Source organism: Pseudomonas sp. NFIX28 (assembly GCF_900107395.1).
Taxonomy (GTDB): domain Bacteria; phylum Pseudomonadota; class Gammaproteobacteria; order Pseudomonadales; family Pseudomonadaceae; genus Aquipseudomonas.
Genome location: NZ_FNPW01000006.1, coordinates 79686 through 309014 on the forward strand (window position 1 = coordinate 79686; position 229329 = coordinate 309014).

Sequence of the window (229329 nt, forward strand, 5' to 3'; positions counted from 1 at the left end):
GGGGCTTTCGCGAGCAAGCTTCGCTCCTACGGATAGCGTGCAGCGGCCGGTCAGGGCGATGCGTGACGGCGCTCAGCTTTTGGCCAGGAAGCCTGACAAGGCAGCGAGCGCTTCCGGTGAATGCAGGCGCTGGGTGAACAACGCACCCTCTTCCTCGATCACTTTGCGCAACTGCTCGCGGTCTGGCCCGCGCATCAGTTGCTTGCTGATCTGCACCGCCTGTGGCGCCAGCTTCTCGAAGCGCAGCGCCATCTCCCGGGCTTTATCCAGGGTCGCCGCGCCGTCGGCCAGGGCTTGGTTGGCAATGCCCCACTGCACAGCCTGTTCACCACTGAAACCTTCGCCCAGCAGCAATAGCTCGGCGGCCCTGGCCTGTCCCAGCAAGCGCGGCAGGATCAGGCTGGAACCGAATTCGGGACACAAGCCGAGATTGACGAAAGGCATGCGCAAGCGGGCATCGCGGCTCACATAAACCAGGTCGCAATGCAGCAGCAACGTGGTGCCGATTCCCACGGCCGGCCCGGCCACCGCGGCCACCACCGGCTTGCGGCATTCGAACAGGCTGAGCATGAACTCGAACACCGGACTGTCGAGCCCGCCAGGCGGTTGCTGGATGAAATCGACGATGTCGTTGCCAGCGGTAAAGCATTCGCTGCTACCGCTGATCAAAATCGAGCGGATCTGCGGATCGCTGTCAGCCAGCCGCAGCCCTTCGGCCAACTGGCTGTACATGGCGCGGGTCAGGGCATTTTTCTTGTCCGGGCGGTTCAGGCGCAGGGTCAGTAGCCCGCCCTCGCGTTCAAACAGGATGGTGTCGGTCATGGGGGGTCTCGCTCAGGACGGATCAGCGCTCAACCACGGGGCAGGAATACGTCAGCCAGCAGTTGATTGCGCGGCAGCCCCGCCAGGTACAAGCGTCGGGCGAAAGCATCGACGCTGTCGGGGTGGCCGCAGAGTAAGGCCAGGGTTTGCCGCGAAACAAGCCGCAGTTGCGCCAAAGCCGCTGGCAGCTCGGCCGCGGTCAACAGCTCCACATCCAGGTTGCCGTGGCTCGCCGCCAGTGCTGCCAGGGGCTTGGCCAGATAATGCTCGCCCGGGTCATGGGCCAGGTGAATGACGCGGATGGCGCCCTGGTGATCCTGGCGCAACGCCTCGCGCAAGATTCCGAATAACGGCGCCAAGCCGGTGCCCGCCGCCAGCAGCCACAATGGCCGGGCTTGCCAGTCCGGGTCGTAATGCAGCGCACCACCGCGCAGCTCGCCCAGGCGCAATACATCGCCGGGCTTGAGCTGGCGCGCCGCGTCGCTGAACTCGCCGGGGTGGCGACAATCGAGGTGGAACTCAAGGAAATGGTCTTCCCCGGGCAGGCTCGCCAGCGAATACGGACGCGCCACGCCGCCAGCCGTCCACAGCACCATGTGCTGGCCGGCCTGATAACGCACATTGCGCTCCGGCTGCAGACGCAGGCGCAACACCGTGGCCGACAGCCAGTCGACACCCACCACTTCGGCCGGCGCCCCATCGCGCAGCGGGTCATAGGTTTCGACCCGCAGGTCCTCCACCACCTGGCATTGGCAAGCCAGCCGCCAGCCACGCTGGCGCTGCTCGTCGCGCAGGGCGTCGGGCCGGTTGTCGCTGGGCAAGCCCTCGACGCAGTGCACCAGGCAGGCATGACAACTGCCGGCGCGACAGCTGTAAGGCACCGCCACGCCGGCCTGGTTCAAGGCATCGAGCAGGTTGCTGCCAGCGGCCACCGACCAGCGCCGCTCACCGACACGCAGCTCAGGCATCGATATTTTCCCAGGCCGCGGCGCAGCGGTTGCGTCCGTCTCGCTTGGCCCGATACAGCGCCTGGTCGGCGCGTTGCAGGGCGTCGTCCAGGTCATCGCCCAACTCCACCAGGGTCATGCCGACGGACAGGCTCAGGCCGGGAACTTCGATCCCGATCAACTGGGCGTCCATGAACGCCACGCGCAAACGCTCGCAGCAGGACGTCAGGCGCTCGGGATCGCAATCGGGCAACAGCATGACAAACTCCTCGCCGCCGTAGCGGGCCAATACATCGCCATCGCGCAAGCAGGCGCTGGCCACGGCGGCGAACGCCTGCAGCACCTGATCGCCCGCGGCATGGCCGTGCACGTCGTTGATCCGCTTGAAGTGATCGAGGTCGATCAGCGCCAGGCCATGCATCTGGTCCAGGCTCATCGCGTGCAATTCGCGTGAAGCCAGCCGCAGGAAATGCCGTCGATTGTACAGGCCGGTCAGTTCATCGGTGGCAACCAGGTCTTCCAGTTGTCGCATCATGCCGCGCAAGGTGTCCTGGTGCGCCTGCAAGGCGAAGCGCCGTTGCCGCATGCGCTGGCGGGAAGTCTGCACATAGCTGGCATACAGGCACAGCCAGGCCAGCACCGCGAACAGCACGCACACCTGCAGCGCCGCGAGCAGCGGATCGGCCAGCTGGAAATGGTAACCGTCCCACAGCGTGAGCCCGGCAAAGCCGATGAATATGCACAAGGCGCAACGCACGAAAGCCGTGCGCGAAAGATGGAACAGACCGAACAGCAGCGTCAGCAGGTAAAACACCAGGAAGGTGCCGCGCGCCGTATCGAGGTGGGCCAGCAGCCAGGTTTGCCAGGCGATGCCCAGCAGGATCTGGACCTCGGTCAGGCTTGGGTCGCGAAAGCGCAGGTTGCGCCCGGATATAAACAACCAGAACAGCACCGCCTGGCTCAACACCACCAGGCCGGTATCGATCAGCGCCGAACGCACCGATGCCGAATAGTAGCCACTGAAAATGGCCAGCCAGAGCAGCAGCAATGCCAATCCATAGGTACCAGCGGCAAGAACGAAGCGCTTGAGTAAAAGACTCTGGATAGCGTTATGGGTCAATCGTTGACTCACCATGCGAAAGGGGGCTTTAAAGAGTTTCCTACCCTACAGGCCACTTGCCACTTTAGTGGTGTCGCCGAAAAATAACTATCCAATTTTAATGCCCCGCCAGCGCCATCCGGCCCCAGGCCGCGCCCACCATTGCGCCAGGCACCCTCCCTGTCGCATGCGACTTTGGTTTGACTGCCGGCGCGTGTGCCTGGCACTAAGGCGCGGTATACTGCCGCGCCTTTTTAGCGTCGCGCCAGTATGTCCGGCGTGCCTTGAAGGTGTTTGCAACCGACCGATGCACCCAAGCTGCAAGCACCTTATTAAATGTTCCCGTCTTTTAGAGGAGCGCGACTCATGACCGTGATCAAGCAAGACGACCTGATTCAGAGCGTTGCCGACGCCCTGCAATTCATTTCCTACTACCACCCCGTGGACTTCATCCAGGCGATGCACGAAGCCTACCTGCGCGAAGAATCGCCAGCGGCCCGTGACTCCATGGCGCAGATCCTGATCAACTCGCGCATGTGTGCCACCGGCCACCGCCCGATCTGCCAGGACACCGGTATCGTCACCGTATTCGTACGCGTGGGCATGGACGTGCGCTGGGACGGCGCGACCATGAGCCTGGACGACATGATCAACGAAGGCGTGCGTCGCGCTTACAACCTGCCGGAAAACGTCCTGCGGGCCTCGATCCTGGCCGACCCGGCCGGTGCGCGCAAGAACACCAAGGACAACACCCCGGCGGTCATCCACTACTCCATCGTCCCGGGCAACACCGTGGAAGTGGACGTGGCGGCCAAGGGCGGCGGCTCCGAGAACAAGTCGAAGATGGCCATGCTCAACCCGTCCGACTCGATCGTCGACTGGGTGCTGAAAACCGTTCCGACCATGGGCGCCGGCTGGTGCCCACCGGGCATGCTCGGCATCGGCATCGGCGGCACCGCCGAGAAAGCCGCGGTGATGGCCAAGGAAGTGTTGATGGAGTCCATCGACATCCACGAGCTGAAGGCCCGCGGCCCGCAGAACCGTATCGAAGAGATGCGCCTGGAGCTGTTCGAGAAGGTCAACCAGCTGGGCATCGGCGCCCAGGGCCTGGGCGGCCTGACCACCGTGCTCGACGTGAAGATCATGGACTACCCGACCCACGCCGCCTCCCTGCCGGTGTGCATGATCCCGAACTGCGCCGCCACCCGTCATGCACACTTCGTGCTCGACGGCTCGGGCCCTGCGTCCCTGGAAGCGCCACCGCTGGACGCCTACCCGGAAATCGTCTGGGAAGCCGGCCCGTCGGCCCGTCGCGTCAACCTCGACACCCTGACCCCGGAAGACGTGCAGAGCTGGAAGCCGGGCGAAACCGTCCTGCTCAACGGCAAGATGCTCACCGGTCGCGACGCCGCGCACAAGCGCATGGTCGAGATGCTGAACAAGGGCGAAACCCTGCCGGTGGACCTCAAGGGTCGCTTCATCTATTACGTCGGCCCGGTCGATCCGGTCGGTGACGAAGTGGTTGGCCCGGCTGGCCCGACCACCGCGACGCGGATGGACAAGTTCACCCGCCAGATCCTCGAGCAGACAGGCCTCTTGGGCATGATCGGCAAGTCCGAGCGCGGCCCGACCGCCATCGAGGCGATCAAGGACAACAAGGCCGTGTACCTGATGGCCGTCGGCGGCGCCGCCTACCTGGTGGCCCAGGCGATCAAGAAGTCCAAGGTCCTGGCCTTTGCCGAACTGGGCATGGAAGCGATCTACGAGTTCGAAGTCAAAGACATGCCGGTCACTGTCGCGGTCGACAGCAAAGGCGAGTCGGTGCACATCACCGGTCCTGCCATCTGGCAGCAAAAGATCAGTGAAAGCCTGGCGGTAGAAGTGCAGTAAGCGCTGCTTGCTGTCCCCCAAGGCGGCGTTGCTCGATGAGCAGCGCCGCCTTTTTCATGTCCGCCCGGGCAACGCCTGCCCACGATCAACGAAGGCTCGGACAGGCGTGTTATCTTTCCTGCCCCTTTCAGCCTGCCTTTGACTCATGGTCCAGATCTCTCGCCCGCTGCGCTTGGCCTTCTATACCCTGCTGATTCTTGCCGGCGCGGTGCTCAGCGCGACCCTCGCCATGCGGCATGCCGAGCGCCAGGCGCTGGAGGACGATGCCGCCCGCGCCAGCGAGCAACTGGCGCTGTATGCCAACTCCCTGCACACCCTGATCGAGCGTTACCGCGCCCTGCCCGCCGTACTGGCGCTGGACCCGGAACTGCGCTCGGCGCTCAAGGGCCCCGTCAGCCCGCAGCAGCAGGACGCGCTGAACCGCAAACTGGAACGGATCAACGGCGCCGCCCGCTCCTCGACCCTGGAGCTGCTGGACCACACCGGCCTCGCCGTGGCCGCCAGCAACTGGCGCCTGCCCAGCAGCTACGTCGGACACAACTACGGCTTTCGCCCCTATTTCAGCCAGACCCGCAGCCAGGGCAGCGGGCGCTTCTATGCGGTGGGCGTCACCAGCGGCATTCCCGGCTATTTTCTCTCCAGCGCGGTCAAGGGCGAGCAGGAAGAGTTTCTCGGCGCCATGGTGGTGAAACTGGAGTTTCCCGAACTGGAGCGCGAATGGAGCCAGGGCAGCGACACCCTGCTGGTCAGCGATGCCCGGGGCATCGTGTTCATCGCCAACCAGCCGGGCTGGCGTTATCGCCAGCTGCGCCCGTTGTCGGACAGCGACCGCGCCGAGCTCAAGGCCACCCGGCAATACGACAAGCAGCCGCTGACGCCACTCGAGCATCGGCCGCTGCGGCACTTCGATGACAACAGCGCGCTGACCCGGGTCGAAGGCCCCGACGGCAGTGCCGACTACCTGTGGGAATCCCTGCCCCTGGCCGCCGAAGGCTGGACCCTGCATTTGCTGCGCCGCCCGCAGATCGCCTTCGAAGACCGGCGCAATGCTGGCCTGGCCGCGGCCGGTGCCTGGTTGACCCTGGTCTTTTTGCTGCTGTTTCTCAATCAGCGCTGGCGCCTGGCCAGGCTGCGCCAGCGCAGCCGCGAGGAGCTCGAACGCCTGGTCGAGGAACGCACCCGCGACCTGCGCACCGCCCAGGACGGCCTGGTGCAATCGGCCAAGCTCGCCGCGCTGGGGCAGATGTCCGCCGCCCTGGCCCATGAAATCAACCAGCCGCTGACCACCCAGCGCATGCAGCTGGCTACCTTGCGCCTGCTGCTCGATCACGGGCGGGTCGACGAGGCCTATCAGGCCCTGAAACCGCTGGACGATATGCTGACCCGCATGGCCAGCCTCACCGGCCACCTGAAAACCTTCGCCCGCAAGAGCCCCAGCGGCCTGCGCGAACGCCTGGACCTGGCGGCGGTGGTCGACCAGGCCCTGCAATTACTGGACACCCGGCTGCGCGACGAACAGGTCGACACGCGCCTGCAACTGACGCGCCCGGCCTGGGTCCGTGGCGATGCCATACGCCTGGAGCAGGTGCTGATCAACCTGCTGCGCAACGCCCTGGACGCCATGCACGACAAGCCGCTCAAGCAGCTGGAGATCCGCCTCGAGGCCAACCAGCAGCTGTGGATCCTGAGCGTGATCGACAGCGGTGGCGGCATCGCCGAAGAACACCTGCCGAATGTCTTCGATCCGTTTTTCACCACCAAGCCGGTGGGCGACGGGCTGGGCCTGGGCCTGGCCGTGTCCTACGCTATCGTCCACGAACTGGGCGGGCGCCTGAGTGCCGGCAATCGAGGCCAGGGCGCCGTCTTCACCCTGAGCCTGCCCATCGACCTGGAGGCGCATATGCCATGTTGAATTCGGTGATGCTGGTCGACGACGAAGCCAGTATTCGCACCGCCGTCGAGCAATGGCTGAGCCTGTCGGGTTTCGAGGTGCAGCTGTTCAGTCGCGCCGAGGATTGCCTGGCCCGGCTGCCCCGGGATTTTCCCGGGGTGATCCTCAGCGATGTGCGCATGCCCGGCATCAGCGGCCTGGAGCTGCTCAAAGAGGTGCAGCAACGCGACGCCGACCTGCCGGTGATCCTGCTGACCGGCCACGGCGACGTGCCGATGGCGGTGGAAGCGATGCGCGATGGCGCCTATGACTTCCTGGAAAAACCGTTCAGCCCGGAAACTCTGCTGAGCAGCCTGCGCCGCGCCCTGGACAAACGCGGCCTGGTCCTGGAGAACCGGCGCCTGCACGAACAGGCCGATACCCGCGAGAAAATCGATTCCACCCTGCTCGGCGTGTCCCGCGCCTTGCAGACCCTGCGGCGCCAGGTGGTCGACCTGGCCGCGCTGCCGGTCAACGTACTGATCCGCGGCGAGACCGGCAGCGGCAAGGAGCTGGTCGCCCGCTGCCTGCATGATTTCGGGCCGCGCGCCGACAAGCCCTTTGTCGCCCTGAACTGCGCGGCGATCCCCGAGCAACTGTTCGAAGCCGAGCTGTTCGGCCATGAAAGCGGCGCCTTCACCGGCGCCCAGGGCAAGCGCATCGGCAAGCTGGAATATGCCGACGGCGGCACCTTGTTCCTCGACGAAATCGAAAGCATGCCCCTGGCCCAGCAGGTCAAGCTGCTGCGGGTGCTGCAGGAACAGAAGCTCGAGCGGCTGGGTTCCAACCAGAGCATTGAGGTGGACCTGCGGATCATTGCCGCGACCAAGCCGGACCTGCTGGACGAAGCCCGCGCCGGGCGCTTTCGCGAAGACCTGGCCTACCGCCTGAATGTCGCGCAGTTGCGCCTGCCGCCGCTGCGCGACCGGCGCGAGGACATTCCGCTGCTGTACGAGCATTTCGCCCATGCCGCCGCCGAGCGCCTGGGCCGCAGCGTCTCGCCGCTGAGCGGGGCGCAGTTGAGCCGCCTGCTGAGCCACGACTGGCCGGGTAACGTGCGCGAGCTGGCCAACGTCGCCGAGCGCCAGGTGCTCGGCCTGGGCGAGCCGGAACCGGAGGCCATCGACCCCGGCCAATCCCTGGCGGCGCAGCAGGAAGCCTTCGAGGCGCAATGCCTGCGGGCCGCGCTGACCCGGCACAAGGGCGATATCAAGGCGGTGCTCGTTGAGTTGCAACTGCCGCGTCGCACCTTCAATGAAAAAATGCAGCGCCATGGGCTGGCGCGGGAGATGTTTCTGGGGGAGGAGTGAAACTCGAGAGAGGTGTCGTTCATCCTGACGTCTTCGCGGGCAAGCCTCACTCCTACGGAAGACCGCTCATTGGCAATTTTCCGCTCATACCCCTGCGTAAATGAGCGGATTTCCGCTCATGAAAATTTCCAGACCCTTCTAAACCGGGCCTTTGGGCTTCTGGCACAGCTCCTGCTATAGCCCCAGCAGGCTGCGTTTCGGCGCGCTCCACAAAAACAATTAAATGAAGGATCCGTCATGGATAACTCGCAAACCCTGCCTCTTGGGTCGGCAGCTGCGCCTGCCAAAGAAAAGTCCACCGCCAGCCGCCTGAAATCGATCTTCAGCGGTTCGGTCGGCAACATGGTCGAGTGGTACGACTGGTACGTCTACGCCGCCTTCTCCCTGTACTTCGCCAAAGTCTTCTTCCCCAAGGGCGACACCACCGCCCAACTCCTGAACACCGCCGCGATCTTCGCCGTGGGCTTCCTGATGCGTCCGATCGGCGGCTGGCTGATGGGGCTCTACGCTGACCGCAAGGGCCGCAAGGCCGCATTGATGGCCTCGGTGCTGCTGATGTGCTTCGGCTCGCTGATCATCGCCCTGACCCCCGGCTACGAGACCATCGGCGTCGGTGCCCCGATCCTGCTGGTGCTGGCGCGCCTGATGCAGGGCCTGTCGGTCGGCGGCGAATACGGCACCTCGGCCACCTATCTCAGCGAGATGGCGACCAAGGAACGTCGTGGTTTCTTCTCCAGCTTCCAGTACGTGACCCTGATCTCCGGCCAGCTCATCGCCCTGGGCGTATTGATCGTGCTGCAGAACGTGCTGACCACCGAAGAGCTGCAATCCTGGGGCTGGCGGATTCCGTTCGGCATCGGTGCGCTGTGCGCGGTCGTAGCGCTGTACCTGCGTCGCGGCATGGAAGAAACCGAGTCCTTCACCAAGAAGAAGGAAAAGCCGAAAGAAAGCCTGATGCGCACCTTGATGCGTCATCCGAAAGAGCTGATGACCGTGGTCGGCCTGACCATGGGCGGCACCCTGGCTTTCTACACCTACACCACTTACATGCAGAAATACCTGGTGAACACGGTCGGCATGAGCATTTCCGACTCCACCACGATTTCCGCGGCGACCCTGTTCCTGTTCATGTGCCTGCAACCGGTGATCGGTGCGCTGTCGGACAAGATCGGCCGGCGCCCGATCCTGATCGCCTTCGGCATCCTCGGCACTCTTTTCACCGTGCCGATCCTCACCACGCTGCACACCATCCAGAGCTGGTGGGGTGCGTTTTTCCTGATCATGGCGGCGCTGATCATCGTCAGCGGCTATACCTCGATCAACGCGGTGGTCAAGGCCGAGCTGTTCCCGACCGAAATCCGCGCCCTGGGCGTGGGCCTGCCTTACGCGCTGACCGTGTCGATCTTCGGCGGCACCGCCGAGTACATCGCGTTGTGGTTCAAGAGCGTGGGCATGGAAACCGGCTACTACTGGTATGTCACCGCCTGCATCGCCGTGTCGCTGCTGGTCTACATCACCATGAAAGACACCCGCAAACACTCGCGGATCGAAACTGACTGACCGGCAAAAAAGCGCGAGGGTGCAAGGCCCTCGCGCTGTGGTGTCATCAGGTAAAGCCTATCGCGGGCAAGCCTCGCTCCTACAGAAGCGGGGCTTGCCCGCGATAGCCGCTCCGCCCCCCAGCTCATGTAGCAAGCCCTCCGGCATTCATCGCCAACAGCATTCCCGCCAGCGCCGAACAAACCGTTGATCGCGAATTTTCGACGATTGAGACAGGTTAACGATCGTTTAATGCCTGGCCCGCATTCTTGGACCATCGAAATCGATATTGGCGCTCAAGCGCGGCAGAGGCAGGAAGAAGCTCTACGCGGTGGTTTTTGCCAGCACAATGATCGGTTAATTCGATATTTTTAAGCGTTTATTTGCGCTTTTTAATCAAGTTAATTGGCGTAGCATTCATTTCACGCCCACTGCACCCAACCTCAACGAACCTGGAGTCACGCTCATGAAAAGCCAACTGATCCTCGCCCTGACCCTTTCCGTACTGGCTGCCAACACCTTTGCCGCCGATGGCTACGACCGCACCGGCTCGGCCACCTTCACTGCGGGCAGCTCGGCCAGCGCCAGCCTGGCTTCCGACGGTTTTGACCGCACCGGTACCGCTGACGCCATCGCCGCCGACGGTTTTGACCGCACCGGCACCGCTGCCGCCATCGCCGCCGATGGTTTCGATCGCACCGGCACCGCTGCCGCCATCGCCGCCGACGGTTTCGATCGCACCGGTACCGCTGCCGCTATCGGTTAACGTTCAGGGATGCCCAGCAGCCCGGCTTCGGCCGGGCTTAATTTTTCTGGGCCAGGGAAAAACCGCATGCCCGGAGGCTGGCATTCACTTTCGATGGCTTGCACTATGGCGGCCTTCTCTCTTTGTCTGCGCAAGAGTCAGTCATGTCCGAAGACATCCATTATTACCAACCCGCCCAGGGCCACGGCCTGCCTCACGATCCGTTCAACGCCATTGTCGGCCCGCGTCCGATCGGCTGGATCTCCTCGCAGGACCGGCAAGGCCGGCTGAACCTGGCGCCCTACAGTTTTTTCAACGCCTTCAATTACATTCCACCGATCATTGGTTTTTCCAGCGTCGGTCGCAAAGACAGCCTGAACAACATCGAGCAGACCGGCGAGTTCGCCTGGAACCTCGCCACCCGCCCGCTGGCCGAGCAGATGAACCAGAGCTGCGCCCCCGTGCCGGCCGAGGTCAATGAGTTCGAACTGGCCGGGCTGACGCCGGTGGCTTCGAAGGTGATTGCTGTGCCGCGGGTAGCCGAAAGCCCGGTGTCCTTCGAATGCAAGGTCACGCAGATCATTCAACTGCAACGCGCGGATCAGGAGTTGGTGCCCAGCTGGCTGATCCTCGGCGAAGTGGTCGCCGTGCATATCGCCAAGTGGCTGCTCAAGGACGGGATATACGACACCGCCGCGGCAGAACCGATTCTGCGCGGCGGCGGGCCGGCGGATTATTTCCAGCTGGGGCCAGAGGCCTTGTTCAAGATGTTCCGCCCCGGGGCGCTGAAGTAACCGCCCAGGTCAGGGCGCTGCCCAGGCCAGTTCGCCGTCTTCGTTCACGTCGATCAACTGCTCGAGCTTCTGCGCGGCAGCCTGGTCGGCGTCGTGGGCGGTCTTGAATTTCTGGTCGTCCAGGACCTTGTGGAAACGCGGTGCCCCTGAACCATCCAGGGCCTTGACCGCGATGGCGGCGCTGTAGCCACCTTCACCTGGAACCACGGCGGAAACCGCTTCGTATGCTGCAAACTCTTTACGTGCCATGTTGCTGATCCTGGCCAATGGAAAGTCGGCCATTCTAAACCTTCAGCTGGCCAGCTGCTGCGCCCTGTTCAGTTGCGCGTATTCGCCTGCGGCCTGGGCCGCCGAGACATCCCTGAAGGTGTGGAAATCCAGGCTGTTGACCACCAGGTCCTGGACCAGCTCGGCAAAGATCGCCATGGCCGGCGAAGAGAAATAATCGGTCATCGCCTGCTGGCTGCTCCAGAACCCGGAAATCATCCACAAGTCGGCGTCGCACTGCGAATGCTGCAAGGCGAACTGCAGGCAACCTGTGGCCTGGCGGGATGGTTCGATCAGGCTGCTCAAGCGAGCGCCCAATTCCATGGAGCGGCCGGCGCGGGCGCGAACGAATGCCATGTGGCTGACGGGAATTTGCGTGGACATGTGCGACCCTCCCAGGGTGATGTCGAGGCAGCCATGGGACGGGCTGCGACAGGATCCAAGATTAAGCGCCCGGCGCAACGGTGGTTAGTCGATTCCTGCCAGCCTATTGCACAATCCTGCGAACCTCGTTTTGGAACACCGGCCCCGGTCCCGGCGACGGGGAAAAAACCACAACGTTGTTTCAAGCAAGTGACAGTCCGCCTACCGGCCCCGAGTCTGCTCGCGCGCGCATGCGCGGCAGGATCAGGCAAGATTTACGCAGGATTCGCCTACCCCTGGCGCTTGCACAAATTTAAGCTGTGGCCATCGCAATCTTCCCGGAGGGGCCTTCATGTCATTGCTCGAAACCCGGCAGCCGCCACTGGATGCGGAAATGGAAAGACAGCGGGCGGAGCTGGCCGGGATCATTGCTCGCAACACCGCCGAAGACGGCAGCTATGCCACGGCGATCCAGTCGCTGTTCGTCTCGCGCTACAGCCACTCCCACGATTTCGCCTCGGTGCTGGCCCAGCCGGCCCTGTGCATCATGGCCCAGGGTCGCAAGGAGGTCCGGCTGGCCGACGAGGAGTTCAACTACGACCCGCTGAATTACCTGGTGGTATCGGTTTCCATGCCGTTGAGCGGGCGCCTGGCCGATGTCTCGCCGCTGGAGCCGGTCCTCGCCCTGCGCCTGGACATCGACCCCGCCGAGATCAGCGCGCTGATCGCCGATGCCGGGCCGCTGGGCGTACCGAACCGCCCTGTCGGCCGCGGCCTGTATGTGGAACGCCTGGACACGCCGATGCTCGACGCCGTGCTGCGCCTGACCCGCCTGCTGGATACGCCCAAGGACATCGCCATGCTCGCGCCGCTGATCCGTCGGGAAATCCTCTACCGCTTGCTGCGCAGCCCACAGGGCCACCGGCTGTATGAGATCGCCGTCGCCAACAGCCAGAGCCACCGGGTCAGCCAGGCCATCAAGTGGCTGAACGGCAACTTCGAGCAGCCGCTGCGCATCGACGACCTGGCGCGGGGGGTGAACCTCAGCGTGTCCACCCTGCACCACCGCTTCAAGGCCATGACCGCCATGAGCCCCTTGCAGTATCAAAAGCAGCTGCGCCTGCAAGAGGCCCGGCGCCTGATGCTGGCCGAAGGGCTGGAGGCTTCCGCGGCCGGGTATCGGGTCGGCTACGAAAGCCCCTCGCAATTCAGCCGTGAATACAGCCGCCAGTTCGGCGCCCCGCCGCTGCGCGACATGGCGCGCCTGCGCAGCAGCGTCTGATGACTGCCTGACTGGCGCAATGAGCGAAAACTGCAGACCCCATGCCTCCTGGCCAGGCATGGGGTCTTTTTGGGCGTGATTCAGCGCGCGCGAATCACATGCTTGATCTCCTGGAACGCCTGCAATCCCCAAGGCCCCAGCTCGCGGCCGATGCTGCTCTGCTTGTAGCCGCCCCAGGCGGTCTGCGGGAAGATCACCTGCGGCGCGTTGATCCACACCAGCCCGGCCTGCAAGGCATTGGCGACCCGCTCGGCGCGCTGCGCATCGGCGCCAACCACACTGGCCACCAGGCCGAATTCGCTGTCGTTGGCCAGCGCGATGGCCTCGGCTTCGCTGGCGAAACTGCGCACGCAAAGCACCGGGCCGAAGATCTCTTCACGCCACAGCGCACTGTCGAGAGGCACTTCGGTGAACACCGTCGGCCGTACAAAAAAACCACGGGCGCGCTCCGCAGGGCGCTTGCCGCCGCATACCAGCTTGGCCCCGACACTCAGCCCGCGGTCGATATGGCCCAGCACGCGCTGGTATTGCGCCTGGTTGACCAGCGCGCCCATCTCCACGTCCGGGTCGAAAGGATCCGCTACCCGAATCGCCTCGGCCCGCGCCTTCAGGCGCAGCAGGAACTGGTCCGCCAGTTCGTCGGCGACCAGCACCCGGCTGGTGGCGGAACACATTTGCCCGGCGTTGAAAAACCCGCCGCCACAAGCCAGCTCCACCGCCAGTTCGAGGTCCGCGTCGGCCAGCACCAGCAGCGCGGATTTGCCGCCCAGTTCCAGGCTCACGCCCTTGATCGTCTCCGCCGCCCGCTGCATGACCTGGACGCCGACCGCATTGCTGCCGGTGAAGGAAATCTTCGCCACTCGCGGGTCGGCCGCCAGCGGCGCGCCCACTTCCAGCCCAGTGCCGCAGACCAGGTTGAACACGCCCTTGGGCAAGCCACTGCGGGCAATGATCGCCGCCAGTTCCAGCTCCGGCAGCGGCGTGACCTCCGAGGGCTTGAGCACCACGCTGCAACCGGCGGCCAGGGCCGGCGCGAGCTTCCAGGCGGTGGTGACCATCGGGAAGTTCCACGGCACGATCAGGCCGACCACGCCACAGGGCTCGCGTCGCACCCGGGCGCTGAAATCATCGCTGGGCAGCGGCACGTCGCGGTCCTGCGCGGCGTCCAGGCCTTCAGCCAGCCCCGCGTAATACTCGAAGGTTGCGATTACGTCATCGACGTCGATGGCCGCTTCGAACTGCGGCTTGCCGTTATTGCTCGACTGCAGGTGCATCAGGCGTTCACGCCGCTCGGCGACACCGGCGGCGATCCGCCGCAACACCGCGCCACGCTCGGCGCCACTGCTCGCGGCCCACTCGACGAGCCCGGCCTGGGCGGCGCTCACCGCCTGCTCGACGCTGTGCCGGTCGCCGCCACCGACCAGCGCCAGCGGCTCCTCGGTGGACGGGTTGATCACCGGCAACAGCTCGCTGCCGGCACGCCATTGGCCGTCGATGTACAGGCCGTCCAACAGATTGGCCTGGCTCATGCCTGCACCGCCTGCATCCAGCCGGCCTGGTCGATTTCGATCAGGGTCGGGCCCTGGCGATCGCTGGCCGCACGCAGTGCATCGCGCAGCCCGTCGACGCTGTCGATGGCCTCGGCGGCGCAGCCCAGGGCCTTGGCCACACCGATGAAGTCCGGCGTGTAGATGTCCACGCCTACCGGCTCGATGTCGCGGTTGACCATGTATTTCTTGATCTCTTCATAGCCCTGGTTATTCCACAGCAGCACGATGATCGGCGTGCGTGCTTCCACCGCGCAGGCCAGTTCCGCCAGGGTGAATTGCAGGCCGCCATCGCCGATCAAGCACGCCACCGGGGCCCGGGCATTGCGCTCGGAGGCACTGCCCAGCCAGGCGCCGATCGCCGCCGGCAAGGCATAGCCGAGGGTGCCGTAGCCGGTCGAGGAATTGAACCAGCGACGCGGGCGCTCGGGGTTGAAGGTCAGGTTGCCGGTGTACACCGGCTGCGTGGAGTCGCCGACGATGACGATCTCCGGCAGTTCCTGCAGGACGGTTTCAAGAAACCGCGTCTGCGCCCGGGTCGGCGCGTCCCACTGCTGCGCCAGCTCGTTGCGCAAGGCGCCGGCACGGGCCGCGCCCCAGGCACTGTCGCGCTCGCCCAGCGGTTGCTCGCCCAGTTCGGCGAGCAAGGCTTCGGTCGCCGTGCGGGCATCGGCCACCAGCGCCACTTTCGGCGGATAGTTGCGCACGGTCTGGTCCGGATCGATGTCGATGCGCAGCAGGGCGCCGGGAATCTCGAAACCGCCGGCAAAGGTCACGTCGTAGTCGGTTTCGGCCAGCTCGGTGCCGATGGCCAGGACCACGTCGGCATCGGCCACAAGGGCGCGGGTCGCCAGCAGCGACTGGGTCGAACCGATCAGCAGCGGATGCCGCGACGCCAGCATGCCCTTGGCGTTGATGGTCAGGGCCACCGGCGCATTGAGCACTTCGGCGAGGCGGGTCAGCGACGCGGCGGCATCGATCGCGCCGCCGCCGGCGAGAATCAGCGGACGCCTGGCGCCGGCCAGCAGTTGGCTCATCCGGGCGATGGCGGCGGGCTCGGCACCGGCACGGGCGATGTTTACCGGCTCGCTGTCGAGCAGGTCGTCGGCCTCCTCCACCAGCACGTCGAGGGGAATTTCAATGTGCACCGGGCGCGGGCGACCGGCCTGGAACAACGCAAAGGCGCGGGCCAGCACACCCGGCAACTGCGCCGCGGACATCAGGGTATGGGAGAACGCCGCCACGCCGCCCACCAGCGCGCCCTGGTTCGGTAACTCATGCAGCTTGCCGCGCCCGCCGCCAAGCTGGCTGCGCGATTGCACGCTGGAGATCACCAGCATCGGAATCGAATCGGCATAGGCCTGGCCCATGGCGGTGGTGATGTTGGTCATGCCCGGGCCGGTGATGATGAAGCACACCCCCGGCTTGCCGCTGGTGCGGGCGTAACCGTCGGCCATGAAGCCGGCGCCCTGTTCGTGCCGCGGCGTGACATGGCGGATGCTCGAACGGGCCAGCCCGCGATACAGCTCGACGGTATGCACCCCGGGAATGCCGAAGACCTGCTCGACCCCGTAACCTTCGAGTAACTTGACCAACACTTCGCCGCACGTCGCCATGTCTTGCCCTTCTTGTTCGCTTGAGACGGTGTGCCTGGCTGGCCGATGCATGGCCAGGCACGGGGGAAGGCGTCATTGGAACGGGCCGCGTGTAGCACGAACAATGGATAAAAAGTCATACTAGCCATGTCCCCACGTCATGCCTTGGCCCTTTATGAAACGCCTTCCGCCCTTGCCCGCGCTGCACACCTTTCTGATCACCGCGCGTTGCTGCAACTTCACCCACGCGGCCGAGCAGCTGCATATCACCCAGGGCGCGGTGAGCCGGCAGATCGCCGGCCTGGAGAGCCACCTGGGCTATGCCTTGTTCCAGCGCCAGGCCCGCGGCCTGAGCCTGACGAGCGAAGGACGCGAGTGGCTGCCGCGGATAGAGCAGGTATTCGGCTTGATCAGCGAAGGGGTCGAGCAGATCGGTGGCGGTCGCGACACCCTGCAACTCAAGGCGTCCACCTGCGTGATGCGCTGGTTACTGCCGCGCCTGATGCAGTGGCAGAAAGAGCGTCCGGACGTGCCCGTCCGGCTGACCACCACGGTGCAGCACGGGGTGGATTTCAGCCGCGAGCAGTTCGACGCCGCGGTGATCTACGGCGCCCCGCCACCTTCCTCCCTCGGGGCCTATCACCTGTTCGACGAACAGCTGACGCCGGTGTGTTCCCCGGCCTTACTCCACGGCGCGATACCGCTCAGGAGCCCGGCCGATTTGCAGCAACACATGCTGCTGCATCCGACCCTGGATACCCACGACTGGAACACCTGGCTGAAAGCTTCGGCAACGGTGCTGAACAACATCGGCAAGGGGCAGCATTTCGAGACCCTGGACCTGGCGATGTCGGTCGCCTCCCAGGGCACGGGAGTGGCCATTGGCGACTGGGCGTTGATTGGCGAAGACCTGAGCGCCGGGCGGCTGGTCATGCCCTTTGAATTGAAGGTGCGCACGGGGCTGGGCTATTACCTGGTGCACCCTGAGCGTCCAGCCCCCTCGCCGCAGCTGCGGGCCTTGCTGGACTGGCTGGTGGAACAGGCCCGGGCACGATAACCCGAAGGTCGCCGTAGCCGCTGGCGCAGCCTGCGATCGGCTGCGCAGCAGTCGTAAAACCAGACACCCCGTTCTTGCAGGCATAACGAGTTGACTGGACGACGACCGCTACGCGCTCGATCGCAGCCTTCGGCAGCAGCTACAGGCTCAGTAGCCGACTGTGAAACGCTGGCGGGAATGCTTCGGTGTTTCCAGCTCGTCGATCATAGCGATGGCGAAGTCGGCGAAGGTGATCCAGCTCTTGCCCTCGGCGCTCACCAGCAGATGGTCCTGGCCCAGGCGGAACTGCCCGCGGCGCTCGCCTTCGACGAATTCCGCCGATGGCGACAGGAAGGTCCAGTCCAGCTCTTTTTCCTGGCGCAGGGTATCGAGGAACACACTCCCGGCACTGGCTTCGGCCTTGTATTCAGCCGGGAAGCCAGCCGCGTCGATCACCCGGCTACCGTCGGGCAACAGCAACGAACCGGCACCGCCCACCACCAGCAGGCGCTTGACCCCGGCCTTCTTCACCGGCTCGATCACGGCCTTGGGCGCGATGGTGGAAAAGTGCGCCGCGCTGATCACCGCATCGTGCCCGGCGATCGCCGCCTGCAACGCCGCGCTATCCAGTACGTCGACCGCCTTGCTCACCACGCCGGCACGCTCGCCGAGGCTCGCCGGGTTGCGGACAATCGCGGTGACGCTATGGCCGCGACGCAGGGCTTCTTCCAGCAGTTGGCTACCGGCCCGGCCGGTGGCACCAATGATTGCGATCTTGCTCATGACAGTTCTCCAGTTCAGATAAGTGACACAAAGCTTTGCAGGGAATGCCCCTGCGCCAGGCGCGGGAGCACTCGATTCACCACTTCATTTCGCCCTTGGCGACCTTGGCGCTCAGCTCCAGGGAGCTGTCTTCGCCCAGGTCCGGGTAACGCTTTTTCATCGCTGCGATCAGTTCGGCGGAATCCTTGGCCTTGGCGGTTTCTTCGTCGAAGGCCTTGATGTAATCGGCGGTGAAATGCACGGCCGCCAGCGAGCGGGCGCTTTCGCCGAGGTAATGGCCAGGCACCACAGTCTGGGGTTTCAGCGCGGCGATGGCGTCCAGGGTGGTCAGCCAGTCCTTGTGGGATTGCGCGGTCTGGGTGTCGGCCATCCACACATGGATGTTTTCCGCGACCACCACGCCACCGACCACCGCCTTGATCGACGGGATCCAGACGAAGGTACGATCCGGTTGCTTGCCGTCCAGGCCGATGATGTCCAGCTTCTGCCCTTCCAGGGTCAGGCTGTGACCCTTGAGCACGCCCGGCACAATGGTCTTGGCCGGAACGTCGGCGCCCATTTTCGGGCCCCAGAATGCGAGCTTGCCGTCGACCGTGGCCTTGATGTGCTCGACGGTCGGCTGCGATGCCACGACCTTGGCCTTGGGGAAGGCCTGGGTGATGGTGTCGAGGCCGAAGTAGTAGTCCGGGTCACCGTGGCTGATGTAGATGGTGGTCAGTTGCTTGCCGCTGGCGCGGATCTTTTCCACCAGTTGCTCGGCCTGGGACTTGCCGAATTGCGCGTCCACCAGGATTGCTTCTTTCTGGCCACTGACCAGCACCGAAGTCACCGGGAAGATCGCCGCGGCGCCCGGGTTGTACACATCCAGGCTCAGGGCCGGCTCGACGGCGGCGGCATGGGCGGCGAAACCCAGGGTGGCGGTGGCCAGCAGCAGGCGCTTGAGTGAGGTGAATCCGATCATGTGCAGCTCCGATGTCTGTAGGCCGAAAATGGCCAGGCGTAAGTGGCGATGGGCATGAAGCTTAGTTGCCGCACTCGTTACAAAAAATGCGATGCTTGGACATAGTTTGTTTCTGAAAGCGGGCAAATCATGGATCGTCTCCAAGCAATGCGTGTCTTCGTCACCGTGGTCGATCTCGGCAGCCAATCAGCCGCGGCCGACCATCTGGACCTCTCGCGGCCGGTGGTGTCGCGCTATCTGGCGGAACTGGAGGATTGGGTCGGCGCCCGGCTGATGCACCGCACCACCCGCAAGCTGAGCCTGACCGCCGCGGGCACGGAGATCCTGCCCCGCTGCCGGCAGATGCTCGATTTGTCGACGGACATGCAGGCCGCCGTCAGCGAACCGGACGACGCGCCACGCGGTTTGCTGCGCATCAGTGTCAGCACCTCGTTCGGCCAGGCGCAGTTGGCCGATGCCATGGCCAGCTACGTCAAGCGTTACCCCGGCGTCAGCATCGACCTGCAGATGCTCGACCGCACGGTGAACCTGGTGGACGAGCGCATCGACCTGGCGATCCGCACCAGCAACGACCTGGACCCGAACCTGATCGCCCGGCGGCTGACGGTGTGCCGCTCGGTGATCTGCGCCTCGCCGGCCTACCTGCAAGACCACCCGACGCCGCAACGCGTCGAGGAGCTCAGCCAGCACAACTGCCTGACCCACTCCTATTTCGGCAAGAGCCTGTGGCATTTCGAGCAGGACGGCGAACAGGTTTCGGTCCCGGTGCAGGGCAATATCAGCGCCAATGAAGCCAGCACCCTGTTGCGCGCGACCATGGCCGGGGCCGGCGTGGCAATGCTGCCCAGCTACCAGGCCGGCGTGCATATCCACAGCGGCGAACTGGTGCGCCTGCTGCCCCACGCAGAACCCCGGCAAATGAACATGTACGCGGTCTACGCCTCGCGCAAACACATGCCGGCGGCGCTGCGCAGCATGCTGGATTTCCTGGTGCAGCGTTTCCCCGAGACACCGGAGTGGGACAAGGGCCTTTAAGGCCCGATCAAACCGCTGAATGCCTCGTCAACACGCAGGCTTGCGAGCAGGCAAGCGGCGTGGCCGATCCCTATGGCTGATCTATGCTGATAACAGTAACCCGCACGCGCTGGGTACTCGTTCAGAGGTGATTGCCATGAACATCAAAACAAGAAGATACCTGGCCATTTTCGTCACCTGCACCGCGACCCTGGCCCTCTATGGGACAGCCGCCTATCGCGTCGAGCAGGCCCGGCAGCAGCCACGGGTCTATGCCAGCTGCAACGTCGACCAGTGCATCCCGCACAACGCAACTCTCAACTCCCTGAAATGATGCAGGCGCGCGGCGTCACTGTTCGTGATCGGCCTTCAAGCGGTCGCGAAAGGCCTTGGGCGAGATCCCGACCCGGCGGCGGAACAGCCGCGTGAAGTTGGTGGGGTCGGAAAACCCCAGGGTGTCGGAAATCTCGTAGATGGTCATGCTGGTATAGGTCAGCAGGCGCTTGGCCTCCAGCAACTGGCGCTCATGCATGATCTGCAGGGCCGGCTGGCCCGCCAGTTCGCGGCAAGTGCCGTTGAGGTGGGAAACGGAAATTCCCAGCTTGTGCGCCAAATCCTCGACCTTCACATGCTCGCGATAGTGGGCTTCCACCAGCTGGATATACCCATTGAAATATTCCCGCGCCCGCTGCGGTCGCTGGCTGGCGCTGCGGCGCCGGATCGCCTGGCGGCTGACCCACACCATGATCACGCTGACCAGCGAATGCATGAGCATTTCCCGCGCCGGCTCACGCCCCTGGTATTCGTTCTGCAACGCGGCGAACAGGCTGTTCAGGTAGTCGCCGTCGGCGCCCGCCGGGTAGCTTTCGGCCACCGCCAGGGCATTCACCGAGTGCCCCAGCTGGGCTTGCAGATGGGCCACCAAGGGCGCCGCCAGGGTCACCACATAACCGTCGATGTCTTCGGAAAAACGAAAGCCATGCACCGACAGGGCCGGCAGGATCTGCAGCGCCGACTCCCCCAGCAGCGTGCGCTGGCCTTCGATCTCAAGCTCGGCCTGGCCGCGATGCACGAACAGCAGTTGGCAGAGGTCGGCATGCCGATGCGGCTTGATTTCCCAATGATGCTCGCGGCTGCGCTTGGAAATGGTTTCGCAGTGCAGCAGGTCCGGCGTCGGCCAGTCCAGGCTTTCCCCATAGAGTTTGAACACCGGAATTGAAGGCAAGGCAGGCTTATTCATAACTGCATCCAGGCCTCTGGGTGACGGGCGATAATCGCACCGATTGGTGAAATGAACAGGTATCGGCTCAGTTTTCACCTTCAACTGACAGCATCACAAGTGAAAAATGCAGGCACTCGAAACATAAAAATCACTCAGCGAACCTGTTCGCCTGAAGCTTGCGAGCCATAAGAACAATGAAAACCCTGAAAACTCAAGTCGCCATCATTGGCGCCGGCCCGTCCGGCCTGCTGCTCGGCCAACTGCTGCACAAGGCCGGTATCGATACCCTGATCCTCGAACGGCAAACCCCGGATTACGTCCTCGGACGCATCCGCGCCGGGGTGCTGGAACAAGGCATGGTCGACCTGCTGCGCCAGGCCGGGGTGAGCCAGCGCATGGACCGCGAAGGGCTGGTGCACGGCGGCTTCGAACTGGCCCTCGACGGCCGCCGGGTGGCCATCGACCTGCATGCACTCACTGGCGGCAAGAGCGTGATGATCTACGGCCAGACCGAAGTCACCCGCGACCTGATGCAGGCCCGCCAGGCCGTCGGCGCCCGGACCCTGTACCAGGCCGACAACGTGCGCCCCCACGAGATGCAGAGCGACCAGCCCTACCTGACTTTCGACTACCAGGGCGAGCCTCATCGCCTGGACTGCGATTACATCGCCGGCTGCGACGGTTTCCACGGGGTCGCCCGGCAGTCGATCCCGGCCGACAAGCTCAAGGTGTTCGAGCGCGTCTACCCGTTCGGCTGGCTCGGCATCCTCGCCGACACCCCGTCGGTGCATGACGAACTGGTGTACGCCCGCCACGAGCGCGGCTTTGCCCTGTGCAGCATGCGGTCAACCACCCGCACCCGCTATTACCTGCAGGTACCGGCGGAGGAAAATGTCGCCGACTGGTCCGACCAACGCTTCTGGGACGAGCTCAAGCAGCGCCTGCCCGAGGATCTGGCCGAGCGCCTGGTGACCGGCCCCTCGATCGAGAAAAGCATCGCGCCGCTGCGCAGCTTCGTGGTCGAGCCGATGCAATACGGGCGAATGTTCCTGGTCGGCGACGCCGCGCACATCGTGCCGCCCACCGGGGCCAAGGGCCTGAACCTGGCGGCCAGCGATGTCAGCACGCTGTTCAACATCCTGCTCAAGGTCTACCGCGAGCAACGCACCGACCTGCTGCAAAAGTATTCGCAAATCTGCCTGCGGCGCATCTGGAAGGCCGAGCGTTTCTCCTGGTGGATGACCGCGATGCTGCATCGTTTTGCCGACTCCGACGACTTCAGCCAGCGCATCGCCGAGTCGGAGCTGGCGTACTTCGTCGACTCCGAGGCCGGGCGCAAGACCATCGCGGAAAATTACGTCGGGCTTCCTTACGAGGCTATCGAGTAGGAGCCTATCGAGTAAACTGGCGAGCATTCCCGCTCGCCTTGCCTCCTGCGGGTCATTCACTGCCCGCAGGTTATTTCGTGTCCAATCCCAACCAGCCTGGCCAGCCCCAACCGGCTCTTCGCAGCGTCCTGATCGCCCTGATGCTGGCGATCTTCCTCGGCGCCCTGGACCAGACCATCGTCGCGGTCTCCATGCCCGCCATCTCCGCGCAGTTCAAGGACGTCAGCCTGCTGGCCTGGGTGATTTCCGGCTACATGGTGGCCATGACCGTGTCGGTGCCGATCTACGGCAAGCTCGGCGACCTCTACGGGCGGCGCAAGCTGATGCTGTTCGGCATGGGCCTGTTCACCCTGGCGTCGCTGTTCTGCGGCATGGCGCAGAACATGGAGCAACTGGTCCTGGCGCGAATCTTCCAGGGCATCGGCGCCGGCGGAATGATTTCGGTCAGCCAGGCGATCATCGGCGACATCGTCCCGCCTCGCGAGCGCGGGCGTTACCAGGGCTACTTCAGCAGCATGTACGCGGCGGCCAGCGTCGCCGGTCCGGTGCTTGGCGGCTACATGACCGAGTACCTGTCCTGGCGCTGGGTGTTCCTGATCAACCTGCCCCTGGGCCTGGGCGCCTGGCTGGTGGCCAGGCGCAACCTGCGCGGGCTGCCGGTGCCGCAGCGCAAGCCGATCATCGACTACCTCGGCACGCTGTTGATGATCGTCGGCCTGACCGCCCTGCTGCTGGCCATCACCCAGTTCGGCCAGGGTCACGCCTGGCGCAGCAAGGAGGTGCTGGGCCTGCTGACCGCTGCCGTCATCGCCCTGGCCCTGTTCGCCGGGCATGAGCGGCGCACCGAGGAACCGCTGCTGCCCATGCATCTGTTCGCCAACCGCAATGCCATGCTGTGCTGGTGCACGGTGTTCTTCACCAGCTTCCAGGCCATCTCGCTGACGGTGCTGATGCCGTTGCGCTTTCAGAGCGTTACCGGCGCCGGCGCCGACAGCGCGGCGTTGCACCTGCTGCCACTGGCCATCGGCCTGCCGATGGGCGCCTACTTCGCCGGGCGCATGACCTCGGTGACCGGCCGCTATAAACCGATGATCCTCAGCGGCGCGCTGCTGATGCCGCTGGCCATTCTCGGCATGGCTTTCAGCCCGCCCCAGGCGGTGCTGCTGGGCAGTGTGTTCATGTTGTTCGGCGGGATTGCCTCCGGCATGCAGTTCCCGACTTCGCTGGTGGGCAGCCAGAACTCGGTGGAACAACGGGATATCGGGGTCGCCACCAGCACCACCAACCTGTTCCGCTCCCTGGGCGGCGCGGTGGGCGTGGCCTTGATGTCGGCGCTGCTGCTGGCGCTGTTGCAGGACTCCAGCTTCGCCCAGTTGAGCGGTTCGGCGCTGATTGGCGAAGGCCAGTCGGGCAATGTGCTGCTCGACGGCCTCAACGCCGCCCCCGGCCCGGAACAGGGCGCGTTGCGCGCCGAGCTGCTGCGGACCTTCGAACACTTGCTGATGGCCAGCGCGGCGGTGTCGCTGCTCGGGCTGGCGGCGGCGCTGGCCATGCCCAATACGCTGCTGCGCGGGCGTGAAGACAAGGCCAGATAACGCTATCGCCAGCCAGCTCTTACAGGTGAGCGGGCTGGCGACCGGCCTTCGCCGACTGCTTCGCGGATTACCGCTTCACGGACTGTAATACCCCACCGCCACCAGGAAGTGCCCGACCTTGCGCAGATAGGCGTGCTTGTCTTCCACCTTGGCCGTTACCGGATTTTTCCAGCGGTATTCATATTCGCCCTGATCCTGGGTGGCCATCAGCGCCAGGATTGGCTCGCCCACCGGCTTGCCATCCGGGTCCTTGACCTTGCCGAAATCGGTATTGATCAGCCGCAGCGTGGTTCCGTGCGCGACGTAGCGCCGGGTGTCCAGGTCGACCACGAACACATACAGGTCGTCCTGCAGGAAGCCGCCCTTGAGCGAGTTGATCGCCATCAGCGTGCCTTTTTCGTCCTTGACCAGCTCGGTCGCCGCCTTGTCCAGCAAGGCCTTGGCCTGCTCGGCGGAGGCCCGCGGCAGGTAATAGCCGACCGCCAGGATCCGCTCGCCAACCCGCTGGTAATACACATGCTTGCGCTCGACCTTGCCGTCGGCCCAGTTCTGCCAGCGGTATTCGGCTTGCTGGATGCCATTGCCCTCGGGAATCTTCAGCGCGTCCTTGAAGGCCTTTTGCAGATCCGGCCCGAGCACCTCGGAAACATCGCGGCCAATCAGCGCCGACGATGGTCCGCCACTGGCCAGCATCACCCCCTTGGTGTCGACCACAAACACATAACGGTCCTTATCGACAAACTCGCCCTGCCGGCTGAACGCGGCAAAGGCCTTGTCACCGTGCTCGTGGTAGTAGGCCAGGGCCTTTTCCAGCAGCGCCTTGGCCGCCGTGGCATCGTCTGTCGCCTGGGCCTGGCCGCCACAAAACACCAGCAACCATCCCAGCACCGTGGCTTTGAGCAATCCCCTCATTGCGCGTCCCTCGTTCTTGTTAGTGTTTCAAGAGCGTAGACGGCTGCGGGATATGGTCGAGTATTCAGCGAAGCGGGGGGCGAAGGGAATCAAGCGCGACCTTCCCCCGCCACGCGCGGGAAGGTCGCCAAGGTCAGGGGCGGCTATTGAGCTGCTGTTGCAGATTCCGGATCTGGCTCTGCAGGGTATTGATGTTGCGGGTGACCTGGCCGCGGAAGGCGTCGAACTCGGCGGTGTTGGTGCCACCCTGGGCCGCGGCGGGACGGTTGTCCTGCTGGCTCTTGAGCACGATCATGTCCTGCTCCAGGCGCTCGATGGCCGCGTTCGGGTTGCCCTGTTTTTTCAAGGCGGCGATCTCGGCGTTCAGGCTCTTGAACTGGTCGTCGACCTTGCTGGTGTCGGCCGGCGTGCTTTTCAGCGCGGCCAGCTCGCTGCCCAAGGTTTTCACCTGGGCCTGCAACTGGCTATTGGCGGCCTGCTGCTCGGCAGCTTGCGCGGTCATCTGGGCCAGGCGCTTGTCCAGGTCCGTGGCCTGCCCGGCCACGCCCTGTTGCTGCTTGCCCTGGTCCTGCAAGCGGCTTTCGAGCTGCTTGATCTGCAGCTTCAAGGCCTCGCTGTCACTGTTGACGCTGGACTGGCTGGCCACCACCTTGCCGGAAATATCCTGCAGGCGCCCCGCCGCTTCTTCGCTGATGCGGGCGAAACTCTCCTGGGTCGCGACCAGTTGCTGCTCCATCAGCGAGATCTGCTGGAAGCTCCACCAGGCCAGGCCGATAAAGGCGAAGAACAAGGCGCCAACCAGCGCCCAGAGCGGTCCGGCACTCGGCGCCTTGACCTTGGCTGGCGGCACGCTGCGCGAATGCACCGCCGTGCGCTCGCGACCAGCGGCAGTGCTCGGGAAGTCGTCGTCGAGGGTATCGGCCCGCAGGCTGGGAATATCGTCGAAGTCGTCGTTGGCATCGTTACGCATGGGGCAACCTTTCTAAACCGCGGTGATAGCTGAATGCGGCGAGTATAAACCGCTAACCCGCCGCCCTCATCGACCCTGAACCGCGGACTCGGTTCAGTGTTTATTTCAGCCTATGTCCTGGGCCTTCCACCAGGTGCAGAACTCATCCAGGGCCGTCCACAGGCTGACCTTCGGGTCGTAGTCCAGATAATGGCGGGCGCGGCTGATATCCAGGGTGAAGTTCTTGTTCATCACCTGCATGCCCAGGCGCGACAAGGTCGGCTCCGGACGCCCCGGCCAGAGCTTGCACAGGCCCTCGTTGAGGGCCGCCACGCTGTAGGCCAGGCCAAAGGAACGATAGCGCGTGACTTGCGGCACGCCCATCTGGCGCATCACATAATTCACCACGTCCCACAACGGCACCGGCGCGCCGTTGCTGATGTTATAGGCCTTGCCCAGGGCCGAGCCGCTGGCCAGCAGACTGCTGAGCAGCGCTTCGTTGAGGTTCTGCACACTGGTGAAGTCGACCTTGTTCAGGCCGTTGCCGATGATCGCCAGACGGCCCTTGCGCTGCATCTTCAACAGGCGCGGAAAAATGCTCATGTCGCCGGCGCCGGTGACAAAGCGCGGGCGCAGCGCCAGCACTTCCAGGCCGAATTCCTGGGCGCCGAAGACCTTCTGCTCCGCCAGGTATTTGGTGGCGGCATAGGGATGCTTGAAACGCTTGGGCACTTGCTCCTCGGTCAGGCCCAGGTGATCGCGACCGTCGAAATAGATCGATGGCGACGACAGGTGCACCAGGCGCCGGACATGGCGCTTGAGGCAGGCCTCGACCACGTTTTCGGTGACCAGCACGTTGCCCTGGTGGAAATCCTGGTAACGCCCCCAGAGGCCCACCGCCCCCGCGCAATGCACCACCGCATCGACGTCGCGGCACAGGTCGCGCACCAGGTCCGCATCGCTCAAGTCACCCTGGACGAACTCGGCCCCGCGCCGCACCAGATGCTCGACACCCTCGGCCCGACGCCCGTTGACCCGCACATCCAGGCCCTGCTCAAGGGCGAAACGCGCGAAGCGTCCGCCAATGAAGCCGCTTGCGCCGGTGACCAGAATTTTCATGACTTGCTCCGATTTCTTTCGTGTTTCATGCCTGTCGCGCTGTATTGCGTGAGGGTATTGCCTGAAGTCTTGACGCCTGGTGTCACGCCAACGGCACCAGCCATTGCGCCGAAGAACGCGCCAGGTGCTCGGTGAGCAGGCCCAGCAGTTGGCCACCATTGCGCCAATGATGCCAGTACAGCGGCACATCGATCGGCTTATCTGGCAGAAGCTCCACCAACTCGCCCCGCGCCAATTGGTCGCGCACCTGCAATTCGGGCACCAGTCCCCAGCCCAGGCCGGCCTCCGTCAGGCGAATGAAACCCTCGGACGAAGGGCACAGGTGATGCTCGAACCCGCCATCGACTCCCAGCGCCGCCAGGTAGCGGTGCTGCAGGAAATCGTCCGGGCCAAACACCAGGGCTGGCGTGCGGGCCAGGCGCTCGGCTTGCACCCCCTCGGGGAAATGCCGCGCCAGGAACGCCGGGCTGGCCAGGGCGCGATAGCGCATGGCGCCCAGCAGCACGCTGCGGGCCCCCGCCACCGGCCGCTCGCTGGCGCAGACACAGGCCGCGACTTCCCCGGCGCGCATGCGCTTGAGGCCCACGGTCTGGTCTTCGACGATCAGGTCGAGGAGCAGATGCTGCTCGGCGCAGAAATCGCCCACCGCCTCGGCCCACCAGGTGGCCAGGCTGTCGGCGTTGAGGGCGATGCGCAGGCGCTCCGGCAAGCCTTCCTCGTCCAGCGCCGGCACCTGGCTCTGCAGGTCGCGCTCGAGCAGGCGCACCTGCTGCACATGGTTGAGCAGGCGCCGGCCGATTTCCGTCGGCGCCGGCGGCGTGACCCGCACCAGCACCGGCTGGCCGATCCGCGCCTCGAGCAGTTTGATCCGCTGGGAAATGGCCGATTGCGATAACCCCAGCACCTGCGCGGCGCGCTCGAATCCGGCCTGTTCGATGACCGCGGCCAGGGCGGAAAGCAACTTATAGTCGAACATCAGCTTTCCTAATGAGCGATCAGCAATATTGGTTTTTCTTATACAGCCTGCAACCGGAGAATAGCCAGCATGCTTTCTCGTTCAAGGACCTTTTTCATGGCTGGCGAAACCTCCCTCGATACCCTGCTGCGCAGCATGAGCCCGCAGCTCAATCACGGTGACTACGTGTTCTGCTCCATCGCCGACCAAGCGCGGCTCGAAGGCGCCGAGGTCCTGGGCAGCTTTCGCGAACAGGAAGGGCTCACGGTGATCCTCGAACGCCAGCAAGCCGAGCGGCTGGGGCTGGATTTCGACTACGTCGCGGCCTGGATCACCCTGAACGTGCATTCGGCCCTGGAAGCCGTCGGCCTCACCGCCGCGTTCGCCAGCGCCCTGGGCAAGGCCGGGATCAGTTGCAACGTGATCGCCGGTTACTACCACGACCATTTGTTTGTCGGTAAGGCCGATGCCGAGCGCGCCATGCACGTACTGCGGCAACTGGCGGCGGACAAGGAGTAAACGACATGTGGCAAAGCTACGTTAACGGGCTGCTGGTAGCGGCCGGGCTGATCATGGCGATCGGCAGCCAGAATGCTTTTGTCCTGGCCCAGAGCCTGCGACGCGAACACCACCTGCCGGTGGCCGTATTGTGTGTGACCTGCGATGCCTTGCTGGTGGCGGCCGGGGTATTCGGCCTGGCCACGGTGCTGGCGCAGAGCCCGACACTGCTGGCGGTGGCCCGCTGGGGCGGCGCCGCGTTCCTGATCTGGTACGGCAGCCAGGCCCTGCGTCGCGCCTGTTCCAGGCAGAGCCTGCAACAGGGCGAAAACCAGACCGTGCGTTCGCTGCGCGCGGTGCTGCTCAGTGCGCTGGCGGTGACGTTGCTCAACCCTCATGTGTACCTGGACACGGTGCTGCTGATCGGTTCGCTGGGCGCGCAACAGACCGAACCCGGCGCCTACGTGATCGGTGCGGCCAGCGCTTCGCTGCTGTGGTTTTTCACCCTGGCCCTCGGCGCGGCGTGGCTGGCGCCGTGGCTGGCACGGCCGAGCACCTGGCGCATTCTCGACCTGCTGGTGGCGGTGATGATGTTCAGCGTGGCGATTCAACTCATCACTGCCGCATGATTTATTCCAAAAGGCTCTGGAACCTCTATCCCACACAGTTGTTGCGTGGTTATGCCGCACCCCCGGTGCTATGATCCGAACCCTGCGCCGCAAAGAGTACAAACTCCCCGGCGCTTGTCTGGCCGCCCGTGATCGGCCTTGCGCTCACCGCAACTGACCTGATTAGGAGAATCATCATGGCTTTCGAATTGCCGCCGCTGCCTTATGCACACGATGCCCTGCAGCCGCACATTTCCAAGGAAACCCTGGAATACCACCACGACAAGCACCACAACACCTATGTCGTGAACCTGAACAACCTGGTGCCAGGCACCGAGTTCGAAGGCAAGACCCTGGAAGAGATCGTGAAGTCTTCGTCGGGCGGTATCTTCAACAACGCCGCTCAGGTCTGGAACCACACTTTCTACTGGAACTGCCTGGCGCCAAACGCCGGCGGTCAACCAACCGGCGCGCTGGCTGAAGCCATCAACGCGGCTTTCGGTTCGTTCGACAAATTCAAAGAAGAATTCAGCAAAACCTCGATCGGCACCTTCGGTTCCGGCTGGGGCTGGCTGGTGAAAAAGGCTGACGGTTCCCTGGCCCTGGCCAGCACCATCGGCGCCGGCAACCCGCTGACCAGCGGCGACACCCCGCTGCTGACCTGCGACGTCTGGGAACACGCCTACTACATCGACTACCGCAACCTGCGTCCTAAGTACGTGGAAGCGTTCTGGAACCTGGTCAACTGGAAATTCGTGGCCGAGCAGTTCGAAGGCAAGACCTTCGTCGCCTAAGCCCGTTTGCAGTCAAAAAAACCCGGCATTGCCGGGTTTTTTCGTTTTACCGGCACGGGCCCGGCTTGCCGCGTCGGCCCGACGCGCTAACATTTACCCGGTAAAAAGTGTCACTCGCCCCTCAAGTTGCAAGACTTCGCTACCGACATATAACCGATAAGCGCGAATAGGCTGGATTCCGGCATTCCCGTCGGGCCTACAGGCGAAATATCCTGGGCATGATTGTCCCTTTGACTGCCATCACTGGATTGCCAATACTCATGGCAACTTGACGCTACACGCACGGAACAAGGAATAACCCTTTGAAGCTGGAACTTAAAAACAGCTTGTCGGTGAAATTGCTCCGGGTTGTGCTGCTGTCGGCACTGATAGTGGGCGTGGTTTTAAGCTGCGCACAAATCGTCTTCGATGCCTACAAGACACGGCAGGCGGTTGCTAATGATGCCCAGCGCATTCTCGACATGTTTCGCGATCCATCGACCCAGGCCGTCTACAGCCTGGACCGCGAGATGGGCATGCAAGTCATCGAAGGCCTGTTCCAGGACGACGCGGTGCGCATGGCCTCCATTGGCCATCCCAACGAAACCATGCTTGCGGAGAAAACCCGCGAGCTGCAGCAAGCCCCCAGCCGCTGGCTGACTGACCTGATCCTCGGCAGAGAGCGCACCTTTACCACTCAACTGGTGGGTCGCGGGCCCTACAGCGAATACTACGGCGACCTGAGCATCACCCTCGACACAGCCACCTACGGCCAGGGGTTCATTGTCAGTTCGGTGATCATTTTCATTTCCGGCGTGCTGCGCGCCCTGGCCATGGGCCTGGTGCTGTACCTGGTGTATCACTGGCTGTTGACCAAGCCGTTGTCGCGCATCATCGAACACCTGACCACCATCAACCCGGACCGCCCCAGCGAGCACCAGCTACCGCTGCTCAAGGGCCACGAGCGAAACGAGCTGGGGATCTGGATCAACACCGCCAACCAGTTGCTGGCGTCGATCGAACGCAACACCCACTTGCGCCATGAAGCGGAAAACAGCCTGCTGCGCATGGCCCAGTACGACTTCCTCACCGGCCTGCCCAATCGCCAGCAATTACAGCAGCAGCTGGACAAGATCCTGATCGATGCCGGCCGCCTGCAGCGCCGGGTCGCGGTGCTCTGTGTCGGCCTCGATGATTTCAAGGGCATCAACGAACAATTCAGCTACCAGACCGGCGACCAGTTGCTGCTGGCCCTGGCCGACCGCCTGCGGGCCCACAGCGGTCGCCTTGGCGCCCTCGCCCGCCTCGGCGGCGACCAGTTCGCCCTGGTCCAGGCCGATATCGAACAGCCCTACGAAGCCGCCGAACTGGCGCAAAGCATCCTCGACGACCTGGAAGCGCCGTTCGCCCTCGACCACCAGGAAATTCGCCTGCGCGCCACCATCGGCATCACCCTGTTCCCGGAAGATGGCGACAGCACCGAAAAGCTGCTGCAGAAAGCCGAACAGACCATGACCCTGGCCAAGAGCCGGTCGCGCAACCGCTATCAGTTTTATATCGCCAGCGTGGACAGCGAGATGCGCCGGCGCCGCGAACTGGAAAAGGATTTGCGCGAAGCCCTGGCCCGCGGGCAATTCCACCTGGTCTACCAGCCGCAGATCAGCTACCGCGATCATCGAGTGGTCGGGGTCGAGGCGCTGATTCGCTGGCAACATCCGGAGCACGGCTTGGTCCCGCCGGACCTGTTCATTCCCCTGGCCGAGCAGAACGGCACCATCATCGCCATCGGCGAATGGGTGCTGGACCAGGCCTGCCGCCAGTTGCGCGAATGGCATGACCTGGGCTTCAGCGACCTGCGCATGGCGGTCAACCTGTCCACCGTGCAACTGCACCACGCCGAGCTGCCGCGGGTGGTCAACAACCTGCTGCAGATTTATCGCCTGCCGCCGCGCAGCCTGGAACTGGAAGTCACCGAAACCGGCCTGATGGAAGACATCAGCACCGCCGCCCAGCATCTGTTGAGCCTGCGCCGCTCCGGGGCGCTGATCGCCATCGACGACTTCGGAACCGGTTATTCGTCCCTGAGCTATCTCAAGAGCCTGCCGCTGGACAAGATCAAGATCGACAAGAGCTTCGTCCAGGACCTGCTGGATGACGACGACGACGCGACCATCGTGCGGGCGATCATCCAGCTAGGCAAAAGCCTGGGCATGCAGGTGATCGCCGAGGGGGTGGAAACCGCCGAGCAAGAGGCCTACATCATCTCCGAAGGCTGCCACGAAGGTCAGGGTTATCACTACAGCAAACCCCTGCCGGCGCGGGAGCTGAGCGCCTATCTGAAACAGGCCCAGCGCACTAACGCAGCCATCCTCTGAAGAGCCGATTGCGCGCATAAGCCTGATCCAGCGCAATCGCCTTGTGAATAGGAAATATTTACAAGCACAACCCTTTACACATAATGCAAATCTTTCGCATTATGTCGCAGTTTTGCGCGCCTTCGCGCCAGTCCACCCCTCTCTCGAAGCAGGATGTTCGCCATGATTCGTATGCCTCTGGCTACCGCCAGTCTGTTGGCCATCGCTATTTCCCTTGCCGGTTGCGGCGAAGGCAAAGACAAGGCTGCCGCGCCTCAAGCCGCTGCTCCAGCCGCCAGCACCGCAGCCCCGGCCACCGCTCCTGCGGCAGGCAAGGTCGATGAAGCGGCGGCCAAGGCTGTCGTCGCGCATTACGCCGACATGGTCTTCGCCGTATACAGCGATGCCGAATCCACTGCGAAAACCCTGCAGACCGCGATCGACGCTTTCCTCGCCAAACCCAACGCCGACACCCTGAAAGCCGCCAAGGCTGCCTGGGTTGCCGCTCGCGTGCCTTACCTGCAGAGCGAAGTGTTCCGTTTCGGCAACACCATCGTCGACGATTGGGAAGGCCAGGTGAACGCCTGGCCACTGGACGAAGGCCTGATCGACTACGTCGACAAGTCCTACGAGCACGCGCTGGGTAACCCGGGCGCCACCGCCAACATCATCGCCAATACCGAAGTCCAGGTCGGCGAAGACAAGGTCGACGTGAAAGACATCACCCCGGAAAAACTCGCCAGCCTCAATGAGCTGGGCGGTTCCGAGGCCAACGTCGCCACCGGCTACCACGCCATCGAATTCCTGCTCTGGGGCCAGGACCTGAACGGCACCGGCCCTGGCGCCGGCAACCGCCCGGCTTCCGACTACCTGGAAGGCGCTGGCGCCACCGGCGGCCACAACGAGCGTCGCCGTGCCTACCTGAAAGCCGTGACCCAACTGCTGGTCAACGACCTGGAAGAAATGGTCGGCAACTGGAAGCCGAACGTGGCCGACAACTACCGCGCCACCCTGGAAGCCGAACCGGCTGAAAGCGGCCTGCGCAAAATGCTCTTCGGCATGGGCAGCCTGTCCCTGGGCGAACTGGCGGGCGAGCGCATGAAGGTTTCCCTGGAAGCCAACTCCCCTGAAGACGAGCAGGACTGCTTCAGCGACAACACCCACTATTCGCACTTCTACGACGCCAAGGGCATCCGCAACGTCTACCTGGGCGAGTACACCCGTGTCGACGGCACCAAGCTGACCGGCGCCAGCCTGTCGTCGCTGGTGGCCAAGATCGACCCGGCCGCCGATACCGCGCTGAAGAACGACCTGGCCGCCACCGAAGCCAAGATCCAGGTCATGGTCGATCACGCCAACAAGGGTGAGCACTACGACCAGTTGATCGCCGCCGGCAACGACGCGGGCAACCAGATCGTGCGCGACGCCATCGCCGCGCTGGTCAAGCAGACCGGTTCGATCGAGCAGGCCGCAGGCAAGCTGGGCATCAGCGACCTGAACCCGGACAGCGCCGATCACGAGTTCTGATCACTGTTGCGGCAATGAAAAAGGCGACCTTCGGGTCGCCTTTTTTGTGCCTGGCCTGTAGCCGCTGCCGCAGGCTGCGATAAGGCCGCAGGCCTTCGGCGATCTTGAAACCCTGCGCCCCCTTCGGTGGCGATCGCAGCCTGCGGCAGCGGCTACAGGACCAGACCAGAGCCGGGGGATAGGGACAGGCAGGCTTCGCTTGCGTTGCCCCACATCAAGCGGAACGATAATTCCTCTTATTCAAACTCCCCTGCCCTGTTAGACTTTGCGCCCTTGTTTTGCTCGTCTTGCAGGATGTCCGATGCCCCCGTCGCTGCTTCGCTGGTCCACGTTGTTCATGGCCTTGTGCCTGAGTGCCTGCGATGACGCCCCGCGTTTTACCCAGGCCGAGCCGGGCGAAGCGCGTTCCGGCGGCGAGGCGACCGTGCGCAGGAGCGACCAGAACGCGTTTTCCATGCCGTCGGCCAACCTGTCGCCCACCCGGCGCCTGGACTTCAGCGTCGGCAACAGCTTCTTCCGCAGTCCCTGGGTGATCGCCCCCTCGACCACCACCGCCCGCGATGGCCTGGGCCCGCTGTTCAATACCAACGGTTGCCAGAACTGCCATATCAAGGACGGCCGCGGCCACCCACCGACGCCCGACTCGAACAACGCCGTATCGATGCTGGTGCGCCTGTCGATCCCCAATGAGCCGGCCTACGCCAAGGCCATCGAGCAAATGGGCATAGTCCCCGAGCCGGTGTACGGCGGGCAGTTCCAGGACATGGCGGTGCCTGGCGTCGCCCCGGAAGGCAAAGTGCGGGTCGAGTACGAACCGTTGACCGTGCGCTTCAAGGACGGCACCGCCGTCGAGCTGCGCAAGCCCAAGCTGCAGATCACCCAGCTCGGTTACGGCCCGATGCATCCCGATACCCGCTTCTCGGCGCGCGTGGCGCCGCCGATGATCGGCCTGGGCCTGCTCGAAGCCATCCCCGAGGCGGCGATCCTGGCCAATGCCCAAGCGCAGGCCAAGGCCAACAAGGGCATCGCCGGGCGGCCAAACCAGGTCTGGGACGACGCCCAGCAAAAGACCGTCCTCGGGCGTTTTGGCTGGAAAGCCGGACAACCCAACCTCAATCAACAAAACGTTCATGCGTTCTCGGGCGACATGGGTCTGACCACCTCCCTGAGACCCTTCGACGACTGCACCGACGCCCAGACCGCCTGCAAGCAAGCCCCCAACGGCAACGGGCCGGATGGCGAACCGGAAGTCAGCGACAACATCCTGCGCCTGGTGCTGTTCTACAGCCGCAACCTCGGGGTGCCGGCGCGTCGCGATGTGGGCTCGCCACAGGTGCTGGCCGGCAAGAACCTGTTCTACCAGGCCGGCTGCCAGTCCTGTCATACCCCGCAGTTCACCACCGCCGCCGATGCCGCGGAACCCGAGCTGGCCAATCAAGTGATACGTCCCTACAGCGACCTGCTGCTGCACGACATGGGCGAGGGCCTGGCCGATAACCGCAGCGAATTCCAGGCCGGTGGCCGCGATTGGCGCACGCCGCCGCTGTGGGGAATCGGCCTGACGGAAACGGTCAGCGGCCACACCCAGTTCCTGCATGACGGCCGCGCCCGCAACCTGCTCGAAGCCGTGCTCTGGCATGGCGGCGAAGCCCAGGCGGCGCAACAACAGGTTTTATCTTTCAATGCCGAACAGCGCGCTGCGTTGCTGGCATTCCTGAATTCTCTCTAACGCCTTTCCACAAGAAACGGGAGCCCGAACATGTTCCGTCCCAAGTTGTTGTTCACCAGCCTTGCCGCTCTCGCCCTCGGCGCCTGCTCGCCGCAGGACCCACAAGCCGTAACCTCGGCGGCCATCGCCAAACAGGTGATCCTGCCGACCTACAGCCGCTGGGTCGAAGCCGACCGCCAGCTGGCGATCAGCGCCCTGGCCTTCTGTGAAGGCAAGCAAAGCCTGGACACCGCCCGTGCCGACTTCCTGCACGCGCAGAAAGCCTGGGCCGAGCTGCAACCCTTGCTGATCGGTCCGCTGGCCGAGGGCAACCGTTCCTGGCAGGTGCAGTTCTGGCCGGACAAGAAAAACCTGGTCGGCCGTCAGGTCGAACAGCTGGTCAACGCCACGCCGCAGATCGACGCCGCCGCCCTGGCCAAGTCCAGCGTGGTGGTGCAAGGCCTCTCGGCCTACGAATACATCCTCTTCGACAGCAAGATCGACCTGGCGAACAGCGAGCAGAAAACCCGCTACTGCCCGCTGCTGACCGCCATTGGCGAACGCCAGAAGCAGCTGGCCGAAGAGATCCTGTCGCGCTGGAATACCAGCGACGGCATGCTCGCGCAGATGAGCAAGTTCCCCAACCAGCGCTACGCCGATTCCCATGAGGCCATCGCCGACCTGCTGCGGGTCCAGGTCACGGCGCTGGACACCCTGAAGAAGAAGCTCGGCACGCCGATGGGTCGCCAGAGCAAGGGGATTGCGCAGCCGTTCCAGGCCGACGCCTGGCGCAGCCAGTCGTCCATGCAGAGCCTGGAAGCCAGCCTCGCCGCGGCCCAGACCGTGTGGGCCGGGGTCGACAACAAAGGCCTGCGCGGCCTGTTGCCGGCCGAGCAGAAGCCGCTGGCCGACAAGATCGACGCCGCCTACGCCGCTTCGCTGAAACTGTTCGCCAGCACCCAGCGTTCGCTGACCGAGCTGCTGGCCGACGATGCCGGCCGCCAGCAACTGAACGATATCTACGACAGCCTCAACGTCGTCCACCGCCTGCACGAAGGCGAACTGGCCAAGGCGCTGGGCATCCAACTGGGCTTCAACGCCAACGACGGTGACTGATCATGCTGCGACGTCAGGCTTTGGCACTCGGCAGCCTGCTGCTGAGCGCCGTCACGCTGGGTGGCTGGACGCTGTTCAAGCACAAGGACCAAGGCCCGCTGCTGCTATCGGCGCGCGATGACGGCGACGGCAAGCACTACGCCGTAGGCTATCGCCTGGACGGCACGCCAGTGTTCGCCACCCGGGTTGGCCAACGCTGCCATGACATCGTCAATCACCCGACGCTGCCGATCGCCCTGTTCGTCGCCCGCCGCCCGGGCACTGAAAGCTACCTGATCGACCTGCGCGACGGCGCGTTGCTGCAAACCCTGGCCTCGCAGCCGAACCGGCATTTCTATGGCCACGCGGTGATCCACAAGAGCGGCGACTGGCTGTACGCCACCGAGAACGACACTCGCGATCCGGGGCGCGGCCTGCTCGGGGTGTACCGCTTCGAAGGCGAACGCCTGGTGCACAGCGGCGAGATCGCGACCCACGGCATCGGCCCGCACCAGGTGTCGTGGATGCCGGACGGCGAGACCCTGGTGGTGGCCAACGGCGGGATTCGCACCGAAGCCGAAAGCCGCGTCGAGATGAACCTCGACGCCATGGAACCGAGCCTGGTGCTGATGCAGCGCGACGGCAGCCTGCTGAGCAAGGAAACCCTGCCCCAGCAGATGAACAGCGTGCGCCACATGGGCATCGCCGGCGACGGCACCATCGTCACCGGCCAGCAATTCATGGGCGACGCCCACGAGTCCTCGCAACTGCTGGCGATCAAGCGCCCGGGCCAGCCGTTCCAGGCCTTCCCGGTGGCCGAGCAGCAGTTGCAGGCGATGGGGCATTACACGGCGAGCGTCGCCGTGCACAGCGAACTGCGCCTGGTGGCCCTCACCGCCCCGCGCGGCAACCGCTTTTTCATCTGGGACCTGGACAGCGCCGAGGTGCGCCTGGACGCTCCCTTGCCGGACTGTGCCGGGGTCGGTGCGGTGGCCGATGGTTTCGTCGTGACTTCGGGCCAGGGCCGTTGCCGTTTCTATGACTGTCGCCAGAAACAACTTGTGGCAAAGCCATTGGATCTGCCGGCAGGGCTCTGGGACAACCATTTGCACCTGGCCTGATTTTCCGCCCCCGCACAGGAGCGGAAAACGGGACCCTGGATGAACGGACTGTCATCTGGAAGGCCCGGGAAAGTCGGAGTAATGTCAGCGCCTATCTGCTTCGTTTTCCCAGCTTCGTTTTCCAAGGGACAGGAATATGCTGCGTCGCCGCATGCTCATCATGTTAGGTGTCGTCCTGCTGATCGTGCTGGTGCTGGCAGGCTACAAGGCCTTCTCCATCTATCAGCAGGTCCAGCTTTTCTCGGCACCCAAGCCGCCGATCAGCGTGGCCGTGGCCACGGCACGCGAACAGCCGTGGCAGGCCCGCCTGCCCACGGTCGGTACGCTCAAGGCCCTGCAAGGGGTCGATCTCAGCCTGGAAGTGGCCGGTACCGTCAAAGCCCTGCAATTCGAGTCCGGGCAGAAGGTCACCGCCGGGCAGCCGCTGCTGCAACTCGACAGCGAAGTGGAAAGCGCCCTGCTGGAAACCGCCCAGGCCGACCTGGGCCTGGCCCAACTGGACTTCGGCCGCGGCAGCCAGCTGGTGGGCAGCCAGGCGATTTCCCGCGGCGAATACGATCGGCTGTCGGCGCAATTGCAAAAGAACAAGGCCACGGTCAACCAGCTCAAGGCTTTGCTGGCAAAAAAACGCATGCTCGCGCCCTTCAGCGGCACCATCGGCATTCGCCAGGTGGACGTCGGCGACTATCTCGCCAGCGGCACGGTGGTCGCCACCCTGCAGGACCTCAGCAGCCTGTACGTAGACTTCTTCGTCCCGGAACAGGCGGTACCGAAAATCACCCTCGGCCAACCGGTCAGCGTGACGGTCTCGGCCTATCCGGCGGAACAGTTCACCGCCAGCATCAGCGCCATCAACCCCAAGGTCGAGGACACCACGCGCAACGTGCAGGTCCGCGCCACCCTGGCCAACCCCGACGGCAAGCTGCTGCCGGGCATGTTCACCAGCCTGCAGGTGCTGCTGCCCGATCCGCAGCCCAGGGTCGTGGTACCGGAAAGCGCCATCACCTACACCCTGTACGGTAATTCGCTGTACGTGGTGGCCGAGAAAAAAGCCGCCGATGGCAGCCTGGAAAAAGACGACAAGGGCCAGCCGGTGCTGGTCGCCGAGCGGCGCTTCATCGAAACCGGCGAACGGCGCAATGGCCTGGTGCTGATCGACAAGGGCGTAAGCCGCGGTGAACAGGTGGTGAGCGGCGGGCAGATCAAGCTGGAACATGGCGCACATATCGCCATCACCCCGGACAAGCTGCTGCCCGCCGACCAGAACGGCCCGCCACGCGTGGACTGATCAAGGACTCCTCATGGCTTTTACAGACCCGTTCATCCGTCGTCCGGTACTGGCCACCGTAGTCAGCCTGTTGATCGTGCTGCTGGGCTTCCAGGCCTGGAGCAAACTGCCGCTGCGCCAGTATCCACAAATGGAAAACGCCCTGATCACGGTCACCACCGCCTACCCGGGGGCCAATGCCGAGACCATCCAGGGCTACATCACCCAACCCTTGCAGCAGAGCCTGGCCAGCGCCGAGGGCATCGACTACATGACCTCGGTCAGTCGCCAGAACTTTTCGGTGATCTCGATCTACGCCCGTATCGGCGCCAACAGCGACCGCCTGTTCACCGAGCTGCTGGCCAAGGCCAACGAGGTGAAGAACAAGCTGCCCCAGGACGCCGAGGACCCGGTGCTGAGCAAGGAAGCCGCCGACGCCTCGGCGCTGATGTACATCAGTTTTTTCAGCGAGCAATTGAACAACCCGCAGATCACCGATTACCTGTCGCGGGTGATCCAGCCAAAGCTGGCGACCCTGCCGGGCATGGCCGAGGCCGAGATTCTCGGCAACCAGGCCTTCGCCATGCGCCTGTGGCTGGACCCGGTCAAGCTCGCCGGCTATGGCCTGAGCTCCAGCGACGTGACCAATGCGGTGCGCCGCTACAACTTCCTGTCCGCGGCCGGTGAGGTCAAGGGCGAGTACGTGGTCACCAGCATCAATGCCAGCACCGAGCTGAAGTCCGCCGAAGCTTTCGCCGCCATTCCCCTGCGGACCGAAGGCGACAGCCGGGTGCTGCTCAGCGATGTGGCACGGGTGGAGATGGGCGCCGAGAACTACGACTCCATCAGCTCGTTTGGCGGCATCCCTTCGGTGTACATCGGCATCAAGGCGACCCCGGCCGCCAACCCGCTGGATGTGATCAAGGAGGTGCGCAAGATCATGCCGGAGCTGGAGGCCCAGCTGCCGTCCAACCTCAAGTCCGAGATCGCCTATGACGCCACGCTGTTCATCCAGGCCTCGATCAACGAGGTGGTGAAGACCCTGTTCGAAGCCGTGCTGATCGTGATCGTGGTGGTGTTCCTGTTCCTCGGCGCGCTGCGCTCGGTGGTGATTCCGGTGGTGACCATTCCGCTGTCGATGATCGGCGTGATGTTCTTCATGCAATTGATGGGCTACTCGATCAACCTGCTGACCCTGCTGGCGATGGTGCTGGCCATCGGCCTGGTGGTGGACGACGCGATCGTGGTGGTGGAGAACATCCACCGGCATATCGAAGAAGGCAAGACGCCGCTCGACGCGGCCCTCGAGGGCGCCCGGGAAATCGCCATGCCGGTGGTGTCGATGACCATCACCCTGGCCGCGGTCTACGCCCCTATCGGCTTCCTCGAGGGGCTCACCGGGGCGCTGTTCAAGGAATTCGCCCTGACCCTGGCCGGCGCCGTGGTGATTTCCGGAATCGTCGCCCTGACCCTGTCGCCGATGATGTGCGCCCTGCTGCTGCGCCACGACGAAAACCCCAGCGGCCTGGCCCACCGCCTCGACCTGATCTTCGAAAGCCTCAAGCGCCGCTATCAGAGCCTGCTGCATGCCACCCTCAATACCCGGCCGGTGGTGCTGGTGTTTGCCCTGATCGTGCTGTGCCTGATCCCGGCCCTGCTCAAGTTCACCAAGTCGGAACTGGCCCCGGACGAGGACCAGGGCATCATTTTCATGATGGCCACCGCGCCCCAGCCAGCCAACCTGAATTACCTCAACACCTACACCGACGAGTTCCTCGAAATCTTCAAGACCTTCCCCGAATACTATTCGTCGTTCCAGATCAACGGCTTCAACGGCGTGCAATCGGGTATCGGCGGTTTCCTGCTCAAGCCCTGGAACGAACGCGAGCGCACGCAGATGCAGATCCTTCCCGAAGTCCAGGCCCGGCTCTCGAACATCGCCGGGTTGCAGGTCTTCGGTTTCAACCTGCCGTCGCTGCCGGGCACTGGCGAGGGGCTGCCGTTCGCCTTCGTGATCAACAGCGCCAACGACTACGAGTCGCTGCTGGAGCTGTCCGACCGGGTAAAGAGGCGCGCCATGGAATCGGGCAAGTTCGCCTTCGTCGACATCGACCTGGCCTTCGACAAGCCGGAGGTGGTGGTCGACATCGACCGCGCCAAGGCGGCGCAGATGGGCGTGTCGATGCTCGACCTGGGCGGGACCCTGGCCACCCTGCTCGGCGAAGCGGAAATCAACCGCTTCACCATTGACGGGCGCAGCTACAAGGTCATCGCGCAGGTCGAACGGGCCTACCGCGACAACCCCGAATGGCTGAACAACTATTACGTGAAAAACGCCCAGGGCGAGGCGCTGCCGCTGTCGACCCTGATCACCGTCACCGATCGAGCCCGGCCACGCCAGCTAAACCAGTTCCAGCAACTCAACGCCGCGACCATCTCCGGGTTCCCGATCGTCAGCATGGGCGAAGCGGTCGAGACCGTGCGCCAGATCGCCGAAGAAGAAGCCCCGCCGGGCTACGCCTTCGACTTTGCCGGAGCCTCGCGACAGTTCGTCCAGGAAGGCAGCGCGTTGTGGGTGACCTTCGGCCTGGCGCTGGCGATCATTTTCCTGGTGCTGGCGGCGCAGTTCGAAAGCTTCCGCGACCCGGTGGTGATCCTGGTGACAGTCCCGCTGTCGATCTGCGGGGCCTTGATCCCGCTGTTCCTGGGCTGGTCGAGCCTGAATATCTATACCCAGGTCGGTCTGGTGACCCTGATCGGCCTGATCAGCAAGCACGGGATCCTGATCGTCGAGTTCGCCAACCAGCTACGCAAGGACCAGGGCCTGACGCCGCGCGAGGCCGTGGAGGCGGCCGCGGCCATTCGCCTGCGGCCGGTCTTGATGACCACCGCGGCGATGGTCTTCGGCATGGTGCCGCTGATCCTGGCCACGGGCGCCGGCGCGGTCAGCCGGTTCGACATCGGCACGGTGATCGCCACGGGGATGTCGATCGGCACCCTGTTCACGCTGTTCGTGCTGCCCTGCATCTACACGCTGCTGGCCAGGCCGGACAAATGAAGGGCCGGCCATGAAAAAGGCCTCGCGATGCGAGGCCTTTTTATCGGGCTTGATGGTCTTCAACTTTGTGGCCTCATTCCCTGAGTCAGGCCGAACATGAACAACAGCAGGTCATGATCGGGTTGGGCTGCCTGGGGTGTCTTGACGACCCGAGGCAACGGGCAATGCGCATCACCATGCGCGGTGCTGAGAACTTCCGTGCGGGGCTGCTCCCAGGCAGCCACGGCCAAGGACGCAACTGCCAAGGCTCCTACTAAAAAAAGACCTCGTGCGATTTCGAGCTTCATCGCTATAAACCTTTGATAGCGCTGCCAAACGCCGCCCTATAAAAATAGTAGAGTTTGTCCCAGTCCGTGGCGCTCCACGACGAGTGGCGACGCAATTGCTTCATGTCATGGGCCGCAGCCCGTTTGGCGCTCAGGCGCTGGCGGCTTTTCTCGAAATCCAGCAGCGCGATATCCACCTTCGCCGCTTCGCCTTCGCCCGTGACCCGCACGAACACATGCTTGCTGTACAGGCAGCCATGCTGCCAGCGCCCCAGGTGCATGCGCGCCAGCGTGGTTGCCAGCGCCTGGAGCAGGCGCTCGTGCAAGGCCTCGCCATGACGCTCGCGCTCGCCGGCGGCGTACCAGTGGTCGATTTCCACGAAGCCGTCCAGCGCCTCGGTCACCAGCAAGGCACGCCACTGGCCCTGGGAATCACGCTGGGCGCCGCAGAACACCAGGCGCGGCACGCCGACCTGGAGTCGGTCCAGGCCCTTGAGCGCATCCTGCTCGCGCAGCACCGTGGGACGTCCGAAAGGATGCAACCAGTTGCGGTACAGATGGCCGATCTGGCGCTTGGCGTACAGCACCCGCCCGTCAGCACCCGGAAGTCGTTGAACGCCACTTTCCCCGCCGCGACGCTGATTGGGTTCTTCTACCCAATCCCCGTGCTGGCTCCAGAAGTAATCGAAACGGTCCACAGCAGCGACTTCCATTCCCGGTGCATGTTCAACGGCCATCCTGTTACCTCTTGCGTAATACATAGACTCGCCACATGGCGTAGAGCGGGAAAAAGTCCAAGTGATCCTGAACCCGAAAACCGGCCTGCTTGAATTCTTCTTCAACCGTGGCAGCCGGTAACACAAAGCGGTTTTGGTAACCTTCCTGCCCGGATTCTTCCTTGCGCCGAACTTCCATGCGCTTGCGCTTCCAGGCCTTGAAGTTGCCATCGACCCACAACGAAACGATCACGCTGTCCCGGGTAACCCGCTGGAACTCCCGCAGCAGAGCCAGGCGATGGGACGACTCGCCAATGTGGTGCAGCAGCCGCATGCAGAAAATGCTGTCGACGGCGTTATCCGGCAAATCGATGTCGAACGCGGATGTCTGCAAGGGTTGTACCCGTTTCACCACCTCGGCCGGTTGCGCCACCGTGGCGGTCTTCAACATGGCCGCGGAGTTGTCCGCACCGATGATCACGCGGTTGGGTTTCTCCGCCAGCAACGGCCAGAAACGCCCGGCGCCGCAAGGCAGGTCCAGCACCAGCCCCGGTTCTCCGGCCATGGCCAGCGCGGCGCGCGCCAACTGCTCGTCACGCTTGTGGGACATCCGGCGGGCGACGCCATCCTGATGCTTGAGCAAATACTCCTGAGCGTGCTGTTCGTCGTACTTCTCGGAAAATTCCAGCTTGATCGGGGTTGCCATCACACAGTCTCCTGAATCTGATGGCCCCTACCTTAGGCAGCGGCATGTCAGCGTCAGGTCATGTCTTTGTGAAAACTTCGTCCGGTCCAGAGCACAAATATTTCAGGATTTTACAAGCGCTCGACAGTCGCCCGAGACCCTCAACCCGTTATTTCCAGGCTGACGGCCCTGACGCTGAAGTGATAGAGACCTCTCACGCGGCGCGGCAGTTCAACTCGACATGAAAGCGGCAACCATTGGGCTCCATGGTGCTGAGGCTGACACTCCAGCCCTGGTCTTCGCAGATGCGCTGCACCAGCGACAGGCCCAGGCCCAGGCCTTCGCCGCGCTTCTCGTTGCCGCGCACGAAGGGCTCGAACATCGCCTCGCGCTTTTCCTCGGGAATGCCGACACCGCTGTCCTCGACCACGAAGCCGCTCGGCTCCAGGCTCAAGCGAATGAAACCCTGCTCGGTGTAGTGCAAGGCGTTGCGCAGCAGGTTGCCCATCACCGCGTGCAGGAAGGTGGCGTTATAGCGGGTGTCCAGCGGCTGGCCGGCATCGAAGATCAGCTCCAGGCCTTTTTGCCTGATCGGGCCGCCCCACAGCCCCACCAGGTCCTCGGCGACCTGGCTCAAGGTCGCCTGGGGCGATATGCCGCCGTCTTCGCGCTGGGCACGCGCCAGCATCAGGAAGGTCTGGACCAGCTCGCGCATCTCGCCGCATGCCCGGGCGATGCGCTCGACCTGGGCCCGACCGCGCTGGTCGATCGCCGGGTTTTCCAGCAGCAGCTCGCAGGAGCTGGCCAGCACCATCAGCGGCGTGCGCAGTTCGTGGCTGACATCGCTGGTGAACAGGCGCTCGCGGTTCAGCGCCTGGCGCAGGCGTCCCAAGGTAGCGTCGAAGGCCACGGCCAGTTCCCCCACCTCGTCCGCCGCGTAGTCCGGGGCCAATGGCGGCGCCAGCCCCAGAAGCTGGTCGCGATGCCGTACCTGTCGCGCCAGCCGCACCACCGGCGCCATCACCCGGCGCGCCAGCACCCAGCCCAGGAACACCGCCAGGGCCAGGCTCAGGACGAAGCCCACCAGCACCACCGCGAAGAGCACCCGCTCGCGCTCCTCGAAATCGCTCTGGTCTTGCAGCAACACGTAGCGCCGGCCGTCGACCACCTCGACCATGGCGTGATACGACAGCTGTTCGCGAAAGACCTCATGGAAGCCCGGGTCCAGATGCCGCAGATCCTTGGGTAGCTCGAAGTCGCCACGCCCGCCGCTGAAGTAAAACAGCTGGTCCGGCTCGGGACGGTGGCTCCAGTCGGAAACGCTGTCCATCAACAGCAGGCGCTGCAGGTCACCGCCCAGGCCTGCGGAAATCAGCTTTTCTTCCACCAGATGCACCGTCGCCACGATCCCCAGGGCGAAGGCTCCAGCGACCAGCGCGCTCATCAACGCGAAGGCGATGATGATCCGCTGGGCAAGGCTTTGCTTAAACTCCATCACGCCCCTCGGCCAGGCGATAACCGACACCATGCACGGTATGCAGCAACGGCTTGGCGAATGGCTTGTCGATCACTTGGCGCAATTGGTGAACGTGGCTGCGCAGGCTGTCGCTGTCCGGGCAGTCGTCCCCCCACAGCGCCTCTTCGAGAATTTCGCGACGCAACACGTGCGGGCTCTTCTGCATCAGCACCGCCAGCAACTTCAGGCCCACCGGGTTGAGCTTGAGCAGGCGCCCTTCACGGGTGACTTCCAGGGTGTCGAGGTCATAACTCAGGTCGCCGACTTGCAGGGTCCGGCGCCCGCCGCCCTGGGTGCGACGCATGACCGCTTCGACGCGCGCGGCCAGCTCGGACAGGGCAAAGGGCTTGACCAGGTAATCGTCGGCCCCGGACTTGAAGCCCTGCAGGCGATCGTCCAGTTGATCGCGGGCGGTGAGCATGATCACCGGTGTATCGCGGCGGGCATCTTCGCGCAGGCGTTTGCACAGGGTGTAGCCATCGATACCCGGCAGCATGATGTCGAGCACGATCAGGTCGTAATGTTCGGTGGCGGCCAGGTGCAGGCCCGACAGACCGTCCTGGGCGCAGTCCACGGTATAGCCTTTAAGCCCCAGGTAATCGGCCAGGTTGGCCAGAATATCGCGGTTGTCTTCAACCAGTAGAATTCGCATGGGCACTCTCTCCGCACACAGTTACGGCCGTCTTGGCTCGCGCAGCTTAAGGCCAAGCGTGGCTGACGGCTAGGGCTGTTCAATGCCCTGCGGCGAATGCCGGGCCAGGCTTGCAGGGCCTTGACGAGTTTTTCACCCAGGCTTCACAAGCCGGCGACGAAGGCCGCTCCAGACTCCGCGCAAATCCGCGACCGCAACGCTTTCCTCGAAGGACTTTCCATGGCCCCGACCCTTGCCCGCCCCACCTCCAGGGCGCTGAACTGGTGGATCTGCCTGGGCGTTCCCGCCCTGGCTGCCGTCAGCTTGCTGCTGCTTGAACTGACCTCGCTGGACATGGTCCTGGCGCGGTATTTCTACGACCCCGCCGCTGGTGGTTTCATCGGTGGCCACAGTTATTTCCTGGAGAACATCCTGCATGATCGGGCCAAACAGGCGGTCATCGTCTTTTCCGTGCTGGCTATTGTCGGCTTCATCGGCGCCTTCTTCGTCCCGCGCCTCAAGCCGTTCAAACGCGAGCTGGGCTGCCTGGTGCTGTCGCTGGCCCTGGCCACCGCGTTCGTCACTCCGGTCAAGGCCATCACCGCCGTGCAATGCCCGTGGAGCCTGAAAGAATTCGGAGGCAAGGAAACCTACAGCGAACTGCTCAGCCCCCGCCCCGCGACCGACAAGCCCGGCCGCTGCTGGCCAGGTGGCCATGCCGCCACCGGTTTCACCCTGTTCGCGCTGTTTTTCGCCCTGCGTGACCGCCGCCCGCGCCTGGCGCGCAAGGCCCTGCTGTTTGCCATTGTCCTGGGCAGCGTATTTTCGGTGGGGCGCATGCTGCAGGGAGCCCATTTCTTCTCCCACAACGTCTGGACCGCGATCTTCTGCTGGCTGATCTGCCTGGGGACCTACTATTTCATTCTCTATCGACCGGCAGGCAAGGCTGCCCCCGCAGCGGAGGCGGAGCCAGTGAATGCCTGAGGTCCTTGCGCGAGCAGGCTGGCTGCCGCACAGCCACGCCCCCGGTAGGGGCGAGCTTGCTCGCGCTGGCCATGGCCCGGGCAAGAAACTCCAGCCCATAAAAAAGCCCCGCCGGCTTTCACCGGCGGGGCTTTTTCGTACGGGGTAAGGCTGGCTTACATCATGCCGCCCATGCCGCCCATACCGCCCATGTCTGGCATGCCGCCAGCTGCAGGCTTGTCTTCAACGATTTCAGCAACAGCCGCTTCGGTGGTCAGGATCAGACCGCCGATGGAGGATGCAGCTTGCAGCGCCGAACGGGTCACCTTGGTTGGGTCCAGGATGCCCATTTCGATCATGTCGCCGTATTCGCTGGTAGCAGCGTTGTAACCGTAGTTACCTTCGCCTTGCTTGACCTTGTCGACCACTACGCTTGGCTCGTCGCCGGAGTTGGCAACGATCTGGCGCAGAGGAGCTTCGACAGCGCGACGCAGAACAGCGATACCCACGTCCTGGTCGGCGTTGTCGCCTTTCAGGCCGCTGATCGATTGCAGAGCACGGATCAGGGCTACGCCACCGCCAGGCACCACGCCTTCTTCGACGGCTGCGCGGGTAGCGTGCAGGGCGTCTTCAACGCGGGCTTTCTTCTCTTTCATTTCAACTTCGGAACCGGCGCCAACCTTGATCACCGCAACGCCGCCGGACAGCTTGGCCAGACGCTCTTGCAGTTTTTCACGGTCGTAGTCGGACGAAGTGTCGGCCACTTGTTGACGGATCTGGGTCACACGAGCCTGGATGTCCGCTTCAACGCCAGCACCGTCGATGATGGTGGTGTTTTCTTTGGACAGGATCACGCGCTTGGCGTTACCCAGGTGCTCCAGGGTGGTGCTTTCCAGGCTCAGACCGATCTCTTCGGAGATGACGGTACCGCCGGTCAGGACGGCGATGTCCTGCAGCATGGCCTTGCGACGGTCGCCGAAGCCTGGTGCCTTGACGGCAGCGACTTTGACGATGCCGCGCATGTTGTTCACAACCAGAGTCGCCAGGGCTTCGCCTTCAACGTCTTCAGCCACGATCAGCAGTGGGCGGCCGGCTTTGGCAACGGCTTCCAGCACTGGCAGCATTTCGCGGATGTTGGAGATCTTCTTGTCCACCAGCAGGATCAGCGGGCCGTCCAGCTCGGCGACCATGGTGTCCGGCTTGTTGATGAAGTAAGGGGACAGGTAGCCACGGTCGAACTGCATGCCTTCAACGACAGACAGTTCGTTTTCCAGGCCCGAGCCTTCTTCAACGGTGATCACGCCTTCTTTACCGACTTTTTCCATGGCTTCGGCAATGATGTCGCCGATGGAGTTGTCGGAGTTGGCGGAGATGGTGCCGACCTGAGCGATGGCCTTGGAATCGGCGCATGGCTTGGACAGACCTTTGAGCTCCTTGACGATGGCGATGGTCGCCTTGTCGATGCCGCGTTTCAGGTCCATCGGGTTCATGCCGGCAGCGACGGCTTTCAGGCCTTCGTTGACGATCGACTGAGCCAGTACGGTGGCGGTGGTGGTACCGTCGCCGGCGTCATCGTTGGCACGGGAAGCAACGTCTTTTACCAGCTGCGCGCCCATGTTTTCGAAGCGATCTTTCAGCTCGATTTCTTTGGCGACGGAAACGCCGTCCTTGGTGATGGTCGGAGCGCCGAAGCTCTTCTCGATGATCACGTTACGGCCTTTCGGGCCCAGGGTCGCTTTTACCGCGTCAGCCAGGACGTTAACGCCGGTGAGCATTTTCTTGCGGGCGGAGTCGCCGAATTTAACTTCTTTAGCAGCCATGATCGATATTCCTTAAATACTTTGTAGTAACGGGAAAATGAGCGGGTAATCAGCCTTCGATAACGGCGAGAATTTCGTTCTCGGCCATTACCAGCAGGTCTTCGCCGTCTACCTTCACAGTGTTGCTGCCGGAGTAAGGGCCGAACACAACCTTGTCACCCACTTTCACGGCCAGCGCACGTACTTCACCGTTGTCGAGGATGCGACCGGTACCTACGGCGACGATTTCGCCACGGTTAGGTTTTTCAGCGGCCGAACCTGGCAGAACGATACCGCCAGCGGTTTTCGATTCTTCTTCGCTGCGACGGATGACGACGCGGTCATGCAGAGGACGAAGCTTCATTGTCGATCTCTCCTAATTGTGGTTTTCAGCGGCCGGTGTCGTTACCGGCGGGTTAACAAATCCGGCGTGGCCGGTTGCGGCTCGACGAGCGAGTCGCAGAAGTCTGTCTGGTGTCGCCACCAGAAACCTTGCGGTGACCGATACATGTGGGCGCACAAGCCTATTACAAGGGCTGCCCAGTGATTTTTTTTTTGATTGTCAGCCGGGCAAAACGAACACGGCACCCGAAGGTGCCGTGTCGATCATTGAGAAGCTTAGGAATCGCGGTGCTCGAACTCGCCTTCGATCACATTCGGTTCACGCCCCAGAGGGCGCTGCGGCGCGGGTCCGCCACGGGCAGCCTGCATGTCGTCGGCGAAGGCACGCTGACGAATGGCCTGCTCTTCGGCGCGCTGGCGCATCTTGCCGGCCAGCAGACGACGGGTGAGCGGCAACAGCATGAACAGGCCGAAGATATCGCTGATGAAGCCTGGCAGGATCAACAGGCCGCCAGCCAAGGCCAGCATCAGGCCTTCGAGCATGGTCTGGGCCGGCAGTTCGCCGCGGTTCAGGCTTTCACGGGCACGCAATGCCGTGGCCAGCCCCGCGACGCGCAGGACCAGCACACCCAGCATCGAGCCCAGGATGATCAGCAGCAACGCCGGGAAAAACCCGATCGCACCGCTGACTTTGACGAAGACGAACAGCTCTAGCACCGGGAACAGCAGAAAGAGCAACAGAAAAGGGCGCATCAAATGGTTTCCTCTACGGAAGAAAATGCCTTCCAGTAGACCCTAGATGACGTCGGCAATTCGTGAATTCAAGCCTCGGCGTCGGCATTTTTCGGCCATTGCTCGGCGTGAGCCAGAAAAACCAAGGCCTCGCGCACTTGTGTCGGCGTATTACAAGGGCTTGGGAATGCCAGCCAGTACAGCCCCTGGCCGATCCGCAAATGCATGCCTTCGGTGTCGATGCCGACCAGCTGCGCCGCAGCGGTTTTCGGCAAACCGGCCAGGTCGACGTAATGGGCGATGGCCTTGGCGTGGTCGCTGTTCATGTGTTCGACCATGCTCAGCTCGGCCTTGCCGGCGAAAGGATTGGCCAGCGTCACCTGCTCGATCCAGTGGATCGCGCCAAAGCCGCCGATGTAGCGATGACGCACCGGCTTGAGCAGCCAGAAGTCGAAGTCGTGGGCCTTGTGATAATTCTGCGAATCCGGGAAATACCGGTAATAGCGTTCGGCGGCCGCTTCGATCGCCGCGGCGTCTTCGAGCTTCTCGGCCTCGGCCAGGTACGTCAGGCGTCCCACCGCCTGGACGTCTTCGGCTTCGCGCTCGCCCACCAGCAGCGAACACTTGGGGTCCTTCTGCAGGTTATGGGTGTGCTGGGCGATCCGGCTGATCAGGATCAGTGGCCGGCCCTGCTCGTCCAGGCAATAAGGAACCACCGAACCGAAGGGAAAGCCCGGCATGGCCTTGGAGTGTGTCGACAGCACGCCACGGTATTCCTTGAGCAGTAATTCTCGTGCATGCTTCGCAGCTTCAACGCTCAATTTATGACTCCTTATATAGAATCCGTCTAAAACGGACGGGCGCCTGGGACAAAGTTTCCAGCAACGCCATCAGGGCAAATCTCATCTGCAGCCAGGCCATGCCCGTCGCACAGAGAGATGCCTTAAAAAGGACACCACTCCCAGTCTGCTATCGGGGCATGCGAATGCAACTCAATGACAAAGTAATCATTATCACCGGCGGTTGCCAGGGCCTGGGCCGCTCCATGGCGGAGTATTTCGCCAGCAAAGGCGCCAGGCTGGCGCTGGTCGACCTGAACCAGGAAAAGCTCGACCAGGCGGTTGCCGCCTGCCAGGCCGCCGGCGGCGAAGCCCGGGCCTACCTGTGCAACGTCGCCAATGAGGAGCAGGTGGAACACATGGTCGCCCGGGTCGCCGAAGATTTCGGCGCCATTCACGGTTTGATCAACAACGCCGGCATCCTGCGCGATGGCCTGCTGCTCAAGGTCAAGGACGGCGAGCTGAGCAAGATGAGCCTGGCCCAGTGGCAGTCGGTGATCGACGTCAACCTGACCGGCGTATTCCTCTGCACTCGCGAAGTCGCGGCGAAGATGGTCGAGCTGAAAACCGGCGGCGCGATCATCAACATCTCGTCGATTTCCCGTGCCGGCAATATCGGCCAGACCAACTACTCCGCGGCCAAGGCCGGGGTTGCCGCGGCGACCGTGACCTGGGCCAAGGAACTGGCGCGCTACGGCATCCGCGTGGCCGGTATCGCACCGGGCTTCATCGAAACCGAAATGACCCTGGGCATGAAGCCCGAAGCCCTGGAGAGAATGACTTCCGGCATCCCGCTCAAGCGCATGGGCAAGGCGGAAGAAATCGCCCATTCGGCGGCCTATATCTTCGAGAACGACTATTACACCGGGCGGATTCTCGAGCTGGACGGCGGCCTGCGGATTTGAGCCCGCCTCTACACGGCCGATAAAAAAAGCCCGGTGCAATGCACCGGGCTTTTTTATTGGGCCAACCGCTTCAGTCGTCGCTGACAGTGATGTTCGGCATCGCCGGTGCCGCGGCTTCCTGCAACACGATGCGCGCGCCGACATGGCGCGCCAGCTCCTGATAGACCATGGCGATCTGGCTTTCCGGTTCGGCGATCACGGTCGGCTTGCCGCCGTCGGCCTGCTCGCGAATCAGCATCGACAGCGGCAACGAGGCCAGCAGTTCGACGCCGTACTGGGTCGCCAGCTTCTCGCCACCGCCCTCGCCGAACAGGTGCTCGGCGTGGCCGCAGTTGGAGCAGATATGCACGGCCATGTTTTCCACCACGCCGAGCACCGGGATATTGACCTTGCGGAACATCTCCACGCCCTTGCGCGCATCCAGCAACGCCAGGTCCTGCGGGGTGGTGACGATGACCGCGCCGGCCACCGGGACTTTCTGCGCCAGGGTCAACTGAATATCACCGGTACCCGGCGGCATGTCGATCACCAGGTAATCCAGGTCGCCCCAGGCGGTCTGGGTCACCAGTTGCAGCAACGCGCCGGAAACCATCGGCCCGCGCCAGACCATCGGCGTGTTGTCGTCGGTCAGGAAGGCCATGGACATGACCTCGACGCCGTGGGACTTGATCGGTACGAACCATTTCTGGTCCTTGACCTGCGGCCGCGTACCTTCGGCGATGCCAAACATGATGCCTTGGCTCGGGCCATAGATGTCGGCATCGAGAATCCCCACCTTGGCGCCTTCGCGAGCCAACGCCAGGGCCAGGTTGGCCGCGGTGGTGGACTTGCCCACGCCGCCCTTGCCGGACGCCACCGCTACCACGTTCTTGACGTTGGCCAGGCCCGGGATCTGCGCCTGGGCCTTGTGCGCGGCGATCACGCTGGTGACATTGACGCGAGCGATGACCACGCCGTCCATGTTTTCGATGGCCAGCTTGAGCAACTGGGCCCAGCCGCTCTTGAACAGACCGGCGGCATAGCCGATCTCCAGTTCGACGCGAACCTCATCGCCCTGGATGTCGATGGAACGGACACAACCGGCACTGACCGGATCCTGGTTCAGGTAGGGGTCGGTGTATTGGCGAAGAACGGCTTCCACCGCTGCGCGATTGACGGCGCTCATGGGCAACTCCGATGACAAGTCTGGAAAATCAGGCGGCTATCCTACGCCGCGCACTCATTTGTGGCGAGGGAGCTCGTCCCTTGCCGCGAACCCCGGCACCCACCCCGCCCGGAAACCGGCCCGAAGGGTGAAAAATATGCGCCGGCGCTTTATAGTGGCCGACCTCCGTTTCATCAAGTAGCCGAGCCCCATGTCCGAGCCACGCAAGATCCTCGTCACCAGCGCCCTGCCCTATGCCAATGGTTCGATCCACCTCGGCCATATGCTGGAATATATCCAGACCGATATGTGGGTGCGCTTCCAGAAACACCGCGGCAACCAATGCATTTATGTCTGCGCCGACGACGCTCACGGCTCGGCCATCATGCTGCGCGCGGAAAAGGAAGGCATCACCCCGGAACAGCTGATCGCCAATGTCCAGGCTGAACACAGCGCCGACTTTGCCGATTTCCTGGTGGATTTCGACAACTTCCACTCGACCCACGCCGAAGAAAACCGTGAGCTGTCGAGCCAGATCTACCTGAAGCTGCGCGACGCCGGGCACATCGCCACGCGCTCGATCACGCAGTATTTCGACCCGGAAAAACAGATGTTCCTGGCCGACCGCTTCATCAAGGGCACCTGCCCGAAATGCGGCACCGAAGACCAGTACGGCGACAACTGCGAAAAATGCGGCGCCACCTACGCCCCGACCGACCTGAAGGATCCGAAGTCGGCAATCTCCGGCGCCACCCCAGTGCTCAAGGATTCCCAGCACTTCTTCTTCAAGCTGCCGGACTTCCAGCAGATGCTGCAGGCATGGACCCGCAGCGGCACCCTGCAGGACGCCGTGGCGAACAAGATCGCCGAATGGCTGGATGTCGGCCTGCAGCAGTGGGACATCTCCCGCGACGCGCCGTATTTCGGCTTCGAGATCCCGGACGAGCCGGGCAAGTACTTCTACGTCTGGCTGGACGCGCCGATCGGCTACATGGCCAGCTTCAAGAACCTGTGCAACCGCACGCCGGAGCTGGACTTCGACGCGTTCTGGGGCAAGGACTCGACGGCCGAGCTGTACCACTTCATCGGCAAGGACATCGTCAACTTCCACGCGCTGTTCTGGCCCGCCATGCTCGAAGGCGCCGGCTACCGCAAGCCGACCGGCATCAACGTGCACGGCTACCTGACCGTCAACGGCCAGAAGATGTCCAAGTCCCGCGGGACCTTCATCAAGGCCCGGACCTACCTCGACCACCTGTCGCCGGAATACCTGCGTTACTACTACGCGGCCAAGCTGGGCCGTGGCGTCGACGACCTGGACCTGAACCTCGAAGATTTCGTGCAGAAGGTCAATTCCGACCTGGTGGGCAAGGTGGTGAACATTGCCAGCCGTTGCGCCGGCTTCATCCACAAAGGCAACGCCGGCGTGATGGTGGACCAGAATGCCGCGCCGGAGCTGACCGAAGCCTTCCTCGCCGCCGCGCCAAGCATCGCCGACGCCTATGAGGCCCGTGACTTTGCCCGTGCCATGCGCGAAATCATGGCCCTGGCCGACCGCGCCAATGCCTGGATCGCCGACAAGGCGCCATGGTCGCTGAACAAGCAGGAAGGCAAGCAGGATGAAGTCCAGGCCATCTGCGCCACCGGCATCAACCTGTTCCGCCAGCTGGTGATTTTCCTCAAGCCGGTGCTGCCGCTGCTGGCCGCCGACGCCGAGGCATTCCTCAACGTCGCCCCGCTGACCTGGAACGACCACCAGCAGCTGCTGAGCAACCACCAGCTGAACGAATTCAAGCCGCTGATGACGCGGATCGACCCCGTGAAAGTACAAGCCATGACCGACGCCTCGAAAGAAGACCTGACCGCCAGCCAGACCGATACCGGTGCAGCCAAGCCTGCGGGCAACGGCGAACTGGCCAAGGACCCGCTGTCGCCGGAAATCGACTTCGACACCTTCGCCGCCGTCGACCTGCGCGTGGCGCTGATCGTCAAGGCCGAGCACGTGGAAGGTGCCGACAAGCTGCTGCGCCTGACCCTGGATATCGGTGACGAGCAGCGCAATGTGTTCTCCGGCATCAAGAGCGCTTATCCGGACCCATCCAAGCTCGACGGTCGCCTGACCATGATGATCGCCAACCTCAAGCCACGGAAAATGAAATTCGGCATTTCCGAAGGCATGGTGATGGCGGCCGGCCCTGGCGGCGAAGAGATCTACCTGCTGAGCCCGGACAGCGGCGCCAAGCCAGGCCAGCGGATCAAGTAACTCCGCTTGCGGGATCGATCCCCCCGTCGCGCCACTGCGTGGCGGGGGGATTTTCATATCTGGATGGGCCTGCGCCCTTGCCGGATAATTGCCTAGTCTTCAGGTATCCGCCCGCCCTCACCGGCCACGAACATGACCGAGATTGCCCTCACGCTCATCAGCACTGCCCTGATCAACAACTTCGTGTTGCAGTGGCCGCTGGGCGTCGATCCGCTGTTGCAGGCCGCTGCCGAGCCGCAGTTCGCGCGTCGGCGCATCCATGCCCTGGGGATCGCCACCAGTTGCCTGATGCTGCTCTGCAGTTTGCTCGGCTACGGGCTTTACCAGGTATTGCTGCTGCCGCTGGGCCTGGCCTCGCTGCAACTGTTGGTGTTCCTGCCGCTTGCCGTGCTGTCGATCACGCCGTTGCTCAGGCTGCTGACCCGAGTATTCCCCAGGCTGCCGTTCGACGGCCTGTGGCCGTTGCTGCTGGGCAATGCCGGCGTGCTCGGCGCGTTGCTGCTGGCGGCCCAGGCCAATCGCGGGTTCGGCCATGGCCTCGCCCTGTGCCTGGGCGCGGGCCTGGGTTTCTGGCTGGTGCTGAGCCTGTTCAGCGACCTGCGCCAGCGCATTCTCACTAACGATGTGCCCCTGCCTTTTCGCGGCCTGCCGATCGATTTGATCAGCGCCGGCCTGATGGCCGTGGCATTTCTCGGCTTCAACGGACTGCTCGACACATGAGTCTGATTCAACGCATCGACGCCCTGCTGCCACAGACCCAATGCGGCAAGTGCGGCCACCCCGGATGCAAGCCCTACGCCGAAGGCATCGCCAATGGCGAGGCGATCAACAAGTGCCCGCCCGGTGGCGACGAAACCATCGCCGGCCTGGCCAGGCTGCTGAACGTGCCGATCCTGGAGCTGGATATCAGCCGCGGCCCGGCGCCGGCCCAGGTGGCCTTTATTCGCGAAGCCGAGTGCATTGGCTGCACCAAATGCATCCAGGCCTGTCCGGTGGACGCCATCGTCGGCGCGGCCAAGCAGATGCATACGGTGCTGGTCGATGAATGCACCGGCTGCGATCTTTGCGTGGCGCCGTGCCCGGTGGACTGCATCGAAATGCATCCGCTGCCCCTGGATAATGTGCTGCCAATCGTCGGCGGCCTGGCCAGCAGCCCCGAAGAACAACGCGCCCGCGCCGCCAAGCGCGATCATGCGCGCCTGCGCTTCGAGCGCCGCAACGCCCGACTGCAACGCGAAGAGCAGCACAAGCAGGCCGAACGGGCCGCCCGGGCGCAACGTGCCGCGCAGCCCAGCGAAACCACCCTGAACCCGGTGCAGGCCGCCATCGAGCGGGTGCGCGCGCAAAAGGCCGCGGCCGCCGATGCCGCGGTGAAAAAAGCCAAGATCGACCTGGCGATGAGCCGCGCCCAATTGAACAAATCGCTGAAAGCCTTCGGCCATCCGCCGACCTTTGAGCAACAGTCGCAATTGATCGTCCTGCAGCGTCAGTTCGAAACTGCCGAGCAAGCGCTCGCGCAGCTGGAAAGCACTGTCGAAGCCAGCGGCGAAACCCAGGCCTCAGCGCCCCCCGCCAAAGACGCCGAGCTCAAGCGGGCGAAGATCCAGCTGGCGATGCGCCGCGCCGAACTGAAAAAGGCCCAGGACAGCCAGGCACCCGCCGAGCAACTGGCCAACCTGGCGCAGGCGCTGCGGGACGCAGAGCAGGCCTTGCATGCGGCCGAGGCGGCCAGCGGGCAGCCAGCGCCCAATCTTGTGCGGGTCGAGAAGCGGCCGATCGACGCCCGCCTGCGGCAGTTGAAAACCGAGCTGGCTTACGCGCGTGCTGAAGTGCGCAAGCTGGAACGCCATGGCGAAACCCCGCCGCCAGTGCTGGCCAAGGCCCGCGAACGACTGGCCGAAGCAGAACGCCAGGTACAAGCCCATGACGCCCCCTGAGCAACCGGACGAGCGCCTGCAACAGGCCATGCAGCGTGTGCTTCTGGCGACCCTGCCGGGGCTGCTGGCGCTCTTCTGGCTGTTTGGCTGGGGCATCCTGATCAACCTGCTGCTGGCCGGTGGCACCGCCCTGGCCGTCGAAGCCGCGGTGCTGCGACTGCGCCGTTGGCCGTTGCGCCCGTTCCTCGGCGACGGCAGCGCCCTGGTCAGCGCCATGCTGCTGGCCCTGGCCTTGCCGCCGTATTGCCCATGGTGGCTGACGGTCAGCGCGGCGGCCTGTGCCTTGCTGTTCGGCAAGCATTTGTACGGTGGCGTCGGCAAGAATCCGTTCAACCCGGCGATGCTCGGTTATGCCCTGGTGCTGGTCTCTTTCCCCCAGCAGATGACTCATTGGCCGGCCTCCCATGGCCTGGACCTGCTCGGCGGCCTGCAGCAGATCTTCGGCATAGCCCTCGACAGCACGGCGCCCGATGCCTGGGCCCAGGCCACGGTGCTCGACAGCTTGCGTATCAACAAGAGCCTGACCATCGACGAGCTGTTCGCCGGCAATGCCGCCTTCGGCCATTTCGGCGGCAAGGGCGTGGAATGGGTCAACCTGGCCTTTCTCGCCGGCGGTGCCTTTTTGCTGCAGCAACGAGTGTTCAGCTGGCACGCCCCGGCCGGCATGCTCGGCAGCCTGTTCGTCATCAGCCTGCTGTGCTGGAACGGTTCCGGGTCGGACTCCAACGGTTCGCCGTTATTCCACCTGCTGACCGGCGCGACCATGCTTGGCGCCTTTTTTATCGTCACCGAGCCGGTCTCCGGCCCCAGGAGCGCAAAGGCGCGCCTGCTGTTCGGCGCCGGGGTCGGCCTGCTGACCTACCTGATCCGGACCTGGGGCGGCTACCCGGACGGCGTCGCCTTCGCAGTGTTGCTGATGAACCTGGCTGTTCCAGCCCTGGAGCGCTTGTCCGCCCCGGCCCAGGAGCCCTCACTGCGATGAACCGCGCGATGAGTCTGGGAGTGCTGGCATTGCTGGCGGCTATCGGCGCCGCGGGCACTTTCCTTGTCCAGCAGGCCACGGCCCCACGTATCGAGCAGGAGCAGCGCGCCATCCAGGCACGCAGCCTGCTGGATATTTTGCCGCTGGACAGTTACGACAATCAGCCGCTGGATCAGCCCTTGACCCTCACTAACGTCCAACTGGGCCACAGCACCCTGCTCGCCGGTTATCGCGCGACCCGCAACGGCCAACCCAGTGCGGTTTTGCTGCACAGCCGGGTCAGCGGTTATGGCGGCTCCATCGACCTGCTGATCGGCATCGCCGCCGACAGCAAACTGGTGGGCAGCAAGGCCCTGCGGCATTCGGAAACGCCCGGCCTGGGTGCGCGCATCGCCGAACGCCCGAATGCCTGGTTACAGGGTTTTATCGGCAAGTCGCTGGGCGACCCGGGAGACGCCGGTTGGGCGCTGAAAAAGGACGATGGCCAGTTCGACCAGATCGCCGGGGCCACCATTACCTCGCGGGCGGTGATCGAGGGAATTCATGACAGCCTGCGCTACTTCGACGAGCATCGCGAACAGCTGCTGGGGAGTCCCGCCCATGAATAAATCGTCGAACCTGCAAAATTCGCTGATGCTGGCCCCGCTGATAGGCGCCAGCGACTCACTAGTCAAGGCTTTGGGCCTGATGGTGGTATTTCTTTGCGTGAGCAGCCTGTTCGGCCTCGGCATGAGCGCCCTGCGCCCACGGCTGGCGGGCCAGGCCCGCCTGGGCGCCAGTGTCCTGCTCAGCGCCACCCTCACCGGTTGTGCCGTACTGGCCGCACAGGCCTGGGCATTCGAACTGCAGCAACAATTGGCCCTCTACCTGGGCCTGATCGCCGTGCAATGCGTCGTCCTGGAGCAGCAGGATTTTTTCCAGCGCCCGGTGCGCTTGCGCTTCATTGGCCTGTTCTGCCTGTTGCTGGTTATCCTGGGTGCCCTACGCGAAGCCCTCGGCAGCGGCTCGATCGGCCATCGTCTGCCCTGGCTGCTGGGGATGAACGACGTCGACTGGCCCGGCTGGGTCCTGAGCGCCCAGGGCGGCTTGCACCTGCTCACATTCGCCCCAGGCGGTTTTATCCTGCTGGGACTGCTGCTGGCCGCCAGGCAGGCCTGGGCCGTCTCTTCGACCTCACACCGACCGCCTTCAAGGAAATGACTCACCCATGAATGCCGCAAAACGCCTGGAAATTTTCCGCAGGCTCCACGAAGACAATCCGGAACCGAAAACCGAACTGGCCTATTCGTCGCCCTTCGAGCTGCTGATCGCCGTGATTCTTTCGGCCCAGTCCACCGATGTCGGGGTCAACAAGGCGACGGCCAAGCTTTTCCCCGTGGCCAATACCCCGGCGGCCATCTATGCCCTGGGCGTCGACGGCCTGTCCGAGTACATCAAGACCATCGGCCTGTACAACAGCAAGGCCAAAAACGTGATCGAGACTTGCCGCCTGCTGGTGGAACGGCACAACAGCGAAGTCCCGCAGACCCGCGAAGAGCTCGAAGCCCTGCCAGGCGTCGGCCGGAAGACCGCCAACGTGGTGCTCAACACCGCCTTCCGCCAACTGACCATGGCCGTGGATACGCACATTTTCCGGGTCAGCAACCGCACCGGGCTGGCTCCCGGGAAGAATGTCGTGGAAGTCGAAAAGAAGCTGATGAAAGTCGTGCCCAAGGAGTTTCTCCTCGACTCCCATCACTGGCTGATCCTTCATGGCCGCTACGTGTGCCTGGCCCGCAAGCCGCGCTGTGGAAGCTGCCGGATCGAGGACCTGTGCGAATACAAGCACAAGACCTCTGACGATTGAGCAATCATTGATTTTGATGATGAGTCGATTGAAAAAATCTTTTTTACCCGTCCGGAGAATATCGATATAAGGAGCGCCAATGGCAGTCTTAGCCTGGAGTTAACCTTATGAGTACTGGTAAAGAACAACTGGACGTAGAAGACGACTTCACCCCTGTTGAAACAGAAGATGCAGAGCCCGTGGTAGAGGTGGCCAAGACCAACTTGAGCAAACGCCGGACCATCGACAACCTTCTGGAAGAGCGGCGCTTGCAAAAGCAATTGGCCGATTACGACTTTGATCTTTAGTAACAAAAAGCCTCCTTTCTTGGAGGCTTTTTTGTTTTACCGCCAAGCCGTTCTTTCAAACAGGCAATGCGCGGCAGAGTGGCCCGGGATTGCCGGCAGGCTGGCAATGCCGCGCTGCAATCAGGCCCGGCAAAAGCCGCTTTGTTTCCTCGTGCGCTTTATTGCATTCGCCGACCTTCATGCCAGTTGATGGCGCTTGGCGAACTCGATTAGGTCCACCAGCGAGCGGGCATTGAGCTTTCCCAGCAGGCGCCTTTTGTAGGTGCTTACCGTTTTACTGCTCAAGCACAAACCTTCGGCAATCTTCTTGTTGGTCTGCCCATTGGCGAGTTGCTTGAGAACCATCAACTCCCGCCCGGACAGGCTCGACAACATTCCCTCCTCGCTGGCGATACCCAGGCTTGAGCGCAGGGTATGCAGGGCTTCGTTGGGAAAATAGCTGTAGCCGGCCAGTACCGCCCTGACGGCGCTGATCAGCTCGGTGATGTCCTGCTGCTTGCACACATAACCTGCCGCACCGGCCTGCATGCAACGCATGGAGAAAGGACCGGGTACTTGCAGGCTCAACACCAGCACTTTGGTCGTCATGGCTTTTGATGAAAGCCTGGCGATAACTTCCAGGCCATCGAGTTTGGGAATACCAATATCAAGAATAAGGATGTCTGGAACATGTTCATAAGACAGTTTCAGGGCATCCATGCCATTGTCCGCCTCGGCAACTACTTCAAAGCCGTGCCGCTCCATCAGCATGCGCACAGCCAGACGAGTGACGGGATGATCATCTACGATCAAAACTTTCTTCATGGGTAAGTCCAGAGTTCGCTATTGGTTTTTCAAGCAAACACCATAACCCAGTCATTTGACCCATGGCATGGCCGGACCCCGGGCCAGCATAGCCCAGAGAAGTTCCTTACAAACAATACGGATTTGCCCTACAAGAAAATTTGAATGCCCATCCTTATATATTAAGTAGCTCGGTAGTTCCTACATTTCGTATTGGAAAATACATACTGAAAGATATGTTGTTGCTTATTGAAACAATGCCTTTTCAACTTAGCCGTGTGACTCGAATACCCAGCGGATCGATTAATCGCCAGGCATAAAAAAGCCCCGCTCATGGCGGGGCTCTTTTAGAACGACTCAAGGTATCAGGACAAAGTCCGGCCCTTGTTGGCCGCAATCCGCATGCGCAAGGCATTGAGCTTGATAAAGCCCGCCGCATCCGCCTGGTTGTAGGCGCCGCCGTCTTCTTCGAAGGTCGCGATGTTGGCATCGAACAGCGATTCGTCGGACTTGCGACCGGTAACGATCACATTGCCCTTGTACAGCTTCAGGCGAACCACGCCGTTCACGTGGGCCTGGGAAGCGTCGATCATCTGTTGCAGCATCAGGCGCTCAGGGCTCCACCAGTAGCCGGTGTAGATCAGGCTGGCGTACTTGGGCATCAGCTCGTCTTTCAGGTGAGCCACTTCGCGATCCAGGGTGATCGACTCGATCGCCCGGTGAGCGCGCAGCATGATGGTGCCGCCAGGGGTTTCGTAGCAGCCGCGGGACTTCATGCCGACATAGCGGTTTTCCACGATATCCAGACGGCCGATACCGTTTTCGCCGCCGATGCGGTTCAGGGTCGCCAGCACGGTGGCCGGAGTCATCTCGACGCCGTCGATCGCCACGATATCGCCGTTGCGGTAGGTCAGCTCGATGTAGGTCGCAGTGTTGGGAGCCTTCTCCGGGGAGACGGTCCAGCGCCACATGTCCTCTTCGTGCTCGGTCCAGGTGTCTTCCAGCACGCCGCCTTCATAGGAGATGTGCAGCAGGTTGGCATCCATCGAGTACGGGGATTTCTTCTTGCCGTGACGCTCGATCGGGATCGCGTGCTTCTCGGCGTAGTCCATCAGTTTCTCGCGGGACAGCAGGTCCCACTCACGCCACGGAGCGATCACTTTCACGCCTGGTTTCAAGGCGTAGGCGCCCAGCTCGAAACGAACCTGGTCGTTGCCCTTGCCGGTAGCGCCGTGGGAAATGGCGTCGGCACCGGTTTCGTTGGCGATCTCGATCAAACGCTTGGCGATCAACGGACGAGCGATGGAAGTACCCAGCAGGTACTCACCTTCGTAAACGGTGTTGGCGCGGAACATCGGGAAAACGAAATCGCGGACGAACTCTTCGCGCAGATCGTCGATGTAGATCTCTTTCACGCCCATGGCTTGCGCCTTGGCACGTGCAGGTTCGACCTCTTCGCCCTGACCCAGGTCAGCGGTGAATGTCACCACTTCACAGTTATAAGTATCCTGCAGCCACTTGAGGATCACCGAAGTGTCCAGGCCGCCGGAATACGCCAGAACGACCTTGTTTACGTCCGCCATGCCATCACTCCACGGGGTTCTACGGAAAGCCGTCAAGTCTACCGATCAACGCGGATAATTTACAGAGGCGCGACAGCTTATGACGACGAAGCGACAGATTATGTCGAGCGCGCGACGACAGCCGTTTCAGGAAGTCGCCGCGGCATTGGCGGGAGCAGCAGCCTGGGGGGCTGGTTTTTCCACGACCGGGACACGCTCAAGCTTCACGTTGACCCGACGATTCTTCGCCCGGTTCGCAGCGTTGGTGTTAGGCGCCAATGGATAGCGTTCACCGTGGAAACGCATCTCGATCTGCGACTCGGGAATGCCATTGGCCTTGAAGAACTCCATCACCGCCAGCGCCCTGCGCCGCGACAGGTCACGGTTGGTCAAGCGATTGCCGCTGTTGTCCGAGTGGCCATCGAGCTGGATGTGGTTGACCGTCGGGTCGGCCTTGAGGAACTCGAGCATCACCTGCAGCCTGGCCTTGGCCTTGGCGTCCAGATCGATGCCGCCGCCAGGAAAGCCGACCTCGGATTGCCTGACCTGGTCGAAGTTCTGCGGCAACAACTTGGCGACGCAGCGCTGATAGTCGCCATACGCCTTGCTGAACTTGACCGGCAGCAAGCGCACCTCGGACGCCCCGCCCTCACGGGAGTAATGGCGTACCACCGGGCTGCGGCCCTCCAGCAGCCCGCCGATCAGGCGCCCGGCCTGTAATTGCGAGCTGTTGAACAGCACATCGCCACTGCCGAGCCGCACCGAACCCAGGTTGATGTCGCCCCGCCCCGGCTGCCACGGCGCGGCCGCCGCCAGCAGCGTGGCCGAACCGCCAGCGAGCATCGGGTTGTAGGCCTTGAGGCGGAAGGTCGCCTGCTCACCGGCACGACGCACGAACTCCCCGGAGCCGAAATCGGTGATCGGCTGGCTCAGACGGCACTCGAATTTATCGCCTTCGACCGTCCACTCAATGCTTTCCAGACGGGTCTGGAAAGTCAGCGCCATCGCGGGAAGGCTGGCGAACACACTGAGCAAGGCTAGATAACGCTGGCGCACGGGAGGCTCCACTGACTTGTACATCACGAATATCGACATGCCTGTTTACGGCATACCTTCGGGATATCGGAAGCTTTACGCAAAACTTGATAGCGAGTGCCTGGAAGAGTCTTTTCCGGTAGCATTCACCGGAGTTTGACCCGCCTGGAATCCCCAATGTCCGACCGCCTGACCCTGCTGCGTCCCGACGACTGGCATATTCATCTTCGCGATGGTGCCGTGTTGACCAATACTGTCGCGGATGTCGCGCGCACCTTTGGCCGCGCCATCATCATGCCTAACCTGGTACCTCCGGTGCGCAACGCCGCTGAAGCCGACGCCTATCGCCAGCGCATCCTCGCTGCGCGGCCGGCCGGCAGCCGCTTCGAGCCGCTGATGGTGCTCTACCTTACCGATCGCACCCAGCCCGAAGAAATTCGCGCGGCCAAGGCCAGTGGTTTCGTCCATGCGGCCAAGCTCTACCCGGCCGGCGCGACCACCAACTCGGATTCGGGCGTCACCAGCATCGACAAGATTTTCCCGGCACTGGAAGCCATGGCCGAAGTCGGCCTGCCGCTGCTGATCCACGGTGAAGTCACGCGTAGTGAAGTCGACGTCTTCGACCGCGAGAAGCTGTTCATCGACGAGCACATGCGCCGTGTCGTCGAGCGCTTCCCGACGCTCAAGGTGGTGTTCGAACACATCACCACCCGTGACGCCGTGCAGTTCGTCAACGAGGCCTCGGCCAACGTCGGCGCGACCATCACCGCCCACCACCTGCTATACAACCGCAACCACATGCTGGTCGGCGGGATTCGCCCGCACTTCTATTGCCTGCCGATCCTCAAGCGCAACGTGCACCAGGAAGCGCTGCTCGACGCCGCCACCAGCGGCAGCCAGAAGTTCTTCCTCGGCACCGACTCCGCCCCCCACGCCCAGCACGCCAAAGAAGCGGCCTGTGGCTGTGCCGGCTGCTACACCGCCTATGCCGCGATCGAGCTGTATGCCGAGGCCTTCGAACAGCGCAACGCGCTGGACAAACTGGAAGCCTTCGCCAGCCTCAATGGCCCGCGCTTCTACGGCCTGCCGGCCAACACCGATCGCATTACCCTGGTTCGTGAAGAATGGACCGCCCCTGCCAGCCTGCCTTTCGGCGAGCTGACCGTCATCCCGCTGCGCGCCGGTGAAAAACTGCGCTGGCGCCTGCTGGAGGAACACGCGTGAGTGAAGACCATTTCGACGACGAGCAGGACGGTCACGGCGGTGGTGGCTCGCGTCATCCAATGGCGGCACGCTTTCGTGGTTACCTGCCGGTAGTCGTCGACGTTGAAACCGGTGGTTTCAATTCGGCCACCGACGCCTTGCTGGAAATTGCCGCGACCATTATCGGCATGGACGAAAAGGGCTTCGTGTTTCCCGAACACACGCTGTTTTTCCGCGTCGAGCCTTTCGAAGGCGCCAACATCGAAGCCGCAGCGCTGGAATTCACCGGGATCAAGCTCGACCATCCGCTGCGCATGGCCGTCAGTGAAGAAACCGCGCTGAACGATATCTTCCGCAGCGTGCGCAAGGCGCTGAAGGCCAACGGCTGCAAGCGCGCGATCCTGGTCGGGCACAACAGCAGCTTCGACCTGGGCTTCCTCAACGCGGCTGTCGCGCGCCTGGACATGAAGCGCAACCCGTTTCATCCGTTCTCCAGCTTCGATACCGCGACGCTTGCCGGCCTGGCCTACGGTCAAACCGTGCTGGCCAAGGCATGCCAGGCCGCCGATATCGATTTCGATGGCCGCGAAGCGCATTCCGCCCGCTACGACACCGAGAAGACTGCCGATCTGTTCTGCGGCATCGTCAATCGCTGGAAGGAAATGGGCGGCTGGCAAGACTTCAACGACTGATCCGTCGCTGATCGACCGCGCATAAAAAAAAACCGGCCCTGAGGCCGGTTTTTTTATGCGTGAAGCGCGGCTTACAGCTTGCCGGCGTTCTCGCTCAGGTAAGCAGCAACGCCTTCTGGCGAAGCGGTCATGCCCTTGTCGCCTTTCTTCCAGTTGGCAGGGCAGACTTCGCCGTGCTCTTCGTGGAATTGCAGAGCGTCGACCAGACGGATCAGCTCTTCCATGTTACGGCCCAGCGGCAGGTCATTGACGATCTGCGAACGCACGACGCCTTTGTCGTCGATCAGGAACGCGCCACGGAAAGCCACGCCGCCTTCGGACTCGACGTCGTAGGCCTTGGCGATTTCGTGCTTCATGTCAGCAGCCATGATGTACTGGACCTGACCAATGCCGCCGGCATTGATCGGGGTGTTGCGCCAGGCGTTGTGAGTGAAGTGCGAGTCGATCGAAACAGCGATCACTTCAACGTTGCGCGCCTTGAAGTCAGCCATGCGGTGGTCCAGAGCGATCAGCTCGGACGGGCAGACGAAGGTGAAGTCCAGCGGGTAGAAGAACACCAGGCCGTATTTGCCTTTGATGGCCGAGGACAGGGTGAAGCTGTCGACGATTTCGCCATTGCCGAGAACGGCGGGAACGGTGAAGTCAGGGGCTTGTTTGCCTACGAGTACGCTCATTGGATATCTCCTGGTGTGATCGAATGAAGAATGAGATCCAGCCTAGTCTGCCGTCGCTAAGCGACAGCCCTGTGACTCGATCCCGCTTCGTAAGGACCGCACATCATACACCGCGTTTTTGAGCTGTCCTTAGTGGTTTTTCCATCCCTCGGGCTCAGACCGCAAAAAAGCTGTATATACCGGTCAACTCATCGTCCGGGGCGAAAAAAGCCGTTCGTCTGCCAAACAGGTTTCTGGCAAAAAGCCCCAGCAAACCACTTTGACAATCATTCTCGTTAACATTAAGATCCATCGCATTGAGCCATAACCAGCGACGGTTCTCACCTTATGTATGTCTGCCTCTGCACTGGCGTCACCGACGGACAAATCCGCGATGCAATCTACGACGGTTGCTGCAGCTATCGTGAAGTACGCCAAGCGACCGGCGTGGCCAGTCAATGCGGCAAATGTGCCTGCCTTGCCAAGCAAGTGGTGCGTGAAACCCTGACCGAGCTGCAAAGCAGCCAGCCAGCAATTGCCTACCCAGTAGAATTTAATGTTGCGTAATTAACGCCATTTAAAAGAACCGGACTTCGTGTCCGGTTTTTTTATGCCTGTAATTCAATCGCTTAGCGTCAAAACGCGGAACACAAACATTCTTATTCCGATTAATTTTCATATATTATTCAATAACTTAGGTTTGACACTAATCATCCTGCGGCTCAGACTCTGCCTTATATACCGCTAATTACAGGGCAGGACCCCATCATGAAAGGCGACGTCACAGTCATCCAGCATCTCAACAAGATCCTTGCCAATGAACTGGTCGCGATCAATCAGTACTTCCTGCATGCACGCATGTATGAAGACTGGGGCCTGAACAAGCTGGGCAAGCACGAATACCACGAGTCCATCGACGAGATGAAGCATGCGGACAAGCTGATCAAGCGCATCCTCTTCCTCGAAGGCCTGCCAAACGTTCAGGACCTGGGCAAACTGCATATCGGCGAACACACCAAGGAAATGCTCGAGTGCGACCTGCGCATCGAGCGTACCGGCCATACCGACCTGAAAGCCGCCATCGCCCATTGCGAATCGGTTGGCGATTTCGGTAGCCGCGAGTTGCTGGAAGACATCCTGGAATCGGAAGAAGAACATATCGACTGGCTGGAAACCCAACTGGGCCTGATCGATAAAGTCGGCCTGGAAAACTACCTGCAATCGCAGATGGGCGACGAGTAATTCCCCCAGGCTTTGAGCCATACATACTTCGCTCCATAAAAAAGCCCCGCCTCTCTTACGAGGGCGGGGCTTTTTATTGCGTGGACAATTCCACACAAGCTGCAGGAGCGAACGGGTCGCTCCTGCATGAAGCGAATCAGGCTTCGCTCTTGGCAGCGGCTTTTTCAGCGGCGGCCTTGATCAGGGCCTGCAACTCACCATTGGCGAACATCTCAGCCATGATGTCGCTGCCGCCGACCAGTTCGCCAGCTACCCACAGTTGCGGGAAAGTTGGCCAGTTGGCGTATTTAGGCAGGTTGGCGCGGATTTCCGGGTTCTGCAGGATGTCCACGTAAGCGAACTTCTCACCACACCCCATCACAGCTTGAGCGGCTTTCGCGGAGAAGCCGCACTGCGGGGCATTCGGCGAGCCTTTCATGTAAAGCAGAATGGTGTTGTTGGCAATCTGCTCTTTAATAGTTTCGATGATATCCATGGAGCACCTCGGCTGAACTTTCCGACTCTGTTGTCGACACGGTGGCGCATTGTAACGGAAAGCCGAGCGCCATGCTCGGCCTCTCCGACAGACTCCTCAGGCCGCCTCCACCGTCACCGGAACGCCATTGAGCGCCGCATTGCCCGATAGCTCGTCCAACTGATGCTCGTCGGTCAGGTCATTGGCACTCGCCCCCGGTTGCGCCGTGGCGATGCTCATCTGCACGCCTGGCCGGCCATGCCCCCAGCCGTGGGGAAGGCTGACCACGCCGGGCATCATCTCGCTGCTGGCCAGGACTTCCACTTCGATGGCCCCGACCCGCGAACTGACCCGCACGCGCTGCCCGTCAGTCAGCCCCCGATGGTTCAGATCATCCGGATGCATCAGCAACTGGTGCCGTGGCTTGCCCTTCACCAGCCGATGGTAATTGTGCATCCACGAATTATTACTGCGCACATGGCGCCGACCGATCATTAGCAGTTCGCCGGCCGCCGGAGCCTGCAATGCGGCAAAGCGCTTGAGATCCGCCATGATCGCCGCGGGTGCGGCCTGCACTCGCTGGTTCTCGGTTTTCAGGCGCGCCGCCAGGTTCGGCTTGAGCGGTCCCAGGTCTATCCCGTGGGGGTGCTCGGCCAGCGTCGCCACGGACAGATTGAATTCGGACGCCTCGCCATACCGCCCCGCTCGCAAGCCTCTGTCGATCATCTGCGCCGGCGGGAGGGTCGGCTTGAGTTCCTTGCCGGTTCGCGCAGCAAAGGCCCTGGCCAGGCCGACGAAGATTTCCCAGTCATGCAGCGCACCTTCGGGCTTGGGCAGGATCGCCTGGTTGAAGCGGCTGACATTGCGCACCGCGAACATGTTGAACGTGGTGTCGTAGTGATCGTTTTCCAGGGCCGAGGTCGATGGCAGGATCAGGTCCGCATAGCGGGTGGTTTCATTGATGTACAGATCGATACAGACCATGAACTCCAGGCCATCCAGCGCCTGCTCCAGTTGCCGTCCGTTGGGCGTCGACAGCACCGGGTTGCCGGCCACCGTGATCAACGCCCGTACCTGCCCTTCGCCTTCGGTCAACATCTCTTCGGCCAGGGCCGAGACCGGCAGTTCGCCGCCGTATTCAGGGCGCCCTGAAACCCGGCTTTGCCAGGCGTTGAAGTGCCCACCCGAGGTTGCCGCCACCAGATCCACCGCCGGCTCGGTGCACAGGGCACCGCCGACCCGATCCAGGTTGCCGGTCACCAGGTTGAGCAGTTGCACCAACCAATGGCAAAGGGTGCCGAACGCCTGGGTAGAGACGCCCATGCGGCCGTAACACACAGCCTTGTCCGCCGAGGCGAAATCGCGCGCTAACTGGCGGATCTGCGGTGCCGGCACCGAGCACAAGGGGCTCATGGCTTTGGCACTGAAACCGGAAACAGCCTCACGCACCTCCGCCAGGCCATCCACCGGCAAATGGCTGTCGCGCGCCAGCCGTTCCTCGAAGAGCGTATGCAGCATGCCGAACAGCAGCGCCACATCACCGCCGGGACGGACAAACACATGCTGGTTGGCCATCGCCGCCGTCTCGCTGCGCCGGGGGTCGACCACCACCACTTTGCCGCCGCGTGCCTGGATCGCCTTCAAGCGCTTCTCCACGTCCGGCACGGTCATGATGCTGCCGTTCGACGCCAGCGGATTGCCCCCCAGGATCAGCATGAAATCGGTGTTATCAATATCCGGGATCGGCAGCAGCAGACCATGGCCGTACATCAGGTAGCTGCTCAGGTGCTGCGGCAGCTGGTCCACCGAAGTGGCGGAAAACCGGTTCCGGGTTTTCAGCAGGCCGAGGAAATAATTGCTGTGGGTCATCAGCCCATAGTTATGCACGCTGGGATTGCCCTGGTACACCGCCACCGCATTGTTGCCGTGACGCTCCTGGATCGCGGCCAGGCGCTCGGCCACCAGTTCGAAGGCCTCGTCCCACTCGATCGCCTGCCACTCGCCGCCGACCCTGCGCATGGGCTCGCGCAGCCGATCCGGGTCGTTCTGGATATCTTGCAGCGCCACCGCCTTGGGGCAGATATGGCCGCGGCTGAAGCTGTCCTGCGCATCGCCCTTGATCGAGGTGATCTGCGGGCCGGCGCCTTCGACTTCGGTGGTTTCAATGGTCAGGCCGCAGATGGCCTCGCACAGGTGACAGGCACGGTGATGGAGAGTCTTGGTCATGGCCAGTCTCTATTTTATTCGGGCGGCCAGCGTCAGGCCGCGGGAACAAAACTATGGTGCCAGACCGGCATCAGCGCCAGAAACGTTCGTCTTGTGAATCGCCAAGCATCAAGCCAGCCGATGGCTCAGTTGGAGGGCAGCCTGGGCGGATCGTCCTGCCGGGCAATCGACGCCAGGCCATCCATCGGCGTCTCGCCACCCTGGTCGCCGCTGAATTCAGCAAGCAGACGCCAGTGTTCATCCAGATTGCTGCTGATGGTCAGCATGCGCTCGATCATCTGTCGCGCGGCGTTGCGCGTGGTGCTGTCGTCACTGCGCAGCAACTCGAAGGACATCGAGGTAATCGATGCCGTCAGGTCGGTCAGGGTTCGCGTCGTCAATCCCAAGAGTGTCTTCAGTTGCTGTTCTTTCGAGTCCATTCCAAGCACTTCCCTGTTGCCGGTGCGCCATTTATAACCTCAGCACTTTGCCTTAGGGAATTATTTCAGGCCGACCTCTCTCGCTCGCTACCCACGACCTGGCCCGCGAGCGGTCTTGCGCTCGCACCTCCCAAAAGCCGGAAGGAGAAAATGCGGCCTCGCGCCAGCCAAATGCCTGATAGCGGCATGCCCCGCAAGGTTCGTTGCCAAGCAACCGGAGCGCAGTGTACAAATGGGCTGTTCGACCGGTTCCCGATGGAGCAACTCCAACGCGGATAACGCCGGTTCCGCACGTTGTAACGCACCTTGATCCGGCCTACGCCACCTCTGAAACATGGTGAAAGCCTGGGAAATCAAGCCTACTGTTGGTAAGACGCGACATTTAATTATAAGATCGCGCCTTCCCCTATTTCGTCGCCCCGTGCGGCTTTCGCCGCAGGTCTCGCCCGTTTCTCGATAAAACAAGGCTTTGAGTATCTGCGGTCTGTTGCAAAAAGGTAGTTAATGATGAGCGCAAGGCACTTTCTCTCCCTGATGGATTGCACGCCCGAAGAGCTGGTCAGCGTGATTCGTCGAGGCATCGAGCTGAAGGACCTGCGTAACCGCGGCGTACTCTTCGAGCCCCTGAAAAACCGCGTTCTTGGAATGATTTTCGAGAAGTCGTCTACCCGCACCCGCCTGTCTTTCGAAGCCGGCATGATCCAGCTCGGCGGCCAGGCAATCTTCCTGTCGCCACGCGATACACAGCTGGGTCGCGGCGAGCCGATCAGCGATTGCGCCATCGTCATGTCGCGCATGCTCGACGCGGTGATGATCCGTACCTTCGCCCACAGCACCCTGACCGAGTTTGCGGCCAACTCCCGCGTACCGGTGATCAACGGCCTGTCCGACGACCTGCACCCGTGCCAGTTGCTGGCCGACATGCAGACCTTCCTCGAACACCGCGGCTCGATCCAGGGCAAGACCGTGGCCTGGATCGGCGACGGCAACAACATGTGCAACAGCTATATAGAAGCGGCGATCCAGTTCGACTTCCAGCTGCGCATCGCCTGCCCCGAAGGCTACGAGCCCAACCCTGAATTCGTCGCCCGAGCCGGCGATCGGGTGAGCATCGTGCGCGATCCGCAAGACGCCGTGATCGGCGCCCACCTGGTGAGCACCGATGTCTGGACCTCCATGGGCCAGGAAGAAGAAACCGCCAAGCGCCTCAAGCTGTTCGCGCCGTTCCAGGTCAACCGCGCGCTGCTCGACCTGGCCGCCGAGGACGTACTGTTCATGCATTGCCTGCCCGCCCACCGCGGCGAAGAAATCAGCCTCGACCTGCTGGACGATCCGCGCTCCGTGGCGTGGGACCAGGCAGAAAACCGTCTCCACGCACAAAAGGCCCTGCTCGAGTTTCTGGTCGAGCCGGCGTACCACCACGCATGAGCCAGCCATTACTGCTTAACCTGCGCAATCTCGCCTGCGGCTACCAGGACCAACGGGTCGTGCAGAACCTCAACCTGCACCTCAACGCCGGCGACATCGGTTGCCTGCTCGGCTCCTCCGGCTGCGGCAAGACCACGACCTTGCGTGCGATTGCCGGTTTCGAGCCGGTGCACGAAGGTGAGATCCAACTGGCCGGCGAAACCATCTCCAGCGCCGGTTTCACCCTGGCACCGGAGCGCCGCCGGATCGGCATGGTGTTCCAGGACTACGCCCTGTTCCCGCATCTGAGCGTGGCGGAGAATATTGCCTTCGGCATTCGCAAGCACCCGCAGAAAAACCGGGTGGTCGAAGAGCTGCTGGAACTGGTCAACCTGAAGAACCTCGGCAAGCGTTTCCCCCATGAGCTGTCCGGCGGCCAGCAACAGCGCGTCGCATTGGCCCGGGCCCTGGCGCCGGAACCGCAGTTGCTGCTGCTCGACGAACCTTTTTCCAACCTCGATGGCGAACTGCGGCGCAAGCTCAGCCACGAAGTGCGCGACATCCTCAAGGCACGGGGTACCAGCGCGATCCTGGTGACCCACGACCAGGAAGAAGCCTTCGCCGTGAGCGATCACGTCGGCGTATTCCGGGAAGGCCGCCTGGAGCAATGGGACACGCCATACAACCTCTATCACGAGCCGCTGACGCCGTTCGTGGCGAGTTTTATCGGCCAGGGGTATTTCATTCGCGGCCAGCTGGACAGCCCGGAATCGGTGCAGACCGAACTCGGCGTACTGCGCGGCAACCGTGCCTACACCTGGCCGCCTGGCGGCGCGGTGGACGTGCTGCTGCGGCCGGACGACATCGTTTATGCCCCGGACAGCGCGCTCAAGGCGCGGATTGTCGGCAAGAGTTTCCAGGGCGCATCGACGCTGTACCGCCTGCAACTGCCAACCGGCAGCCAGCTCGAATCGATCTTCCCTAGCCACGCCGACCACCAGATAGGTGCCGACGTGGGAATTCGCGTGGCCGCCGAACACCTGGTGCTGTTCCAGGCATCTGGCAGCACCGCGGCGCAGCTTCCACAAGCTGAATCGGGCGTTCGCCGCTACAGCAGCGCCCATTGAGCCAGCGAATGCCGCAGGCGCCGGTCAGCCGGCGCCTGTGGCTTCAATCCAGAATCAGTGTGCCGCTGGCCACCAGCGTCGCCTGCCCGCCAATCTTCACCCGCTTGCCTTCCAGCCGACAGAACAACGCCCCTCCGCGCTTCGAACATTGATAAGCCGTCAGGCGAGTCTTGTCCAAGCGTTCAGCCCAGTAGGGGGTCAGGGCGCAATGGGTCGAGCCGGTCACAGGGTCTTCGTTGATCCCAATGGCCGGGGCGAAATAGCGCGAGACAAAATCATGCCGGCCGCCCTGCGCGGTAACGATCGCCCCAGGCCAGGGCAACTTGGCCAAGGCCGCCATGTCCGGCTGGCAGTCGAGCACCGCCTGCTCGGACTCCAGCACCGCGAACAACTCGTTAGCCCCCAGCAATGCCACGACCTTCGTACCGAGAATGCGCTCCAGCTGTTCGCGACCATCGATCTCGCGCGGCGCGCGAACCGGGAAGTCCAGCCAGAGCTGCGCGCCTTCGCGACTGACGCTCAAGGGGCCCGACAGACAGATGAAGTCGATGCGTGGCCCCGGCTCGCCATAAATTTCGAACAGCACATGGGCGCTGGCGAGGGTGGCATGGCCACACAAGGCGATTTCGGTGGTTGGGGTAAACCAGCGGATACGCCAGCCCTGCGCTTCGCGCACGACAAAAGCGGTCTCCGCCAGGTTGTGCTCGGCGGCGATGCTCTGCATCAACTCATCGGCCGGCCAGGCTTCCAGCCGATAGACCATCGCCGGATTACCGCTGAAAGGACGGTCGCTGAACGCATCGACCTGATGAAACTCAAGCTGCATAACGCTTCTCCTTGAACATGCCGCGCAAGCATGGGGCCACGCGCCCAGGCGCCGACAGCCACAGAGAAGGTTCTTTTTCGTCATACAGCACCCATGCCGGGCATGGGTGCCAGGGCGGTCAGTCGCGACCGATATCGGCGAATACCGCCTGAGTGTGCTCAGCCAGCACAGCGGCGCAAAGCTCGACCTCGAGCCCGCGCCGACCGGCGCTGACGAAAATGCTGGCAAAGGGTTGCGCGCTGTTGTCGATAAACGTGCGCAGGCGCTTTTTCTGCCCCAGCGGGCTGATCCCGCCCAGCAAGTAACCGGTCGCTCGCTGCGCGGCTGCCGGGTCGGCCATCTCGGCTTTTTTCACCCCCGCGGCGTGAGCCAGGGCCTTGAGATCGAGACTTCCGACGACCGGCACCACAGCCACCAGCAATTCGCCTTTTTCGCTGCTGGCCAACAATGTCTTGAACACCTGCGCCGGGTCGAGGCCCAGTTTTTCCGCTGCCTCCAGGCCATAAGAGGCCGCCTTCGGGTCATGTTCATAACTGTGCACCCGATGTTCGGCGCGAACTTTCTTCAGCAGATCCAGTGCAGGGGTCATGGCAACTCCATGAGACAGGAAAGGGACAGGAACACTGCCGGCGATTCTAGGATATCCGTCGATAAAAGGCTCTATTTCAGGACTCATGCCGCCACTCCTGCAGTCACGCAAGCCAGCCAGGCCGCGCTGCTGACGCAAAACCCCGACGGTTTTCCCAAGATCATTCACACAACTGATAGTTATAAAATGACCAATGGTTCACTTTCGACCTTTGACAGTAATGTTTCTTGTCTATATTTTTTCGTTTGCGAATATCATGTGCTAGATCCAACCGCCGTACCCAGCAGTAAGCCGCGCCCAGGATGGGGATCCTGCCAGCGGTGAAAATCGCGCTCAGCGCCCTCCGGGCCAGCGCCAGACAACAACAAAAACCGAGGTTTTCAATGACAACTGCGTTACAACAACCGTCGCTCTCCGGCCAGTGCATGGCCGAGTTCCTGGGTACAGCCTTGTTGATCTTCTTCGGTACCGGTTGCGTCGCCGCGCTCAAGGTCGCGGGTGCCAGCTTCGGCCTATGGGAAATCAGCGTCATCTGGGGGATCGGCGTGAGCATGGCGATCTACCTTACCGCTGGCGTTTCCGGCGCGCACCTCAACCCGGCCGTCAGTATCGCGCTGTGCATCTTTACCGACTTCGAGAAGCGCAAGCTGCCGTTCTACATCCTCTCGCAGATCGCCGGCGCCTTTTGCGCGGCGCTGCTGGTCTACACGCTGTACAGCAATCTGTTCTTCGATTACGAACAAGCGCACCAGATGGTCCGCGGTTCCCAAGCCAGCCTTGAACTGGCCTCGGTCTTCTCCACCTATGCCAACCCGGCGCTGTCCACCGCCCAGGCCTTCCTGGTCGAAGTGGTGATTACCGCGATCCTGATGGGCGTGATCATGTCCCTGACCGACGACAACAACGGCTTGCCGCGCGGCCCCATGGCACCGCTGCTGATCGGCCTGCTGATCGCGGTGATTGGCAGCGCCATGGGTCCGCTGACCGGTTTTGCGATGAACCCGGCGCGGGATTTTGGCCCTAAACTGATGACATTCTTCATGGGCTGGGGCGAGGTTTCCTTTACCGGCGGTCGCGATATCCCGTACTTCCTGGTTCCGATTTTCGCGCCGATTGTCGGTGCCTGCCTCGGCGCCGTGGCTTACCGCGGCTTGATCGCCCGGCACCTGCCCAGCGCCGCCCCTGCTCCAACGGAAGCCGAAAAAGCCATTGACGGCAAAGTAAGAACTTCTTGAAACCGGCGGCGCAAGGTCCTGCCCAATCCCGACCTGCGCCCCCTGCCCACTTCCTTATTTTTGTCCAAGGCAATCGACATGACCGACATTCAGAATAAGAACTACATCATTGCCCTCGATCAGGGTACGACCAGCTCGCGCGCGATCATTTTCGATCGCGACGCCAACGTCGTGTGCACCGCCCAGCGCGAATTCGTCCAGCATTACCCGCAAGCCGGCTGGGTCGAACACGACCCGATGGAAATCTTCGCCACCCAGAGCGCGGTGATGGTCGAGGCCCTGGCGCAAGCCGGCCTGCACCATGACCAGGTCGCTGCCATCGGCATCACCAACCAGCGCGAAACCACCGTGGTGTGGGACAAGACCACCGGCCGGCCGATCTACAACGCCATCGTCTGGCAGTGCCGCCGCAGCACCGAGATCTGCGAGCAACTCAAGCGTGACGGCCTGGAAGGCTACATCCGCGACACCACCGGCCTGGTCACCGACCCGTATTTCTCCGGCACCAAGCTGAAATGGATCCTCGACAACGTCGAAGGCAGCCGCGAACGCGCGCGTAACGGCGAACTGCTGTTCGGCACCGTCGATAGCTGGCTGATCTGGAAATTCACCGGCGGCAAGACCCACGTCACCGACTACACCAACGCCTCGCGCACCATGCTCTTCAACATCCACACCCTGGAGTGGGATGCGAAGATGCTGGAGGTGTTGGACATCCCGCGCGAAATGCTGCCGGAAGTGAAGTCGTCCTCGGAAATCTACGGCCGCACCAAAAGCGGCATCGCCATCGGCGGGATCGCCGGCGATCAGCAGGCCGCGCTGTTCGGCCAGATGTGCGTCGAACCGGGCCAGGCGAAAAATACCTATGGCACCGGCTGCTTCCTACTGATGAACACCGGCGACAAGGCGGTCAAGTCCAAGCACGGCATGCTCACCACCATCGCCTGCGGCCCTCGCGGCGAAGTGGCCTACGCCCTGGAAGGCGCGGTGTTCAACGGTGGCTCCACCGTGCAGTGGCTGCGTGACGAGCTGAAGATCATCAACGACGCCCACGACACCGAATACTTCGCCAACAAGGTCAAGGACAGCAATGGCGTGTACCTGGTCCCGGCGTTCACCGGCCTGGGCGCTCCGTACTGGGACCCCTACGCCCGTGGCGCGCTGTTCGGCCTGACCCGTGGCGTGCGCGTGGACCACATCATCCGCGCCGCACTGGAGTCGATCGCCTACCAGACCCGCGACGTCCTCGACGCCATGCAACAGGACTCCGGCGAACGCCTCAAGGCCCTGCGCGTGGACGGCGGCGCGGTAGCCAACAACTTCCTCATGCAGTTCCAGGCCGACATCCTCGGCACCCAGGTCGAGCGCCCGCAAATGCGCGAAACCACCGCCCTGGGCGCGGCCTACCTGGCTGGCCTGGCCTGCGGTTTCTGGGGCAGCCTGGAAGAGCTGCGCGGTAAGGCGGTGATCGAGCGCGAGTTCGAACCACAGCTGGCCGAAAGCGAGAAGGAAAAGCTCTACGCCGGCTGGAAAAAAGCCGTCAGCCGCACCCGCGACTGGGAACCGCACGAAGGCGCTGAATAAGCCAGGTCGCGGATTCGTATCGGGTGGCCGATCGGGTGAAAACGTAGCGAGCGAAGGAAAGCCAAGGCAAAAACAGACGAGGACCGGCTGGGGTCGCACCCGACTTTACGTGTTTGTAAATGAGCAGTCCGAGTCTGTTTTTAACGCAGGATTTCCGAGCGTAGTAGTTTTCACGTGATCGGGTAACTGGTCGGGAGTAGATTCCTGCGGCATCATGGGCAAATTTTGCATGGCAGCCCAAAGGAAGCCCCATGAATCTGCCTCCCCGTCAGCAGCAAATCCTCGAGCTGGTCCGCGAACGCGGCTATGTCAGCATCGAGGAAATGGCCCAGCTGTTCGTCGTTACACCGCAAACCATCCGCCGCGATATCAACCAGTTGGCGGAAGTGAACCTGTTGCGTCGCTACCACGGCGGCGCAGCCTACGACTCCAGTGTCGAAAACACCGCCTACGCCATGCGCGCCGATCAGATGCGCGATGAGAAACAACGCATTGGCGAAGCCATCGCCGCGCAGATTCCCGATCACGCCTCGCTGTTCATCAATATCGGCACCACCACCGAATCGATTGCCCGGGCGCTGCTCAATCACAACCACCTGAAGATCATCACCAACAACCTGCACGTGGCCTCCATGCTCAGCGCCAAGGACGACTTCGACGTGCTGCTGACCGGCGGCAATGTGCGCCGCGATGGCGGCGTGGTCGGCCAGGCCAGCGTCGACTTCATCAACCAGTTCAAGGTCGATTTCGCCCTGGTCGGCATCAGCGGCATTGACGAAGACGGCAGCCTGCTGGACTTCGACTACCAGGAAGTGCGGGTTTCCCAGGCAATCATCGCCAATGCCCGGCAGGTGATCCTGGCTGCCGACTCCAGCAAGTTCGGGCGCAACGCCATGATCCGCCTCGGCCCCATCAGCCTGATCGATTGCCTGGTCACCGACCAGCAGCCAGTCCCGGCGCTGACCCAATTGCTACAGCAACACAAGATCCGCCTGGAAGTCGTCTGACCCCCTCCCCCGTGTAGCCGCTGCCGCAGGCTGCGATCGGCCCCGAAGGAGCCGTGCTCTTGAGGGCCTCGGAAGGTCCTACGGACCTTATCGCAGCCTTCGGCAGCGGCTACAGCTCCCTCCCGCGGACGTCTTGCGTCCGACAATGTTCGTAAATTTTCCTTTCCCCGCCTTTCGATGAGTTTTTTCAATCGAAGGCTGCTGGCTGTCGGCGTGTTTCTGCGCTAACATTTTCGCAAATGAACATTCATGTTCGATTTCAAATATCAAAAGAACACGAGGCCAGCCGATGCCCACTTCCACCTTGCCCGCGCCCCCTCTCTCCGAGATTTATGACATTGCCGTGATCGGTGGTGGGATCAATGGCGTCGGCATCGCCGCCGATGCCGCCGGGCGCGGCCTGTCCGTGTTCCTTTGCGAAAAAGACGACCTGGCCAGCCATACCTCCTCGGCCAGCAGCAAGCTGATCCACGGTGGCCTGCGCTACCTCGAACACTACGAATTCCGCCTGGTTCGCGAGGCCCTGGCCGAGCGCGAAGTGCTGCTGGCCAAGGCCCCGCATATCGTCAAGCCTATGCGCTTCGTCCTGCCGCACCGCCCGCACCTGCGCCCGGCGTGGATGATCCGCGCCGGCCTGTTCCTGTATGACCACCTGGGCAAACGGGAAAAGCTCGCCGGGTCCAAAAGCCTGAAATTCGGCGCCGACAGCCCGCTGAAAGCCGAGATCACCAAAGGCTTCGAGTACTCCGACTGCTGGGTCGACGACGCCCGCCTGGTGGTATTGAACGCCATGGCCGCCCGTGAAAAAGGCGCCCACGTGCACACCCAGACCCGTTGCATCAGCGCCCGCCGCAGCAAGGGCATGTGGCATCTGCACCTGGAGCGCAGCGACGGCAGCCTGTTCTCGATTCAAGCCAAGGCCCTGGTAAACGCCGCTGGCCCATGGGTCGCCAAGTTCATCAAGGACGACCTGAAGCTGGACTCGCCTTACGGCATCCGCCTGATCCAGGGCAGCCACCTGATCGTGCCCAAGCTGTACGAAGGCGAGCATGCGCACATCCTGCAGAACGAAGACCAGCGCATCGTCTTCACCATTCCGTACCTGAACCACTTCACCCTGATCGGCACCACCGACCGCGAGTACACCGGCGATCCGGCCAAAGTGGCGATTACCGAAGGCGAAACCGACTACATCCTGAAAGTGGTCAACGCCCACTTCAAGAAGCAGCTGAGCCGCCAGGACATCGTGCATACCTATTCCGGCGTGCGCCCGCTATGCAATGACGAGTCCGACAACCCGTCGGCCGTGACCCGCGACTACACCCTGGCGCTGTCCGGCAATGCCGACGAAGCGCCGCTGCTGTCGGTGTTCGGCGGCAAGCTGACCACCTACCGCAAGCTGGCCGAATCGGCCATGGCCCAGCTGGCGCCGTTCTTCAAGGACATCAAGCCAAGCTGGACGGCGCACTCGACCCTGCCCGGCGGCGAAGACATGACGACGCCACAGGCATTGGCCGAAGCGATTCGCCAGAAGTTCGACTGGGTACCCAGCGAAATCGCCCGCCGCTGGGCCACCACCTACGGCAGCCGCACCTGGCGCCTGCTGGAAGGCGTAAACAGCCTGAGCGACCTGGGCGAACACCTGGGTGGCGGCCTGTACACCCGTGAAGTCGATTACCTGTGCAGCGAAGAATGGGCGGTCAATGCCCAGGACATCCTCTGGCGACGCAGCAAGCTGGGCCTGTTCACCACACCAGCCGAGCAGGAAAAACTCCAGCACTACCTGCAAAAGGTCGAGCAGAACCGGACCAAGATCGAAGCGGCCTGATCGCCCTTCCTATATAAAGAAGCCCCCGCGCCGCCCGGCCCGGGGGCTTTTTCATGGCCGCGGCGTCTGTAGGAGCGAGGCTTGCCCGCGATCCGCGCAACAGGGTGCAACAGGGGCAGCGCGGTGATGCCATCGCGGGCAAGCCTCGCTCCTACGGGGGGATGAGCCCGGCACGGCTGGGCATTCGGTTTTCCGAACGCGACTTTCGGATCGATTCGGATAACCGGATAAAGACCGCTGAAAATACTCGCCATAAATATTTAATAGCCTTTCAAATCAAGGTCTTGATGCAGAACAGCTGGCCTGGCACGACTCATGCTCTACACTCTTCGACGAATGCCTGATGCGCCAACACATCAGGAGCCGTCAAGGCATTCGCTGTATAAGAGAGCCGTCGAACTGGCTTCATAAAAAAAACAAATGTCGAGGAAATATTGATGCGCATCGTTCCCCATCTGTTGGGCGCAGCCATTGCTGCTGCTCTGATTAGCACTCCAGTCGTTGCCGCCGAACTGACCGGCACGCTGAAGAAAATCAAAGACTCCGGCACCATCACCCTCGGACATCGCGACGCTTCCATTCCGTTTTCCTACATCGCGGATGCATCCGGCGTTCCAGTCGGCTACTCCCACGACATCCAGCTGAAAATCGTCGAAGCCATCAAGAAAGACCTCGGCATGCCGGATCTCAAGGTCAAATACAACCTGGTGACTTCGCAGACCCGTATCCCGCTGGTGCAGAACGGCACCGTGGACATCGAGTGCGGCTCCACCACCAATAACGTCGAGCGCCAGCAGCAGGTCGACTTCTCCGTCGGCATCTTCGAGATCGGCACCCGCCTGCTGTCCAAGAAAGATTCGCCTTACAAGGACTTCCCGGACCTCAAAGGCAAGAACGTCGTGACCACCGCTGGCACCACGTCCGAGCGCATCCTCAAGGCGATGAACGCCGACAAGCAGATGGGCATGAACATCATCTCCGCCAAAGACCATGGCGAGTCCTTCAACATGCTCGAAGGCGGCCGCGCCGTTGCCTTCATGATGGACGACGCGCTGCTGGCCGGTGAAATGGCCAAGGCCCGCAAACCGACCGATTGGGCCGTGACCGGTACCGCGCAATCCTACGAAATCTATGGCTGCATGGTCCGCAAGGGCGACGCACCGTTCAAGAAGGCCGTGGACGACGCCATCATCGCCACCTACAAGTCGGGCGAGATCAACAAGATCTACGACCGTTGGTTCCAGTCGCCGATTCCACCAAAAGGCCTGAACCTGATGTTCCCGATGAGCGACGAGCTCAAGGCCCTGATCGCCAACCCGACCGACAAAGCGGCTGACGATAAAAAGTCCTGATTCCTGACTAACCTTGTTTCCTGAAAGGGCCCTGCCCTTTCAGGAGCCTGTCACTACCTGCTGGCTTTTTTTGGAAACACTCGAACCGGTGGTTGTCGAGCCGATCGCGTGTGCCTGGCTGTCATCCAGGCGGGAACGGATTTCCCCAAGCGGGTGCTTGTACATCGATCGATCAGAGGGGAGACCCTAATGAATTACAACTGGGACTGGGGCGTGTTCTTCAAGTCCACCGGCGTGGGCAGCGAGACCTATCTCGACTGGTTCATCGCGGGCCTGGGCTGGACCATCGCCATCGCCGTGGTGGCTTGGATCATCGCGTTGCTGCTGGGCTCGATACTGGGCGTCATGCGTACCGTGCCGAACCGCCTGGTGTCGGGCATCGCCACCGTCTACGTGGAGGTGTTCCGTAACGTACCGCTGCTGGTTCAGCTGTTCTTGTGGTACTTCCTGGTACCGGACCTGCTGCCGCAAAACCTGCAGGACTGGTACAAGCAGGACCTCAACCCGACCACCTCGGCCTACCTGAGCGTCGTCGTGTGCCTGGGCCTGTTCACCGCCGCCCGTGTCTGCGAACAGGTGCGTACCGGCATCCAGGCGCTGCCGCGCGGCCAGGAATCCGCAGCCCGCGCCATGGGCTTCAGGCTGCCGCAGATCTACTGGAACGTGCTGCTGCCCCAGGCCTATCGGATCATCATTCCGCCGCTTACCTCGGAATTCCTCAACGTCTTCAAGAACTCCTCCGTGGCCTCGCTGATCGGCCTGATGGAGTTGCTGGCGCAGACCAAGCAGACCGCCGAGTTCTCGGCCAACCTGTTTGAAGCCTTCACCCTGGCCACGCTGATCTACTTCACCCTGAACATGAGCCTGATGCTGCTGATGCGCATGGTCGAGAAGAAAGTCGCAGTGCCCGGCCTGATCTCCGTGGGGGGCAAATAATGGAATTCGATTTCACTGGCGTCGTCCCGGCCATTCCCGGCCTGTGGAACGGCATGCTGATGACCCTCAAGCTGATGGCGCTGGGCGTCGTCGGCGGGATTGTCCTCGGCACCATCCTGGCGCTGATGCGTTTGTCCCACAGCAAACTGCTGTCGAACATCGCTGGCGTCTACGTCAACTACTTCCGCTCCATCCCGCTGCTGCTGGTGATCACCTGGTTCTACCTGGCGGTCCCCTTCGTGCTGCGCTGGATCACTGGCGAAGACACACCGATCGGTGCGTTCGGCTCCTGCATCGTGGCCTTCATGATGTTCGAAGCCGCGTACTTCTGCGAAATCGTCCGTGCCGGCGTGCAGTCGATCCCCAAGGGCCAGATGGGCGCCGCCCAGGCGCTGGGAATGACCTATGGCCAGATGATGCGCCTGATCATCCTGCCCCAGGCGTTCCGCAAGATGACCCCGCTGCTGCTGCAGCAGAGCATCATCCTGTTCCAGGACACCTCGCTGGTGTACACCGTCGGCCTGGTGGACTTCCTCAATGCCTCGCGCTCCAGCGGCGATATCATCGGCCGCTCCAATGAGTTCCTGATCGTTGCCGGTCTGGTGTATTTCACAATCAGCTTTGCCGCCTCGCTGCTGGTCAAGCGTCTGCAAAAAAGGTTTGCCGTATGATCTCTATCAAGAACATCAACAAGTGGTATGGGGACTTCCAGGTGCTGACCGATTGCAGCACCGAGGTCAAGAAAGGCGAAGTGGTGGTGGTCTGCGGCCCGTCCGGTTCCGGCAAATCCACCCTGATCAAATGCGTCAACGCCCTGGAGCCGTTCCAGAAGGGTGACATCGTGGTCGACGGCACCTCCATCGCCGACCCGAAGACCAACCTGCCGAAACTGCGCTCGCGCGTGGGCATGGTGTTCCAGCATTTCGAGCTGTTCCCGCACCTGACCATTACCGAGAACCTGACCATCGCGCAGATCAAGGTACTGGGCCGCAGCAAGGAAGAAGCCACCAAGAAAGGCCTGCAACTGCTTGAACGCGTAGGCCTGTCGGCGCACGCCCACAAGCACCCGGGCCAGCTTTCCGGCGGCCAGCAGCAGCGCGTGGCGATTGCCCGTGCGCTGGCGATGGACCCGATCGTCATGCTGTTCGACGAACCGACTTCCGCGCTCGACCCGGAAATGGTCAACGAAGTGCTGGACGTGATGGTGCAGCTGGCTAACGAAGGCATGACCATGATGTGCGTGACCCACGAAATGGGCTTCGCCCGCAAAGTGGCCAACCGGGTGATTTTCATGGACCAGGGCCAGATCATCGAGGACTGCCCGAAAGAGGAGTTCTTCGGCGATATCAATGCCCGCTCCGAACGTGCGCAGCATTTCCTCGAGAAAATCCTGCAGCACTAAAGCACAGCCTGAAACCGCTGCCGCAGGGCTGCGATCGGCTCCGAAGGAGACGTGCTCTTCGGATCCGAAGAAGGTCCCGTGGACCTTATCGCAGCCCGCGGCAGCGGCTACAGGAATCGTGCAGTGGTTGACCCAAGGCATCTGTGATGAAATGCGACCCCACTCTCTATCGCGCCGCGCCGCCATCACTCGCCGTGAAACCCCGTCTGATCCGCCATTTGTTCCTGCCGCCGCTGGTCATTCTGCTGATGATCGGCCTGGGCTACGCCGGCTTCTGGGTCAGTGAGCACTACGGCATCCGCAGCCTCAGCGAGAACGGCGAACGCCAGCTGGAACTGCACGCCCGCGCCGTCGAAAGCGAAATCAGCAAATACACCTACCTGCCCAGCCTGCTGGAACTCGAATCCAGTGTGTCGCTGCTGCTCAACGACCCGACGCCGGAACACCGGCAGACCGTCAACAATTACCTCGAAGGCCTGAACCGGCGCAGCCGCAGTCGGGCCATATACGTGATGGACACCACCGGCCGCGTGCTGGCCACCAGCAACTGGCGCGACGTCGACAGCTACCTGGGCGAAGACCTGTCGTTCCGGGCCTATTTCCAGAATGCCGTGCGCGGCCAGCCCGGGCGCTTCTACGGCATCGGCAGCACCAGCGGCGAACCCGGCTATTACCTGGCCCACGGCCTGGAAGAACAGGGCAAGATCATCGGCGTGGCGGTGGTCAAGGTGCGTCTCGAGGCGCTGGAAGAGCGTTGGCAACGCGCCCGCCTGGAAGCCTTCGTCAGCGACGAGAACGGCATCATCATCCTCTCCAGCGACCCGGCCCGGCGCCTGCGGTCGGTACGGCCGCTGAGCGATGACACCAAGGAACGCCTGGCGCGCAGCCTGCAATATTACTGGTTCACCCTCAACGAACTGGAGCCGCTGGCCCGCGAGCGCCTGGCCGAAGGCGTGGAGAAGCTGACCTTCCCGGCCAACACCGAGCTGGTGTCCGACGACCAGGAAATCAGCTACCTGTCGCAGACCCGGCCGCTGAGCGACACGCCCTGGAACTTCACCCTGCTGACCCCGCTCAAGGACCAGCGCCGCGAAGCCATCAACCAGGGCATCCTGGTGGCCGTGGCCTTCGCCCTGGTGGCCTTCCTGCTGATTGCCTGGAACGAGCGGCGCAAGGTCATCGCCACCCGCCTCGCCGCCCGCGAAGCCCTGCAAGAAGCCAATAACCAGTTGGAACGGCGGATCGCCGAGCGCACCAGCGACTTGCGCGCCAGCAACGAACGGCTCAAGGGGCAGATCCGCGAGCGCCGCCAGGCCGAAGAAACCCTGCGCCGCGCCCAGGACGAACTGGTCCAGGCCGGCAAGCTGGCCGCCATCGGCCAGATGTCCACCAGCATCGCCCATGAACTGAACCAGCCACTGGCCGCCCTGCGCACGCTGTCCGGCAATACCGTGCGCTTTCTCGAGCGCGGCGCGCTGGATACCGCCAGCGCCAACCTCAAGACCATCAACGAACTGATCGACCGCATGGGCCGCATCACCGCCAGCCTGCGGTCCTTCGCCCGGCGTGGCGAGGACCAGGGCGAAGCCAGCCTCGGCAAGGCCGTGGACGCAGCCCTGCAATTGCTCAATGCGCGCCTGGAAAACCTGCCGCTGCAATTGCACCGCGACTTCAGCGACGTCCAGGTACGGATCGACCAGACCCGCCTGGAGCAGATCCTGGTCAACCTGATCAGCAACGCCCTGGACGCCATGCAGGCCCAGCCGCGGCCCGAGCTGTGGCTGGAAGGCGAAAGCGTCGAAGGCAAATATCGCCTGCGGATCCGCGACAACGGCCATGGCATCGACGCCGAAGCGCGCAAGCATCTGTTCGAACCGTTTTTCACCACCAAACCCGGCGAACAGGGCCTGGGCCTCGGCCTGACCCTGTCCGCCAGCCTGGCCGCCGCCACGGGTGGCAACCTGGGCGTCGAGCACCCGGCCGACGGCGGCACCGCCTTCGTCCTCAGCCTGCCGCTGGTCAGCCCTACACAAGCCGAGCCGCTATGAACAACGACCTTACCGTCCTGATCGTCGAAGACGATCCCCATGTCTTGCTCGGCTGCCAGCAGGCCCTGGCCCTGGAAGACATTCCCTGCGTCGGCGTCGGCAGTGCCGAAGAAGCCCTGGAGCGGGTCGGCGATAATTTCGCCGGCATAGTCATCAGCGATATCCGCCTGCCGGGCATCGACGGCCTGGAGCTGCTGACCCGCCTCAAGGCCCGCGACCGCAGCCTGCCGGTGGTGCTGATCACCGGCCACGGCGACATCTCCATGGCCGTCGGCGCGATGCAGAAAGGCGCCTATGACTTCATGGAAAAGCCCTTCTCCCCCGAGCGCCTGGTGGACGTTGCCCGCCGCGCCCTGGAGCAGCGCGGGCTGGCACGGGAAGTGTCGTCGCTGCGTCGCCAGCTGGCCGAGCGCGATTCCCTCGAGGGACGGATCATCGGCCGTTCGCCGGCCATGCAGCACCTGCGGGAACTGATCGCCAACGTCGCCGACACCTCGGCCAACGTGCTCATCGAAGGCGAGACCGGCACCGGCAAGGAACTGGTCGCCCGCTGCCTGCATGATTTCAGCCGCCGCCACAGCCACCAGTTCGTCGCCCTCAACTGCGGCGGCCTGCCGGAAAACCTGTTCGAAAGCGAGATCTTCGGCCACGAGGCCAACGCCTTCACCGGCGCTGGCAAGCGGCGCATCGGCAAGATCGAGCACGCCCACGAAGGCACGCTGTTCCTCGACGAAGTGGAAAGCATGCCGATGAACCTGCAGATCAAACTGCTGCGGGTGTTGCAGGAACGCACCCTGGAGCGCCTGGGCTCGAACCAGAGCGTGGCGGTGGATTGCCGGGTGATTGCGGCGACCAAGTCCGACCTCGACGAGCTGGGGCGCGCCAACCAGTTCCGCAGCGACCTGTATTACCGCCTGAACGTGGTGACCCTGGAGCTGCCGCCGCTGCGCGAACGGCGCGAAGACATCCTGCAGCTGTTCGAACATTTCCTGCAGCAGTCGTCGCTGCGCTTCGATCGCGCCGCGCCGGAGCTGGACAACCAGACCCTGTCGAACCTGATGAGCCACGACTGGCCGGGCAACGTGCGCGAGTTGCGCAACGTCGCCGAACGTTTCGCCCTGGGCCTGCCAGCGTTCAAGAAATCCAGCGGCAATGCCGCGCAGGGCCTGGGCTTTGCCGAGGCCGTCGAGGCCTTCGAGCGCAACCTGCTCAACGATGCCTTGCAGCGCAGCGGCGGCAACCTGACCCAGGCCAGCCAGGAACTGGGCATGGCCAAGACCACGCTGTTCGACAAGGTCAAGAAATACGGCCTGAGCCACTAACCCAACGCTTGCGAGAAGTACCGTGGATTTATTGCTCAAAGCCTGCCTGGGCGCCGCCGTGGTGGTGATCCTCGCGGCCCTGGCCAAGACCAGGAATTACTACATCGCTGGCCTGGTGCCGCTGTTCCCGACCTTCGCCCTGATCGCCCACTACATCGTCGGCAAGGGCCGCTCCATCGATGATTTGAAGACCACCATCGTGTTCGGCATGTGGTCGATCATTCCCTACTTCGTGTACCTGGCGACCCTCTACGTGATGGTCGACCGCCTGCGCCTGGAAGCCTCCCTGGCAGTGGCCGCGGTGGCCTGGCTGATGGCCGCGAGCGTGCTGGTCAGCGTCTGGGTCCGCGTACACGCCTGAGCGGTAGCCGCAGAGCCCCTGAAATCGTCATCGCGGGCAAGCCTCGCTCCTACAAAAAGCCCCGTAAAGCGGCACTCCACAGCATCACCATCACCCCGCCCCCGTAGGAGCGAAGCTTGCTCGCGACAGCCGCAAAGCGGCGCTCCATCCGCCACAGCGCATTACCATTGATACCCATCGCGGGCAGGCCTTGTGCCCACGAAGTCGTGCGGCGAAGCGCGGTTACAGGAGGTTGAGGGTCGACTGCGGGTCGATTCGCGCCCAGTGCGAAGTGTCTTCGCGATGGCTTTGCAGGTACGGCAGCACCGCCGCCAGCAACGGCGCCTTGAAGGCTTCCTGGAAGCGATGGGCCAGGCCCGGGATCAGCTTCAACTGGCTGCCCTGGATATGCGCCGCCAGGTGCACGCCGTGCATCACCGGCAGCAGCGGATCGGCGGTGCCATGTACCACCAGCGTCGGCACGCGCAGCTGGTTGAGCAAGGCCACCCGGCTCGGTTCGGCGAGGATCGCCATGATCTGGCGCTTCACCCCTTCCGGGTTGAAGGCGCGGTCATAGGCCTCCGCCGCCTGGTGCAGCAACGCCTGGCGATCGTCGACGACCTGCGGGCTGCCAAGGGCCGCCAGCAGGTCGGCCTGTTGCTCCAGCGCCACCTCACGGTTCGGCGCGCCGCGCCGCGACAACAACTGCACCAGCGCCGCATTGGGCGCCGGCAGGCCTTCGGCGCCGGAGCTGGTCATGATCAGCGTCAGGCTCTCGACCCGCCGCGGCTCCATCGCCGCCATGTGCTGGGCGATCATCCCGCCCATGCTCGCGCCCAGGACATGGAACCGCTCGACCTGCAAGGCACTCATCAGCCCCAGGGCATCGTCGGCCATATCGGTCAGGCTATAGGGCGCTGCCACCGGCAGGCCGAGCTTGTAGCGCAGCACCTCGAACGTCAGGTTGGCGCTGGCCGGCGCCTGGCGCCAGGTGGACAGGCCAACGTCGCGGTTGTCGTAACGGATCACCCGGAACCCCTGCTGGCACAGGGCAACGACCACTTCGTCCGGCCAATGGATCAATTGCCCACCCAGGCCCATCACCAACAGCAGCGCCGGATCGGAGGCACGGCCGATGCTCTGGTAGGCCAGGCTCACCTGCTCCAGCTCGACCCGTTGGGTCGGTACGTTGACATCACAGCGAGACGCCGCCTGAGACGGCAGGCCGAACAGCAGTGCGGCCAGGAAAACGGTTGTAGAAAACACTCTTGCCCACATGGAAAAACACCGAAACGCAGAAACCCAGTAGAGCGCGAGTCTGATGAACTTTGATCAAGCGCGCTGCCACAGTTACGTGACAGTTTGATGAAGATTGCCCCAGCGGTCATAAAACCCTGTAGCCGCTGCCGAAGGCTGCGAAAAGGCCCGAAGGGCCTTCAGCGAACTCAAGATCGCTACGTCCCTTCGGGCCGATCGCAGACTGCGGCAGCGGCTACAAAAGCCCGCAGCATCGTGCCCCAGCCCGGAGGCAGGTGTGGGGATGGGTCAGGCCAGCTGGTTACGCAGCCGACGAGCGGCGGCGACCATGTTGACCAGCGCCGCTTCGGTTTCCGGCCAGGCGCGGGTCTTCAGGCCGCAGTCGGGGTTGACCCACAAGCGCTCGGCGGGGATGCGCCGGACCGCCTTGCTCATCAGCTTGACCATCTCGGCGGTGTCCGGCACCCGCGGCGAGTGGATGTCATACACGCCCGGGCCGATGTCGTTCGGGTAGTCGAAGGCTTCGAACGCTTCCAGCAGCTCCATGTCCGAACGCGACGTCTCGATGGTGATCACGTCGGCATCCATGGCCGCGATGGCCTGGATCACGTCGTTGAATTCGCTGTAGCACATGTGGGTGTGAATCTGGGTTTCGTCGCGCACCCCGCAGGCGGTCAGGCGGAACGCTTCCACCGCCCAGTCCAGGTACGGCTGCCAGTCCGCCCGGCGCAGCGGCAGGCCTTCGCGGAACGCCGCTTCGTCGATCTGCACGATCTTGATCCCGGCCTTTTCCAGGTCCACCACCTCATCGCGCAGGGCCAGCGCCAGCTGCCGGGCCTGCACTTCACGCGGTACATCCTCGCGGGGAAAGGACCACATCAGCATGGTCACAGGCCCGGTGAGCATGCCCTTCATCACCTTGTCGGTCAGGCTCTGGGCGTAGGTGATCCAGTCAACGGTCATGGCCTGCGGGCGACTCAGGTCGCCGTAGATCACCGCCGGTTTCACGCAGCGCGACCCGTAGCTCTGCACCCAGCCAAAGCGGGTGAACAGGTAGCCGTCCAGTTGCTCGGCGAAGTACTCGACCATGTCGTTGCGCTCGGCTTCGCCATGGACCAGCACGTCCAGCCCCAGGCGCTCCTGGACCTGCACCGCATGGCGGATTTCGCAGCGCATGGCGTCGGTGTAATCGTTGTTCGACAGCTTGCCCTGCTTGAATGCCTGGCGCGCCAGGCGGATCGAGGCGGTCTGCGGGAACGAACCGATGGTGGTGGTCGGGAACACCGGCAGCTTCAACCGGGCATGCTGCCGGGCAATGCGTTGGGCAAACGGCGATTGCCGCTGGCTGTCGGCGGCGGTGACCGCCTTGAGCCGCGCCTGGACCTCGGCCTTGTGAATCCGTGGCGATTGCGCACGGCTGGCCTGCACCTTACGGCTTGCGGCCAGGGCCGCTTGCACCGCCGGGGCCTGGGGGTCGTTCAGGGCGTCACGCAGCACCGAGATTTCGCCGCATTTCTGCACAGCAAAGGCCAGCCAGCTTTTCAGCTCGGCATCCAGCTGGTCTTCACGCGACAGGTCCACCGGGCTGTGCAGCAGGGAGCAGGAACTACTGACCCAGAGGTTGTCGCCAAAGCGCTCCTGCGCCGCTTGCAGCTGCGCCAGCGCCTGCTCCAGCTCGCAGCGCCAGACGTTGCGACCGTTGACCAGGCCCACGGACAGAATCTTGTAGGTCGGCAGACGGTCGAGCACCTGGGTCAGTTGCTCCGGCGCCCGCACGGCGTCGATGTGCAGGCCGTCCACCGGCAGCCCGACGGCCAGCCCGAGGTTGTCCTGCAAGCCGCTGAAGTAAGTGGCCACGAGCTTTTTCAGCGGCGAATACTGGAGGATGTGGTAAGCCCGCTCGAAGGCGCTCTTCCATTCCTGCGGCAGGTCGAGGGTCAGGATCGGTTCGTCGATCTGCACCCACTCCACGCCCTGGGCCTTGAGGCGGTTGAGGATTTCGCCATAGACCGGCAGCAGGCGCTCCAGCAGTTCGAGCTTGTTGAAGTCGTTGCCCTTGGCCTTGCCCAGCCACAGATAGGTCAGCGGACCGATGATCACCGGCTTGACCCGATGACCGAGGGCGTGAGCTTCATCGACCTCGTCGAACAGTTGCTCCCAGCTCAGCTTGAACGACTGGTCGGCGCTGAATTCCGGGACCAGGTAGTGGTAATTGGTGTCGAACCACTTGGTCAGTTCCTGGGCGTACTGGGTCTGGGCGTGGTCGCCAGCACAGCAACCAGCCGCGGCACCGCGGGCCATGGCGAACAAGGTGTCGAGGGTCGGCTGGCCCTGGGCGTCCTTGCTGCCGTCGAAACGCGCGGGAATTACACCGAAGGTCAGCGAATGGGTCAGCACCTGGTCGTACCAGGCGAAATCGCCGACCGGCAGCAGGTCGATACCGGCGTCCTTCTGCATCTGCCAGTGCCGGGCCCGCAGCTGGCGCCCGACGTCGTGCAGCGCCTGCTGGTCGAGGTCACCCTTCCAGTAGGATTCGAGGGCTTTTTTCAATTCGCGGTCGGCGCCGATGCGCGGAAAACCAAGGGTGTGGGCCAAGGCCATGAGGTGTTCCTCCCTGTAAAAGATGGCGCTATTGTCGACAGCCCAGCCAACATGAGACAAACTCAACCTTTTCGTGTTGATCACAAAATCTACTCATGGAGACCCTGGTGCTCGAAATCCGTCACCTGAAGACCCTGCACGCCCTGCGCGAAGCCGACAGCCTGGTCGAAGCCGCCGAACGCCTGCACCTGACCCAGTCCGCCCTGTCCCATCAGTTCAAGGAACTGGAAGAACGCATGGGCATGCCGCTGTTCGTGCGCAAGACCAAGCCGGTGCGCTTCACCAGCGCCGGCCTGCGCCTGCTGCAACTGGCGGACGCTACCCTGCCGTTGCTGCGCGCCGCCGAACGGGACATTTCCCGCCTGGCCGGCGGCACCGCCGGGCGCCTGCACATGGCCATCGAATGCCACAGCTGCTTCCAGTGGCTGATGCCGACCATCGACCAGTTCCGCGACGCCTGGCCCGAAGTCGAGCTGGACCTGGCCTCGGGTTTCTCCTTCGCCCCGCTGCCGGCCCTGGCCCGTGGCGACCTGGACCTGGTGGTGACGTCCGACCCGCTGGAGCTGGCGGGCATCACCTATGTGCCGCTGTTCACCTACGAAGCCATGCTCGCGGTGGCCAACCAGCACCGCCTGGCCAGCAAGCCCTACATCGTCCCGGAAGACCTGCTCAGCGAAACCCTGATCACCTACCCGGTGGAGCGCGATCGCCTGGATATCTTCACCCGCTTCCTGGAACCCGCCGACATCGAGCCGGCCCAGGTGCGAACCTCGGAACTGACGGTGATGATGATGCAACTGGTGGCCAGCGGCCGCGGCGTGTGCGGCATGCCCCACTGGGCGCTGCATGAATACAGCTCGCGGGGTTATGTGAAGGCCAAGCGCCTGGGGGAAAAAGGCCTGTTCGCCACGCTGTACGCGGCGATCCGCGCCGACATGCTGGATGCGCCCTATATGCGCGACTTCCTGCTGACCGCCAAGGACACCTCGTTCTCGACCCTGGACGGCGTCAGCGCCGTGCGTTGAAAAACGAGCAGACCCGGCTCAGGACGCGGCAGCGACTTCACGCCAGAGGTGGAGTTTATCGAAGTACTGGTCCTCCACCCGCACCGCCAGCGGCTCCAGGCCGAACTGGACGAAACCGCAGCGCCGGTACAGCGCCAGGGCGGCGTCGTTGCCGGCGGTGACCGTCAGTTGCACCAACCGCAAGCCGGGGCGCTTGCGCGCTTCTTGCAGCAGCGCCTGGACCAGCCGGTAGCCCAGGCCGCCGTGGCGATAGGGCTGCGCCACATACAGGCCGAACAGCGTGGCCTTGTGCCGGGCCTTTTCCCGGACCTCGAACGCCAGCCCGACGATGCCCACCAGCTCGCCCTCCTCGAACGCCCCCAGCAACAGGTCCAGCGGGCTGTTCAGCCGCGCCTCCCACCAACTCAGGGGCATCGCCGCACGTTCGGCGACGCTGGAAGTAAAGGCCTGCGGATGACGCTCGTAGGCCTCGAGCATCAGCGCGCGGTAGGCAGTGGCGTCGCCGGCATCGAGGCGCTGGATGGACATGCTTGCTCAAGGCTCCGGGGGTGAAGAATCAGACCGTCTGGCGTTGTTCCAGCAGCAGACGCACCGCCAACCCGGCCAGCACGAAGCCCATGAAATAACGCTGGGTCGCCAGCCACAGCGGGTTGTGCACGAACCAGGCGGCGATGCCCGAAGCGAACAGCGCGATCAGCAGGTTGACGCTGAAGCTTACGCTGATCTGGGTCAGGCCGAGGATGATGCTCTGGGTGAACACCGAACCATGTTCCGGGCTGATGAACTGGGGGAAGACCGACAGGTAGAACACCGCGATCTTCGGGTTCAGGGCGCTGGTGAGAAAGCCCATCAGGATCAGCTTGCGCGAAGAGTCCGGCGGCAGCTGCTGCGCCTCGAACGGCGAACGCGCGCCGGGCTTCAGGGCCTGCCAGGCCAGCCACATCAGGTACAGGGCACCGACCCACTTGAGCACTTCATAGGCCACCGGCACGGTCATGAAGACCGCGGTCAGGCCGATGGCCGCGGCAAACAGGTGGACGAAGAAACCGGCCACCACGCCGACCAGCGAGGTTACGCCCGCGCGGCGGCCCTGGCAGATCGAACGGGAGATCAGGTAGATCATGTTGGGGCCGGGGGTCAGCACCATCAGCAAGGCTGCGGCGATGAAGATCAACATGTCGTGAAGGGGAATCATGATGGGCAATCCTTTGTCCTTGAAAAATCAGGCCGAGGCCAGTTGCGAGGCGCGATAAAACGGCAAGATCAGGTCGCGTGTCAATGGTGCCAATGTGCGTTCGTCGGCGTCTGCCGGATCAACCCAGCAAACCTCTTCGATTTCCGCTGCGGGCTGCACCTCGTGGGTATCCAGGTCGAGGCGGAATAATTGGGCCTCGACCACAAAACCCGGCTCGTTGGCCGCCGGCGCGCAAAAACGCCCCAGGTAATGTGCGTCGGCCGGGTCGATACGCAGCCCGAGCTCTTCTTCCAGCTCGCGGGCCAAAGCCTGGGCCGGCAGTTCGTTCGGTTCGATCTTGCCGCCCGGTTGCATGAAGGCCTGGGTGCCGCGCTTGCGTACCAGCAAGGTGCGGCCATCAGGGCCGATCAGCAGGGCCGCGGCGATATGGATAAGGGGGGATGTGGCGCTTGAAAGAGTCATGAAAAACCTGGATCGATTACGCGAGGCGGCAAGGATCCCATGCCTGGCGCGGCCTCGTCACGACACAGTCGGCCGCTGTTTTTTCAATACACCCGGCGCCCCGGGCGAGGTGACAGGCGGGCGCCAAGCCGCAGCTGCAAGTCCTTTGCAGCCGCGCGCTGGCACGCGAAAAGGAACGGCAGAGCCATCAAGGATTGTTGGCCTTGGTCGAGCCGAACGAGGCAAAGCGCTTGTTGAAGCCGGCAATCCGGCCTTCGGACTGGGTCTTGCGCTGCTGGCCGGTGTAGACCGGATGCGAGGCGCTGGAAACGTCCAGGGTGACGTAGGGATAGGTGTTGCCATCGCTGTGCCGCTGGGTGCGGTCGGTGTCCACGGTAGAGCCGATGAGGAAATACACGTCGGCTGCAGTGTCGTGGAACAGCACGGTGCGGTAGGCGGGATGGATATTGGCTTTCATGGCAGTCTCCGAGGGCTGGGCAATGATTGAATGCGTTATACAGTAACATTATTCAATCGCGTAAACGATAACCAGTTGCAATAAGAAAAGCTGCAAATCGTCTATCGCCCTCGCCTGCGCCCGGTGGCAGGCGGGCACTTGCTGCTTAAAAGTTGCTCCGGCAAGGAGATCGCTCGTAAGCTGCAAAGCGCTGCCCAAACCCTGAAGCCCCACAAGAAACACCTATTCACGGCACGCTGGGCATCAGCTCCAGCCCCGCTGTTTTCGATTTTTCGCCGGGCGCACATGCCTGACGCCCGGCGCTGCCGCGCGCGCACTTGCCGCGCCAGCGCCGTTCTCTACAACAACAAGATCGTTGGCCACACAAGAAGAATGAGTACCCAAGAACGAAATCTATAGAGTCCGAACCAAGGAAACCGTATGAGCCTGTCCCTCCTGAGCCGCTACGCCTTCTTTGCTGCCTGCGTGATTTTCACCCTCGCCAGCTTGCCCTTCCTCGAACATGACTGGCTCTGGCCAATCACCCTGGTCACCGCCCTGCTCAGCCTGCTAGGCATTTTCGACCTGCTGCAAAGCCCTCACGCGGTGCGCCGCAACTACCCGATCCTGGGCAATATCCGCTACCTGGTCGAAGGCATCCGCCCGGAAATCCGCCAGTACCTGCTGGAATCCGACAGCGACGCCCTGCCCTTCTCCAGGGCCCAGCGCTCGCTGGTCTATTCGCGGGCCAAGAATGAAAGCGCCGACAAGCCGTTCGGCACCCTGGTCGACGTCTACCAGTCGGGCTTCGAATTCATCGGCCACTCGATGCGCCCGGCGCCCCTGAGCGACCCGAGCACCTTTCGCGTCACGGTCGGCGGCCCGCAGTGCACGCAGCCGTACTCGGCTTCGGTGTTCAACATCTCGGCCATGAGCTTCGGTTCCCTCAGCGCCAACGCCATCCGCGCCCTCAACCAGGGCGCCAAGCTCGGCAACTTCGCCCATGACACCGGCGAAGGCAGCATCAGCCCTTACCACCGCGAAAACGGCGGCGACCTGACCTGGGAACTGGGCAGCGGTTATTTCGGCTGCCGCACCAGCGACGGCCGTTTCGACCCCGAGCGTTTCGCCAGGCAGGCGCAGGACCCGCAGGTGCGAATGATCGAAATCAAGATGAGCCAGGGCGCCAAGCCCGGCCATGGCGGCATCCTGCCCAAGCACAAGGTGACCCAGGAGATCGCCGACACCCGCGGCATCCGCATGGGCGAGGACTGCATTTCGCCGTCGAGCCACAGCGCCTTTTCCACGCCGATCGAAATGATGCATTTCATCCAGCAGCTGCGTGAGCTGTCCGGCGGCAAGCCCGTGGGCTTCAAGTTCTGCCTCGGCCACCCGTGGGAGTTCATGGGCATCGCCAAGGCCATGCTGGAAACCGGCATTCTCCCGGACTTCATCGTGGTCGACGGTAAGGAAGGCGGCACCGGCGCGGCACCGGTGGAATTCACTGACCACATCGGCGTGCCCATGCGCGAAGGCCTGCTGTTCGTGCACAACACCCTGGTCGGCCTGAACCTGCGCGACAAGATCAAGCTCGGCGCCAGCGGCAAGATCGTCAGCGCCTTCGACATCGCCAGCGTGCTGGCCATCGGCGCCGACTGGGCCAACTCGGCGCGCGGTTTCATGTTCGCCATCGGCTGCATCCAGTCGCAAAGCTGCCACACCAACAAATGCCCGACCGGGGTCGCCACCCAGGACAACCTGCGCCAGCGCGCCCTGGTGGTGCCGGACAAGGCCCAGCGAGTGTTCAGCTTCCACCGCAACACCCTCAAGGCCCTGGCCGAAATGCTCGCCGCCGCCGGCCTGCAACACCCCTCGCAACTGGAAGCCAAGCACCTGGTGCGACGCATGTCGGCCACCGAGATCAAGCTGTTCTCGCAGCTGCATGTGTTCCTCAAGCCCGGCGAACTGCTCACCGGCGCCGTCAGCGGCGAGTTCTACTCGCGCATGTGGCAACTGGCGCGCGCCGACAGCTTCGAACCCAACAGCGAAGCCGCGGCCTGACCGGCCCCGCTCGACGCCCCGCCGCGCTGGCGGGGCGTTATCCATCGACAAGCAAAGGATGCAACCCAAGTGCTCAAAGTCATCGCCGAAGACTTCATCAAGCCCGAACACCTCAACACCGTGCGCCCCTGGTACGCCGAACTGGTGGAGAAAACCCGCCAGGAACCGGACTGCATCGCCTACGACCTGTTCGTCGATCAGCAAGACCCGGGGCACTTCATCTTTATCGAGCAATGGCCAGACCGCGCGGCGCTCAAGGCCCATTGCCAGACCGAGCACTTCACCCGCCTGGTGCCCCAGATCAACGCCTTCCAGGCCAGGGAATGCCGTGTGCTGCTGATGGATCAGTTCTGAGCCTGCGGATAAGCCCGGCGCCTCACCATTGCAGCGTTTTGATCGGCGCCGGTTCCTTCATGACGATAAAACCGTAGTCGCCCAGCAGGTAGATCCGGTAATAACGGCTGTCCACCAGCGGCGGGTAGCCCTGGTAGCCGACCCGGGTGGCGTTGCGCCGCTCCCTTTCCGCCACCACGTTGGTGATGCCCACCTTGGGCAGGTTCTCGGCCAGCATGAAGAAGTCGATGTTCAGCAGGTAATGCAGCACCGGCATTTGCTTGAACGAACCCGCCGCCGCCAGCAGCCAGTGATCGGAATAGGTCACCGACATATAAATGCGCTTGGCCTCGCGCAGCTGCGCATGGCTGGTGATGTCGCGCTCAAGGCTCAACAGCGCGCTGGCCACCAGGGTTTTCTGCGCCACCAGCACCCGCCCATGAGCGAATGACAGCGCCAGCATCGCCAGCAGCGGCACCATCAGCAGCAGCGGCAAGCGTTCATGCAGCGCCGCCAACGCCAGGTGGCTCAGATAGAACAGCAGCACCAACAGCATTGCGAAGCCCATCAAGGTCCGGGCGCCTTCATTGAAGTCGCGGAAAAACAGCGCGATTCCCGACACCAGCACAATCACCAGCAGCAAGGCGAGCAGACAGGCCAGGCCCATCACCAGTTTTCTCAGGCCGCTGTCCGGCCGCTTGAGCAGGTTCGCCACCAAGCACCCGCAACCGGCAAGGGCACACAGCGCCAGCGCGGCGAACACCCAGGCGAACCCGCCGTGAAACAGCAGCGCGACTTTTTCCAGCACCCTGCCGATGTTGACTTGCAATTGCAGCAAGGGCTGCGCCGACCCATTCAGCAGCAAGGTGCGGGTCTGTTCCATGAACGGGTAGGCGGTGACGCAATAGATCATCCAGCCCAGGGCCGCCTGGGCGATTTTCCAGCCGATCATTTCCCACCAGCGCGGCCAGGCGGTGCGGTCATTGGCGCCGCGGATCACCTCCAGGCAGCACAGGCCGAGAAACACGTTGAGGCTGATCTGATACAGCCCAATGGCCAGCGCCACCAGCGCTGCCGGCACCAGCCATTGCAGCGCGCGATAAGGGCTGCGATAGACGATGGCGTAGATCACCGCCACCAGGCTCAGGGCCATGGCCGGGCCGTCGTATTGATACGACAGGTTCTGTAGGAAGAACGGGTTGTACCAGAGCGGCAACAGCACCAGGCAGCCGGCCAGCGTCGGCTGCGAATAATAGTGGAAAGCCAGGCGGCTCAAGGCCGCAGCCATGGCCAGCGTGGCGATCAAAAGGGGCAAGGGAAAGATGTTCGGCGCGGCATTGCTGAACGTCAGCGCCTTGTAGAACAGCTCGGCGAACAGCCGCCCCTGCTCTGTCCAGGCGGTGCCGGCCGACAGCGAGCGCCAGTTGTCATCGATATAAGGAAAGTCCGCGAGGATCAGCGGCAGCACATACAACGAGGTGGCGACCAGGAAAAACAGCCAGACCTGGCGGCGTCCGAGCTCCCCGCCGAGCAAGCTACCCATTCTGCCCATGCTAGAGCCCCAGGCGGTCTTTGCCGCCGATGACGTCCTTGATTACATAGCGCGGCCGGTGCTTGGCTTCGATATAGATCCGGCCGATGTATTCGCCGAGGATGCCGATGCCGATCAATTGCACGCCGCCGAGAAACAGGATGGCGGTCATCAGCGAGGGGTAGCCCGGCACATTGTTGCCGAAGAAAATCTTGTCCAGGACCATGTACACCGCATAGAGCACGGCAAAAATCGAGATGCCGCCGCCGACGTAGGTCCACAGCCGTAACGGCACGGTGCTGAACGAGGTGATGCCCTCCAGCGCCAGGTTCCAGAGCTTCCAGCCATTGAACTTGCTCTTGCCCGCGACCCGCTCGGCGCGCTCGTATTCCACCACCACCGTGGTGAACCCGGCCCACGACAGGACGCCCTTCATGAACAACTGATGCTCGGGCAAGGTGCGGATCACGTTCACCACCTTGCGATCCATGAGCCGGAAGTCGCCGACATTTTCCTCGATCCGGGTGTAAGCGATACGGTTCAGCAGGTGGTAGAACAGCGCCGCGCTGCAACGCCGCAGATAGCTGTCCGCGGTACGCCCGCGGCGTTTGGCGAGCACCACATCGGCGCCCTTCCGCCATTCCTCGATCAGCCGCGGGATGACGTTGATCGGGTCCTGCAGGTCGACGTCCATGGGAATCACCGCATCGCCGGTGGCGTGCTCCAGCCCGGCGAACAGCGCCGGTTCCTTGCCGAAATTGCGCGAAAAGTTGATCAACAGCACCTGCTCGTCCATCTGCGCCAGGGCCTTGACCTCCTCGGCCGTGCGGTCGGAACTGCCGTCGTTGATGAAGACGATCTCGACTTCGCCCTGTTCGAAGCGCAACTCGCGGCGCACCGCCTGGTAGAACAGATTGATGGCCTGTTCCTCGTTGAAGACCGGAACGATCAGCGAGATCTTCATGGCTCACACTCGCGGAACACCAGGTACTTGGCGAACAGGAACCCCGCCACCAGGCTCAGGGCCGAAAACGCCAGCACCGTCAGCAGGCCGGGCAGCCGCCACACATCGCCGGCATACCCGACGCCCAGGCTCAGCGCGCCCATGCCCCCGAGGAACAACAGATAGCCGCCGACCGACGCCTTGGCGGCGAAAGTGAAACGCGCATTCATGTAAAAGGAAAACGAAGCCGCGACACAAAAGGCCGCCAGGTTGCTGAGCGCCTGGCTGAGGCCCGCGACCAGGCTCAGCAGGAAAAACACCAGCCAGTGGATGAAGGTGTTGGCGATGCCGATCACCGTGTATCTGGAGATTCCCTTCCATAAGAGTCTCATTGGTGACACTCCGCGTTGAATGTTGCTCAACTTGTATGGCAGGTTTTTGTGCCTGCGACGGGCCAAATCATCGATCCTGGCGTTCTTTCAGACCTGCGGTCGCCCACTGCCGGCAATGGCGCCACCCCCTGCGCCCCTTCCAATTCTGCAATGGCTGGCACGCGAACCCGGCCCATGCCGACGTGCGGCGCCGGCCATCGTCATTGCTGCCTTTCAAACGACTTCCAGACGGCCATCCAGCAAGCGGCTTGCAGCCATTAAAATGCATTAATGCATAATTTTATTTGCATAAACGCATATCGCGACTAAGGTTACCCCTGAGCCCGCCGGAACAGGCCATCGAGGATGGCGAACCCCATAGGCCGGTCACGGGCTTGCGCAAGACGCTGCATCGCAACACGCAACACGCAACACGCAACGACGACACAAGCTGGACGCTTGTTTTCACTCATGGAGGATGAAAATGCTAACCCTTGAAGACACACCCTTTATCCGTACAAGCCCTGCCGAGGCGCTGCCGCAGTGCCTGGCCGGCACTTTGCTGAACGCCGGGCTGAGCGAGGTCGAGGACAACGCGGAACGCGCCGCGCTGGCCGCCAGCCTCAACTTCAGCATTCAGCAGCAAACTCAGACCAACTGGTGCTGGGCCGCGCTGTCGGCCTCGGTCGGCAACTATTACCGCACCGGCTCCTGGACCCAGTGCGGGGTCGCCAACACGGAACTGGGCCGCAACACCTGCTGCAACCAGCCGGGGCCGTGCAACGTGTATGGCTACCTGGATTCGGCGCTGCGCACCACCCGCAGCTTCGGCGGCATGAACCAGGGCTCGATCCAGCTGTCGGCCATCGAAAACCAGATCGGCATGGGCCGCCCCATTGGCCTGCGCTGTGCCTGGTTTGGCGGCGGCGCGCACTTCCTGGCGATTTATGGCACCAACGGCAGCTACCTGCTGATCGCGGACTCCATCTACGGTTATTCGACCCGTGCCCTGAACACCTTCCCCCGCTCGTACAACGGCGGCGGTAACTGGACCCACACTTACTTCACCCGGAAAAACTAGGAGGCCAGCATGCAATTGATTTATCCCAAGGCACCCGCCAACGGCGCCCAGGTATTGCGCCCGGCGCTCCAGGCCGCGCTGCAGAGCAAAGGTTTTGGCGTCAACCGCCAGTTCGCCCAGGCCACGGCCAGCAAGGTGAGCCTGTCCGAGCCCTATCGCGGCTATTCGCTGAGCCTGCAAGACCTGGCCCAGGGCAAAGGCCTGCAACAAGCCACGCTGGGGGACTGGCATTACCTGGTGTTCAGCGACGGCGTGTCGATTGCCGACGCGCAACTGGTGGAAGTCGGTGGCCAGGTCGAGTTTTCCTCGCTGAACCACGGCGCCCTGGCGCCTGCCACGGTCAATGCGCTGAACCTCGCGGAAAAGGCGCCGCACCTCAAGGGCCGCACCTATGAACTGCGCGTGCTGTTTGTCTCGGCATTGCATGTCGCGGCGGTCTGGCTGCACGCCAGCGATGAAGACGTGCTGATCCCGATCGAGCCGACGCCCAAGAGCCTGGCGAGCACCCAGCTGTACAGCGAAGCCGCGTTGCTGGCCTTGCTGGCGCCCGCCGCGCAGCAAGCGAAAGCGGCGTTCGACGCGGACACCAGCGGGCTGCTGGGCAGCTGACCGCATGGCGCCAGGCGGCGGCGAACGGGCGGTTGCCACGATAAAACCCGAAGCCGCAGGCCCATCGCCCGCATAAAAAAGCCCCGGTCACTGACCGGGGCTTTTTGTTTATCGCCTGATTGGATTACGACGCCGAACGCACCGCACCCTGCTGGGCATTGGCCGGTTGCAGCTTGAACAGGTAGAACAGCACCGTCAGCAGCACCAGGAACGCCGGGCCGACATACAGCGCCACGCGGGTGTCCGGGAAGTAGGCCATCAGCCCCACCACCAGCACCAGGAACGCCAGGGCCAGGTAGGAGCTGACCGGGTACAGCCACATGCGGTACTTCAGGCCGGCACGTTCCGAGGCGCTCAGGCCTTTGCGGAACTTGAGCTGGGCCAGGAGGATCATCACCCAGGTCCAGATCGCGCCGAAGGTGGCGATGGACGTCACCCAGACGAACACTTTTTCCGGTACCAGGTAGTTCATCAGCACGCCCAGCAGCAAGGCGAAGATCGACAGCAGCAGCGCGCGACGCGGCACGCCATTGCTCGAGGTCTTGGCGAAGCCGGCCGGGGCCTGGCCGTTCTGCGCCAGGCTGTAGAGCATGCGCCCGGTGCTGAAGATGCCGCCGTTGCAGGACGACAGCGCAGCGGTGATCACCACGAAGTTGATGATGCCGGCGGCGGTCTTGATGCCCAGGCGCTCGAACGTCATCACGAACGGGCTGCCCTGGGTGCCGATTTCGTTCCAGGGGTAGATCGACAGGATCACGAACAGCGCGCCCACATAGAACAGCAGGATGCGCCAGAACACCGAGCCGATGGCGTTGGGAATGGTCTTCTGCGGGTTCTTCGCTTCACCGGCGGTGAGGCCGATCATTTCCACGCCCAGGTAGGCGAACATCACCATTTGCAGGGACATCAGCACGCCAGTCATGCCGTTGGGCATGAAACCGCCGTGGGTCCACAGGTTGGAAATGCCCAGCGCCACGCCGTCATTGCCGAAACCGAAGGCGATGATGCCGATGCCGCCGATGACCATGGCGATGATGGTGACGATCTTGATCAGGGCGAACCAGAACTCGAACTCACCGAAGGCCTTGACCGCGATCAGGTTGATCGAACCCATGCTCACCAGGGCCGCCAGGGCCCAGATCCAGCGCGGCACATCGGGGAACCAGATGCCCATGTACACCGCCACCGCGGTGATTTCCGCTACGCAGGTCACCAGCCACAGGAACCAGTAGTTCCAACCGGTGAGGAAGCCCGCCAGCGGGCCCAGGTAGTCTTGTGCGTAACGGCTGAAGGAACCCGCGACCGGGTTATGCACGGCCATCTCGCCGAGGGCGCGCATGATTACCAGAATCGCCAGGCCGCCGAGGATGTACGACAGCATGATGGCCGGGCCGGCCATTTCGATGGCCTTGGCCGAACCGAGGAACAGGCCGACGCCGATACAGGCGCCAAGCGCCATCAAGCGAATATGCCGTTCGCCGAGTTCGCGTTTCAGCGGGCCGCCTTGAGCGGTCTCGCCTTGGGGCAGGTGGTTGCCAACTGGCATAGGGATACAACCTCATCTTGTTATTGGATATGAGCCACCGAGCCTGTGAGGGACGGATGGATAACCCGTGCCAACCAGATCGGATCGACCTTATGGGCCGACACGTCTTGTAGGACAAATCCTGCAAGATCAGTGGGGCGTGCAGTATAAAAAGCTGACGGCAGGATTTTTCACTCTATAAACAGCTAAATTCAGAGAGAAATCCCGGTATTTTCGGGTTTTGCAACGTGGCATCACCTGGATTTCTTGCCGTTTGTCATTTTTGAACGGCGCCGAGTATTGCACAGCCATGGGGCAGCGTCATGCCCCTACCTAGGGCGTATTTACCGGCCGCAACGGCTCTATCTCAGGCTTCTTTAACCCTTCCCCACAGCCACTAGCGGCGAGCGTGCTCGCGGTGCTCGTCGACGATCACGCGGGGTATCGGCAGCGTCGTGGCGGCCGGGGGTTTATCGCGAGCACGCTTGCTGTTCCCGGGGCAGTAATTGTTTTCGGGGCCATCACAAATTTTTCACCATTGCCCACCACCGTCTAAGCTTCAGACAAGTCCGATCAATCTGCGGGAATGGATCAGTCGACTATGGGTGCTTTGTGGCAGACCGATTCGAGAAAAAATGCAGTGCCAACTGATCGCGTGGAAGAAGCGCCTATCCCTGAAAAGTCCCATTCAAGCCGGCATTGGCGTCGGCTGTTCTGGCTATTGTTGCTGATGACCCTGGTCGCCCTGGGTTATGCCGCGTCCAAGGAAATGCGCACCTCGAAACTGCAGGCGCGCGAAATCAGCCAATACGCCGCTCGCCTGAGCTATTCCATGGAGCCCGGCCCCAGCGACGCCATCGTCTACCCCGGCGCCGGCCCCTTCGACAAACGCCTGGGCTACAGCGCCCTCGACGATTTCCTGGCGCGCCTGCTCAAGCGCGGCTATGTGGTGCAGGCGCAGACCCGCTTCTCCCCCGCCTTGATGAACTACAGCGAAAACGGTTTTTTCGTGCCCTACACCGAGAAGATCCAGGCGGGGCTGTCGATCACCGATTGCCGCGCCGCCCCGCTCTATCAATTCAAATACCCGCAACAGCTCTACTCGAACTTCGCCGCCATCCCGCCGGTGATGGTGCGCAGCCTGCTGTTCATCGAAAACCGCGAATTGCTCGATCCCGACCAGCCCCTGGCCAACCCGGCGGTGGACTGGCCGCGCTTCGCCAAGGCCGCCTGGTCGCAAGTGGCCAAGCTGCTGCACCTGCCCGGACAGACGGCGGGCGGCAGCACCCTGGCGACCCAGCTGGAAAAGTACCGGCACTCGCCGGACGGCCTGACCGTGTCCGGCGCGGAGAAAATCCGGCAGATGATTTCCGCCAGCGTGCGCGCCTACCAGGGCGGCCAGCAAACCCTCGAGGCCCGGCGCCGGATCATCCGCGACTACCTCAACAGCGTGCCGCTGTCGGCCGTGCCCGGCCACGGCGAAGTGCACGGCATGGCCGAAGGGCTGCGGGTCTGGTACGGCGCCGACTTCACCCAGGTCAACGAACAGCTGGCGAGCACCGCCAGCGACCCGCAGAGCCTGGCGCAACGCGGCCTGGCCTTGCGCCAGGTGCTGTCGTTGATGATCGCCCAGCGCCGGCCTTCGCATTACCTGTCCAAAGGCCGCCGCGAGCTGGCCGAACTCACCGACAGCCACATCCGCCTGCTGACCCAGAACGGCGTGATCGATGCGCCGCTGTCGGCCGCCGCCCTGGCCAGCAAGGTCATCTTCCGCGACTGGGTGCAGCAACCGACGATCCAGCCGATCGAGACCAACAAGGGCATCAGCGTCGCCCGCAGCCGCCTGGCCGGCCTGCTCAACCGGCCGCTGTACGACCTCGACCGCCTCGACCTGTCGGCCACCAGCACCCTGCAAAGCGAGCTGCAACGCCAGGCCACCGAATACCTCAAGCGCCTGGCCGACCCGGTGTTCGCCGGCGAGATTGGCCTGCTCGGCGAGCGCCTGCTGACGCCGACCAGCACCACCCAGGTGCGTTACAGCTTCACCCTGCTCGAATTGACGCCGGACGGTTCGCGGGTGCGGGTCCAGACCGACAGCACCGACCAGCCCTTCGACATCAACGAAGGCAGCAAGCTGGAGCTGGGCTCCACCGCCAAGCTGCGGGTGCTGACCACCTACCTGCAGATCATCGCCGAGCTGCATGAGCACTACGGCGCCGAAACCCCGGCGGTGCTGAAGAAAGTCGAGATCGCCGAACAGGACCGCCTGAGCCGCTGGGCGTTGGACTACCTGATCCAGAACACCGACCGCAGCCTGCCGAAAATGCTCGAGGCGGCCCTGGACCGCAAATACTCGGCCAGCCCCGGCGAGAGCTTTTTCACCGGCGGCGGGCTGCACACCTTTCATAACTTCCGCAAGGAAGACAACGGCCGCATGCCGACCCTGCGCGATGCCCTGCGCGAATCCATCAACCTGCCGTTCATCCGCCTGATGCGCGATGTAGTGCGCTACAGCACCTACGCCGGCCCCAGCAACAGCGCCAACCTGCTCAAGGATGACGGCGACCCGCGGCGCCAGGAATACCTGGCCAAGTTCGCCGACCGCGAGGGCACCGCCTTCCTCCTGCGGTTCTGGAAGAAGTACCGCAACAAGGACACCCAGGCGCGCCTGGACACCTTCCTCGACAGCATGCACCCCACGCCCATCCGGCTGGCGGCCGTGCACCGCTACCTGCTGCCCGAAGCCAGCCAAGAGAGCTTCAACAGCTTCGTGCGCTCGCACCTCAAGGGCACCAAGCTGAACGAGAAACTCACCGACGAACGCCTGGACAAGCTCTATTACAGCTACGGCCCCGGCGCCTACGACCTGCCCGACCAGGGCTATATCGCCAAGGTGCACCCGCTGGACCTGTGGCTGCTTGGCTACCTGTTGAACAACCCCGACGCCCAGTTCAGCCAGATCGTCAAGGCCAGCGAATTCGAGCGCCAGGAAGTCTACAGCTGGCTGTTCAAGAGCCGGCACAAGAGCGCGCGGGACAGCCGCATCCGCACCATGCTGGAGATCGAGGCGTTCCTCGATATCCACCAGCGCTGGCAGAAAGTCGGCTATCCGTTCGACCACCTGGTGCCCTCGCTGGCGACTGCCATCGGCAGTTCCGGCGACCGCCCCGCGGCGCTGGCCGAGTTGGTCGGGACCATCCTCAACGATGGCGTGCGCCTGCCGACCCTGCGCATCGACAGCCTGCATTTCGCCGCCGATACGCCCTACGAAACCAAGCTGGTCAACGACCCGGCCGAGGGCAAGCGAGTGATGCAGTCGGAAGTGGCCACGGCGCTGCGCGGCGCCCTGTCGCAAGTGGTCGACGCCGGTACCGCCAAGCGTCTCTCCGGCAGCTTCAAGCTGGCCGACGGCACCCCGCTGGCCATGGGCGGCAAGACCGGCACCGGCGACAACCGCATCGAAGCCGTCGGCTCCGGCGGGCGGATCCTCAGTTCGAAGGCCATCAACCGCACCGCCACCTTCGTGTTCTATATCGGCGAGCACCACTTCGGCACCCTCACCGCCTACGTGCCGGGCGCCTCGGCCCAAGGCTTCAAGTTCACCTCGGCGCTGCCGGTCCAGGTGCTCAAGGGCATGGCGCCGATCCTCACGCCGTACCTGCAACCGGGCAGCAACACCCAATGCCTGGGCAACCTGGCCCAACGCTGAAACCTCCCCCCGCAACATAGCCGCCTGTAGCCGCAGCCGAGCCCGCGAGGCTGCGATCGGCTGCGCAGCGGCCGCTAACCGGCAACCCCGTTACTCACTGCGGAAGCCGTTTTGCGAGGACTGCGTCCTCGATCGCAGCCTCGCAGGCTCGGCAGCGGCTACGGACTGTCTCGATTCCCCCCTCTGCGACAAACGGCTGGTGCGGCCAGCACGGAAGTACTTGCGCGGCATTTAAGATATATCTTAAGTTATGTCTTAAACGCACAGGAGAAAGAGGAAATGAGAGAACACCACCCACACCACCGCGAATTCGGCGACGGCCACGACGGTTTCGAAAAACGCCCCGGACGCGAACGCGGCGGCCGCGGCCCGCGGGTTTTTGCCCCCGGCGACCTGAAGCTGCTGTTGCTGGCGCTGATCGCCGAGCAGCCGTGCCACGGCTATGACCTGATCCGCCAGATCGAAGGCATGTTCGATGGCGCCTACAGCCCCAGCCCCGGCGTGATCTACCCGACCCTGACCTTCCTCGAGGAAAGCGAACTGATCAGCGGCGACGCCGAAGGCGGGAAGAAACGCTACAGCGTGACCGAGGCCGGCCGCCTGTCATTGCAGGACCAGGCCATTGCCCTGGACGGCGTGCGCATGCGCATCGATGTCAGCAAGCGCTCGCTGCGCGGCCACGATCGCCCGGCGGAAATCCACGAGGCGGTGCACAACCTGCGCCACGCCCTGCAGATGCACCACGGCCGCTGGAGCCCGCAAGAAATCGTGCGGGTCCGCGACCTGCTGAACGCCACCGCCCGCGCCATCGTCGACGGCCCGGCCACCCCTTCCAGCCAGGAGTCAGTTGAATGAGCACAGACACTTCGCCAACGATTCATCGGGTCAGCCACGAGATCAAGCGCCGCCGCCTGCAAGTGCTGCGGGTGGTCGACCTGACCCCGCGCATGCGCCGCATTACCCTGGGCGGGCCGGAACTCGCCGGCTTCATCAGCCTCGGCAGTGACGATCATGTGAAGCTGCTGTTCCCGCAGAACGCCGAGCAGCAAGCCGCCCTGGAAACCCTGGTGCTGGCTCCGGGCAAGAACGACGGCGCGATGCCGGCCATGCGCGACTACACGCCACGACGCTACGACCTGGATATCGGCGAGCTGGACATCGACTTCGTGCTGCACGGCGACGGCCCCGCCTCCACCTGGGCCGAACAGGCCAGGCCCGGGCAGTTCCTGCACATCGGCGGGCCCCGCGGCTCGATGATCGTGCCGGACATGTTCGACAGCTACTTGCTGATCGGCGACGAAACCGCGCTGCCGGCCATAGCCCGGCGCCTGGAAGAACTGCCCGCCGGGCGCCGGGTGCTGGCGGTGATCGAGATCCAGGACGCGGCCGAGCGCCAGGTGCTGGAAAGCGCGGCGCAGGTCGAGGTGATCTGGGTCGAGCGCGACGGCGGCCAGCAGGACCTGCTCAGCACCGTGCGCGGGCTGCAGGTGCCGAGCGGCAAGCTGTACGCCTGGGTGGCCACGGAAAGCAAAGTCTCGCGGCAGATTCGCCGGGTGCTGCTGGACGAGCACCGGCTCGACGATGAGTTCGTCAAGGCCGCCGGTTATTGGCGCCTGGACAGCGGCAGCGAGGAAGAATAGGCAGCGTTGCTGCCTTTCGCGGGCAAGCCTCGCTCCTACGGAATTGCAGCGGAACACCGCCCTTCACTTTCCGTAGGAGCGAGGCTTGCCCGCGATGACGCCCTTCCAGCCACTGCCCAATCAAGCCCGGCGCCGCCCCAGCCAACGATCCAGCCCGACCATCCCCAGCGCCACCAGCACGAACCCCGCCAGGATGCCCAACGCATTCACGAACGCCTGTGCATAGCCCAGCTTGCCCACATCGACGAAAGGATAGGGATACAGCCCCAGCACATGCCCGCGCAGCAAGACATAGGCGAAATACAGCAGCGGATAAAGCATCCACCCGGCGACATGCCGCAGGCCCAGGCTGCCCTTGGGCACGCAGCACCACCAATAGACGAGGAACAGCAGCGGCATCACGTCGTGCAGCAGCTCGTCGGCCACGAACTGCCAGCCCTGTGGATGCCACAGGTGCCGCAACAGCAGGCTGTACGCCAGCCCCACGACCAGGATGCTCACCGCGATGCCGCTGCCGACCCAGGGTTGCAGGAAGAACAGCTGCCCGCGGGAGCGGCGCAGGTCCAGGGCACAGGTCAGCACCACCGCCACCAGGGTGTTGGTGAGCACGGTGAAAAAACTGAAAAAGTTGACCAGCCCGCCCAGCAGGCTGGCGTCCACCGTCCAGCGCAAATGGAGAATCAGGTACAGCTGGATCGTCAGCCCCACCCAGCCGAGCAACGCGGCCAGGGCGGTGAACAGCCGTTTGCCGCCTGAAGGAAAAACCGGCTCGACAGCCATCGAAGGTCCTTAGAGCGGGCGTTTGGTGCGCTGCAATTTCACGTACAGCTGCTCGACCTTCTCCCGCGCCCAGGGCGTCTTGCGCAGGAACGTCAGGCTCGACTTGATGCTCGGGTCGCTCTTGAAGCAACGGATATCGATGCGCTCGGCCAGCCCCCGCCACTCGTAATGTTCCACCAGCGCCTTGAGGATCTGTTCCAGGGTGACGCCGTGCAGCGGGTCGTTGTTCGTTGCGGTCATGCCAGGCCTTCGAGCAAGAGGAAAAAGGAAAGTCGCGCACCTTAGCCGAGGGTTCGATCCGGTGGAAGGGCGGGTGCGGATCTTGAGTAACTGTAGGTGAGATCCCGCGCGCCGGTGAACGCGCCCATTAACGTAGGAGCGAGGCTTGCCCGCGATGAACGATGACGCGGGGTTTCTGATAACCGGTGGTGCCTGCATCGCGGGCAAGCCTCGCTCCTACGGAAGCGTGTTGAAAAAGTTCCTTTCTTTTTGCGCCAAAAGAGATGTTATATTGTATCAATACAAAACAAAGCCCCGATCCAGACACCTCGCCGTGTCACGCCTGTTCTCTTTTGACGCAAAAGCGCACAGCCCTGCGCTTGCCAAGGAATGACCGATGTCCCTTTCTGCCCCCCGCCCTTTTCGCTCGCTAAGCTGGCGCCTGACGCCGCTGTCCGCCGCCTTGCTATTCGCTTCCCAGGCCCACGCCCTGGAGCTGCAACCGCAGGTCATCACCGCCAACCCGCTGGGCAGCCAGCAGACGGCAGCGCCGAGCACGGTGCTCGAAGGCGACGAGCTGACCCTGCAACAGCAAGGCAGCCTGGGCGAAACCCTGAATAAACAGCCGGGCGTGTCTTCGTCCTACTTCGGCCCGGGCGCCAGCCGCCCGATCATTCGCGGCCTGGACGGCGATCGCATTCGCGTGCTGCGCAATGGCGTCGGCGCCCTGGATGCTTCGTCGCTGTCCTACGACCACGCCGTGCCACTGGACCCGGTCAACGTCGAGCGCATCGAGATCGTCCGCGGCCCGGCCGCCCTGCTGTATGGCGGCAACGCCATCGGCGGGGTGGTCAACACCTTCGATAACCGCATCCCCACCGCCGCCATCGAAGGCATCCACGGTGCCGGCGAATTGCGCTACGGCGGCGCCGACACCACCCGCAGCAGCGCAGGCAAGCTGGAAGCCGGCAACGGCACCTTCGCCCTGCACCTGGACGCCAACTCGCGGCAGTTCAACGACCTGAAAATCCCCGGCTACGCCCGCAGCCGCCATGCCCCGCCCAGCGAAGACGGCAACGGCAAGAAAGGCCGCCTGGGCAACAGCGACGGGCGCCAGGACGGCGGCGCCGTCGGCGGTTCCTATACCTGGGACGACGGTTACGCCGGGCTGTCCTACAGCAAATACGACTCCAACTACGGCTCGCCCGCCGAAGACGCTGTGCGCATCCGCATGAAGCAGGATCACTACGCCTTCGCCTCGGAACTGCGCAACCTCGACGGCCCCTTCAGCTCGCTGAAATTCGACGCCGGCTACACCGATTACGAGCACCGCGAAATCGAAGACGGCGAGACCGGCACGGTTTTCAAGAACAAGGGTTACGAAGCCCGGGTCGAAGCCCGCCACCAGCCCCTTGGCCCGCTCAATGGGGTGATCGGCGCCCAGGTCAGCCGCAGCGAGTTTTCCGCGCTCGGCGAAGAAGCCTTCGTGCCCCAGACCGATACCGACAGCGCCGCGCTGTTCATCCTCGAAGAATTGCAGGCCACCGAGCGCCTGAAACTCAGCCTCGGCGGGCGCCTGGAACACACCCGCGTCGACCCGGACGGCAAAGGCAACGAGCGCTTCAGCCAGGCCGACAGCTCCAGCAGCTTCACCGCCGGCAGCCTGTCCTCCGGCGCGGTCTACACCCTGACACCGATCTGGTCCGTGGCCGCCACCCTGGGCTACACCGAGCGCGCCCCGACCTTCTACGAGCTGTATGCCAACGGCGCCCACGTGGCCACCGGCACCTATGAAGTCGGCGACGCCAACCTGTCGAAGGAAAAAGCCGTGTCCAGCGACCTGGCCCTGCGCTTCGACAACGGCACCCACAAAGGCAGCGTCGGGCTGTTCTACAGCCACTTCTCCAACTACATCGGCCTGCTGGGCAGCGGTCGCACCCTCAACGACGAAGGCGAGGAAGATGCCGACGGCATGCCGGAATACACCTATTCCGGAGTGCGCGCGCGCTTTGCCGGGATCGAGGCCCAGGACCACTGGAAGCTCGGCGAAAGCGCCTATGGCAAGTTCGCCCTGGAGCTGTCCGGCGACTACACCCGCGCCAAGAACCTGGACAACGGCGAAGCCCTGCCGCGCATCGCGCCGCTGCGCCTGAACAGCGGCCTGCTGTGGGAACTGGACCGCTGGCAGGCGCGCATCGATGTCGAACACGCCGCCAGCCAGCGGCGCGTACCGGACAACGAAAGCGGCACCGACGGCTACACCACCCTGGGCGCCAGCGCCGGTTACCACTTCGACATCGGCAGCAGCCAGTGGCTGGCCTTCGTCAAGGGCGAGAACCTGACCAACCAGACCGTGCGCTACGCCAGCTCGATCCTGCGCGACATCGCCCCGGCCCAGGGGCGCAGCATCGAGGTCGGCTTGCGCACCACCTTCTGAGGTTCCTGAGGCGCGACGGCCGGCAACGGGCGTCGCGCCTCATGGCATTGCTCGCGCCCGGCGCAGCGCGAGGCCCGTATTCCGGGCGGCGAGACGGCACTGTTACCGAATCCGAAATGATCCATGTCAACAAAAGCGCTTTCTCTCGCCAGGCCCCTGATTTATTCTTCGCGCCGCTCAAGCTGAAACCTTTAATCCTGCCCTTTGCATCAGCTGTATTAACGTGCTCGCGCGGCTGCGCACCGAGCCACGTCGAGCCTTTGCTTGCCTGCCCATTTCCTTGAATAAGACCAAGATTTCACCTATGCCAGATGTTCAAACCCTTAAAGACAGCGCTGTCTTTCACCCTACCGCCAGCCACAAAACCCTGACCCTGCTCGGCGCCCTCGGCCTGGCCACCTGCGCCCAGGCGGCGCCGGCCTTCGACAGCGAGTCCCCGTGGATGCTCGGCGACTGGAACGGCAACCGCACCGAGCTGGCGAAAAAAGGCTACGACTTCAAGATCGACTTCGTCGGCGAAATGGGCTCCAACCTGCATGGCGGCTACGATGACGACCGCACCGCGCGCTTCAGCGACCAGTTCGCCTTCGGCAGCCACCTGGACCTGGACAAGATCCTCGGCTGGGACGATGCCGAGTTCCAGCTGACCATCACCAAGCGTGACGGCGACAACATCAGCAACGACCGCATCAACGACCCGCGCGTCGGCGGCTTTACCTCGGCCCAGGAAGTCTGGGGCCGTGGCCAGACCTGGCGCCTGACGCAGATGTGGTACCAGCAGAAATTCTTCGACCAGAAGCTCGACATCAAGGTCGGCCGGTTCGGCCAGGGCGAAGACTTCAACAGCTTCCCCTGCGACTTCCAGAACCTGGCGTTCTGCGGCTCCCAGGTCGGCAACTGGGCCGGCAGCGTCTGGTACAACTGGCCAGTCAGCCAATGGGCGCTGCGGGTCAAGTATCACCTGACCCCCGAGCTCTACGCGCAGATCGGCGCCTATGAACAGAACCCGTCCAACCTCGAGCGCGACAACGGCTTCAAGCTCAGCGGCAGCGGCACCCAGGGCACCCTGCTGCCGGTGGAGCTGGTGTGGACGCCAAGGCTCAACGGCCTGCCGGGCGAATACCGCGCCGGTTACTACTACAGCAGCGCCAAGGCCAGCGATGTGTACAAGGACAGCAACGGCCAGCCGGCCGCCTTGAGCGGCGAGGCCTATCGCAGCAGTTCGAGCAAGCACGGGATGTGGCTGGGCGTGCAGCAGCAGGTCACCAGCCTGGCCAGCGACCACTCGCGCGGCTTGAGCCTGTTCGCCAACGCGACGATGCACGACAAGAAGACCAACGCCATCGACAACTACGTCCAGGCCGGACTGGTCTACAAGGGCCTGTTCGAGGCGCGGGCCAAGGACGACATCGGCTTCGCCATGGCCCGGGTCCACGTCAACCCGGCCTACCGCAAGAACGCCGAGGCGACCAACCAGGCCAACGTCATCCACGACTACGACAACCCGGCCTACCTGCCGCCCCAGGACACCGAATACAGCGCCGAGCTGTACTACGGCGTGCACGTCACCAACTGGCTGACCGTGCGCCCGAACCTGCAATACATCCGCCACCCGGGCGGCGTGGACCAGGTCGACGACGCATTGATCGGTGGGATCAAGATCCAGAGCTCGTTCTGAACGGCGCCCGTGCGCCCAATCTGAATAAAACTGTTTTGCCGAACGTTTTGCCCCAACACGCTGAACCATGCCTGCGCTTGATCGTCATCTAAAGTGAACAAGCGCGGGACTACCTTAAACATTACGGAGAACCACACTATGAGCACTGAGGGTGCTTCAAGTCCGAGCCGCCTGCTGCCGAGCCTGCTCGGTATCTTGCTGCTGCTAATGGGCCTGGCCATGCTGGCCGGGGGGATCAAGCTGAGCATGCTCGGCGGCTCGCTGTACTACCTGCTGGCGGGTATCGGCCTGATCGTCAGCGGCGTGCTGCTGCTGGCCGGCCGTAGTGCCGCGCTGATCGTCTACGGTGTGGTGCTGTTCGCCAGCGCCGTCTGGGCCCTGTGGGAAGTCGGCCTGGACTGGTGGCAGCTGGTGCCGCGCCTGTCGCTGTTGTTTGCCCTGGGTGTGGTTCTGCTGCTGCCATGGTTCCGCCGTCCGCTGCTGCGCAACGGCCCGGCGCCGCTGGGTACCGCGGTACTCGGCGCGGCCGTGGTCCTGGCCGGTGGTGCCGCGATCGGTAGCCAGTTCACCAACCCTGGCGAGATCTCGGGCGAGCTGGGCCGCGAAAGCGCCAGCACCACCAGCGCCGCGCCGTCGATGCCCGAAGGCGACTGGCAGGCGTATGGCCGCAGCGAATTCGGCGACCGCTACTCGCCACTCAAGCAGATCACCCCGGCCAACGTCGGCAAGCTGCAGGAAGCCTGGCGCATCCGCACCGGCGACATGCCAACCGACAAGGACCCGGTGGAAATCACTAACCAGAACACCCCGCTGAAGGTCAACGGCATGCTCTATGCCTGCACCGCCCACAGCCAGGTGCTGGCGCTGGACCCGGACACCGGCAAGGAAATCTGGCGTTTCGACCCGAAGATCCAGGGCCCGAACGGCGATGACTTCCGCGGCTGGGCGCACATGACCTGCCGTGGCGTGTCGTACTACGACGAAGCCAGCTTCAACAAGACCGACGCCATCAGCACCCCGGCCAGCCTCTCGGCCGCCGGCCAGGCCATCGCCGCCAGCTGCCCGCGTCGCCTGTTCCTGCCGACCGCCGACGCGCGCCTGATCGCCCTCAACGCCGACACCGGCAAGGTCTGCGAAGACTTCGGCAACAAAGGCGCGGTGGACCTCAAGGCCGGTATCGGCCCGTTCACCCCGGGCGGCTACTACTCGACGTCGCCGGCGGCCATCACCCGTAACCTGGTGATCATCGGCGGCCACGTGACCGACAACGAGTCGACCAACGAGCCGTCCGGCGTGATCCGCGCCTTCGACGTGCACGACGGCCACCTGGTCTGGAACTGGGACGCCGGCAACCCCGACGTCACCACGCCGCTGCCGGAAGGCCAGACCTACACTCGCAACTCGCCGAACATGTGGTCCCTGGCCAGCGTCGACGAGAAGCTGGGCCTGGTCTACCTGCCACTGGGCAACCAGATGCCTGACCAATGGGGCGGCAACCGCACCGAGGGCGCCGAGAAATTCAGCGCCGGCACCGTGGCCCTGGACATCGACACCGGCAAGCTGCGCTGGAACTACCAGTTCACTCACCATGACCTGTGGGACATGGACGTGGGCAGCCAGCCGACCCTGGTGGACATGAAGACCGCCGACGGCATCAAGCCGGCGCTGATCCAGCCGACCAAGCAAGGCAGCCTGTATGTGCTGGACCGCCGCGACGGCACCCCGATCGTGCCGATCCGCGAAGTGCCGGCACCGGGCGGTGCGGTCGAGGGTGACCGTACTGCGCCGACCCAGGCCCGTTCGGACCTGAACCTGCTGCCACCGCCGCTGGAAGAAAAAGGCATGTGGGGCGCCACGCCGTTCGACCAGATGCTGTGCCGCATCCAGTTCAAGGAACTGCGCTACGAAGGCCAGTACACCCCGCCGTCGATCCAGGGCAGCCTGGTCTACCCGGGTAACGTCGGCGTGTTCAACTGGGGCAGCGTGTCGATCGACCCGGTCCGCCACCTGCTGTTCACCAGCCCGAACTACATGGCCTTCGTTTCCAAGCTGGTGCCGCGCGCCGAAGTCGCCGCCGACAGCAAGCGCGAAAGCGAAACCTCCGGCGTGCAACCCAACACCGGCGCGCCTTACGCGGTGATCATGCATCCGTTCATGTCGCCGTTCGGCGTACCTTGCCAGGCCCCGGCCTGGGGCTACGTGGCCGGTATCGACCTGACCACCAACAAAGTGGTGTGGAAGCACAAGAACGGCACCAGCCGCGACAGCTCGCCGGTACCGATCGGCCTGCCCATCGGCGTGCCGAGCATGGGCGGCTCGATGGTCACCGCCGGCGGCGTAGGCTTCCTCAGCGGCACCCTGGACCAGTACATCCGCGGTTATGACGTGAACAACGGCAAGGAACTGTGGAAGTCACGCCTGCCAGCGGGCGGCCAGGCCACGCCGATGAGCTACACCGGCAAGGATGGCAAGCAATACGTGCTGGTGGTCGTGGGCGGCCACGGCTCGCTGGGCACCAAGATGGGCGACTACATCATTGCCTACAAACTGCCGGAATAAGCGTTAGCGGCGGTGAATGAAAAGGCGGCTACTTGCGGGTAGCCGCCTTTTTTTATGGCGAGCGCTGGGGGACGTTGCTTCAGTCTTCTCATGTGTATTGCCCGGCCTGACGTCATCGCGAGCAAGCTTCGCTCCTACAGAAACAGAATCGCAATGTCCTTCCTCACGCCTTCGTAGGAGCGAGGCTTGCCCGCGATAAGGCCCGCCCAAGCACCCACAATGTTCCCGGACGATAACGATTCATGTAGCCGCTGCCGAAGGCTGCGATCGGCCGCGAAGCGGACGCCACAATCTAAAGGGCCGCCAGAGGTCCGGCGGGAAATCGCGAACCAAGGCCCTGCGGGCCTTATCGCAGCCTCGCGGGCTCGGCAGCGGCTACAGGCCAATGTCACGCCAAAATCGGCGTTGATGCCGGGCGGCGATCAACCTGTAGCCGCTGCCGAAGGCTGCGATCGGCCGCGAAGCGGACGCCACAATCTGAAGGGCCACCAGAGGTCCGGCGGGAAATCGCGAACCAAGGCCCTGCGGGCCTTATCGCAGCCTCGCGGGCTCGGCAGCGGCTACAGACCAATGTCGATCCCAGATCGGTGTTGATGCCGGGCGCGATCAACCTGTAGCCGCTGCCGCAGGCTGCGATCGGCCGCGAAGCGGACGCGACAATCTAAAGGCCGCCAGAGGTCCGGCGGGAGATCGGGAACCAAGGCCCTGCGGGCCTTATCGCAGCCTCGCGGGCTCGGCAGCGGCTACAGGCCAATGTCACGCCAAAATCGGTGTTGATGCCGGGCGGCGATCAACCTGTAGCCGCTGCCGAAGGCTGCGATCGGCCGCGAAGCGGACGCCACAATCTAAAGGCCACCAGAGGTCCGGCAGGAAATCGCGAACCAAGGCCCTGCGGGCCTTATCGCAGCCTCGCTGGCTCGGCAGCGGCAACGGGCCAATGTCGAGCCGGAATCGGTGTTGATGCCGGGCGGCGATCAACCTGTAGCCGCTGCCGCAGGCTGCGATCGGCCGCGAAGCGGACGCCACAATCTAAAGGGCCGTCAGAGGTCCGGCGGGAGATCGCGAACCAAGGCCCTGCGGGCCTTATCGCAGCCTCGCGGGCTCGGCAGCGGCTACAGACCAATGTCGATCCCAGATCGGTGTTGATGCCGGGCGCGATCAACCTGTAGCCGCTGCCGAAGGCTGCGATCGGCCGCGAAGCGGACGCGACAATCTAAAGGCCGCCAGAGGTCCGGCGGGAAATCGCGAACCAAGGCCCTGCGGGCCTTATCGCAGCCTCGCGGGCTCGGCAGCGGCTACAGGCCAATGTCGAGCCGGAATCGGGGGCGGCGGTTATAGCGAAAATTCCTACAACACGCGTCGACTCCCATCACCTTGTCCCGCCGGGCCTCGGACTCTATGGTTTGGCCTGTCACTGCCAATTCAGTGACAGGGCGTAGGAACCCTTTTGATGACCCTGGGCGCACTGGAGCCAGTTCAATGAAAAAGGTTGTTTCCGATACACCCGCCCTACCCACCGCCCCCCGCCGCTACATGGCCCTCACCAGCAACGACTGCACCATCCCCGCCTTGCTGATCGACACCGAGGCGCCCCTGGATGTGCTGCATGAAGCCGCTGTCCACCGCATCCGTGCGGCGGCCCAGCTGCTGGAAAACATCGCCAGCGACGCCAACTTGCTCGGCAACCCGGCCCTGCTCCAGGACTTCGCCCAGCTTTGCGTGATTCCGCTGCGCGACGGGTGCGACTTGCTGGACGTGCTCGGGCGACGCCTGCAGGAACCCTTGCTGACCTGAACCTTGATCCCGGGGCTGGCGGCTCCAGCCGGCCCTGCACCGACTCATCCCAGCCGCTCATTGCAAAGGGACATTAGCCCATCTGTGCTAATCGACCCTCCCCCACCCCGGCGATATAGTGCCCAGCAACCACTCGCTCTTCTGCCCACCACCGCTCTGCGGTGTCGGGGCCGGCTGCGCCGTAGAAAACACAACGACACCAAGGAAGAATCACCATGAACCTGCACCCCGCTGCCCGTCGCCTCACGCTGCTCGGCCTCCTGGCACTCGCCCTGGGCGGTTGCGCCATTGCCAAACCCAGCAACGACGACCTCAAGAACCGCGCCCAGACCACCCTCGGCAAGCCCGTGGACGCGGTCTCCAACGTGCGTAGCGACGCTTCCCAGACCTACTTCACCGCCAGCACCAGCAACGGCGAATACAATTGCATCTTGCCCAGTGGCGGCATGGTCGCCTTCGCCACCATGGGCGGCGTCGTAGCGCTCCCCGCCGAGTGCACCAAGCAGTAAGCCGGCCCTCCCTGACGACAGGCTTCACACCCTGAAGCAGGGCCTGCGAATGCCTGGCGCCAGCGCCTGGAACGGCCATACCGTGCAGCTCAGCTGGAAATGCGCGACTTCATCAGCCACGCCTCGAAGGCCACGGCGCCCAGCGGCCGGCTGATCAAGTAGCCCTGGGCCGTGTCGCAATGCCAGCGCTCCAGCAGGCGCAGGCTGCGCTCCTGCTCCACCCCTTCGGCCACCACCTTGAGCCCCAGGTTGTGGCTCATCTCGATGGTGGAACGCACGATCACCGCGTCGCCGCTGGTTTCGTCGAGGTTGCGGATAAACGACTGGTCAATCTTCAGCTCCTGCACCGGCAGCCGCTGCAATTGCGCCAGCGACGAGTAGCCGGTGCCGAAGTCGTCCACCGACAGGCTGATGCCGCAGTCGCGCAGGCTCTGCAACACCTCCAGCGCCTGCTCCGGGTGCCGCATGATGGCGCTTTCGGTGATCTCGAAAATCAGCTGCTCGGCGGACAGCCGATACCGTTGCAGCAGCACACTCACCCGGGCCGCCAGGTCGTAGCCATGCAGGTCATCGGCCGAGATGTTCAGCGACAACTGCAGATGCAGCCCGCGCATGTTCCATTCGGCCAGTTGCCGCATGCCCTCCTCGATCACCCACAGGGTCAGGCTGTTCATGCTGCCGGTGCGCTCGGCCAGGGGGATGAACTCGGCCGGCGAGACCATGCCGAACTCCGGGTGCTGCCAGCGCAACAGGGCTTCGGCCTGATGCACATGGCCATGGCGCAGGTCCAGCTTGGGCTGGTACAGCAGGAACAGCTCGCCTTCCGCCGCGGCCCGGCGCAGGTCGCGGATCAGCCCGACCTGGCGCTGATGGGCGAGGTCGCGATCCTGCTGGTAGATCTGCAGGTAGCCGGGCTGGGCGGCCGCGTCGTGGCGGGCGATGGCGGCGCGGCTGATGAGCTCTTCCGCCGATTGCCCGTCGGTGGGGTAGACCGCCACGCCAATGCACACCTGGCGCTGCACCTCATCGCCATGGAGGGTCTGCGGCCGGCTCAGTAACGCGTGGAGCCGGTCGGCCATGGCCACCGCCCCGTCGATCTCGGTGTTTTCCAGGAGCAACAGGAACTCGTTGGCGGTGATGCGCGCGGCGGTGTCGCCGGCGGATACGGTCTCCGACAGCCGCCGGCTGACTTCGCGCATCATCTGTTCCACGCCTTCCGGGCCCAGGCCCTCGTTGATCGCACGGTAATCCTCGATGCCCAGGTACAGCAGCACCACATTGCGCCCGGCGTTGATGGCATTGCTCAGGCGTTCCATGGCCAGCGCCCGGTTGGGCAGGCCGGTCAGGGGGTCGTGCAGGGCGTTGTGGGCCAGCTGCATCTCGCGGCTGGCAATCCCGCTTTGCATGGCATTGATCGCCTCGGCCAACAAGCCGAACTCGTCGGTGCGCTTGAGCACCACCGGCGTCTGGTAATTTCCCGCGCCGATGCGCTGGGCCGCCTCGGCCAGCACGTTCAGCGGCCGCGAGACCCGCCGCGCCATGAGCAGGGCGCAGGCCAGCGACACCACCAACGCCACCAGGGCAATCGCCAGGAACTCCCTGTCCAGCGGCGCAAAGGCCTGCAAGGCGTGATCCAGCGGGCTTTGCAGCAACGCCAAAACCTTGGGGTCGTCGGGGTCGCCGGTATTGGCCAGTTGCAGGGCCTGGTTGAGAAAGCGCTTGCCGTGGGCATCGCTCAACTGCGGTCGCGAGCGCCAGGCCTCGTTGCGCAGGGTGGTGATGATGGTGGCCCAGAAAATGTCCGGCTGGGTGCTGAACAGCTCCCCCGCGCGCCGGTCCTGCAAGGTGAGGAAAGACACCTCCAGGTTGCTCATGGAGCGCAGTTCGCTGGCGAACAGGTCGTCCATGCGAAACGCCATGACGACCCGGTTCATGTGCATCGGCGTCAGCACCTGGCCCTGGACCAACAGGTAAGGCTGGCCCTTGAGCGCGACGATCAACATGCTTTTGTTCTGCCGCAGGGCCGTGCGCAGGGCCCGGTCGTAGGGAAACTGCTCGTGCTCGGCGATGGTCGCCAGGGTGCTGGCGATCACCGTGCCTTCGGCGCCAAGCACGAACAGCTCGCTGCCGCGGGTGCCGGTGCCATGCTGGCGCAGCGCGTGGAGGATCTCCTGCGAGTCGCCGTTGATCACCGCCTGGCGAAACCGCGCGTCCACCACCAGCCAGTCCACGCCATAACGCAAGCGCCGGCCGCGCAGTTCGAGCAGGCGTTCGAACACCCGGGTGCCGGTTTGCAGCTGCACTTGCGCCTGGTTTTCCACCGCGTGATTGGTCGCGGCCTTGACGGCGAAATACACCACCCCGATCACGATCAACAGCAATAACGCCAATACTCCCGTGATTCTCACCTGGAACGTATGGCGCCACTTCATGAGGCCGCTCTCGCCGCCGCGACCTCACTGTTCTCGACCTTGCACCGCCACGGCGACAGCCGCTGCTCCCCGCTGAAAAGTCCCTTGATCATTACGCGTCCCTCTGGGCGGCTAAAGATGCGTCAAATAAATGCCATTTCCATGATGACATTCAATCGTTGCAGATTAGACCGCCCAGACCAGAAGATCACGCAATAAAATCAGGGGGTTTACAATGTCATTTTTCTGTCACCGCCAATTTACCAACGTTCCTGCGCAGAAATGACAGCCTCGCCATCGCGGTTTTGAAAGCTGCACCGCGTTGCGCCGACAAGGACTGAAATAATTGATCCGGCCCGCCCACCATTGAAACCGCTCATCAGCTGCCCCATCTAACTGCCCATACCCCATTGCGCAGGTGCCCCATGAGCGACCAGCAAGAACTTCCTGAAACCATGAGTGAATACGCCGACCCGGAAAACGCCGAACTCCATACGTCCTCCGGCACGGGCCTGGCGCTACCCGGGCAGAATCTGCCGGACAAGGTCTACATCATTCCCATCCACAACCGGCCCTTCTTCCCCGCGCAAGTCCTGCCGGTGATCGTCAACGAAGAACCCTGGGCCGAAACCCTGGAACTGGTGAGCAAGTCCGAACACCATTCACTGGCGCTGTTCTTCATGGACACCCCGCCGGAAGATCCACGCCATTTCGATACCTCGTCCCTGCCGCTGTACGGCACCCTGGTCAAGGTGCACCACGCCAGCCGCGAGGGCGGCAAGTTGCAGTTCGTGGCCCAGGGCCTGACCCGCGTGCGCATCCGCACCTGGCTCAAGCACCATCGCCCGCCGTACCTGGTGGAGGTCGAATACCCGCATCAGCCGAGCGAGCCGACCGACGAGGTCAAGGCCTACGGCATGGCGCTGATCAACGCGATCAAGGAACTGCTGCCGCTCAACCCGCTGTACAGCGAAGAACTGAAGAACTACCTCAACCGCTTCAGCCCCAACGACCCCTCGCCCCTGACCGACTTCGCCGCCGCGCTGACCTCGGCCACCGGCAACGAATTGCAGGAAGTGCTCGACTGCGTGCCGATGCTCAAGCGCATGGAAAAAGTCCTGCCGATGCTGCGCAAGGAAGTCGAGGTCGCGCGCCTGCAGAAGGAGATTTCCGCGGAGGTCAATCGCAAGATCGGCGAGCACCAGCGCGAGTTCTTCCTCAAGGAACAGCTCAAGGTGATCCAGCAGGAGCTGGGCCTGACCAAGGACGACCGCAGCGCCGACATCGAGCAGTTCGAGCAGCGCCTGCAGGGCAAGGTCCTGCCGCCCCAGGCGCAGAAACGCATCGAGGAGGAGATGAACAAGCTGTCGATCCTCGAGACCGGCTCGCCGGAATACGCCGTCACCCGCAACTACCTGGAATGGGCCACCGCGGTGCCCTGGGGCGTGTTCGGCGAGGACAAGCTCGACCTCAAGCATGCGCGCAAGGTGCTGGACCAGCACCACGCCGGCCTCGACGACATCAAGAGCCGAATTCTCGAATTCCTCGCGGTCGGCGCCTACAAGGGCGAGATCAGCGGTTCCATCGTGCTGCTGGTGGGCCCGCCCGGCGTGGGCAAGACCAGTGTCGGCAAATCCATCGCCGAATCCCTGGGCCGGCCGTTCTACCGCTTCAGCGTCGGCGGCATGCGTGACGAGGCCGAGATCAAGGGCCATCGCCGCACCTACATCGGCGCCTTGCCGGGCAAGCTGGTGCAGGCCTTGAAAGACGTCGAAGTGATGAACCCGGTGATCATGCTCGACGAGATCGACAAGATGGGCCAGAGCTTCCACGGCGACCCGGCGTCGGCGCTGCTGGAAACCCTCGACCCGGAACAGAACGTGGAATTCCTCGACCACTACCTGGACCTGCGCCTGGACCTGTCGAAAGTGCTGTTCGTGTGCACCGCCAACACCCTGGACTCGATTCCCGGCCCGTTGCTGGACCGGATGGAAGTGATTCGCCTGTCGGGCTACATCACCGAAGAAAAACTGGCCATCGCCAAGCGCCACCTGTGGCCCAAGCAGCTGGAAAAGGCGGGTGTGTCCAAGGCCAACCTGAGCATCAGCGACGCGACCCTGCGCGCGGTGATCGATGGCTACGCCCGCGAGGCCGGCGTGCGCCAGCTGGAAAAACAGCTGGGCAAACTGGTGCGCAAGGCGGTGGTGCGGCTGCTGGACAACCCGGACGCGGTGATCAAGCTCGGCACCAAGGACCTGGAGGCCTCCCTGGGCATGCCGGTGTTCCGTAACGAACAAGTGCTCAGCGGCACCGGGGTGATCACCGGCCTGGCCTGGACCAGCATGGGCGGCGCCACGCTGCCAATCGAAGCCACGCGGATTCACACCCTCAACCGCGGCTTCAAGCTCACCGGGCAGTTGGGCGATGTGATGAAGGAATCGGCGGAAATCGCCTACAGCTACGTCACTTCGCACCTCAAGCAGTTCGGTGGCGACGCCAAGTTCTTCGACGAGGCGTTCGTCCACCTGCACGTGCCCGAAGGCGCCACGCCGAAGGACGGCCCGAGCGCCGGGGTGACCATGGCCAGCGCCTTGCTGTCGCTGGCGCGCAACCAGCCGCCGAAAAAGGGCGTGGCCATGACCGGCGAGCTGACCCTGACCGGGCATGTCCTGCCCATTGGCGGGGTGCGCGAGAAAGTCATCGCGGCGCGCCGGCAGAAACTTTTTGAGCTGATCCTGCCGGAAGCCAACCGCGGCCACTTCGAGGAACTGCCGGACTACCTCAAGGAAGGCATCACCGTGCACTTCGCCAAGCGTTTCGCCGACGTGGCGAAAGTGCTGTTCTAAACACGTTCCTGTAGGAGCGAGGCTTGCCCGCGATGGCCTCGCTGCGGTGTGCCTGGTACACCGCGGCGTTTAGATCGCGGGCAAGCCTCGCTCCTACAGAATTGCTAGCCCGGCACATATTCCTCAATCTTCGGTTATGCTCGCCGTTTGTCATGAACGGAGCTTTCTGACCCATGCCGCCGATTCGTCTGTTTCTGCCCCTCAGCCTTGCCCTGCTGGCCGCCTGCGCCAGCCAACCCAAGCAAAACGTCACGGTCGAAAAACAGAGCGAATGCCCGGTACAGCTGAGCAAGGGGCAAAACCTAATCCTGACCCTGCCAAGCAACCCAACCACGGGTTATCGCTGGGCGATCCAGGACTCGGCCGGTGGCGTGCTGCGCAAAATCAGCCCCGAGGTCTACAGCAACCCCGAAGACAGCGGCCTGGTGGGCAGCGGTGGCCAGTCCACCTGGCGTTTCCAGGCCTTCGCCGCCGGCAGCGGACGCCTGCTGCTGACCTATCAACAACCCTGGGCCCCGGAAGTCGCGCCGGTAAAAGCCTTCGACTGCGCCATTTCGGTCCAATGACATGGGCTGGCTGATCCTGGCGCTGATGGGCGCGATTACTTTCCTCTACGGCCTGAGCATCCACGCCAGCCTGCTGTGCCTGCTGGTCAAGCCGCTGCCGGTACTGGCCCTGCTCGGCTGGTTGCACGATGCGCCCGCCGGCGATTATCGCCGCTGGATCGGCCTCGGCCTGATGTTTTCCCTGCTCGGCGATGTGCTGCTGGCCTGGCCCGCCGACCTGTTCGTATTTGGCCTCGGTGCCTTCCTGATTGCCCACCTGGCCTATCTCAAGGCCTACACCAGCGATTGCCGGCGCCTGGCGCCCGTGCCGCTGTTGCTGGCCCTGGGCGTCGGGGCGGTGCTCCTGGGGATCCTGATCAGCCATGGCCTCGGCCCGTTGCTGGTGCCGGTGATCATCTACGGCCTGGCCATCAGCGCCATGCTCTGGCGCGCCCTGGCCCGCCTGGGCAGCGACGTGCCCAAGCGCTCGGCGCAACTGGCCGCCGTCGGCGCCGTGGCTTTCGTGTTCTCCGACAGCGTGATCGGCATCAGCCGTTTTGTGGTGGCTTTCGATGCCGCGCCTTACCTGATCATCATCAGTTACTGGCTGGGGCAATGGGGAATTGCAGCATCGGCCTTCAGCCAGAAACCCCGCTGAATCTGTAGTCGCTGCCGAGCCCGCGAGGCTGCGATCGGTTTGGGCGGCATTGCGACAAAGCGGCCGTAAAATCGGCCGCCGCGGTCTTTCAAATAACTCCGTGCGCAGCCTCGCGGGCTCGGCAGCGGCTACAGGGCTACGGGATTACAGGCGGGGATCCACCGGGGCGCCTTGTGTCGTCCTCAATGCCCTGAAGGCCCCACAGGCCTTATCGCCGCCTGCGGCAGCGGCTACAATGCCGTCCCCCTTTTTTATCCCCACCGCTGGAACCGCCGTGAGCAAAGAACCCGACCGCCTTTTCGCCCAGCCCCTGGCCCAGGTGCCCGACTTCGCCTTCAACGAGGACGTGGTGCGGGTGTTCCCGGACATGATCAAGCGCTCGGTGCCGGGTTACCCGACCATTGTCGAGAACCTGGGCGTGCTCGCCGCCCAGTTCGCCCAGCCGGGTAGCGTGCTCTACGACCTGGGTTCGTCCCTCGGCGCCGTGACCCAGGCCCTGCGCCGTCATGTACGCACCGATGGCTGCCGGGTGATCGCAGTGGATAACTCGGCGGCCATGGTCGAACGCTGCCGCGAGTACCTCAACGGCCAGGATTCGATGTTCCAGGAGCTGTTGCCGGTGGAGGTGATCGAAGGCGACATCCTCGCCCTGCAATTCCAGCCGGCCTCGGTGGTGGCGCTGAACTTCACCCTGCAATTCATCGCCCCCGAACAGCGCCTGGCCCTGCTCGGGCGCATTCGCCAGGCGCTGCTGCCCGGTGGTGCGCTGATCCTTTCGGAGAAGCTGCGCTTCAATGATCCCGAGGAACATGCGCTGCTCACCGACCTGCACATCGCCTTCAAGCGCGCCAATGGCTACAGCGAACTGGAAATCGCCCAGAAACGCAGCGCCATCGAAAACGTCATGAAGCCCGACAGCCTCGAAGAACACCGCGAACGCCTGCTGGCCGCCGGGTTCTCGAAAGTCGTGCCGTGGTTCCAGTGTCTTAACTTTGCCTCGTTGATTGCCTTGCCATGATCGATCTATCCCCCCTCGCCCGCCGTCTGGCCGGTACTCCGCTGGCTGACTGGGCCAACACCCTGCAAGCGCAACTCGACACCAAGATGGAAAAGGGCCACGGCGACCTGGAGCGCTGGCAAAGCGCCCTGGACGCCTTGCCGAAGATCCAGCCGAGCACGGTCGACCTGCTCAACGGCCTGACCCTGGACACCGATTGCGACGATGCCACCCGCGCCCAGATGCGCAGCGCGCTGATGGGCCTGTCGCCCTGGCGCAAGGGCCCGTTCGATTTGTTTGGCGTGCATGTGGACACCGAATGGCGCTCGGACTGGAAATGGTCGCGGGTAGCAAAGCACTTGGACCTGCAAGGCAAGCGCATCCTCGATGTCGGCTGCGGCAACGGCTATTACATGTGGCGCATGCTCGGCGCCGGCGCCCACAGCGTGATCGGCGTCGATCCGAACTGGCTGTTCTTCTGCCAGTTCCAGGCGGTGCAGCGTTACCTGTCGGAGCCTGCGGTGTGGCACCTGCCGTTCCCCTTCGAAGACTTGCCGCCGAATCTGGAAGGCTTCGACACGGTGTTTTCCATGGGCGTGTTCTACCACCGTCGCTCGCCGATCGAGCATCTGCTGGCGCTCAAGGACTGCCTGGTCAAGGGCGGCGAACTGGTGCTGGAAACCCTGGTGGTGGAAGGCGATAAGCATCAGGTGCTGGTGCCGGAAGACCGCTACGCGCAGATGCGCAACGTGTGGTTCCTGCCGTCGGTGCCGGCTTTGGAATTGTGGCTGCGCCGTGCCGGTTTCAGCGATGTGCGGTGCGTGGATGTGAGCGTGACCAGCGTCGAGGAACAACGCGGCACCGAGTGGATGAAGTACCAGTCGCTGAGCGACTTCCTCGACCCGAACGACCACAGCAAGACCATCGAAGGCCTGCCGGCGCCGATGCGCGCCGTTATCGTCGCCAAAAAATAAATGCCTCACCCCCTGTAGGAGCGAGGCTTGCCCGCGATAGCGATTTCAAACGTCACGCCAGGTTCAAGGCATGCAGGGCCCGCGCTGGCGTCATCGCGAGCAAGCTTCGCTCCTACGGAAGAGGAAGGGGCTCAGTTGCGACTGGCCCGGCGCGCCTTGAAAAACTCGCTCAATACCGCGCCGCATTCCTCGGCCAGCACCCCGCCTTCGACCAGCACCCGGTGGTTGAGGAACCCCTGGTTGAAGAACTGCCCCTGGCTCTGCACGATGCCCGCCTTGGGCTCCAGTGCGCCGTACACCACCCGCGCGATACGCGAATGCACGATCAGCCCGGCGCACATGCTGCAGGGCTCCAACGTCACGTAGAGGGTGCTGCCGGGCAGGCGATAGTTGCTGACCGCCTGGGCCGCGGCGCGGATCGCGACCATTTCCGCGTGGGCGCTGGGATCGCTGCCGCTGATCGGGCAGTTGTAGCCGCGGCCGATGATTTCCCCGTCCTGCACCAGCACCGCGCCCACCGGCACTTCGCCCAGGGCCGCACCCTGCGCGGCCAGGGCCAGGGCTTCACGCATGAAGTCCTGGTCGCGGCTGCGGTCGATGATCCGGGCGGGGCGAATCTGTCGCATCAGGCCACCTCGATGGCGGCCATAAGGCCGGTTTCCATGTGGTCGATCACATGGCAATGGAACATCCACACCCCCGGGTTATCCGCCACCAGCGCCACTCGGGCACGCTCGTTCTTGCCCAACAGGTAGGTGTCGGTGAAGTACGGGGTGATCTTCTTGCGGTTCGAGGCGATGACCTTGAAGCTCATGCCGTGCAAGTGGATCGGGTGCTGGTACTGGGTCATGTTCTTCAATTCGAGAATGTAGCTCTGGCCTTTCTTGAGCGTGGCGATCGGACGGTCGGCGCAGGTCTTGTCGGTGATGTCCCAGGCCTTGCCGTTGATCTGCCAGAGGCTCGGTGGCTTGCCATTTTCCACGTTCACCGAGACCGAGCCAACCCACTCGAAGTTGAAGTTGAGCTTTTCGGCGTTGGCCAGGTCCGGCTCGGCGATCGGGTTGGCCGGCAATGCCGGCGGCCATTGGCTCGGCGCATCGTTGTTGGCCACCGAACGCAAGGTGCCCAGGCGTACCGGGCCGTTGCGCAACGACAGCTCCTCGCCGGCCGGCGGCGCCTTGATCGCCAGGCAAATGCGCATGCCCGGCCCCAGCCAGTATTCCTTGCCCAGCGGGCGCGGCTCGATGGGGTTGCCGTCCAGGGCGTAGATCTGCGCTTCGACGCCCGGAATGTTGATGCGGTAGGTCAGGGTGTTGTCGAGGTTGAGCAGGCGCACGCGGGTGATCTGCCCGGCCGGAATTTCTACCACCGCCTGGGCCACGCCATTGATGGTCGACAGGCGCCCCGCCGTACCGCCACGCGCCGCCTCGCGGGGAATGCTGAAAGGCACGAAGGCGCCGGCTTCATCCACATGCCAGCTTTTCAGGCTCAGGGTGCGTTCGTACCTGAAGCCGGTGGGTTCGCGCTCTTCGACGATCAGCGGGCCGACCAGGCCACGCCCCAGCTCCTCGCTGCTGTTGACGTGCGGGTGGTACCAGTAGCTGCCGGCATCCGGCACACGGAATTTGTAGTCGAAGTACTCGCCCGGCATCACCGGCAATTGCGAGACGTAAGGCACGCCGTCCATTTCCAGCGGCAGGCGAATGCCGTGCCAGTGAATGGTGGTGGCCACCGGCAGGTGGTTGATGAAGCGCACCCGCAGCCACTCGCCCTGGCGCACCCGCAGCTCGGTACCCGGCGCGGACGGGCCGAAGGCCCAGGCTTCGGTCTTGTGGCCCGGCACCAGCTCCACGTCCAGCGGCGCGGCGATCAGTTGATAATCGTGGCCCGCCTCGGCGTCGGCCATCTTGCCCAGCCAATAGCGCGACGCGCCACCGGCGCCCACGCCAACCACTGCAAGACCGGCCAGACCACCGAGTATCTGTCGACGGGTAAAGGACATGGACTCAACTACCTCACGTATCCGCGGCAGGCCGGGGCCCGCAAAAGGCGAATACGATACACCCGCAGTTGAGAAACGGTAAGGGCGGCGCGGCGACGGGACGCAGGCGTAACCGCCCTCTGTAGCCGCTGCCGAGCCTGCGAGGCTGCGTACGGGCGCGAAGCGTCCGCAACCCAGGCAACGCGTTGCACCTGAACCATCACGTTGGATGCCTTGGCGGGCGCTGCGCGCCCGTACGCAGCCTCGCTCGCTCGGCAGCGGCTACGTCGGAGACAGGCCGACGATCAGATGCACCACGCCCCCGGCCAGCGCCATTGCCCCGGGCACGCCGGCGCTACGCAAGGCCGTGGCATCGAGCAAGCTCGGGTCATGCAATTCCACCCGCACCCGGGTCAGGGCCACGCGCTGCCGGGTCTTGAGGTTGTTCGCACCGCCCAGCGCCGCAATGACGGCCTCCCCCAGGGCTGCGTCGTCTTTGACCTGGACCACCGCCTTCGGGTGGTCCGGCACTAGGTCCGGGGTCAGGGCCTTCCAGAATGCCCGTTGCAATTTCTCGAACATGTTCAGTTCTCCAGAACCAGTGAAGGGGCCAGCGTTGCCCGTTGATGCTGGTGCAAGGCATCGCGTACCTGTTCGGCGCTTTCCAGGCCGAGGATGTGCCCGGCAAGGGCTTGGCACTGCTTCAGCTCGACCTCGCGCACGCCGGCCTTGATCGCCGGGATCAGCGGCACGCTGACCGATAGCTCATCCACGCCCAGACCCAGCAGCAGCGGCACCGCCAGGGTTTCCGATGCCAGCGCGCCGCACACTCCGACCCACTTGCCGTGGGCATGGGCGGCCTTGACCGTGGCGGCGATCAGGCGCAGCACCGCCGGGTGGAAACTGTCGGCCTGGCTGGCCAGGCGCGGGTGATCGCGGTCCATGGCCAGGGTGTATTGGGTCAGGTCGTTGGTGCCGATGGAGAAGAAATCCACCTCGGGGGCAAACAGGTCGGCCAGCAGCGCCGCCGACGGCACTTCGATCATGATCCCCAGCTTGGGCAGCTCCTTGAGCCCCAGGGCCAGGGCTTCGTCCTCCAGCAGTTGCCGCGCCTGCCGCAACTCCGCCAGCTGGCTGACCATCGGCAGCATGATGTGCAGGCGCGCCAGCCCGGCGCTGGCGAGGATCGCCCGGAACTGCTCGCGCAACAGCTGCGGGCGCTCCAGGCACAGGCGGACCCCGCGCATGCCGAGGAAGGGGTTGGCTTCAGGCTCCATCGGCACATAGCCCAGCGGTTTGTCGCCGCCGACATCCAGGGTCCGCACCACCAGATTGCGCTCTGGCCCCAGGGCCCGGGCGATGGCGCTGTAGGTGGCGGCCTGTTCCTCATGGCTGGGGGCGACGCTGCGGTCCTGGTAGAGAAACTCCGAACGCAGCAGGCCGACGCCTTCCCCGCCCAGGAGCATGGCCTGCTCGGCCTCGGCCAGCGAGGCGACGTTGGCCGTCACCTCGACGTGATGGCCGTCGCGGGTCACCGCGGCCTGGGCCGACTGTTCCAGCTCCTGGCGCTGGCGCTGCTGTTGCTGCTGACGCCGCGCCTGCAACCGTTCGATGACCGCCAGCTCCGGGTCCAGGTGCAGTTCGCCCTGGTCGGCATCCAGCAGCACCGGGGTGCCGCCGGCCAACGCCAGCACCTGGAGCGGCAGGCCGCAGACCGCCGGCAACCCCAGGGCCCGGGCCAGAATCGCCACATGGCTGGTGGCCCCGCCGCCGACCGTGGCAAACCCCAGGACCTTGCTGGTGTCGAGGCCTGCGGTCTGCGACGGGGTGAGCTGCTCGGCAATCAGGATCGCCCGCTCCGGCAACGCCCAGGCGCTGTCCTGCACGCCCAGCAGCAACTTGAGCACCCGCTGCCCGACATCCATCAGGTCCAGCGCGCGTTCGGCCAGCAACGGATTGCCCAGCCCCTTGAACAGCTCGGCGGTGGCTTCGGTGGCCGCGTTCCAGGCAAAGGCCGCGCTTTTGCCGTCGGCGATCAGGGCCTGGGCCTGTTCCAGCAGGCCCGGGTCTTCCAGCAATTCCTGGTGAGCCTTGAAGATCTCGCCCTGGGCTGCGCTGGCGGCCTTGTCCCGCAGCACTTGCAGGGCCTCGCCGGCCTGCGCCAGCGCCTGTTCCAGTTGCTCGCGCTGCGCCGCCTGATCGCTGGCGAACTCGGCGATCTCGAGCCTCTGCTCGGCCACCTGCACCACCTGGCCGAAGGCCGAGCCTGTCGAGGCGCAGACACCGCGCAGCAATGTGCCCGCTGGCGGCGCAACCGCCGCAACCGGCGCGACAGGCACCCCAGGCTTTGCGGCGCTCACTGTCGCCACCGCTTCGCCACAGCCAGCCGCGAGCAATTCGGCCAGGGTCTTGATCGCCTGTTCGGCATCCGTGCCTGCCGCGCTGACCTGCAAGGCATCGCCCTGCGCGGTCTGCAACGCCATGATCGCCACCAGAGACTTGGCGTTGGCGCTGGCCTGCTGCTTATGCAGGCAGATGCTCGCCTTGAAGCCCTTGGCCGCCTGGGCGAATACCGCTGCCGGGCGCGCATGCAGGCCATGGGGATTGGGCAGCGTCACAGGCTTGGAGAACAGCGCCTCGCCCTCTTCGTCGGGCGCTGCGCCGGGTACCGCCTCGCCCATGCCCAGCTGCAGCAACGGCTGGCCGCTGTCCACCAGCGCGTTGTCGGCTGTCAGCCAGGTGAAGGGTTGGCCACTGACCACCAGCATCAGCGTCAGCAAGCTGCGCGCATTCACGGCAATGGCGTCGGCATCGAACTCGATCAGCGGCTGCCCGGCCTCGACCCGCTGCCCCTCCTGCACCAGGCGGCTGAACCCCTTGCCCGCCAGGTTCACCGTGTCCAGGCCGATGTGCATCAGCACCTGCACCCCATTGTCGTCGGTGACGCTCACCGCATGGCCACTGTCCTGCACATTGCTGACCACACCGGCCAGCGGCGCGCACAGGGTCTGCGAGGTCGGGTCGATGCACAGGCCGTCGCCGATGACCCGGCTGCTGAACACCGGGTCGGGCACTTGCTCCAGGGGCATCAGTACCCCGGACAGCGGCGCGAGCAGTTGCACTTGTTGGGTTGTTGCCATGACTTCACCTGCTGTTTGTTCTTTTAAGTGCCGATGGAGCGCGAGCCCCGACAGCATCGCTTATTTCCACCAGTACTCGACTTGCAATCCGACGTTCGCGCCATGTCGGGCCGTGCCGAAGGCGCCGGTATCGGACAGCGCCGAACCCGCCGCCAGCTCGTTCGCCGCGCGCTTGGCGGCCTGGTTCCAGCTGGCATAGGTGTAGTACAGACGCACTTCGGGGCGCGCCCAGAATTCCGGGCCCTTGGGCGACCAGGTCGGGGCGAAGGTGAACTTGCTGAGCTTGCGCGTGCCGCCGGGGGCCTCGACCTGGTCGTGGCCCAGTTCGGTGACCAGCTTGAATTGTTCGCTGATGGCATAGGCCGGGCGAACCCCCAGGGAGATCCAGTTCTGGTCGTTGCCGTCGGGACGGATGTCTTTCTGATAGATCGCCTCGACCTGCCCGCCAAACCGCGGGGTCAGTTGCCAGTCGAAGAACTCCACCAGGCGGTAGCTCTTGTTGCGGTCGTCCAGTTGCACGTCGCCGGTATAGCCCAGCCCGGTGCCGGGGCCTTCGCCGTATTGCAACGCCAGCTTGTTCTTGCCGCCGAGGAAGTCTTTTTGCACATGCTGGGCGGTGATCGCCCAGCCCCGATGGGCGTCGCGGCTGTCGGGCTTGTCGATGTAGCTCAGGCCCAGCTCCAGCTCGCCGCCGGGGTTGGTCTTGAAACCGGCGACGTTGAAGTCATGCCGGTTGATGTAGTCCTTCTGGTACAGGTTGTCCTTGCGCGAGAAGGCGTAGCTGTACTTCAAGTCGCCGATCAGCACGTCCTCGATACCGCCGCCGGTGGCGCTCTGGTTCCAGTAGTAGAAGTCGGAGATGTGGATGTCGTTTCGCTTGTAGTAACGCCGCCCGGCCCACAGCGAGCCACCGTTGAGGCTGGGCATGTTCGACCACTGGGCATACATCTGCGGCATGCGCGCCGAGCCGTTGTCGCCCTGGAAGGTCAGGCTGCGGTCGTACTGGTTATACAGCGACGCCATGGCATCGACACTGAGCACCGAGCCATCGTCCAGGGTGTACAGGTCCTGGCGCAGCTCCAGCTCGGCGTACTGTTCGCACTCGTTGCCCAGGCGGTATTTGGACTGCGCGCCGGGCAGCTGGAAACACGATTGCGAGCTGCTGTTGACCGAGGTCCCGAGGCCGCTGCGCAGGTAGCCGGCGAACTCCAGGGCCTGGGCCGGAAACGGCAGAGCCAGGCATACGCAGGACGCCGCAAGGCCACGATTTATTGTTGTTTTCATAAGCCACCCCATTATTTTTATTGTGTGTTCGTGCCCCGCAGGCGCCGCCTTACCGGCGAGCGAAAGCTCGCGGTGTGCCGGGCACGCCGCGCTCATGCGGGGAAGTTGTCAGCGGTCGATCAGGTGCAGGACAAAGGACTCGTAAGGCCGCAGGAACAGCTCGCGCCCGCGGGTGGGGTTGTCGGCGTAGTTGCTGATGACCAGGCGCTGCTCCCTGCGCTCGGCCAGCACGCCGTCCGGCAACTGCACTTCGCAGGCGCTGCCGTAGAAATTGTTCACCACCAGCAGGCGCTCGCCCTGCCCCTCGCGCAGATAGGCCCAGACCTGCGGGTGCTCAGGCAGCAACTGGCGATACTCGCCGTCCTGGATCAGCGGCTCGCGACGACGCAGGGCAATCAGCTGGCGGTAGTGGTGCAACACCGAATCCGGGTCTTCCAGCTGCTGCTCGACGTTGATCCGCGCGGCACTGGCCGGGACGCCGATCCAGGGTTCGACGCTGCTGAAGCCGCCATGGGCCTCGGTGTTCCATTGCATTGGCGTGCGCCCGTTGTCCCGGGACTTCTGCATGATCGCCGCCATGTTGTCCGCCTCGCTGTCGCCGGCTTCGCGCTTGAGGCGGTAGATGTTCAGGGTCTCGACATCGCGGTATTGGTCGATATGGGTAAAGCCCGGGTTGGCCATGCCCAGCTCTTCGCCCTGGTACACGAACGGCGTGCCCTGGAGGAAGTGCAGCGCGGTGGCGAGCATCTTCGCCGAAACCACGCGGTGTTCGCCGTCGTCGCCGAAGCGCGACACCACCCGCGGCTGGTCGTGGTTACACCAGAACAGCGCGTTCCAGCCGCCGCCGGCCTGCATGCCGCTCTGCCAGTCGGAGAGGATGCGCTTGAGCTGGAGGAAGTCGAAGTCGGCGCGGATCCACTTCTGCAGGTTCGGATAATCGACCTTCAGGTGGTGGAAGTTGAAGGTCATCGACAGCTCTTTCGACTCGGGCCGCGAGTAGCGGATGCAATGTTCGAGGCTGGTGGAAGACATCTCGCCGACATTGATCAGCTCAAAGCCTTCGAAGACCTCGCGGTGCATCTGCTGCAGGTATTGGTGCACGTTCGGGCCGTCGGTATAGAAGCGCCGGCCGTCGCTGGAGTCCTCGGGGAAATCCGCCGGTTTGGAGATCAGGTTGATCACGTCCAGGCGGAAGCCGCCCACGCCCTTGTCGCGCCAGAAACGCATCATCTTGAATACTTCGGCGCGCACCTGGGGGTTGTCCCAGTTGAGGTCGGCCTGGGTGTGGTCGAATAGGTGCAGGTAATACTGGCCGGTCTGTGCTTCGTATTCCCAGGCGGAACCGCCGAACTTGGACTCCCAGTTGTTCGGCTGGTCGCGCCAGATATAGAAGTCGCGATACGGGTTGTCGAGGCTGCTGCGCGCCTGCTGGAACCACTCATGTTCGATGGAGGTGTGGTTGACCACGATGTCCAGCATCAGCTTGATGCCGCGCTTGCCGGCCTCGGCGATCAGCAGCTCGCAATCGGCCATGGTCCCGTAGCTCGGGTCGATGGCGTAGTAATCGCTGATGTCGTAGCCGTTGTCGCGCTGGGGCGAACGCAGGAACGGTGTGAGCCACAGGCAGTCGACGCCCAGCCAGTGCAGGTAGTCGAGCTTGTCGACCACCCCCAGCAGGTCGCCGGTGGCCTGGCCGCTGTGGCTGTAGAAACTCTTCGGGTAGATCTGGTAGATCACCGAACGTTGCCAGTCTTGCATGGCGGGCTCCTTCAATGGGTTGGGGACTGGCCTGGTGGGCCTTTTCGCGGGCAAGCCTCGCTCCTGCGTATTCGAGGTGTGTGCAGGAGCGAGCGGGAGGCGATCCGGCTTGCCCGCGATAGCGATCCGTCAGGCGACGCGATACCCCGGCCGGATGATCTTCATGCTCAAGCCGCAGGTCAACACGAACGGCACCACCAGGGCGACGACCATGCCGACCACGAACATCGGGATGTACTGCGGAATGATCGAGATGAACCCCGGCAATCCGCCGACACCGATGGCCGAGGCCTGGACCTTGTTCAGCGAGAGGAAAATGCTGCCCAGCGCCGAGCCGATCAGCGCGGCATAGAACGGAAACTTGTAGCGTAGGTTGACGCCGAACATCGCCGGCTCGGTGATGCCGAAATAGGCCGAGATCGCCGAGGTCGAAGCCATGCTGCGGTCCCGGGCATTGCGGCTCATGGTGAACACCGCCAGGGCCGCGCTGCCCTGGGCCAGGTTGGACATGACGATCATGGGCCAGATAAAGGTGCCGCCCTGGGTGGAGATCAGTTGCAGATCGACCGCCAGGAACATGTGGTGCATGCCGGTGATCACCAGCGGTGCATAGAGCAGGCCAAAGATCGCCCCGCCCACCACCGGCGCCAGGTCGAACAGGGTGACCACGCCTTCGGTGATCAGGATCCCCAGATGGCGGGTCACCGGGCCGATGATCGCCAGGGCCAGCACCCCGGTGACCACGATGGTGGTGATGGGCACCACCAGCAGGGTAATGGCGTTGGGCACCCGGGCCCGCAGCCATTTTTCGATCACGCTCATCACATAGGCTGCCAGCAGGATCGGCAGGATCTGCCCCTGGTAGCCGACTTTCTCGATCTGGAACAGGCCGAAGATGTCGAAGTACGGCAGGCTCTGGCCCTCAAGCCCAGCCACGGCCTTGCCGTAGTTCCAGGCATTGAGCAGGTCGGGGTGGACCAGCATCAGGCCCAGGACGATGCCGAGGATCTCGCTGCCACCGAAACGCTTGGCCGCCGACCAGCCCACCAGCGCCGGCAGGAATACGAAGGAGGTGTTGGCCATCAGGTTGATCAGGCTCCACACGCCATCCAGGGCCGGATAGGCCTCGAGCAGAGTGCGGCCCTCGATGAACATGCCCTTGGCGCCGATCAGGTTGTTCACCCCCATCAGCAGGCCGGCAATGATCAGCGCCGGCAGGATCGGCATGAAGACATCGGAAAAAACCCGCACCAGGCGCTGCATGGCGTGGGTCTTGTCGGCGCCCTTCTGCTTGACATCGGCGATGGTGGACGCGGCCAGCCCAGTGAGCTGGCGCAAGGCGGCATAGACCTTTTCGACTTCGCCGGGGCCAATGACCACCTGGAACAGGCCGCCGGTGAAAAACGAGCCCTTGACCAGATCGATCTGGTTCAGCGTCGCGCTGTCCACCAGGCTCGGGTCCTTGAGCGCCAGGCGCAGGCGGGTGACGCAGTGCGCGGCTTGTTCGAGGTTGTCGGCGCCACCGAGGCTGTGCAGCAACTCGCTGGCGATCGTGGAGTAATCGTGGCCCATGCTTGGTCTTCCGCTTTGGTTTTTTGTTATTGGCAGCACGCCGAAGCGAAAAATACTCGTCTGTACGAGTTAAAGCAACAACTCGTACAGACGAGTTTGCCAATACCGTCCGCAAACTCCGCTCGCGATGAAATCTCTTTTGCGCGGAAACGCCTCTAGCCCAACGCTTTCCGGCAGAGCCCGCGTGCACGCCAGAAAATTCTTAAACTGCTGTAAGGTGTTTTATTGCCACTTCGGCACCCGCAGCCAGGCGTTCGACCCAAGCGCCTCAAATAGACAAATCCGCTCACGGCCCTTAAGGTTCCCGCCTTGAGCGCAGACGGCACAGAGCCATCCCATGAGTAAATACAACCAGATCTACAGCGATCTGCTTGCCAGTATCACCACCGAGCGCCTGCAACGCGGCGCTCGCCTGCCCTCCGAAACCGAGCTGATGGACAGCTACCAGGCCAGCCGCGGCACCGTGCGCAAAGCCATCGAGCAGCTGCAGGAACGCGGTTTCGCCCAGAAGATCCACGGCAAGGGCACGTTTGTGCTGTCGCCGCACCCGATCGAGTTCCAGCTGGGCGGCATCGTCAGCTTCCAGGAAACCTATCCGCGCCTGGGCAACGACGTCAGCACCGAAGTGGTGGAGTTCACCCAATTCCCCCTCGAAGGCGCATTGCGCGAACACCTGCAGGCCGAGGAAGGCAGCCTGATTACCCGCATCAAGCGGGTGCGGCGTATCGATGGCAAGCGGGTGATCCTCGACATCAACCACTTCGTCGCCGAGTTGATCCCGGGGCTGGACCGGCAGATTGCCGAGCACTCGATCTACGCCTATATCGAGCAGACCCTGCAGTTGCAGATCAGCTATGCCCAGCGGACCATCGAGGCGACCCCGCGCACCCGGGACGACCAGCAGCACCTGGACCTGGATGGCCAGAGCCATGTGATCGTGGTGAGCAACCAGACCTTCCTGCAGGACGGCCGGCAGTTCGAATACACCGAATCGCGGCACACCCTGGACAAGTTCTACTTCTCGGATGTCGCCCGGCGCTGACGCCGCGGCAGTTCCTGCTCAGCCCAGCAGCGCCACCAGCTCGGCGCTCGGGGTGCCAACCCGCCGGGCCTCCTTGGCAAGGTTTATCGATTGCGCAACCCGCGCCACTTCCATCACCGGGTGCTGCAACGAGTAACCGCCCCGGGCATCCAGCCAGCTCAGTACTTCCGCCAGGTGCCAGAGCGAGGCACTGCCCTCGTGGATCGCCAGGGGGAAGCTGCCGGCATGGTTGAGCATCAGCTTGCGCATGTTCTGCCGGGACACTCCGACGATGTCGGCAATCTCGCTCAGGCCGACGAAATCCGGGCTGGCTTCCACCAGCCGCGCATCCGGAATGATCCGCTTGATATCGGCCAGGGCACTGAGCAGCGCCGCTTCACCGCTTTCGGCCTCGCGGCTGAACTCCAGGGCCAGGCGCCCCGCCAGCCCGGTACCGACCAGCGCGTCGGTGCAGCCCCCCGCGCCCAGGCGCTCCACCAGCGCTAGCGGGTCGCAGTCGTGGGCGGGCAGCAGGTAGTTGAGGGTAAACAGGTATTCCATGGTCATGACTCCCGACGAGGTTGCGGGACTTTCCCGCCGCGCAGCTGATTCAGCGTGCAGTTGTCGATTACCCGGCACAGTGCCCGGGCATGCTGGAGGGGATTTTTCGGCGTGCTCCACACACTGGTGATGCAGAACTCGCCGCAACGACACACCTCGCTGTTGTAAGGGCAGTAGATCCTGCCCCAGGCATGACCGCCGCCGACTTCGACGCGCCAGCCCTGCCATTCGGCGTAGCGCAGCGCCATTTCAATGTCTTTCTTGGGATGAGGTGTGCGAGCCATCCGTGGCCTCCAGTCTCGTCAACAATGAATAGGTTGTCAACTGACAACCACAAATATTCTGAACATCTGCGCCGGAGTCGCCAGAGGCCGCCGCTGGGAGTTCGATGAATGTCTGTCGAGAGTACACAGGCCAGCCGGGCGACGATGGGCCCATGTCTTTCCTGGTATTGCGGGAGGGCTGTAAACCGGGCTTTTTAAAGACCCTGAAACACAAATGGCGATCGACACCCGAAGGTCTCGATCGCCATTGCCGTTGCCTGAACGATCAGCAGCCGATCACTCGGCCGGGATCATTCCCACTCGATGGTGGCTGGCGGCTTGCTCGACACGTCGTAGGTGACGCGGGAGATGCCTTCGATCTCGTTGATGATCCGGCCGCTGACGGTTTCCAGCAGCTCGTAAGGCAGGTGCGCCCAACGCGCGGTCATGAAGTCGATGGTTTCCACGGCACGCAGGGCCACGACCCAGGCGTAACGACGGCCGTCACCGACCACGCCCACCGATTTCACCGGCTGGAACACCACGAACGCCTGGCTGACCTTGTGGTACCAGTCGGCCTTGCGCAGTTCTTCGATGAAGATGTGGTCGGCACGACGCAGCAGGTCGGCGTATTCCTTCTTCACTTCGCCAAGGATGCGCACGCCCAGGCCCGGGCCCGGGAACGGGTGACGGTAGACCATGTCGTACGGCAGGCCCAGCTCCAGGCCCAGACGACGGACTTCGTCCTTGAACAGCTCGCGCAGGGGCTCGACCAGCTTGAGGTTCATTTCTTCCGGCAGGCCACCCACGTTGTGGTGCGACTTGATCACGTGGGCCTTGCCGCTCTTGGCGCCAGCCGACTCGATCACGTCCGGGTAGATGGTGCCCTGGGCCAGGAACTTGATGTTGTCCAGCTTGCAGGATTCGGCATCGAACACGTCGATGAAGGTACGGCCGATGATCTTGCGCTTCTTCTCCGGGTCGGCTTCGCCGGCCAGGTTGTTGAGGAACTGCTCCTCGGCGTTGGCGCGGATCACCTTGACGCCCATGTTCTCGGCGAACATGGCCATCACTTGCTCGCCTTCGTGCAGGCGCAGCAGGCCGTTGTCGACGAAGACGCAAGTCAGCTGGTCGCCGATGGCCTTGTGCAGCAAGGCTGCGACCACCGAGGAGTCAACGCCGCCGGACAGGCCCAGCAGCACGTTGTCGGTGCCGACTTGGGCACGCACCTGGGCGATGGCGTCCTCGGCGATTTTCGACGGGGTCCACAGGGCTTCGCAGCCGCAGATGTCGAGGATGAAGCGCGACAGGATGCGACCGCCCTGCTTGGTGTGGGTCACTTCAGGGTGGAACTGCACGCCGTAGTAACGCAGGTCGTCGTTGAACATGCCGGCGATCGGGCAGCTCGGGGTGCTGGCCAGGATGTGGAAGTCTTCCGGCATCTTGGTGACCTTGTCACCGTGGCTCATCCATACGTCGAGGCCGAACAGGCCGTCGGCGTCGACGTGGTCTTCGATGCCGTCCAGCAGGCGGCTCTTGCCGACCACATCGACGCGGGCGTAACCGAATTCACGCAGTTCGGAACCCTCGACCTTGCCGCCCATTTGCTCGGCCATGGTCTGCATGCCGTAGCAGATACCGAAGACCGGCACGCCCAGGTCGAACACCGCTTGCGGGCAGCGCGGGCTGTTGGCTTCGTGCACGGACTCGGGGCCGCCGGCGAGAATGACGCCTTTTGGAGCGAATTCGCGAATCGCTTCGTCATCCATGTCGAACGGATGCAGCTCGCAGTAAACGCCGATTTCACGCACGCGACGGGCGATCAATTGGGTGTACTGAGAACCGAAATCGAGGATCAGGATGCGGTGGGCATGAATGTCGAGGGCCATGATTCAGTCTCGTCTAGGTAATTCGAAAACAGTCGTGATTCAGAAACGACTCGGGGCTGAATAAAACAGCCCCGGTCATTTAACGTTTTGCTTGAAGCATCAACCTACGCGGTAGTTTGGCGCTTCCTTGGTGATCTGCACGTCGTGGACGTGGGACTCAGCCATGCCGGCGCCAGTGATGCGTACGAACTCTGGCTTGGTGCGCATTTCTTCGATGTTGGCGCTACCGGTGTAGCCCATGGAAGAACGCAGGCCACCCATCAGTTGATGGATGATGGCGGTCAGGGTGCCCTTGTAGGGAACACGGCCTTCGATGCCTTCCGGAACCAGTTTCTCGGCACCTGCCGAGGAGTCCTGGAAGTAACGGTCGGAAGAACCCTGGGCCTGGGACATGGCCCCCAGCGAACCCATGCCGCGGTAAGCCTTGTAGGAACGACCCTGGAACAGTTCGATTTCGCCAGGTGCTTCTTCGGTACCGGCGAACATCGAGCCCATCATCACGCAGGAAGCACCGGCAACGATGGCCTTGGACAGGTCACCGGAGAAGCGGATGCCGCCGTCGGCGATCAATGGAACGCCGGTGCCTTCAAGGGCCGCGGCGACATTGGCGATGGCGCTGATTTGCGGTACGCCGACACCGGCGACGATACGGGTGGTGCAGATCGAGCCAGGGCCGATACCGACCTTGACGGCGTCGGCGCCAGCTGCGGCCAGGGCCTTGGCAGCGGCACCGGTGGCGATGTTGCCGCCGATCACCTGCACTTGCGGGTAGTTTTCCTTGACCCAGCGCACGCGGTCGATCACGCCTTTGGAGTGACCGTGCGCAGTGTCGACCACCACCACGTCCACACCGGCATTGACCAGGGCGGCAACACGATCGCCGGTGTCTTTACCGGTACCGACAGCAGCGCCTACGCGCAGACGACCTTGATCGTCCTTGCTAGCCAGCGGGTAAGCCTTGGCTTTTTCGATGTCGTTGACGGTCATCATGCCCTTGAGGGCGAACTTGTCGTCGACGATCAGCACGCGCTCGATGCGGTGCTTGTGCAGCAGCTCGCGCACGTCGTTCTTGTCGGCGCCTTCCTTGACCGTGACCAGGCGCTCTTTAGGCGTCATCACTTCACGGACACTGGCTTCCAGACGGCTCTCGAAACGCACGTCACGGGAAGTGACGATGCCGACCAGGTCGCCATTGTGCAGCACCGGAACGCCGGAGATATTGTGCATGCGGGTAAGTTCGAACAGCTCGCGCACGGTGGCGTCGGCGTCGATGGTGATCGGATCCTTGACCACACCGGCTTCGTAACGCTTGACCTTACGGACTTCGGCAGCTTGCTGCTCGATGGTCATGTTCTTGTGGATGATGCCGATGCCACCTTCCTGAGCCATGGCGATTGCCAGACGGGCTTCAGTGACGGTGTCCATTGCGGCGGAAACCAGTGGAATATTCAGCTCGATGCCACGGGTAAGACGGGTCTTGAGACTGACTTCGTTAGGAAGCACCTCGGAATAACCGGGCACTAGGAGAATGTCGTCGAAGGTCAGAGCTTCTTGGCTGATACGCAGCATCGCGGGGGCTCCCGAGCGGGAAAATGGAAGCGCGCCATTATACTCAGACACCTACCCGGGCTCAATGCAAAACTCTGTCTATTATCAACGGAGTGATGGATGGGGAATTTGCCGCAACACCGCGTCTGTCTTGTGGGCAAGCGATGCCCCTGCCAACGACGAATACGCCACACGCAACCGTCTGCAGAAACGCCCTTACAACTCCACCTTCACCCAGCTCACCGGCTGGTCCAGCCACTCGGCGAACTCGTCGAGAAAGCTCTGCTTGAATCCGGCTTCGGCCCAGTTGTTGAAGATGAAACCGAGGTTGGAAAACCCGCATTCCTGCAGGAACAGAAAACCGTTGATGTCGTCTTCATGCCCGCATTCTGGGCAGGTGAAGTTATCGGTACGCCCGGGCATCCAGTCCTCCAGGCTCTCGAACAGCGCCTCCCCCACTTCCTGGCGGCATTCGGCGCAGCCTGCTTCCTCGAGAAAGCCCTTGGCCGGGGTATAGATGCAGCGCTTGGTAACAATCTCCAGGCCGTTGACCGGCTCGCCGAAGGGCAAGGCCTCCGGGTGCAGCACCACCTCCCGCGCGCCTGGGGCGATCGCATGCGCCATGCGATTGCCGGTACGGCCACAGGTGCTCAAGGCTTCCTCGACGATGTTCTTGCGCACCAGCCAGCGCACGATCGCCCGGGCGCGGGGTTCGTGAACCGGCAAGGTGGAGATTTTCGGGACGATGATGCTTTGCGAGTTCATGGATGGGGCCTGGAGCGTCTGGAGGAAAGTCTGCGTCGCCTGCTCGGACAGCATCGCCAGCAAGCCGATGCCTGCCGACCAGTATAGAAGTCGACCTGCCTTGCAGATCCGAGGGCCCGCAGCTTAATCCCTGGACCTCCCAGGTCAAGTCCCCAGGTAACGGCCGATCAAGGCAATACCGCTGGCCAGCACCAGCCAGGTCACCAGGCGGACGAACGCTTCGCGGGACAACTTCATGGTCAGGCGCCGGCCGACCCACAAACCCAGCGCCATCATCGGCAACAGACACAGCGCCAGCATCAATAAAGGCAGCTGCGCATAAACGCCGGCAATGGCGAACAGGCCCAGGCGTATCACGGTGCTGCAACTGATCAACGCACTCTGGGTGGCCCGCGCCGCGTCCTTGGGCAGGCGACTGTTCAGGTAAATGGCATATAAGAAGCCGCCGCTGCCGAACAGCGCCCCGAACATCCCGCCCACGGTCCCCATCGGAATCGCCCAACCCGCGACCAACGCCTTGGGCCGCGCCTTCACCCAAAGGCTGTACACCGCATAAGCACTGATAAACAGCCCCATCAACAGCAGTAGCACGTCGGACTTGAGGTTGAGCAGGAAGATCACCCCCAGGGTGCAGCCCAGCGCCATGCACGGCAGCAGGCGAAACAGCTCGGAGCGGTCGACATCCCGCCGCGACGGCAGAAGGTTGCCGAAGGCCGCGACAAAATCCAGCAGCACCAGCAGCGGGACGATCTTCGACAGCGGCATGAACAGGATCAGCACCGGCCCGGCCACCAATGCCGTGCCGAACCCGGCGATACCAAACACGATATAGGCAAGGGCGATTCCCAGGCCGATCGCCAACCAGCCACTCGCCCCCCACGACCACTGCCCCAACAGTTCGACCATGCTCATCGGCTCGCCCTTGCTCCTTTAATGAGGAATGACTTTAGCCAGCCACAAGCCTTGCGACTAATATCATCAAAGCCATCAACCCATCTCAAAAAGGCATGACGCGTGATTTCAACCCGCCAACTGCGCTACTTCGTGGAAATCGCCGACAGCGGCAGTTTCAGTGGCGCCGCCGAACGTCTGTTCATTGCCCAGTCCGCCCTCAGCCGGCAGATCAAGGAACTGGAAACCCAACTCAAGACCCCGCTGTTCGAGCGCACCGCGCGCCTGCCTCGGCTGACGGCGGCGGGCGAGGCGTTCTATCCGCGCGCCCGCAACCTGCTCGACGAGCTGAGCAAGGCCAGCGAGCTGGCGACCCAGGTCGGCCAGGGGCAATTGGGAACCTTGCGCCTGAGCCATTCCAGCACGGTGTCCATGAGCGGCCGCTTGCTGCGGGCCATCAGCGAGTATCTGGAACAGTGCCCCGGCGCCTCGATGGACATCGCCACCCTGTCTTCCGAAGCGCAGTTGGAGGAAGTCGCCGAAGGCCGGCTGGATATCGGCCTGCTACGCCTGCCGGTGCTGCGCCAGCGCGAGGGCGTGCAGATCACCCCGCTGTTCAGCGAGCGCCTGCTGCTGGCCGTGCCGTCGAATCATGCTCTGGCCTCAGCGCCTGCCGAGCAGGGTGTGGAGTTGGCGCAACTGCGCGACGAAGCCTTTATATCCATTCCCCATCCGCAGCGCGGCGGCCTGAGCTACCTGTCGGCCGAGCTGTGCATGCGCCAGGGCTTCTTTCCCAGGGCGGCGCGGGTGTTGTCGCGCAAGACCACGCAATTGCAATTGGTCCAGGCCGGGTTCGGCATCGCCCTGTTGCCCGAGTCGATGCGCGACATCGCACCTGCTGGCGTGCGCTTCCTGCCCCTGGCCGACCCGGCGTGCCAAAGCACGGTCGCCCTCGCCTCTCGGCAAGCCCCGACACCTTTGGTCAAGCAGTTCATCGAACACTTCCACCACGCCCTCGTGCCCTAGCCGTCGGCATCGTCTCCTTTTGTTTCGATCCATGGAGATTGTTTGCCGAATGCCTTTAAACTGCGCCCCATGATTAAAGATCCCTTTGCAAGACTCGGCCTGGACCGCGAAGTCCTGACCGTCAGCCAGCTCAACGGCCGTGCGCGGGTGTTGCTGGAAGACGTGTTCAGCAACATCTGGGTCGAAGGCGAAATCTCCAACCTCGCCCGCCCGGCGTCCGGCCATGTGTATTTCACCCTCAAGGACAGCGGCGCCCAGGTGCGCTGCGCGCTGTTCCGGCAAAATGCCGCACGGGTACGCCAGGCGCTGAAGGACGGCCTGGCGGTCAAGGTGCGCGGCAAGGTCTCGCTGTTCGAAGGCCGCGGCGACTATCAGTTGATCCTCGATACGGTCGAACCGGCCGGCGACGGCGCCCTGCGCCTGGCCTTCGATGCCCTGAAGGAAAAGCTCAGCGCCGAAGGCCTGTTCAGCGTCGAACGCAAAGTGCCGCTGCCGGCTCATCCGCAGCGCATCGGCATTATCAGTTCGCCGACGGGTGCGGTGATTCGCGACATCATCAGTGTGTTCCGGCGCCGGGCGCCGCAAGTGGCCCTGACCCTGATTCCCACCGCCGTACAAGGCCGCGAAGCGACCGCGCAAATCGTCCGCGCCCTGAAGATGGCTGATGCCCGTGGCTTCGACGCGCTGATCCTGGCCCGTGGCGGCGGCTCCCTGGAAGACCTCTGGTGCTTCAACGAAGAAGCCGTGGCCCGGGCGTTGGATGCCTGCGTCACACCGATCGTCAGCGCCGTGGGTCATGAAACCGATGTATCGATCAGCGACTTCGTCGCCGACGTGCGCGCACCGACGCCCTCGGCGGCCGCCGAATTGCTCGCCCCCGATTCCAGCGACCTGCAACACCGGGTTGAAAGCCTGCATCGGCGGCTGGTGATGCGCATGCGCGATCGCCTGCTGCGCGAACGCCTGCGCCTGGAAGGCATGGCCCGGCGCCTGCGCCATCCCGGCGAACGCCTGCGCCAGCAAGCACAGCGCCTGGACGACCTGGACATGCGCATGCGCCGGGCATTCGAGCGCAGCCTCAATATCCGCCGCGAACGCCTGATCCGCCTGGAAACCCGGCTCGCCGGCCAGCACCCCGGGCGTCAGCTGGCGCTGCTGCGGCAACGCCTCGACAGCCTGGCCGAACGCCTGCCACGGGCCATGCGCGAAGGCTTGAAGTCCCGCCGCCTGCAACTGCAAAGCCAAATGCAAACCCTGCATGTGGTCAGCCCGCTGGCCACTCTGGGCCGTGGCTACAGCATCCTGCTGGACGAACGCGGCCAGGCCATTCGCAGCGCTGCCCAGACGCATCCAGGCCAGCGCCTCAAGGCCCGGCTCGGCGAAGGCGAATTGCAGGTCCGGGTCGAGGACAATCACCTGACGCCCGTCACCCTTTCTTTACTGGACTGATCCATGCCGCGCTTTCTTAGCTCCCTGTTGTTGCTGTGCCTGACCTTCAACGCCCACGCCGACAGCTACATCACCCGCCTGCTGAACAAACCGGTGCCCGGCGGCGTGGCGGTGATCGACCTGGGCAGCACCACCCAGGCACCCAAGGCCAGCTACCAGGGAAAACCGCTGCTGGTGGTCAAGGAACAAAACAATTGGCTGGCGATTGTCGGCATTCCCCTGACCGTCAAACCCGGTACCCAGCAGATCAACGCTGGCGGTCGCACCCTGAATTTCAACGTGGGCAGCAAGAAATACCCGGAACAGCACATCACGCTAAAGAACAAGCGCCAGGTCAATCCCGATCCGGCCGACCTCAAGCGCATCGAAGCCGAGCTCGCCGAGCAGGTCCGCGCCTATCGCAGTTTCAGCCCCAATATCCCGAGCAACCTGCTGCTGGACAAACCGGTGAGCGGTCCGTTGTCGAGCAAGTTCGGCGTACGCCGCTTCTTCAATGGTGAAGAGCGCAACCCGCACGCCGGACTGGACTTCGCGGTGCCGGCGGGAACGCCAATCAAGACGCCCGCAGCCGGCAAGGTGATCCTGATCGGCAATTACTTTTTCAACGGCAACACCGTATTCGTCGACCATGGCCAGGGCTTTATCAGCATGTTCTGCCACATGTCGAAAATCGACGTGAAGGTCGGCCAGCAATTGGCCCGCGGCGGGGTGGTCGGGAAAGTCGGCTCCACCGGACGCGCCACCGGCCCGCACATGCATTGGAACGTCAGCCTGAACGACGCCCGCGTCGATCCGGCGATCTTTATCGGTGCCTTCCAGCCCTGAGCCCCCAAAAATTTGCAGCAGCCAGCGTGCTCGCATAAACCCGGGCATGCGGCGATCTTCCAGAAACAGCGCACCCTCGTTGAGGGTGATCAGCGGCAAACTTGCTCCTACAGGGATTGCGCAGCTTCAAAAGTCTGCGCAATAAGATCAAGCCAGCCTCGGGCCTGACAGAATAAAATCTCGCAAAAATTCAGTTTTAAGAGATTTATCTCAATTTTTTTCGACTGCTTGCCATCTTTCACCCCAGTGGTTAGGGTTGAGGGCATGAAAACCTCTCACACCCTCATTCAGCGCCGTCAACACCGAAGCCTCTGCCTCGTCAGCGCACGACTGCCGGGTTGAGTCGCGGTACCTCGTCCCCTGCTTCAAACATCGACAGCACACCCATTGATTCACCGGCAGGCCGCCTCTTTTCGGCCCGGACAATAAGGATTTTCCCATGAGCATGCTCAAAGACCCTTCCTCGAAGTACCGCGCGTTCCCGACCATCAACTTGCCGGACCGCACCTGGCCATCGAAAACCATCACCAGCGCGCCGATCTGGTGCAGTTCCGACCTGCGTGATGGCAACCAGTCGTTGATCGAGCCAATGGATGCGGTGAAGAAGCTGCGCTTCTGGAAAACCCTGGTCGCTGTCGGCGTGAAAGAAATCGAGGCCTCCTTCCCAGCCGCTTCGCAGACTGACTTCGACTTCGTGCGCACCCTGATCGAAGGCGGCCACATCCCGGACGACACCACCATCCAGGTGCTGACCCAGGCCCGTGAAGACCTGATCGCCCGCACTTTCGAATCATTGCGCGGGGCGAAGAAAGCCATCGTCCACCTGTACAACGCCACCAGCCCATCGTTCCGCCGCATTGTCTTCAACCAGGACAAGGAAGGCGTGAAAGAGATCGCGGTGAATGCGGCCAAGCTGTTCGTCAAATACGCCGCCCAGCAACCGGAAACCCAATGGCAGTTCGAATACTCGCCAGAGACCTTCAGCGCCACTGAGCTGGAGTTCGCCAAGGAAGTCTGCGATGCGGTGATCGAGGTCTGGAACCCGACGCCAGCCAACAAGGTGATCCTCAACCTGCCGGCTACCGTCGAAGTCGCTACGCCGAACATCTATGCCGACCAGATCGAGTGGTTCGGGCGTCACATCAACCGTCGTGACAGCGTGATCATCAGCCTGCACACCCACAACGACCGGGGTACCGGCGTGGCTGCCACCGAATTGGGCCTGATGGCCGGCGCCGACCGTGTCGAAGGTTGCCTGTTCGGCAACGGCGAACGTACCGGTAACGTCGATCTGGTGACCGTGGCCCTGAACCTCTACACCCAGGGCATCGACCCGCAGCTGGACTTCTCCGATATCGACGGCGTGCGCAAAGTGGTCGAGGAATGCAACCAGATCCCGGTGCACCCTCGCCATCCGTATGTCGGCGATCTGGTTCACACCGCCTTCTCCGGCTCGCACCAGGATGCCATTCGCAAGGGCTTCGCCCAGCAGAAATCCGATGCACTGTGGGAAGTGCCGTACTTGCCGATCGACCCGGCCGACATCGGCCGCAGCTACGAGGCGGTGATTCGCGTCAACAGCCAGTCGGGCAAAGGCGGTATCGCTTACCTGCTGGAACAGGAATACGGCATCAGCTTGCCGCGCCGCATGCAGATCGAGTTCAGCCAGGTGGTACAGCGTGAAACCGATCGCCTGGGCCTGGAGATGACTGCCCAGCAGATCCACGCGCTGCTCCACAGCGAATACTTGCAGGCCAACACGCCATACGCGCTGGTCAGCCATCGCCTGCAGGAAGAAAACGGCCACAGCGCCGTGGAAGTCGAAGTGTCCAGCAAGGGCCAGGGCGAGACCAACCTGCACTGGCGCGGCAAGGGCAATGGCGCCCTGGAAGCACTGGTGGCCGGCTTGCCGGTTCCGGTGGAAATCATGGACTACAACGAGCACGCCATCGGCGCGGGCACCAATGCCAAGGCTGCTGCCTATATCGAACTGCGTGTGAACGGCGAACGTGCGGTGCACGGCGTGGGTATTGATGAAAACATCACCACCGCCAGCTTCAAGGCGCTGTTCAGTGCGTTGAACCGCTCCCTGAGCCAGCTGGACGCCAAAGCCGCCTGACAGCGTCGCAGCGATAAAAAAGCCCCGGATGATCCGGGGCTTTTTTTTTCCGTTTATGCAATGCCTGGCTCAGGCGGTGGTATTGATCCGCGCCGTCAGCGCCTGGAGCAAGGCCGCCTGCAACACCTGCAGGTTGCTGGCGGTGATCGCAATCTGCGCCTGCACTTCCAGTGCCTGTTGCGCCTTCTGCTGCTCGCTCGCCTGGCCCTTTTGCATCCCGGATAATTGCGACTGCTGCTCGGAAAGGGTCTTTTCCGTCTGATCGATCTGCTTCTGCAACTGCGCGACGATATCGGCGGTGGACGCGTTGAGATCGGCCTTGGCGCCGTATTCCTGCATGTCGACACTCACCGAGTCGCGGTCATCGGCAACGCTCTTGTCCTGCGCCTCAAGCGGATTGGCCTGCTGCTCGGCTATGTTGAGCTTTTGCGGTGAGGCCCCCAGCGGGAATGGATTGATGCTCGCTGCACCGATAGTGGTCATGATGAATCTCCCTGAAAATCCTCTTACCCCTTAACGGCCCACCCCGACAGATCTTTAAGCCTGGGTGAACTCGAAGGTGTCGGCATCGAGGTAGGCTGGAAAGCGCGCGCGATACGCAGCCAGCTCCGCGGCATTCAAGCAGACCTGGAATACCCCGTCGGCCTCACCGGCGCTGAGCAGGGTCTCGCCCTGAAAGTCCAGCACCTGGCTATCTCCGGTGTAGGCAAAGCCCTTGCCGTCGGTGCCGATCCGATTGACCGCAGCCACGTAACACTGGTTTTCGATAGCCCTGGCCGGCAACAACCGGTTCCAGTGCTGGCGCCGCGCTCCCGGCCAGTTGGCCGTGTACAGCAGCAGGTCGGTGTCGTGTGCGTCGCGGCTCCACACCGGGAAGCGCAGGTCGTAGCAAATCAGCGGCCTGATACGCCACCCCTTGAGCTCGAACTGCACCTGGCGCTCGCCCGGCGTGTAATGATCGTGCTCGCCGGCCATGCGGAACAGATGACGTTTATCGTAATGCCAGACCTCACCGTCAGGACGAGCCCATAACAGGCGGTTGCGGTGGCTGCCGTCGGCGGCCTGGATGATCACGCTGCCGGTGATGACCGCATCGAGCCTGGCGGCCTGGATACGCAGCCACTTGCTGGTCGGACCGTTTTCCGCCTCGGCGAGGGCTTCGGACTCCATGGAAAATCCGGTGGTGAACATTTCCGGCAGGATAATCAGATCGGCGCCCCGGGCCTGCTCGAGCAGCGGTTCGAAATGCTCGAGGTTGGCCTGGCGATCGTGCCAGGCCAGGGAGGTCTGGATCAGCGCCACGTTCAGATTGGGCAAAGCACTCAGATCACGCATAGTTTCTCCGCTGCCTGACGCAGCGTCTCCTCGCGCTTGGCAAAGCATAGCCTTACCAGGCGCTGTCCTTGCGGTGGCTCGCGGTAGAACACCGACACCGGAATGGTCGCGACGCCGTGCTCGCGGGTCATCCAGATCGCCATCTCGACATCGTTCAGGTCCGGACGGATCTGCGAATAGTCCACCAGTTGAAAGTAAGTGCCGGCCACACGGGTAAAGCTGAACCGCGAAGGCGCCAGCAGATCGCAGAACAGGTCGCGTTTGGCCTGGTAGAAGCCGGGAAGCTCCTCGACATGCTCCGGGTGTTCGGCCATGTAGTCGGCCAGGGCGTACTGCAAAGGAGTCACGCCGCAGAAACTGACGTATTGATGCACCTTGCGCAGCTCCGCGCTCAAGGCCGGCGGCGCAATCACGTAGCCGGTTTTCCAGCCGGTCACGTGGTATGTCTTGCCAAAGGAGCTGACCACGAATGCCCGCTGATACAGCTCCTCGTGGGCCAGCACGCTGACGTGCGGGACGCCATCGAACACCAGGTGCTCGTACACCTCGTCGCTGACCAGGTAAATGTCCCGATCGCGAATCAGCGCAGCCAACTGGTCCAGTTCCGCGCGGCTGATCAGCGCACCGCTGGGGTTGTGCGGTGCATTGAGAATGATCATCCGGGTGCGCGGGCTCAGGGCCTCGCCAAGCTTCTGCCAATCGATGGAGAAATCGTTGAGGCCAAGCTGCACATGCACGCAACGGCCCCCGGCCAACTCGACTGAAGGCTCATAGCTGTCGTAGCACGGATCGAAAACGATGACTTCATCACCGGCCTGGATCACCGCCTGGATGGCACAAAAAATCGCCTGGGTGGCGCCCGGTGTGATAGTCACCTCGGTGTCGGCATTCACCTGCACGCCATAGCTGCGGGCAATCTTGGCCGCCACTTGCCGGCGCAAGGCTGGCAGGCCGGTCATCGGCGCATATTGGTTGTGGCCGCTGGCGATATGCCGGGAAACGGCATCGCGCAGGGCCTGCGGACCATCGAAATCGGGAAAACCCTGGGACAGGTTCAGCGCTCCGGTTTCCACCGCGAGCTGCGACATTTGCGTAAAAATGGTGGTGCCGACATTCGGCAGCTTACTGGTGATCATGGGTGATTCCCTGCTGAACACCCGGCTCACGACGGCACGGGAGGCCCCGAGAATAGCCCAAACCACAGGCATGAAAAAGGGCGCCAAGGGCGCCCTCTTCCTCACACAAGACCCCGCCGGAGCGAGTTTCAGCGCTTGTCTTTGCGCTTCTTCTCGGCCTTTTTGTGGTGCGTCATCAAACGACGCTTCTTGTTGACCTGACGATCGGTGAGCGTGTTCTTGTTGCCTTCGTACGGGTTTTCACCGCCCTTGAATTCGATGCGGATCGGCGTACCGACCAGCTTCAGGACACGACGGTAAGTGTTTTCCAGGTAGCGCACATAGGACTTCGGCACCTTCTCCACCTGGTTACCGTGGATCACGATCAGCGGCGGGTTGGCACCACCCAGGTGGGCATAACGCAGCTTGATGCGACGGTTGTTGACCATCGGTGGCGCGTGCTCGCTCACGGCGTCTTCGAGGATCTGCGTCAGGCGGCTGGTCGGCCAGCGGGTAACCGCGGACTTGAAGGAGTTCTGCACCGACTGGTAGAGGTTGCCCACGCCAGTACCGTGCAACGCCGAGATGAAGTGGATGTCGGCGAAGTCGACGAAGAACAGCCGGCGCTCCAGCTCGGTCTTCACATAGTCACGCTCGCGCGGGTCCATGCCGTCCCATTTGTTCAGGGCAATAACCAGCGCCCGGCCTGCTTCCAGGGCAAAGCCCAGCAGGTTCAGATCGTGGTCCACCACGCCTTCGCGGGCGTCCATGACGAAGATCACCACGTTGGCGTCCTTGATCGCCTGCAGGGTCTTGACCACCGAGAACTTTTCAACTTCCTCGTGGATCTTGCCGCGCTTGCGCACACCGGCGGTGTCGATCAGCGTGTACTTCTCTTCGTTACGCTCGAAGGGAATGTAGATGCTGTCGCGGGTAGTACCCGGCTGGTCGTAGACGATGACCCGGTCTTCGCCGAGCATGCGGTTGACCAGCGTGGATTTGCCCACGTTCGGCCGGCCGATGATGGCGATCTTGATCCCGTCTTTTTCACTCGGGCCCGGAATGCGCTTGGCTTCCTCGCCTTCGGCAACGACTTCTTCCTCGCCGTCTTCCGGTTCGTCAGCGTCATCTTTCGGGAATTCGCGCAGGGCGATTTCCAGCATCTGCGTGATACCGCGACCGTGAGCACCGGCGATCGGGATCGCGTCGCCCATGCCCAGCGGGGCGAACTCGGCACGCGCCATGTCAGGGTCAATGTTGTCGACCTTGTTGGCGATCACGTAGGAAGTCTTGTTACGTTTGCGCAGGTGCTCGCCGATCATCTGGTCGGCCGCGGTAAAACCGGCCTTGGCATCTACCAGGAACAGGACGACATCGGCTTCTTCGATGGCCAGCAGCGATTGCTCGGCCATCTTTTCGTCCATGCCATGCTCGTCACCGGAGATACCGCCGGTGTCGATCAGGATATAGGTACGCCCTTGCCACTTGGCCTCACCGTATTGGCGATCACGGGTCAGACCGGACAGGTCGCCGACAATGGCGTCGCGAGTCCGAGTCAGGCGGTTGAACAAGGTGGACTTGCCGACGTTCGGTCGACCCACCAGGGCGATTACGGGAACCATGCGGCTCTCCACTGCGTTAATTCAGAAAATACAAAAGCCGCTGCGAGGCAGCGGCTGGTGCTCGGGGCAACACATGACGTGCTGCGAACCTTGCCGGGGCAAGGCCGCTTGGGGATCAACCCCAAGCATAGTCAAACCATTACTTGATGGTCAGGGCTTCCAGTTTGCCGCTGTTGCCATACACATAAATCATGTTGCCCACTACCAGCGGACGCGCACGCAAGCCATCGCTGTCGATACGCTCACGGCCAACGAAACGACCGTCCACCTGGCTCAGCAGGTGCAGGTAACCTTCCAGGTCACCGACCGCCACGTAGCTGGAGAAGACTTCCGGGGCCGACAGTTGACGGCGGGCCAGCGAGTCGTTGCTCCACAGTGCAGTGGTGGAACGCTCATCGATGCTTTCGACGGTGCCGGAAGACAGGCTTACATAGACGCTGCCGAAACCTTGAGCAACACCCGCATAGCTCGATGCGTCACGCTGCCAGAGCGGACGACCGCTTTCCAGATCCAGCGCCACTACGCGCCCCTGATAGCTGGCGACATACAAGGTGCCGCCGGACAACAGCAGGCCACCGTCGATGTCGACTACGCGATCCAGCTCGGAACGGCCTTGCGGAATAGCTACACGCTGTTCCCACACCGGTACGCCGTTGCGGATATCCAGGGCCACCACTTTACCAGTCGACAGACCGGCAACCGCCAGGCGGTTGGTAGTGATTGGAGCGCTGGTGCCACGCAGGGTCAGTACCGCTGGCGTGCTGTCATAGACCCACATCTGGTTGCCGGTGGCGGCATCGAGGCCGATCACACGGTCATCCTGGGTCTGGACTACAACCACATCGCCATTGGTGGACGGCGGAGCCAATACTTCACTGGTCACCCGCGCGCGCCATTTCTCTTCGCCGCTCGAAGCGTCCAGGGCGACCACTTCACCCTTGAGGGTGCCGATCATGACCAGGCCATAACCCACGCCAACGGCACCGGACACAGGCAATTCCAGGTCCTGTTTCCATTTGATGTCGCCGTTCATGCGATCCAGCGCTTCTACCACGCCGGTGACGTCGGCGGCGTAGATGGTGCTGCCGTCGATTGCCGGAACCAGCATGTTGTAGGTTTCGCCCTGGCCGTCACCGACCGAACGGCTCCACTGTTTCTGCAGGACCACTTCTTCTTTGAAGTCGACCAGTTCGGCAGGTGGCAGTTCTTTCTTGCTGTTGCTGCTGCAACCCGCGGCCAGAACGGCCAGAGCCAGCAATGCTGCATGTTTCCAACGGATCACGTCACGCATCCCCTTTGGCCAGGTCGTCCAGCTTGATTTGTAGGCCGCCGACCGCCGCTTCATCGGACAGCGCAGCCTTGGCTTTTTCATACGCCGCATGGGCTTCATCGGTACGACCCAATTGGACCAGCAGGTCGCCCTTGAGCTCTTCGCGAGTGGCCAGGAATGCCTTGTCGGCATCGCCTTCGAGCAGCTTCAACGCTTCTTCAGCCTTGTTCTGCGCGGCCAGGACCTGGGCCAGGCGCTGGCGTGCGATTTCGCCCAGTGTCGCGTTGGCCGGCTTGTCGGCGATGGCCTTGAGCTCGGTCGCCGCGTCGTCCAGCTTGCCGGTATCGACAGCCACCTTGGCGACGAACAGGCTGCCGTATTGCGCGTAGGCGGTACCGCCGAACTCGCTGTTGAGCTTGCCGGCCAGGTCTGCAACACGGGCTGCATCCGGCTTGCCGTCAGGCGTCAGCGTGGTTTCCAGCAATTGCTGATAGAGCATCGAGGCGCCTTGCGACTGATTGCTCTGATACTTGTGCCAGGCCTGCCAGCCGAACACGATGACCAGCGCCAACAGGCCGCCGGTGACCAGGGGTTTGCCGTTGCGCTGCCACCAGTCCTTCAAATCCGCCAGCTGTTCATCTTCGGTACTCGACACCCCAATACTCCTTATTCGCTAAATCGGCTGTTTGACAGCTTCAACCCTGCACGACGCAGGTGGCCAGGTGTGCAGCGAGCGCATCCCAGGCAATGCTTTGTTGTTCGCCCTGGCCACGCAGGGGTTTGAAACCTACCACTTGCTGGGCCAGTTCGTCGTCACCGAGGATCAATGCGTACAACGCACCGCTCTTGTCGGCCTTCTTGAACTGGCTCTTGAAGCTACCGGCGCCGGCATTGATCTGCAGGCGCAGGTTGGGCAACTGATCACGAACACGTTCGCTCAGCGCCAGCGCAGCCAGTTCTGCGGCTTCCCCGAAGGCGCAGAGGTAAACGTCGACCTGGCGCGAGATCTCTTCCGGGATCTGCTCCAGGGTTTCCAGCAGCAGCACCAGACGCTCGATCCCCATGGCGAAACCGACGCCCGGGGTCGGCTTGCCGCCCATCTGCTCGACCAGGCCGTCGTAACGGCCGCCGGCGCAGACGGTGCCCTGGGCGCCGAGCTTGTCGGTGACCCATTCGAAAACGGTCTTGCTGTAGTAATCCAGCCCGCGCACCAGCTTCGGGTTGATCACATAAGGAATACCGGCGGCATCCAGACGAGCCTTGAGGCCCTCGAAGTGCAGGCGGGACTCTTCGTCCAGGTAGTCGGCCAGCTTCGGCGCATCCACCAGCACGGCTTGAGTGTCCGGGTTCTTGGTGTCGAGCACGCGCAGCGGGTTGGTTTTCAGACGGCGCTGGCTGTCTTCGTCGAGCTTGTCCATGCGCGCCGAGAGGAACGTCACCAGCGCATCGCGATAGCGCGCACGGGCTTCGGCGGTTCCCAGGCTGTTCAGTTCAAGCTTGACCGCATCACGGATGCCCAGCTCGCCCCACAGGCGCCAGGTCAGCACGATCAGCTCGGCGTCGATATCCGGACCGTCGAGGTTGAAGACTTCGCAACCGATCTGGTGGAACTGGCGATAACGGCCTTTTTGCGGACGCTCGTGGCGAAACATCGGGCCGATGTACCAGAGCTTCTGCACCTGGCCACCGCCGGTAATGCCATGTTCGAGCACAGCGCGCACGCACGCCGCGGTGCCTTCCGGACGCAGGGTCAGGGAGTCGCCGTTACGGTCGTCGAAGGTGTACATCTCTTTTTCGACGATGTCGGTCACTTCACCGATGGAGCGCTTGAACAGCTCGGTGAACTCGACGATTGGCATACGGATCTGCTTGTAACCGTAGTTATCCAGCAAACGCGCAACGGTGCCCTCGAAATAACGCCACAGGGGCGTCTGCTCGGGCAGGATATCGTTCATGCCACGAATGGCTTGCAGAGACTTGCTCACTATAAATCCTTAATTCGTTCGGCTCTTCAGTCGGGCTCAGCCGCGAGCGATCAGCGCTGCGTCGGCTTCGACCTTTTCGGCCGCCTTCTCGCGGATCAGCTTTTCCAGTTGGTCCACGAGATTGTCATTCGTCAGTTTCTGCGACGGCTTGCCGTCGATGTAAATCAGGTTCGGCGTCCCGCCGGTCAGGCCGATATGCGCTTCTTTGGCTTCGCCCGGACCGTTGACCACGCAACCGATGACCGCCACGTCCAGCGGTACCAGCAGATCCTCAAGACGCCCTTCCAGTTCGTTCATGGTCTTGACCACATCGAAGTTCTGCCGCGAGCAACTCGGGCAGGCGATGAAGTTGATGCCACGGGAACGCAGATGCAGGGACTTGAGAATGTCGTAGCCGACTTTCACTTCTTCGACCGGGTCGGCCGCCAACGAGATGCGAATAGTATCGCCAATCCCTTCGGCCAGCAGCATACCGAGGCCCACGGCGGATTTCACCGTGCCTGAGCGCAAACCGCCGGCTTCGGTGATACCCAGGTGCAGCGGCTGGATGATTTCCTTGGCCAGCAGACGGTAGGCTTCGACGGCCATGAACACGTCCGAGGCTTTCACGCTGACCTTGAAGTCCTTGAAATTCAGGCGCTCGAGGTGCTCGACGTGACGCAGGGCAGACTCCACCAGCGCTGCCGGGGTCGGCTCGCCGTATTTCTTCTGCAGGTCTTTTTCCAGGGAACCGGCGTTGACGCCGATACGGATCGGAATCCCGCGATCACGGGCCGCATCCACTACCGCGCGCACACGGTCTTCACGGCCGATGTTGCCGGGGTTGATCCGCAGGCAGTCGACGCCCAGTTCGGCCACGCGCAAGGCGATCTTATAGTCGAAGTGGATGTCAGCAACCAGCGGCACCTTGACCTGCTGCTTGATACGGCCGAAAGCTTCGGCCGCGTCCATATCCGGTACGGAAACCCGCACGATATCGACACCGGCGGCTTCCAGACGGTTGATCTGGGCTACCGTGGCCGCCACATCGTTGGTGTCGCTGTTGGTCATGCTCTGCACGGCAATGGGGGCATCGCCACCCACGGGTACCGAGCCGACCCAAATTTTGCGGGACTCGCGACGTTTGATTGGAGATTCGCCGTGCATGACTTATTGACCTAACTTCAGGCGAGCAGTCTCGCCACTGGTGAACGGAGCCACATCGACCGCTTGTCCGTTGTAGCTGACCTGCGCACCACGGGCATAACCCAGGCGCACGGCAAATGGCGGCTTGCCGGAAACATCGGCGGTCTCGCCCTTGCGCTTCAGGCCACTCAACAGCACTTTGCCGCTGCCGTCGGTGATCTGGGTCCAGCAATCGGCTGTGAATTGGATCTGCACCTGGCCCGCGCCGGCTACAGGCGCTGCGGCGGGCGCAGTTGGAGCTGCCGGGGTAGCCGGAATAGTCGCTGCTGCGACCACAGGCGCTACGGGGGCAGGCGCGGCCGGAGCGCTCGGCGCTGGTGCCGCCGGTGCCACGACCACTGGAGCAGGAGCAACCGGGGCTGCAGGTGTGGCAGCCGGAGCACCTGGTGCAGGAACCGTGGCATCAGCCTGGGCCTGGTCTGGAGCTGGGGTTTCAGGCAGGGCCAGGGCGGTTTCGCCCTCGGTCTGGCCTTCCACCACCGCCTGGTCTTCCGGCTCGTCGATCGGATGAATCTGCGTGGTGCCATCGGCACCTTCGACTTCGACATGTTCCTGGTTGAGACCGACCAGCTCCTTGGTCCGCAGGGAAGTCTGATCCTGCCACCAGATAAAGCCGCCACCGATCACCGCGATCAGCAGCAACAGGCTGACGATCCGCAAAATGGTGTGGGAGACCCGCACCGGCTCTTCGATACGGCCCAGGCTATGCACATTGCTGCCCTGGGAATCGGTGCCGGTGTATTGGTCGAAGGCCTGGACCAGAACGGCCTGGTCCATTCCCAGCAACTTGGCATAGGCACGGATGTAACCCCGGGCGAAGGTATGCCCCGGCAGCTTGTCGAAAGCGCCGGCTTCCAGGTTGCTCAACGAGTTTGCGGTCAGATTGAGCTTGAGGGCCACTTCGGCCAGCGACCAACCATTGCTTTCGCGGGCCTGACGCAGGGTCTCACCGGGGTTTACGCGAGTCGCTGCTAGAACTTCGGGATGCGCCGCTTTCATCATTGCTCCGACAGGTATTGCTGATATTCCGGCGTACCGGGATAGAGTCGTTTTAATTGCAGGCCGTAACTGGCGGCCTTGTCGCGATCTTCGAACACCGTTGCCAGCCGAACGCCGAGCAATAGACTACGTGCATTTTGCTCGCTCAGCAGGCTAAAACGATCGTAATAGTCGCGTGCGGGCACATAATGCCTGTCTTCGAAGGACAACTCAGCCATTTCCAGCAAGGCACGAGGCTGCTGGCGGTTCAGGCGCAGGGCTTTTTCCAGGTGTTGCCGGGCCAATTCACGCTCACCCAGCATCGCGGCGGTCATGCCAAGGTTCTCGAACACTCGGGATCGCTCGGGGTACAGGGTATCAGCAGCCGCCTGTTCAAAGCGCTGATAAGCCTCTTTGTAACGTTTTTCTTCAAACAGAAAGCTGCCGTAGTTGTTCAGGATACGGGCATCGGAAGGACGCGAAGCCAGGGCCTTGCGGTAATGCTGGTCAGCCAGTTCGGGTTCCATCTCGGCCTGGAACACCAGCGCCAGGGCGGCGTTGGCGTCGGCATCGGACTCATCCAGCTCCAGGGCCTTTTTAAGCGGCACTTTCGCTCGCTCGGTCATGCCTTGCTGCAAATAGCCCAGGCCCAGCTGGACATAAGCCTCACGCGCCTCGTCCCGCCCCTTGCTTGTCTTCATCGGGTTGAAATCCCCCGAAAGAACACAGCCAGCCGACAGGCTGGCAAAAAGCACAAGCAGCGCGACGCGCAAGGTCATGGAGATCCTCTCTCAGGTACGATTCGCAGCGCTTTGCGGCATATCGGCATCGGCGCTCAACTCGCGCACGGCGATATAACGTTCGCTACGACGGGTGCGATCCAGCACCTGCCCTACCAATTGTCCACAGGCCGCATCGATGTCTTCGCCGCGCGTGGTGCGCACGGTGACGTTGAAGCCTGCGTGATGCAGTTGATCCTGGAACCGGCGAATGGCGTTGTTGCTTGGCCGCTCGTAACCGGAATGCGGGAACGGGTTGAACGGGATCAGGTTGATCTTGCAAGGAATGTCCTTGAGCAACGCGATCATCTCGACAGCGTGCTCGACCTTATCATTGACGTCCTTGAGCAAGGTGTACTCAATCGTCAGCACACGTTTCTCGCCCAGCGACGACATATAGCGCTGGCAGGATTCGAGCAACATCTTCAGCGGGTACTTCTTGTTGATCGGTACCAGCTGGTTGCGCAGCGCATCGTTCGGTGCGTGCAGGGACAGCGCCAGGGAGACGTCGATGTGCTTGGCCAGCTCATCGATCATCGGTACCACACCGGAGGTCGACAGGGTCACGCGGCGCTTGGAGATGCCGTAGCCCAGGTCGTCCATCATCAGGTGCATGGCCGAGATGACGTTGTCGAAGTTCAGCAGCGGCTCACCCATGCCCATCATCACCACGTTGGTGATGGCACGGTCGACGGTCGCCGGGACGCTGCCAAAGGATTTGTTGGCAATCCACACCTGGCCGATGACTTCAGCGGCGGTGAGGTTGCTATTGAAGCCTTGCTTGCCGGTGGAGCAGAAACTGCAGTCCAGGGCACAGCCTGCCTGGGACGAAACGCACAGAGTGCCGCGTTTGCCCTGGGGAATGTAAACGGTCTCGACGCAGCTGCCGGACGCCACGCGCACCACCCACTTTCGGGTGCCGTCGCTGGAGATGTCCTCGCTGACCACTTCCGGACCACGAATTTCGGCAACGGCCTTGAGCTTTTCGCGCAAGGCCTTGCCGACGTTCGTCATGGCGTCGAAATCATCGACGCCAAAGTGGTGAATCCATTTCATTACCTGACCGGCACGGAAACGCTTCTCCCCGATTGAGTCGAAGAATTTTTCCATTTCCGGTTGAGTCAGACCCAACAGGTTAGTTTTGCCAGTCGATGTAGTCATGGTTTCACCTTCACTCACAGGCCTTTGGCTTAGCGAGTGGTCACTTCGGTGGAAGCGAAGAAGTAAGCGATTTCGCGTGCAGCAGCGGCTTCGGAGTCCGAACCGTGAACGGCGTTGGCGTCGATGGATTCAGCGAAGTCAGCGCGGATGGTGCCGGCAGCAGCTTCTTTAGGGTTGGTAGCGCCCATCAGCTCACGGTTCAGAGCGATAGCGTTTTCGCCTTCCAGAACCTGAACGACAACCGGACCGGAAGTCATGAAGGCAACCAGCTCGCCGAAGAAGCCACGAGCGCTGTGCTCAGCGTAGAAACCTTCAGCTTCGGCTTTCGACAGTTGCTTCATTTTCGAAGCTACAACGCGCAGGCCAGCTTTTTCGAAACGGGTAACGATCTCGCCGATAACGTTTTTTGCAACAGCGTCAGGCTTGATGATGGAGAAAGTACGTTGAACAGCCATGGTGTAACTCCAGAAACGGTGATTAAAGCGAAAAATTAAACCCGCGAATTATACGCGGGTTTATAGGGATTGCCTAACTGCGTACGGGACAGACTCAGTCTGCTTCTTCGATCCAGGCGGCCTGAATTGCTTCAAGAACCTTCTCGCCACCGCGAGCCGGATCGTCGCTGAATTCCGGCAGCGCCAGAACCCATTGGTGCAGATCGACAAAGTTTACGTACCGCGGATCCACATCCGGCTTGGACTCAGCCAGCTGGATCGCGATTTCCAGCACATCAACCCACTTCAGACTCATGATGGTTCCTTGAATCAGTGCGGCGCTTCGGCCGCATGGTTGAGCGAGTATTTCGGAATTTCGACGGTCAGGTCTTCCTCACCGACGATCGCCTGGCAGGATAGACGCGATTGCGCCTCCAGGCCCCAGGCCTTGTCCAGCAAGTCTTCTTCCAGCTCGTCGGCTTCGTTCAGCGAGTCGAAACCTTCGCGAACGATGCAGTGACAAGTGGTGCAAGCGCAGACGCCGCCGCAGGCGCTCTCGATCTCGATGTGGTTGTCATGCGCCACTTCGAGAATCGAGGTACCCGGCGCAGCCTCCACAACCAGGCCGTCCGGGCAAAACACAGCATGTGGCAGAAAAATGATCTGCGGCATCAGTTATTCCTCGATTTCATTCAGATTGCGCCCCGCCAGGGCGGCTTTCACCGTCGAATCCAGGCGGCGGGCAGCAAAAGCATCAGTCACTTGCGACAGACGCTTGGTCTGCTGCTCGATGGCATAGCCATCGGTACCACGCATCAATTCACTCAATTCCTGCATTTGCAATTCGATGACCATCCGCTCCTCGGCATCCAGCAGACGATCGCCGTCAGCTTCCAGAGCGCCCTGCACCGCCTCGATCAGGCGCTGGGCATCGACTTGTTGCTCACGCAGTACGCGAGCGGCCTTGTCGTCGCCAGCGTATTGGAAGGAGTCCTTGAGCATCCGGGCGATTTCACCGTCCGTCAGGCCGTAGGACGGCTTGACCTGGATGCTGGCTTCGACGCCCGAACCCAGCTCGCGGGCGGACACGCTCAGCAGGCCGTCGGCATCGACCTGGAAGGTCACGCGGATCTTCGCCGCACCAGCGACCATGGCCGGAATGCCACGCAATTCGAAACGTGCCAGGGAACGGCAGTCGCTGATCAGCTCGCGCTCGCCCTGCAACACATGAATCATCATGGCCGACTGGCCATCCTTGTACGTGGTGAAGTCCTGGGCACGGGCGACCGGGATAGTGGTGTTACGCGGAATCACCTTCTCCATCAGCCCACCCATGGTTTCCAGCCCCAGGGACAACGGGATCACATCAAGCAGCAGCAGTTCGCCACCATCGCGCTTGTTGCCGGCCAGGGTATCGGCCTGGATCGCAGCACCAATGGCCACCACTTGATCCGGGTCGATCTCGGTCAGCGGCTGGCGACCGAACATCTCGGCGACTGCTTCGCGAACACGCGGGACGCGGGTCGAACCGCCGACCATGACCACCGCCTGGACATCTTCCAGCTCGACATTGGAATCACGCACGGCACGACGGCACGCCTTGAGGCTGCGCGACACCATCGGTTCGATCAGCGCATCGAAGGCTTCGCGAGTCAGCGGCGCCGACCAGGCGCCATAGGTGACATCGACCGAGGCAGCATCGGTAAGCGCTTCCTTGGCGGCACAGGCGATTTGCAGCAGGTGGCGCTGCGTACCTGGGTCGAGATCGGCGGACAAGCCGGCGCTCTCGATAATCCAGCCAGCGATCGCATGATCGAAATCGTCGCCGCCCAGGGCGCTGTCGCCGCCGGTAGCCAATACTTCGAAGACGCCGCCGGTCAGGCGCAGAATGGAAATATCGAAGGTCCCGCCACCCAGGTCATAAATAGCCACCACGCCCTCGGCATGCTGGTCCAGACCATAGGCCACGGCCGCCGCGGTCGGTTCGTTGAGCAGACGCAGCACATTGAGGCCAGCCAGCTTGGCTGCATCCTTGGTGGCCTGGCGCTGCGCATCGTCGAAATAGGCCGGAACGGTGATCACCGCACCCACCAGCTCACCGCCCAGGGTCGATTCAGCGCGCTGACGCAGAACCTTGAGGATGTCGGCCGAGACTTCCACCGGGCTTTTCGGGCCCTGGATGGTGTCGATGAACGGCATGTGCGACTCGCCGTCGACGAAGCGGTACGGCAGCTGCTCGCCCAATTGCTTGACGTCGGACAGACCTCGCCCCATCAAGCGCTTGACCGACAATACGGTATTCAGGGGATCGGCAGACGCCGCCAGCCTGGCGGACTCACCCACCTCGACGCGGTCGGCGTGATAGCGCACGGCAGACGGCAGGATGACCTGTCCATTGGCGTCGGGTAGCGGCTCGGAAAGGCCACTGCGCAAGGCAGCGACCAGCGAATTGGTAGTGCCCAAGTCGATCCCCACAGCCAGGCGGCGCTGGTGCGGTTGAGGACTTTGGCCGGGTTCGGCGATCTGCAGTAGGGCCATGTTTATCTGGACTTATCTGTATATCAGGCGTGCGACCGGAGCGGCACTGGGTTAATCGTCGAGGCGCTCTTCTAACTGGCGCACTTCGTAGGTGAGCTTGTCGAGGAACTGCATGCGCCGCATCAGGCGCTCGGCCTGCTCGCGTTGCGCTGCATCATCCCAACAGGCTGCGAAGCTTTCGTTCAACTCATCCTGGGCCACTTTCAGGCGGCGCTTGAAGGTTGCAATCCCGGCCAGGTCGGCCTCGTCCTGCAAATCCTCGAGTTCTTCGCGCCATTGCATCTGCTGCAGAAGAAACTCCGGATCGTGCACCGTGACCTCCAGCGGCAACTCATGGCCACCCATGGCGAGCAGGTATCGCGCGCGCTTGGGAGGACTCTTGAGGGTCTGGTAGGCCTCGTTGAGGCTGGCGGATTGCTCCAGCGCCAGCCGCTGCTCACGCTCGGAAGCGTCAGCGAAGCGGTCCGGATGAACGGCACGCGCCAACTCACGGTAACGCGCAGCCAGCTGATCGAGATCCAGGCGGAAGCTCGGTTGCAGCTCAAATAAAGCGAAATGACAAGGAGTACCCACGAGCAGCCTCAGATGTTGAAGCTTTCGCCGCAGCCACATTCACCGCGTACGTTGGGGTTGTTGAACTTGAAGCCTTCGTTCAACCCTTCCTTGACGAAGTCCAGTTCGGTGCCATCCAGGTAGGTCAGGCTTTTCGGATCGATGATCACTTTTTCGCCATGACTCTCGAATACCTGATCGTCTTCACCGATCTCGTCGACGAACTCCAGGACATAGGCAAGGCCGGAACAGCCCGTGGTGCGCACACCCAGACGAATCCCATCACCTTTGCCGCGCCCATTAAGGGAACGTCGCACGTGTTGAGCAGCCGCTTCTGTCATGCTGATAGCCATCGTGACTCCTTACTTGTCGCTCAATCTGGAAAGCCGATCCGCGAAATCAGATCAGGCCTTTCTTCTGCTTGTAGTCGCGAACGGCGGCCTTGATGGCGTCTTCAGCGAGTACCGAGCAGTGGATTTTCACTGGCGGCAGGGCCAGTTCTTCAGCCAGCTGAGTGTTCTTGATGGTCTCTGCTTCATCCAGAGTCTTGCCTTTCATCCACTCGGTAGCCAGGGAGCTGGAGGCGATAGCCGAACCGCAACCGTAGGTCTTGAACTTGGCGTCTTCGATGATGCCCTGCTCGTTGACCTTGATCTGCAGGCGCATCACGTCGCCGCACGCCGGAGCGCCGACCATGCCAGTGCCGACATCAGGATCTTCCGCGTTCATCTTGCCGACGTTGCGCGGGTTCTCGTAGTGGTCGATGACCTTTTCGCTGTAAGCCATGGTTCTTAATCCTCACTCATCAGGGCCGCTCTTGAGCCCCTGCAGTTACGCTTGCGTCAGTCGCCGCGTCGCTACAGGTGCTGTATCTGGCGGCTTCTATATTTAGTGTGCCGCCCACTCGATCTTCGAGATATCGACGCCGTCTTTGTACATGTCCCACAGCGGCGACAGAGCGCGCAGCTTGGTCACGGCCTCGCAGACTTTCTGCGCGGCGTAATCGATTTCTTCTTCGGTGGTGAAGCGGCCGAAGGTGAAGCGGATCGAGCTGTGTGCCAGTTCGTCGTTGCGGCCCAGGGCGCGCAGTACGTACGAAGGCTCCAGCGAAGCCGAGGTGCAAGCCGAACCGGAGGAAACTGCCAGGTCCTTGAGCGCCATGATCAGCGACTCGCCTTCGACGTAGTTGAAGCTCAGGTTCAGGTTGTGCGGTACGCGGGAAGTCATGCTGCCGTTGATGTACAGCTCTTCCAGGTGCTCGACCTGCTTGTAGAAGCGGTCGCTCAAGGCCTTGATGCGCACGTTTTCGGCAGCCATGTCTTCCTTGGCCACGCGGAAGGCTTCGCCCATGCCAACGATCTGGTGGGTAGCCAGGGTGCCGGAGCGCATGCCGCGCTCGTGACCGCCGCCGTGCATGGTCGCTTCGAGGCGAACCCGCGGCTTGCGGCTGACATACAGCGCGCCGATACCTTTAGGACCGTAGGTCTTGTGGGCGGAGAAGGACATCAGGTCGACCTTCAGCGCCTGCAGGTCGATGTCGACCTTACCGGTGGACTGGGCAGCGTCGACGTGGAACAGAATGCCTTTGGAGCGGGTCAGCTCGCCGATCGCGGCGATGTCGTTGACCGTACCGATTTCGTTGTTCACGTGCATGATCGACACCAGGATGGTGTCGTCGCGCAGGGCAGCTTCAACCATGGCTGGAGTGATCAGGCCGTCTTCGCCCGGCTCGATGTAGGTGACTTCGAAGCCTTCACGCTCGAGTTGGCGCATGGTGTCCAGGACAGCCTTGTGCTCGATCTTCGAGGTGATCAGGTGCTTGCCCTTGGTGTGATAGAAATGCGCGACACCCTTGATTGCCAGGTTGTCGGACTCGGTGGCACCGGAGGTCCAGACGATTTCACGCGGGTCGGCATTGACCAGGTCAGCCACTTGGCGACGGGCATTTTCCACCGACTCTTCGGCTTTCCAGCCGAACACGTGGGAGCGGGACGCCGGGTTACCGAAGTTTCCGTCGACCAGCAGGCATTCACTCATCTTTTGCGCGACACGCGGATCAACCGGGGTGGTCGCTGAGTAATCAAGGTAAATCGGCAATTTCATGGACTCTCTCCTAAATCAGGCTGGCTGGCGTGCCGCTAGCTCTTTGGCTGTCATTCGACGGCGGACGCTTCAATCTTGTCCAGGTGCTGCGCCTTGCCATTACAGCGGCGCTGATCCTGACGCTGGGCTACTTCTTGCACCTCACGGCGAGTCAAAAGGTCAGCCAAGCTGATACCGCTCAGAAATTCGTGAATCTGCAGGCTCAGATCGCACCACAAGTGGTGGGTCAGGCAGGTGTCGCCGGAATGGCAGTCACCCTGGCCCTGGCATTTGGTGGCATCGACCGACTCATTCACCGCATCGATCACCTGGGCCACCTGAATGCCTTGCATGTCACGCGACAGCTGGTAGCCACCGCCTGGACCACGCACGCTGGACACCAGATTGCTGCGGCGCAACTTGGCGAAGAGCTGCTCGAGATAGGACAGGGAGATGCCTTGGCGCTCAGAGATATCGGCCAGGGACACCGGCCCGTGTTGCGCGTGCAACGCCAAGTCAAGCATGGCTGTTACCGCGTATCGGCCTTTTGTAGTCAGTCGCATGGACAAGTACCACGGAGTGTTTCGGGATGGGAGCGAGTATGCAATTCCCGAGTAATTAAGTCAACTATAAGACCTACTACTTTAGTCAGGTTTACCCGCAAAAGAGCGCGCGAATCATAGCAAAGTCTGCGGCGTAATGGCACATATTGGATTTGGCAAGATGAGCGGCGTTCTTCGGAGGTTGTCGCCAGCAGCGAGCTTGCTCGCGATCAACCGTAAAACGACCGAAAGACTCAACCAACCTGGCTATCGTCCTTGTCCTTGACGCCTGCAAAGTCCTCATCGCGCAGGACCGGCAGGTCCTTGGCGCAGTAGTTGCTGCCCAGGTCCTTCAGGGCTCCGCACATACCCTCCAGGCGCCCATCGACGGCCTGCAGATGGTCGAGCAACTGGCCAATGGCCCGCGCCACCGGGTCCGGCATATCCTCGCTGACCCCATAGGCATCAAAGCCAAGTTTCTCGGCCATGGCCTTGCGCTTGGCTTGCTGCTCATCATCAGACTTGACGATGATGCGCCCGGGAATGCCCACCACCGTGGCGCCTGCCGGTACCGCCTTGGTCACCACCGCGTTGGAACCGACCTTGGCGCCCGCCCCCACGGTGAACGGCCCAAGCACCTTGGCGCCCGCGCCCACCACCACACCGTCTTCCAGGGTCGGGTGACGCTTGCCCTTGTTCCAGCTGGTGCCACCCAAGGTCACACCCTGATAGAGGGTGACGTCATCGCCAATCTCGGCAGTCTCGCCAATAACAATGCCCATGCCGTGATCGATAAAGAAGCGGCGACCGACCTTCGCCCCCGGATGAATCTCGATACCGGTCAACCAGCGCCCGAAGTTCGACACCAGGCGCGCCAGCCATTTCCAGCCCATGCCCCACAACGCGCCCGACAGGCGATGAATCCAGATGGCATGCATGCCCGGGTAGCAGGTCAGGACCTCGAAAGCGTTACGCGCCGCAGGGTCGCGATGGAAAACACTCTGGATATCTTCACGCAAACGCTCAAACATCATCATTCTTCCGCTTAAGGAGCTCGCCACGGGCCGCTTTCTGGGTTTCCGTGAGGATGCCACGCAAAATATTCATTTCCGCCCGGCTCACCGAGCTGCGTCCGTACAACCGGCGCAGGCGCGCCATCAGGTGCCGTGGTTTTTCCGGATCGAGGAAGTCGATGGCCACCAGCGTCTGTTCCAGATGCTCGTAGAACCGCTCCAGCTCATCCATGGTCGCCAGCTCATCACTGCGCGGCGACGCCACTTCATCCTTTTCCACCTTGCTTGGCTGGCCCTGGGCCGCGAGCCAGGACATGCGCACCTCGTAAGCCAGCACCTGCACCGCCGTCGCCAGGTTCAGCGAGCTGAACTCCGGGTCCGAAGGGATATGCACATGGAAGTGACATCGCTGCAGCTCGTCATTGGTCAGACCGGAATCCTCACGGCCAAATACCAAGGCGATTTCCGCGCCCTGCCCTGCTTCTTGCACTACCTTGACCCCCGACTCACGAGGATCGAGCAACGGCCAGGGAATACGCCGGTCACGGGCGCTGGTGCCAAACACCAGGGTGCAGCCGGCCAGGGCGCCTTCCAAGGTGGCGACGACCTGAGCGTTTTCAAGAATGGCGGTAGCGCCGGAGGCTCGCGCATCGGCTTCCGGGGACGGAAAAACCCGCGGTTCCACCAGTACCAGCCGCGACAGCCCCATGTTCTTCATGGCACGCGCAGCCCCGCCGATGTTTCCGGGATGACTGGTATTGACCAGGACGACACGAATGTTCTGCAGCAAGGGAGGCGCTCTCGGACACGGGAAAGGGGAGCAAATCTTACAGAACAGCCAGCGCTCCTGCCTCAAAAATAACTGCCTCTAGCTGATGCGCCATCACAGCCGCCAGGCTTCAGGCGCACTGCCACTCGTCAAAATGTGCAGCTATTTGCAGGCCCGAGCGACAGATCGAGGCAAGCGGAGCGAATGTCGACCTTCATCTGCAAAAGTTTTCTGCTAGAATGCTCGGCTTTCTTTAACAACCTTAGGTGACCTATCCATGCAGCCAATGCTGAATATCGCGCTGCGCGCCGCCCGCAGCGCCAGTGAACTGATTTTCCGCTCCATCGAGCGCCTGGATACCATCAAGGTCGACGAAAAAGACGCCAAAGACTACGTATCCGAAGTTGATCGCGCTGCCGAGCAGAAGATCATCGACGCATTGCGCAAAGCCTACCCAACCCACGGCATTCTCGGCGAAGAAACCGGCCTGCACGCTGGCAGCGGCGAAGGCGAAGACTACCTGTGGATCATCGACCCACTGGACGGCACCACCAACTTCCTGCGCGGCATTCCTCATTTCGCTGTCAGTATCGCCTGCAAATATCGCGGTCGCCTGGAACACGCCGTGGTCCTGGACCCGGTACGCCAGGAAGAATTCACCGCCAGCCGTGGTCGCGGCGCCCAACTGAACGGTCGTCGCCTGCGCGTCAGCGGCCGCACCAGCCTGGACGGCGCCCTGCTGGGTACCGGCTTCCCGTTCCGTGACGATCAGATGGACAACCTCGACAACTACCTGGGCATGTTCCGCGCCCTGGTTGGCCAGACCGCCGGTATCCGCCGCGCCGGCGCTGCCAGCCTGGACCTGGCCTACGTGGCTGCCGGTCGCTTCGACGCCTTCTGGGAGTCGGGCCTGTCCGAGTGGGACATGGCGGCAGGCGCCCTGCTGATTCAAGAAGCCGGCGGCCTGGTGAGCGATTTCACCGGCGGTCACGACTTCCTGGAAAAAGGCCACGTGGTTGCCGGCAACACCAAATGCTTCAAGGCGGTCCTCACCGCCATCCAGCCGCACCTGCCGGCTTCGCTGAAGCGCTAAGCGCCAGCGACGAAAAAAGCACCCCACGGGGTGCTTTTTTTATGCCTGGGGTTTATCGGAAACCACTCTTTCGTAGGAGCGAGGCTTGCCCGCGATAGCTTCAGCCCACAGCGCAGCGCCCAGATCGCGGGCAAGCCTCGCTCCTACAGAAGCAAACCCAAGCCACGGGCAATAAAAAAGCACCCCGCGGGGTGCTTTTTCATGACTGGCGCTAAGACGCTTATTGCACCGGCTGGTTCTGCCCCAGGATCAACTGACCTTCCTTGTTGACCGGAATCTGGCTGCCCGGATCACGATCCATACGCACCTGGCCTTGCTTGCCGTTCAGCTCGTACTTCACGTCATAACCCACGACTTTTTCACTGATGTCGTTGACCGTGTTGCAGCGAGTCTGCGTGGTGGTGTAGGTGTCACGCTCCTGCATGCCTTCCTGCACCTTGTTACCGGCGTAACCACCACCGACCGCACCAGCGACCGTGGCGATCTTCTTGCCTGAGCCGCCGCCGATCTGGTTACCCAGCAGGCCGCCAGCCAGCGCACCAACCACCGTACCGGCGATCTGATGTTGATCCTTCACCGGAGCCTGACGGGTCACGGTGACGTCCTTGCATACTTCACGCGGTGTTTTGATCTGTTGTTTGACCGGCTGAACTGCCAGCACCTGCGCATACTCAGGGCCACTATTGACCAGCTTGTAGGTGGCAACAGCCCCCCCAGCAGTCACAGCGACGGCACCTAATACCGCACCAACCAGCATCGACTTGTTCACGTGAACCTCCTGACCATCACAAGCGGGACAAGCCCGCGCTTCTCCCAGCCTTGGAGCACAAAAAAAGGCGCGAGTTCAATACTCGCGCCTTTTTGACTGCCTGCCAGGAAGGAAAAACCGTTATGGACGGTCGTCGACTTCCTTCTCGGTATTGGCTGGAGGAATCAGGTCCTCGCTGCTCAGGTTCAGCCAGATCAGCACCACGTTGGCGATGTAGATCGACGAGTAGGTACCCGCCAGAACGCCCACGAACAGCGCGATGGAGAAGCCCCACAGGTTGTCGCCACCGAAGAACAGCAGCGCCGCGATCGCCAGCAAGGTGGAGATCGAGGTCGCCATGGTGCGCAGCAGGGTCTGAGTGGTCGAGATGTTGATGTTCTCGATCAGGCTGGCCTTGCGCAGCACGCGGAAGTTCTCCCGCACCCGGTCGAACACCACGATGGTGTCGTTGAGCGAGTAACCGATGATCGCCAGTACCGCCGCCAGCACCGTCAGGTCGAAGGTGATCTGGAAGAACGACAGGATACCGACAGTCACCACCACGTCGTGGATCAGGGAAACGATGGCGCCGACCGCGAACTTCCACTGAAAGCGGAAAGCCAGGTAGATCAGGATGCCGCCCAGCGCCATCAGCATGCCGAGGCCGCCCTGGTCGCGCAGCTCTTCACCCACCTGCGGGCCGACGAACTCGACGCGCTTGACCTGCGCCGGGTTGTCGCCGCCGCTCTTCTGCAGCGCTTCCGCCACCTGATGGCCCAGCTGCGGGTCTTCACCCGGCATCCGCACCAGCAGGTCGGTGGTCGCACCGAAGCTTTGCACGACCGCGTCTTGATAACCGGACTCGCTCAGCTGAGCACGAACCTTCATCACGTCCGCCGGACGCTCGTAGGTCAGCTCGATGAGCGTACCGCCGGTAAAGTCCAGGCCGTAGTTCAATCCCTTGTGGAACCAGCTGAACAGCGCCAGGACGGTAAGGAGCAAGGTGAGGCCGAACGCAACGTTGCGCACGCCCATGAAGTTGATAGTACGTAACATGGCAGCCCCTTAAATCCACAACTTCTTGAAGTCACGACCGCCGAAGATCAGGTTGACCATCGCGCGGGTCAGCCAGATGGCCGTGAACATCGAGGTAAAGATCCCGAGGGACATGGTCACCGCAAAACCTTTGACCGGGCCGGTGCCCATGGCAAAGAGAATCCCGCCGACCAGCAACGTGGTCAGGTTGGAGTCGAGAATCGCAGTGAATGCCCGGCCGAAGCCTTCGTTGATTGCCCGCTGCACGCTCATGCCGGCGGCGAGCTCTTCACGTATCCGCGAGAAGATCAGCACGTTGGCGTCCACCGCCATACCCATGGTCAACACGATACCGGCGATACCCGGCAGGGTCAGCGTAGCCCCCAGCAGGGACATCAGGGCCAGCAGCAGCACCATGTTCAACGCCAGCGCCACAGTGGCAATGACGCCAAAGAAGCGGTAGATGGCGATGATGAACAGCGACACGAACAACATGCCCCACAGCGACGCATCGATACCCTTGGTGATGTTGTCGGCACCCAGGCTCGGGCCGATTGTGCGCTCTTCGGCGAAGTACATCGGTGCGGCCAGGCCACCGGCACGCAGCAGCAGCGCCAGCTCGGAGGACTCGCCCTGGCCGGTCAGGCCGGTAATGCGGAACTGGCTACCCAGCGGCGACTGAATGGTCGCCAGGCTGATGATCTTCTTTTCTTCCTTGAAGCTCTGCACCGCAACGTCTTTCTCGACACCGTCGACCACTTGCTTGGTGTAAGTGGTGGTCGGCTTCTGCTCGATGAAGATCACCGCCATGCTGCGACCGACGTTATTGCGGGTCGAACGGCTCATCAGCTCGCCGCCGTGGCCATCGAGCTTGATGTTCACCTGCGGACGACCTTGTTCGTCGAAGCCCGCCTGGGCGTCGGTCACTTGGTCACCGGTGATGATCAGGCCACGCTCGATCAGCGCAGGAGGACGATTGCCTTCACGGAACTCGAAAGACTCGGAAGTGGCTTTCGAAGCGCCCGGCTCGGCGGCCAGACGGAACTCAAGGTTGGCCGTCTTGCCCAGGATACGCTTGGCTTCAGCGGTGTCCTGCACGCCCGGCAGCTCAACCACGATACGGTTGGCGCCCTGGCGCTGAACCAGAGGTTCGGCGACACCCAGCTCGTTGACGCGGTTACGGACCGTGGTCAAGTTCTGCTTGATGGAATATTCACGGATTTCCGCCAGCTTGGCCGGGGTCATCGCCAGACGCAGCACCGCCTGACCATTGAGGTCGGCCGGAACAATGTCGAAATCGTTGAAGTTCTTGCGGATCAGCGCACGAGCCTGTTCACGGGTCGCGTCATCGCTGAAGCCCAGTTGGATGGCTCCGTCGAGCTGCGGCAGGCTGCGATAGCGCAGGCGCTCTTTACGCAGCAGGCTCTTCACATCGCCTTCGTAGACCTTCAGGCGTGCGTCGAGAGCTTTCTCCATATCCACTTCCAGCAGGAAGTGCACACCACCGGACAAGTCCAGGCCCAGCTTCATCGGATGCGCGCCAAGGTTGCGCAGCCATTGCGGGGTGGTTTGTGCCAGGTTCAATGCAACGACATAGTCGTCACCCAGGGCCTTGCGCACCACGTCCTTGGCTGGAAGCTGGTCTTCCTGCTTGGCCAGGCGCAGCAGGCCGCCCTTGCCCTTGGCCGCGATGGTCGCTGCCTTGACACTGATCCCGGCGTCGGCAAGCGCCTTGCTCGCACGGTCCAGGTCCGCCTGAGTGACCTGCAACGCAGTGCTCGCACCACTGACCTGAATGGCCGGATCATCAGGGTATAGATTGGGAGCGGAATAAATAAAACCGATCGCCAGCACCGCCAGGATCAGTACGTATTTCCACAGAGGGTATTTGTTCAGCATCACGCCGCCCGTTTATGAAGCGGGGCGCCTTGCGCGCCCCGTCGATTGGTAAAAGATGAAACTTAGATCGCCTTCAGCGTGCCTTTTGGCAGCGTGGCAGCGATAGCGCCTTTCTGGAACTTCATCTCGATAGTGTCGGAAACTTCCAGCACTACGAAGTCGTCGGTCACTTTGGTGATCTTGCCGGCGATACCGCCAGTAGTCACAACTTCGTCACCTTTCTGCAGGCTGCCCAGCAGGTTCTTCTGTTCTTTGGCGCGCTTGGCCTGTGGACGCCAGATCATCAAGTAGAAGATAACCAGGAAACCGACCAGGAAAATCCACTCAAAGCCAGTACCGGCCGGGCCAGCAGCAGGTGCAGCAGCATCAGCCATTGCAGTCGAAATAAAAAAGCTCATGTAACACTCCGGATAATTGCAAAAGTGGGTTTAAACGTCTTTAGAACTTATTCTAAAGGCGGCACGGGTAACCCGCGTTTGGCATAGAAGGAATCGACAAAGGCGGCCAATGTACCCTGTTGAATAGCCTCGCGCAAACCAGCCATAAGCCGTTGGTAATGACGCAAATTATGGATGGTATTGAGCATGCTCCCCAGCATTTCGCCGCACTTGTCCAGATGATGCAGATAAGCGCGGGAGAAGTTCTGGCAGGTATAGCAATCGCAGGTCGGATCCAGCGGCGAATCATCATGGCGATGGAACGCGTTGCGGATCTTCAGCACACCAGTATCAATAAACAGATGCCCGTTGCGGGCATTACGGGTTGGCATCACGCAATCGAACATGTCCACACCGCGGCGCACACCCTCAACCAGATCTTCCGGCTTGCCAACACCCATAAGGTAACGAGGTTTGTCTGCTGGCATCTGGCCTGGCAGGTAGTCCAGCACCTTGATCATCTCGTGCTTGGGCTCGCCCACCGACAGGCCGCCGATGGCCAGGCCGTCGAAGCCGATCTTGTCCAGGCCCTCCAGCGAGCGCATGCGCAGGTCCTGGTGCATGCCGCCCTGGACGATACCGAACAGCGCCGCCGTGTTGTCGCCGTGGGCATTCTTCGAGCGCTGGGCCCAGCGCAACGACAGCTCCATGGACACCCGCGCGACGTCTTCGTCGGCCGGGTACGGAGTGCATTCGTCGAAGATCATCACGATGTCCGAGCCCAGGTCGCGCTGGACCTGCATCGACTCTTCCGGCCCCATGAAGACTTTCGCGCCGTCGACCGGCGAGGCGAAGGTCACGCCCTCCTCCTTGATCTTGCGCATGGCGCCCAGGCTGAACACCTGGAAACCGCCGGAGTCGGTCAGGATCGGGCCTTTCCACTGCATGAAGTCATGCAGGTCGCCGTGCTTCTTGATCACTTCGGTGCCCGGGCGCAGCCACAGGTGGAAGGTGTTGCCCAGGATGATCTCGGCGCCAGTGGCGACGATGTCCCGCGGCAGCATGCCCTTGACCGTGCCGTAGGTACCCACGGGCATGAAGGCCGGGGTTTCCACGGTACCGCGGGGGAAGGTCAGGCGACCGCGACGAGCCTTGCCATCAGTGGCGAGCAGCTCGAAAGACATACGACAGGTGCGACTCATGCTTGATCCTCTGGGGCCGAATCCTCGGGGCCGGTTGGCGCCGGATTGCGGGTGATGAACATCGCATCACCGTAGCTGAAAAAGCGGTATCCATGCTCGACGGCGGCCTTGTAGGCGGCCATGGCTTCGGGATAACCGGCGAACGCCGAAACCAGCATCAACAACGTGGATTCGGGCAAATGGAAGTTGGTGACCAGGGCATCGACCACATGGAACGACCGGCCCGGGTAGATAAAGATGTCGGTGTCGCCGCTGAACGGCTTGAGCACGCCATCGCGGGCCGCGCTTTCCAGGGAGCGCACGCTGGTGGTCCCCACCGCCACCACCCGACCGCCGCGCGCGCGGCAGGCAGCCACCGCATCCACCACGTCCTGGCTGACTTCCAGCCATTCGTTGTGCATATGGTGGTCTTCGATGCGCTCCACACGCACCGGCTGGAAGGTACCGGCACCGACATGCAGGGTCACGAACGCGGTCGCGACACCCTTGGCGGCGATCGCCTCCAGCAGCGGCTGGTCGAAATGCAGCCCTGCGGTCGGTGCGGCCACGGCGCCCAGGCGCTCGGAATACACCGTCTGATAACGCTCGCGGTCCGAGTCGTCATCCGGGCGGTCTATATAAGGAGGCAACGGCATATGGCCGACGCGCTCCAGCAGCGGCAGCACTTCCTCGGCAAACCCCAGCTCGAACAACGCGTCATGGCGGGCCAGCATCTCGGCCTCGCCACCGCCGTCGATCAGGATCTTCGAACCCGGTTTCGGCGACTTGCTGGAGCGCACATGGGCCAGCACACGGTGGCTGTCGAGCACTCGCTCCACAAGGATTTCCAGCTTGCCGCCGGAGGCCTTCTGGCCAAACAGCCGCGCCGGAATCACCCGGGTATTGTTGAACACCATCAAGTCGCCCGGGCGCAAATGCTCAAGCAAATCAGTGAATTGACGGTGGGCCAGGGCGCCGGTGACCCCATCCAGGGTCAACAGGCGACTCGCGCGACGCTCGGCCAAGGGATGGCGGGCAATCAGCGAATCAGGGAGCTCGAAGGTAAAGTCAGCAACGCGCATGATGGGGTTCGTCTAGCAGGGCCGGAAAGTTTAGCGGAAATAGCCAAAATTGACCATGAAACCTGATTGACCAACGGTAGGCACCTCTCTATACTTCGCCGCCATTGAGCCCTGATGGCGGAATTGGTAGACGCGGCGGATTCAAAATCCGTTTTCGAGAGAAGTGGGAGTTCGAGTCTCCCTCGGGGCACCACATAGCAGTATCTGAGAGTCTCTACCAGCCTCTCAGGCCCAGAGAAACCGGCCACTTGGCCGGTTTTTTTGTGCCTGTCTATCTACCCCTGTCTCCCCTTATCCGTTGTATCCCTGTATCCCTGCTTGTATCCTGAGAGAAATACCGAACTTTGGGATACAAGGATGAAGCGCGCAGACATCAAGCGCCGCCCTCTCGCTGATACCACGCTCTCAGGGCTTGAGCCTGAAACAAAGGAATATCGAGAGCTGGATGGAAACGGCTTATATTTCCGGGTCAAACCGGACGGGGGCAAATCATGGCAACTCCGGTACAAGCGTCCTGCAGGTAATTGGGCATGGATGGGCCTCGGCGGCTATCCAGAAGTCAGCGGCGCACTTGCCCGCGAAAAAGCGGCCGATCTGCGGAAGGTTGTCAGTAGCGGTGCCGACCCTCTTGAACAAAAGCGCTCGGCAAAAGCGGCAATCGATGCCGCTCGAATTCGAACCTTCAGAGCGGCTGCAGAAGCTTGGCTCAAGGCAAAGGAGGAAAAAGGTCTCGCCTCCTCCACTCTCAATAAAATCCGCACCTACCTCGACAAAGACATTCTTCCAGCGCTTGGTGATAAACCTCTGGACGAAATAACCCGAACCGATTGTGCAAATCTCCAGGCCTCCCTCGAAGCTCGGGAGGCGCATAACGTTGCTGAAAAATGTCGGACGTGGGTCAATCAGATCTTCGGCAGAGCAATCGGCTTGGGGCTGACCGAAAACGATCCGGGTAGCCGACTACGCGACATTGCAGCTCAAGCACCGAAGACTCAACAACACCCTCATTTGCTAGAACCCGAACTCGGCGAGTTTCTCACCGCGTTAAAGAACACCCCCAGCAGACTCACCGCTCGGACGGCGGCGTGGCTTTGCATATGGACAGCCTCAAGGCCGGGAATGGTGCGATTGGCAGAATGGAAAGAGTTTGATCTCGATAAAGCCATTTGGACGACACCGGCGTCGAAGATGAAGATGCGCCGAGATTTCGTATGCCCCCTTCCGCGTCAAGCACTCGTCGCCCTGAAAGAGCTGCACTCTTTAACCGGGCGTAGCCGTTGGCTGTTTCCTGGAGTCGGAGCGAAGAATCCGACTATCAGTGAAAACACAATCAATAAAGTATTCGCAACCATTGGCTACAAAGGGCGTCTTGTTGGGCACGGTACGCGGCACACAGCGAGCACACTGCTTCGTGAGCATGGCTGGCCAAAGGAGCATGTCGAGGCGCAGTTAGCTCATAAAGAAGAGGGCATCTCGGGGGTATACAACAAGGCTCAATATCTAGAACAAAGGACTGCGATGATGCAGTGGTATGCCGACCATCTGGATAGCTTGCAGAAAGGGAACATTGTGCAGGGCCGATTCGGACAAGCGATTTGACCATGAAATTCCTAGTCACTCAAAAAGTGTGTGTTCCGCGTGTTCCACGTGTTCCAAAACTGCTGAAAGCCTTTAAATACGGGGCCTTCGAGATAGGAACACAACAAGCGATTAGCTGGAACACGTCATCAATGGCACACAAAAGGTGTTCCAAAGTCGGCAACACTTCCAGGCTAAACGACCCTCTCCTCACTGGCGGTTTCCTAGCTTCACCGGGCGCAGGCGCTCGCGTTTCTTCGGTCACGCAAACGGGGCAAGGGGGAAATAATGACTAACAGATTTTATTTAAGCGCCCCACTCGACATTGACGGCTGGGGGAACATCTATGCTCTGGAGCATCTTGCGCTGTACGAAGAGTTTGCAGAGCGCATCGATGCCGCAGTGGAACTCATACGGGAGGGTGAGCAGCATTGGGCGAATCATCAGGACGACGCAGGAGAGTGGTCAGCCGACGCTGTCCGCATACTCGGGGAAGTCAGACGTCACTCCTATAATATTCACCAGCGCATAGGGCTATTTCAGGATGACTTAGCTTCCACCATTCGTTGGATTGTTGGAGAGCTGTCCGTATCAGCTGTTACCGATTGCCAATACGTCGCCGCCTTGGCGATAGATCGTGCATGTCGTGCTATCGAGGTTTTGGGGCACTGGTTGAGGGACGTGCATGAAGACCTTTACGCATGCGACCCTGAAGATGTGATTGCCTTAGCTGAGGACTACCCGGACAGCTTTGACGTGCTTTTATCGGAGGTGCGTCAGGAGCGAGTGCAGCTTGAAATTGAAGCACGAGAATCCGCAGCCGACTTGATAGGTTCAGCCCGGCACTACATGACTCTCGCGAGGGTGTATGCCTCTCCAGTGTTGAGCAGCAACGAGAAGATGCGGATCAGTGCTAACGCGAGCAAAGGAGGTAATAGCTCGGCTGCGGTTCGCCAAGAGGCCAACACAGGCCGCGATGAGGACATTTGCAAATACGGTAGACGACTTCGCGACAGTGGCCGGACGAAGACAGAAGCGCTGGATGCCATCCTGCAGAGTAACGCTGCACTAAAATCTCCCGGAGGAAGCGAGAAGCTTTCCAGAAAGCAACTCGGCAACATTTTGGTTAAGGGAAAAGTTTTTTCATAGAAGCCCGGAAATGAACGACCGTTCATTTCCTCCTCCCCATTTAGCGTTAGCCCTGTAACTCTCCACGACTACAGGAAACGCTCAATGACTGCGACAACGTTTCAATCCATCACCCCACTTCCACCCTGCTCCACCGATTTGCTCACGCCCGATCAAGTAGCGGCGACCCTCGGCTTGTCGTGTCGCACGCTAGCCGCCTGGCGCAGTTCTCGCCGCAATCCGCTCCCCTACGTGAAAGTCGGCAGTCGCGTGCGTTATCGGCCTAAAGATGTATCCGCGTGGCTCGAAAGCCGCACGCACAGCATTGCCGCAAGCGTGAGGAACGAGAAATGAAGGCCTCCTACATCCACTCGCCTGCAAACGACTCCACACCAATCGATACATCGGTGACGCTCATCCGGATCGCCGAGGTGATGGCAATTGTCGGCCTCGCTCGTCCAACTATCTACAAGCTGATGGGCCAGCCAGAAAGCGGCTTCCCGAAAGCCGTAAAACTCACCAATAGCAACGCACGTGGCGCCCCTGTCGCCTGGGTACTGTCAGAGGTTCAAGCTTGGGCACGCGGTCGCATTGAAGCCCGTGATGAGGTGGCCGCATGAAGCGTAACTACTGCCCATTCAAAGGCCCCTTCCACGACTCCTACAGCATCGGCTTTCAGCTTTACGCTCAAGGCGGCATCAATTGGCGTCACCGCACCATCGCCGGTGTGAGCTGGAACGGTGAGGAGAAAGAGGCGTTCTTTTTCAATCCTGACGGCCTCGTTTTGCCAATCACGCCCAACCCTTGGGAACTGCCGGAGATCATCCACAAGCACGCCATTCGCCGCGAGTTTTCCAGCATCCACGGCCATGGTCATTTCGCGATGAAAGAGGGCCGTCGTGCTGGGCTGAGTCAATTCGCGCTGAACAACTGGGTCACCTACTGGCTGATCGATCAAAAGGATGGCTACTCGAACGATCCCCAAGTTTGGAGCCAGTTTGTTGAGAAGGACATTGAGCAAGAAAAGGTCATCAATGAACGGCTCTACACAGACCTGCGAATCACGTCCGACCTCAGCCAATACATGGAAGAGTGCCTGGTCGAGCGACGGAATGCGCTCGCCGAGCAGCACCGTCGCCGCTGCGCCGAGGACAGCAAGATCCTCGCGTGGCTCAAGGGTGAAACCCCGCCTCCTTTGTTCGCCAACTTGCAGGAGGCAGCGTGAGCCATTCGATTGCCAATCAAGCCTTGATGCATCCCTTTTCAGTGCTGCGCAGGATCGGCTTTTCGTCCGCCACCATGCAGCGCCTCGAGCGCTATCGCAGCCAGCAGGACAAACAGGGGCGTGTGGTCAGCGTACTTAGTTGGGCCGATGGCACCTGGTGCGCTCTCGCCCTTCATTGCGAAAAGGTCGGTGTGGTAATCGTCGACGAAGGCCAGCAAACAGAAGCCTATGAAGACGCCCGCTCCATGCTCAATGACGGCTTCCTACCCTTGCTTAATCTGCGCTGGGAAGCCCACGCCTGAAACGAAAACGCCCCCGGCGGCAACCGGGGGCGTTTGAGGTCAATCTGTATGCCCGGTCAATTTATGTCGCATCAAAAAAATGCGCAAGGCTTCGTGCCGGTTGCGCTCGTAAAAACTCGGAGTTATCCTGCCGCAGTCGCTGCAAATTCAGCGACCGGGTTTGGCGACCCGAGATACTTGGCGCACAGGCGCCCCATACGACAGCAGGCGCTTTTTTTGTGCCCGCCGTTTCGTGTTATGGCAGCTGTGCGTGGGAGACCTTCGGGTCTGCCGGGTTCCAAGTTCCCGGTTCGCCAACCTGCGCACAGCTGCCACCTTAAATCGTTTGGCGACGATCAGTGGCAGCTCCATCTTCAAACTTGGAGCTACACCTATGCCCGCCCTCATTCCGTCCAAAAATCGCGCCGCTGCACACCGTGCAATGGCTCTCGCCGCTCTACACGCCAACTCCAGTCTTGCCACACGTCTCGCCCGCTACAACGTACATATGGCCAAAGCTCGCGCTCTCGAAGCCGCAGGCGGTGCCCAATGAACAACGCCCTGAGCCTTGCCCTGCCCGAAGACATTCTCAGCGTCAGCCAGCGCGCCGGAGCCGGTGTACCGATTGACGCCATCGCCTGTGCAATTGAGCGCGCCGACTCGGTACTGACGTTGCTCGAAGACCATTTTGAAGGTGAGTCGCGCCTATCCAACCGTGTTATCGCCGCCGTCATTTGGGATGTTCGCGGCACTCTTGGCCTGATCAAAACCCTTGCTATGCACGGCGATAACACTTCTGTCCCTGCGGATCAGAAAGGCGGTGCGCTATGAGCGCATTGACCACCATTGGCCGCACGGATTTTTCACTCGCAAATGCCCGAGGCTTGAAGCTTTTTCGGGTGAACGCAGGCATACCGCTCGAAGACGCGCTGGAGATCGCTTCGCAACTCCAAGAGCACGTTAACCAGCTCAGCCGCGATGCTGCCATGAGTGATCAAGGCGAGCGCTTTAGTTGGCCTGCCCTGTACTTGGGTGAAATGGCGAAAGCGCTACTCGATGACGTATCTGCCACGCTGTTCCTACCGAGGGCCGACACATGAGCCAGCGCCAGAACAGTAAAGCGAAGCGTCCGAGCTTCGCCGACGTAAAAGCCGCCTCGCTGAAAGACATTGCACGTGTCCTCGCGCACTGGTTGCCCAACGGAAAGCGTGTGGACGGTGGCAAGGAATACACCGCTCCCAATCCGACTCGCACCGACAAGCGCGCCGGTTCGCTCAAGGTCAATTTGAACAAAGGCACCTGGGCTGACTTTGCTACTGGAGACAAGGGCGGCGACCTGATTGATTTAGTCCGCTACTTGGACGGCGGCACCGATGTCGAGGCGTGCGCGAAGCTGACCGAACTGCTGAGTGTAAGCGTCGGTGCGGCGCAATCGGCTCCCGCTCAAGGCAAAACCAAAGCGCCAACATGGACCGCCATACAGCCGATCCCGGCGGAAGCCATGAAGCGATGCCCGGTCCGCCATCGAGATCACGGCGCGCCCTCGAAAGTCTGGATCTACCGCGACGCTAGCGGTCAGCCGCTCATGGCTCTTTACCGCTTTGATCTCGGTCCAGATGAAGACGGCAAGCCCAAAAAGGTCTTCGCTCCACTGACTTGGTGCCAGCGCTCCAACAGCGAAACCACGCAATGGCGCTGGCAGGGATTGCCTGACCCGCGTCCGCTCCTGCGCCTGGAAGAACTGGCACTGCGCGATGCCGCACCTGTCGTGTTGTGTGAAGGCGAGAAAGCCGCCGACGCGGCAGGCGAGTTGATGCCGGACTATGTGGCGACGTGCTGGCCGAACGGGTCCAACTCTTGGCACAAGGCCGACCTGACACCGCTCAAGGGGCGTCCGGTTGTGCTTTGGCCGGACAACGACAGTAGCGGCAAGTCGTGCATGGAAGACGTCGCCAAAAAGCTGTACGAGATCGGCGCCGAATCGGTCCGGTTCATTGAGCTCAATATATTCAAACGCAAGCCCACCTTGAAGGACGATCGAGCAGCGTTTGCCAAAGGTGGCAAATGGGACGACGGGGACGATGCCGCCGACGCGCTGGGTAAAGGTTGGACGGCAGCACACGTCGCCGAATTGGAGCGCAGCGGTGAGTTTTTCGTCTCCCTCGCCGACGAGCAATCCGACGAAGCTGCGGAGCCCAAAACAGCAGCCAAACAACCGGCAAAATCGAAAACCGATTTACTGCCCGGTGGTTTTCGATTGGCCCCCGAAGGCGTGTTTTATACCGGCGATGATGGTGAGTCGCGTCCTGTGTGTTCCTCCTTGGAGATTCTCGCCCGTACTCGCGATGACAAGGGTCACAACTGGGGTTTGTTGGTCGAATTCGATGACCCGGATGGCGCTAAAAAGCGCTGGAACATTCCCGCTCGCAACATGACCGGCGACTTCGGCAAGGACGTCTTGGGGCCGCTGGTGGATATGGGGTTGCGCTTGCCTGGAACGCGTTCTGGCCGCAATGCGCGCAACGATCTTCAGAGTTACCTGCAAGGTTTCGACAGCAACGAGCGGGCGCGCTTGGTCACTCGCCTTGGATGGCATGGACCTGCATACCTGCTACCCGATCAGCAGATCGGCAATAGCCATGAGCATCTGTTCTTTTGCGACGCTGGGGCGCAGCTTCCTCCCATCAGTGAGGCCGGCACCCTGAAGCAATGGCAACAGCAAATCGGAGCGCTTTGCGTCGGCAATCACCGCTTAGCGTTTGTCGTCAGCGTGGCCTTTGCCGGGCCGCTGCTCCACTTGTTAGGGCATGAATCAGGTGGCTTCCATCTGTATGGCGACAGCTCCGGCGGCAAGACGACTCACCTACAAGTTGCCGCGTCGGTCTACGGCGGGCCGAGATTGGTCCGGTCGTGGCGCTCTACCGATAACGCATTGGAGTCAATTGCCGCCGCGCATTCCGACGGTGTTTTGGTGCTCGACGAAATCGGTATGTGTGATTCGCGCATCATCGGAGAGACGGTGTACATGCTCGGCAACGGCACGGGCAAAGCTCGCGCCAATGATCGAGGGCAAGCAGGCCGTCAGGTACAAGAGTGGCGTTTGCTGTTTCTCTCGACTGGCGAGAAGACACTGGCGCAACACATGGCTGATGCGAACAAAGAGCTAAAGGCGGGGATGGAGATCCGCATGTTGGCCGTACCTGCGGATGCGAGCAAAGGGCTGGGCATGTTCGACGTGCTGAACGGGTTCGAAGATGCCGCCGCGCTGTCGGACGCGCTCAAAGCACGCGTAGGCAAGTACTACGGTACGCCGCTTACCGCGTTCCTGTCAGCGCTGTGCAAGCCCGGTGAAATGCTCGGCTGGACAGCCATGCTGCGGCGCACGGTAGAGCGCTTTATCGCCAAGGCGCTTCCTGCTTCCGCCAGTGGTCAGGCGCATCGTGCCGCTGCTCGCTTCGGTCTTGCCGCTGCAGCTGGTGAACTGGCGACAGCACTTGGCGTAACAGGCTGGCCTGAAGGCACCGCAACCACAGCGGCGCAGATTTGCCTCAATGCTTGGCTCGAAGAGCGCGGCGGCGCTGGGAACATGGAAGGTGACGCCATTGTGAGTCGATTGCAGCAGGTCATCGAGCGATTCGGTGAAAGCCGCTTCACCCGCTGGGACGGTCTTGCTGCCAAAACCGACGATCACGCACCACGAACCACAGACCGACTCGGCTTCCGGCGCACGGTTGAGCACGGTATGGGCGATGGCGTTTACACGCTAATCACCTACTACTTCTTGCCTACTGCGTGGAGGGCTGAGGTGTTCAAAGGCATGAGCCTCACCCTGGTCAATCGGGAACTGATCGAGCGCGGGATTTTGGAAGCCAGCGCCGAGGGCCGTGCTGCGCAATCGGTGCGACTACCTGGACTCGCCAAAACGAGAGCCTATGTGGTGCATGCCAATGCACTCCTCTCCTCTGAAACCGAAGCAGCGTGATGCTTAGGAACATAGAGAGGAACAGCCGGCAGCTTTGGGCCTGGCCTGCCCACACCAACTCGAATGAACCCTCCAATTCTCCAATGGAAAACGATCAATGAGCGAATACAAGAAGCAACTCAAGCGGCACCAAACCGAAGTGGAACAACTCAAAAAGCAGCTCCCAGCTCTCGCCGCCGCGGCCAAGGAGTCCATAGCGCGGTTTGAAATGTCTCGCCTCAATCGAGCCCAATATCCACATGAGACGACTAGTGCTCACAACAACATGAAATCGAAGATCGAAGGACACATCGCCGAAATCAAGCGTTTACAGGTGCTGATTGAGTGGGAAGACGGTGTTCAATTCGCAACTGAAAATATCAAAACAGCACAAAAGGAAAGCCGGCAAGCTCAAGCCGAGCTTCGAAAACTACAGGACAAACGCGCAAAGGTTTTAAGCAAACTGGAGAGGCTGGAAAAAGACAGAAAAGACCAAATTGAAAAAGCGCAATTTGCGGAGCAACAGGCCGCAGCGGAGTATGCGAGCGCATTGAGCAATGGAGACGATGCAGCAGAAAAGCGCGCTGAGAAGGCGCTCAAAATCGCGTCTGAGGAAGTGGCGCTGACAACAAGAGGCAAACGCGGAGCCGCGACCGTTGTGAGCGCGCTGACAGTTGAAATCGAAAAGCTTGATGAAGCAGTAGCCGAAACTACGCAGCTTTTAACCAATCTACACAAGGATCAACTAAGAGCTGCTCGCTTCCTGCTGGCCGACCGCCTGGACAAAGCCGCACAGGAACTTGTAAATGTCGCAGCACAGCTACACGCCACTCGGAAAGCGCTGGGATGGAATAGTTCACTGCATGATCTATATGTGCCTCTACAGGCTCCCATAGGCCCTAAGTTCATCAGCGAACGTACAGTAAGTGACAAAGCATCAGGGATCGACGTAGAGCAAATCCTAGCAGCGTAACTCATGTACCTGTCATCGCAATAGGCGGTGATCCACATCAAACCGGAACAACACTCGCGGAACACCAAACGTGTTCCGAGCAAGCGGTGTTCCGGTTCTTCTTTTCTTGTGTTCCACCTCTGAAAGCCTTGTATTGCTTGGCCTCTAGCTGTTCTGGAACACATGGAACACATGGAACACCTATATTTCCCCATCAGTAGGTTAGCGCTCCCCGAGCCCCTTTTGAGGGGTGAACCATCAGCGAAAGAAAGCGCGGCAGATCGCTCCGACACAGGCAAGGTCATGCCCTGATTTGTCGGAGTATGCCTCTCCTCCCAGGGAAATTGTGGGTCCCCCTAAAGGGGTCCCCCCTACACGGGTCACCGTACTCGCGGCTTCCCTCTAGCTGAGCTTTTTTCAGCGTTGTCCGTCTTTATTGTTCTTGGCTTATTCCGTGGATCCATTGCATGTCAGCTTAGAGATGCATACTCTCCATTCAAAGTGATGCGTGCGATACGCTGACCAATTACATGCACTGGATAATCTCATGTCAAAGTTAAACCATTCAGTCGTTCATCTCACCATGTACTTCAAAAACATGGAGCTTGCAATTGGAACCGGCTTTATTTATTTACACAAAGCTCAGCATTACATTATTACCGCTTGGCACAATGTGACCGGCAGACACCCAGAAACTCTTAAAACCCTTAGCCACATGGGTGCCGTACCTGATTATCTGGCTGTGAACATCTCGGTAAAAGGAGGCGGAGTAGTTTTACGCGAACGACTAATCCTGCCGCTCCTTGGAGAGGAAACCTCTAACTATTTTATACACCCAATTAATTATCCAAGGATAGATGTAGTAGCAATCCCATTCGACCCAAAAGAGGAACACATTGCAAATTTACCGAACGAGAACGGAATCCCTGATCCGCTTCGCCTTTATCTAGCCGGCAATCCTGCTTACGTAAACTCCGAGCTATTCCCGATACAAAACTACTTAATAGAAAACAACAACGTAGTAAAGGAGTGGTTCGAAAAAGTCGATGTAACTGACGAGCTATTTATTCCTGGCTACCCCATGAATGTTCAGGACCAAACCTATGAACCCGTATGGAAAAGAGCTACGGTCGCTTCATCTGTACAAACCGGCTGGAATCGGGAAAGAAAATTCTTAGTGGACAGTGCTTCCCGAAGCGGAATGTCCGGCGCACCTGTTCTTTATTACAATAGCTCTGGGCTAGTACGTTATGGAAACCACAGTTACCAGCTTGGGAAGCCGGCTGCAATTCTTGCTGGAATTTATGTAGGAAGGATTGGAAATGGAATTAGCACCCCATATAAAATCAATAATCCCACAAAACCCCGCGTGGACATTGATGCACAGCTAGGCATCGTATTTAACGCCACAGTTATAGATGAGATAATTGAGGGACAAAAAAGAGACCACCTGCCGGCGTTCATCCAAGCCAGCACAACTGAAATTACCAAGGCTTGCAACGACTACTTTCTAGAAATCCCTAGCGACTGGATCTTGGACTTATCGGAGCCTAATTCTTCGCTGCGCCAAATGTGTAGCGCCGCCATTGTAGAAAAACTTAATTCCCGAATCCTATTGATTGACGCAGATGAGAACCTCATGAATTTGGCAAAAGAAAAAACCACTTCCCAGACCGATAAAATTAATAAACACGACTAATCTTGAATCTTGAATAGAAATAGTCAGCGAACTCATTAGTTCTTACCGCATATGGTATGCGGCAGCCCAGTAGTCAGGTCCAAGATCTGATAATCCTAAAGAGAGATCCGCTCCTAACAATCCGCTAAGGCCTAAGGATCTGAGCGCTAAATGCACGTAGCTGATGCCGGAGCTCAACGGCTCACACGCCTCGAGAAGGCACAGCAGCTTATCCTCATCGCAAACCGTGATCGGTACATTCCTCAGCCGTGTGAAGCCTAGCAAACCGCGTTCAGACACAAGCTGCAGCTATCAAACGGATACGTTCACAAAAAAATTTAGAAAACCACGGACATGACATTTTTGAGCTAAATTGTTTTCGGTACAGCCGCCAGTACAAAAAACGAAGACGACAAGGATGGCCAAGAATGTCGGACGCACTGAGCCAATGCATTGATCTTGAAAGTGGTTCTCGATTTTATCGCGGAGACCTTCATATTCATTCTCATTCAGCATCTCACGATGTGACCGACATTGAAATGACACCCCAAGCCATCGTTGCCACTGCAGTCCGCGAAAACTTAAGCATTATCGCTATCGCTGACCACAACGAAATAACTAACATCCAAGCTGCATTGAAGGCTGGGAGTGATGCCGGAATTTTGGTAATCCCGGCTGTTGAGCTTTCAACACCAGAAGGGCATTTGCTTTGTTATTTCCCCACCTACGAGGCACTCGCTAGTTTTCACGGACGATTAGAATTGGCAGACCGAGGACTGCCAAATAGCCGATGCCGAACTTCGATGCATGCTTGCTTAGAAATAATCAAAGCTCTTGGTGGCTTTGGTATTCTTGCGCATGTAGATGGTGGGAATGGCTTAGAAACAAATGATCCAGGCGGGTCTCCTCACAAAGTAGACATCATCTGTCATCCCGCACTCCTAGCCATTGAGTTAAAGAACGCAGCATCAGTTGTTCGCTACTCTCCTGAAGACGTTGATCCAGTTAGAACTCAAATAGGAAAGGAGCGTACTGCACGGTTAGGACTTGGCGAGCGCCAATACCTAGCAAGAGTTTTAAACTCCGACTCTCATACTCTTAATGCCTTGGGACGCAATGCGGCACAGGACAGAAGACTGACTCGTTATAAGATGGCAAAGCCATCCTTTGGTGGTTTACAGCTAGCGCTTGAAGAAGGCGACTCCCGTATACGCCTAGAAGACGAGATCCCAACGAGCACCCCTTTCATACTCGGGGTATCGATTGGTGGTGGCTTTCTGAACAACCAAAGTATTCACTTCAATAGCAACTTAAACTGCATTATCGGAGGCCGCGGAACTGGTAAATCCACTACCTTCGAAGCAGTGCGCTGCCTTACTGGATCCCCTTCAGATGCTGATGTTGTAGATTCTGAGGTATGGCCGCAGAGATTAGATTTATTCTGGCAAGACGAAGCTGGAGAAATGCATACCCTTTCTCGCCCGATGCGCGGTGATCTCGTCAATATCGATAACCCTCTAGATGGACCTATAGCTTTTGAAATCGATTGTTTTGGACAAGGGGAGGCCGCTCGGGTGCGAGAACAGGCGAAGGGAGACCCCTTAGCCCTGATGAAGTATTTGGACACTTTCACTCACGTGGGTGAAGCGATACAGGAAGAACAGGCTGAGCTGGATAACTTACTGAAGATACGAGGCGATATAATTAAGGCGAGAAAGAACGTAGATGCAATTCCTCAAACTCAGCGGGCTCTAACTGTCCTGCAGCAACAGCTTCAAGCGTTCGAAGCGGCAAAAGGCTCTGAAATAATTAAGCTTCAACGGAGTCTAGCCACTGAAAAGGCTCTAAAAACGAGCCTCCAAGAGAAACTAAAGGAACTGAAGTTACTCATTGAAAGCGACAACCTTAATGAAAGTCTTACTGCGCTACGGACTCTTGTTGATACTGACGGCATTGAGACCGGAAAGGCCGAGGCAGCTGAAATCATTGCTCAGATTGATGTTTTTTCCGAAGCGGCAAATCTGGCCAAGACTGCCATAAAAAGCGCATACACCCAACTACACAAGACGACATTAGCAGCAATCGAAAATTGGACTGCAAAAGAACAACCAATCCGAAATGAAGTTGAAGAAAAGAGAAAACAACTTGAACAAAACGGCGTAAAATTAGACATGTCTCACATCACTAAGCTAGCTAGTGATGAGGCAACCCATCAAAAAACACTAATTAACTTAAGAGCTTGGGAACCTCATTTAAAAGCTTTACACAAAGATTATTCAGAGGCCTTGGCGCGAAGATGGACTGCACGGAGAAAAGTTTCTTCACTGAGACAGGCCTATGCAATTAAAGCCTCTAAAGCTTTAGCTGAAGTCCTATCAGACCTTCAGGTCAAACTGCAATATATAGACAGCGGTTACTCTGAAGAAGCCGTTTCAATAATTGCTACAGCGATGACATGGCGTACATCAAACTATGTTAAGGCCCGAGCAATTGTAGAAAAACTAACTATTCCCGGATTACTGAATGCAATAACCAAGACGCAATACAGCTCGATATCAGATATCGAAATTGAGAAAAATGTAAAGCTCTTCACAACTGGAGACGCCAAAGACATCATTGCACAGCTGGGAGATCAGTCAGTTCGCGCGGCGTTAGAAACATGTCACGTCGACGACCTTCCAAAGTTAATGGTAACTCGACGCATTGACGAGGGACCAAGTCCGAAATATATCCAAAGAGACTTTTCTCGTTTATCGTTAGGCCAGCAACAATCCGTATTGCTCGCATTAATACTTTCATCTGATAGCAAACGACCATTGATAATTGACCAACCAGAAGACAACCTAGACAGCGAATTCATCTTCCATACATTTGTTCCAGTGCTTCGTCGGGCTAAAGAACGTCGACAGGTTATAATTGTTACTCACAACGCCAATATTGCTGTTCTTGGTGACGCAGAGCAGCTCATAGTCTTCAAGAGCAATAGTGAAACAAGTAAAATTGTTGCTAGAGGGTCAATTGATGATATCAATGCCCGTGATGCAGCCTGCAAGATTCTAGAAGGGGCTAAGGAAGCATTCACTCGGAGAGCCCGTATATACGGAATTTCCTAATCTTTGTTGACTCAGCTAGCCCTCCGTCAAAACGCTCCCCATAAGCAATGAGCTCCATCAGCGACGAGCTGCCAACAGGTAGCGGGGGCCCCTGAGGCAATGAGGCACACACGGGGGTCGGAAACCCGCGGGATCTCGTTAGCGGAGAACTCCCAGCTCAGTGAACTGCTGGTTCACCAGTGCATTTGTCCTACGAAACGGGCGATCCCAGAACACTTTTACCGATACGGTAACGACGCTTTTTTTCAAGATCCTTTCAATTTCAACGTTGAAATTTCAGTAAGCTGGGGTGCCTGCTGCTAACGAGATCCCGCGGGTTTCCGACCCCGAGTGTGATAGAAAGCCACAGGGTCCCCAGTGACTTTTTGCCTGTCTTCCGGCCTATCACCTGGAAGCGGGACGGACAAATTTCCTTGAGACCCACCCTTCGATTTCTAGTCCCTCATGTTTATAGGTAACAAGTAACCAATCCCGGTTATTCGAATCGATTACCTCGAGAGCTGCGAACTTCGGAAGCGTTAAAATCACCTCCGCTTTCATGCCAGGTTCTTCGCGGAGGTTAACCCCTTTTACCTTTGTCAAACGAAAACTGCGCTTCAACTCTTCGGGCATATCGCACAACGCAGTCCGCACTACCTTACGCGCCTGAGCTAACGATTCGAACGTCTGGAGGCGTTGTTCCAAATCACATACTGATTCGCGAAAATCATTCCACTTCGCCATTTCGGTGTAGAACGTATGAAGGGCTGCAAGAAACAAAATCAAAAAAGCCATCGCTGGGACGGTAAGTTTTTTATTACTCCCGTCGTCTTGCAGCGACTGAACAATCTCATCCTCAACGTCCCTTGAAGTAGAAAAAGTTTCCGCACCTCCATATTCCTCGAGGCCGAAACTACCGAATGTAGTTGTGCCCTCGCTCTCATATACCTCAATCAGGGACTCAACTTTCTTCGGGTCAGTAGCTACCAGTAAATTGAAAATTGGAGAAGTCTGAAGGGTCTCGTAGCTCTCTAAAATTGATCTCAAAGAAGTAGAAGAATAATTTGTATCTACCACAGCCATCATCGCTTTGAGCGAGTCCGATGGTTGCAGCATCTTCTCTACAGCGGTCAGTGCTGCTTGATACTTTTGCGAAGAAGCGGATATTTTTTCCACCGCCTCCAGCGCTGCCTGGTACTTACGTGCTGGGGACAGCCCTTTCTCGATTGCATTTAGCGCTTCCTGATGCTTACGTGTAGGAGCCATCAATTTCTCCACCGCGTCCAGCGCTGCCTGATATTGGCGTGTAGGAGCTATCGCTTTCTCCACCGCGTCCAAGGCTTCCTGATACTTGCGTGTAGGAGTCATCAGCTTCTCCACCGCATCCAGCGCTGCCTGATACTTGCGTGTAGGAGTCATCAGCTTCTCCACCGCATCCAACGCTGCCTGATACTTGCGTGTAGGAGTCATCAGCTTCTCCACCGCATCCAGCGCTGCCTGATACTTGTGTGAAGGAGCCATCGCTTTCTCCACCGCGTCCAGGGCGTCCTGATACTTACGTGTAGGAGTCATCAGCCTCTCCACCGCATCCAGCGCTGCCTGATATTGGCGTGTAGGAGCCATCGCTCTCTCCACCGCGTCCAATGCTGCCTGATACTTGCGCATAGGAGCCATCACTTGCTCCACCGCGTCCAGCGCTGCCTGACGCTTACCTGTAGGAATCATCCGCTTCTCCACCGAGTCCAGCGCGACCTGATACCTATGGGCAAGAGTCAGTTGCGGATCATCCGCCAGTTGCTGCTTATCGCCCTCTTCATCCGCCATTGAATAGCCCCCAAGAAAAAGACAGATGCCGCAGAGCAGCAACGCTGTGCTGATGCGAAGTTCACGTAGTATATGCAAGGGGGCGTGAGGTAACTCCTTACGCAGGAGCAAGCATCTTGTATCCCTTCTTGTATCCCGGACCGTATAATCGACCTGCAAGCCACGTAACATATGGAACTCGACAGTCTCCCTCGGGCACCAAACTTAAAAAAGACCTTGAATTTCAAGGTCTTTTTTTTCGCCTGCAAAAAAAGCACCGCCCCGCTGCCTGCACAAACTCCCGTAGGAGCGAAGCTTGCTCGCGATGAACGAAAACGCGGACGGGCTGATGTTGCGCAGCGCCTGTTCGCGGGCAAGCCTCGCTCCTGCGGAGACACCCATGCAAACCTGCTCAAAAGCTTCCTTGATACGCATCAAGAAGCCCGGGGGTGTGCGCCATAGACTGTCTGAACGACATTGGAGCGATCAGACAGGACCGATATGAGCGAAGAATCCAGCGCACGCCCTCTTCCCAACCCCCTTCCCGAAAAAGCCATACCCGCCGCCAAAACGACAGTCTCGACCGGCAGCAAAAGTGCTCCCCGCAAACCGGCCAGCCCACGCCCGCGCCGGCCACGCGCGAGCAGTAAACCTGCCGCCGCCAAGGCCGCCGAGGCGGAAATCAGCGCCATCAGCCAGCAACCGGTCGCCCTGCAGGTGGCCAGTGCGCCCCATGGCAGCAACGAAGACAGTTCCACCGCCAAGTTGCCCGCCCGCTACCCGTATCGCAGCCGCATGCGTCGCGCCGAGTATGAAAAGGCCAAGCAGGAGCTGCAGATCGAGCTGCTCAAGGTGCAAAGCTGGGTCAAGGAAACCGGGCAGCGCATCGTGGTGCTGTTCGAAGGGCGCGACGCCGCGGGCAAGGGCGGCACCATCAAGCGCTTCATGGAGCACCTGAACCCGCGTGGCGCGCGGATCGTCGCCCTGGAAAAACCCAGCGAGCAGGAGCAGGGCCAGTGGTACTTCCAGCGTTATATCCAGCACCTGCCCACTGCCGGGGAAATGGTCTTCTTCGACCGCTCCTGGTACAACCGCGCCGGCGTCGAGCGAGTCATGGACTTCTGCTCGCCCCTGCAATACCTGGAATTCATGCGCCAGACGCCCGAGCTGGAACGCATGCTGTGCAACAGCGGCATCCTGCTGTTCAAGTATTGGTTTTCGGTCAATCGCGACGAACAGTTGCGCCGTTTCATTTCACGCCGCGACGACCCGCTCAAGCACTGGAAACTCTCGCCCATCGACATCAAGTCGCTGGACAAATGGGACGAATACACCGCCGCCAAACAGGCGATGTTTTTCCACACCGACACCGCCGATGCGCCCTGGACAGTGATCAAGTCGGACGACAAGAAGCGCGCGCGGATCAACTGCATCCGCCACTTCCTGCACGCCCTCGACTATCCGGACAAGAACCTGCGCGTGGCCCATCGGCCCGACCCGCTGCTGGTTGGCAGGGCGTCGCGAGTCATGGAAGAAGATGAGCGGGTGTACAACGAAACGGCCGCGGAGCCGATGCGCAATCCGCTGGTGACCGTCGCCTGAGTCCGGCCAAATAAAGCCCGCTCCAGGATCGATGAAAAGATCCCGGCGCGGGCCCAGCCAGCTAGATGCGCTGCACCGGCAACAGCACACAGACCCTTAGCCCGCCACCGTCACGGTTGTGCAGGCGCATTTCGCCGCCGTGCTCCAACACGATGGCCCGCGCCGCGGAAAGCCCGAGGCCGACGCCGCCGGTGGTGCGGTTGCGCGAGCTTTCCATGCGGAAAAACGGCTCGAACACCTGTTCATGCCACTCGACGGGAATCCCCGGCCCGCGGTCGAGCACGCAAATCTTCACTCGCTCGCTATCGGCCACTAATTCGATCGCCGGTTCGCTGCCATATTTGATGGCGTTTTCCAGCAGGTTGCTCATCACCCGTTTGAGCCCCAGCGGGCGACCGAAGTACACCAGGCGCGACGGGCCGCTGAACGCGATGTCGATGGACTGGTCGCGGTAGTCGTCGATCAGGGTTTGCAGCAGTTCCGCCAGATCGAAGGACGTCGCCTCCTCCAGTCGGGCATCGTCGCGGAAGAAATCCAGGGCCGAATTGATCATCGCCTGCATCTCGTCAACGTCGTGGAACAGCCGTTGCTGCTGCTCGTGGTCTTCGATGAACTCGCCGCGCAGGCGCATGCGGGTCAAAGGGGTACGCAGGTCGTGGGAGATGGCCGCGAGCATTTGCGTACGGTCCTTGATGAAGTGCTGCAACTGGGCCTGCATGGCATTGAACGCGAGGATCGCCTGGCGAATCTCGTGGGGCCCGATCGGCTCGATGGGCGGCGCGCGAAAATCCACGCCAAAACGCCGTGCGCCCAGGGCGAACTGCTGCAGGGGCCGGGCCAGGCGGCGCGTGGCGATCAACGCGACGAGGATGGTGGACAGCAGCACCAGCCCGATGACAATCAGGTTGCGCGGCCCCTCATCCAGCCCCCAACTGCGCGACGCCGAAGAAAACATCAGCCAGGAATCGTCGGCCAATTGGATCAGCAACGCGTACTGGCCGTTCGGCCCGGGCCAATCGCTGGGCTGATAAGCCTCGATATGCCCGTTCGGCGATTTGAGCAACTGCCGAAGCCCCCCCGAATCCGTGCGGAATTCCGGGTCGTCGGTCACCGGCACCGAAATGTCTTGCCGCCTGTTGTGCCAGGTCACGCTCAAGACCGGATTGCTGGCCACTTCGGCCAGGCGCGAGCGCTGCGTCGGTTCGGCGGCCTCGATCATGTTGGTAATGGACGCGATCCGCTCCACCAGGCCGGATTCGCTCAACGGCGGTTTGGCCCAGACCCCGGCCAACTGCACGAACAGCGCGTTGAAGGCCAGCGCGGTGAGCATCGCCATCAGGGTGGTCAGGGCGATCCAGCGGGCGATGGTGTCGCGCGGGCCGCCCGGCCTGTGTCTCGCTCTCATTGGCGGGTCACGCTGGGGGTGAACAGATAGCCGCCATTGCGCACGGTGCGAATCATCGCCGGGCGCTTGGTGTCGAATTCCAGCTTGCGGCGCAGGCGGCTGACCTGCACGTCGATGCTGCGGTCGAAGGCGTCGTGGGCCTGCCCGCGCGCCAGGTCGAGCAACTGCTCGCGGCTGAGGATGCGTTGCGGATGCTCGACAAATACGAGCAGCAAGTCGAACTCACCCGCCGACAGCGGAATCATTACTTGATCTGGCGAGCGCAGTTCACGGCGGGTCAGGTCCAACTGCCAATCGGCGAATTTGATCAGCGGTCGCGGCACTTCTCCGAGCATCGGCCGGCTCTCGCCGGCCCGGCGCAGCACCGCGCGCACCCGGGCCAGCAGCTCGCGGGCATCGAAAGGTTTGCTCAGGTAATCGTCGGCGCCCATTTCCAGGCCCACCACCCGGTCGCTCAACTCACCCATGGCGGTCAGCATGATCACCGGCACGGCGTGCTGCTGACGCAGGCGCTGGCACAGGGTCAGGCCGTTTTCGCCCGGCAGCATCAGGTCGAGAATGATCAGGTCCGGCACCTGCCGCTCCAGCGCTGCCCACAGCGAAGCACCTTCGGTGGCGACTTCCACCGAATAGCCGTGTTGCACAAAAAACTTCTTCAGCAGCGCGAGGACCTCAAGGTCGTCGTCCACGATCAACAGACTGCTCACCAGCATGCATCACTCAAGCTCGGAAAGAGCTGTCATTCAAAACCATTCGGCGCGACCCGTCATATATTTCAACGCAGTAACAAACCTTCATTCACGCAATAAAGCAGACATCTTTAAGCAAAACGCGCGTGCGAGCATCGGCCTCCCTTTTCCACGACTGTCCGCCCATGCGCTCACTCCTGCGTTCCGTCCGCCTGGCCCGTCATACCGCCTTGCTGCTGTCCCTGTCCTACCTGGCGGGCTGCACCAGCCCGGGCCCCACTCCTCCAGCCCCTTGCGCGCAGGCCAGCTATCCGATCTACGACCCGGCCGAACCGGTGAACCGTGGCGTATTTGCCTTCAACAAGGCCGTCGACGACTACGCGCTGGCGCCGGTCGCGCGAGGTTACCGCCACCTGCCGGATTTCATGCAGCAGGGCGTGCACAACTTCGCGAGCAACTTCGGTGAACCCAAGGTGTTCATCAACGACCTGCTGCAAGGCAACCCGCAGCGCTCGGTCAACAGCCTGGGGCGCTTTGCCGTCAACACCACGGTCGGCGTGCTCGGCCTGTTCAACGTCTCGGACCCGCTCGGCATCCCGCGCCATACCGCCGACTTCGGCCAGACCTTCGGTGTGTGGGGCATCGGCAACGGGCCCATCGTCGAACTGCCACTGCTGGGCACCAGCAACAGCCGCGACGCTGCGGGCCGGGTCCTGAGCTTCCTGGTCGACCCGTTCGGCGACAACAGCGACACCGTGCAAACCCTGGGCACCGTCGCCCTGGTCGGCGGCGCGGTGGACGGCCGCGCCACCTTGCTGCCGCTGACCGACAGCCTGAAAACCATGCCCGATTACTACAGCGCCCTGCGCGACGTGAACGCCGAACACCGCGCCGCCTTCGTACAGGAAGGCAAACTGGGCGCGACCGACCCCGTCAAATACCGCTGTGAAGGAGCAACTCATGATGACTTCTGAAGCCGACGCCCTGGTCCTGCTGCAACGCGTGGCCAAATACGGCGACGCCTCCCTGCACTGCCGCGAGGTCAGCCTGCGGCTGTCGGATGACCAGCAGCACCTGACCCTCAGTCGCTACAGCGAACACTACAGCCCCGAAGGCCTGGAATGGGTCGAGCGCCAACACCGCATCAGCGTGACCGAGCTGATTCGGTGGGTGATCAAGCAGGGGGAGCCGCAGGTGTTGGTGCAAAACATGGAGCAACAAAGGGTTCCGGCTTGAGGACGAGCGAAACGCCTGCCTTTGGGCACCACCGCTGAAAAAGTGGGCCAGAGCGCCTCGTCTGAGGCTATAGGTCAGCCATTTCAATCAGGATCAATCAGATAGGGCCTATAAAAAAGAAGATAACTCTGCCCTGGTTTGTTTTGAAAAAGCGCAGTGTCAAGGTTCGGAGGCCACTAATCCTGGTGGCATTCAAAGAGAAATACACATGGCACTTAAAGCAGGCGCAACCGCCGAAGTCGGCGAAAAATGCCCACAAGGTGGTATCTGGTACCCGGTTGGGAATCCGAGCTCCACTCGCTCGTTCGGCATTGGTAATACCATGACTCCGACCCCCAACGGGGAGGACCACTGGGTCCTTAAAACTCCGACCGGCGACAATTAAAAACAGGTAGCTTCAGTGTGTTTTGCGTGCAGCCCTCCCTCGGTTCCCGATGGAGGGCTTTTGGCGTCTCGACAGACTCCCGCCCATGGAATGCGCATAGTTGGGCATCATTAAAAGTTGTATCCGATGATCGACGTTCAAGTTTGAAGAACCTGCTCGGCTACTGCATCATGCGCCCCGCAAATGGACGACTCGCAACACTTTCAAGGAACCGATCATGAGTGGCAAACCTGCTGCCCGCGTTACCGACCCTACCGCCTGCCCACTTCCAGGCCACGGCACCAACCCCATCGTCACGGGTTCGCCCAATGTCATTTTCGACGGCCTGGCCGCCGCTCGAAAGAGTGACCAATCAGCTTGCGGCAGCCCGATAACCGGGGCGGTTTCCAGCACTGTTTTCATCAATGGCTTGAACGCCGCCACGCTGGACAGCACCGGCGGGCACGGCAATATCATCGTCGGGGGCTCCGGCACCATCATCATTGGCGACACGGTAGTCAACGCCCCCTTCACCGGGCTCCTGCCCATGCCGGTGAACTTCACCGACCGTTTGAAGTTGGTGAACGATGTAACGGGCGAACCGATGCCCAATCATGCTTACGTTATCCAACGGGCCGATGGGCGCCTTGAGCATGGGGTTTCGGATGCCGCGGGTTACACCCATGAAATCAGCTCGCATATTGCAGAAAGTATCAAGTTATTCCTGGAAGAGTGACGCATGGAAGCCAACACTATTACCTCGGCGAACGGTAAACCCGTCAAGTTAAAAGCCGAGCACACGCTTACGGATAAAAAAGACAAGAGTGACAAAGTCATTCCTATCGAGAGCACCAAGGCCATTGTGTTTTTTGTCGGGGGTGCAGGAGACAAGGAAAGTTATTATTTTTCTGGTCCCTATGCCAACATCAATGAGGCAAAGAGACCTCTAGATGACCGGGCGGTACAACTCCAGCTACAAGGTAAGTACCGGTCTGAGTGGCTGGGGTACAACGAAATCAGAGGAAAAAAAGATATTCAAAAAAATGTGCTGAATATCATTCCGTATAAATCTTGTCCTATCTATATAATCGGCCACAGCCTGGGTGGTTGGAATAGCGGGCACCTGACCAACATCATGGCCAATTGGGGCTACACCATCAAAATGCTGGTCACTCTCGACCCTGTAGGCGAGGGTGCACTGGTATGGCTCGGATCAGATATTTACGGATCAGTGCCAACTCCCGTCGCCGAGCAGTGGATAAACATCAAAGCCACACCCTCCAATCCCGATAGATCGGATGGCGTCGCTAAATTTGGGGGAAAATGGTTAATAAGCAGCGGGCCTGACCTCAATGTAAGCATGAATACAAACCATGCTAATGCACTCGGCATGTTCACAGGGGCCATTGCAGGTCGAAAGTCCGCTTGCGACCTGATTTTCGAGTCCATTACAAAGGAGTTCAGCAAATGAAAAAAATACTGCTCCTGCTATTAATCGCTATTTGCTCATCCTGCGCCAAAGATCATGGAAAGGTAATCGCCGATCTGACTTTCCTCTCTATCGAACGAAAAGATGATCTTCCGCTGTACACCATCCATTACAACTCGAACGTAAAACTACTAAATCTCTACGGTGAGGGTGCAAGAGACGGGATAGCTGCAGCGTTTTTCATCTGTGCCTTAGGTGATGACCAAGACCTATCCGTTGGTCATACCCCCATGTACTATGCCGCCGGCTTGATTAAAGAGGATGCTATTCAAACGTCAACATCAGCATTTAACTTCACGACTCGACTACCACTTTACGAAACACCCAACAATGGACAATCCAATACTTTTCTTTCCCAAAGCAAACTGAATGAGCTTTTAGCCAACAAACAAAGTATCCCCTGCAAAGCCGTCATCACCGCCTATGGCTACAAAGCCTACTACTCCAACACCTTGCAATTACCCGTTGCCGATCTGCTTCGAGAAATCAATAAACCCGAGACCCCGTAACCCGCCTACGAGTGCCGCGCAGTTCTTGCCCTTCTGTGCGCGATTTTCCTGGGCAACCTGAGCACTTGCTGACAAAACTTCGACATCAGCTGCGGTACTATCGGCGCTTCTGTCTGCCGTAAGAGCTTTGAATTCGCGTGTCTCCAACGTCTTCCTCGATCGCTGCCACCGCCACCTTGCCCTGCGTCCTCGCCGGCCCCCTGCTGCGCCGCCTGGAACCCACGCGGCTGGTGCTGTGGCTGGTGGGCTCGCGGGGGCTGGAGTTGACGCTGCGGTTGCAGGCAGGCAGCGGCGCGGAAACTCGCGACTACCCGCTTACGGCCGAGCAGTGCCAGGTGATCCCGGTGGGGCAGCATGCCTTTATCCACCTGATCGACCTGCCGCTGGACAGCGCCCTGCCCTGTGATGTGCGCATCGACTACGACCTGCTGATCGCCAACGCCGACGGCACACATGCGGGGATCGCCGAGTGGGCGCCGCATTTGCTTTATGGGCAAAAGCAGCAGGCGGACTTTGTGCTGCACAGCCGCATCCAGCAGTTGATCCATGGCTCGTGCCGCAAGCCCCATCATTCAGCGGACGAGGGGCTGCTCTGCGTCGATCGCCTGCTGGCGGAAACGCCAGAGCCGCAGCAGCGCCCCGCCCTGCTGCTGATGACTGGCGACCAGGTGTACGCCGACGATGTGGCCGGGCCGATGCTGCGGGCGATTCATGCGCTGATCGAGCGCCTGGGTCTGTTCGGCGAACATCTGGAGGGCGCGGTGGTGAGCGACAGCGCCGCGCTTTACCGACACCGCGCCAGCTATTACAAACGCGCCGAACTGTTGCCGGCGCTAAAGAGCAACGAGACCCTGCGCGAGCGCTTTTTCGGCGGGGTGAAGAAGCCGATCTTCACCAGCAGCAGCGCCGACAACCACCTGGTGACCTTCGCCGAGGTCATGGCCATGTACCTGCTGGTCTGGTCGCCGGTGCCCTGGCGCCTGATCGATCCACGACCGCCGCAACTCGATGCCAAGGAGCAGCAGCGCTACCAGCGCGAACAACTGCGGATCGAGGCTTTCGCCAAGGGCCTGGGCGGCGTGGCGCGGGTATTTGCGCACTTGCCGAGCCTGATGATCTTCGATGACCACGACATCACCGACGACTGGAACCTCAGCGCCCAGTGGGAAGAAACCGCCTACGGCCACCCGTTTTCCAAACGCATCATCGGCAATGCGCTGATCGCCTACATGCTGTGCCAGGGCTGGGGCAACAACCCGGACGCCTTCGCCACGCCGCTGCAGCACACCCGCGCCCTGAGCGCCGAGGCCCAGGGCGATGCGCTCTACCTGGACAGCACAACCCAGGACACCTTGATCGACGAACTGCTGCGCTTCCAGCAGTGGCAATACACCCTCCCCACCAGCCCGGCGCTGGTGGTGCTCGATACCCGCACAAGGCGCTGGCGCAGCGAATTCAACCTGTCGCAGCCCTCGGGCCTGCTCGACTGGGAGGCCCTGAGCGAGCTGCAACATGAGCTGCTGGACCACCCTTCGGCAATCATCGTTTCACCGGCGCCGGTGTTCGGCGTCAAGCTGATCGAAACCGTGCAGAAGGTCTTCAGCTGGTGCGGCCACCCGCTGCTGGTGGACGCGGAAAACTGGATGGCCCACCGCGGCGCGGCCCAGGTCATCCTGAATATCTTCCGCCACTCGCGCACGCCGGGTAACTACGTGATCCTTTCCGGCGACGTACATTACTCCTTCGTCTATGAAGTGCTGATCCGCCACCGCAAGGGCGGCCCGAAGATCTGGCAGATCACCAGCAGCGGCATCAAGAACGAGTTCCCGCCGGCCCTGCTGGAATGGTTCGACCGCCTCAATCGCTGGCTGTATTCGCCACGCTCGCCCCTGAACTGGCTCACCCGCCGCCGCCTGATGCGAGTGGTGCCCTACAGCCCCGAACATCGCGAGGCCGGCGAACGGCTGTGGAATTCGGCGGGCATCGGCCAGGTGTTCTTCAACGACAACGGCCAGCCCCGGGAGATCTACCAGCACAACGCCAATGGCGCGCCGAAAACCCGGATGTTGGCGCCGGAGGAAGACTGATACTGGTTTGCCGCCCTATCAGTGCCTTGACCCGCCCTGCGCAACAAGCAGCCGTACTTAGAGCCAATCTTCAATACGCAGCCCTGGCACTCGCTCAAACTCGCGCACATTGTTGGTCACCAATACCAATCCCTGAGACCTGGCATGGCCAGCAATCAGTTGATCATAAGGACCTATTGGCGTACCTGCCCTGGCCAATTCGGCACGCAACTGGCCACTGTGAATAGCGGCCTCGTAGTCATAAGCGAGTACTTCAAGGCGTGCCACAAACCCCTCTATGACAGACAGGTTTCTCTCGGGAGCCGCTGATTTTTCTGCGCCATAAATCAGCTCCATCAAGGTCACCGAACTGATGCACAGCCGACCGTGCTGACGATTGAACGCCTCCCGAACCTTCTCCGGTTTGTTCTTGATGGTGAAAATACAGATGTTCGTGTCCAACATGTACTTGAGCATCAGAACGCCTCGCGCTCTTGTTCCGCAGGCTGATCCCGCTCACTCATGAAGTCCGCGCTCACCGACTCGCCCTCGAACCAGCTGTCCCAGGCTTCCCCTGCCGGGGTAATGATTCGGGTACGCCCTACCGCAACGATATCCACCCGCGTTACATCGTCAGGGAGAGCGACTGCCTTGGGCACTCGAATCGCCTGGCTACGGTTACTTTTGAATACTGACCCTTGTTCCATAAGCCCACCTCCGGGATATGCTTGATGTATATCCAGTCTATCGAGCAGCATGGATATGTCAAAGGTATATCCCTACATTCCCGACAAGCGATACAGCAGTTGGTGACAGGTCGCATATCGGCTGCTGGCCCGAAAAGTATGTTCAGCATCGAAGCTGTGCTGTGCATCCATCTTCACTGCCGTGTAGGCAGTCTCTCCCCATCTCAGCCAGTTCAAACAACTCGCTCTCAACACCTTCTCGACCGTCCCCCAATCCAACATCCGGAATTTTCATACTGACCCACGCACTTTATTTCGTTTGCGACCCAGCCCCGCCCTTGGCTTAGATAGCCGCCATGTTCCAGGTAGCCAGAGCCCTTAGCCCATGAGCAGCGAAAGCATCAGCCAGTCGATTTCCATCGTTCATCCCATTCGCCTGAGCCACGGCAGGAACGCCGAAGCCTGGGACGACAGCGGCAAGCGCTACATCGATTTCGTCGGCGGTATCGGCGTGCTCAACCTGGGGCACTGTCACCCGCAGATAGTCGCGGCGATTCAGCAGCAGGCCACCCGGCTGACCCACTACGCATTCAACGCGGCGCCCCATGGGCCCTATGTCGAGTTCATGGAACGGCTGGCGCGTTTCATGCCCTTGAGTTACCCGGTCAGCGGCATGCTCACCAACAGTGGCGCGGAAGCGGCGGAGAACGCCTTGAAGATCGTGCGGGGCGCCACCGGGCGTACGGCGGTGATCGCCTTCGACGGCGGCTTCCATGGCCGCACCCTGGCCACCCTCAACCTCAATGGCAAGGTCGCGCCCTACAAGCAGAAGATCGGCGTGCTACCCGGCCCGGTGTATCACCTGCCCTACCCGAGCGCGGACAACGGCGTGACTTGCGAGGAGGCGCTGAAGGCCATGGACCGGCTGTTCAGCGTGGAGATCGACGTCGCCGAGGTGGCCTGCTTCATCGTCGAGCCGGTGCAGGGCGAGGCCGGTTTCCTGGCCCTGGACGTCGAGTTCGCCCGTGCCTTGCGACGCTTCTGCGATGAACAAGGCATCCTGCTGATCGCCGATGAAATCCAGTCCGGCTTCGGCCGCACCGGCCAGCGCTTCGCCTTCTCCCGCCTGGGGATCGAGCCGGACCTGGTCTTGCTGGGCAAAAGCATCGGCGGCGGTGTGCCGCTAGGCGCGGTGCTCGGGCGCAAGGCACTGCTGGACAACCTACCCAAGGGCGGCCTGGGCGGTACCTATTCCGGCAACCCCATCGCCTGCGCGGCGGCCCTGGCAACCCTGGACGTCATGAACGACCACAACCTGCAAACCTGGGGCGAGCGCCAGGAACAGGCCATCGTCAGCCGCTACCAGCGCTGGCGGGCCGAGCGCCTGACGCCCTACCTGGGCCGCTTGACCGGGGTCGGCGCCATGCGTGGTATCGAACTGGTCAAGGCCGACGGCTCGCCGGCCCCGGAGCAACTGGGCGCGTTGCTCAGCGCCGCGCGGGACGCCGGCCTGCTGCTGATGCCCAGCGGCAAGTCGCGGCACATCATCCGCCTGCTGGCGCCACTGACCATTGAGCCGCAGGTGCTGGAAGAAGGGCTGGATATTCTCGAGGACTGCCTGGCGCGGTTGGCATGACACCGCACATTTGCACAAAAGCCGCTCGCCATGGACACTGGCGCGCCTCATGCCATCGACAAGGAAGCGCAACATGACGTGCCCCAGCTACAGAGAGCGCCCCACGGCCGCCAGCCCAGGAACCTTCGGCCACGGCGAGCAAGACTCATGAAGCAGTACATTCCCTTTGTGCTGGCCTACCTGCTGCTGACGCCGCTGTACTACTGGATGAAGCCTTACCCGCTACGGAAATGGACCGGCGTGGCCCTGGGTCTGGCCGGGCTGCTGTGGATACTGTTCCTGCCGCCCATGCTCGGCGAGATCGATGCCGGGCTGATTGCCGTGGCGCTGGTGACCATGGGCAGCTCGCTGTTTTTCAGCCGGCGCCGCTACCAGGACCACGCCTGAGGCACCGCGCTACAAACCGAATACCCGCCGCGCATTACCCTGCAGGAACTTGTCCCGCACCGGCTCCGGCAGCTCCAGGGCCTGGACCTGCTGCATGCATTTGGCGAACGGCAGCTGCGGGAAGTTGCTGCCGAACAGCACCTTGTCCTGCCCGTAGCTACGCATGAAATGCAGCAGCTGCGGCGGGTAATAGGCCGGCAGGTAGGCCGAGGTATCGATGTAGATATTGTCGTGCTTCCAGGCCAGGCCGATCATTTCGTCGGTCCAGGGGTGGCCGATGTGCCCGGCGACGATGCGCAGTTCCGGGAAATCCAGCGCCACCTCATCCAGATAAGGCACCGGCCGCCCGGTTTCCGAAGGCATCAGCGGCCCGGTGTGGCCGACTTGGGTGCAGAAGGGAATGTCCAGCTCCACGCATTTGGCATACAGCGGGTAATACAGCCGGTGGTTGGGCGGCAGCTTCCACAGCCAGGGCACAATGCGCAGGGCCTTGCAGCCCAGTTCGCCCACTGCCCGCTCCAGCTCGGCCAGCGCCGCCATCGGCCGGCTCAGGTCCACCGTGGCCACGCCGACAAAACGCTCAGGATAAGCCCGGGTATAGGCGGCGATTTCATCATTGCTGAACACCCAGCGCTCTGGCCGGCACCAGGCCGCCAGCATCAGCTTCTCGACGCCGGCCTGGTCCATCAGCTCGACGGTCTGCTCGATGCTCAGCGGCTGGTCCAGCAAATGCGCCGAACCGGATTTCTCGAACAGCCGCGCCACTTCCGGCAGCAACTGCCGCGCCCGGCCATTGGCCGGCTGGGCCCATGCGTCGATTGCACCTTTCATTGAGCTACCCCTCTGCTGAGCGTTTCCAGGCGACGAAGCCCAGGCTACGGCCGCGCCATGACCGCGACAATGTTCGCGCCGCTCAGCGGCATTGACCGATCCGCCCAGGCTCGACCGCGTTTTTTTCAGCCCCCGCCCTTTTGCTCGCCCTCGACCGACCAACGGTTGCAAGCGCGGATCTTGCAGCCATCGTCGCTGATCAGGCCAACAATAAACTTCGCCGAACACCATAAGCTGAAACGTATCAGCTTCAGCAAAAACCACAAATATGCATAAATGCAAATTTATTCTTGACCGTAAAAATCGACTCGCATATCGTGAATTCGCTGTATGCACATACAGTATTTCTATCCAACAGTTATTCGAATCCATTCATGGACGAGGTCTTTACCTATGAAAAGCAACACCGAAAAATTTGGCAAAACACCCCACCAGCCCAGCCTCTGGACTCGCGCCGATGCGCTGAAAGTCCGGGCGGACGATCCCACCACCACCCAGCCACTGGTCAGTGCGGATTTCCCGGTACTGAGCAACGAGGTCTTTATCTGGGACACCATGCCGCTACGCGACATGGACGGTAACGTGACTTCGGTCGACGGCTGGTCGGTGATCTTCACCCTGACGGCGGATCGTCATCCGAACGACCCGCAATACCTCGACGAAAACGGCAACTACGACATCACCCGCGACTGGAACGATCGCCATGGCCGGGCAAAGATGTACTACTGGTTTTCCCGCACCGGCAAGGACTGGGAACTCGGCGGCCGGGTAATGGCTGAAGGGGTTTCGCCAACGGTCCGCGAATGGGCCGGCACACCGATCCTGCTGAACGAGCAAGGCGATGTGGACCTCTACTACACCGCCGTCACACCGGGCGCGACCATCGTCAAAGTGCGTGGCCGCGTGGTGACCACCGAGCATGGCGTCAGCCTGGTCGGCTTCGAGAAGGTCAAGCCGCTGTTCGAGGCCGACGGCAAGATGTACCAGACCGAAGCGCAGAACGCTTTCTGGGGCTTCCGCGATCCATGGCCGTTCCGCGACCCGAACGACGGCAAGCTGTACATGCTGTTCGAGGGCAACGTGGCCGGCGAGCGCGGCTCGCACAAAGTGGGCGAAGCGGAAATCGGCGACGTGCCGCCAGGTTATGAAGATGTCGGCAACTCGCGCTTCCAGACCGCCTGTGTCGGCATTGCCGTGGCCCGTGACGAAGACGGCGACGACTGGGAAATGCTGCCGCCGCTGCTGACTGCCGTGGGGGTCAACGATCAGACCGAACGCCCGCACTTTGTGTTCCAGGACGGCAAGTACTACCTGTTCACCATCAGCCACACCTTCACCTATGCCGACGGCGTGACCGGGCCGGACGGGGTGTACGGCTTTGTCGCGGACTCGCTGTTCGGCCCCTACGTGCCGTTGAACGGTTCCGGGCTGGTACTGGGCAACCCGTCTTCCCAACCGTTCCAGACCTACTCGCACTACGTGATGCCCAACGGCCTGGTGACCTCCTTTATCGACAGCGTACCGACCGATGAAACCGGCACGCAGATTCGTATCGGCGGCACCGAGGCGCCGACGGTGGGCATGAAGATAAAGGGCCAGCAGACGTTCGTGGTCGCCGAGTACGACTACGGCTACATCCCGCCGATGCTCGATGTGACCCTCAAGTAACCGCTGCACCAGGTTTCCAGGCAGCGGGTTTGAGGTCGATGAAAAACCCGTGGTGGATATGAATCGAGATATCCCGCCTGGCTCACTGCGACTTTGCTCGGGAGCTCCATGAACAATGCGCAGTACCGCCCCTTTGGAACTGGCTACACGGACGTAGCCAGTTCCGCTTATTCCCTCCCGGCTTGTCCCCCTCCCCCTTGGCCAGCATTGGCTGCGCCATTCCCCCAGGCCCGGCTTGCGGCCCTGATCCTGTTTGCCTGCCCGGTTGCCTTCAGGCACTACCCAGTGGCTGGCCGGAGGCTGTCGTTGCCTTCAGCGCGCGCCAGGTCCACAGCGCGCCGCACAGGTCCGGCAAGGCCAGCAGCAACAGCACCGGCGATACCAGCCCGGCGGCGGCGAAAGCGGCAAAGAACACTGGCACCGACAGGCGGATCGGCACGGTCATGGCCATGAACTCGCGCCGTTCGGTGTAACCGGCCCACACGTAATAGATCCCCAGGTACAGCACCAGCTGGCCCATCACGCGGATCCACACCTCGTCGGTCAGGGCGAAGCCGAACAACGGCAGCACCAGGTTGGGCGCCAGCACCAGCGCGATGCCCAGCAACAACATGTACAGGCCGAACACAAACACGCTCTTGCCTGGATGGCTCATGGTTTCACTCCTTGGGTGTGCGTCAGGCGATAGGCCTCGGCATCGAAATAACGGGTCTGCTGGCGGAACTGCCAGCTGAACCCCGGCCACAGGGCGACGTTGCGCCCGCTCGCCGGGTCCATGTACCAGCTCTGGCAACTGCCGACGCTCCACACCGCGCCACGCAGCCGGTGGCGCAAGCGCTGGTTGAAGCGCGCCTGGGCCTGCGGGTCGACATCGACGCTGGTCACGCCCAGGCGTTGCAGGGTGTCCAGGGCACCGAGGATGTAGGCGATCTGCGACTCGATCATGTAGACGATGGAGTTGTGCCCCAGCCCGGTGTTGGGCCCCATCAGCAGAAACAGGTTGGGAAAGCCACTGACGGCGGTGCCCTTGTAGGCTTCGCTGCCCTGCTGCCAGGTGTCGACGATATCCACCCCGCCGCGCCCGAGGATCATTCCCGCCGGGAACGGCGTGCGCGCCTTGAAGCCAGTACCGAAGATCAGCGCATCCAGCACATGGCGCTGGCCGTCGACGGTGACCAGTGCGTCCTCGGTGACTTCACGGATGCCGCTGGTGACCAGCCGGGTATTGGCCTGGGCCAGGGCCGGATAGTAATCGTTGGACAGCAGGATGCGCTTGCAGCCGATGGCGTAGTCCGGGGTCAGGCGCCGGCGCAGCTCCGGGTCCTTGACCTGGCGCCGCAGCAGGTTGAGCGCCAGCCATTTGTGCAGGGCCATGAGCTTTGGGTTGAACACAAAGCCCAACACCCGGGTTTCATGGGCGGTGTAGATCAGCCCGCGCAACAACCGCTGCACCGCGGGAAAGCGCCGCAGCACCCGCTGGGCGGTGGCGGAAAACGCCCGGTCCGGCTTGGGGATGATCCACGGCGGCGTGCGCTGGAATACCGCCAGGCTGGCCACCTGCGGCTGGATCTGCGGCACGAACTGGATCGCCGAGGCGCCGGTGCCGATCACCCCGACCCGCTTGCCGGCCAGGGCGTACTCGTGGTCCCAGTGCTGGGAATGAAAGACCCGGCCCTTGAAGCGTTCCAGCCCCGGTAGCCGCGGATAATCCGCGGTCGACAAGGCTCCGGTGCCGGCCACCACCACCTGGGCAAACCGCACGCCGCCGCGGGCATCCGTCACCTGCCACAGGGCGCGCTCTTCCAGCCAGCGCAGGCCGGTGACCGCGGTGTTGAAACAGCAGTGTTGCAGCACCTGGTATTTATCGGCGCAGTGCCGCAGGTAATCGCGGATCTCCGGTTGCGGCGAAAAACGTCGCGACCAGCCGGGGTTGGGCTCGAAGGAAAACGAATAGAGATGGGACGGGATATCGCAGGCACACCCGGGGTATTGGTTGACCCACCAGGTGCCGCCGACGCCGGCTTCCTGTTCGAGGATCACAAAGTCCCGCTCGCCGCGCTGGCGCAGGTTGATCGCCATGCCGATGCCGGAAAACCCGACACCGATAATCACCACCCGATAGACCCGCTCGGGGTCGGCCTGCTCCTGAAGTAGCGCACTCATGTTGCTGGCTCCTGACGGCACAAACGCCGGGCGTGACCGTCCGCAGCGCATGCACCGTTTATTTTAAACCTCTGTGGATCGAGGGCCGGCCGCTCGGCGACCCGATGGTTCGACGGCTAGGCGGTCGACTCGGCGTGCAGCCTGCTGGTCCGGTGCGCCAGGTTTTCCAGCGCCTGCGGATCGAGCTCGGCGGCGATCACCAAAGCCTGGCGGCGCAGGGTTTCCAAGGGCGTGCGACGGCCGAACACACCGGTGAAATGCATGAACATGCGCAGGCCGAAGCCCAGCCCGTCGCCCCTTTGCCGCGGCACCAGGTGCATATGGGCATGGGGGATGTGCTGGTTGGTGGCCTTGCCGTCGTTGACGATCAGGTGTGTGCCTTCCACCCCGAAACCGGCGCGCCGCTGGGCGGCGAGCAAGGTGTCGAACACCTGGTACAGGTGCTGGCGAATGACCGTGGACAGTTGCTCGAGTTTTTCCACATGGGCCAGCGGGATCAGCAGCACATGGCCCTGCCCCAGCGGGTGAACGTCCATGAAAGCCATGCAGTGGGTATCGCGATAGACCATGGCGCAAGGCAATTGGCCGGCTGCGATCTGGCAGAAGATACAGGTCATCCGTGAGTCCTCGGTGGGTGGCGCTCCTTCGGGCGCTGTAAATGTAGCTCACGCCGCTCGCCGAGGTTCGGCGGAAGTTGTTACCGGACGTCGCGCGAACATCCGCGCCAGCAGCCAGCGGTCGCGCAGGTAGGGCTTGTTGTCGAGCAGTGCGGCCAGCCGCGGCAAATTGACGAAAGGCACCCCCGGGTAGATGTGATGCTCGACGTGGTAGTTGATATTCGCCCACAGCAGGCCGATCAGCCGGTCGCTGACGGTCACGGTGTTTTTTGCCAGGTCCAGGCGCTGCGGGTCGTCGACGTCCAGGGTGGCCATGGGAAAGTGCTCGTAGCCCCGGGAAATCGGGTTGATCACCAGCGCCAGCAACAGCAGCGGCGCGATGAAGACCAGCACGAATTGCAGCATCAGCCCCTGGCTATAGCACCAGGCACCAATTGCCGCCATCGACAGCAGGTTGAACGCCAGCTCGCGCAGCACCCGGTTGCGCACCGCCTTGCCGTAGCGCACCAGGGAAAAGTAGATGAAGCGCGGCACGAACACGGCGATGCGCAGGAACATCCACTTCACCCCGCCGGTGTAGTTCCAGTCGTCGGGGTCCTTGTCCGGGTCGCCCAGGTAGCGGTGATGGTATTTGTGGCACTCGGTGAACGAGGAAAACGGGAACACGATGAACCAGGCCATGAAGCGCCCGACCCACAGGTTCAGCGCCGCCGAACGAAAGCCGCTGGCATGCCCGCAATCGTGCTGCAGCACGGTGAAGGCATGCAGCTGGTTGCCCAGCACCAGCACCGCCAGCGCCAGGCCCCAGGGGTTGTCGCCGAGCAGGATGTACAGCGCCGCCGCGCACCAGACCAGCACGTGCAGCAACGACCAGAGCGCGAACTTCAGCGGCTGCGGCTGCATCAGTGCCTGCAGCTCGGCCTGGCGTTCGCGGTCGACCCGCAGTTCGGCGCGCTTGGCCAGCCGCAGTTCGTCCTCGGCGGCGTGGTGGGTTGAATGACTCATGAATTGACTTCCTCTGTCTGTATCGCTAATCGACTTGCAGGCGCACGTCGTCCGTCAATGGATAGCCCACGCACAACAGTGCCTGGCCTCGGTTCAGTTCGTCGGCCGACAGCCCATGGTCCTCGCGCATGCGCACCTGCCCCGCCAGCCGGGTGCAGACGCAGGCGGTGCAGAAGCCGCTGCGGCAGGAGAACGGCGGCTGCACGCCGCTGGCCAGGGCGGCGTCGAGCAGGGTCTGGCCCGGCGCGACCGTGAAATTGAATGCCTGGCCCTGCATCAGCAGTTCCACGCGCTTTTCCGTATCGCCGCTGGCCACCGGTGCCTTGGCCGAGGTGAAACGTTCCTGGTGCACGCGCTCCGGGGCGATGCCCAGGGCCTCTAGGGCGGCGGTCACCTCGTCCATCATGCCGCTGGGGCCACAACTGTAGTATTCGCGGGCTTGCGGGCCGGGCAGCGCGCCGAGAATGTCCATCACCCGCTGCCGGGTCAGGCGCCCTTCGTGGGCCCCCGGGGTGTCCGGCCGCGACAGCACGTGCACCAGCTGCAAGCGCTCGCCGAAGGTCTGGCGCAGCTGGTCGAGCTTGTCGCGGAAGATCACCGACTCCTGATTGCGGTTGCCGTAGATCAGCGACACCTGCGCGTCCGGCTCGAAATGCAGCGCCGACTTGAGAATCGAGAAGATCGGCGTGATCCCGCTGCCCGCCGCCAGCAGCACCAGGTGTCGCCCCCGGCCCGGCTGCGGGGCGAAGGTGAAGCGGCCGTGGGTGCCGAGGGTCTGCACCGCATCGCCGGCGCTCAGTTCCTGCACCAGGCGGTTGGAAACCTTGCCGCCGGCCACGCGCTTGACGGTGATCGACAGGGTCTTGTCCAGGCCCGGCGTGCTGCTGATGGAATAGGCCCGGCAGCCCTTGGCGCCGTCGACGTCGACCTCCAGGGTCAGGTACTGCCCGGCGCTGTAGCGGACTTTGCGCAGCAGCGGCTGCTTGAGGTGGATGGTCACCGCATCGTCGGTTTCCCGTTCGATGGCGGCGACTTTCAAAGTCAGGGGACGGTTCATGGCTGGCCCAGGGCGCTGTGCGCGGAGGTGGGTTCGTGGGCTTGGCGCGGCGCGGCGAGGCGCCGTTGGTGAGCGTGCTCATGGGCAGCGATGGGCGCCGGCTGCACGCGGTATTGCAGCAGGCGGACTTTTTCCTCATGGTCCAGCGGCTCCCACCAGTCCAGTTTGTCCGCCAGCACATCGAAGCGGCGCAGCATCAGCAGCACGAACAGCTCGAACACGCTGAGGTCGCGAAACACCATGGAGCCCGCGGCCGCCAGCTCCGGTTTGAGCCGTTCGAACAGCGCCGGGCTCTCGGACCAGTGGCCGACGGACCAGTGATGGTGACAGGCGTGGTAACCCTCGTTGAGGATATTCACCGGTGTTTCCAGCAGCGTCACGGTGTTGTACATCCAGTCTTTCGGGTCTTCCTGGCCACCGTAGAAGGCGTGCTGGCTCCAGTGGATAACACCCATCAGGAAGTTGCTCGCGCACCAGGGCACCAGCATGTAGAGCACGGCGATCGGCAGGCTGTAGATCGCCAGCGCGACGAACAGCCCGACATGCACCAGGTTGCCCATGACCATGGCCCGGGCCTGGCTGCGCTTGTGTTTGCTCTTGAAGTACAGCCAGGGCGAAACCATGAACTGCTGGTACATCACCTCGCGCACCATATACACGGCGAAATCCCAGGCGCTGGCATGGTCGTAGCGCGCGGTGGCGTAGACATCCAGCGGCCCGGCGTTCTCCCGGTGATGCTGCTGCAGGTGCGCCGCGGCATGGGGAATCAGGCCCATGGGAATGGCGAAGAACATGTACAGGAAGGAATTGCCGACCCAGCGATCGAGCAGGCTCGAACGCTTGAAGATGCCGCCGGGCACATGGCCTTCCTGATGCATGGCGCTGAACGAGCGCACGAAGCCGCGAATGTTCGGGCCGTAGACGAAGGCGTAGAACAGCAGCACCAGCAGCCAGGAAATCTCCTTGAGCCACAGCTGGGCCATGAACACCGGCCCGGCGGTCAGGCCCAGGCTGATGGCGGCGGCCAGGATCGGCTCGTCCCGCGGGTCCTTGAGCAGCCGCTCGGCCAGTGGCTGCAGCAGCCGGTGATAGCTCGCCACCAGCCAGCGCCCCAGCGCCTTCATTCCCGGCAGCCACGACAACAACCGGCGCCCGGCCTGCAAGGTGCATGACAGGGCCAGAATCACAACGATGGCCGCGGTGTTGAACACCAGCAGCAGACTGAACAGCGGAACGGCCAGGTAGTGAAACCCGCGACCGACATTGGCCGGGCGTGGCGGATAAAGAAAATCGCTACTCATGCTTCTACTCCGTTAGGCATGTTGCCGAGGCCGGAGCGACGCCAAGGGCGCCACTGCTCCGGCTGCGGTAGCAGGCGAATCAGGCGCTGTAGGACTCGCGCAGGAACTGCGCCAGCAACGGCGTGGCGGCGCTGCGGGAAATCGGGTGGAAGCAGATCGCCCGGGAGGCCGCCAGCAGATAGGCCACTTCGTCGGAGGCGATAAAGGCCATGCCGCCCAACAGCTCGACGCTGAGGTTGGTCGAACGCTCGATCGCCGCCTGCACCACAAAGCGCGTGCACAGCGCCTTGTGGTAGGTGTTCATCGGTGCGTCCTGCTGCGCCTGCAACTCGCCGGCAGTACCGAGCAGTGCCTGGTGCGCGCCCTCAAGTTCAATGCACAGCAGGGCCAGTTGCGCGGGGTCGGCGAAAGGCTTGCGCAGCAACCGGTCGACCAGGGCCGAGGCCACGCCCAGGTAGCTGCCGCCGACCATCAGCTGGAACCAGCTCAGGCCGTTGAGCGAGGTTTCCATGGCGGTGGCGGCCACTTCTTCGCTGTCGGCGCCGTCGGCCAGCAGCATGCGCTCACAGGGCACGAACACGCCGTTGAACACCAATTCGTTGCTATCGGTGGCGCGCAGTACCGTGGCGTTCCAGAAAGGTTCACGGGTGACCGCGCTGCCGTCGGCAAAGACCACGGCGAAGCCCTGGCTGACGCTGCCGTTGTCCTGCTCGCAGGCGACGCCGACCACGATCACGTCCATGTGGTGGCTCATGGTGCAGGGCTTCTTGCTGCCGTCGAGGACAAAACCGCCCTCCACCGGCCGCGCCTTGACGCTGCGGTTGAAAATCTCCGAACCCGGCTTGCCCTCGGCGAAGGCCGAGGCGATCAGCAGTTGGTTCTGAGTGATGCCCCACAGCAGTTCTTCCGCCGCCGGGATCAACCCGCCCAGTTGCACGATGGTGGCGATGGTGTGGTGATGCATGGTCATCATCACCGCCAGGGACGGGCACAGCGAGCCGATGGCCCGCAGGATCTCCACGGTTTCCTCCGGCGAGGCGCCGAGGCCGCCGTAGGTCTCGGGGATGATCAGGCCGGCGGCGCGGTAGTCGCGAAACAGCGAGCAGAGCACCGCCGGGTCGGCTTGTTCCAGGGCCGTCAGGCCGCGCTCCCGGAGGGCGGCGAGCAGGCCCGGCAAATACTTCTCGGCAGCCTTGCGGGCGTTGTGCATCGACATGGTGTGGACTCCTTTCTCGTTGTCAGGGTTAACCGGCTTTTTCGATCAACTGCTCCACCGCGGGGGCGAAACCGAAGGCTCGGGCCAGGTCGAAGATCGCTTCGGCATCCTCCAGCGGGGGACGCTTGCCGATGCTGTAGTCGCGCTGCAAACCGGCCATGGTCAGGACCATGGTTTCGGCCAGGCAACTGAAGGTCACGCCGGTGGGCAGACCGGTAAGGTTCTGCTGGCCGAAACGCTGGCTGCGATCGGGCAGATGGATCAGGCCGCCTTCGATCACCGTCACGTCCGGGCGCAGCGCCAGGGTCACGTGGCCGATGTCCGGCGGCTGCGCGCAGTCGCAGATGATCGCGTTCTGATGCAGCACCAGCGGGTCGATAAAGGCCGAGCCGTTGGAGGTCGCCGAGAGCACGGTTTCCAGGCGCGGCAGCCAGTGGCCCAGGTCGGCGGTGATCACCAGCGGCGGCTGCACGTGCGGCTTGCTGCGGGCCAGGGCATCGACGCTGTCGAACAGCGCGCGCAATTGCTCCTCGTCGCCAAGGTCGCGGTCCAGCAGTTGCTCGACGCTGGCCAGGTTCGGCAGGAGCAGCACCAGGGGCTTGGCGATGCCACTGTTGTGGCCGCCCTGGATCTGCAGCAAGGCGTCGCGATACAGCTCGCCGGCGACCAGCCGCAATTCATCCATGGCGCCACGATTGGCCGCGTTGCCGAGCAGCACCAGGTGCTCGCAGAAGCGCCCCAGGCGCAGGCTGGCCAGGCGGCCCACGGAGCCGTAGGCGCCAATCACCCCGGTCAGGCGCTTGGCCAGCGGCGCGCCGCGGTTGGCGCAGGTGCTCAGCAGCGCATCGACGCCGACCATGGCAGTCAGGCTGTTGCCGGTGGTGGTGTGGAACCGCTGGTTGATTACATCCATGCCGGCATTGGAAATCACCGAGGTGTAGGCCCCCAGCCCGACGAAATCCACCTCCAGCTCGGCGACGCTGTCCAGGTAGTTGCCCAGCAGCTTGCGCCGCTTGCCAAGGCTCAGGCGCATCAGGTCGCGCGGTTGCAGCAGGCTGCCGACCAGCCAGCCTTCGACGTAGTCGCCGGCATCGTTGTAGACCCGCCGGGCGTGATAGGACACCCCGGCGTCGAGGTCGGGCTTGGCCCATTCGGAGAAGTCGTCGAGCCAGCCCTGCATGAAGGTTTTTTCCGCCGCCGACAGCCCCAGGCCGTCCACCACGCTGTCGCCGTTGACGCTCTCGGCGGTGGTCGGGTGCAACAGGAAGGCGAAGCGCCCCAGGCAGCGCCCGCTGCTGCGCGGTTTGCCGGGCACGACCCAGGGGCCCGGCACCACGCGCGGGCCGACGTAACCGTGGGCTTCGAGGATCAAGCGATGCTGCTGGTTGTGCACCACTCGTTCCGCCACCGCCTTGAGCCCCTCGAGCAGCACGTCGATGTCGGCGCGCTCGATGCACAGCGGCGGCTGGATGCGCAGCACGTTGCCCTCAGTGAGGGTCGGCAGGCAGTACACGCCATGCCGGCTTTTCAGGTAGCCGCAGACGATCGGCACCAGGGCGCCGAAAGCGCTGGCCAGCGACAGCGTGTACAAGCGCTCGCCGCTCCAACGCCGAAACTTCAGGCCGAGCATCAGGCCACGGCCGTCGAGGCTGTGGAACACCTCGGGATAGTCCTGCACCAGCCGCGACAGCCCGGCGTACAGGTAGGCGCCCTGCTCCGCCGCATGCTTGAGCTGGGCGCCGTCATTGGCCGTGAGCTGGTCGAGCACAGCCAGGCCGATGGCGGCGCTGAAGCCGTTCACGGCGAAGGTGGAGCTGTGGTGCCGGTCGAAATCGCGGCTCCAGCACTGCTCGCCGTAGATGCACGCGCCGATGGCCGCGACGCCGCCGCCCAGGGCCTTGGCCAGCAGCACCACGTCCGGCGTCAGGCCGTGGGCGGTGGCGGCGAACAGCTCGCCGGTACGGCCCAGGCCGGTCTGGATTTCATCGAGCACGAACAAGGTGCCGTATTGGCGGCAGAGGTTCTGCGCCGCCAGCAGGTAGCCTGGCGGCGGGGTAATCATGCCCGCCTCGCCCTGCACCGCCTCGACGAAAAAGGCCGCGGCGCGGCGGGTCTTGAGCAATTCCTCGAGGGCCTCCAGGTCGCCGTAGGGCACATGGCTGAAACCGTCGGCGCGGATCTGGAACGGCTCGCGGTAAATGGCCTTGCCGGTGACCCCCACCGCGCCCTGGGTCTTGCCGTGAAAGCCGGTCTGGGTGCCGATCACCAGTTCGCGCTGGGTCGCGGCGCGGCACAGTTTGATCGCCGCTTCGACGCTCTCCGCGCCGCTGGTGGTGAAGGTCACTTTCGAGTGCGTACCCGGCGCCAGCTCGATCAGGCGCCGCGCCAGCTCTTCGGCGCCGGGGTTGATCAGCGGTTGGACCAGCGAGGCCTGGCCGCTGGCGAGAAACCTGTGGATCGCCTCGGTAATAGGCGCCGCGCCATAACCGAAGGGCACCGCGCCGAACTGGCCGACGAAGTCGATCAGGGTCTGGCCACTGGCGGTTTCGATACGGGTGCCCTGGGCGCGCACCACGGTCTCGTTGAGGCCGACGAATTCCAGCAGTTCCTGGCGGGTGATGTTGAGCAACGAGTCAGCCATGACTTACCTCCCCACCGCGCCGAGCGCGCCCTGGTTGATGACGCCGTACAGGTGCCGGCTGACCTTGCTCACGGTGTCGTGCTGGTAGGCCAGCTCGGGGTCCAGGGAGATGCCGAAACGGTCTTCGAACTCGGCGGACAGGCCGACGATCAATACCGAATCGACGCCCATCTCATGGAACGAACGCTCGACGTCCAGCGACCCGGAGTCGACCTCCAGCAGGCTGGCCAGGGTTTCGGTCACGGCAAAGGTTATTTCGTCTATATGCACAGTCGCCTCCCAGCGTATTTCGCTTCCTTTGCATGGCCGTTGGCCCGCGCCAACCGCGTGGTGAAACCACCGGTTGAACGCTTGGGCAGGCGTCTTGATGCAAGTGCGTTTTGAGTGTGGACAACCCGCTACAGCAGGCTATTTGCTACACCCCGATGCTCGGCGTCATGCCGGCCGAGCTCAATACTCCGTAAGGAGTAGCGAGCGCTGTAGCCGCTGCCGAGCTATGGCGAGGCTGCGATAGGACCGAAGGTCCTCCAGCGGTTTCAAAATCCCTGCGCCCCCTGCGGGGTCGGTCGCAGCCTCGCAGGCTCGGCAGCGGCTACAGGGTTTAGTGCCGGCCGGCAGGTTGCGCATGGCTTTTGATCCATACGCCCCATCGGGAAGAACCTCACTTTCAGACGGCGCCTTACACGAACTAACGCCCACACCCCCTGTAGCCGCTGCCGCAGGCTGCGATAGGACCGAAGGTCCTCCAGCGGTCTCAAGATCCTGCGCCTGCTGCGCAGTCGATCGCAGCCTCGCGGGCTCGGCAGCGGCTACGGAGCGCCGACCGGTAGGTCGCGCATGGCTTTTGATTTTGATCTACCCGCCCCATCGGGAGGCCGGAGCGAGAGAACCTGAGCGCAGCGAAGGCCGTACGCAGGGGCAAGCGTTTTTGCTTACTTTTTGCTGGGCCGGCATTCCGGCGTCTGAAAAAAGTGAGTCGCCGTAAGGGCGAAACCGCCAGCCGCCGTTACCGCAGGAACGGATATGTACCCCGTCCAAAAAATGCAGCGCCCACAAACGTCATCACGGCCAATCGAACATCGACCGGCCGCTGCAACAGAGGCGCACACAACGCCGAAGCACTGACCCCCGTCAGCACTGTGGAAGGGTTACCAAATGAAAGAAGCAGGCAGTACTCACTCGTCGCAGAACAACGCCGCGATCTGCGCCCGACTTGACGCCTGGAGTTTGGAGAAAATGTTCTGCAGGTGGGTTTTCACGGTCTTGTCGCTGATGCCGAGGATCTGGCCAATCTCCCAGTTGGTCTTGCCTCGGGCCACCCAGCGCGAAATCTCCGCTTCGCGGCTGGACAGGATGGACAACAGTTGATGGTTCGGCCCCGGGTTGTGGCGCAACAGCTTGCTGCCCAGCGCCCGGTTCAGGGCGATGTGCAGGTACGGGGCGAAGACCATCATGCGCATTTTGCTTTCGTGGGCCACGGTGGCCGAGATGTTGTGGAAGAAGTAGCCGGTGAAGGTGTTGCGGTGCAACCCGGGCAGCAGGGTCCAGCCCAGGTTGCGTATGCCATGTTCGCGAAAGATCTTCGCCCACACCTGGTCCGGCGAGCTGCCCAGGCGCTCCAGGGTGGTGAACTTGGGGCGCCCGCAATGCTCGATGGGGTCGATGCCCAGCGGCGGAATCATGCCGTCGCGGCCGACGATGGCCTTGATCAGGTCATCGGAGACGCTGTCCGGATGAATCAGGTGCGAAAAGAACACCCGGTGCGCGCGGACCCGGCCGCTGGCGAACACGAAGTTCTCGCACGGCAGGATCTGCGGCAGCGCCAGTTCGGTCTGCTGGGTGAGCTCGGCAATGCTGCGCGCCGAGGTGATGGAGTTGAGCACGCCGGTCAGTTGCAGCCGTTGCTGGCTGTCGGTGGGCGGCAACGACAGCACCGACCGCGGGCGGCTGGCCAGTTCCAGCCGCGGTTCGCAGAAGGCCGGCTGGGCGAACAGCAGCGCCGCGGGCTTGGGCGCATGCACCGGGCCGATCGATAGACTGGTCATGCTTCCACGACCTGGCTGTCGGCGGTGATGTCACGCAGGATCCGCCCATTGCTCTCCACCGCGACCACCGACTTGTCCAGCGGATGCGCTTCGGCCGGCGCGGAGCCGCCCTGCGCCGCCAGCCAGGGAGCGAACTGCTTGCGGCACTCCTGGCGCTTGATCTTGCCGCTGGAGGTACGCGGCAACGACCCGCCGAACACCAGCAACAGCACCGGCCGCGCCAGTTGGTGCTGTTGCCACAGCCGCGCCTTCAAGTCGCTGAACAGCTGCGGCAGGTCGAGGCTGCGCAAGGCACGCCGTTCGATTTCCTGGGCGATCACCACCTGCTCGCTGTCGCCGGTCTCGATGCTGAAGGCCGCGGTGCCGTCCGGGCGAAAACTGTCATGGGTGCGCAGCACGGTGTTCTCGATATCGCCGGGGTGGTGATTGACGCCATTGACGATGATCAGGTCCTTGAGCCGCCCGGTGACGAACAGCTCGCCGTCGAGCAGGAACCCCAGGTCGCCGGTGCGAAAGTAACGCGACCAGCCGAGCGTCGGCGGTGCCGGGCGAAAGGCCGCCGCGGTGCTCTCCGGGCGCTGCCAGTAACCGCTGGCGACGCTGTCGCCGAGGATGCAGATTTCCCCGACCCGGCCGTCCTCCAGCGGCTGCTCGGTGTGCGGGTCGCAAATGAACGGGCCCTGCCCGGGAATCCCGCGGCCACTGCTGACCAGGGTGCGCAGGCGCAACTCGGCGTCGCTGCCCGGGCCTTGATGCAGGCACGCCACGTTGTCCTCCAGCAAGCCGGCGTGGAACTGGCGGATCACCGGCTCGCGCTTGCTGCCGCCGGCGCTGACCATCAGCGTGCCTTCGGCCAGCCCGTAGCAGGGAAAGGCCGAGGTGCTGGCAAAACCAGCGCGGGCGAAACGCTCATGGAAGGCGGCAATGGTCTGCGCCCGCACATGCTCGGCGCCGTTGAAGGCCACCTCCCAGCTGCTCAGGTCGAGGCCGGCCAGTTCGTCGTCCTTGATCTTGCGCAGGCACAATTCATAGGCGAAGTTCGGCCCGCCGCTGACGGTGCCGCGATAGGTGCTGATGGCCTGCAACCAGCGCAACGGCCGCTGCAGGAAGTGGATCGGCGCCAGCAGGGTCGAGCCGAAGCCGACGAACAAGGATTGCAGGATGCCGCCGATCAGGCCCATGTCGTGATACGGCGGCAACCAGCTGACCAGGTGGCTGTCCTTGTGGGTCAGGAAGCCGCGGCTGATGCTGCGCGAGTTGTGAATCAGGTTGCCATGGGTCACCGCCACTCCTTTGGGAGTGCCGGTGGAGCCGGAGGTGTATTGCAAAAAGGCGATATCGTCGCGGGTCATCGGCACGGCCCGCCATTCGCTGGCCAGGGCCAGGTCGAGACTCGCCATGTCCAGCACCCGCGGACTCTGCGCCTGCCCCAGCCGGGCCTGGATGGTCGGGACATCCTCGCCACTGGCCAGAGCCGCCGTCGGCTGGCAATCGTCGATGATGCCGTCCAGCCGGTCCAGGGTCTTGGTCGCCCCCGGCGGGTAGGCCGGCACCGCCACCAGGCCGGCATACAGACAGCCCATAAAGGCAATCACGTAGTCCAGGCCCGGCTTGAGCAGGATCAGCACCCTGTCTCCCGCCCGGCAATGCACCTGCAACCGGGCCGCCGCGGCTCTTGCCGCGCGGTCCAGTTCAGAGAAGGTGATGAGGGTTTCTTCGTCTCGCCCGTTATGCAGAAAACGATAGGCCAATCGGTCCGGGATCGTATGTGCGTGAAGCTGCAGACATTCCGAAAAATTCACATACGGAACGTCGCTATCGTGGTCGTTCGTAGTCATTATTTTGTGTCCAGGCAGCCGTACTTAGCCATCTCCCGCAAGGCCCGAAATCTGCGGCCTTGCGCATCCATTACGCTTGATCATCCTCTGGGAGCGCGCAGTCGAAGTTAATACTCCGAACGGCGTATACCCGCAATTTCCGCCCCCGGCGCATATTCGCCTCACGGCTCGATGCATGCATGGCTTTTTGCCATGTCAGGCGCAGTCATCAGCCTTTTTCAAGGATGTGAAGCCGATATCCGGGCCCGCGCAAGCCGGGCTTGTGTAACCGGCCATGTCATGAAACCCAGGCCGGAGCGGGAGCGCTCCGGTATCGCCAGCAGCGTGCACAGCACGGGAGAACAGGATGTCTTTTAGCGAATACGCCACCTTCGATGCGGTCGGCCTGGCCGATCTGGTCAGGACCGGGCAGGTACGCCCCTCCGAACTGCTGGAGGAAGCCATACGCCGCATCGAAGCCTTCAACCCGGCGGTCAACGCCGTGGTCTACAAGGCCTACGAGCAAGCCCGGGCGCAGGCCGCCGCCCAGGACAAGGCACCGCCGATCGGTGCGCTGCACGGTGTGCCGTTCCTGCTCAAGGACATCCTCGGCGACTGCCAGGACCTGCCTTCGAGCCTGGCCTCGCGCATGCTGAAAACACGGGTGATGCCCCAGGACTGCGAGCTGGTGAAGCGCTTTCGCCAGGCCGGCCTGGTGTTCGTCGGCAAGACCAACGCCCCGGAGTTCGGCATTCTGCCCACCACCGAAGGCGCCTTCCATGGCCCGGCGCGCAACCCGTGGAACCTTGAATATTCCACCGGCGGCTCCAGTGGCGGCGCGGCCGCCGCGGTGGCCACCGGTATGGTCCCGGCGGCCCACGGCAACGACGGCGGCGGCTCGATCCGCATTCCGGCCTCGTGCTGCGGCCTGGTGGGCCTCAAGCCGACCCGGGCGCGCAACTCCCTGGCCCCGGACTTCGGCGAGCTGCTCAGCGGCCTGCTGGATGAACATGTGCTGACCCGCAGCGTGCGCGACAGCGCCGCCCTGCTCGACGCCACCCACGGCGTGGTGCCGGGCGACCCGTATCGCGCGCCGCCCATGCACCGGCGCTTTCTCGACCAGCTCGGCCAGGAACCGGGGCACCTGCGCATCGCCTTTTCCAGCACCGACCCGGCCGGGCGGCCGCTGCACCCCGACTGCGTCGCGGCGGTGGAAAGCACCGCGCGTCTGCTCGAATCCCTCGGCCACCACGTGGAAGAAGCCGCGCCGCAGCTGGATTTGCAAAGCTTCGCCGAAGCTTTCAGCGCCCTGTGGTTTTCCGGGATCGCCTTCGCCGTGGAACTGATGAGCCTGCAACTGGGACGCGGTCCGCTGCCCGGCGAGCTGGAAAACCTGACCCGCGCCGTGCATCAACGCGGCCTCGGCGTGAGCGCGGTGGAATACCAGATGTCCGAGCTGGTGCTGCAGCAGGTCGGCCGGGAAATGGCACGCTTCCACCAGAGCTACGATTGCTGGCTGACCCCGACCCTGGCCCGGCCGCCGCTGCGCAACGGCGTGGTGGATATCCACTCCAGCGACCTGGAAAGCACCTACGGCCCGCTGATCGACTACAGCCCCTTCACCGCCATCCACAACGCCTCGGGGCAACCGGCGATTTCCCTGCCGCTGCACTGGAACGCCGAGGGCCTGCCGATCGGCCTGATGCTCAGCGCGGCCTTTGGCGAGGAAGGCCTGCTGTTCCGCCTAGCCGGCCAGCTGGAACAGGCACGCCCGTGGAAGGACCGGCGGCCACAGCTGTTCATGCAGCACAGCCCCCACGAAGCGGTTATCGGCTAAGGAGAGCACCGAGCATGCGCACGCTGGACACCTCGACCGCCTCTCCTTTCTGCCCCGCCGATTCAGACCCGCAGCCGCACCAGCCGGGAGCCATCCCCTGGCCCACCGACGGCCTGAACCGCGAGCAGCTGGCGCGTTACGGCAAGGAGCTGATTCGCCAGACCCTGCCCTTTACCGTGGAGAACCGCCGCCTGAGCTGGTGGCATTTCTACTCGACGCTGCTGGTGATCGGGCTGTTCGGCGCGGCCGTGGCCCTGCCGCTGTGGTGGCCGCTGCGCCTGGGCTGCAGCGTGCTGCTGGGCTTGTCCCTGGTGCGCATGTTCGTGCTTTATCACGACTACATGCACGGCGCGATCCTCAAGGGCTCGCGCTTCGCCGAGGTGTTTTTCAAGACCTTCGGCCTGCTGCTGATGGCCCCGCCAACGCTGTGGAAGCAATCCCACGATTACCACCACGGCCACAGCTGCCAGTACGTCGGCGCGGAAAAAAGCCGCCTGCCGTTGCTGTCCACCCACACCGACCTGGGCACCTTTCCCCTGTTGTCGACCGAGGAATATGCCCGGGCCGGACGCCTCAAGCGCTTGCGCTACCGCATCGCCCGGCACCCGCTGATGATCCTGCTGGCATCATTCAGCATCTTTATTTTCAGCATCTGCATGGTTTCGCTGATCACCCAGCCACGGCATCGACTCTGGTCGCTGCTGGCCCTGGCGCTGAACCTGGCGAGCGCCGTCGCCCTGGCATTGCTGGCGCCGGACATCCTGCTGTATGGGGTGCTGGTCCCCAGCCTGTCCGGCTCGGCGCTGGGCGCCTACATGTTCTACTGCCAGCACAACTTCCCCGGCGTGCGCTACCCCGAGCGCGCCGACTGGGACTACGCGGCCACCGCGGTGTTCTCCTCCAGCTACATGCGCACCGGCCCGCTCATGGCCTGGTTCACCGCCAACATCGGCTACCACCATGTGCACCACGCCAATTCGGGCATCCCCTTCTATCGCCTGCCGCAAGCCATGGCAGCGATCCCGGCGCTGCAATCGCCGATCACCACCTCCCTGCATCCACGGGATATCTACCGCTGCCTGCGGCTCAAGCTGTGGGACCCGGCGCGCCAGCGCATGGTCTCGTTCGCCGAGTTTCACCAGCAGGCGCAACGCTGAAGCCAATGCGCCGCAGCCACCGGCCGGACGGCGCCAGGCGTTGCCCGGCAAGCGCTCGGCCGGCGTGATCGGCGGCGGAATTTTCCCGGCGTTCGCCGGTCAGTAGAGCCACGCTTTTTCGCACCGGTCCGTTCGCCCGTGACAATGGGGCGTCGGTCCCATAAATTAGGCGCCCTGAAAAGGCCCGGTGCTTTTCTAGCCTCATTTCCAGTTAAAAGAAGTAAGTGAAATATCAATGTCCGATTCCAATACAGAAGAATCCGTAAACGCCTTGTCGTCCAAAGCCGAATACGAAAACGCCATCAATCTTTCACAGCATGTTTCCCAGGCCAAGACCATCAGCGAGATGGTCCTCGACGCTTTCCAGTCGTCCAAGGAAAGCGACCAGATCCGTGAACTGCGCGCCGAGATCCGCCAGGCCCACGACCGTTTCGACGATGACCGTGCCTATGAACTCATGGGCCAGCTCAAACAGCTCAAGGACGCCGAGGCCGCCGACAGCGCCGCCCTGGAAGACCTGAGCAGCAAGTTCCCGATCAGCCGCATCCTGTCCAGCTACAAGGACGATCCGAGCTTCCAGGAGCTGGTCTACGGCCTGGCGCTGAAAGTGCTGAACCAGACCCACCAGGCCATCAGCAACCCGAGCGGCAGCAAGAGCAAGGCGCGACCGAAGAAGGAAATGGAAGTGTTCGCCATCAGCAAGGACGGCATCAGCGTTACCCTGCCGATCCGCCCGCGCTCCAAGGCCAACGTCGACCGTGAAGCCTTCGAGTTCCTCGGTTTCGCCTTTGTCGGCGAAGGCGACGAAGCGGAGCTGGCAAGCGAAGTGTTCCTCGACAAGGACGGCAACGAACAGCCGGCCACCCGCAAGAACATCGTCACCGCGATCCAGCAGCAGACCGCGTTCGAAGGCTATAGCGCGCTACAACAGCTGTAACCTGCTCGCGCAGGACGGATCGGGCAGCAGCCAGTGCGCCCTTCACTGGCTGGCTCCTTCGAATGAAAGGCCGGGGCGGCCTCAGTTGCCCCGGTAATCGGCGATGGGATACATCGCGCACAACGCCTCGGTCTGCAGGCGGAACTGCTCTTGCAACTCAGGCGCCAGGCGATACTTCTGCTCGCTGAGGGGCGTCACCTTATCCAGTATCCGGCACACCAGGTCGACCACGTCACGACACCCCTGGGGGTCGATGTAGCGTTGGGCAATCGAGCCGGTGCCGATGCACAAGCCATTGGCGACGAATGAGGACCGGGTCTCACCCAGGGCGCGGCTCTTGCTCACGATGATCCCGCAGCGCTCCAGTGCCGAGGCGGCAATTGAACCGCTGATGCCCCCGCGCAACTTGAGCAGGATCGTGTGGTTCTCCGTCCCCCCGCCCACCACTTCGTAGTCCTGCGCCATGAATGCACTGGCCATGGCAACGGCCGTGCTGCGAATCCGCCCCATGTAGGCGTCGAATTCCGGGGACATTGCATAACCCAGCGCGGCGGCCTTGGCCGCGATCATGTTGACCGCCGGCGAGCCCTGCATCCGCGGGAATACCGCTTGCTCGAGCACACGACTGAAGCTCGCCCTCAGGCCGGGAACCTTGGTGTCGGCATCGCGCCCGGAAAGGATGAGGCCGCCACGCGGCCCGGCGAGTTGCTTGTGGGTGCACGCGGTGGTGACGTGCGCCACGTCGATCGGGCTCGGGTGTCGCCCCGTGGCCACCAGCCCGGCGATATAGGAAATATCCGCCAGCAGGATGGCCCCGGCCTCGTCGGCAATGGCGCGAAAGCGCTGGAAGTCGACGACCCGGGAATAGGCCGTCGCACCGCAGATGATGATGCGCGGACGGTGGGCAAGCGCCAGTTGGCGTACCTCTGCGTAATCGATCACGCCCTGCGCGGTGGTGCCGTAGCGGATCGCCTTGTAGTTGGCCCCCGTGAATGTGACGGGGCTGCCGTGGGTCAGATGCCCGCCGTGATCGAGGGCCATTCCGAGAATGGTGTCCCCAGGCTCGAGCAGTGCCGCAAGCACTTGGTAGTTGGCGTTCGAGGCAGAGTGCGACTGCACGCTGGCATATTGCGCGCCGAACAGCTCCCGGGCCCTGCGAATCGCCAGGGATTCGACCAGATCGACGTTTTCGCAGCCAACATGGTGGCGCTTGCCGGGCGTGCCCTCGGCGGTGACGTTGACCAGCGCCGAAGCAGACGCCGCGAGGATTCGCGGGTTGGCTGCGCAGGAAGATGAAACCAGGGACAGTGTGCGGTGTTGCCGGGTGACCTCGGCGTCCAGGATCCCAGCCAGCTCGGCGTCTTCAGTTCGCAGATCCGCCAAACCTCGTCGCAACAGGTCGGCCTGGTTCCTGAGCGGTGCTGCATCAGCTGCCATCATTCGGTATTCCTTCCTTGTCTTTGCATGCCACGAACGACAGCACGCTTCCTTGTTTAACGTTCGCGAGCCGCTAATTAAGCAAAAAATTAAACATTTTCCAAACAAAATGCTTCTTTTCTGAATAGCCGGATTTGCGCTGCTGCTCGATATTCGTCGATCAGGCGGGGGTTTTGCGCATTTCGGGGCTTTATTGTGATGACTGGGACATGCAACACTTGCCTCCCGCGGCGCGCCCCGGTCCGGATCCTCCCGAAAATCCGAGCGCGCCCCATACCGACAGCGAAATATCCCAGGATGGGTGCAGGCTGGTTAAAGGAGTACTCGCGAGTTGGTACAGCCCCCGAAAGACCTCGACAAACTCTTGCCGCATCAATCCGACTGCTCACGCCCTGTGGCGTCGAACTAGTCGAATGTCATGCAAGACACGCACTTCATGAAAGATCTGCGTGGCGACTATAAGGAAATGGTGAGCATTTGATGCACAGAAGAGAACGAACAGAGTATTTGAAGAGCAATATCAAATACCTGATTAAAAGCCGCGGCGAGACGCAATTGTCTTTGTGCAATGCCAGCGGCCTGACCCGGACGACCATCTACAACATCCTGGAAGGCAAGGTCAGTAACGTACAGCAGTCCACCATTCGCAAAATTTCCGATTTCTTCGGTGTCTCCTACGAAGAAATAGAAACCGTCGATTTTCAAGAGAAGGAAATCATCGACAGCAGTATTTCCCCCCAAGGAAACATGAACCCGTCGGCGGTTCCGATCCTCAAGGAAAGCCTGTTGATGATCAATATGGATAAACGGATTGGCGAACTGGCCATACTTCATCCGTTGACTTATTACTTCGGCGCGTCCTTCAACTTGATAGCGGTGCTGCTCGAGAATGAAATCAAGGGCATGTACGAAGCTGGCGACCTGTTGATCATTCAAAAGGGCACATCGACCGACGACAAGGAAAAGCTGGTCTACGACCGGCAGACCAGGAAGCTGTTCATCGTCAATGAACCATGCTCCGACTCAGACCGGGTATTGGTGGTGGGTGACATCATCGAGGAGCGATTCAATGACGGCCTATGAGGGCAAACTCGAGAACAGCAAATACAAACTCCTGGGCTTTGAAAACAACAAAAGCCTGGCCGTGATCATGATCATCGCCACCGGCAAGGTCATAAAAATCAAATTAAGCGAAGTGCTGAACAGCGAAATAATGGAAAACCTGAACAAAATGGAAGTTAAGAATATCTACAAGAAGTTCTACTCCCAGGGAGGAGCACTTACCGCCTACGACCTGAGCGACCGTCATGAAAATTCATGGATGGTCTATATCATCCTGAACTTGCTGCTCTTTACCTTCTACATATTCACCAGTATTGCCGCCACCAAACCGATTTATCTTGAATCACTGGATATCATCATAACGCCGGGGACTTTCCTTTATCCCCTGACCTTCCTGATCGTTGACCTGCTGAACGAAAACTTTGGCCTCAGGCTGGCAAGAAGAGCGATCTTCTTTGCCTTCGCCAGCAACGCCATGATTATCGTCCTTCTGTATGGCTCGACCTTTCTTCCCGGCCTGCCGGGCTGGAAGCTCGACACCCCGTACAATGACGTGATCATTCATGTGTCATCGGTTCTGGTGGCGTCGTCGGTGTCGTTCCTGGTGTCGGAAAACATAAACTCTTACTTGCTGTGCAAGATAAAAGAGCTGACCAACTCCAGATTCCTGTTCCTGCGGATATTCTTGAGCACACTGTTCGCGGTCATTATTGACAGCTTCGTGTTTTGCTACATTGCCTTTTACGGCTCGATGGAGAACAACGACATCCTGAACATGATTTATGTGCAGATCGCGATCAAGGTATGTTTTGCCTTCTTCAACATCTTGCCGGCCTATGGCGCAAGATCACTGTTCAAGAAATACATAACGGACAGCCAAGCAAAATAGTACGACCACGCTTGGCTCAAGCTGATGGATTCAACACTCATCCGGCAGGCAGATGCAGTGTTGAATTCCATTGAGACGGTCGATCAAGCCTTCATTGCAAGTTCATCTTGCTTCTCAAGCTGTTCATGACTTCTGCCTTGTTCCCCAGATATTCATTCAGCCCTCTGCTGCGAAGATTGCATGCATCGCAATTAGCACAGCCGCTGCCGATAACGCCGTTGTAGCAGGTCAGGGTTTGCTCGCGGACCAGGCTCAATTGATGGTGATGATCGGCCAGGGCCCAAGTTTCCGACTTGTTCAGCCACATCAGTGGAGTCTCAAGGCGCAGGCGGTATTCCATGCCCAACTCGACGGCCTTGTTCAAGGCCTTTACAAACTCGTCACGGCAATCGGGATAGCCGGAGAAGTCTGTTTCGCATACCCCGGTAATGACCGTTTCAGCCTTTACCTGGTAGGCATAGATAGAAGCCAGGGTTAAAAACAGAATATTTCTTCCCGGCACGAAAGTGCTGGGCAGGCTTTCGCCCGAACTGTTCACCGTCGGCACCGGGATATTGTCCCGAGTGAGACTGCTGATCGCCAATTCATTGAGCAACGAAGCATCCAGCACTTTGTGGACTGTCGCCCCCAATTGTTTCGCCAGCTGCTGCGCCACTTCTATTTCCGCGCGGTGGCGCTGGCCGTAATCAAAGGTAATGCAGTGCACTTCATCATAGAGCGGCAATGCGTGGATCAGACAGGTTGTCGAATCCTGGCCACCACTAAATACAACAACAGCTTTTTTCTTCATTATTCTGCTTCCTGCATGAATAGAGTCATTTGAATATTTAAACAGCCTACCGACTGACACTCAATAAAAAAGCCCCGCGCTTCTGTCGAAGGCGGGGCTTTTTTACAGCGTTGCAGCTTATGGCGCGTAGGTCAGCAGCAGCTCGCTCGGTACCTTGAAATCCAGGGACATCATCACGCTCAGCGCGGTGATGGTGAAGATCGAGAACACGAACAGCTTGCGGGCCCAGACGGTGTCGTCCACCGCCTTGTAGCCGGTCCAGGCCATGTACAGCCAGTACATGCCCATCGCGGCCGCGACGGCCAGGTAGCTCATGCCGGCATAACCGCTGAAGGTCAGCATCAGGGTCGCCACCAGGAACGCCAGGATGTAGAGCAGGATGTGCTTCTTGGCCACCAGGATGCCGCGCTTCACGGGCAGCACCGGAATCGATGCGGCCAGGTAATCGTTGAAGCGGAAGATCGCGATGGCGTAGGAATGCGGCATCTGCCACAGGCTGAACATCACCAGCAGGGTCAGCGCAGCCATGTCGAAGCTGTTGCTCACGGCCACGTAACCGATCACCGGCGGCATCGCCCCCGACAGGCTGCCCACCAGCGTGCCGTGCACCGACTTGCGCTTGAGGTACAGGCTGTAGAAGCCGACGTAGATGACAAAGCCGATCACGGCAAACAGCGCCGCCAGCGGATTGGCCACCTTGTACAACAACGCAACGCCAGCGACACCCAGGATGGTCGCGTAGACCAGTGCCACTTTCAGGGAGATCAGGCCCTGAACCAGCACGCGGTTCTTGGTGCGCTCCATCTTCAGGTCGATGTCGCGGTCGATGCAGTTGTTGAACACGCAACCGGAAGCTACCACCAGGGACGTGCCGATCATCGCGGCCAGGAAGATGGCCAGATCGACATGTCCCTTGGAGGCCAGGAAAAAACCGCCCGCCACAGAAAGCACGTTACCGAAAATGATCCCCGGTTTGGTGATTTGGATAAAGTGCTTGAGCGACATCGGGTCTTACCTCACTTCGCCATCATGTAGGTGTGGATGCTGAACATGATCCACAACGACAGACCAACCAGCAGGACGATCACCAGGGCAGCGAAGACGAACGCAATCACGTTGTTACGCTGGGCCTCGGAACGGTCCAGGTGCAGGAAGTACACCAGGTGAACCAGGACCTGGATCACCGCGAAGGCGAGAACGATCATCAGGGTGATGGATTTCGGCAGGGTCGGGTACATCACCAGGCCGAACGGGATAATCGTCAGGATCACCGACAGGATGAAGCCGATGGCGTACGACTTTACGCTGCCGTGGCCAGCTTCATGGCTGTCATGGGAGTGTGCATTAGCCATTACATAGTCCCCATCAGGTAAACAACGGTGAAGACGCAGATCCAGACCACGTCCAGGAAGTGCCAGAACAGGCTCAGGCAGCTCAGGCGGGTCTTGTTGGTTGCAGTCAGGCCGTGCTTGTTGACCTGATACATCATGATCGCCATCCAGATCAGGCCGCTGGTCACGTGCAGACCGTGGGTACCGACCAGGGTGAAGAACCCGGACAGGAAGCCACTGCGGCTAGGGCCGTAGCCTTCGGAGATCAGCAGGTGGAACTCGTTGATCTCCATGCCGATGAAGCCCAGGCCGAACAGGAAGGTCATGGCCAACCAGCCCAGGACCTGCTTCTTGTTACCCCGGAAGAACGCCAGCATGGCGAAGCCGTAGGTGATCGAACTGAACAGCAGCAAGGCGGTTTCGCCGAGCACGTATGGCAGTTCGAAGATGTCGTGGCCCGACGGGCCACCCGCTACGTTGTTTACCAGTACCGCGTACACCGCGAAGATC

The 229329-nt window shown here is 62.1% G+C and carries 209 protein-coding genes, 1 tRNA gene and 1 pseudogene (1 of these 211 cut by a window edge); 101 read left to right on the plus strand and 110 right to left on the minus strand.

Annotation, left to right across the window (positions count from 1 at the left end; all coding sequences use genetic code 11):
* Positions 1-72: 72 nt before the first annotated feature.
* The 3 genes from BLV20_RS13490 to BLV20_RS13500 are packed head-to-tail and all read right to left on the minus strand — an operon-like array spanning position 73 to position 2889.
* The gene (locus BLV20_RS13490) at positions 73-822 is read right to left on the minus strand and encodes an enoyl-CoA hydratase-related protein (protein WP_092302197.1); all 750 of its coding nucleotides are present in this window, start codon (positions 820-822) and stop codon (positions 73-75) included.
* 29 nt (positions 823-851) lie between these two features.
* Positions 852-1790, minus strand: a complete 939-nt coding sequence (locus BLV20_RS13495; protein WP_092302199.1) for an iron-sulfur-binding ferredoxin reductase — start codon at positions 1788-1790, stop codon at positions 852-854.
* Positions 1783-2889, minus strand: coding sequence for a GGDEF domain-containing protein (locus tag BLV20_RS13500; RefSeq protein WP_092302201.1), 1107 nt, complete (start codon positions 2887-2889; stop codon positions 1783-1785). Before BLV20_RS13500 ends, BLV20_RS13495 begins: the two co-directional genes overlap by 8 nt.
* A 345-nt stretch (positions 2890-3234) precedes the next feature.
* On the opposite strand from BLV20_RS13500, the gene BLV20_RS13510 reads away from it, so the two are divergent.
* From BLV20_RS13510 to BLV20_RS13535, 6 genes are all read left to right on the plus strand, one after another.
* On the plus strand, positions 3235-4758 hold the full coding sequence (locus BLV20_RS13510; RefSeq protein ID WP_003205127.1) for a fumarate hydratase: 1524 nt from the start codon (positions 3235-3237) through the stop codon (positions 4756-4758).
* A gap of 145 nt (positions 4759-4903) precedes the next feature.
* The gene (locus BLV20_RS13515) at positions 4904-6670 is read left to right on the plus strand and encodes an ATP-binding protein (protein ID WP_092302203.1); all 1767 of its coding nucleotides are present in this window, start codon (positions 4904-4906) and stop codon (positions 6668-6670) included.
* A complete protein-coding gene (locus tag BLV20_RS13520; RefSeq protein ID WP_092302205.1) occupies positions 6664-7998 on the plus strand; it encodes a sigma-54-dependent transcriptional regulator in 1335 nt (444 codons plus the stop codon). The genes BLV20_RS13515 and BLV20_RS13520 overlap by 7 nt, the downstream gene beginning before the upstream one ends.
* Positions 7999-8235: 237 nt before the next feature.
* Positions 8236-9558 (plus strand): MFS transporter, encoded by a 1323-nt coding sequence (locus BLV20_RS13525; RefSeq protein WP_092302207.1) that lies wholly within the window; start codon positions 8236-8238, stop codon positions 9556-9558.
* Positions 9559-10003: 445 nt separating this feature from the next.
* Positions 10004-10303: a hypothetical protein gene (locus BLV20_RS13530; RefSeq protein ID WP_092302208.1), complete on the plus strand. Its 300-nt coding sequence runs from the start codon at positions 10004-10006 to the stop codon at positions 10301-10303.
* A 143-nt stretch (positions 10304-10446) separates the two neighbouring features.
* Positions 10447-11076 carry a flavin reductase family protein gene (locus BLV20_RS13535; protein ID WP_092302210.1) on the plus strand — a complete coding sequence of 210 codons (630 nt, stop codon included), beginning with the start codon at positions 10447-10449 and terminating at the stop codon, positions 11074-11076.
* Positions 11077-11085: 9 nt separating this feature from the next.
* On the opposite strand, the gene BLV20_RS13540 is transcribed toward BLV20_RS13535, so the two are convergent.
* Both BLV20_RS13540 and BLV20_RS13545 read right to left on the minus strand, forming a co-directional pair.
* Entirely contained in the window at positions 11086-11358 is a 273-nt protein-coding gene (locus BLV20_RS13540) for a hypothetical protein (RefSeq protein WP_092302212.1), read from the minus strand.
* Between the two features lie 9 nt (positions 11359-11367).
* Positions 11368-11727: a putative quinol monooxygenase gene (locus BLV20_RS13545; protein WP_092302214.1), complete on the minus strand. Its 360-nt coding sequence runs from the start codon at positions 11725-11727 to the stop codon at positions 11368-11370.
* Between the two features lie 331 nt (positions 11728-12058).
* Here BLV20_RS13545 and BLV20_RS13550 point away from each other — a divergent pair, with 331 nt between their 5' ends.
* The gene (locus tag BLV20_RS13550) at positions 12059-12988 is read left to right on the plus strand and encodes an AraC family transcriptional regulator (RefSeq protein ID WP_092302216.1); all 930 of its coding nucleotides are present in this window, start codon (positions 12059-12061) and stop codon (positions 12986-12988) included.
* Positions 12989-13068: 80 nt separating this feature from the next.
* On the opposite strand, the gene BLV20_RS13555 is transcribed toward BLV20_RS13550, so the two are convergent.
* Complete coding sequence (locus BLV20_RS13555; protein WP_092302218.1) at positions 13069-14517, minus strand: aldehyde dehydrogenase family protein; 1449 nt, start codon at positions 14515-14517, stop codon at positions 13069-13071.
* Positions 14514-16151: a 5-guanidino-2-oxopentanoate decarboxylase gene (locus BLV20_RS13560; RefSeq protein WP_092302221.1), complete on the minus strand. Its 1638-nt coding sequence runs from the start codon at positions 16149-16151 to the stop codon at positions 14514-14516. Before BLV20_RS13560 ends, BLV20_RS13555 begins: the two co-directional genes overlap by 4 nt.
* A 154-nt stretch (positions 16152-16305) precedes the next feature.
* Between BLV20_RS13560 and BLV20_RS13565 the strand changes: the two genes are divergently transcribed.
* Positions 16306-17187 carry a LysR substrate-binding domain-containing protein gene (locus tag BLV20_RS13565; RefSeq protein WP_092302650.1) on the plus strand — a complete coding sequence of 294 codons (882 nt, stop codon included), beginning with the start codon at positions 16306-16308 and terminating at the stop codon, positions 17185-17187.
* A gap of 147 nt (positions 17188-17334) precedes the next feature.
* Here the strand turns inward: BLV20_RS13565 and BLV20_RS13570 are convergent, their stop codons facing one another.
* Together BLV20_RS13570 and BLV20_RS13575 are read right to left on the minus strand one after the other, a co-directional pair.
* Positions 17335-17949, minus strand: coding sequence for an NAD(P)-dependent oxidoreductase (locus tag BLV20_RS13570; protein WP_092302223.1), 615 nt, complete (start codon positions 17947-17949; stop codon positions 17335-17337).
* A gap of 76 nt (positions 17950-18025) precedes the next feature.
* Positions 18026-18910 (minus strand): MBL fold metallo-hydrolase, encoded by an 885-nt coding sequence (locus tag BLV20_RS13575; RefSeq protein ID WP_092302225.1) that lies wholly within the window; start codon positions 18908-18910, stop codon positions 18026-18028.
* Between the two features lie 129 nt (positions 18911-19039).
* On the opposite strand from BLV20_RS13575, the gene BLV20_RS13580 reads away from it, so the two are divergent.
* Both BLV20_RS13580 and BLV20_RS31375 read left to right on the plus strand, forming a co-directional pair.
* On the plus strand, positions 19040-19945 hold the full coding sequence (locus tag BLV20_RS13580) for a LysR family transcriptional regulator (protein ID WP_092302227.1): 906 nt from the start codon (positions 19040-19042) through the stop codon (positions 19943-19945).
* Positions 19946-20081: 136 nt separating this feature from the next.
* The gene (locus BLV20_RS31375; RefSeq protein ID WP_007929787.1) at positions 20082-20258 is read left to right on the plus strand and encodes a hypothetical protein; all 177 of its coding nucleotides are present in this window, start codon (positions 20082-20084) and stop codon (positions 20256-20258) included.
* 15 nt (positions 20259-20273) lie between these two features.
* On the opposite strand, the gene BLV20_RS13585 is transcribed toward BLV20_RS31375, so the two are convergent.
* A complete protein-coding gene (locus BLV20_RS13585; protein WP_092302229.1) occupies positions 20274-21164 on the minus strand; it encodes a helix-turn-helix domain-containing protein in 891 nt (296 codons plus the stop codon).
* Positions 21165-21349: 185 nt separating this feature from the next.
* On the opposite strand from BLV20_RS13585, the gene pobA reads away from it, so the two are divergent.
* Positions 21350-22534: a 4-hydroxybenzoate 3-monooxygenase gene (gene pobA / locus BLV20_RS13590; RefSeq protein WP_175540197.1), complete on the plus strand. Its 1185-nt coding sequence runs from the start codon at positions 21350-21352 to the stop codon at positions 22532-22534.
* 77 nt (positions 22535-22611) lie between these two features.
* Positions 22612-24129, plus strand: a complete 1518-nt coding sequence (locus BLV20_RS13595) for an MDR family MFS transporter (protein ID WP_092302233.1) — start codon at positions 22612-22614, stop codon at positions 24127-24129.
* Positions 24130-24204: 75 nt separating this feature from the next.
* On the opposite strand, the gene BLV20_RS13600 is transcribed toward BLV20_RS13595, so the two are convergent.
* The 4 genes from BLV20_RS13600 to BLV20_RS13615 all read right to left on the minus strand — a co-directional run bounded on the left by BLV20_RS13600 (position 24205) and on the right by BLV20_RS13615 (position 28085).
* Positions 24205-25041: a cache domain-containing protein gene (locus tag BLV20_RS13600; RefSeq protein WP_092302235.1), complete on the minus strand. Its 837-nt coding sequence runs from the start codon at positions 25039-25041 to the stop codon at positions 24205-24207.
* 133 nt (positions 25042-25174) lie between these two features.
* Positions 25175-26011, minus strand: a complete 837-nt coding sequence (locus BLV20_RS13605) for an ATPase (RefSeq protein ID WP_092302237.1) — start codon at positions 26009-26011, stop codon at positions 25175-25177.
* A gap of 105 nt (positions 26012-26116) precedes the next feature.
* Entirely contained in the window at positions 26117-27109 is a 993-nt protein-coding gene (locus BLV20_RS13610) for an NAD-dependent epimerase/dehydratase family protein (protein WP_092302239.1), read from the minus strand.
* A gap of 82 nt (positions 27110-27191) precedes the next feature.
* A complete protein-coding gene (locus BLV20_RS13615) occupies positions 27192-28085 on the minus strand; it encodes a LysR family transcriptional regulator ArgP (RefSeq protein WP_092302241.1) in 894 nt (297 codons plus the stop codon).
* Between the two features lie 96 nt (positions 28086-28181).
* Here BLV20_RS13615 and BLV20_RS13620 point away from each other — a divergent pair, with 96 nt between their 5' ends.
* The 10 genes and pseudogenes from BLV20_RS13620 to BLV20_RS13665 all read left to right on the plus strand — a co-directional run bounded on the left by BLV20_RS13620 (position 28182) and on the right by BLV20_RS13665 (position 42073).
* The gene (locus BLV20_RS13620) at positions 28182-28583 is read left to right on the plus strand and encodes an ACT domain-containing protein (protein WP_092302243.1); all 402 of its coding nucleotides are present in this window, start codon (positions 28182-28184) and stop codon (positions 28581-28583) included.
* Between the two features lie 5 nt (positions 28584-28588).
* The gene (locus tag BLV20_RS13625; RefSeq protein WP_092302245.1) at positions 28589-29191 is read left to right on the plus strand and encodes a LysE/ArgO family amino acid transporter; all 603 of its coding nucleotides are present in this window, start codon (positions 28589-28591) and stop codon (positions 29189-29191) included.
* A 176-nt stretch (positions 29192-29367) separates the two neighbouring features.
* On the plus strand, positions 29368-29964 hold the full coding sequence (locus BLV20_RS13630; protein WP_092302247.1) for a superoxide dismutase: 597 nt from the start codon (positions 29368-29370) through the stop codon (positions 29962-29964).
* A 302-nt stretch (positions 29965-30266) separates the two neighbouring features.
* Positions 30267-32325, plus strand: a pseudogene (locus BLV20_RS13635) (putative bifunctional diguanylate cyclase/phosphodiesterase); the annotation flags it as partial.
* A gap of 155 nt (positions 32326-32480) precedes the next feature.
* Positions 32481-33824, plus strand: coding sequence for an imelysin family protein (locus BLV20_RS13640; RefSeq protein WP_092302251.1), 1344 nt, complete (start codon positions 32481-32483; stop codon positions 33822-33824).
* Positions 33825-34125: 301 nt separating this feature from the next.
* A complete protein-coding gene (locus BLV20_RS13645; protein ID WP_092302253.1) occupies positions 34126-35553 on the plus strand; it encodes a di-heme oxidoreductase family protein in 1428 nt (475 codons plus the stop codon).
* Positions 35554-35583: 30 nt separating this feature from the next.
* On the plus strand, positions 35584-36648 hold the full coding sequence (locus tag BLV20_RS13650; RefSeq protein ID WP_092302255.1) for an imelysin family protein: 1065 nt from the start codon (positions 35584-35586) through the stop codon (positions 36646-36648).
* A gap of 2 nt (positions 36649-36650) precedes the next feature.
* Positions 36651-37748: a DUF1513 domain-containing protein gene (locus tag BLV20_RS13655; RefSeq protein ID WP_092302257.1), complete on the plus strand. Its 1098-nt coding sequence runs from the start codon at positions 36651-36653 to the stop codon at positions 37746-37748.
* Positions 37749-37884: 136 nt separating this feature from the next.
* Positions 37885-39036 (plus strand): efflux RND transporter periplasmic adaptor subunit, encoded by a 1152-nt coding sequence (locus BLV20_RS13660; RefSeq protein ID WP_092302259.1) that lies wholly within the window; start codon positions 37885-37887, stop codon positions 39034-39036.
* Positions 39037-39049: 13 nt separating this feature from the next.
* Positions 39050-42073 carry a multidrug efflux RND transporter permease subunit gene (locus BLV20_RS13665; RefSeq protein ID WP_092302260.1) on the plus strand — a complete coding sequence of 1008 codons (3024 nt, stop codon included), beginning with the start codon at positions 39050-39052 and terminating at the stop codon, positions 42071-42073.
* 59 nt (positions 42074-42132) lie between these two features.
* Here the strand turns inward: BLV20_RS13665 and BLV20_RS13670 are convergent, their stop codons facing one another.
* The 5 genes from BLV20_RS13670 to colR all read right to left on the minus strand — a co-directional run bounded on the left by BLV20_RS13670 (position 42133) and on the right by colR (position 45908).
* On the minus strand, positions 42133-42360 hold the full coding sequence (locus BLV20_RS13670; RefSeq protein WP_092302262.1) for a hypothetical protein: 228 nt from the start codon (positions 42358-42360) through the stop codon (positions 42133-42135).
* Between the two features lie 2 nt (positions 42361-42362).
* Positions 42363-43076 (minus strand): lipopolysaccharide kinase InaA family protein, encoded by a 714-nt coding sequence (locus BLV20_RS13675; RefSeq protein WP_092302264.1) that lies wholly within the window; start codon positions 43074-43076, stop codon positions 42363-42365.
* Positions 43077-43080: 4 nt separating this feature from the next.
* Positions 43081-43761 carry a class I SAM-dependent methyltransferase gene (locus BLV20_RS13680; RefSeq protein ID WP_092302266.1) on the minus strand — a complete coding sequence of 227 codons (681 nt, stop codon included), beginning with the start codon at positions 43759-43761 and terminating at the stop codon, positions 43081-43083.
* Positions 43762-43954: 193 nt separating this feature from the next.
* On the minus strand, positions 43955-45235 hold the full coding sequence (locus tag BLV20_RS13685; RefSeq protein WP_092302268.1) for a sensor histidine kinase: 1281 nt from the start codon (positions 45233-45235) through the stop codon (positions 43955-43957).
* Positions 45225-45908 (minus strand): two-component system response regulator ColR, encoded by a 684-nt coding sequence (gene colR / locus BLV20_RS13690; RefSeq protein ID WP_092302270.1) that lies wholly within the window; start codon positions 45906-45908, stop codon positions 45225-45227. The genes BLV20_RS13685 and colR overlap by 11 nt, the downstream gene beginning before the upstream one ends.
* A gap of 219 nt (positions 45909-46127) precedes the next feature.
* Between colR and BLV20_RS13695 the strand changes: the two genes are divergently transcribed.
* The gene (locus BLV20_RS13695; RefSeq protein WP_092302272.1) at positions 46128-46871 is read left to right on the plus strand and encodes a phosphatase PAP2 family protein; all 744 of its coding nucleotides are present in this window, start codon (positions 46128-46130) and stop codon (positions 46869-46871) included.
* A 155-nt stretch (positions 46872-47026) separates the two neighbouring features.
* On the opposite strand, the gene groL is transcribed toward BLV20_RS13695, so the two are convergent.
* From groL to BLV20_RS13715, 4 genes are all read right to left on the minus strand, one after another.
* The gene (gene groL / locus BLV20_RS13700; protein WP_007932705.1) at positions 47027-48670 is read right to left on the minus strand and encodes a chaperonin GroEL; all 1644 of its coding nucleotides are present in this window, start codon (positions 48668-48670) and stop codon (positions 47027-47029) included.
* Positions 48671-48719: 49 nt separating this feature from the next.
* The gene (locus tag BLV20_RS13705; RefSeq protein ID WP_009050540.1) at positions 48720-49013 is read right to left on the minus strand and encodes a co-chaperone GroES; all 294 of its coding nucleotides are present in this window, start codon (positions 49011-49013) and stop codon (positions 48720-48722) included.
* A gap of 254 nt (positions 49014-49267) precedes the next feature.
* Positions 49268-49744 carry an FxsA family protein gene (locus BLV20_RS13710; protein ID WP_092302274.1) on the minus strand — a complete coding sequence of 159 codons (477 nt, stop codon included), beginning with the start codon at positions 49742-49744 and terminating at the stop codon, positions 49268-49270.
* 68 nt (positions 49745-49812) lie between these two features.
* On the minus strand, positions 49813-50544 hold the full coding sequence (locus BLV20_RS13715; protein WP_092302276.1) for a HugZ family pyridoxamine 5'-phosphate oxidase: 732 nt from the start codon (positions 50542-50544) through the stop codon (positions 49813-49815).
* Positions 50545-50708: 164 nt separating this feature from the next.
* On the opposite strand from BLV20_RS13715, the gene BLV20_RS13720 reads away from it, so the two are divergent.
* Complete coding sequence (locus BLV20_RS13720; protein ID WP_092302278.1) at positions 50709-51467, plus strand: SDR family oxidoreductase; 759 nt, start codon at positions 50709-50711, stop codon at positions 51465-51467.
* A gap of 70 nt (positions 51468-51537) precedes the next feature.
* On the opposite strand, the gene apbC is transcribed toward BLV20_RS13720, so the two are convergent.
* Positions 51538-52632: an iron-sulfur cluster carrier protein ApbC gene (gene apbC / locus BLV20_RS13725; RefSeq protein ID WP_009045357.1), complete on the minus strand. Its 1095-nt coding sequence runs from the start codon at positions 52630-52632 to the stop codon at positions 51538-51540.
* Between the two features lie 190 nt (positions 52633-52822).
* Here apbC and metG point away from each other — a divergent pair, with 190 nt between their 5' ends.
* The 8 genes from metG (at position 52823) to BLV20_RS13765 (ending at position 59926) form a co-directional block, all read left to right on the plus strand.
* Entirely contained in the window at positions 52823-54874 is a 2052-nt protein-coding gene (gene metG, locus BLV20_RS13730; RefSeq protein WP_092302280.1) for a methionine--tRNA ligase, read from the plus strand.
* 132 nt (positions 54875-55006) lie between these two features.
* Positions 55007-55594 carry an Rnf-Nqr domain containing protein gene (locus BLV20_RS13735; protein WP_092302282.1) on the plus strand — a complete coding sequence of 196 codons (588 nt, stop codon included), beginning with the start codon at positions 55007-55009 and terminating at the stop codon, positions 55592-55594.
* A complete protein-coding gene (rsxB, locus tag BLV20_RS13740; RefSeq protein WP_092302285.1) occupies positions 55591-56811 on the plus strand; it encodes an electron transport complex subunit RsxB in 1221 nt (406 codons plus the stop codon). The genes BLV20_RS13735 and rsxB overlap by 4 nt, the downstream gene beginning before the upstream one ends.
* Positions 56798-57793: an RnfABCDGE type electron transport complex subunit D gene (locus BLV20_RS13745; protein ID WP_092302287.1), complete on the plus strand. Its 996-nt coding sequence runs from the start codon at positions 56798-56800 to the stop codon at positions 57791-57793. Before rsxB ends, BLV20_RS13745 begins: the two co-directional genes overlap by 14 nt.
* Positions 57790-58401 (plus strand): RnfABCDGE type electron transport complex subunit G, encoded by a 612-nt coding sequence (locus BLV20_RS13750; RefSeq protein ID WP_092302289.1) that lies wholly within the window; start codon positions 57790-57792, stop codon positions 58399-58401. The genes BLV20_RS13745 and BLV20_RS13750 overlap by 4 nt, the downstream gene beginning before the upstream one ends.
* Positions 58394-58993, plus strand: a complete 600-nt coding sequence (locus BLV20_RS13755; RefSeq protein ID WP_092302291.1) for an Rnf-Nqr domain containing protein — start codon at positions 58394-58396, stop codon at positions 58991-58993. The genes BLV20_RS13750 and BLV20_RS13755 overlap by 8 nt, the downstream gene beginning before the upstream one ends.
* Positions 58994-59000: 7 nt before the next feature.
* The gene (nth, locus tag BLV20_RS13760; protein ID WP_092302293.1) at positions 59001-59639 is read left to right on the plus strand and encodes an endonuclease III; all 639 of its coding nucleotides are present in this window, start codon (positions 59001-59003) and stop codon (positions 59637-59639) included.
* A 107-nt stretch (positions 59640-59746) separates the two neighbouring features.
* Complete coding sequence (locus BLV20_RS13765; RefSeq protein WP_007922443.1) at positions 59747-59926, plus strand: PA3496 family putative envelope integrity protein; 180 nt, start codon at positions 59747-59749, stop codon at positions 59924-59926.
* 177 nt (positions 59927-60103) lie between these two features.
* Here BLV20_RS13765 and BLV20_RS13770 read toward each other — a convergent pair whose 3' ends face one another.
* The 3 genes from BLV20_RS13770 to BLV20_RS13780 form a co-directional block, all read right to left on the minus strand.
* Positions 60104-60730 (minus strand): response regulator transcription factor, encoded by a 627-nt coding sequence (locus tag BLV20_RS13770; protein WP_092302295.1) that lies wholly within the window; start codon positions 60728-60730, stop codon positions 60104-60106.
* 344 nt (positions 60731-61074) lie between these two features.
* Positions 61075-62292, minus strand: a complete 1218-nt coding sequence (locus BLV20_RS13775) for an argininosuccinate synthase (protein WP_092302297.1) — start codon at positions 62290-62292, stop codon at positions 61075-61077.
* Positions 62293-62418: 126 nt separating this feature from the next.
* Positions 62419-63327 (minus strand): flagellar protein MotY, encoded by a 909-nt coding sequence (locus BLV20_RS13780; RefSeq protein ID WP_092302299.1) that lies wholly within the window; start codon positions 63325-63327, stop codon positions 62419-62421.
* 156 nt (positions 63328-63483) lie between these two features.
* On the opposite strand from BLV20_RS13780, the gene pyrC reads away from it, so the two are divergent.
* Together pyrC and rnt are read left to right on the plus strand one after the other, a co-directional pair.
* Positions 63484-64530 (plus strand): dihydroorotase, encoded by a 1047-nt coding sequence (pyrC, locus tag BLV20_RS13785; RefSeq protein WP_038576260.1) that lies wholly within the window; start codon positions 63484-63486, stop codon positions 64528-64530.
* A complete protein-coding gene (rnt, locus tag BLV20_RS13790) occupies positions 64527-65201 on the plus strand; it encodes a ribonuclease T (RefSeq protein WP_092302301.1) in 675 nt (224 codons plus the stop codon). The genes pyrC and rnt overlap by 4 nt, the downstream gene beginning before the upstream one ends.
* Before the next feature lie 71 nt (positions 65202-65272).
* On the opposite strand, the gene BLV20_RS13795 is transcribed toward rnt, so the two are convergent.
* A complete protein-coding gene (locus tag BLV20_RS13795) occupies positions 65273-65875 on the minus strand; it encodes a peroxiredoxin (protein WP_011063111.1) in 603 nt (200 codons plus the stop codon).
* 327 nt (positions 65876-66202) lie between these two features.
* Between BLV20_RS13795 and BLV20_RS13800 the strand changes: the two genes are divergently transcribed.
* Together BLV20_RS13800 and bfr are read left to right on the plus strand one after the other, a co-directional pair.
* On the plus strand, positions 66203-66421 hold the full coding sequence (locus BLV20_RS13800; RefSeq protein WP_092302303.1) for a bacterioferritin-associated ferredoxin: 219 nt from the start codon (positions 66203-66205) through the stop codon (positions 66419-66421).
* A gap of 201 nt (positions 66422-66622) precedes the next feature.
* Positions 66623-67096 (plus strand): bacterioferritin, encoded by a 474-nt coding sequence (gene bfr, locus BLV20_RS13805; RefSeq protein WP_092302306.1) that lies wholly within the window; start codon positions 66623-66625, stop codon positions 67094-67096.
* 136 nt (positions 67097-67232) lie between these two features.
* Here the strand turns inward: bfr and grxD are convergent, their stop codons facing one another.
* From grxD to BLV20_RS13820, 3 genes are all read right to left on the minus strand, one after another.
* Positions 67233-67571, minus strand: a complete 339-nt coding sequence (gene grxD, locus BLV20_RS13810; protein WP_092302308.1) for a Grx4 family monothiol glutaredoxin — start codon at positions 67569-67571, stop codon at positions 67233-67235.
* Between the two features lie 96 nt (positions 67572-67667).
* Positions 67668-69776, minus strand: coding sequence for a molybdopterin oxidoreductase family protein (locus BLV20_RS13815; protein ID WP_092302309.1), 2109 nt, complete (start codon positions 69774-69776; stop codon positions 67668-67670).
* 125 nt (positions 69777-69901) lie between these two features.
* Positions 69902-70195: a hypothetical protein gene (locus BLV20_RS13820; RefSeq protein WP_092302311.1), complete on the minus strand. Its 294-nt coding sequence runs from the start codon at positions 70193-70195 to the stop codon at positions 69902-69904.
* A gap of 507 nt (positions 70196-70702) precedes the next feature.
* On the opposite strand from BLV20_RS13820, the gene argF reads away from it, so the two are divergent.
* On the plus strand, positions 70703-71623 hold the full coding sequence (gene argF, locus BLV20_RS13825; RefSeq protein ID WP_092302652.1) for an ornithine carbamoyltransferase: 921 nt from the start codon (positions 70703-70705) through the stop codon (positions 71621-71623).
* Complete coding sequence (locus BLV20_RS13830; RefSeq protein ID WP_092302313.1) at positions 71620-72729, plus strand: ABC transporter ATP-binding protein; 1110 nt, start codon at positions 71620-71622, stop codon at positions 72727-72729. The genes argF and BLV20_RS13830 overlap by 4 nt, the downstream gene beginning before the upstream one ends.
* Before the next feature lie 43 nt (positions 72730-72772).
* Here BLV20_RS13830 and BLV20_RS13835 read toward each other — a convergent pair whose 3' ends face one another.
* Both BLV20_RS13835 and ybaK read right to left on the minus strand, forming a co-directional pair.
* A complete protein-coding gene (locus BLV20_RS13835) occupies positions 72773-73555 on the minus strand; it encodes a PhzF family phenazine biosynthesis protein (RefSeq protein WP_092302315.1) in 783 nt (260 codons plus the stop codon).
* A gap of 118 nt (positions 73556-73673) precedes the next feature.
* Entirely contained in the window at positions 73674-74144 is a 471-nt protein-coding gene (gene ybaK / locus BLV20_RS13840) for a Cys-tRNA(Pro) deacylase (protein WP_092302317.1), read from the minus strand.
* 383 nt (positions 74145-74527) lie between these two features.
* On the opposite strand from ybaK, the gene BLV20_RS13845 reads away from it, so the two are divergent.
* The 11 genes from BLV20_RS13845 (at position 74528) to BLV20_RS13895 (ending at position 87219) form a co-directional block, all read left to right on the plus strand.
* Entirely contained in the window at positions 74528-75379 is an 852-nt protein-coding gene (locus BLV20_RS13845) for an MIP/aquaporin family protein (RefSeq protein ID WP_092302319.1), read from the plus strand.
* A gap of 78 nt (positions 75380-75457) precedes the next feature.
* Positions 75458-76963 (plus strand): glycerol kinase GlpK, encoded by a 1506-nt coding sequence (gene glpK, locus BLV20_RS13850; RefSeq protein WP_092302321.1) that lies wholly within the window; start codon positions 75458-75460, stop codon positions 76961-76963.
* Positions 76964-77214: 251 nt separating this feature from the next.
* On the plus strand, positions 77215-77970 hold the full coding sequence (locus BLV20_RS13855; protein WP_009050563.1) for a DeoR/GlpR family transcriptional regulator: 756 nt from the start codon (positions 77215-77217) through the stop codon (positions 77968-77970).
* Positions 77971-78259: 289 nt separating this feature from the next.
* Positions 78260-79798 (plus strand): glycerol-3-phosphate dehydrogenase, encoded by a 1539-nt coding sequence (gene glpD / locus BLV20_RS13860; protein WP_092302323.1) that lies wholly within the window; start codon positions 78260-78262, stop codon positions 79796-79798.
* A 437-nt stretch (positions 79799-80235) separates the two neighbouring features.
* Positions 80236-81150 (plus strand): glutamate/aspartate ABC transporter substrate-binding protein, encoded by a 915-nt coding sequence (locus BLV20_RS13865; RefSeq protein WP_092302326.1) that lies wholly within the window; start codon positions 80236-80238, stop codon positions 81148-81150.
* A 189-nt stretch (positions 81151-81339) separates the two neighbouring features.
* Positions 81340-82086 (plus strand): amino acid ABC transporter permease, encoded by a 747-nt coding sequence (locus BLV20_RS13870; RefSeq protein WP_092302328.1) that lies wholly within the window; start codon positions 81340-81342, stop codon positions 82084-82086.
* The gene (locus BLV20_RS13875) at positions 82086-82757 is read left to right on the plus strand and encodes an amino acid ABC transporter permease (protein ID WP_092302330.1); all 672 of its coding nucleotides are present in this window, start codon (positions 82086-82088) and stop codon (positions 82755-82757) included. The genes BLV20_RS13870 and BLV20_RS13875 overlap by 1 nt, the downstream gene beginning before the upstream one ends.
* The gene (locus BLV20_RS13880; RefSeq protein WP_092302332.1) at positions 82754-83488 is read left to right on the plus strand and encodes an amino acid ABC transporter ATP-binding protein; all 735 of its coding nucleotides are present in this window, start codon (positions 82754-82756) and stop codon (positions 83486-83488) included. The genes BLV20_RS13875 and BLV20_RS13880 overlap by 4 nt, the downstream gene beginning before the upstream one ends.
* Positions 83489-83634: 146 nt before the next feature.
* Positions 83635-85536 carry a two-component sensor histidine kinase AauS gene (locus BLV20_RS13885; protein ID WP_092302334.1) on the plus strand — a complete coding sequence of 634 codons (1902 nt, stop codon included), beginning with the start codon at positions 83635-83637 and terminating at the stop codon, positions 85534-85536.
* Positions 85533-86858: a two-component response regulator AauR gene (locus BLV20_RS13890; RefSeq protein WP_092302336.1), complete on the plus strand. Its 1326-nt coding sequence runs from the start codon at positions 85533-85535 to the stop codon at positions 86856-86858. The genes BLV20_RS13885 and BLV20_RS13890 overlap by 4 nt, the downstream gene beginning before the upstream one ends.
* Positions 86859-86889: 31 nt before the next feature.
* The gene (locus BLV20_RS13895) at positions 86890-87219 is read left to right on the plus strand and encodes a GlpM family protein (RefSeq protein WP_161705298.1); all 330 of its coding nucleotides are present in this window, start codon (positions 86890-86892) and stop codon (positions 87217-87219) included.
* A gap of 222 nt (positions 87220-87441) precedes the next feature.
* Here the strand turns inward: BLV20_RS13895 and BLV20_RS13900 are convergent, their stop codons facing one another.
* Entirely contained in the window at positions 87442-88476 is a 1035-nt protein-coding gene (locus BLV20_RS13900; protein ID WP_092302338.1) for an alpha/beta fold hydrolase, read from the minus strand.
* 267 nt (positions 88477-88743) lie between these two features.
* Positions 88744-91056, minus strand: a complete 2313-nt coding sequence (gene metE / locus BLV20_RS13905; protein WP_092302340.1) for a 5-methyltetrahydropteroyltriglutamate--homocysteine S-methyltransferase — start codon at positions 91054-91056, stop codon at positions 88744-88746.
* Between the two features lie 107 nt (positions 91057-91163).
* Between metE and metR the strand changes: the two genes are divergently transcribed.
* Entirely contained in the window at positions 91164-92081 is a 918-nt protein-coding gene (gene metR, locus BLV20_RS13910; protein ID WP_007930536.1) for a transcriptional regulator MetR, read from the plus strand.
* Between the two features lie 18 nt (positions 92082-92099).
* Here metR and BLV20_RS13915 read toward each other — a convergent pair whose 3' ends face one another.
* The 4 genes from BLV20_RS13915 to BLV20_RS13930 form a co-directional block, all read right to left on the minus strand.
* Complete coding sequence (locus tag BLV20_RS13915) at positions 92100-92609, minus strand: GNAT family N-acetyltransferase (RefSeq protein WP_092302342.1); 510 nt, start codon at positions 92607-92609, stop codon at positions 92100-92102.
* A gap of 28 nt (positions 92610-92637) precedes the next feature.
* Entirely contained in the window at positions 92638-93276 is a 639-nt protein-coding gene (locus tag BLV20_RS13920) for a LysE family translocator (RefSeq protein WP_092302344.1), read from the minus strand.
* Positions 93277-93303: 27 nt separating this feature from the next.
* Entirely contained in the window at positions 93304-93738 is a 435-nt protein-coding gene (locus tag BLV20_RS13925; RefSeq protein WP_092302346.1) for an NUDIX hydrolase, read from the minus strand.
* Between the two features lie 187 nt (positions 93739-93925).
* The gene (locus tag BLV20_RS13930) at positions 93926-94195 is read right to left on the minus strand and encodes a type B 50S ribosomal protein L31 (protein WP_092302348.1); all 270 of its coding nucleotides are present in this window, start codon (positions 94193-94195) and stop codon (positions 93926-93928) included.
* Between the two features lie 420 nt (positions 94196-94615).
* On the opposite strand from BLV20_RS13930, the gene BLV20_RS13935 reads away from it, so the two are divergent.
* Both BLV20_RS13935 and BLV20_RS13940 read left to right on the plus strand, forming a co-directional pair.
* Positions 94616-96235, plus strand: a complete 1620-nt coding sequence (locus BLV20_RS13935; RefSeq protein WP_092302350.1) for an FMN-binding glutamate synthase family protein — start codon at positions 94616-94618, stop codon at positions 96233-96235.
* A gap of 69 nt (positions 96236-96304) precedes the next feature.
* The gene (locus BLV20_RS13940; protein ID WP_092302352.1) at positions 96305-96589 is read left to right on the plus strand and encodes a putative quinol monooxygenase; all 285 of its coding nucleotides are present in this window, start codon (positions 96305-96307) and stop codon (positions 96587-96589) included.
* Between the two features lie 22 nt (positions 96590-96611).
* Here BLV20_RS13940 and BLV20_RS13945 read toward each other — a convergent pair whose 3' ends face one another.
* The 3 genes from BLV20_RS13945 to BLV20_RS13955 are packed head-to-tail and all read right to left on the minus strand — an operon-like array spanning position 96612 to position 99434.
* Complete coding sequence (locus BLV20_RS13945) at positions 96612-98120, minus strand: glucosyltransferase domain-containing protein (protein WP_092302354.1); 1509 nt, start codon at positions 98118-98120, stop codon at positions 96612-96614.
* Between the two features lies 1 nt (position 98121).
* On the minus strand, positions 98122-99063 hold the full coding sequence (locus BLV20_RS13950; protein WP_092302356.1) for a glycosyltransferase family 2 protein: 942 nt from the start codon (positions 99061-99063) through the stop codon (positions 98122-98124).
* Positions 99060-99434, minus strand: coding sequence for a GtrA family protein (locus tag BLV20_RS13955; RefSeq protein WP_092302358.1), 375 nt, complete (start codon positions 99432-99434; stop codon positions 99060-99062). Before BLV20_RS13955 ends, BLV20_RS13950 begins: the two co-directional genes overlap by 4 nt.
* Positions 99435-99897: 463 nt before the next feature.
* On the opposite strand from BLV20_RS13955, the gene BLV20_RS13960 reads away from it, so the two are divergent.
* Together BLV20_RS13960 and BLV20_RS13965 are read left to right on the plus strand one after the other, a co-directional pair.
* Positions 99898-100494 (plus strand): papain-like cysteine protease family protein, encoded by a 597-nt coding sequence (locus tag BLV20_RS13960; protein WP_092302360.1) that lies wholly within the window; start codon positions 99898-99900, stop codon positions 100492-100494.
* Between the two features lie 9 nt (positions 100495-100503).
* On the plus strand, positions 100504-101103 hold the full coding sequence (locus BLV20_RS13965) for a hypothetical protein (protein WP_092302362.1): 600 nt from the start codon (positions 100504-100506) through the stop codon (positions 101101-101103).
* 124 nt (positions 101104-101227) lie between these two features.
* Here the strand turns inward: BLV20_RS13965 and BLV20_RS13970 are convergent, their stop codons facing one another.
* Positions 101228-102649 carry an amino acid permease gene (locus BLV20_RS13970; protein ID WP_092302364.1) on the minus strand — a complete coding sequence of 474 codons (1422 nt, stop codon included), beginning with the start codon at positions 102647-102649 and terminating at the stop codon, positions 101228-101230.
* Positions 102650-103229: 580 nt separating this feature from the next.
* On the opposite strand from BLV20_RS13970, the gene BLV20_RS13975 reads away from it, so the two are divergent.
* From BLV20_RS13975 to BLV20_RS13985, 3 genes are all read left to right on the plus strand, one after another.
* Positions 103230-106337: a transglycosylase domain-containing protein gene (locus BLV20_RS13975; protein ID WP_092302366.1), complete on the plus strand. Its 3108-nt coding sequence runs from the start codon at positions 103230-103232 to the stop codon at positions 106335-106337.
* Positions 106338-106616: 279 nt separating this feature from the next.
* Positions 106617-107192 (plus strand): PadR family transcriptional regulator, encoded by a 576-nt coding sequence (locus tag BLV20_RS13980; RefSeq protein WP_092302368.1) that lies wholly within the window; start codon positions 106617-106619, stop codon positions 107190-107192.
* Positions 107189-107977: a siderophore-interacting protein gene (locus BLV20_RS13985; RefSeq protein WP_092302370.1), complete on the plus strand. Its 789-nt coding sequence runs from the start codon at positions 107189-107191 to the stop codon at positions 107975-107977. The genes BLV20_RS13980 and BLV20_RS13985 overlap by 4 nt, the downstream gene beginning before the upstream one ends.
* Positions 107978-108097: 120 nt before the next feature.
* Here the strand turns inward: BLV20_RS13985 and BLV20_RS13990 are convergent, their stop codons facing one another.
* Together BLV20_RS13990 and BLV20_RS13995 are read right to left on the minus strand one after the other, a co-directional pair.
* Positions 108098-108757, minus strand: a complete 660-nt coding sequence (locus tag BLV20_RS13990; protein ID WP_092302373.1) for a Pr6Pr family membrane protein — start codon at positions 108755-108757, stop codon at positions 108098-108100.
* 9 nt (positions 108758-108766) lie between these two features.
* Positions 108767-108997, minus strand: coding sequence for a VF530 family protein (locus BLV20_RS13995; protein WP_053280713.1), 231 nt, complete (start codon positions 108995-108997; stop codon positions 108767-108769).
* A gap of 376 nt (positions 108998-109373) precedes the next feature.
* Here BLV20_RS13995 and BLV20_RS14000 point away from each other — a divergent pair, with 376 nt between their 5' ends.
* From BLV20_RS14000 to BLV20_RS14020, 5 genes are all read left to right on the plus strand, one after another.
* A complete protein-coding gene (locus tag BLV20_RS14000; RefSeq protein WP_092302375.1) occupies positions 109374-111413 on the plus strand; it encodes a TonB-dependent receptor in 2040 nt (679 codons plus the stop codon).
* A gap of 304 nt (positions 111414-111717) precedes the next feature.
* Entirely contained in the window at positions 111718-113091 is a 1374-nt protein-coding gene (locus BLV20_RS14005) for a carbohydrate porin (RefSeq protein ID WP_092302377.1), read from the plus strand.
* A 138-nt stretch (positions 113092-113229) separates the two neighbouring features.
* The gene (locus BLV20_RS14010) at positions 113230-115650 is read left to right on the plus strand and encodes a glucose/quinate/shikimate family membrane-bound PQQ-dependent dehydrogenase (RefSeq protein ID WP_092302378.1); all 2421 of its coding nucleotides are present in this window, start codon (positions 113230-113232) and stop codon (positions 115648-115650) included.
* 1479 nt (positions 115651-117129) lie between these two features.
* Positions 117130-117444 carry a hypothetical protein gene (locus BLV20_RS14015; RefSeq protein ID WP_092302380.1) on the plus strand — a complete coding sequence of 105 codons (315 nt, stop codon included), beginning with the start codon at positions 117130-117132 and terminating at the stop codon, positions 117442-117444.
* A 215-nt stretch (positions 117445-117659) separates the two neighbouring features.
* Entirely contained in the window at positions 117660-117953 is a 294-nt protein-coding gene (locus tag BLV20_RS14020; protein ID WP_092302382.1) for a hypothetical protein, read from the plus strand.
* An 89-nt stretch (positions 117954-118042) separates the two neighbouring features.
* On the opposite strand, the gene BLV20_RS14025 is transcribed toward BLV20_RS14020, so the two are convergent.
* Positions 118043-120385, minus strand: coding sequence for a putative bifunctional diguanylate cyclase/phosphodiesterase (locus BLV20_RS14025; RefSeq protein WP_092302383.1), 2343 nt, complete (start codon positions 120383-120385; stop codon positions 118043-118045).
* Between the two features lie 404 nt (positions 120386-120789).
* Between BLV20_RS14025 and lon the strand changes: the two genes are divergently transcribed.
* From lon to cmoB, 5 genes are all read left to right on the plus strand, one after another.
* Positions 120790-123210 carry an endopeptidase La gene (lon, locus tag BLV20_RS14030; RefSeq protein WP_092302385.1) on the plus strand — a complete coding sequence of 807 codons (2421 nt, stop codon included), beginning with the start codon at positions 120790-120792 and terminating at the stop codon, positions 123208-123210.
* Positions 123211-123383: 173 nt separating this feature from the next.
* Positions 123384-123776 (plus strand): protease inhibitor I42 family protein, encoded by a 393-nt coding sequence (locus BLV20_RS14035; RefSeq protein ID WP_092302387.1) that lies wholly within the window; start codon positions 123384-123386, stop codon positions 123774-123776.
* A gap of 1 nt (position 123777) precedes the next feature.
* Positions 123778-124413: a lysoplasmalogenase gene (locus tag BLV20_RS14040; RefSeq protein WP_092302389.1), complete on the plus strand. Its 636-nt coding sequence runs from the start codon at positions 123778-123780 to the stop codon at positions 124411-124413.
* A 274-nt stretch (positions 124414-124687) separates the two neighbouring features.
* Positions 124688-125431, plus strand: a complete 744-nt coding sequence (gene cmoA / locus BLV20_RS14045) for a carboxy-S-adenosyl-L-methionine synthase CmoA (RefSeq protein WP_092302391.1) — start codon at positions 124688-124690, stop codon at positions 125429-125431.
* Positions 125428-126384 (plus strand): tRNA 5-methoxyuridine(34)/uridine 5-oxyacetic acid(34) synthase CmoB, encoded by a 957-nt coding sequence (cmoB, locus tag BLV20_RS14050; protein ID WP_092302393.1) that lies wholly within the window; start codon positions 125428-125430, stop codon positions 126382-126384. Before cmoA ends, cmoB begins: the two co-directional genes overlap by 4 nt.
* Positions 126385-126515: 131 nt before the next feature.
* Here the strand turns inward: cmoB and tadA are convergent, their stop codons facing one another.
* The 7 genes from tadA to treP form a co-directional block, all read right to left on the minus strand.
* Complete coding sequence (tadA, locus tag BLV20_RS14055; protein WP_092302395.1) at positions 126516-127010, minus strand: tRNA adenosine(34) deaminase TadA; 495 nt, start codon at positions 127008-127010, stop codon at positions 126516-126518.
* Entirely contained in the window at positions 127010-128386 is a 1377-nt protein-coding gene (locus tag BLV20_RS14060; protein WP_092302397.1) for a multicopper oxidase family protein, read from the minus strand. The genes tadA and BLV20_RS14060 overlap by 1 nt, the downstream gene beginning before the upstream one ends.
* 261 nt (positions 128387-128647) lie before the next feature.
* Positions 128648-128947, minus strand: coding sequence for a PTS sugar transporter subunit IIB (locus BLV20_RS14065; RefSeq protein ID WP_092302399.1), 300 nt, complete (start codon positions 128945-128947; stop codon positions 128648-128650).
* 2 nt (positions 128948-128949) lie between these two features.
* Positions 128950-131505: a phosphoenolpyruvate--protein phosphotransferase gene (gene ptsP / locus BLV20_RS14070; protein ID WP_092302401.1), complete on the minus strand. Its 2556-nt coding sequence runs from the start codon at positions 131503-131505 to the stop codon at positions 128950-128952.
* 60 nt (positions 131506-131565) lie between these two features.
* Positions 131566-132789, minus strand: coding sequence for a maltoporin (locus BLV20_RS14075; RefSeq protein ID WP_092302403.1), 1224 nt, complete (start codon positions 132787-132789; stop codon positions 131566-131568).
* Positions 132790-132897: 108 nt separating this feature from the next.
* The gene (gene treC / locus BLV20_RS14080) at positions 132898-134547 is read right to left on the minus strand and encodes an alpha,alpha-phosphotrehalase (RefSeq protein WP_092302404.1); all 1650 of its coding nucleotides are present in this window, start codon (positions 134545-134547) and stop codon (positions 132898-132900) included.
* A gap of 129 nt (positions 134548-134676) precedes the next feature.
* Positions 134677-136119, minus strand: coding sequence for a PTS system trehalose-specific EIIBC component (treP, locus tag BLV20_RS14085; protein WP_092302406.1), 1443 nt, complete (start codon positions 136117-136119; stop codon positions 134677-134679).
* A 337-nt stretch (positions 136120-136456) separates the two neighbouring features.
* Here treP and treR point away from each other — a divergent pair, with 337 nt between their 5' ends.
* Entirely contained in the window at positions 136457-137161 is a 705-nt protein-coding gene (gene treR, locus BLV20_RS14090; RefSeq protein ID WP_092302407.1) for a trehalose operon repressor, read from the plus strand.
* An 18-nt stretch (positions 137162-137179) separates the two neighbouring features.
* On the opposite strand, the gene BLV20_RS14095 is transcribed toward treR, so the two are convergent.
* The 6 genes from BLV20_RS14095 to BLV20_RS14120 form a co-directional block, all read right to left on the minus strand.
* Positions 137180-137701: a helix-turn-helix transcriptional regulator gene (locus BLV20_RS14095; RefSeq protein ID WP_092302410.1), complete on the minus strand. Its 522-nt coding sequence runs from the start codon at positions 137699-137701 to the stop codon at positions 137180-137182.
* 2 nt (positions 137702-137703) lie between these two features.
* A complete protein-coding gene (locus BLV20_RS14100; RefSeq protein WP_009045425.1) occupies positions 137704-137985 on the minus strand; it encodes a hypothetical protein in 282 nt (93 codons plus the stop codon).
* Positions 137986-138275: 290 nt separating this feature from the next.
* On the minus strand, positions 138276-139853 hold the full coding sequence (gene guaA, locus BLV20_RS14105) for a glutamine-hydrolyzing GMP synthase (protein WP_092302413.1): 1578 nt from the start codon (positions 139851-139853) through the stop codon (positions 138276-138278).
* A gap of 99 nt (positions 139854-139952) precedes the next feature.
* Positions 139953-141422 (minus strand): IMP dehydrogenase, encoded by a 1470-nt coding sequence (gene guaB / locus BLV20_RS14110; RefSeq protein ID WP_092302415.1) that lies wholly within the window; start codon positions 141420-141422, stop codon positions 139953-139955.
* Positions 141423-141617: 195 nt separating this feature from the next.
* Positions 141618-142166 (minus strand): sugar ABC transporter ATPase, encoded by a 549-nt coding sequence (locus BLV20_RS14115; protein WP_092302654.1) that lies wholly within the window; start codon positions 142164-142166, stop codon positions 141618-141620.
* A 144-nt stretch (positions 142167-142310) separates the two neighbouring features.
* Positions 142311-143078, minus strand: coding sequence for a sulfite exporter TauE/SafE family protein (locus tag BLV20_RS14120; RefSeq protein WP_092302417.1), 768 nt, complete (start codon positions 143076-143078; stop codon positions 142311-142313).
* A 102-nt stretch (positions 143079-143180) separates the two neighbouring features.
* Here BLV20_RS14120 and BLV20_RS14125 point away from each other — a divergent pair, with 102 nt between their 5' ends.
* The 4 genes from BLV20_RS14125 to leuA all read left to right on the plus strand — a co-directional run bounded on the left by BLV20_RS14125 (position 143181) and on the right by leuA (position 148476).
* Positions 143181-144083 carry a LysR family transcriptional regulator gene (locus tag BLV20_RS14125; RefSeq protein WP_092302419.1) on the plus strand — a complete coding sequence of 301 codons (903 nt, stop codon included), beginning with the start codon at positions 143181-143183 and terminating at the stop codon, positions 144081-144083.
* 69 nt (positions 144084-144152) lie between these two features.
* Entirely contained in the window at positions 144153-145532 is a 1380-nt protein-coding gene (gene xseA, locus BLV20_RS14130) for an exodeoxyribonuclease VII large subunit (RefSeq protein ID WP_092302421.1), read from the plus strand.
* Positions 145533-145535: 3 nt separating this feature from the next.
* Positions 145536-146357: a peptidoglycan DD-metalloendopeptidase family protein gene (locus BLV20_RS14135; protein ID WP_092302423.1), complete on the plus strand. Its 822-nt coding sequence runs from the start codon at positions 145536-145538 to the stop codon at positions 146355-146357.
* A 439-nt stretch (positions 146358-146796) separates the two neighbouring features.
* The gene (gene leuA, locus BLV20_RS14145; RefSeq protein ID WP_092302428.1) at positions 146797-148476 is read left to right on the plus strand and encodes a 2-isopropylmalate synthase; all 1680 of its coding nucleotides are present in this window, start codon (positions 146797-146799) and stop codon (positions 148474-148476) included.
* Positions 148477-148545: 69 nt separating this feature from the next.
* Here leuA and BLV20_RS14150 read toward each other — a convergent pair whose 3' ends face one another.
* The 22 genes from BLV20_RS14150 to trmJ form a co-directional block, all read right to left on the minus strand.
* The gene (locus tag BLV20_RS14150; protein WP_092302430.1) at positions 148546-148959 is read right to left on the minus strand and encodes a hypothetical protein; all 414 of its coding nucleotides are present in this window, start codon (positions 148957-148959) and stop codon (positions 148546-148548) included.
* 54 nt (positions 148960-149013) lie between these two features.
* On the minus strand, positions 149014-149811 hold the full coding sequence (locus BLV20_RS14155; protein ID WP_092302432.1) for an amidohydrolase: 798 nt from the start codon (positions 149809-149811) through the stop codon (positions 149014-149016).
* Entirely contained in the window at positions 149799-150947 is a 1149-nt protein-coding gene (locus BLV20_RS14160; RefSeq protein ID WP_092302434.1) for a pyridoxal phosphate-dependent aminotransferase, read from the minus strand. The genes BLV20_RS14155 and BLV20_RS14160 overlap by 13 nt, the downstream gene beginning before the upstream one ends.
* A gap of 128 nt (positions 150948-151075) precedes the next feature.
* Complete coding sequence (gene der, locus BLV20_RS14165; protein WP_092302436.1) at positions 151076-152548, minus strand: ribosome biogenesis GTPase Der; 1473 nt, start codon at positions 152546-152548, stop codon at positions 151076-151078.
* Between the two features lie 139 nt (positions 152549-152687).
* Positions 152688-153839: an outer membrane protein assembly factor BamB gene (bamB, locus tag BLV20_RS14170; RefSeq protein WP_092302438.1), complete on the minus strand. Its 1152-nt coding sequence runs from the start codon at positions 153837-153839 to the stop codon at positions 152688-152690.
* A complete protein-coding gene (locus BLV20_RS14175) occupies positions 153832-154473 on the minus strand; it encodes a tetratricopeptide repeat protein (RefSeq protein ID WP_092302440.1) in 642 nt (213 codons plus the stop codon). Before BLV20_RS14175 ends, bamB begins: the two co-directional genes overlap by 8 nt.
* Before the next feature lie 40 nt (positions 154474-154513).
* Positions 154514-155803 (minus strand): histidine--tRNA ligase, encoded by a 1290-nt coding sequence (hisS, locus tag BLV20_RS14180; RefSeq protein ID WP_092302442.1) that lies wholly within the window; start codon positions 155801-155803, stop codon positions 154514-154516.
* Positions 155804-155839: 36 nt separating this feature from the next.
* The gene (gene ispG / locus BLV20_RS14185; protein ID WP_007929536.1) at positions 155840-156949 is read right to left on the minus strand and encodes a flavodoxin-dependent (E)-4-hydroxy-3-methylbut-2-enyl-diphosphate synthase; all 1110 of its coding nucleotides are present in this window, start codon (positions 156947-156949) and stop codon (positions 155840-155842) included.
* Positions 156950-156952: 3 nt separating this feature from the next.
* Positions 156953-157987, minus strand: coding sequence for a RodZ domain-containing protein (locus tag BLV20_RS14190; RefSeq protein WP_092302444.1), 1035 nt, complete (start codon positions 157985-157987; stop codon positions 156953-156955).
* Positions 157987-158745, minus strand: coding sequence for a type IV pilus biogenesis/stability protein PilW (pilW, locus tag BLV20_RS14195; protein ID WP_092302447.1), 759 nt, complete (start codon positions 158743-158745; stop codon positions 157987-157989). Before pilW ends, BLV20_RS14190 begins: the two co-directional genes overlap by 1 nt.
* A gap of 12 nt (positions 158746-158757) precedes the next feature.
* Positions 158758-159906, minus strand: coding sequence for a dual-specificity RNA methyltransferase RlmN (gene rlmN / locus BLV20_RS14200; protein ID WP_007929531.1), 1149 nt, complete (start codon positions 159904-159906; stop codon positions 158758-158760).
* Between the two features lie 29 nt (positions 159907-159935).
* Positions 159936-160361 carry a nucleoside-diphosphate kinase gene (ndk, locus tag BLV20_RS14205; RefSeq protein ID WP_007929529.1) on the minus strand — a complete coding sequence of 142 codons (426 nt, stop codon included), beginning with the start codon at positions 160359-160361 and terminating at the stop codon, positions 159936-159938.
* 94 nt (positions 160362-160455) lie between these two features.
* The gene (gene iscX, locus BLV20_RS14210) at positions 160456-160656 is read right to left on the minus strand and encodes a Fe-S cluster assembly protein IscX (protein ID WP_007929528.1); all 201 of its coding nucleotides are present in this window, start codon (positions 160654-160656) and stop codon (positions 160456-160458) included.
* 14 nt (positions 160657-160670) lie between these two features.
* Complete coding sequence (gene fdx, locus BLV20_RS14215; RefSeq protein WP_009045439.1) at positions 160671-161012, minus strand: ISC system 2Fe-2S type ferredoxin; 342 nt, start codon at positions 161010-161012, stop codon at positions 160671-160673.
* A 3-nt stretch (positions 161013-161015) separates the two neighbouring features.
* A complete protein-coding gene (gene hscA, locus BLV20_RS14220) occupies positions 161016-162878 on the minus strand; it encodes a Fe-S protein assembly chaperone HscA (protein ID WP_092302449.1) in 1863 nt (620 codons plus the stop codon).
* Positions 162879-162929: 51 nt separating this feature from the next.
* Complete coding sequence (hscB, locus tag BLV20_RS14225; protein ID WP_092302452.1) at positions 162930-163451, minus strand: co-chaperone HscB; 522 nt, start codon at positions 163449-163451, stop codon at positions 162930-162932.
* An 8-nt stretch (positions 163452-163459) separates the two neighbouring features.
* The gene (iscA, locus tag BLV20_RS14230) at positions 163460-163783 is read right to left on the minus strand and encodes an iron-sulfur cluster assembly protein IscA (RefSeq protein ID WP_007929524.1); all 324 of its coding nucleotides are present in this window, start codon (positions 163781-163783) and stop codon (positions 163460-163462) included.
* A 46-nt stretch (positions 163784-163829) separates the two neighbouring features.
* Entirely contained in the window at positions 163830-164216 is a 387-nt protein-coding gene (gene iscU / locus BLV20_RS14235; protein ID WP_007929523.1) for a Fe-S cluster assembly scaffold IscU, read from the minus strand.
* A 102-nt stretch (positions 164217-164318) separates the two neighbouring features.
* On the minus strand, positions 164319-165533 hold the full coding sequence (locus BLV20_RS14240) for an IscS subfamily cysteine desulfurase (protein WP_092302454.1): 1215 nt from the start codon (positions 165531-165533) through the stop codon (positions 164319-164321).
* A gap of 50 nt (positions 165534-165583) precedes the next feature.
* Positions 165584-166075: a Fe-S cluster assembly transcriptional regulator IscR gene (gene iscR / locus BLV20_RS14245; protein ID WP_092302456.1), complete on the minus strand. Its 492-nt coding sequence runs from the start codon at positions 166073-166075 to the stop codon at positions 165584-165586.
* A gap of 233 nt (positions 166076-166308) precedes the next feature.
* Positions 166309-167085 (minus strand): serine O-acetyltransferase, encoded by a 777-nt coding sequence (gene cysE, locus BLV20_RS14250; protein WP_092302656.1) that lies wholly within the window; start codon positions 167083-167085, stop codon positions 166309-166311.
* The gene (gene trmJ, locus BLV20_RS14255) at positions 167078-167857 is read right to left on the minus strand and encodes a tRNA (cytosine(32)/uridine(32)-2'-O)-methyltransferase TrmJ (protein ID WP_092302458.1); all 780 of its coding nucleotides are present in this window, start codon (positions 167855-167857) and stop codon (positions 167078-167080) included. The genes cysE and trmJ overlap by 8 nt, the downstream gene beginning before the upstream one ends.
* 256 nt (positions 167858-168113) lie before the next feature.
* Between trmJ and suhB the strand changes: the two genes are divergently transcribed.
* Positions 168114-168929 (plus strand): type III secretion system regulator SuhB, encoded by an 816-nt coding sequence (suhB, locus tag BLV20_RS14260; RefSeq protein ID WP_007929514.1) that lies wholly within the window; start codon positions 168114-168116, stop codon positions 168927-168929.
* A 220-nt stretch (positions 168930-169149) separates the two neighbouring features.
* Here the strand turns inward: suhB and BLV20_RS14265 are convergent, their stop codons facing one another.
* From BLV20_RS14265 to queA, 6 genes are all read right to left on the minus strand, one after another.
* A complete protein-coding gene (locus BLV20_RS14265; protein WP_092302460.1) occupies positions 169150-169698 on the minus strand; it encodes a glycine zipper 2TM domain-containing protein in 549 nt (182 codons plus the stop codon).
* A gap of 120 nt (positions 169699-169818) precedes the next feature.
* Complete coding sequence (secF, locus tag BLV20_RS14270; protein WP_092302462.1) at positions 169819-170733, minus strand: protein translocase subunit SecF; 915 nt, start codon at positions 170731-170733, stop codon at positions 169819-169821.
* A gap of 9 nt (positions 170734-170742) precedes the next feature.
* Positions 170743-172611, minus strand: coding sequence for a protein translocase subunit SecD (gene secD, locus BLV20_RS14275; protein WP_092302464.1), 1869 nt, complete (start codon positions 172609-172611; stop codon positions 170743-170745).
* 62 nt (positions 172612-172673) lie between these two features.
* Positions 172674-173009 (minus strand): preprotein translocase subunit YajC, encoded by a 336-nt coding sequence (gene yajC, locus BLV20_RS14280; protein ID WP_007929510.1) that lies wholly within the window; start codon positions 173007-173009, stop codon positions 172674-172676.
* 47 nt (positions 173010-173056) lie between these two features.
* Entirely contained in the window at positions 173057-174172 is a 1116-nt protein-coding gene (tgt, locus tag BLV20_RS14285; protein ID WP_162096445.1) for a tRNA guanosine(34) transglycosylase Tgt, read from the minus strand.
* 14 nt (positions 174173-174186) lie between these two features.
* Positions 174187-175251 (minus strand): tRNA preQ1(34) S-adenosylmethionine ribosyltransferase-isomerase QueA, encoded by a 1065-nt coding sequence (queA, locus tag BLV20_RS14290; protein ID WP_092302466.1) that lies wholly within the window; start codon positions 175249-175251, stop codon positions 174187-174189.
* Positions 175252-175359: 108 nt separating this feature from the next.
* Here queA and BLV20_RS14295 point away from each other — a divergent pair.
* The 13 genes from BLV20_RS14295 to BLV20_RS14355 all read left to right on the plus strand — a co-directional run bounded on the left by BLV20_RS14295 (position 175360) and on the right by BLV20_RS14355 (position 189167).
* A tRNA-Leu gene (locus tag BLV20_RS14295) sits at positions 175360-175444 on the plus strand.
* A gap of 164 nt (positions 175445-175608) precedes the next feature.
* Positions 175609-176850: a tyrosine-type recombinase/integrase gene (locus BLV20_RS14300; RefSeq protein WP_092302468.1), complete on the plus strand. Its 1242-nt coding sequence runs from the start codon at positions 175609-175611 to the stop codon at positions 176848-176850.
* Positions 176851-177117: 267 nt separating this feature from the next.
* The gene (locus BLV20_RS14305) at positions 177118-177978 is read left to right on the plus strand and encodes a hypothetical protein (protein ID WP_092302470.1); all 861 of its coding nucleotides are present in this window, start codon (positions 177118-177120) and stop codon (positions 177976-177978) included.
* An 84-nt stretch (positions 177979-178062) separates the two neighbouring features.
* The gene (locus BLV20_RS14310; protein WP_092302472.1) at positions 178063-178311 is read left to right on the plus strand and encodes a helix-turn-helix domain-containing protein; all 249 of its coding nucleotides are present in this window, start codon (positions 178063-178065) and stop codon (positions 178309-178311) included.
* Positions 178308-178577 carry a helix-turn-helix transcriptional regulator gene (locus tag BLV20_RS14315; RefSeq protein WP_092302474.1) on the plus strand — a complete coding sequence of 90 codons (270 nt, stop codon included), beginning with the start codon at positions 178308-178310 and terminating at the stop codon, positions 178575-178577. The genes BLV20_RS14310 and BLV20_RS14315 overlap by 4 nt, the downstream gene beginning before the upstream one ends.
* Positions 178574-179182, plus strand: coding sequence for a hypothetical protein (locus tag BLV20_RS14320; RefSeq protein WP_092302476.1), 609 nt, complete (start codon positions 178574-178576; stop codon positions 179180-179182). Before BLV20_RS14315 ends, BLV20_RS14320 begins: the two co-directional genes overlap by 4 nt.
* Complete coding sequence (locus BLV20_RS14325) at positions 179179-179484, plus strand: hypothetical protein (RefSeq protein ID WP_009050656.1); 306 nt, start codon at positions 179179-179181, stop codon at positions 179482-179484. The genes BLV20_RS14320 and BLV20_RS14325 overlap by 4 nt, the downstream gene beginning before the upstream one ends.
* A gap of 528 nt (positions 179485-180012) precedes the next feature.
* Positions 180013-180294, plus strand: coding sequence for a hypothetical protein (locus BLV20_RS14330; RefSeq protein ID WP_092302478.1), 282 nt, complete (start codon positions 180013-180015; stop codon positions 180292-180294).
* Positions 180291-180563 (plus strand): DUF3077 domain-containing protein, encoded by a 273-nt coding sequence (locus BLV20_RS14335; RefSeq protein ID WP_092302480.1) that lies wholly within the window; start codon positions 180291-180293, stop codon positions 180561-180563. Before BLV20_RS14330 ends, BLV20_RS14335 begins: the two co-directional genes overlap by 4 nt.
* Positions 180560-183445 (plus strand): DUF927 domain-containing protein, encoded by a 2886-nt coding sequence (locus tag BLV20_RS14340; RefSeq protein WP_092302482.1) that lies wholly within the window; start codon positions 180560-180562, stop codon positions 183443-183445. The genes BLV20_RS14335 and BLV20_RS14340 overlap by 4 nt, the downstream gene beginning before the upstream one ends.
* A 97-nt stretch (positions 183446-183542) precedes the next feature.
* On the plus strand, positions 183543-184397 hold the full coding sequence (locus BLV20_RS14345; protein WP_092302485.1) for a coiled-coil domain-containing protein: 855 nt from the start codon (positions 183543-183545) through the stop codon (positions 184395-184397).
* A 526-nt stretch (positions 184398-184923) separates the two neighbouring features.
* Positions 184924-186075 carry a hypothetical protein gene (locus BLV20_RS30980; RefSeq protein ID WP_139192701.1) on the plus strand — a complete coding sequence of 384 codons (1152 nt, stop codon included), beginning with the start codon at positions 184924-184926 and terminating at the stop codon, positions 186073-186075.
* Between the two features lie 407 nt (positions 186076-186482).
* Positions 186483-189167 carry a TrlF family AAA-like ATPase gene (locus BLV20_RS14355; protein WP_092302489.1) on the plus strand — a complete coding sequence of 895 codons (2685 nt, stop codon included), beginning with the start codon at positions 186483-186485 and terminating at the stop codon, positions 189165-189167.
* 384 nt (positions 189168-189551) lie between these two features.
* On the opposite strand, the gene BLV20_RS14360 is transcribed toward BLV20_RS14355, so the two are convergent.
* Both BLV20_RS14360 and BLV20_RS30985 read right to left on the minus strand, forming a co-directional pair.
* Positions 189552-191081: an SH3 domain-containing protein gene (locus BLV20_RS14360; RefSeq protein ID WP_175540195.1), complete on the minus strand. Its 1530-nt coding sequence runs from the start codon at positions 191079-191081 to the stop codon at positions 189552-189554.
* 93 nt (positions 191082-191174) lie between these two features.
* A complete protein-coding gene (locus tag BLV20_RS30985) occupies positions 191175-191384 on the minus strand; it encodes a hypothetical protein (protein ID WP_139192702.1) in 210 nt (69 codons plus the stop codon).
* Between the two features lie 66 nt (positions 191385-191450).
* Here BLV20_RS30985 and ppk2 point away from each other — a divergent pair, with 66 nt between their 5' ends.
* A complete protein-coding gene (gene ppk2, locus BLV20_RS14365) occupies positions 191451-192551 on the plus strand; it encodes a polyphosphate kinase 2 (protein WP_092302493.1) in 1101 nt (366 codons plus the stop codon).
* A gap of 61 nt (positions 192552-192612) precedes the next feature.
* On the opposite strand, the gene BLV20_RS14370 is transcribed toward ppk2, so the two are convergent.
* Together BLV20_RS14370 and BLV20_RS14375 are read right to left on the minus strand one after the other, a co-directional pair.
* Positions 192613-193956 carry an ATP-binding protein gene (locus tag BLV20_RS14370; protein ID WP_092302495.1) on the minus strand — a complete coding sequence of 448 codons (1344 nt, stop codon included), beginning with the start codon at positions 193954-193956 and terminating at the stop codon, positions 192613-192615.
* Positions 193953-194663 (minus strand): response regulator, encoded by a 711-nt coding sequence (locus BLV20_RS14375; protein WP_092302659.1) that lies wholly within the window; start codon positions 194661-194663, stop codon positions 193953-193955. Before BLV20_RS14375 ends, BLV20_RS14370 begins: the two co-directional genes overlap by 4 nt.
* A gap of 167 nt (positions 194664-194830) precedes the next feature.
* Between BLV20_RS14375 and BLV20_RS14380 the strand changes: the two genes are divergently transcribed.
* The 6 genes from BLV20_RS14380 (at position 194831) to BLV20_RS14405 (ending at position 200330) form a co-directional block, all read left to right on the plus strand.
* Positions 194831-195619, plus strand: coding sequence for an MlaA family lipoprotein (locus BLV20_RS14380; protein ID WP_092302497.1), 789 nt, complete (start codon positions 194831-194833; stop codon positions 195617-195619).
* Positions 195606-195881, plus strand: a complete 276-nt coding sequence (locus BLV20_RS14385; RefSeq protein WP_092302499.1) for a hypothetical protein — start codon at positions 195606-195608, stop codon at positions 195879-195881. Before BLV20_RS14380 ends, BLV20_RS14385 begins: the two co-directional genes overlap by 14 nt.
* A gap of 602 nt (positions 195882-196483) precedes the next feature.
* Positions 196484-196981, plus strand: coding sequence for a PAAR domain-containing protein (locus tag BLV20_RS14390; protein ID WP_092302501.1), 498 nt, complete (start codon positions 196484-196486; stop codon positions 196979-196981).
* Positions 196982-196984: 3 nt separating this feature from the next.
* The gene (locus BLV20_RS14395) at positions 196985-197716 is read left to right on the plus strand and encodes an alpha/beta hydrolase (RefSeq protein ID WP_092302503.1); all 732 of its coding nucleotides are present in this window, start codon (positions 196985-196987) and stop codon (positions 197714-197716) included.
* Positions 197713-198243, plus strand: coding sequence for a hypothetical protein (locus BLV20_RS14400; protein WP_092302505.1), 531 nt, complete (start codon positions 197713-197715; stop codon positions 198241-198243). Before BLV20_RS14395 ends, BLV20_RS14400 begins: the two co-directional genes overlap by 4 nt.
* A gap of 137 nt (positions 198244-198380) precedes the next feature.
* The gene (locus BLV20_RS14405; RefSeq protein WP_092302507.1) at positions 198381-200330 is read left to right on the plus strand and encodes an alkaline phosphatase D family protein; all 1950 of its coding nucleotides are present in this window, start codon (positions 198381-198383) and stop codon (positions 200328-200330) included.
* Positions 200331-200387: 57 nt separating this feature from the next.
* On the opposite strand, the gene vapC is transcribed toward BLV20_RS14405, so the two are convergent.
* Positions 200388-200786 carry a type II toxin-antitoxin system tRNA(fMet)-specific endonuclease VapC gene (vapC, locus tag BLV20_RS14410; RefSeq protein ID WP_092302509.1) on the minus strand — a complete coding sequence of 133 codons (399 nt, stop codon included), beginning with the start codon at positions 200784-200786 and terminating at the stop codon, positions 200388-200390.
* Positions 200786-201016, minus strand: coding sequence for a type II toxin-antitoxin system VapB family antitoxin (gene vapB / locus BLV20_RS14415; protein WP_092302511.1), 231 nt, complete (start codon positions 201014-201016; stop codon positions 200786-200788). Before vapB ends, vapC begins: the two co-directional genes overlap by 1 nt.
* A gap of 364 nt (positions 201017-201380) precedes the next feature.
* Here vapB and BLV20_RS14420 point away from each other — a divergent pair, with 364 nt between their 5' ends.
* On the plus strand, positions 201381-202631 hold the full coding sequence (locus BLV20_RS14420) for a 2-aminoadipate transaminase (RefSeq protein ID WP_092302513.1): 1251 nt from the start codon (positions 201381-201383) through the stop codon (positions 202629-202631).
* A 147-nt stretch (positions 202632-202778) separates the two neighbouring features.
* Complete coding sequence (locus BLV20_RS14425) at positions 202779-203018, plus strand: hypothetical protein (RefSeq protein ID WP_092302515.1); 240 nt, start codon at positions 202779-202781, stop codon at positions 203016-203018.
* Between the two features lie 9 nt (positions 203019-203027).
* On the opposite strand, the gene BLV20_RS14430 is transcribed toward BLV20_RS14425, so the two are convergent.
* The gene (locus BLV20_RS14430; RefSeq protein ID WP_092302517.1) at positions 203028-203849 is read right to left on the minus strand and encodes an amidohydrolase family protein; all 822 of its coding nucleotides are present in this window, start codon (positions 203847-203849) and stop codon (positions 203028-203030) included.
* 393 nt (positions 203850-204242) lie between these two features.
* On the opposite strand from BLV20_RS14430, the gene BLV20_RS14435 reads away from it, so the two are divergent.
* Positions 204243-205517: a glycoside hydrolase family 68 protein gene (locus tag BLV20_RS14435; RefSeq protein ID WP_092302519.1), complete on the plus strand. Its 1275-nt coding sequence runs from the start codon at positions 204243-204245 to the stop codon at positions 205515-205517.
* Between the two features lie 271 nt (positions 205518-205788).
* On the opposite strand, the gene BLV20_RS14440 is transcribed toward BLV20_RS14435, so the two are convergent.
* From BLV20_RS14440 to BLV20_RS14490, 11 genes are all read right to left on the minus strand, one after another.
* Complete coding sequence (locus BLV20_RS14440; RefSeq protein WP_092302521.1) at positions 205789-206172, minus strand: hypothetical protein; 384 nt, start codon at positions 206170-206172, stop codon at positions 205789-205791.
* Positions 206169-207680 (minus strand): flavin-containing monooxygenase, encoded by a 1512-nt coding sequence (locus BLV20_RS14445; protein WP_092302523.1) that lies wholly within the window; start codon positions 207678-207680, stop codon positions 206169-206171. Before BLV20_RS14445 ends, BLV20_RS14440 begins: the two co-directional genes overlap by 4 nt.
* 116 nt (positions 207681-207796) lie before the next feature.
* A complete protein-coding gene (locus BLV20_RS14450; RefSeq protein ID WP_092302525.1) occupies positions 207797-208297 on the minus strand; it encodes an HIT family protein in 501 nt (166 codons plus the stop codon).
* A 48-nt stretch (positions 208298-208345) separates the two neighbouring features.
* Positions 208346-209302 (minus strand): fatty acid desaturase family protein, encoded by a 957-nt coding sequence (locus BLV20_RS14455; RefSeq protein ID WP_092302527.1) that lies wholly within the window; start codon positions 209300-209302, stop codon positions 208346-208348.
* Positions 209303-209327: 25 nt separating this feature from the next.
* Positions 209328-210359 carry a ferredoxin--NADP reductase gene (locus tag BLV20_RS14460; RefSeq protein WP_092302529.1) on the minus strand — a complete coding sequence of 344 codons (1032 nt, stop codon included), beginning with the start codon at positions 210357-210359 and terminating at the stop codon, positions 209328-209330.
* A complete protein-coding gene (locus tag BLV20_RS14465) occupies positions 210356-211660 on the minus strand; it encodes a fatty acid desaturase (protein WP_092302531.1) in 1305 nt (434 codons plus the stop codon). Before BLV20_RS14465 ends, BLV20_RS14460 begins: the two co-directional genes overlap by 4 nt.
* 79 nt (positions 211661-211739) lie before the next feature.
* A complete protein-coding gene (locus BLV20_RS14470; RefSeq protein WP_092302533.1) occupies positions 211740-212876 on the minus strand; it encodes an acyl-CoA dehydrogenase family protein in 1137 nt (378 codons plus the stop codon).
* Positions 212877-212904: 28 nt separating this feature from the next.
* Positions 212905-215517, minus strand: a complete 2613-nt coding sequence (locus tag BLV20_RS14475) for an aminotransferase class III-fold pyridoxal phosphate-dependent enzyme (protein WP_092302535.1) — start codon at positions 215515-215517, stop codon at positions 212905-212907.
* 3 nt (positions 215518-215520) lie between these two features.
* The gene (locus BLV20_RS14480) at positions 215521-215787 is read right to left on the minus strand and encodes an acyl carrier protein (protein ID WP_139192703.1); all 267 of its coding nucleotides are present in this window, start codon (positions 215785-215787) and stop codon (positions 215521-215523) included.
* A gap of 905 nt (positions 215788-216692) precedes the next feature.
* Positions 216693-217562, minus strand: coding sequence for a LuxR C-terminal-related transcriptional regulator (locus tag BLV20_RS14485; protein ID WP_092302537.1), 870 nt, complete (start codon positions 217560-217562; stop codon positions 216693-216695).
* Positions 217559-219400: a fatty acyl-AMP ligase gene (locus BLV20_RS14490; protein WP_092302539.1), complete on the minus strand. Its 1842-nt coding sequence runs from the start codon at positions 219398-219400 to the stop codon at positions 217559-217561. The genes BLV20_RS14485 and BLV20_RS14490 overlap by 4 nt, the downstream gene beginning before the upstream one ends.
* 346 nt (positions 219401-219746) lie before the next feature.
* On the opposite strand from BLV20_RS14490, the gene BLV20_RS14495 reads away from it, so the two are divergent.
* The 3 genes from BLV20_RS14495 (at position 219747) to BLV20_RS14505 (ending at position 223310) form a co-directional block, all read left to right on the plus strand.
* Positions 219747-221216, plus strand: a complete 1470-nt coding sequence (locus tag BLV20_RS14495) for an amidase (RefSeq protein ID WP_092302541.1) — start codon at positions 219747-219749, stop codon at positions 221214-221216.
* 14 nt (positions 221217-221230) lie between these two features.
* Positions 221231-222373 carry a fatty acid desaturase family protein gene (locus BLV20_RS14500; protein ID WP_092302543.1) on the plus strand — a complete coding sequence of 381 codons (1143 nt, stop codon included), beginning with the start codon at positions 221231-221233 and terminating at the stop codon, positions 222371-222373.
* Positions 222374-222608: 235 nt separating this feature from the next.
* The gene (locus BLV20_RS14505) at positions 222609-223310 is read left to right on the plus strand and encodes a hypothetical protein (RefSeq protein ID WP_092302545.1); all 702 of its coding nucleotides are present in this window, start codon (positions 222609-222611) and stop codon (positions 223308-223310) included.
* A gap of 81 nt (positions 223311-223391) precedes the next feature.
* Here the strand turns inward: BLV20_RS14505 and glyA are convergent, their stop codons facing one another.
* A complete protein-coding gene (glyA, locus tag BLV20_RS14510; protein ID WP_092302661.1) occupies positions 223392-224747 on the minus strand; it encodes a serine hydroxymethyltransferase in 1356 nt (451 codons plus the stop codon).
* Between the two features lie 480 nt (positions 224748-225227).
* Here glyA and BLV20_RS14515 point away from each other — a divergent pair, with 480 nt between their 5' ends.
* Positions 225228-225830, plus strand: a complete 603-nt coding sequence (locus BLV20_RS14515) for a helix-turn-helix transcriptional regulator (RefSeq protein WP_092302547.1) — start codon at positions 225228-225230, stop codon at positions 225828-225830.
* Positions 225817-226698: a queuosine precursor transporter gene (locus tag BLV20_RS14520; RefSeq protein WP_092302549.1), complete on the plus strand. Its 882-nt coding sequence runs from the start codon at positions 225817-225819 to the stop codon at positions 226696-226698. The genes BLV20_RS14515 and BLV20_RS14520 overlap by 14 nt, the downstream gene beginning before the upstream one ends.
* A 91-nt stretch (positions 226699-226789) precedes the next feature.
* Here BLV20_RS14520 and queC read toward each other — a convergent pair whose 3' ends face one another.
* From queC to BLV20_RS14540, 4 genes are all read right to left on the minus strand, one after another.
* Positions 226790-227488, minus strand: a complete 699-nt coding sequence (queC, locus tag BLV20_RS14525; protein ID WP_007929707.1) for a 7-cyano-7-deazaguanine synthase QueC — start codon at positions 227486-227488, stop codon at positions 226790-226792.
* 117 nt (positions 227489-227605) lie between these two features.
* On the minus strand, positions 227606-228493 hold the full coding sequence (gene cyoE, locus BLV20_RS14530; RefSeq protein ID WP_025806166.1) for a heme o synthase: 888 nt from the start codon (positions 228491-228493) through the stop codon (positions 227606-227608).
* Between the two features lie 11 nt (positions 228494-228504).
* Complete coding sequence (cyoD, locus tag BLV20_RS14535; protein ID WP_092302551.1) at positions 228505-228840, minus strand: cytochrome o ubiquinol oxidase subunit IV; 336 nt, start codon at positions 228838-228840, stop codon at positions 228505-228507.
* On the minus strand, positions 228840-229329 hold the 3' portion of the coding sequence (locus BLV20_RS14540; RefSeq protein ID WP_092302553.1) for a cytochrome o ubiquinol oxidase subunit III. It continues 137 nt past the right edge of the window; the window shows 490 of its 627 coding nt (coding positions 138-627); the start codon falls outside the window, past its right edge — the gene reads right to left on this strand; the stop codon is at positions 228840-228842. The genes cyoD and BLV20_RS14540 overlap by 1 nt, the downstream gene beginning before the upstream one ends.

What these genes read in the sequence shown, in the direction of transcription:
- BLV20_RS14495 (WP_092302541.1), top strand. Translation starts at nt 219,747, where the DNA reads ATGTCTTTTAGCGAATACGCCACCTTCGATGCGGTCGGCCTGGCCGAT.
- BLV20_RS14075 (WP_092302403.1), bottom strand. Translation starts at nt 132,789, where the DNA reads ATGAAAACAACAATAAATCGTGGCCTTGCGGCGTCCTGCGTATGCCTG.
- BLV20_RS13555 (WP_092302218.1), bottom strand. Translation starts at nt 14,517, where the DNA reads ATGAGCCAGGCCAATCTGTTGGACGGCCTGTACATCGACGGCCAATGG.
- glyA (WP_092302661.1), bottom strand. Translation starts at nt 224,747, where the DNA reads ATGGCAGCTGATGCAGCACCGCTCAGGAACCAGGCCGACCTGTTGCGA.
- vapC (WP_092302509.1), bottom strand. Translation starts at nt 200,786, where the DNA reads ATGCTCAAGTACATGTTGGACACGAACATCTGTATTTTCACCATCAAG.
- BLV20_RS14485 (WP_092302537.1), bottom strand. Translation starts at nt 217,562, where the DNA reads ATGACCAGTCTATCGATCGGCCCGGTGCATGCGCCCAAGCCCGCGGCG.
- BLV20_RS13510 (WP_003205127.1), top strand. Translation starts at nt 3,235, where the DNA reads ATGACCGTGATCAAGCAAGACGACCTGATTCAGAGCGTTGCCGACGCC.
- iscA (WP_007929524.1), bottom strand. Translation starts at nt 163,783, where the DNA reads ATGGCTATCAGCATGACAGAAGCGGCTGCTCAACACGTGCGACGTTCC.
- suhB (WP_007929514.1), top strand. Translation starts at nt 168,114, where the DNA reads ATGCAGCCAATGCTGAATATCGCGCTGCGCGCCGCCCGCAGCGCCAGT.
- BLV20_RS13605 (WP_092302237.1), bottom strand. Translation starts at nt 26,011, where the DNA reads ATGCGTAACGATGCCAACGACGACTTCGACGATATTCCCAGCCTGCGG.
- BLV20_RS14440 (WP_092302521.1), bottom strand. Translation starts at nt 206,172, where the DNA reads ATGAGCCATCCAGGCAAGAGCGTGTTTGTGTTCGGCCTGTACATGTTG.
- xseA (WP_092302421.1), top strand. Translation starts at nt 144,153, where the DNA reads ATGATTAAAGATCCCTTTGCAAGACTCGGCCTGGACCGCGAAGTCCTG.
- apbC (WP_009045357.1), bottom strand. Translation starts at nt 52,632, where the DNA reads ATGAGCGCCGTCAATCGCGCAGCGGTGGAAGCCGTTCTTCGCCAATAC.
- groL (WP_007932705.1), bottom strand. Translation starts at nt 48,670, where the DNA reads ATGGCTGCTAAAGAAGTTAAATTCGGCGACTCCGCCCGCAAGAAAATG.
- BLV20_RS14320 (WP_092302476.1), top strand. Translation starts at nt 178,574, where the DNA reads ATGAAGCGTAACTACTGCCCATTCAAAGGCCCCTTCCACGACTCCTAC.
- BLV20_RS13950 (WP_092302356.1), bottom strand. Translation starts at nt 99,063, where the DNA reads ATGAAGATCTCGCTGATCGTTCCGGTCTTCAACGAGGAACAGGCCATC.
- colR (WP_092302270.1), bottom strand. Translation starts at nt 45,908, where the DNA reads ATGCGAATTCTACTGGTTGAAGACAACCGCGATATTCTGGCCAACCTG.
- glpD (WP_092302323.1), top strand. Translation starts at nt 78,260, where the DNA reads ATGCCCACTTCCACCTTGCCCGCGCCCCCTCTCTCCGAGATTTATGAC.
- BLV20_RS13920 (WP_092302344.1), bottom strand. Translation starts at nt 93,276, where the DNA reads ATGATTCCCCTTCACGACATGTTGATCTTCATCGCCGCAGCCTTGCTG.
- bfr (WP_092302306.1), top strand. Translation starts at nt 66,623, where the DNA reads ATGAAAGGCGACGTCACAGTCATCCAGCATCTCAACAAGATCCTTGCC.
- BLV20_RS13985 (WP_092302370.1), top strand. Translation starts at nt 107,189, where the DNA reads ATGAGCACAGACACTTCGCCAACGATTCATCGGGTCAGCCACGAGATC.
- BLV20_RS13765 (WP_007922443.1), top strand. Translation starts at nt 59,747, where the DNA reads ATGAGTACTGGTAAAGAACAACTGGACGTAGAAGACGACTTCACCCCT.
- BLV20_RS14065 (WP_092302399.1), bottom strand. Translation starts at nt 128,947, where the DNA reads ATGTTCGAGAAATTGCAACGGGCATTCTGGAAGGCCCTGACCCCGGAC.
- BLV20_RS30980 (WP_139192701.1), top strand. Translation starts at nt 184,924, where the DNA reads ATGTCAAAGTTAAACCATTCAGTCGTTCATCTCACCATGTACTTCAAA.
- BLV20_RS14010 (WP_092302378.1), top strand. Translation starts at nt 113,230, where the DNA reads ATGAGCACTGAGGGTGCTTCAAGTCCGAGCCGCCTGCTGCCGAGCCTG.
- BLV20_RS14040 (WP_092302389.1), top strand. Translation starts at nt 123,778, where the DNA reads ATGGGCTGGCTGATCCTGGCGCTGATGGGCGCGATTACTTTCCTCTAC.
- secD (WP_092302464.1), bottom strand. Translation starts at nt 172,611, where the DNA reads ATGCTGAACAAATACCCTCTGTGGAAATACGTACTGATCCTGGCGGTG.
- queC (WP_007929707.1), bottom strand. Translation starts at nt 227,488, where the DNA reads ATGAAGAAAAAAGCTGTTGTTGTATTTAGTGGTGGCCAGGATTCGACA.
- BLV20_RS13705 (WP_009050540.1), bottom strand. Translation starts at nt 49,013, where the DNA reads ATGAAGCTTCGTCCTCTGCATGACCGCGTCGTCATCCGTCGCAGCGAA.
- BLV20_RS13710 (WP_092302274.1), bottom strand. Translation starts at nt 49,744, where the DNA reads ATGCGCCCTTTTCTGTTGCTCTTTCTGCTGTTCCCGGTGCTAGAGCTG.
- BLV20_RS13575 (WP_092302225.1), bottom strand. Translation starts at nt 18,910, where the DNA reads ATGATCGGATTCACCTCACTCAAGCGCCTGCTGCTGGCCACCGCCACC.
- guaA (WP_092302413.1), bottom strand. Translation starts at nt 139,853, where the DNA reads ATGGCCCTCGACATTCATGCCCACCGCATCCTGATCCTCGATTTCGGT.
- BLV20_RS14455 (WP_092302527.1), bottom strand. Translation starts at nt 209,302, where the DNA reads ATGAGTCATTCAACCCACCACGCCGCCGAGGACGAACTGCGGCTGGCC.
- metG (WP_092302280.1), top strand. Translation starts at nt 52,823, where the DNA reads ATGTCCGAGCCACGCAAGATCCTCGTCACCAGCGCCCTGCCCTATGCC.
- BLV20_RS13490 (WP_092302197.1), bottom strand. Translation starts at nt 822, where the DNA reads ATGACCGACACCATCCTGTTTGAACGCGAGGGCGGGCTACTGACCCTG.
- BLV20_RS14475 (WP_092302535.1), bottom strand. Translation starts at nt 215,517, where the DNA reads ATGGCTGACTCGTTGCTCAACATCACCCGCCAGGAACTGCTGGAATTC.
- BLV20_RS13755 (WP_092302291.1), top strand. Translation starts at nt 58,394, where the DNA reads ATGAATAAATCGTCGAACCTGCAAAATTCGCTGATGCTGGCCCCGCTG.
- hscA (WP_092302449.1), bottom strand. Translation starts at nt 162,878, where the DNA reads ATGGCCCTACTGCAGATCGCCGAACCCGGCCAAAGTCCTCAACCGCAC.
- BLV20_RS14370 (WP_092302495.1), bottom strand. Translation starts at nt 193,956, where the DNA reads ATGAGAGCGAGACACAGGCCGGGCGGCCCGCGCGACACCATCGCCCGC.
- BLV20_RS14135 (WP_092302423.1), top strand. Translation starts at nt 145,536, where the DNA reads ATGCCGCGCTTTCTTAGCTCCCTGTTGTTGCTGTGCCTGACCTTCAAC.
- BLV20_RS14435 (WP_092302519.1), top strand. Translation starts at nt 204,243, where the DNA reads ATGAAAAGCAACACCGAAAAATTTGGCAAAACACCCCACCAGCCCAGC.
- BLV20_RS13650 (WP_092302255.1), top strand. Translation starts at nt 35,584, where the DNA reads ATGTTCCGTCCCAAGTTGTTGTTCACCAGCCTTGCCGCTCTCGCCCTC.
- BLV20_RS13885 (WP_092302334.1), top strand. Translation starts at nt 83,635, where the DNA reads ATGAAATGCGACCCCACTCTCTATCGCGCCGCGCCGCCATCACTCGCC.
- BLV20_RS13960 (WP_092302360.1), top strand. Translation starts at nt 99,898, where the DNA reads ATGCTAACCCTTGAAGACACACCCTTTATCCGTACAAGCCCTGCCGAG.
- BLV20_RS13945 (WP_092302354.1), bottom strand. Translation starts at nt 98,120, where the DNA reads ATGGGCAGAATGGGTAGCTTGCTCGGCGGGGAGCTCGGACGCCGCCAG.
- BLV20_RS14330 (WP_092302478.1), top strand. Translation starts at nt 180,013, where the DNA reads ATGAACAACGCCCTGAGCCTTGCCCTGCCCGAAGACATTCTCAGCGTC.
- BLV20_RS13865 (WP_092302326.1), top strand. Translation starts at nt 80,236, where the DNA reads ATGCGCATCGTTCCCCATCTGTTGGGCGCAGCCATTGCTGCTGCTCTG.
- BLV20_RS13830 (WP_092302313.1), top strand. Translation starts at nt 71,620, where the DNA reads ATGAGCCAGCCATTACTGCTTAACCTGCGCAATCTCGCCTGCGGCTAC.
- BLV20_RS14340 (WP_092302482.1), top strand. Translation starts at nt 180,560, where the DNA reads ATGAGCCAGCGCCAGAACAGTAAAGCGAAGCGTCCGAGCTTCGCCGAC.
- BLV20_RS13845 (WP_092302319.1), top strand. Translation starts at nt 74,528, where the DNA reads ATGACAACTGCGTTACAACAACCGTCGCTCTCCGGCCAGTGCATGGCC.
- BLV20_RS13530 (WP_092302208.1), top strand. Translation starts at nt 10,004, where the DNA reads ATGAAAAGCCAACTGATCCTCGCCCTGACCCTTTCCGTACTGGCTGCC.
- BLV20_RS13495 (WP_092302199.1), bottom strand. Translation starts at nt 1,790, where the DNA reads ATGCCTGAGCTGCGTGTCGGTGAGCGGCGCTGGTCGGTGGCCGCTGGC.
- BLV20_RS13835 (WP_092302315.1), bottom strand. Translation starts at nt 73,555, where the DNA reads ATGCAGCTTGAGTTTCATCAGGTCGATGCGTTCAGCGACCGTCCTTTC.
- metE (WP_092302340.1), bottom strand. Translation starts at nt 91,056, where the DNA reads ATGGCCTTGGCCCACACCCTTGGTTTTCCGCGCATCGGCGCCGACCGC.
- BLV20_RS14490 (WP_092302539.1), bottom strand. Translation starts at nt 219,400, where the DNA reads ATGACTACGAACGACCACGATAGCGACGTTCCGTATGTGAATTTTTCG.
- lon (WP_092302385.1), top strand. Translation starts at nt 120,790, where the DNA reads ATGAGCGACCAGCAAGAACTTCCTGAAACCATGAGTGAATACGCCGAC.
- BLV20_RS13915 (WP_092302342.1), bottom strand. Translation starts at nt 92,609, where the DNA reads ATGTCCATCCAGCGCCTCGATGCCGGCGACGCCACTGCCTACCGCGCG.
- BLV20_RS13580 (WP_092302227.1), top strand. Translation starts at nt 19,040, where the DNA reads ATGGATCGTCTCCAAGCAATGCGTGTCTTCGTCACCGTGGTCGATCTC.
- BLV20_RS14390 (WP_092302501.1), top strand. Translation starts at nt 196,484, where the DNA reads ATGAGTGGCAAACCTGCTGCCCGCGTTACCGACCCTACCGCCTGCCCA.
- BLV20_RS13545 (WP_092302214.1), bottom strand. Translation starts at nt 11,727, where the DNA reads ATGTCCACGCAAATTCCCGTCAGCCACATGGCATTCGTTCGCGCCCGC.
- BLV20_RS13965 (WP_092302362.1), top strand. Translation starts at nt 100,504, where the DNA reads ATGCAATTGATTTATCCCAAGGCACCCGCCAACGGCGCCCAGGTATTG.
- rsxB (WP_092302285.1), top strand. Translation starts at nt 55,591, where the DNA reads ATGAGTCTGATTCAACGCATCGACGCCCTGCTGCCACAGACCCAATGC.
- BLV20_RS13565 (WP_092302650.1), top strand. Translation starts at nt 16,306, where the DNA reads ATGAAACGCCTTCCGCCCTTGCCCGCGCTGCACACCTTTCTGATCACC.
- cyoD (WP_092302551.1), bottom strand. Translation starts at nt 228,840, where the DNA reads ATGGCTAATGCACACTCCCATGACAGCCATGAAGCTGGCCACGGCAGC.
- BLV20_RS14120 (WP_092302417.1), bottom strand. Translation starts at nt 143,078, where the DNA reads ATGAGCATGGTCGAACTGTTGGGGCAGTGGTCGTGGGGGGCGAGTGGC.
- BLV20_RS14515 (WP_092302547.1), top strand. Translation starts at nt 225,228, where the DNA reads ATGCACAGAAGAGAACGAACAGAGTATTTGAAGAGCAATATCAAATAC.
- BLV20_RS14160 (WP_092302434.1), bottom strand. Translation starts at nt 150,947, where the DNA reads ATGATCACCAGTAAGCTGCCGAATGTCGGCACCACCATTTTTACGCAA.
- BLV20_RS14385 (WP_092302499.1), top strand. Translation starts at nt 195,606, where the DNA reads ATGATGACTTCTGAAGCCGACGCCCTGGTCCTGCTGCAACGCGTGGCC.
- BLV20_RS13670 (WP_092302262.1), bottom strand. Translation starts at nt 42,360, where the DNA reads ATGAAGCTCGAAATCGCACGAGGTCTTTTTTTAGTAGGAGCCTTGGCA.
- treC (WP_092302404.1), bottom strand. Translation starts at nt 134,547, where the DNA reads ATGCAAGACTGGCAACGTTCGGTGATCTACCAGATCTACCCGAAGAGT.
- queA (WP_092302466.1), bottom strand. Translation starts at nt 175,251, where the DNA reads ATGCGCGTTGCTGACTTTACCTTCGAGCTCCCTGATTCGCTGATTGCC.
- BLV20_RS13540 (WP_092302212.1), bottom strand. Translation starts at nt 11,358, where the DNA reads ATGGCCGACTTTCCATTGGCCAGGATCAGCAACATGGCACGTAAAGAG.
- BLV20_RS13560 (WP_092302221.1), bottom strand. Translation starts at nt 16,151, where the DNA reads ATGGCGACGTGCGGCGAAGTGTTGGTCAAGTTACTCGAAGGTTACGGG.
- BLV20_RS13800 (WP_092302303.1), top strand. Translation starts at nt 66,203, where the DNA reads ATGTATGTCTGCCTCTGCACTGGCGTCACCGACGGACAAATCCGCGAT.
- BLV20_RS13775 (WP_092302297.1), bottom strand. Translation starts at nt 62,292, where the DNA reads ATGGCGGACGTAAACAAGGTCGTTCTGGCGTATTCCGGCGGCCTGGAC.
- BLV20_RS13630 (WP_092302247.1), top strand. Translation starts at nt 29,368, where the DNA reads ATGGCTTTCGAATTGCCGCCGCTGCCTTATGCACACGATGCCCTGCAG.
- BLV20_RS14355 (WP_092302489.1), top strand. Translation starts at nt 186,483, where the DNA reads ATGTCGGACGCACTGAGCCAATGCATTGATCTTGAAAGTGGTTCTCGA.
- BLV20_RS14460 (WP_092302529.1), bottom strand. Translation starts at nt 210,359, where the DNA reads ATGAACCGTCCCCTGACTTTGAAAGTCGCCGCCATCGAACGGGAAACC.
- BLV20_RS14115 (WP_092302654.1), bottom strand. Translation starts at nt 142,166, where the DNA reads ATGAACTCGCAAAGCATCATCGTCCCGAAAATCTCCACCTTGCCGGTT.
- BLV20_RS14400 (WP_092302505.1), top strand. Translation starts at nt 197,713, where the DNA reads ATGAAAAAAATACTGCTCCTGCTATTAATCGCTATTTGCTCATCCTGC.
- BLV20_RS13750 (WP_092302289.1), top strand. Translation starts at nt 57,790, where the DNA reads ATGAACCGCGCGATGAGTCTGGGAGTGCTGGCATTGCTGGCGGCTATC.
- tgt (WP_162096445.1), bottom strand. Translation starts at nt 174,172, where the DNA reads ATGTCTTTCGAGCTGCTCGCCACTGATGGCAAGGCTCGTCGCGGTCGC.
- BLV20_RS13655 (WP_092302257.1), top strand. Translation starts at nt 36,651, where the DNA reads ATGCTGCGACGTCAGGCTTTGGCACTCGGCAGCCTGCTGCTGAGCGCC.
- BLV20_RS13695 (WP_092302272.1), top strand. Translation starts at nt 46,128, where the DNA reads ATGGCCCCGACCCTTGCCCGCCCCACCTCCAGGGCGCTGAACTGGTGG.
- BLV20_RS13520 (WP_092302205.1), top strand. Translation starts at nt 6,664, where the DNA reads ATGTTGAATTCGGTGATGCTGGTCGACGACGAAGCCAGTATTCGCACC.
- BLV20_RS31375 (WP_007929787.1), top strand. Translation starts at nt 20,082, where the DNA reads ATGAACATCAAAACAAGAAGATACCTGGCCATTTTCGTCACCTGCACC.
- cyoE (WP_025806166.1), bottom strand. Translation starts at nt 228,493, where the DNA reads ATGTCGCTCAAGCACTTTATCCAAATCACCAAACCGGGGATCATTTTC.
- BLV20_RS13970 (WP_092302364.1), bottom strand. Translation starts at nt 102,649, where the DNA reads ATGCCAGTTGGCAACCACCTGCCCCAAGGCGAGACCGCTCAAGGCGGC.
- BLV20_RS13890 (WP_092302336.1), top strand. Translation starts at nt 85,533, where the DNA reads ATGAACAACGACCTTACCGTCCTGATCGTCGAAGACGATCCCCATGTC.
- BLV20_RS13680 (WP_092302266.1), bottom strand. Translation starts at nt 43,761, where the DNA reads ATGGCAACCCCGATCAAGCTGGAATTTTCCGAGAAGTACGACGAACAG.
- BLV20_RS14240 (WP_092302454.1), bottom strand. Translation starts at nt 165,533, where the DNA reads ATGAAATTGCCGATTTACCTTGATTACTCAGCGACCACCCCGGTTGAT.
- BLV20_RS13585 (WP_092302229.1), bottom strand. Translation starts at nt 21,164, where the DNA reads ATGAATAAGCCTGCCTTGCCTTCAATTCCGGTGTTCAAACTCTATGGG.
- BLV20_RS13875 (WP_092302330.1), top strand. Translation starts at nt 82,086, where the DNA reads ATGGAATTCGATTTCACTGGCGTCGTCCCGGCCATTCCCGGCCTGTGG.
- BLV20_RS13625 (WP_092302245.1), top strand. Translation starts at nt 28,589, where the DNA reads ATGTGGCAAAGCTACGTTAACGGGCTGCTGGTAGCGGCCGGGCTGATC.
- pyrC (WP_038576260.1), top strand. Translation starts at nt 63,484, where the DNA reads ATGTCCGACCGCCTGACCCTGCTGCGTCCCGACGACTGGCATATTCAT.
- ispG (WP_007929536.1), bottom strand. Translation starts at nt 156,949, where the DNA reads ATGCACGGCGAATCTCCAATCAAACGTCGCGAGTCCCGCAAAATTTGG.
- ptsP (WP_092302401.1), bottom strand. Translation starts at nt 131,505, where the DNA reads ATGGCAACAACCCAACAAGTGCAACTGCTCGCGCCGCTGTCCGGGGTA.
- iscU (WP_007929523.1), bottom strand. Translation starts at nt 164,216, where the DNA reads ATGGCTTACAGCGAAAAGGTCATCGACCACTACGAGAACCCGCGCAAC.
- BLV20_RS14395 (WP_092302503.1), top strand. Translation starts at nt 196,985, where the DNA reads ATGGAAGCCAACACTATTACCTCGGCGAACGGTAAACCCGTCAAGTTA.
- rlmN (WP_007929531.1), bottom strand. Translation starts at nt 159,906, where the DNA reads ATGACTACATCGACTGGCAAAACTAACCTGTTGGGTCTGACTCAACCG.
- BLV20_RS13820 (WP_092302311.1), bottom strand. Translation starts at nt 70,195, where the DNA reads ATGGACTCGAAAGAACAGCAACTGAAGACACTCTTGGGATTGACGACG.
- iscX (WP_007929528.1), bottom strand. Translation starts at nt 160,656, where the DNA reads ATGAGTCTGAAGTGGGTTGATGTGCTGGAAATCGCGATCCAGCTGGCT.
- glpK (WP_092302321.1), top strand. Translation starts at nt 75,458, where the DNA reads ATGACCGACATTCAGAATAAGAACTACATCATTGCCCTCGATCAGGGT.
- ndk (WP_007929529.1), bottom strand. Translation starts at nt 160,361, where the DNA reads ATGGCTGTTCAACGTACTTTCTCCATCATCAAGCCTGACGCTGTTGCA.
- BLV20_RS13615 (WP_092302241.1), bottom strand. Translation starts at nt 28,085, where the DNA reads ATGTTCGACTATAAGTTGCTTTCCGCCCTGGCCGCGGTCATCGAACAG.
- BLV20_RS13685 (WP_092302268.1), bottom strand. Translation starts at nt 45,235, where the DNA reads ATGGAGTTTAAGCAAAGCCTTGCCCAGCGGATCATCATCGCCTTCGCG.
- BLV20_RS14315 (WP_092302474.1), top strand. Translation starts at nt 178,308, where the DNA reads ATGAAGGCCTCCTACATCCACTCGCCTGCAAACGACTCCACACCAATC.
- guaB (WP_092302415.1), bottom strand. Translation starts at nt 141,422, where the DNA reads ATGCTGCGTATCAGCCAAGAAGCTCTGACCTTCGACGACATTCTCCTA.
- argF (WP_092302652.1), top strand. Translation starts at nt 70,703, where the DNA reads ATGAGCGCAAGGCACTTTCTCTCCCTGATGGATTGCACGCCCGAAGAG.
- BLV20_RS14345 (WP_092302485.1), top strand. Translation starts at nt 183,543, where the DNA reads ATGAGCGAATACAAGAAGCAACTCAAGCGGCACCAAACCGAAGTGGAA.
- BLV20_RS13925 (WP_092302346.1), bottom strand. Translation starts at nt 93,738, where the DNA reads ATGACTCTTTCAAGCGCCACATCCCCCCTTATCCATATCGCCGCGGCC.
- BLV20_RS13900 (WP_092302338.1), bottom strand. Translation starts at nt 88,476, where the DNA reads ATGTGGGCAAGAGTGTTTTCTACAACCGTTTTCCTGGCCGCACTGCTG.
- BLV20_RS30985 (WP_139192702.1), bottom strand. Translation starts at nt 191,384, where the DNA reads ATGCGTATCAAGGAAGCTTTTGAGCAGGTTTGCATGGGTGTCTCCGCA.
- BLV20_RS14450 (WP_092302525.1), bottom strand. Translation starts at nt 208,297, where the DNA reads ATGACCTGTATCTTCTGCCAGATCGCAGCCGGCCAATTGCCTTGCGCC.
- leuA (WP_092302428.1), top strand. Translation starts at nt 146,797, where the DNA reads ATGAGCATGCTCAAAGACCCTTCCTCGAAGTACCGCGCGTTCCCGACC.
- nth (WP_092302293.1), top strand. Translation starts at nt 59,001, where the DNA reads ATGAATGCCGCAAAACGCCTGGAAATTTTCCGCAGGCTCCACGAAGAC.
- secF (WP_092302462.1), bottom strand. Translation starts at nt 170,733, where the DNA reads ATGTTACGTACTATCAACTTCATGGGCGTGCGCAACGTTGCGTTCGGC.
- BLV20_RS13935 (WP_092302350.1), top strand. Translation starts at nt 94,616, where the DNA reads ATGAGCCTGTCCCTCCTGAGCCGCTACGCCTTCTTTGCTGCCTGCGTG.
- BLV20_RS14445 (WP_092302523.1), bottom strand. Translation starts at nt 207,680, where the DNA reads ATGAGTGCGCTACTTCAGGAGCAGGCCGACCCCGAGCGGGTCTATCGG.
- BLV20_RS13525 (WP_092302207.1), top strand. Translation starts at nt 8,236, where the DNA reads ATGGATAACTCGCAAACCCTGCCTCTTGGGTCGGCAGCTGCGCCTGCC.
- BLV20_RS14505 (WP_092302545.1), top strand. Translation starts at nt 222,609, where the DNA reads ATGTCCGATTCCAATACAGAAGAATCCGTAAACGCCTTGTCGTCCAAA.
- grxD (WP_092302308.1), bottom strand. Translation starts at nt 67,571, where the DNA reads ATGGATATCATCGAAACTATTAAAGAGCAGATTGCCAACAACACCATT.
- BLV20_RS13720 (WP_092302278.1), top strand. Translation starts at nt 50,709, where the DNA reads ATGCAACTCAATGACAAAGTAATCATTATCACCGGCGGTTGCCAGGGC.
- BLV20_RS14470 (WP_092302533.1), bottom strand. Translation starts at nt 212,876, where the DNA reads ATGTCGATGCACAACGCCCGCAAGGCTGCCGAGAAGTATTTGCCGGGC.
- BLV20_RS14020 (WP_092302382.1), top strand. Translation starts at nt 117,660, where the DNA reads ATGAACCTGCACCCCGCTGCCCGTCGCCTCACGCTGCTCGGCCTCCTG.
- BLV20_RS13640 (WP_092302251.1), top strand. Translation starts at nt 32,481, where the DNA reads ATGATTCGTATGCCTCTGGCTACCGCCAGTCTGTTGGCCATCGCTATT.
- BLV20_RS13815 (WP_092302309.1), bottom strand. Translation starts at nt 69,776, where the DNA reads ATGACCAAGACTCTCCATCACCGTGCCTGTCACCTGTGCGAGGCCATC.
- BLV20_RS13880 (WP_092302332.1), top strand. Translation starts at nt 82,754, where the DNA reads ATGATCTCTATCAAGAACATCAACAAGTGGTATGGGGACTTCCAGGTG.
- BLV20_RS13870 (WP_092302328.1), top strand. Translation starts at nt 81,340, where the DNA reads ATGAATTACAACTGGGACTGGGGCGTGTTCTTCAAGTCCACCGGCGTG.
- ybaK (WP_092302317.1), bottom strand. Translation starts at nt 74,144, where the DNA reads ATGACCCCTGCACTGGATCTGCTGAAGAAAGTTCGCGCCGAACATCGG.
- BLV20_RS14060 (WP_092302397.1), bottom strand. Translation starts at nt 128,386, where the DNA reads ATGTCCTTTACCCGTCGACAGATACTCGGTGGTCTGGCCGGTCTTGCA.
- BLV20_RS14465 (WP_092302531.1), bottom strand. Translation starts at nt 211,660, where the DNA reads ATGAGTAGCGATTTTCTTTATCCGCCACGCCCGGCCAATGTCGGTCGC.
- BLV20_RS13600 (WP_092302235.1), bottom strand. Translation starts at nt 25,041, where the DNA reads ATGAGGGGATTGCTCAAAGCCACGGTGCTGGGATGGTTGCTGGTGTTT.
- BLV20_RS14190 (WP_092302444.1), bottom strand. Translation starts at nt 157,987, where the DNA reads ATGAAAGCGGCGCATCCCGAAGTTCTAGCAGCGACTCGCGTAAACCCC.
- yajC (WP_007929510.1), bottom strand. Translation starts at nt 173,009, where the DNA reads ATGAGCTTTTTTATTTCGACTGCAATGGCTGATGCTGCTGCACCTGCT.
- BLV20_RS13645 (WP_092302253.1), top strand. Translation starts at nt 34,126, where the DNA reads ATGCCCCCGTCGCTGCTTCGCTGGTCCACGTTGTTCATGGCCTTGTGC.
- der (WP_092302436.1), bottom strand. Translation starts at nt 152,548, where the DNA reads ATGGTTCCCGTAATCGCCCTGGTGGGTCGACCGAACGTCGGCAAGTCC.
- BLV20_RS14100 (WP_009045425.1), bottom strand. Translation starts at nt 137,985, where the DNA reads ATGGCTCGCACACCTCATCCCAAGAAAGACATTGAAATGGCGCTGCGC.
- BLV20_RS13665 (WP_092302260.1), top strand. Translation starts at nt 39,050, where the DNA reads ATGGCTTTTACAGACCCGTTCATCCGTCGTCCGGTACTGGCCACCGTA.
- vapB (WP_092302511.1), bottom strand. Translation starts at nt 201,016, where the DNA reads ATGGAACAAGGGTCAGTATTCAAAAGTAACCGTAGCCAGGCGATTCGA.
- BLV20_RS14150 (WP_092302430.1), bottom strand. Translation starts at nt 148,959, where the DNA reads ATGACCACTATCGGTGCAGCGAGCATCAATCCATTCCCGCTGGGGGCC.
- treR (WP_092302407.1), top strand. Translation starts at nt 136,457, where the DNA reads ATGAGTAAATACAACCAGATCTACAGCGATCTGCTTGCCAGTATCACC.
- BLV20_RS13620 (WP_092302243.1), top strand. Translation starts at nt 28,182, where the DNA reads ATGGCTGGCGAAACCTCCCTCGATACCCTGCTGCGCAGCATGAGCCCG.
- BLV20_RS14430 (WP_092302517.1), bottom strand. Translation starts at nt 203,849, where the DNA reads ATGAAAGGTGCAATCGACGCATGGGCCCAGCCGGCCAATGGCCGGGCG.
- BLV20_RS14425 (WP_092302515.1), top strand. Translation starts at nt 202,779, where the DNA reads ATGAAGCAGTACATTCCCTTTGTGCTGGCCTACCTGCTGCTGACGCCG.
- BLV20_RS14310 (WP_092302472.1), top strand. Translation starts at nt 178,063, where the DNA reads ATGACTGCGACAACGTTTCAATCCATCACCCCACTTCCACCCTGCTCC.
- BLV20_RS13675 (WP_092302264.1), bottom strand. Translation starts at nt 43,076, where the DNA reads ATGGCCGTTGAACATGCACCGGGAATGGAAGTCGCTGCTGTGGACCGT.
- BLV20_RS13770 (WP_092302295.1), bottom strand. Translation starts at nt 60,730, where the DNA reads ATGAAGAAAGTTTTGATCGTAGATGATCATCCCGTCACTCGTCTGGCT.
- BLV20_RS13995 (WP_053280713.1), bottom strand. Translation starts at nt 108,997, where the DNA reads ATGACCGCAACGAACAACGACCCGCTGCACGGCGTCACCCTGGAACAG.
- ppk2 (WP_092302493.1), top strand. Translation starts at nt 191,451, where the DNA reads ATGAGCGAAGAATCCAGCGCACGCCCTCTTCCCAACCCCCTTCCCGAA.
- BLV20_RS13660 (WP_092302259.1), top strand. Translation starts at nt 37,885, where the DNA reads ATGCTGCGTCGCCGCATGCTCATCATGTTAGGTGTCGTCCTGCTGATC.
- BLV20_RS14095 (WP_092302410.1), bottom strand. Translation starts at nt 137,701, where the DNA reads ATGGAATACCTGTTTACCCTCAACTACCTGCTGCCCGCCCACGACTGC.
- BLV20_RS13980 (WP_092302368.1), top strand. Translation starts at nt 106,617, where the DNA reads ATGAGAGAACACCACCCACACCACCGCGAATTCGGCGACGGCCACGAC.
- treP (WP_092302406.1), bottom strand. Translation starts at nt 136,119, where the DNA reads ATGGGCCACGATTACTCCACGATCGCCAGCGAGTTGCTGCACAGCCTC.
- BLV20_RS14420 (WP_092302513.1), top strand. Translation starts at nt 201,381, where the DNA reads ATGAGCAGCGAAAGCATCAGCCAGTCGATTTCCATCGTTCATCCCATT.
- BLV20_RS13550 (WP_092302216.1), top strand. Translation starts at nt 12,059, where the DNA reads ATGTCATTGCTCGAAACCCGGCAGCCGCCACTGGATGCGGAAATGGAA.
- BLV20_RS13515 (WP_092302203.1), top strand. Translation starts at nt 4,904, where the DNA reads ATGGTCCAGATCTCTCGCCCGCTGCGCTTGGCCTTCTATACCCTGCTG.
- bamB (WP_092302438.1), bottom strand. Translation starts at nt 153,839, where the DNA reads ATGCGTGACGTGATCCGTTGGAAACATGCAGCATTGCTGGCTCTGGCC.
- BLV20_RS13735 (WP_092302282.1), top strand. Translation starts at nt 55,007, where the DNA reads ATGACCGAGATTGCCCTCACGCTCATCAGCACTGCCCTGATCAACAAC.
- BLV20_RS13795 (WP_011063111.1), bottom strand. Translation starts at nt 65,875, where the DNA reads ATGAGCGTACTCGTAGGCAAACAAGCCCCTGACTTCACCGTTCCCGCC.
- BLV20_RS13975 (WP_092302366.1), top strand. Translation starts at nt 103,230, where the DNA reads ATGGGTGCTTTGTGGCAGACCGATTCGAGAAAAAATGCAGTGCCAACT.
- cmoB (WP_092302393.1), top strand. Translation starts at nt 125,428, where the DNA reads ATGATCGATCTATCCCCCCTCGCCCGCCGTCTGGCCGGTACTCCGCTG.
- BLV20_RS14025 (WP_092302383.1), bottom strand. Translation starts at nt 120,385, where the DNA reads ATGAAGTGGCGCCATACGTTCCAGGTGAGAATCACGGGAGTATTGGCG.
- BLV20_RS14035 (WP_092302387.1), top strand. Translation starts at nt 123,384, where the DNA reads ATGCCGCCGATTCGTCTGTTTCTGCCCCTCAGCCTTGCCCTGCTGGCC.
- pilW (WP_092302447.1), bottom strand. Translation starts at nt 158,745, where the DNA reads ATGACCTTGCGCGTCGCGCTGCTTGTGCTTTTTGCCAGCCTGTCGGCT.
- BLV20_RS14500 (WP_092302543.1), top strand. Translation starts at nt 221,231, where the DNA reads ATGCGCACGCTGGACACCTCGACCGCCTCTCCTTTCTGCCCCGCCGAT.
- BLV20_RS14300 (WP_092302468.1), top strand. Translation starts at nt 175,609, where the DNA reads ATGAAGCGCGCAGACATCAAGCGCCGCCCTCTCGCTGATACCACGCTC.
- BLV20_RS14000 (WP_092302375.1), top strand. Translation starts at nt 109,374, where the DNA reads ATGTCCCTTTCTGCCCCCCGCCCTTTTCGCTCGCTAAGCTGGCGCCTG.
- BLV20_RS13610 (WP_092302239.1), bottom strand. Translation starts at nt 27,109, where the DNA reads ATGAAAATTCTGGTCACCGGCGCAAGCGGCTTCATTGGCGGACGCTTC.
- BLV20_RS13535 (WP_092302210.1), top strand. Translation starts at nt 10,447, where the DNA reads ATGTCCGAAGACATCCATTATTACCAACCCGCCCAGGGCCACGGCCTG.
- BLV20_RS14335 (WP_092302480.1), top strand. Translation starts at nt 180,291, where the DNA reads ATGAGCGCATTGACCACCATTGGCCGCACGGATTTTTCACTCGCAAAT.
- BLV20_RS14380 (WP_092302497.1), top strand. Translation starts at nt 194,831, where the DNA reads ATGCGCTCACTCCTGCGTTCCGTCCGCCTGGCCCGTCATACCGCCTTG.
- fdx (WP_009045439.1), bottom strand. Translation starts at nt 161,012, where the DNA reads ATGCCGCAGATCATTTTTCTGCCACATGCTGTGTTTTGCCCGGACGGC.
- BLV20_RS13930 (WP_092302348.1), bottom strand. Translation starts at nt 94,195, where the DNA reads ATGAAAGCCAATATCCATCCCGCCTACCGCACCGTGCTGTTCCACGAC.
- iscR (WP_092302456.1), bottom strand. Translation starts at nt 166,075, where the DNA reads ATGCGACTGACTACAAAAGGCCGATACGCGGTAACAGCCATGCTTGAC.
- BLV20_RS14305 (WP_092302470.1), top strand. Translation starts at nt 177,118, where the DNA reads ATGACTAACAGATTTTATTTAAGCGCCCCACTCGACATTGACGGCTGG.
- BLV20_RS14155 (WP_092302432.1), bottom strand. Translation starts at nt 149,811, where the DNA reads ATGCGTGATCTGAGTGCTTTGCCCAATCTGAACGTGGCGCTGATCCAG.
- BLV20_RS13570 (WP_092302223.1), bottom strand. Translation starts at nt 17,949, where the DNA reads ATGAGCAAGATCGCAATCATTGGTGCCACCGGCCGGGCCGGTAGCCAA.
- BLV20_RS14015 (WP_092302380.1), top strand. Translation starts at nt 117,130, where the DNA reads ATGAAAAAGGTTGTTTCCGATACACCCGCCCTACCCACCGCCCCCCGC.
- BLV20_RS14005 (WP_092302377.1), top strand. Translation starts at nt 111,718, where the DNA reads ATGCCAGATGTTCAAACCCTTAAAGACAGCGCTGTCTTTCACCCTACC.
- BLV20_RS13990 (WP_092302373.1), bottom strand. Translation starts at nt 108,757, where the DNA reads ATGGCTGTCGAGCCGGTTTTTCCTTCAGGCGGCAAACGGCTGTTCACC.
- tadA (WP_092302395.1), bottom strand. Translation starts at nt 127,010, where the DNA reads ATGCGACAGATTCGCCCCGCCCGGATCATCGACCGCAGCCGCGACCAG.
- BLV20_RS13745 (WP_092302287.1), top strand. Translation starts at nt 56,798, where the DNA reads ATGACGCCCCCTGAGCAACCGGACGAGCGCCTGCAACAGGCCATGCAG.
- BLV20_RS13855 (WP_009050563.1), top strand. Translation starts at nt 77,215, where the DNA reads ATGAATCTGCCTCCCCGTCAGCAGCAAATCCTCGAGCTGGTCCGCGAA.
- BLV20_RS13955 (WP_092302358.1), bottom strand. Translation starts at nt 99,434, where the DNA reads ATGAGACTCTTATGGAAGGGAATCTCCAGATACACGGTGATCGGCATC.
- cysE (WP_092302656.1), bottom strand. Translation starts at nt 167,085, where the DNA reads ATGTTTGAGCGTTTGCGTGAAGATATCCAGAGTGTTTTCCATCGCGAC.
- BLV20_RS14520 (WP_092302549.1), top strand. Translation starts at nt 225,817, where the DNA reads ATGACGGCCTATGAGGGCAAACTCGAGAACAGCAAATACAAACTCCTG.